The following is a 230686-nucleotide window of genomic DNA, read 5'->3' on the forward strand; positions in this document are numbered from 1 at the left end:
GGAGCCGGGCAAGCTCACCTCGCAGTTCTGCCAACGAACGCTGTGTCGCTCCGATCACCCCGGCCCCGACACGGGCTGCGGGTTGGATCGGCGCATCCGCGCGTACGGGTGGGGAGGGACTGTCAGGCGCGGTTTCGGGCTTCGAGAACGAACCGAAGTTGGCGAGGATCGATCGACCTGAAGGACGCTTGTTCGTCATGCGCGTCCCCAAGCTTGAAGGACCAGCGCAAGAACCTGGTCGTTGACCGCATCAATGGATTCCCGCGCTCGCTTGGTAGTCGCGGCAGAGATGTTGCCCGGCTCCAATTCATAGAGCGTGCGCTTCGCCAGACCAGCGGTCTCGATGGCCGCGCTCGCGATGGCGGTCGCCGTCAGCACGTCTTCAGCGAACAAGTGTCGGAGCATGGTCACGACCCGGACCTGAGATTGGTCAAACGGGTCGTGTCGAGTGACGACGTAGCGAAGGAAGTCCTGCTTCATCGTTGCGCCGGCATCGCGGATGACCGATATTAGATCACCCATCATCAGTAGGAACTGACTCATCGACAGCACGTCGAGCATCGCAGGGTGGACTGTCACCAGAAGTCCGGTCGCCGCATAAATAGCGCCCAGCGTCAAAAAACCGAGCGAAGGCGGCGTGTCTAGAATGACTACATCGTAAGCATCTTCTACGTCTGTCAAAGCGAGACGCAAGCGCTCGAAAAAGATGCTTTCGGAGTCCGATTGCCCTTTCGATAAGTAGCGGGGCGTCTCGTGCTCGTACTCCATGACCTCGATGTTTCCGGGAATGAGGTCGATGCCAGTGAAATAGGTCGGCCGGATGATGTCAGCGATGGAGCGACGCTCGTCGTCGTAGCGCAGGGCCGCATAAATGGTCTCGTTTTGCTGGACATCAATTTCCGGCTGCGCGCCGAACATGGCCGACAATGACGCTTGAGGATCGAGGTCGATCGCCAGGACGCGATAGCCTTGGAGGGCCAAGTAATGGGCAAGGTGGGCACTAGTTGTCGTCTTCGCGCTGCCGCCCTTGAAATTCGCGACCGCCAGGACCTGCAGATGCTCGCCCGACCGACGATGGGGCAAGAACCTCAAAGCATCTGCCGGACGCTGCGCGGCGAACAGTTCCCGAAGCTCATTAATCTGCGCAAGCGTGTATGCGCGATGATTATTCTCCAGTCGGGCAGGGACGGGACCCTTGCCTTCGTTTGACATCAACTTGAGAGTGGATTCCGGAATCGAGGTCAGCTTTGAGACCTCATGAGTCATGAAATGCCGTAGGCTTTTCTGAGCGTCCGGGGGATACATCTGTTGACGCCTGGCCTGCAGATGTCCAGAAAGCATTCCCGCGTGCCGGATAATCTTGTCGGCGGGATCTTCAATTTGAATCCTGGTCTGGGCCTGCGAAGTCATCGCCGATTCATTCCTTCGTTGTCGGCCAGTAGGCGGTTTGTCGCCCTTTGCCCGCTAAAGCTAGGTCACGATTCTCGGTCTTCGTCCAGCCCTTTAAGGTTAACAGATACTTAACGGCACCTTCGGATCGTGCCGATCGAGACGCTGATTCGGAGGAATTTCCTCAATCTTATTGCGAGCTTATCTTGCGCGATCAAAGCGCCGCGGTGACGTTTCATCCCCCGGTAATCTTACAGTCCGAGCGTACGCCTGGTCGCCGGATTTCCGATCGCCAACAGACCAGAATCGCCGCTCAGACAAGCGACTCACAAGCCTCGGCGCTCGCGCCTTGCCGCGTTCGAGGCAATCGGGACCACGGGCTGCTCACGATCGAACCGCTGCAGCGCGCGACTCGGCTGCGCAGCGGAGGGAGGGGGGCCTTCAGGGAGACAGTTAGATGCCTTGCGCGTTTGCGATGCAGGGCTAACTCACGACAAGACCGGCCGTGGGGTTTTATCGCACGCAGCGTAAGACGGCTGAAACGGAGCGAAAGAAGCCTAGGCCTGCTGTGCCGTGGTCCATGATGCTAAGGCGATGCTTTGGCCTTCGATAGAGGCGGCAGCAATTGCGGCGGGGTTTGCGGCTGTGGCAAGGGCAAGACATTTGGGAGTGTCGGCTTGCCGGTGTACGCACGAACTATCTTCGTTGCAGGGTCGAAGAAGAACCGACCCCAGACAGTTTGAAACCCGCACTCTGGTCGGAACGGACTGAGTCCATACCCCGGCAGAGGGACAGGGTTGGCCTGCGCAAGCATCTTCAGCGCATATTCGCGGAGCAACGGAATATCCTTATCCGCAATCGCATCCGGTATCTGGCCGCGCGAAATGGAGTACAGCGCGATCATCTCAGGGCGCGGGAGTGGCGTGCTCGGCGGGATGTTCAGCTTCAGGTCGATGACGCGGTTGAGAAACGCGGCATTGCTCTCCTGCAACAGGAGAATGGGAAATCCCGAGAACTCCGGGTAGTAGGAGCTGGGCTGCTTGAGCTGACTTCTCATCTCCGCGACTGACGAGGAGCTCATGATGACTTCCCGAATCCTGAGCTCACGTTGAAAGAGCTCTCTTTGTATCCTCGTGTTGCGTTCGATTTCGTCCTCCGCATCTTTCCGGCATTGTTGGTATGAGGTCAGATAGGCACCTCCCGCGGTCACGACACACAGGGTCAGGAGCCAGAGAAAGAAACCACTATTGAGGATCGAGACAAGCTTGCTCTTCTTCGGTTTGTCGATCGCGGCGAGAACGCGCTTCCTGAAGATGATGTCGCTTGCCACTGAGATCCTTCGGATTCGCTTACTCAAGACAGCCACTCAGTTGCAGACATACCCATAGGCTTGACCTCCTGTCGGGCAGAATGCCGGGCATCCGGCAATTCGCACAGCTTGGCTTGCGCACCTCGGCTCGGGCGCGACCATGGGGGGAGACGGGCCCCAGCATCCGCACGCCGTCATGGGAGTGCCTGGCGGAAGCCCGACAGGCATCGACGAGGCGATATTCTGTGGAGGGGGGATCACTGAGCCGGTCACTGGACCTGCTGGCGTGCCGCACCAGCATGGTGTGCCGGCGGGCGCTGATCCGGGCAAACCGCACGTACCGAGAACCGTGCCGCAGATGTTCGAGACGCCCGCTCCGGCAAATTGAGAAACCGGGTGATTGATCTGGTTTGCGTTAACGGGACCATTGGTGACCCCGACTTGATTTGCATTACGCGTCGCAACCCAGGCCGCATAACGAGTTTCGGCTTCGTAGGCGGGTCGTTCGACATCGGCATAGCTGCGGAGGTACCGGACGGCGAAATCGTGAATACCCCAGCTTTGATACTGACCGACATGGGTCAACTCATGCGCCCAGAGAGTTGGATTGTACAAGGCGTCATTCTGTTCCTTGAACACCACGACATAATCCAGGGTGATCGCAGCGGCTTCCCCGTAGCGTATGGCGTTGACCTGCAGGGTCAGGTCGCCTCCGCCTCCGACTCGATAGCGGACGGCATTGAGAATGTTCCCGGGGATGAATCCGGTTAGGTTTGCGCGGATGTCGGGGGGAATGGCATCGACACCATTGCGCAAGGCGTCGTCCCGCGAACGCGCAATGAGTTCAATCAGCGCCGGGGCTCCGGACTGGACAAAGGCTTCGTTGACGACATGCGTCGCACCTTCTTCGATCGCTTTATATGGAGGAACGGCGTTCTTGACCTGGCGGTGGGCGTCGTCGAGAGCTGTACCGACACCGGGTGCGACATTGTTGATAAGGTCGCCCAGAAGGCCGCCGGCAATGGATGGCGAGATGCTGGTCAGCGTTAGAATTGCTGGAAACAAGATCGTTATGACTCTCACAAGAAACTCCGCACTCAAATGAATGAATAATGGTTAGCGCTCACGCTCCCGGTCGGCCTCCGGCGGTGCCTGGGGGTCCAGAGGTCTCCTCTGGCGCACAAGCCGGTTTTCTTCGCAAACCGAGCGAACGCATCACCGCCGCTCCTGAAATTCAATACGTGCATGTTGGCGGCGACGCGCAAGTGCGCTGTTCTGGCCCCTCAGCCCGGGAAAGTTTGGCACACTTCATGGTTGTCTGGCCAGATGGTTGTGGCTACGCTCAGCGCGGGGTTGTGGGGCGTTAGCGTTGAGTAATCCGTTCGACCTCTCAAGGGAGCTGGGTAATTTTCCGCTCCCGGCAAATCGGACCGGGTGGACTGGAAGCTCGGACGCTACGTCAAGGTGGACCGCGTCCGTCGCCAGATCGAAGAGGAGTACGAGCCCTAAGACCGCTGAGGCGGTCGCCGCCGCCATCACTCGCTGCAATCTCCACAAACGACGCTGGGCCTCGAAGCGGCCCCGGCTCAATTGGCAGGTGACTAAGCGGCCATTTCGAGGGGAAGCTGCCTTTTCGATAACGGGCATATGGGGGGCCAGCGTGACGCGACAGTTCTTCGACCGCCAAAGGGAGCTTTGGCCGTATATTCGTCAAAGCGGCCCGCAGCTATGATCTAGGCGACGAAGGTTTCTTCCATGATGAGCAACAGGTCGACTGGCTAGGCGCCATCTTGAAGAGCAAGCGGCTTTACAATCAGCTGGACCGGGTCAAATCAGTTGCGCGCATCACCGGAAACGAATCGATCCAGAAGCGCCGCGGAATTGTTTGCGCAACGCGATAAGATCGTCAGGGGTCTCTGGAGGGTCACGCAGGCGCCTCGAATCTGACCCGACGCGTCTGCGATCCTGAAAGCCGAACCTTCTACTTCGCGGCCGTCAGAGCCCGGAAGCAGCAGCGGAAGCCACGGCTTCGTTGACGTGGGTATCTTCTGGCGTCGCGATTATCCCGGCCCTATTTCTTCTTCTTGCTGACCTTGCGAGCCTTCTTGACGGACTTGTAGCGCTTTGGCGGCGGCCGCACGCTGACATGGTGCCTAGTGTCGCCTTTTTTTCCGGACTTCTTGCTCATACCGATGCTCGTTTGCGTCGCAATAGGTTGCTGAAGAGGGGCTGTCGCTCGGACTCCAGCTTGTACTCATATGCGTGGAAGGCCACGACATGCCGGAACAGCCGATGGAGGCGAGGTACCCATAGACGGTTTCGGCGCTTCATCTCGGGGTCGCTGGTGGTGGCGTCCAACGCTGCGTTGTAGGCTAGGGCGTCCAGCGCGCGGAGAGGCATCGGTTCATCGCCGGCGATGGTGAAGAGCTTGGCGTTGTACCGTTTCTGGTCAGGAGCCGGGTCGAGCTCGATTTCGGCGAGCATGTCGTTGTACTTCTTCTGCAGAATCTCGTGCGTTCGCGCGCGATAGCCAAAATCGAAGGTGAGCTGCGCGGTCGCAACGATCAGCACCGCAAATTCCAGCCAGGCCTCTTCCTCAAGATGAATGAGTTTGGCGGCCTTGCCTGCAACGCTCGCGCCGAGAACGATGACGACGAAATTCAGAAGGCGATTCAGGAAATCGAGATAGTTCCGGCGCGCAGTGTGATAGATCGCGCACCGGAGGGCATCGAATTTCGGGCCGAAGACATAACCGTCCTTCTGCGGCGTTTCCGTCATTTTCTGGGAGGAGGTGGCGGCGGAGGCGGCCGGACGGGAACGTGCGTGCCGGGGGATGGGCTGCTCGGCCGCGGCGGTGGAGAGACGCCAATATGCCTAGTCTCTCGTTGGTCAGACATGAGAAAGCTTTCAGATGGTCGGAGCCGGACTCTTAGTTGATTCGCTGGCGTGCAATCACCCGTTACAAGAAGCTGTCCTCATATTTCAAAGGCGACGCCGGAGGCGCGGCCAAAATTTCGAGGCCAAGGCCGTTCCCCAAACCGGCCGCTCGGACAGCCCCCGTTAATTCTACAGAGGGTACGAGCCGCCGCCCCATGCTGACTTGCCTCCGTTCACCAGAACGCGACGGAAGATTCGGCGAATGCAAGCAATTGCGATAGATGCCAACGAACACGGCGGATTGGGGTCTCTGGTCGATGAGATGCATCAGTTGCGCTCCCGGGTATTCGCCGGCCGGCTCGGTTGGCGGGTAAAGATCGAGCAGGGCCGCGAGCGCGATGAATACGACGCCCTCGACCCGACCTACATCCTGGCCCTGACCGATCGCGGCGACGTCGCCGGCTGCGCGCGTCTGCTTCCAAGCACGGGCCCAACCATGTTGTCGTGGACCTTCCCGCAACCGCTCCCGGGCGGCCGGCTACGGGGCAAATCCACCATGGTCGAGAGTTCGCGCTTTTACGCCGACACTGGAGGCGAGGGGAGGGGAGGCCGGTTCCTGCACGAGGCCACGCTGATGATGTTCGCTGGAATCATCGAGTGGTCGATGTCGAACGGCTTCGATGAAATCGCCACGGCGACGGACGTGCGCCTTGAGCGCATCCTGCACCGGTCGGGTTGGCCGATGACGCGCCTCGGCAGCGTGGAGCTCATCGGCGAGACCATGAGCGTCGCCGGCATCCTGCCGGCCGACCAGGCAAGCTTCGAACGGGTCTGTCCGCCTGGCTATCGTTCCGACCTGCGCCGCCTTCAGCGCGTCGCTGCGTAAACGATGGCGAGCGATATGGCCGAACTTCGTTCTCATCCGCGACTTGTCCGCAAACTCCAGGACGCCCTGGGCGATCAGATCTGCGCCGCGCTCGATGATCCAGCGGTCGTCGAGGTGATGCTCAATCCGGATGGCCGGTTGTTCATTGAACGACTAGGCCACGGGATGACAGCTGCCGGGAGCATGCTGGGGGCGACCGCCGAGATCATTATCGGCAGTGTCGCGCATGCGCTGCAATCGGAGGCCGACGACGAGCGTCCGATCATCTCAGGGGAACTGCCGATCGGCGGTCATCGCTTCGAAGGCTTGCTGCCGCCCATCGTCGGTGCTCCCACATTCACGATCAGAAAGCGGGCTTCGCGTCTCTTCGATCTCGAGAATTACGTGACGCAGGGTGTGATGACCGCCGACCAGCTCGCGGTCATCCACAACGCCATCGCCTCGCGCCTGAACATCGTGGTGTCGGGCGGCACGGGCTCGGGTAAGACGACACTCGCCAATGCTGTGATCGCCGCGATCGTCGCGCACGCGCCTGAGCACCGCCTCGTCATTCTCGAAGACACGGCCGAGATCCAGTGTCTGGCCGAAAACGCCGTCTCACTGCACACGAGCGACGCGGTCGATATGGCGCGCCTGCTCAAGAGCACCATGCGGCTCCGACCCGATCGCATCATCGTCGGCGAGGTCCGCGACGGCGCGGCGCTCACGCTGCTCAAGGCGTGGAACACCGGACATCCGGGGGGCATCACCACCATCCACGCCAACAGCGCGCTTTCCGCGCTGCGCCGTCTCGAGCAGCTCACGGCCGAAGCCAGTCAACAGCCTATGCGCGAGGTCATCGGAGAGGCGGTCGACCTGATTGTCTCGATCGAGCGGACGGATCGCGGCCGTCAGGTCCGCGACGTGCTCCATGTCGAGAGCTTCTCGGCGGGCCAATATCAAACCCAATCCTACACCCGAACGGAGGAGCGCCATGTCGCGTAACCGCATGATGATCGCAGGTGTCAGCGGCCTGCTGCTCGCACTTGTAATACTCGACCCCGCCTTTGCATCGACCAGCGGCGGCGGCAATCTGCCTTGGGAGAGCCCGCTTCAGCAGATCCAGCAATCGATCACCGGTCCGGTGGCCGGGTTCATCGCGCTTGCAGCCGTGGCGGTTGCCGGCGGCATGTTGATCTTCGGTGGCGAGCTCAACGACTTCGCGCGACGGCTCATGTATGTCGTGCTCGTCGCCGGCATCCTTCTCGGCGCCACGCAAATCGTCGCCTTGTTCGGTTCGAGCGGCGCCTCGATCGGCGATGTCGCCCGCACGCCGCCGACCGCGGATAGGGCAGGGGACCTCGGTCATGGCTGAGGTCGGCACCAATCTCAGACGCAACCGCATTCATCGCGCGCTATCACGACCGAACCTTCTGTTCGGCGCCGATCGCGAGCTCGTGCTGCTGACCGGCCTTGCCGCGGTCATCCTGATCTTCGTCGTGCTCACCTGGTATGCGGCGATGCTCGGCGCCGCGATCTGGATCGTTGTCGTGGCGGCACTGCGGATGATGGCGAAGGCGGACCCGATGATGCGGCGCGTCTATGCCCGCCACATCTCCTATCGCCCGTACTACCGGGCGACCTCGACGCCCTGGCGCAGCTATTGAGGCCCGCTCATGGTCGCGCTGCGCTCCTTCCGTCATTCCGGCCCGTCTTTCGCCGATCTCGTGCCATACGCCGGACTCGTCGCGAACGGAATCGTCCTGCTGAAGGACGGCTCGCTGATGGCGGGCTGGTATTTTGCCGGGCCGGACTCGGAGAGTTCGATGGACGCCGAGCGCAACGAGGTCTCGCGTCAGATCAACACGATCCTGGCGCGCCTCGGCTCCGGCTGGATGATCCAGGTCGAGGCGGTGCGGGTGCCGACCATGGATTATCCGGCGCGGCGTGATTGCCACTTCCCGGATCCGGTGACGCGCGCGATCGATGACGAACGCCGGAATCGCTTCGAGCAGGCGAGCGGGCATTTCGAGAGCCGGCACGCGATCATCCTGACCTGGCGGCCGCCCGAGCGCCGTCGCGCGGGTCTCGCACGCTACATCTACTCCGATGTCGAAAGCCGCTCGGCCTCCTATGCCGACACCGCGATTGAGAGCTTCCGCACCTTTATCCGCGAGGTCGAGCAATATCTCGCCAGCGTCCTATCCATCCGGCGCATGGAAACCCGCGAGGTCGAGGCGCGCGAAGGCACGCGCATAGCGCGCTACGATGAGCTATTCCAGTTCATCCGGTTCTGCATTACCGGCGAGAACCATCCGATCCGCTTGCCGGACATTCCGATGTATCTGGATTGGCTTGCGACCGCGGAGCTGCAGCATGGCCTGTCGCCCATGGTCGAGAACCGCTTTCTCGGAGTGGTGGCGATCGATGGCTTTCCGGCCGAGAGCTGGCCGGGAATCCTCAATTCCCTCGATCTGATGCCGCTGACCTATCGCTGGTCCTCGCGGTTCATGTTTCTCGACGACCAGGACGCACGGCAAAAGCTCGAGCGCACCCGCAAGAAGTGGCAGCAGAAGGTCCGCCCCTTCATCGACCAGCTCTTCCAGACACAAAACCGCTCGATCGACCAGGACGCGGCCGCCATGGTGGCGGAGACAGAGGATGCGATCGCGGAAGCCTCCTCGCAGCTCGTCGCCTATGGCTATTACACGCCCGTCATCGTCCTGTTCGACGACAGCAGCTCGCGCCTGCAGGAGAAGACCGAGGCGGTTCGCCGCCTGATCCAGGCGGAGGGTTTCGGCGCGCGCATCGAAACGCTGAACGCGACGGAAGCCTTCCTCGGCTCGCTGCCGGGCAATTGGTACGCCAACATACGCGAGCCGCTCGTCAACACGCGTAACCTCGCGGACCTCATCCCGCTCAACTCGGTGTGGTCCGGCAGTCCGACCGCGCCGTGCCCGTTCTATCCGCACGCGTCACCGCCACTGATGCAAGTCGCATCCGGCTCAACACCTTTCCGGCTGAACCTGCATGTCGACGACGTCGGCCATGCGCTGGTGTTCGGACCGACAGGTTCCGGAAAGTCCACGCTGCTGGCGCTGATTGCGGCGCAGTTTCGGCGCTATGCCGGCGCGCAGATTTTCGCCTTCGACAAGGGCCGCTCGATGATGCCACTGACGCTGGCCGCCGGCGGCGAACATTACGAGATCGGCGGCGACGACGCGGACGGAGCGGCAACGCTCGCTTTTTGTCCGCTGTCGGACTTGTCAACGGACACCGACCGCGCCTGGGCCTCGGAATGGATTGAAACTCTCATCGCCGTCCAAGGCGTGACGATCACACCGGATCATCGCAACGCGGTCTCGCGGCAGATCGGCCTTATGGCCGAGGCGCGTGGGCGATCGCTGTCGGACTTCGTGTCGGGTGTGCAGATGCGCGAGATCAAGGACGCGCTGCATCACTACACCGTCGACGGTCCAATGGGCCAGTTGCTCGATGCTGAGAGGGACGGCTTGCTGCTCGGATCGTTCCAGACCTTCGAGATCGAGCAGCTGATGAATATGGGGGAGCGCAATCTTGTTCCGGTCCTCACCTATCTGTTCCGGCGCATCGAGAAGCGCCTGACCGGCGCGCCAAGCCTGATCATTCTCGACGAGGCCTGGCTCATGCTCGGCCACCCCGTCTTCCGCGACAAGATTCGCGAGTGGTTGAAGGTGCTGCGCAAGGCCAATTGCGCCGTGTTGCTCGCCACGCAGTCGATCTCGGACGCCGAGCGCTCCGGCATCATTGATGTGTTGAAGGAGAGCTGCCCGACAAAGATTTGCTTGCCGAACGGCGCTGCGCGCGAGCCCGGCACGCGCGAGTTCTATGAGCGCATCGGCTTCAACGAGCGGCAGATCGAGATCGTCGCGACCGCAGTCCCCAAGCGCGAATACTACGTCGCCTCACCCGAAGGCCGCCGTCTCTTCAACATGGCGCTCGGCCCCGTCGCACTATCCTTCGTCGGCGCATCCGGCAAGGACGACCTGAAGCGCATTCTGGCGCTGAAGAAGGCCGGGGCCGATTGGCCCGTTCGCTGGCTCAAGGAAAGGGGGATCGGCCATGCCGAGACGCTTCTCGCCGATTTGTAAAGCGCTCATCGTCGCTACCAGTATCGGATCGCTCGCGACTGCCCCTGCGTTCGCCGGCGCCGCGGCCGGCGGCGCGACCGAGTTCACACAGCTCCTTAACAATGGACAGTTGATCCAGCTCGCAGGTCAATCCGCGCAACAGATCAACAACCAGATTCAGCAAATCTCGCAGCTTGCCCAGCAGATCCAGAACCAGCTCAGGATCTACCAGAACATGCTGCAGAATACGACACAGTTGCCGGCGCATGTCTGGGGGCAGGTCGAGAGCGACCTCAAGCAGTTGCAGAACATCGTCAATCAGGGCCAGGGCATGGCGTTCTCGATGGGCAACATCGACGACGTGCTCAAGCAGCGCTTTCAGAGCTACGCGCAGTTCAAAACCAATCTGCCGAACGGCGCGAACTTCGCCCCCACCTATCAAACATGGTCGGCGACGAACCGCGACACGATCTCGAGCACGTTGCAGGCCGCAGGTCTCACCTCGCAGCAGTTTACGACCGAGAACTCGACGATGGCGCAACTCCAGACAGCCTCCGAGAGCGCCGACGGACAGATGAAGGCCCTGCAGGTTGGTCATGAGATCGCCGCGCAGGAAGTCGCCCAGATGCAGAAGCTGCGGGGGCTCATTGCACAGCAGACCACGATGATGGCGACCTGGTTCCAATCGTCGGAGGCCAACAAAGACCTCTCGCAGGCGCGCCGCGAGCAGTTCTTCAACGCGACCACGCCTTCGACCTCCGGCGGCCAGACCATGGAGCCGCGCTGGTGAGACGATCTGCGATCATCATCGTCGTTATCGCGATCGGCGCCTGCGCTGCGGGAGCCTGGCTGTTCTTTGCACTGCACGGGGCCGGCACGTCCCAAGGCACAACGCAACGCGCGAGCGACTTTTTCAAAGCCCCGCAGGACTACAAGACGTCCGGCGGCCAGCAGATGAAACCACGCTGGTAGGAAAGGGGGCAGGGGGTGCAAAAACTCAAACCGGGGCTCGTTCTGATCGTCGCGATCGGACTCATCGCCGTTGCGCATCCCGCATTGGCGCAGCATGACGGAAGTGTTCTCACGACGCTGGAAAATTCGGTGACGACGGCCGCCAAGGGCTGGCAGACAAACGTCATGCAAGCGGCGAAGTCGCTGTTCTGGATTCTCGCAGGGATCGAAGTCGGCCTTGCCGCGGTCTGGCTCGCCATCCAGACCGCAACCCTCGATGCGTGGTTCGCCGAGATGGTACGGCGGGTCATGTTCATCGGCTTCTTCGCCTTCGTGCTCGACCAGGGACCGAATTTCGCGAAAGCGGTCGTCGACAGCCTCTATCAAATCGGCGCGGGCGGCGGCTCTGCCTCGCCGGCGGATGTGTTCAACGCCGGTCTCAAGGTCGCATCCGCGATGTCGCAGAACGCGCAGTTCGGCCTCTTCCAGGACAATGCGCTCGCGATCGCATCCGTATTCGCGATGGTCATCGTGGTGATCGCCTTCTCGCTGGTTGCGGCGATCTTCGTGGCGGTGATGGTTGAAATGTATGTCGGCCTGCTCGCCGGCATGATCATGCTCGGTCTCGGCGGCTCGTCCTTCACCAAGGATTTCGCCATCCGCTATCTCGTCTATGCCTTCTCGGTCGGCATGAAGCTGATGGCGCTGGTGATGATCGCCAAGATCGGCTCCGACACCTTATTGAACCTCGCCAACCAAACGGGCACCGGCAACGATGCCTTCGTCGGGACACTTGCGATCGGCGGCATCTCGGTCGTTGTCTTCATTATCTCGATGTATGTTCCGAACATCGTGCAAGGCGTCGTGCAGGGCGTCTCCGTCGGCAGCGGCATGGAAGTGGTGAAGCATGCGGGCCAGGCGGCGAGCTTCGCCGCCGGCGCGGCCGCGCTTGCGTTCGGCGGCGCGAGGGCAGGGGCCGCGGGCTTCAGCGCGGCCCGGGCCGATGGCGCCTCATTTGGCGCGGCCGCCCTCAAAGCCATGACGTCAGGCGTCGGAGCGGCCGGCGGCGCGCTCGCATCCGCCGCCCGCGATCAGGCCATCCGCGCGCCAGGCTCGTTCGGCACGTCGACGCTGGGTCTTGCTAACGCAAAGCTCGATCAACGCCAGCGGCAGAGAGGATCGGGCGGAAAGAACTGAGCCCTCCCGCCCACAACATCATGCTTGGAGACCACGACTCGAATGGCCGCCCATAATCTGCCCGACAATCCCTATCTCGCTGCGCGCCTGGAATGGAACGAGCGCTACGGCTCTTATGTGAGGGCGGCCGCGGCATGGCGCATGGTCGGCATCATTGCCATGGTGATGGCCGTAATCGGCTTCTCCTACGCGCTGTTTCAGAGCACGCAGGTCAAACTCGTGCCCTACATCGTCGAGGTCGACAAACTCGGCACGGCCATGAGCGCCGGCTATCCGCAGCAGATCGAATATGCGGATCCACGCGTGGTCCGCGCGACGCTCGGAAGCTTCGTCTCGAACTTCCGATCGGTCACGCCCGATGCGGTCGTGCAGAAGCAATATATCGATCGGACCTACGCACTGCTGCGAACCTCCGATCCCGCGACGCAGAAGATCAATGACTGGTTCCGGAGCACGTCTCCGTTCGAGAAGGCGAAGACCACGACGATCGGCGTCGAGGTCAACAACATCGTCGCTCTTTCGAACCAGTCCTATCAAATCGACTGGACCGAATTCGAGCGCGACAGGAAGGGAAAGGAAACCGGCGAGCACCGTTTTCGCGGCATCGCCACTGTCACGCTGACTCCACCCCAGGACGAGCAGACCATCCGGCTCAATCCGATCGGCCTCTACCTGCGTGATTTCGACTGGACGGCGCAACTATGAAAGGGGCGGGGACACCGATGCACTCAAGCACGATCAAACCAAGAATTGGCATTCTTCTTATGGCTTCAGCCCTCAGCCTGCTTGTTGCCGATGGCAGCGCACACGCGCAGGCGATGAACGGCAAGGAGCGAAAGGGCACGAGCATCTCGAGCCAGTGGCGCGGATCGACAGGCCTTGTGACGCGCGGAGCGGACGGCAAGGTGATCTTTCTGTTCGGCGAAGTGCAGCCATCCGTCGTCTGCTCGCCGCTTGAGGTCTGCGACATCGAGCTGCAGGCGGGTGAGGTCGTGCGTGACGTGTTGGTCGGCGATACCGTGCGCTGGAAGGTGGAACCGGCGACATCGGGGGCGGTCGGCGGCCAAGCCATCCACCTGATCGTCAAACCCGCGGAACCGGGGCTCATCACCTCGATGATCGTGACGACCTCGCGGCGGACCTATCATATTCAACTCAAGTCGAACGCGACCCAGTATATGGCGCGCGTCGGTTTCGAATATCCGGAGGATGTCGGCAGTAAGCTCGCCGATGTCAACGCCAGGCTCGGCTCCGACACGATTCCGGGCGCCGGCGTTCCGGCCGAACAGTTGAACTTCGGCTACAGCGTGAGCGGCAGCGCCTCGTGGCGACCGACGCGCGTCTATAGCGACGGCGTTAAGACCTACATCCAGTTTCCGTCGTCGCTCGACGGAGGGGATGCGCCCGTCCTCTTCGTCGTGTCGGGCGGACAGAACCGCATCGTCAACTATCGGCTGAAGGACGACATGATGGTGGTCGACTATCAGATCGACACTGCCATTCTGGTCTCCGGCGTCGGCTTTTGGAACCAGGACAAGGTGACGATCCGGAGGGGAGGCTGACCATGCATGCCATCTCCTCGAGATGTCGGATCGCCGTTCTCTCCTTGCTGGGCATGTCGCTCGCCGGATGCGCATCGTTCGGAAGTAGCCGCTTGGTGGCGAGCTCAGCGCCGCCTGATCTCTCCGGCCCTGCCGCCTCAGCGATCGCCGGCGACATGGTGACGAAGTTAGCCGAACAGGTCGGTCCCGGCTCCGGAACGATCATCCTGAAACCCGATGGCTCGCCCTTCGGGCAGGCGCTGGAGGCCTCGCTGAAGAGCTGGGGCTATGCGGTCGCGACCGACCAGAAGACCGGCGGCGACAAGACGATCCCGCTTGCCTACGTGCTCGAGTCCTACGACGGTCAGGTCCTGGCGCGGTTGTCGACCCGCAGCGTCGAGCTCGGCCGCGCCTATGCAGCGACGGCCGCGGGTGCGTCGCCGACCAGTCCGCTGTCCGTCATGCAGCGCGGATAGGGGAGGGCGGCGATGGTGCAATCCCTGAAGCTCGGCGGCAATCCGGATGGAGAGGAGGCGCGAGGAATCCGCCGGCTCAACCGCCTGCCGATCGTGGTGGCGATCGTGCTGGTGGTCGTCTTCTTTGCCGTGATCTTCTACGGCCTGACTTCGCGCGGCCTGTACTTCCGTCGCGAGGCCGGCATCGATACGGCCTCGTCGAGTCCGGCCTCGACTTACGCCGATCAGCTGAAGAAAGGCATCTCCAACGGCATCATCGGAGATCAGACGGAAGCGCAAACATTCCAGCCGTCGCCGCAGCTGCCGGATACACCAAAGCCAGCCAACAATCCCTTTTCCGGTCGACAACAGACCGAGGCGCGGGCCGGCTCGCAGCTCGAATCCGAGGCGCTATGGCGGGCGCGGCTCGAGCGCGAGGCGCATGAGCAATATTTGCGGGAGCGACAGCGCGAGCGAATGGCGCGCGTGCAGGCCAACGATGCCGCCCATGACTCACCACTCGCCATCAATCTGAGCAAGCTCCAGACAAGCGCGGCGACGGCGACGAGCAACACGGCGCCGGCAAGGACGACAACACCTGCCTTTGCGGGCGGCGCGTCCGATCTCTATGGGGCGGCGTTGCGTGCTGGCTTCGGCATGCAGAACATCGATCAGAACGGACAGGCGGCGAAAGAGGACTTCTTCAACGCGGACCTCAAGAAGCTCGGCTACCTGCCCAACAAGGTCATCGCCCCGACATCGCCATATGAATTGAAGCGCGGCTCCGTGATTCCGGCGACGCTGATCACCGGCATTAATTCCGACCTCCCAGGACGCATCACGGCCCAGGTCAGCCAGAACGTCTACGACAGTGCGACGGGCCATCACCTGTTGGTCCCGCAGGGCGCCAAGCTCCTGGGCCGCTACGATTCCAAGATTTCATTCGGGCAGAGCCGCGTCCTTGTGGTCTGGACTGACATCATCTTCCCAAACGGAGCGACGCTGCAGATCGGCGGCATGGCGGGCACGGATGCGGAAGGCTATGGCGGCTTCAATGATCAAGTCGACAACCATTATTTCCAGGTATTCGGATCGGCGATCATGATCGCCGCGATCGGTGCCGGGATCGATATGTCAGTGCCCGCGAGTTCACCCTACGGGTATCGACAGACACCCTCGGATGCCGCGCGAAACAGCTTTGCCGAGACGTTTGGCCGGGTCGCCGAGCAAACCATCAGCAAGAACCTGAACGTCCAGCCGACCTTGGAAATCCGACCGGGCTATGTGTTCAACGTCCTCGTCGATCAGGACATGGTGTTTCCAAGCGCTTACCGCGGACAAGCTTCCGACGATGTGCGATAAATCTCCGTCCTTTACTGGACATAAGACCGATGGCACCCGCTGGAATCTTTCCAACACTCGTTGCACGGAGAACCTCTTTGATCCGGCGCATCGACAACCTCCGATGGGCATCGGCCTTCCTTCGTTCACTGCGAGGCAGTTCCTAAGCCGGTTGAGTTGTCGGCTGAAGCGGGCTGAGCCGCTGAAAAGTTGCTCACGATTCCGCGAAACATGCAGTTGAAAACCAACATCAAGGCCGTCGAGCATGCTTTGATAAAGTGCTGGCCACTAAAAGGCGTTTTAACTCTTAATCAGCGGGTCCCAGGTTCGAGCCCTGGTGCGCCCACCATTCGTAAGTAGCTGGCCCTACGTGGCTTTTTCATTCCCCATCAGTTCAATTCGCGAAGAAAAGATAACCTGTGGCACCGATTTGGCACTGGCTGACGGCGCTCTGAGTGCGACGAAATGTCCGGATCTAAATTGTAGTGTCGCTGCGGGCGCGACGGAATAGAAGCTCAAATGAAGCCAACGACCCGCCACGAGGGTGAGCTGATTAGGTGATCTTCCCCCGAAAAAGTGGACGGGTTTAGGCGGCTTTTAGCTCCATCTCGATCGGGGCGAGATATCCGATGGCGGAATGGAGCCTTGTTCGGTTGTAAAAGCCCTCGATGAAGGCAAAGACATCGCGCTGGGCCTCGGCGCGAGTCTTGTAGTCGCGATGATGAACGAGCTCGGTCTTCAGGGTATGGAAGAAGCTTTCCATCGGGGCATTGTCGTAGCAATTGGCCTTTCGGCTCATCGATGCGGCAATGCCGGCTCCGGTGAGAGCGTTGCGATAGGGGCGTGAGGCATACTGCACGCCGCGATCGGAGTGGTGGATCAATCCACCCTGCGGCCGCTGCTGGTTGACGGCCATCGTCAGTGCCGCGGATGCGAGTTCGACCTGCATATGATCGCGCATGGCCCAGCCGACGATCTTTCGGCTGAAGAGGTCCATGACGGCTGCCAGATACAGCCACCCCTCTGCGGTCGGGATGTAGGTGATATCAGCGAGCCAGACCCGGTTTGGGGCGGGAGCCGTGAAGTCGCGCGCGATCAGGTTCGGTGCGATCGGCAGGTCGTGACGGCTGTCGGTGGTGCGCACACGGCGCGGCCGTGCCATGATGGCGCGGATACCGTGCCGGTGCATCAGCCGTTCGATCCGACCACGGCTGGCGCCACGATCCTGCCTGCGCAGGACGGCATGGACCCTGGGACTGCCATAGCGCCCGCTGCTGTCTTGATGGACTTGCCGGATCGCGGCCAGGAGCGCGGCATTGGATTTGGTCCGCTCACTCACCGGGCGACCGCGCCAAGCGTAATAGCCGGCTGGCGAGACCTCGAGCACGGCGCACATCAGCCGTACCGGATAGGTGTCGCGGTGATCCTCGATGAAGCGGAAGCTCATGTCCGGATTCCGGCAAAGATCGCGATCGACTTTTTTAAAATGTCGCGCTCCGTGCGCAGCCGTTCGTTCTCCTGGCGCAGGCGGGCGACCTCCGAAGCCTGGTCCGCCGACATCGGCGTCGCCTGCGTGGTGGGGCGCCACGCCGCCGATGCCGGCTTCTGCCGGAGCCCATCGACCCAGCGTCGCAGTACCGAGTCCCGCAGACCGAGTTCCTTGGCAACAGACCCAATCGAAGCGCCCGCTCGACAATACCAGCTCAACGGCCTGGCGCTTGTACTCTTCGGTGAATGACCGACGTTGACGTTCCATTCGACACCTCCGGGCTCAACGAGCCTACTACAGGTGTCCACTCATTCGGAGGAGGTTCATAGGACCGTCCAGGCCCATCTCAAGACGCTCGGTTCTTTGTCAGCCTACAACGCTGATGAACCGACCGTTCGAGTAGCTGCTGGTACTCTACGAGCTCTCATTGTGGAAGAAATGCTCCAGCGGGCGTGGAAGGCGACGGGATTGCGCGGGCCCATTACGCTGACGTGCTACTGCGTTGACTCGACAGAAGGCGAGGATGTCATTGCGTATTGTGGAGGGGGTGACATCCTGCCTGGCGTTCCTTGTTCAGTAACCCGCAACGCGAGCTTGGTTCAGCGTACTTTGCACTTGAGAGACTTTTCCCGACAAACGCGAATTCAGGTGGGGGTCGTCACCGCCTCCACAGCTGATATCATCAAATATGCAGCGAATGCTTTGGGAGGCGCCCACTTCGATCCTGATGGGAAGACCGCACGCAAGCACGACCTGTTACGACCGATCGAGGCAGGTGAGATCGGACAAATGTTCGTTCAGGTAAATAAGCGCAATGCGCTATACCACGAGATCCTTTCGATCGCACAAGCGGTGGTCTACTCTCCGCAAGTCAAAGAGTTAGTTGAGTGGTCCCCACCACTATCGACGAATAAACTTTGAGTGCCGAGTCCATCGGCTCAGTGGGCCTTATCTGCCCGTCGCCTCAGAAGGGAGAAGCTAGACGTGATAGAGGGCAACAAGCGCGCGCTAATCCAGGCCTATGGGCTCTTTTGGCGACGCGACGAAATCAACTGGAATCCCGGGCAGGGGAAGCGCTATGAATGGCGTCTATATGGTCGCCGAGGTGCAAATCGAGGAACGCTGCGGGTAGCTGACTTTCGAGAACAGTTCGGAATCTACATCCTGTACGGAAGCTACGGACCCCACTATGTCGGTCTAACTAGGAAGAGGGGACTCGGGAGTCGTCTCAAAGATCACACGACGGACCAGCACAGGGACTCTTGGGACCGGTTCAGTTGGTTCGGCTTTCGCAAGGTTCTCAAGGCGAAAAATATATATGGAGTGCACAAGCTTGGGCGCATGGCTGTTGAACGGCCAGCCAACTTAGATTCCATGATTGCGGATATTGAAGCCCTGTTGATTAGATCCATGGCGCTACGAAACGTCAATCACATGAATTTTGTATTGGCGGAAGAGTGGATACAAATAAAGGGGCATGAGTTAGATATGTTCGACCGCCGGCTGCAACCAATCTGAGGAAAGAGGGAGCACGCGAGAACGGACGTCAATTTTCACGTAGGAAATTCGCGATGGCTCGACGGAGCATGATTTCGATGCACCGTCCACAAATCAACTCGCCGTGGGCTGCCGGGGGCGCCAGAATCGCCAGCTCTTCTGGCGCGAATTCATCTTCGCAGTGATCGCAACTGACGCTTTCGTACATCCAGCATCTGCCTTTGCGCGAGGTGAGCGGGGATCTCAGTGAAGACAGGCGAGGTGCTGCACGTCCGCTTTCGTGCCCGTCTCGGCGGGCCGCCTGTCAGACTACATTCAGAAGTGAGCGCTCAACTCTCATGGGAAGCCTGCCTGTCATGTGCCCAAATAAGTTTGACGGCTTCATGGCGTTTGAGTTGCCAAATTCTAGCTCGGCATGCGTGCGTCTTCGGTTTACAATCCGCCGCCGGTGCAGCAATCCGCACGGCCAGAGCGTAACGGCGTCCCCCGACTTAGTTGCAAGCCGTCGCGTCATGGGCTAGCGCATCGGCTGCGTATGTGACGATTGGGCCTCGAAGGTGACCACAATATCCTTCCAAGCTTCGTAGGTCTCCGGCTTGAACATTTTGAACGGTTGGGCTCTCTGTAACAGAGCTAGGGCCGGCGCGGTGACATCCGGCGCTATCTTTCCGGTTGAGAGCACATCGGGTGTACCATCGATCATCCCGTCTCGTTGCAGCTTGAAGTGTACGTCGAAGGCGGGCGTACCTGGCGACGGCTGCCAACCCGCCATCACTTTGCGAAAGGCGTCCAGCTCGCCTTGCGACAGCAGGACTGGCCGTACGACGGCTTCCGGTGCTTGATTCCGCTCTTGCGTTTGGCTGGTTGGGTTTGTGCAGCACTCTACCCACTGCTTTCCGTTCAATGCACTTAGTCCCCATCCAATTTGACCCCCTGGCAGCACTTGAACATACCACCATCCGTCAGTTTGTTTCTTCAGCACCCGCAAACGCGTACCGTTTGCCATTTTCATCATGCGGTGACCCGCGGTGCCTCCCGGCTCACTTCGCAGCGAAAGAAAAACGTCGGGTGGTTGTGTGTTAGCAACATATGCAAGGTTGTTTTCACTATCGTCTTGCGAAGGCGCAACCGGTTGCGCGGCGATCACGCTCTGATTCGCCACGGAAGGACTTGGTTGGACCACCTTAATCCAAGAGCCGGCCATGAAATGCCGCTTATCCAATCGCATTGCTTGCAAAACCTGCGGTGCGGTCCCGACGCATTTCCATGACGCTGGAGAGTTGCCGATCACCGACATCGGCACAAAATCGCTGTTCGGGGATCGGAGACAAAAGCTGGTGATGGCGTTGGTGGGCGTCAGACCTGGTCCCATTCGCTGGCAGGCGCCCCCGCTAGCGCCCGTACCGCAGACCCAGACTGCGCCGTCCATGCAGCGCCACACGAACGAATTGGTCGCGGACGCAGCAGCCATCGCTTCCTCGCTTGAAGGATCAGGCGTTACGTTTCCAACGTCGTCCAGGTTCCTGGCTGATCGGCAGAACGCAAACGCGTCGACCTTCGCCGTGCCGGGTAACGGAGGAGCCGCAGGTGCGCTCGGCTGGACGGCGACGCCGAGCTGTTTGAGACGCTCCTTCAACGCGCTGGTGACGCAGCTCTTGCTGCGGTCCTGCGCGCACCGCTCGTCCATCGCGCTCAGCCACGCCGCATTGGCCTGCTGGAGTTGGGCGCGACCCGCTTGGTCGGCGCGCGTCTGGGCCGCTCTATACGCGGCATTGAGCTGCTTAGAAAGTTGCGCAGTTTCGCGATCATTACAGACCCACCGGCCGAGCGGGTACTGCTGGTCTTCGCTGCTACAGGCGAGGCCGAGTTGCGATGGCGGCTGCTGGGCCAAGACGGCAGGCAGGGACAAAGATACAAGTAAGCCCGCTATGGTAATCAAGCGCACGCGTATGAAATCCTTCAACGAAATAAGAATTTTGCATGGCCCGCCGCTCAGAGTTTTCTGAAGAGGACCCCAATCTTCCCATAATCGACTTTAAGGTAACCGCTCGAATCTTCAAGAACTGCGTCGGGCCGCGTATGCCTTACCTCTTGGGCTAGCACGCCGATGTATTCCTCATCGCTCCATAAATATCTGAAGCGGTACAGGTTAAAGCCGTTCTCTTTGCCCACGGGGACGATGTCGCGTTTCAAGCGCTCATCAGAGAACGCCGCAAGCAAGCTGAGGCCCGTTAACGCAGCGCCAGTTCCGTACATGGCATTTTGGGTGGTGCGTGCATCTTCGGTTTGGGCCAGTTGGAGGCAAGTGTAAAAATCCTTCGTGCCTCGCTTATAGCCCTGCTTTTCGCACTTGCCATCCATGGCTGCCTGCTGGGCGTTGATGCTCTCGACAGTGGGTTGGGTAGTCTGACAGGCGGCCAGCAAAAGGCACAGTGGCAGTATTATCTTTCTCATGTCTTCCTCCCATTTGCTACGCTAGGCGCGCTCGCTCAAGCGCCTGTTGAACTACCTTCGGATCGGCGAGCACGATCGGATGTTCGTGTGCCGGCGCAGCCTCTGATTTGAATGAGAGATTCAAGCGCTTGAGGAAGTAATAGAGGAGCGCCAGCCGCACGCGCACCGTGAGCAGACCGAGTTTCATCCCGTAGTCCTGCGCCACGATCTTCTTCTGCTGCGCGTTCAGCTTTTGGTTCGGCATGAGTGTCACGTCGATGGTTTCATGCCAGAGCGTATCGTCTGCTCCGGTCGCGAGCGCCGCACCCGGATTTCGCTTGTCCAATATCCGTGACAGCAAGAAATCGACGAATTGCCGATCGCCGTGGCAGAATGCCCTGACGTGCCAGCGGGCCCCATCGAACGCGAACGCGTGCGGCGAAACCCGCCGCCATGCCGCATGCGGCCGCGATGGCGTCAGTGATTGGTAGCGAATTTCCAGAGAACCGTTCTTGCGAATTGCTTCGACAATCTCCCGGAGGATCTCCGGATCAACGTTCCGCTGCGGTACTCGGATGACGTCGACCGCAGGCACGTCGGCGAGCCACGACTCTCCGATTTCCGCCGTTCCATCCGCAATCGATTGCAGTCGCGACAAATATTGATCGGCTTGCGGCCGAAGAAAGAGCGGATCGAAGTGCGCTGTCTTAAAATACCGCTTCGCACGCGCATCATAGACAATATTCTTCGGCGCCAGCTGTTGGTACTGGCTAAGGTCATTCGAGGCTTGCGGGACCGACACGCCGAAATGGCCGGTGATATCCGACCGGTTCACGCCACCGAGCCAGAAGAGGCGAAACTCGATGAACTCCAGCCTCTGTTCGACGCCCCAGCGCAGCGGATTGTGGGCCAGCTTCATGCTACTCTCCGAGAGGGAATAGAAACTATATTGACGTGAGCATGTGATCCGTATAGTTAGTAGTCCTACATAATGCAAGCAGATTTGTGAGCGTTATGGCGCAATCGGCACGACGACGGTGGATTTGCCTGAGCCGGAGGGTCTATGCTGCCCGGCAGAAGGCGTGGGGCTGAGTACATTGCTTTTTTATGTTCCAGCAGCATCCAAATCCATTGGGTAGTCTGACGAAATAGATATTTAACTTTTAGTTGTCTGGGGCGGGCTGGTAATGCGGGGATGTGCGGCTGTTGCTTTGGTGTTGGCTTTCGTGCTGACAGGATGCGCCGAATCCGAGACGCGAAGCGTTATCAGCAGTGAGTTGCCGTCGGCGAAGTATCGTCGCATTTCGGTTTTCATCGAAAACTCGAACCCAGCCCAGCCGAGGACCGCGCCATCAGTGCAGACAAGCGCTGGAGGGGCGGGAGGTTTTCTTTTGATAATTCCCTCACCGAATCCCTCCTCGACCGATGCTGAGATCGAACAGAAGATAGTCGCTGCATTAGATGCGAAGGGCGTGAAGGCGGGCAGCGGGCCAGCCATGTTTGGCGGACGCTCGCTAACCGACCAAGCCAAGGCGAACATTATCCAAAGGAACTTCGATGCGGTGCTCTACGTAACTGTGCTCACAAATGGATACACCGAGGAGCAGGTCGCAGGAGCTTCCCATAACGGGCAACTCATTAAGTTTGCGGGATTAAGTCCAGAGCCGATTACCGAGTATCACGACGACCTCATTCTAAAGCCCGATGGCACGGTCTGGCACAACGTTCCGACATTTCAAGCGAAGTGCGACTTGCAGGATACGAAGACGAACAAGGTGGTGTGGTCCAGCGAAACGATAGCGACTGGCGGAACACTCGTCGTAATGTCTAGAGCTGCTGATCAGATAGTTTCGAAGCTGCGTGCCGATGGCGTGATTTGAATGCGTGATTGCGAGGAGAATCCATGATGTCGCGAGGTGGTGTGCAATGCAGACGCATGGCGTGCTTGATTGCGTTAATAGGTTCGGTTGCGGTTCGTGCGGAGGCCGGCAACACTAATGCACCGCCGCCCGTGGTCGCGCGCCCGGCCGCTTCGCGCCCAGTAGTCGTTGCTCCAGCTGTCGTTAGATCGTCGCCGAACTTCTCGGCGCCACAGGCCGGCCACCGCAGTACGCCGGCATCGATAGGCACGCCTGTGAATAGGGGGGCGCCCGGGCCAAACGCGGTCCCGACCTTCTCTCCTTCATTCCAGACTGGGGGGCAGACCACACCGCACGTCGCCGGTCCCGTGGTGGGTGCGTCGCCGCAACAACCGGGCAGACTGAATTTTGCACCTCACTCGGTTTCAGGGTCTGTACCTACGTCCGGTACTGCGCCGATGGTCGCACCAGCAGCATCGGCACCCGCGCAGCCTGGTCGAATGACCTTCAATCCTGTTCGGCCGGCCCAGCCGGCTCCCTCGCTTGCTACTACGGGCGCGCCGCACATCAGCGAACCGACGCGGATTTCCATTGTGCCGGAAGCGCCAACGAGCGCGCCGGTTACGTTGCAGTCGACGAGCATCCCCGTCGCTCCTTCCAACGCGGCGACGCGGCAGTCAACACGTATCAGCATTGTGCCGACGACCACGCCGGCAATGGCACGAGCCGCGGCGCCATCCTCATCGAGCGGCGCCGGCTCAGGTCCCCCCATCGCTCCCGCAAGCTCTGGCTATACCACCAGCGGCTATATGATAGGCGCAAGCGGCATTACCGCAGGCGGTTACAGCGCGGGTGGAGGCTATACCGCAAGCGGTTATGCGGCGGGTCAGAGCGGGCTCACAAGCGGGAGCTATAGTTCTGGTGCGGGTGTAAGTGGGGGGTCGACTGGCTACAATTCCGGTAGCGGGTATACGGCCGGAGGATATGTCGCGGGTCCAAGTGCACTCAGAAGTAGCAGCTACAGCGCCGGCGGGGGACTTCCGGCTAGTGGTTACACAGCCCGCTCAAGCAAGTTGACTGCCACCGGCTATCGGTCCGTTCCTGGCCTCGCGACAAGCAGCGGCCACACAGCAAGCGGCTATAACGTAGGTGGAGGCACTACCGCGTCGAGCACGCTAAGGCCAAGCGCCGTTGCGAGCAACTTGAACCAGTCGTCTGAAAAGATATTCGATCTGGCGCTCGCCACTTTCCGAGAACTGCCGAATGGCACTACGAAGGTCTTGGGCACAATCGGAAATGGTCTCATCGCTAGTGAGAAGGCTGCTGGTCAGGATATTGCTGCAGCTTGGGGCGCGTCTGCCTACCAGCGGCAAATAGTGCAAACGCGGGCTCGCGAACAGGCTTCATTCTCTCAATTGGTCAAACAACGCGATGCCGCGCGTGCCGCCGGACGAGATACGACCAAGCTGGACGCAGAAATAAAGAACCTCAAATATACGCCTGATGATACGAGTTCGGTATTCCCAGCGCTAAAAAAGACGAATGGACAGATTGCCGCCGATTTCGCTGGTCTTGCACTCGATACGACCTCCGGCGGCCTCGGTGGGGCGGCCAAGGGAGCGCGCGTCACAGCCAATACTGCGGTTGGCACTGCAAGCGAGATCGGAGTCAAAGCCGCAGCGACAGACAGCGCGCGAGTAGCCCGCGCAGTCGAAAACGGAACAGTAGCGTCTAAGGACGTAGCGACCGCGGCGCTGCCTGCGGCGCGGCAAATTGCGTATGCATGGGAGGGTCTCAACACCTACCGCGAAGGCGGAAAGATGACCGCAATTGAGCACATCATCTATCGGCATTCGTTTGGTTCGGGCTTCTCCAATGTTAGTCGGTTTGCGAAGGATACTCGCGCGAAGGACATTCAATCCTTCGTAGATCAAGCAGCGCGTTACGGTAGCGTCACCTCCCAAGGTGGGGGCACCTATAAAATCGTGTATAATGTAGGCCGCACTATAGGTACCGGTCGAACCGGTGAAACCGCTACCGGCATTGAAGTGTTTATTAGAAATGGTGTTGTCCAAACTGCTTACCCAATCGCAACAAAATGAACCAAATGGTAATGACCACCTTCTTGCTCGACGAAGCCGATGCGAATATCCGCAAGTTGATCCTCGACTCAATCGATAGGCTCACAGGGCAGGATTATCGCGGGGTACGGAAATTCGAGTTCAATCGTTTCGACGTAAGTCTAGATTTTGAGAACGGTGAAGTGACACTAACCGACGATCTGACGGTTGGCCCTGCTGGTGAATTCACCACGAGCATGCAGGAGTTCGGGGCTGCACTGCGGGCCCCTTCGCAATCGTCGACGCGGTAAGAGCGACTGCTTTTTCTTTATCAATGTCTAGCTGAGAGATACCGAGCAATTGCTGCCGGTTCTTTACCCTCAACGCCGAGCACGGGGCCGGTGCAGATTGCTTCCGTTATAGGCCCTCATATCGAATAGAAACTATATTGACTCGACCTGCTAGCCCGTATAGTTTCTTTACTTATTGGGTAGAGGGGCAAAGGCGAGCCGATGCGTGTCACCACCGAGCAGGGCGGACGAAGCGATCAGGAACCTGGATCGGTTGGCGCAAGCGCACTTTGCGGGACGACGCGAATTCTCTGGACTCTTGCAGGTGTCGATCCCGATCTTGCAGCTCGCATGCCGAGAGACGAGCAGTGGTGCTTTCGCCGTGTGGCGCTCGCGATGCTCATTGGCGGAGCTTTTCAGCTGAGTATCAGCTTCACGGCAATGTCAGTCCTGACCGACCAGAAGCTTCTGGCCTTAGGTGTGGCTCTGCTAATCAGCCTCATCCTGTTCAGCTTCGATCTCGCGTTTGTGCATGCTGACTGGATCAGCCAAGGTCTCAGTACTCCTGGTTTACAGACCTGGAGCGGGTACGCCGCTCGCATTCATCGAGTGAAGCGCGGTCTGTCACTCGGCTCGCGCTGGCTGCTGTCAATCATTGCGGCCAGTCTGTTTGCCCAGTGTCTCCTATTTGTCCTCTTCCGCCCCGAAATCGACAGCTATTTGGCCCGCGAGCATGCCGAGGCAAATGCATTAGTGGTGCAGGCCGCTTGGCAAGAGCACGCCAAGCTGCTCACCGCTCTCAACGAGCGCGTTGTCGTGGGCGAGCGCAGAGAACAAGAGTTAGGCGCCGAACGCTCGCTGCTACCGCGCGCGGGACAGGAGTCAGGGATTACCAAAGAACTCGCACATCAGGATCATGTTCGAAGCAGCTTGGAACAAGAAATTGAAAATATGGAGCGCGCGCTAGATCATCAACGCACCAGCGCGGCGGCAGAACAGTTCGGCGTCAAGCTGAGCACAAGCACTGGACTTCGTGGTCAAGGTGACTACTACCAATTCCATCAGTTACAGGCGCAGCAAACTGCGCAAGCGTTGCATATCAAGAGGACGGCGCTGGAGGAGTTGGCTCGCAAGATTGAAACGCTGCGGATGGAGCAAATGCGGCAGGGCAGCACAGTCATAACCGCTACGGATGCGCGCCTTGCAGCTCTCGATCAGGCGCTCGACCTTCAGCGCAAGGCGACCGACGAGTCTCGGCGTGAGCGACAAGTCTTCGAGGCTCAGCGCCAACCATGGATCGAAGAGCACGCGCGAAACGATTTCAACTACGTTCCACCTCGCTCGGGTCTACTTGCCGACCTTGATGCGCTCCTTGCAATCTCGAAGTTGAGCCCAGCGTTAGCGGCATTCGTTCTCTTGTTGAAAGCGATGATCATGGCTCTGGAGCTTGCGGGGCCGCTGACGAAGGCGCTGCTCACGCCGCCCAGCACGTATGCTACAGCGGTCGCGCTGCGCTTCCTGGACTGCTTGCACTCGGAAACAGAGCGGCGACGTGAGCTCGAGCATGATCGAGCCGTCGCTACCGACCGGCGCGAAACGGTTGCGCACGCGATCGAGATGGCGCGCAGCCGACGCCGCGCTGAGACCCAAGCGTCCTCCGGATTCCACAAGTTGTTCGATGATGCCGCCAGAGCAACTGCTTAGGAGTATGCCATGGACCACAAGAACGCTCCCCATTTCAACATCGCGCCATCTTACTCTTTGACACGTTCGGGAACGCGCGGAATCCCTAAAGGTCCCCTCGGCTCAAGCATCGCGTCCGCCACTGGAGAGCTTGCCGCAATAAAGGACCGCCTCGGGTTTGTGGACGCTTATATCCTACAGCGCGACATTGGGCGCGAAAGCAAACGGGCGATACGCGAGGCGTACGGCTTGCTGATCGAAGCACAGCGTCAGGCACTAGTCGCGCGGATGACGCACGAACTCGACGAGGAGAAGAAGCGGATTTTCGTGCAGTCGATGCAGGTTTCCAATGCAATTGATCGGGAAATCGCGGAGCTAAGTGCCGAGTTCACCGGCGCGCTCTTTGAAGGCGCCTTGAGCCAGGGCGTTGCGGCGGCGCGAGCGGAGAAGGAGACGCTCCAAAACCTTGAAGAGTTGCATCAGCAGGGCGAGATCACCTCGATCCGATACCAACAGCTACAGGGCGCGGCATCGGAAGCGTGCGATCACATCACCAGCATCGTGAAGACGAATGTCGCAAAGATCGTCGAGAGCCATTTGGAGAAGCTCGAAGGGACTTTGAGGCTCTTCAAGGACCGGGCGCTAAAGGAGATGCCCTGATGGCGCGGAAACTCGCATGCTTCACCTGCGGGCTGATGGGTGTGCTTGTCCTCGGGGCGGCAGTATGGGCTCGATCCAACCTTCTTGATCCGTTCCTCACGGTCGACGTTCCGACGCTACTCCTCAAGAGCAGTGAGTATGAAGGCCGCCGAATAACGGTACGAGGTGTCGTTGATGTTAACGCAGGAATCCTCGGACGAGGTATGTTCAAGCTGCGGCAGAACGGCTCTGACCTGTGGGTGCTTACGGATCGAGGCGTTCCGTCTGAAGGGCAGATTGCTACCGTCCATGGGACGTTCAAACAGGGAGTCAAGCTTGGGTCGGTTCAACTGCCCATCCTGTTGCAGGACTAGTCCTTCTTGCATCTACTCGTGAGAGCCTGTCTCGCAGAAAGAAACCCCGCCAAAGCGGGGTTGAAGCGTTGCGCCTCTTTGATCATCAGCGGCACGGGCTACTTGATTATAGCGAGCGAGCGTCGAGATCATCTGAGAACGTCATGAAGACGTGCTCGATGAAGAGGGCGCGGTTCTCAGGATTGCACGCCATATAGTCGGTCAGGTGGACAATCTCGTGCAGAGTTGTACTGCGGAACGTCGAATGTTTCCTGGACAATAAACGCGCCGGAAACGTGGTTTGTAGGTGCGTCGGAAATGTGTACGGGACGAGCATTTGCATTCTCCTGAATGGGTTAGCCCTGCCCACTGGTGGAGCACCGCTACGAATTGAACGTAGCACGTAGTCGGGGCGTGTCTCGACGTTCCCCCAACGGGGCGTAACACTCGCCAGTGCGTTTAGCTGACCGATGGCCTAGGTGGGAAGGAGCAGGGCTCTTGATAGTATACCGCGCGAAGCAGCGCCGCGCGCTTTACAACAAGCGCTGTAGGCGTCATAGAGTCCGCAAAGCATCAAAGGAGCCAAGATGGCAAAGAAGGCGAAGAAGATGAAATCGGGCCGCCGCGGATATACGAAAGCGGACGTAAAGGAATTGTGTGCCCACTCGAAGGCCAAGACGCCCGTCGCAAAAATCGCGAAGCTCACGAAGCGCAGCGAGGGGGCATTGCGGCAGAAGGCCCGCACGCTCGGAATCGGCCTGGGCCATCAACGCTAATGGCGAGGTTCAATCGCATTTTCCCGAAGCGACGCTCGTCCAGATTATCTGCGTGCTGATGGCAGTCGTCATCATAAAGATGTCGAGCTAAAACGAAAAGCAGCCGTGTCGGGCGGCTTGTTTTGGTCTACTGGTGCGGAACGATCTCATCTAGTAGTCCTCCGCAAGCATCCACGTCGGCGATCCAAACGGGGTTCGAGAAATCTTTGTGGTGAGTGGAAGCGGCGTTCCCGCGGCGGGCACCTCAGCAACTGTGCGCGGCGTGTTTCGGCAGACGTTCACGGTCGGCACGTATCAGCTTCCGGTGCTAGTTCTCAGGCCGTGACCTATCCGAAGTTAAGAACTCTTTCGTGCCACGTCTTGCTTGCAGTCATGCCTAGTTGTTAGGATTGCTGGTGTACTTTCAATTTGCGCATTTGCTTCCAAATATCGCGAGTTTGACGCGGTTGCATGACGGAGTAGGTGAGCCACAGCGTGGAGGATGAAATGTCTTCGACCGAAGCCTCGGGTCACGATGATGGGTTGGTTCTTTGCCGCGACGCGAGAACTCCGCAAGAGACATTCTGGCCTTGTTCAGCTGAAACGCTTGCAGCTTGGTATCGTGAAAATCGCGTAGCAGATGCAGATTGGATTTTCATTCCATCGGTTGGTTGGAAGACCTCCAAGGAAGCGCGAAAGCTTATAGAGGAATTAGGAGCAAATAGGACATTCGAGAATTCCAAGCTCCAATCGCCCAAAGCTAGTCCTTCGCAAGAAAGTACTGGTGGGTCTAGTTGGCTTGATGGCGTACTGAAGGGGGTCGGTTCAGCGATTGAAGATGGGCATACGGATGTTGCCCGGTTTACAAGCGGTCAAGAGCGGCGTCCGGTCCAAAATGGTGGCGACGAGCAGACCGGCGCGGGTTACTTTCAATCGGGTCTTGACCGACAAAGACAAGCGGCAGCTGCCGAAACTCGTTCGGATGAGCGAAGCGAACGGCGGACAACTCCCACCGGTTCAGATTCGAAGAGCGGGGGATCCAGAGCAGCATTACCGGGAAGATTGAAAGGTAAGGTCAAATCGTTGAACAGGCGACAGACGGGCGGGCTAATCGAAACGCAAGATGGAGGAGGGCCCGCTGGTTTCTCAATTTGGGAGATCGTAAACAGGTGCTCGGCCACTCTCTTAGAGGGAGCGGAGTTAGAATGCGATTTGATCGAAACGAGTAAGGGCTTGGCTGCAAAGAACATTAGAATAGAAAAGTTACGGCCGGTAACGGATCAAGACCGACTTCCAATCGGCAAACGCTTACATGAATGGGCCAAGGTCGATTTTAACAAACCGCATGAGCATGATGGAAAACGCTACGATAACATCCTAGATGCGCTGGCCGACATAGCGTTGGATGAACCTTGGGCTATCGGCGGTGAAAACGAAGATAAAAAGTTTCCGCTTCTGCGCGATTACCTGTATGCCACTTTTGTTCGTCTAGGGAGCGCAAGCCAAAACAAAATCGCGATCAAAAATATGGAGGGGAAGTATTGGGCTGTTTTCAACACGGGTCTGGTTGATAAGCTCTACAATGCCATCTACTTGCTATTTGAAAGCGACACTCGTTGGATATGGCGTCTCGCCCACATCGCAGTTCCCCCAAACGGGTGGGAAGGGCGCAGACTTATTATATTGTTTGACCAAGACGAATTGCCGCTGCCTGCGACCTATTTCAAAGATGGCAATGAAGTCATTATGATTCTCAAGCAGCCTGGCCGCGTAATCCCTTTCCGCGATGATCATATTATCGATGATGCCATCAAGAATGATCGATATCCCGCCGACTTTTTGGAAAGATATCGACCGGACGATCTGGAGTGGGAGGACTATACAAAATATCCACCACTTCCGAGGCGCAAGGACGACATTCCAGCGTCGCCCCGTGGAAAATTTCTAGCGAAGTATGTCGAGCGGATGCGCTCCAATGGCGGTGATGCGCGAGTGAAGTTCAAGGACGCAATTACAAACGCTGTTGCTAAGGCCCAACGGCGAACCTTTTGGAATTATAAGACCGCAATTCCTTCGTACTATCCTGCGGCAGACAAAATGCAGCTGCTGCTGCCTCTGTCACTCGACAGCAGAGATGAAAAGAAGGTGAGTGTCGCGCTAATCGTGAACCGGCACCCGTCAGGGGCATACGAAGGTACAACTATTTACCCGCTCGAGTGGGCATATCGGCACGCGCGCGTAGTTTGTAGGCCTGATAGCGATTGGCTGAAGGCAGAAGATATTTCTCCGCCTGAAGCAGCTGATGACGGCGAGGATTTGGAACAGGATGATTAGGCTGCTATAAAGAAGACCTCCCAGGAAAAATGGGAGGTCTTGGTGTGCTTAGTCGATCTGGTCAGATCAACTAAGGCTGGACGAATACAAACTGGCCTCCCGCGAACCAGGGACAGTCCGGATGACCTGTATCGGCATCCAGAACCAATCCTCCCTTGTTGTACAGATCGAAGATTCGAGCAGCTCCGCTTGAATCGGGGATAGGTACGCTGGCGACACCGAAGGCGTCTCCGCAAGGTTGGTCAGGAAACTGTAATCGAAGCTGCGGACCCACTTCGACCGAACAGAGCTCCAAACCAAGCTGCCTTGCCCGAGAGCAAATGTCACGGTAGTTGGCCGCAACGCTCCGAAACCCGAGTTCTGCTACCGAAACTCGGACGAGATTCAGCTCGGCTCTGGTCTTGGCCACTTGAAAGCTGGTCGACTGGATGACGCTCGCTGCTAGCTCGCTCGCCGTGCAGTCAACGCTCGCAAGAGAGAGCTGGTCCCGGTTGTCTGAACAGAATCTCCGCGTCGATAAGTGGAGCGTCTGCCGGGGTTAGGCTGCCGTGCGGAGCGGCAGCGGGTTGAAGTAGGCTTGATCCGGTGTGCCGCCGTCAAGGCTCGAATGTGGGCGGCGGCCATTGTACAACAAGGTTTAACAACGCCCACGGGACCGTTTTCAGAGAACTGTTCTACCGTTGGCATCCGTGGTTCGGGATGCGGGTGGCGATCCACGAGGCGGTCGATAAGGCCGATGGCGTTGTCTTTCGCTGCACGTTGAGCGGCTCGACCGTAGACCGATGGCTGGAAGTGCCGGCCTGGATGTTCGACCGAGCAATGTGCCCCGATCCGCCAAGGCTGACCACATCGCCTTTTGTCAGCATGGATGCGCTGTTAGCGCTGTCGGATCTTCTCCGGCACGCATTGAAGCCGCCGCTATCATCATCGAATGCACCGCATTCTGGCGCATCCATATCCTCTCACGATCAGAATCGGGGAGAGGCCCATGACCATGCGAAGCCCGGTAGCGCCAGCGATGCCGGCCGAACGACGAAGGATTCAGCAAAGCGACCGTTCTCGACAGATCGATCTGTTCGCCGACGTAACGCCGATACAGATGCCGGCATGGCGGGACCTGCCGGAACAGGCGCGGGGTACGCTAACCGTGCTGATGGCGCGGCTGATCCTGGAGCACGCTCAGATCAGCAGCGCGGCCTCACGGTCGGAGGCCGGTCATGATCACTGACAAGGTCCGGCCGCACCATCTGGAGCGCAAGGCGCTGCTTTATGTGCGACAATCTTCAGCCCATCAGGTATTGCACAACCGCGAGAGCAGCGCGCTGCAGTACGCCATGCGGGATCGCCTGACGGCGCTCGGTTGGTCGGAGATCGAGGTCATTGATGACGATCTTGGCCGCTCAGCCGCCGGCGGCGTGCAGCGCGCTGGCTTCGAGCGCATGGTTGCCGAAGTCTGCCTCGGCAAGGTCGGTGCGGTCTGCGCACGCGAGGTGTCGCGCTTCGCGCGGAACAGCCGAGACTGGCAACAGCTGATCGAGATGTGCCGCGTGGTCGACACCGTGCTGGTCGATCAGGAGACGATATATGCGCCGAGGCACGGCAATGACCGGCTGCTCCTTGGCTTGAAGGGCAGCCTCAACGAATACGAACTCGATCTCCTACGCCAGCGCTCGCTCTCCGCCCGCCACGAGAAGGCGCGCCGAGGAGAGCTTGTCGTTACCGCGCCAGTGGGCTTCGTGAAGGCCGGCGATCGCTATGAGAAGGATCCAGACCGGCGAGTGCAGGAGGCAATCGTGCTGGTCTTCGACAAGGTGCAGGAGCTTGGCAGCGCGCGGCAGGCGCTGTGCTGGTTCCATGAACACGATATCGATTTGCCGGTGAGGCAGAATAACGGAGAAACGACCTGGCGGCGTCCCAACTACGCCACCATCCACCGGATGATCGACAACCCGATCTACGGCGGGGCCTATGCCTATGGTAAGACTGCCGCAGCATCGGGATACAGCGCCGATGGCGTCAGCGTGAAAATCCGTCGCAAGGCGCGGTCGGATTGGCTGGCGCTGATGCCGAATGTGCATGAAGGATACGTAAGCTGGGAGAGAGCGGAAGCGATCCGCAAAATGGTCAGCAGCAACGTTCCTACCGGCTGGCATCACGGCGCACCCAAGCATGGCGACGCGCTCCTTGCCGGGCTGATCCGCTGCAACCGCTGCGGACGCAAGCTGACGCTGAAATATACAGGCGCCAAGCACGGGATCCCGCGCTACAGCTGCAGCCGGGCCTGGATGGACAACGGCGCGCCTCACTGCATCGCCTTCGGCGGTCTGCGCGTTGACGACGCCATCGAGAATGCGTTGCTAACTGTTGTCGGCCCTGGCGCGGTCGCCGCCGCCACAGCCGCCGAAACGGAGGCAAGCCAGCGGCAGGATCAGGTGCGCGACGCTCTCGGCCGCGACCTCGAAGCGGCGCGTTACGCCGCCGACCGTGCCTTTAGGCAATACGATGCTGCCGATCCAGCCAATCGGCTGGTTGCGGGCGAGCTGGAGGCGCGCTGGAACAGGGAACTCACGCATGTGGCGGAGGTCGAGGCCAAGATCGTGGCACATGATGCAGCCGTGCCCGTTGCTGCCGTCAATCCCCTCGCGCTTGGTCTACTGGCGTCGAACCTCAAGACGGTCTGGTCCGCACCGACGACCGATGCGCGCCTCAAAAAGCGCATCGTGCGCACCGTCATCCATGAGGTCGTGGCCGATATCGACGACGCAGCCGCCGAGATCGTTCTCGTCGTTCACTGGATCGGCGGCATGCACAGCGAGATGCGCCTGCCCAAGCGCCGCCGCGGTCAACGGAACAGCACATCCGCCGATGTGATCACCGCCGTGCGCCAGCTCGTGCTGATCGCCAATGACGACCTGATCGCCGGCATACTCAACCGCAATGGCCTGAAGACCGGCAATGGCAACCGATGGACTCGCGAGCGTGTGACGTCGATGCGATCGAACTATCGTATCCCGGTGTTCAAGCCCGCCGAAGACGGGATGGAGCCGTGGCTCAACCTCAGCAACGCCGCGAAGCTTCTGCAGATTGCGCCCAAGACGCTTCGACTTGCCGCACAAGCCGGAGAGATCGAGGCAATCCATCCTCTCTCGGAAGGACCATGGATCTTCGCTCGCGCCGCGCTCTCGACATCAGCCGCTCGATCGATCACAGAACGGGCGCTACAGAACCCGAGGTACCCTGCGGGATCGCATCCCGGCCAGCTCGACGAACACGTTGTCCCGCCAAGCGCCTTTGCCGTCCATGCTGATGGCGATGCCATTGCTGGCGAGCGCGCCGGTGAACGCCGCGCCGGTGAACTGCGAGCCATGGTCGGTGTTGAAGATGTCGGGCTTGCCGTGACGCGCCATAGCATCCTCCAGCGTCGCAACGCAGAATGATGCCTCCATCGTGATCGACAGCCGCCACGACAGTACCCGGCGGGTCGCCCAGTCCAGCACGACAGCCAGATAGACGAAGCCACGCGCCATCGGGATGTAGGTGATGTCCATCGCCCAGACCTGGTTCGGGCGCGTGATCTCCATGCCGCGCAACAGATATGGATAGATCTTGTGGCCGGGCTCGGGCTTGGTGGTGCGCGGACGGCGGTACAGCGCCTCTATCCCCATCCGCCGCATCAGCGTTTTGACATGCCGACGGCCGATCTTGCTCCCCTCGGCAGCCAGCAGGCCTCGCAACATTCGCGAACCGGCGAAAGGAAACTCCAGATGCAGCCGGTCGAGCCGTCGCATGATCGCGAGGTCGGCGGAAGGCACTGGACGCGGCAGGTAATAGACGCTGCCACGGCTGATGTTCAGAGCTTCCGCCTGCTTGGTGATCGACAGATCGTGCCCACGGTCGATCATCGCTTTGCGCTCAGCAATCCCGCCTTGGTGAGCGCGCCCTCTAAAAAATCGTTCTCCAGCGTCAGCTCTCCGATCTTGGCGTGTAGCGACTTCACATCGATGGCGGGTAACGCCGCCGCTGCACTGCCGCCGCCCGGACCGAACACATCGGCGGCCCCGCCCTCAAGCTGCGCTTTCCACGATGTGATCTGATTGGGATGGACGTCGAATTGCTCCGCCAACTGAGCCAGTGTCCGGTCACCCTTGACCGCGGGAAGTGCCACTTTCGCCTTGAAGGCCGGTGTGTGGTTCCGGCGTGCGCGTCTCGTCATCGTCTCTCCTGATTCGCGGGACAATCTTGCCCGCCGTCAGGCAGAACCTCCACTTATCGTACCGTGCAGATTTCCGGAGCCGGCTCTCACAGCATGTACACGTGAGAGGCATGATCCTCTCTAATATTCTTGATCAAAAGGTACAGCGCGTAGAGCGCGCAAAGACTGCCAACGACAAAAACCGCGTCCGCCAAGTCGTTCATATTTCCTGCCACCTTATAACTCCCGTTAGATCGACGTATTCATCGCGCCCGTAGAGCGCAAGTCGGAAGGAAATCGCCTTTATCTAGACTAGGCAGTGGACGCGGCGAGCCAACGGCTGGATCGAGGTGGATGAAGACTGGTTTTGCGCGTCGATAAGACAGGGGGCGGCGCTAAGGAAGAACCCGATCGGGGAATTTGTCGGCGGCGAGACTCCGCCGCAGCTGCGTCACGCATTCGTGGGCATCGTGCCCGGAAATTATTGTTGAACCTCGTCTTTCCGTTTCGTTTTCAGATTGTTCCTTTTCGGTGCAACAACCGCTGAGCCAAGCGAGGGGACTTATCCTGCCGAGGAGACACGTTGCAGGAAGTGGCTTACACGAGCTTTTTGGTTACGCGACTGCTAAACGGTCGCGGTGCAGATCGCGCCGTCGGCGGGGCTCCAAATACGATTGGGCGATCCGATTGTCAGGCAGCACGCGCGTCAGTCGGTCTGCCGGAGGTGGAGCCGAACGGCGCCATTGTCCTTGACCAGAGGGCCGGTGACGGTGACTTGGGGAAGAGGGCCGCTCGCACGAACGCGCGCTAACAGATCATCAAAGGCGGAGAGTTCCGCAGACGTGGGCAGCGCGGCCGTGCGCCGCGACCAATCCCATTGGACCTTGTCAGCGGGGCCGAGCGGGCCAAGACCAATCAACCAACCGTTGCCCCGCAAGATCAACTGGTCCTGATCGAGTTCGGCAGCGCCGGTCAGGATCACCTCCGCGCCGCGGAAATCGTAGCTTCCTTTGGCCATGTCGCGGAAGGTCGCCAGCCAGTCGGCCAGGTCTGGCAGATCTTGCTTTCTCAGAAACACCTCGGCTGTGGAGTCTGATGCGTTGGCGATCGCCTTGACCGTATCGACATCTTTCAATGCCTTCAGCGTCTGATAGGCGCCACCCCAGCAGGCCGCCAGTCCATATGGACAGCGTGAGGTCAAGCCGATCACCACCTTGGTGCCTTGTGCGGCAGCTTCGATTCGCCGGTCATGCGTCGAAAGGGCTTCAGTCGCCAGGGCCAGCCCTTTGGCATTTGCCGGATCGGCCGGTGCCTTCGCTATCTGACGGGCTTGCTCGATCCGAATGAAGCGGGCCTTGGAGGGGATGCCGTCGGCGGTAAGCAGAAACAGCATGTAGATTGCAGGCGGGCAGGTGCTCTGATCGCTCGGCAGGGTGATGCTGGCATGCTGACCCTGAACGTCGCATGCGATCTCAACAAAACGCTGATTGGTATCCATGGAGTGGGTGACGGAGCCCGGCTTGACAAGGCTGGCGCGAACAGGCGCAGGGCCTGAAAAGCGCAACGACAGCGTTGAACCGGCCTGGGCTTCGGCTGGCGCATCCTCGATCTGCGGCCGTGCGCCACGGAACAGGTACGGTGGGCTGAAAATCTGCGCGCTGGTATGAACGTCCTTGGAATCGATCGGCTGTCCGTTTGGAAGATATTCGCCGCCGCCAGCGCTCAGCACGCGTCCGTCAGGAAGCAGCAATGCGGTGGAATGATAGCAGCGATCTTCGGCCTCCGGGGCAAGCGTGGTCCATTGCCCGTCGCGCGGACTGAAGAGCTCGGCCTCGTGCACCGGTTCGCCTGGAGTAAGATCGTTGAAGCCGTCGCCGTTGCCGCCCTTTGTGCCGCCGGTCACCAGCACCGTGCCATCAGCAAGCAGGGTCGCATTGTGCTGGCGGCGCGGCCGTGACATCGGCCGGATCTCTCGCCACACGGGATCGGTTTCGCCGAAGTCGATCACCTCGCAGGCCGCCGTCGGGATCTTGCTGTCTGGATCATTGCCGCCGCCGATATAGATGATCTTGCCGGGCGCATAGGTGAGGGAAGGGGCGTATTGTCGGTCTCCCTCATGTCGGCTCGGCGCCTTGGACCAGATGCCGCCACCCGTCGGATCCAAGAATTGCGAGATCGGGTCGGTGCCCGCAGCAAAGACGCGATCCTGTGACGTGGCGTGCAGCCGCGGATAGAGCGATAGAACCATGCCGCTGAGATCCCGCCAGCCGCCGGCAGCGCTCCAGATCTGCGGAACATGGTTGTTCTGCCAGGTGTTGGGCCCTTCACGGTAGCTGCCCGATGTGACGAGGATGTCGCCATCGAGGAGCGCGATGACGCTTGGATACCAGCGGCCATGGTTCATGGGAGGAAGCGGTGTCCAGCTGTTGGTCTTCCAATCGTAGAGCGATGCCTGATTGACGCCCTCGCCATCGACGAGATGCCCACCCGCAATAAACAGCCGTCCGTCAGATAGAAACGCATGGCCGGAGCAGAAAAGATTGACGGACGAACCATCCGGCATGATCGGAGACCTCGTCCTTCGAATCTGAAGGCTGGCCGGATCCAACAGGTAAACGTCAGTGTCATGCTGATCCATGCCGCCATCGAGATCGGTGCGGCGGCCCCAGAAGAGGACCTTGCCGTTTGGAAGCAGGTGGGTATGAACGGGCACGTTGGGCAGCTGAATGACCTGCTCCCACAAGCCTTCCCTTGCGTGCCTGGCGTCGTCCGCACTGCCGGAGTTTTCGCAGTCGCATGTCATGATCACGCTTCCTTGTGCCTTCGATCATCAACGTCTTTGGTGAGGCCTCAGCGACCGACGCGACTTGCCGTCACATCGAGATCACATCCGCGCCCTAGATTGATCAAGCGTCTGCGGCGCAGCAAGTGGATCGCTTCTCGTGTAGTTCAAAAATATGTCAACCTCACGTTGACTAATCACTTTTTCCGATTACGATACTTCGACATTCTGCGAAGACATTATCGATCAAACGAGATTTGGAGACGGTCGTGCCGATAGACACAGACTTTTCATTTGCGCATGTGGTGCCCTCGACTGCAAAGGGCCTCGCCGCCCCCGATCTTCTCGGCCCGCTGCGACCGTTTGTCGGTCAGCCGGTCGCAGGCAAGGATGCGCAGCGCTCCTGGAGAGGGTCCGGCTTCAACCTGATCTGGCGTCCGAATTTCATCGGAGAGTTCGGCCCGAACGATTTCTTTCTGCAGCTCTTCTTCACTAGCGAACAGATCGATTTCACCGAGATCACCGGCTCTGGGATCGCGAACCGCTCGCTGTTCGAAAAGACTGTCGTGCTCGGTGGGGCCGCCTATACCCAATCCATCAAGGATAGCTTCGACGGGTCGGGGCAGCACTTTGAGCCAGGCGTCTGGGCACATGCCCCGGTCATTGCCAATCCGAACGAGCCGACAACCGTGATCCGCATGGGATCAATTCCACACGGTACCACCATCAATCTGCAAGGTACTGCGGTCGAAATTGCGGGACCGCCAACCTTCGATCCGGCCAGCATCACGCCGTTCACGATCGGCAGCGCCGATGATGGCGCGACGGGGCTTGTGCCGTTTCCCAACGAAGAGGATTTCACCAAGGACAGCCCGTCGCGGACAGACCGCGCACGTCTTGCAGGTCTCAAGCCCGACCATCTGACCAACCCCAATCTCTTCCTGTCCGATGCGATCGCTGGCCAGAAGATCAGCCGAACGACGGTCCTGAAGCTGTCCTCGATTGCTCCCGATGTGACCATTCCAGCTCCCCGACCAGATATCGGGGGAGGGGTTGCCAATATCGCGTTCCTCGAAGGCAAAGGGGTTCCGAAGGCTGGTGGTCCAAATGGCGTCACTCAAACCGTCACCACGACGTTCTGGATCGAGGAGATCGATGACGGCTCCGGTCAGCCGGCGCTTCAGCTGCAATATACCCAGCGCGTGCTGCTGAATTTCAGCGGACTGAGCTGGCCCCACATCAGCGTCGGCACGTTGCGGCCCGTCTAGAATCTTACAGTTGGCGGTCGGCGCCCGCGTCTGGCTCGCGGGACCGTACAGCAAGTTGCACGATTCCAGTCAATGCGCGCGAGCGCGAAGCTGAGGGCAAACTGTCATGCCGGATCTTGGCGTCGATCTCTGGAAATACGGGTTTTGTATCTTGGGAATCCTGATCAGCGTGCTGCTGCCGCCGCTATGGGCGTTCGTTAAAAGCAGCTTTGCGCCGCCGCCACCGGCTGGAGCTAAGGGGCTCGGCGCGATCGTGATGTCCTTCTGGACGTTGCTCTTGCCTTATTTGGCTTTGGGCGCAGCGTCCGCATTGACCTCCATTCTGATCATCGCCGTCGCCGGTCCCAAGATCGAGACCGCCGCGGCGGCAGTACTCGCAGGCTATGCCTGGGACTCAACCCTGCAGAAGCTAAAATAAGGCTTTGCCAAAAATGGCTGTTGCACCAAAGGCGCCAGGCGCTGCCGACAAGGTCATCGTTGCGAACCGGGCGGGAATGACAGCCAAGTATGGCGCCGCAGGTGTTGCCTCCATCCAGGCGGCCCTTTCTCGCTTGATCGCCGTCGATGCTGCGCGCGGCTTGACGACGATCATCCTCAATATCGACGACCAGACGCAAATGTCGGCATTCGGAGTAGCCCCGATCATCAATGCAGCTGATCAGTCCGGCGTCAAAAGGACGGTGGATGCGATCGATGCGAAGATCGCTCCGGACTATTTTCTATTGCTCGACGGCCCCGACGTCGTTCCCCACATCACGATGTCGTCGATCCCCGGATTGACCGACAGTGATCAAGATATCCCTGGCGATCTACCCTTCGCGTCGGCCGCGCCATTTGGCAATAATGCGAGCGCTTACCTTGCGGTCACCCGCGTCGTTGGACGTCTGCCGATGACCAAAGGTTCCTCGGACGCGGCAGCCTTTGCCAAGATCATCAACCTTGCGACCCAACACACGCCAAGACCACTTGCTGCGTATTCGTCGTTTTTCGCTATGAGCGCCGACAGCTGGAAAATATCGACGCAGCTCAATCTTTCCGCTCTGTTCGGAACCCATGATCCGCTCAGCGTGTCACCGGCAGACGGTCACAACGGCATCGATCCCTCGCTGAGATTGCTCACCCATCTGATCAATTGCCACGGCGCGACCAATGATACGCGCTACTACGGACAGAGCGGGACCAACTTCCCGGTGGCGATGCAGAGCAGTCTCGTCGCGCCGCATCTAAGCCCGGGTACCGTGGCTGCCGCCGAATGTTGCTATGGCGCCGAAATCTTCGATCCAGCGCTCTCGGGCGCCGGTGGGGATCCGATGAGTATGGTCTACCTTGCCGGTGGCGCGGCTGCCTTCGTTGGCAGCACCACCATGTCCTATGGCCCGCCGAATTCAAACGCCCAGGCCGACCTGATGGTGCAGTACTTCATTGATGCCCTGTTGAAGGGGGCTTCGACCGGGCGGGCCATGTTGCAAGCACGCCAGCGCTTCATCAACACGCAGAAAATGTCGGACCCGGTCAACCTGAAGACGCTTGCTCAGTTCGTACTCTTTGGTGATCCCTCGATCGTCCCAGTGGCCGTGGTACCTGTCCAGGCCCCGGCGGGAGCCGTTGCCGCCGCGAACGCCCCGGTCGCGTCAGCCAAAGACCTCTTTAGCGCGCTCTCGACGGGCGATGATGCCAGCAGCGCCCGGAAGTCGCGCCGCATGGCACTCAAGAGCGAGGGTAGCGCGGTAGCATCGGCGGCAACCTTTCTGGGGCGGCAGGTTCGCACGACCGACGCGGTCAAGGCCCGCGTTGAAGCTGTTGCGAAGCAGCGCGGCTTTTCGGGCAGTGTCGAGCTCTTTAACGTCGACGGCGGAGCTACATTCCGCCGGGTCGCGAAGTCAGCGGGGCGGCAGCCTCGGATTGCGGTCACGACCCAACTCGAGGAACATGTCGACGGTATATCCGGGAGTAAACACACCCTTGTGAGGGTGCTGGTTGCCCATATATTAGGGGATGGAATAGTCTCCTTGGATGAATCTGTGAGCCGATGACATGGATCCAAAGTCAGTTGAGCTATCCGGGCGCGTCATGCGAGGTCGCGTCGGCGGCCAATCCAAGAGCGGGCGCGACGCCGTCACGCTGAAGAGCGACGACGGAACAACGTATGTTTTGAGGAAGCGTGGCGGGCCGGCGTTCGGTGACCAGTCTTTGGACTCACTGGTAGGTAGCGCGCTGACCGTCAGTGGTCTGGCCATCGGCGACACCCTGATCATGGATAGCTGGCGGGAAAAGTAGACGCCGAACTTGCTGCAGCGACATCTGCGTTGAGCGGAATTGCGCGCAATGGCTGGCTCACAAGAGACCTTTTTTTGCCACCTCGTAAGAAACGTCGGTTGGGGGCTAACTACCAGCACTGTCTGCTTTCTGAAAATCGGAATATATTCCGTAATCGAGTTATGCGCACCATATCAATGGCTTAGCCGAGCATCCGCGACCGCCGGGGTGCATCGCCGACCAGTCCGCTCTCTATGATGCAGCGCGGATAGGGGAGGCGGCAATGGTGCAGTCCCTGAAGCTCGGCGCAATCCCGGATGGAGAGGAGGCGCGAGGAATGGGCCGGCTCAACCGCTTGCCGATCATGGTGGCGATCGTGCTGGTGGTCGTTTTCTTTGCCGTGATCTTCTACGCCTGACATCGCGCGGCCTGTACTTCCGGCGCGACGCCGGCATCGATACGGCCTCGTCGAATCCGGCCTCGACTTACGCCGATCAGCTGAAGAAAGGCATCTCCAACGGCATCATCGGAGATCAGGCGGAAGCGCAAACATTCCAGCCGTCGCCGCAGCTGCCGGATACACCAAAACCGGCCAACAATCCCTTTTCTGGTCGACAACAGACCGAGGCGCGGGCCGGCTCGCAGCTCGAATCAGAGGCGCTATGGCGGGCGCGGCTCGAGCGCGAGGCGCATGAGCAATATCTGCGGGAGCGACAGCGCGAGCGGATGGCGCGCGTGCAGGCCAACGATGCCGCCCATGACTCACCGCTCGCCATCAATCTGAGCAAGCTCCAGACAAGCGCGGCAACGGCAACGAGCAACACGGCGCTGGCAAGGACGACAACACCTGTCCTTGCGGGCGGCGCGTCCGATCTCTATGCGGCGACGTTGCGTGCCGGCTTCGGCATGCAGAACATCGATCAGAACGGACAGGCGGCGAAAGAGGATTTCTTCAACGCGGACCTCAAAAAGCTCGGCTACCTGCCCAACAAGGTTGTCACGCCGCGTCCGCTTACGAATTGAAGCGCGGGTCGGTCATTCCGGCGACGCTGATCACCGGCATCAATTCTGACCTCCCCGGTCGCATCACCGCCCAGGTCAGCCAGAACGTCTACGACAGCGCGACGGGCCATCATCTGTTGATCCCGCAGGGCGCGAAGCTCCTCGGTCGCTACGATTCCAAGATTTCATTCGGGCAGAGCCGCGTCCTTGTGGTCTGGACTGACATCATCTTCCCAAACGGAGCGACGCTGCAGATCGGCGGCATGGCGGGCACGGATGCGGAAGGCTATGGCGGCTTCAATGATCATTCGGATCGGCGATCATGATCGCCGCGATCGGTGCCGGATCGATATGTCAGTGCCCGCGAGTTCACCCTACGGGTATCGACAGACACCCTCGGATGCCGCGCGAAACAGCTTTGCCGAGACGTTTGGCCGGGTCGCCGAGCAGACCATCAGCAAGAACCTGAACGTCCAGCCGACCTTGGAAATCCGACCGGGCTATGTGTTCAACGTCCTCGTCGATCAGGACATGGTGTTTCCCGGCAATTATCAGGGGTGAGAGGCGACGTAAGGCTATTCAATTTTTGGCATCGCAGGCGGCCGTATCTGGGAAGAGGATACCAGGGTTTGATGCTGATCCCTTGCGAAGCGAATGCATGTAGAACATTCGAAGGTTTCGGGGGAAACGCCCTCAAAATTCGCTTCCATTGAAGGTGGTGAAAATTGAGTCGGGAGCTCTGGGAAGCCGATCGGCTCGTTGCTGTATTTCGAAGTGCCTCGTCGGCCGACAGAATAGGTGAACCGGCCCTCGCCGCCGCGTAGTTAGTGCATGCTGATATCGATCGAGCCGCGATTCGCCGTCACTTTCTTATACGCGCAGGCGAAAAAACGATCTTCCTCTTCACGTCGGACCGCACCTCGCTCGCTAGTGAGCGCCGCACGGACGTTCGACGGCGTCTTCGTTGGCACGGCACGTCGTGAAGCAGAAGTCGCGGAGCGTTGCACATTTACAACCCGCAGAGCTGTACGAGGTCGTAAGCTGGTCGATCAGAGTGACCGAAACATATCGATAGATCAGCGGGGGCGAACGTGTTTGATGTCTATCGCAATGGGAAGCGTGAATTGCTCGTTCTAAGCACAGGCTCCGCGATACCCGGGGCTTACTCTGCAAATAAGTGGCGCAAGAGCAGAAAAAGAATTCTCAAAGTAAGCGACGAGATCAGGTCAACCGTTCAGCGAGAAGGGTATTACGTCCGCAGCTTGCGGGTCACGAAAAAGGGATGATTTAGTTCGGGCGCTTCGGACCGCCGCGTCCTCCGATGTGCAATCCCGCCAGCATTACCCCCATCAAGCCGCTATCTTCTCGCTCTTCCGGGTATCGACCGCTACTTGGATAACTCGAAGCTGATGCCCGGCCATTCCCAAGCCAATATTTACCGAACTCCGATAGCGTTCTCGGCGCAACTTGCATAAGGCAATATCGGCCGATCGCAACCTCCTAACTGTTTGTAAACGGCTTCGGCGTAAAACGCGGACATTCTACAGATGGTCGGCTTCGCCATGGTTGTCATGGCAAAGCTAAATCCGAGTTGGCCTGTCCCGTTGTACTCGCGTATAACTATATTTTTCATCATCGCTTTTTGATCACTTTCGGCACCGCAACGCCGACCCGCAATAGAGAGTTGCGACGATGTCCTCGGTGCTAAAATTTCGGCAGCCCTACAAAGCGAACTCTGAGACAATTCCCTCGTGCCAGAGACTGCCTGACATTGCGGCAAATGTCGTTGCTTTGTTGTCGCAAGTTCAAGCTCTCGAAATTCAAACAAAAGATGACATCCGCCCGGCGATCTTCATTCTTGAACTCGCGACTAACCGCATCCGATTGATCGTTGGACAGACAAAACTGAATGAAACAACCAGAACGACTTTACTGGCTCAGTCGACGAGGATCGAGTTGCTTATTGCAGCAACGCGCAGGGAGGCGGCGCATTTATTTGGAGGAACTGATTTGAAATCGGGGATTGCTGATGATGGAAAACAATCGAAAGGCGCACCGTGTTCGGTTTGAACATAAACACACGGTCAGCATCATGGGTGTCGATGGGACGTGGCGGCGAAGCTGCATACTTGTGGACGCCTCTGCAACGGGTGCCAAGCTTGAGGTCGAAGGCTCAACTGAACCCCTGAAAGCACAGGAATTCTTCTTGGTTCTGTCCTCCACGGGTCTGGCATTTCGGCGCTGCGAGCTAATTTGGGTGGATGGGTCTCACGTCGGGGTGCAGTTCGTCGCACCAAAGACAAAGGGTAAGCCGAACGCAGAGAAACGTCTTGGCGGTTGACAACGAGATGTCGGATTTACCCATGATCAGGCTAGACTGACAGATTTGTTGTCGGCGCCCACTCCAAGATGAGCGGGCCTGGGTCAGTTCTGTTCGACGGCCCCACGAAACGTCGTGCAAATGCTTCTCATGTTGGCCTGCACTGAGGCCGCGACCTTGTTCAAGACATTGGCGGTCTTGTGCACCCAGCACCGCTGATGCCGCATGGCAGGAAAGACTCTGACGGCCATCCCCGCTCATTGGCGACGCGCAAACACATCAATCCGCGATGTAGACATCTCCATCAGCGCGCGGTCACTCTTCGCACGGAGTCTCCACTGGAATAGCAAAGCCCGCTTTTACGCGATCCAAGACGACCATCGTCTTGAATCCCTTGATGTCCGGGTTCACATAGACGAACCGCCGCGTGAACTCCTCATATTCTTCCATGCTGGTGGCGGTAACGTATAGGACGAAGTCCGCGTCTCCGGTGACGTAGAAGCCGTTGACGATCTCGGCGGACGATTTGATGGCCTTCTTGAATCTGTCGATGATATCTGAACGCTCGCGCTCCATCGTCACGAGCACAAGCATTTGAACGGGCTATCCTAGGTCCGGTCCCGCGCGTACCGGTTCGAACCTCAGCGATTACTCCGATCGACAGGAGCGCGAATGATGTTGCAAAGTTGGTTTGCGGCCATTGCGTTAGCCCGCGCTCGACTAAATCTTGCCGTCCAAACTGCAAAGTGAGTTTGCAATTGCTGAACAGCGCTTCGTCCCAGTGGGTATGATCAATTGTCTATGGGGTCATACTGTGTATGTTAGCCAAAATAATAGAGGGAGGAGGAGAGCCCCTAAGAAACGGCTCACGACGTTCGAAGGGTTGCGGTTGGCCTCGTCGCTTGAACCTGACCGGGGGATCTTTGCAGCAACGAGTCGACGTCGAACTCCGAAAGGCGCCGCAGCGGCGAATGCCGCCGCGATCGCGGCGACCTGGCCGCATTGTCTGTCAATGTGGACGTTGCATTTCAGCTTTGTTAGGTGCCTGCGTCATTCTTACGGACGCAGACAGTGGCGCCGCCGAACCGGCCCAAGCTGTCCAAGAGCTTCCACCAATCGAAGTGATTCGCGGCCAGCCCGTCGCAACGAGAAGGCAGCTTTCGTCGCAAACCCGAAAAAAGCCGGCACCCTCGGCTGCGCGGATCGTAGTGCATCCGACAGCAGTCGTGGGAGCGGATGCGCGCAGCGCCGCCTCTGGCCCTGCGCCGCCGCAGAGCATGGCGAGCCAAATCACGGTGTCCGGCGAGAAGTTGCGGGCGCGCCCCGTAGCGCGTCCAGGCGAACTGCTGGAAGCGGTGCCGGGTTTGATCGTGACGCAGCACTCCGGCGAGGGCAAGGCCAACCAGTATTTTCTGCGGGGATACAATCTTGATCATGGTACCGATCTTGCGATCACCGTCGATGACGTTCCGGTCAACATGCGGACCCATGCGCATGGTCAGGGCTATGCCGATCTCAACTGGCTGATCCCGGAAACCATCGGCACGATGGAGGTGCGCAAAGGTCCCTACTTTGCCGATGAAGGCGATTTCAGCTCCGTCGGCAGCGTGCATATCGGCCTGATCGACCGCACCACCAAGGGGCTGGCGCAGATGACCGCCGGGAGCTTCGGCTATAGGCGCTTCCTCGGCATGGACTCCGTGAGCCTTGGTGACGGTTCGCTGCTCATCGCCGGCGAAGCCGGCACCTACAATGGCCCCTGGGATAATCCGGACGACGTGCGGAAGCTGAACGGGCTCGTGCGCTACAGCCAGGGCACCGCGACCGACGGCGTGTCCGTGACCGGCATGGCCTATGCCAATAAATGGAATTCGACCGACCAGGTGCCGCAGCGGGCGATCAAGAGCGGCATGTTGGATCGGTTCGGCGCAGAGGATCCGAGCGACGGCGGCAACACCAACCGCTTCGCGCTATCGGCAAGCGTGGCGCAGAGCGATGACAGGGGATTCTGGAAGGCGAACGCCTATGTCGTGAAGAGCGAGCTCGACCTCTTCAACAATTTCACTTATTTCCTGAAGGATCCTGTACTCGGCGACCAGTTTCACCAGCATGACGATCGGCTGATGGCGGGAGCAAACGTCGCCCGGACGCTGAACGGCTCGTTGGCCGGGTTGCCGATGGAGACGACTTTCGGCGTGCAATCGCGCTATGACGCCATCGATCTCGCGCTGACCGATACCTTCCAGCGCGGCTTGCTCTCCAACGTTCGTAGCGACAAGGTCAGTGAGGGCAGCCTCGGCCTCTATGCCCAGTCGACTGTCCATTGGACCGATTGGCTCAGAACTATCGTCGGCTGGCGCGGCGATTATTCTGCAGCCGGCGTCACCTCGCTGTTCAACACCAACAATTCCGGTCATGTTGATGCTGCGATCGGCAGCCCCAAGTTCAGGATGGTCCTGGGGCCGTTCAACAAGACCGAGTTCTTTGTGGGCGCCGGCTACGGCATGCACTCAAACGACGCGCGCGGTGCGACGACGACGGAAGATCCGGTCGACCCGGCCACGAAGCTTACGCCGGCGCCGCTCCTGGTGCGCACCAAGGGTGCCGAGGTCGGCCTCCGCAGCAGGATCATTCCCGATCTCGACACCTCGCTGAGCGTCTTCCTGCTCGGCCAGGATTCGGAGATCGTCTTCAACGGCGATGCCGGCGATACCTCCGCAAGCCGGCCGAGCCGCCGCTACGGCTTCGAGTGGACCAACCATTATCGCCCAAAACCCTGGATCGATATCGAGGCCGATGTCGCGATGACCCATGCGCGCTTTCTCGGCTCCGACAGCGACCAGGCAGCCGTGTATGCCTCGCTTGCCGGTTATCCCGACGCCCAGATCGGCAACGCGCCCGGCAACTACATTCCGAACGCGCCTGCGATGGTGGCGTCCGCCGGCATCACGCTCGGCGAGAGGACTGGGTGGTTCGGTGCGTTGCGCTGGCGTTATCTCGGCTCGAGTCCGTTGACAGAGGACAATGCGTTCCGCTCACAGCCGACCAGCGTCGTCAATGCGCGGCTCGGCTATGGGGCGGATAATGGCTGGCGCATCCAGCTGGACGTGCTCAACCTCTTCAACGCAAGGGCAAACCAGATCACTTATGCCTATGGTTCGCTTCTGAAGACCGACACGCCTTATAATCTCTGCTACCCTATTCAGACCGCGCCCACTGCGGTGTGCCGGAATGGCGTGATGGACTACGTCCTGCACCCGGTCGAGCCGCTGGCCGTTCGCTTGACGGTGTCTGGTCGGTTCTGATGCGGCGGCGTTTCGGGCCGGCTTTGACATCATCAGGCGACCGCCCTTGAGCCATGGAGCAGCTGCGCAGCGGGCTGCGGGCGCGCAATGAAATACCCTTGGGCTTCCGTGCAGCGTTGATCCCCAAGAATCATCAGCTGTTCGGCTGTCTCAACGCCTTCCGCGACGATCGTCATGTCGAGAGCCGTACCAAGCTCCGAGATCGCTCTGACGATCGGAGCCGCATTGCCTTTCTCGCTGAGATCCCGAATGAAGGATTGGTCAATCTTGATCTTATCCAGTGGGAAATTGCGTAGGTAACTTAGCGCGGAGTACCCCGTTCCGAAATCATCGATGGCGATCTTGACTCCAAGGACACGCAGGTTGTTGAGAGTGTCGCGCGTCGTCGCCTCGTCTTGAAGCAAGATACTCTCGGTGATCTCCAGTTCCAGACGCGAGCCGTGCAGACCCGTCCCCGCAAGGGCGCGGGTCACCGACATTTCCAGGGCGCCGCGCTTGAATTGTACCGGCGAAAGATTCACGGCAACCTTGATGTTGTTGGACCACGAGACCGCATCGCGGCAAGCTTGCTGCAGGACCCAGTCGCCGATGGGCACGATGAGGCTGGTTTCTTCGGCCAGCGGAATAAACGTCGCAGGCGATATCATTCCTTTCTTCGGATGATTCCAGCGTAGCAGCGCTTCGAACGCAACAATCTGCTTCGAAGCGATATTGACGATCGGCTGGTAAAAGAGCTCGAACTGGCCAAGCTCCAGTGCGGCGCGCAGATCCACCTCCAGGGCGCGCCGTTCTTGCAGGCGGATGTTCATTTCGCTCTGAAAGACCCGATATGTGCCTCGCCCGTCAGCCTTTGACTGATAGAGAGCGACGTCGGCGTTCTTGATCAGGCTGTCGATCTTTGTCTCTGACCGCGCAGCAACATTGATTCCGATGCTGGTGCCGACGACGACGCGGTGGCCATCAATCAGGTAGGGCTCGTTGATTGCCGTAAGGATCCTCTCCGCCAGTTGGCAGGCCTCCTCGCGACCGGCCGTGTCGGCGCGCAGGATGGCAAATTCGTCACCACCGAGGCGCGCGACAACATCCGTTTGCTCGGCGCATGACCGCAGCCGGTCGGCGACCGCAAGCAGCAGCAAGTCCCCGACGCCGTGCCCCAGCGTGTCATTGACGTTCTTGAAGCCGTCGAGATCCAGGCACAGGACGGCAATGCTTTCTTGCCGGCCCGAGGTGACCAATGCCTGGGTGGTCAATTCATGAAACTGGGCCCGATTGGCGAGCCTTGTGAGCGGATCGTGGTTGGCCATGAAAGCGATCTGCGCTTCGTAGCGCTTGCGCTCGGTCACATTTCGGCAAGTGCCGCGATAGCCCTGGAATCGGCCTCTTGCAAAAGTTGGATTGCCGTTGATCTCCAGCCAGACCTCACATCCGTCCGATTGGTGGACCGAAAGTTCGAATCCGCGAAAGGGCTGCCGGCCGGCAAGGCTCTGCAGGTGGCCGATCCAGCGCTGGCTGGAGAGCGGGTTGATTCCGAGCGCTTCCACGAGCTTGAGGCCGATGTGGTCAGTCGGCAATTGGAGATCGGCATTACTGGTTGTGATCGCCAGCCGGTCGTTGGTTTCCCAGACGACGTCTGAGGACGTATCGAGAAAGTCGCTTAGGCGCTTGAGCTCACGCCTCAACCGGTCATTTTCCTGTTTCAGGCGCGCAACCTGTTCGCCAGCCGCAACGTCTGCTGCGCCGCAAATCCGCGATTCGAACAGCCAATTGCGCGCGCGCTTGATGCGGTCCGAAACCATCATGCCGATGTCGCTGATTTGAGAATAATCCATGTCCAGCTGCCCCCACAGCGAGGATCGAGGCTAGGCATGGGGTAATTTCAGTGAAGTTGCTAAGCCGGCCGATCCGCCTTCGGGGTTAATTGCCGGTTTACACAGGCGCCTTCGTTACACGCCACGTCGGCACAGCAAAACCGGAGAAGGAACCGACATTGATTTATTCGGGCTGGACAGCTAACCTAGTTTCCAATTTGAAAAGAATGTTGCATGCGCGAACTAGGGACAGTGCTGATTGTCGCGCGGAGCGGCCCGGAATGGGCGGCCATCGCCGAGACGTTGTCGGACGAATATGACTACCGCGTTCTGACGGCCGATTCGGTGGATGGTGCGTTGGCCGCGCTGGCCGATGCACACGTGGATATTGCGCTCGTTGAGTACGGCGCCGAGGCAAAAGGCCTAAAATTACTGGTCGATATGCGAATTTCGCACCCGGATGTGATCCGGATCCTCGCACTCGACGCCAAGACCGAGCTCGGCCAGCGTGAGATGGCACCGGCGGGAATCCATCAGCTGATTCGGAAGCCCCTGGATGCCAGGCAGATCGGTCTGATGGTTGAGCGGGGGCTGGAGGTGCGCGAACTGGCAAGGCGACATCGCTTGCTGACCCGTGAGTTCAAGTTTCCCGCGAACGCAGCTGGAATTCACACCCGGCATGCTCTGCCGCTGCCGCCCGAAAGCCGCCGGTTCGAGAAGCTCGTCTACGTCAGCGAAAAGCTGCATGATCTGTGCGAGCTCGCGCGCAAGGCAGCAAAGACAGAGTTGCCAATCCTGGTCCAGGGCGCGACCGGCACGGGCAAGGAGCTATTGGCCCGCGCGATCCATTACAACTCAGGCCGTCGCGACAGCCCTTTGCTCGTCCAGAACTGTGGCGGTATGTCTGATGAATTGCTGCAGTCAGAGCTGTTTGGTCACAAGCGCGGCGCCTTCACGGGCGCCGTATCAGACCGGCTCGGATTGTTTCGGGCCGCAGACAGGGGCACTGTGTTTCTCGACGAGATATCCGAGGTATCCCCATCGTTTCAGGTGAGCCTGCTTCGATTTCTGCAGGAAGGAGAAGTGAAACCGCTGGGTTCGGACAAGATCGTCACCAGCAATGTGCGCATCATCGCCGCCTCCAATCGTTCGCTGAGGGCGCTGGTTGCCACTGGCGTGTTTCGGCAGGATCTCTACTTCCGCCTTCGTGGATTCGAGCTCGAGGTGCCTCCGTTGCGCGATCGGCCCGACGATATTCCAGTGCTCGCGGAATTCTTCGCAGCCAAACACAGCGATGCGATGGGACGGAAGATCCTAGGCATTTCCGCAGCCGTGCTGGAGAAGCTCGTCGGTTACGAGTTTCCGGGCAATGTGCGCGAGCTCGAAAATGAGATTCGCCGTATGGTCTCGCTGACGGAGGAGGGGGAGTACCTGACAACGAAGCACATGTCGCCGGCTATTCTCGCAGCCCCGCCGCGTCGTCTCAACTCTTCGGCCGGATATTCCCTGCAGGGGACCACGTTGAAGGAAAAGGTGGAGTGCCTCGAGAAGCAGGTGGTCAGTGAAGTTCTTTCAAGGCACCGCTGGAATCAGAGCAAGGCGGCGAACGAACTGGGGTTGTCGCGCGTTGGGCTTGCGAACAAGATCAAGCGATACAGCCTTGATGAGGCACAGTGAGAGCGCCAATGATCGAGAGGTCGAATTCTTCCGAGCCGAGCCCGCCGACGAAGCTGGTCCGATTTCCGCAATCCCGGGTTTCGCCCCCAGGAGCCAACGCACCCTTCAAGGACCTTGGATCGAGTGAGCTGTCGAAGCGCCTTGGTTTGCCCGAGCGGCAGATGACTGGACATTGGTGCAGCCGCTGCCAGGGCATCTGGTACGGCTATCTGCTCGAGGTCGACTGCCCTGCGTGCGGAAATCGCCACGGGTGAAGCCGACTCGGCTCACGATGCTTGGATAAGCCTCCGGCTTGAAAAAATTCGCCGCGGATAGGACTTTCGACGCTGCTGGTTGCCGAGCGCGTGGCTGTCGCTCGGCCTCTTCATTTTGAAAACCATCTATGCATAGCAAAGTTAGTATGCAGAAAATCTGCCGCGGCCAATCAGCTCATCCGCGCCGCTGAAGCCTGAAATCGCTGGAATTCGACGTCTTTCAGCCCGCAAACGCTTCGGCACGAGACTTGCTATCCTCTCTATCAAGATGCCGCATCAGTGCGTCTTATTGGTGGAGGAAATGATGGCTAATCTACTTTGGCTCCAGGGCGGAGCGTGCTCCGGAAACACGATGTCGTTTCTCAACGCCGAGGAGCCAAGCGCCTGTGATCTCGTCACTGATTTCGGTATCAACATCTTATGGCACCCCTCGCTCGGCCTCGAGCTTGGCGAAAATCTTCAGAAGCTCTTGAACGCGCTGACGTCCGGGCAGATGCCGCTCGACATCTTCGTCTTTGAAGGCACTGTCGTAAATGCCCCGAAGGGCACGGGCGAATGGAATCGTTTCGCCGGTCGGCCGATGAAGGACTGGGTCAGCGACCTTGCAAAGGTGGCGAGCTACACGGTTGCCATCGGCGATTGCGCGACATGGGGCGGCATCCCGGCGACGGCGCCAAACCCATCAGAAAGCCAGGGCTTGCAATTTCTCAAGCGCCAGCACGGCGGATACCTTGGCGCGGCCTACAAATCCAAGGCCGGCCTGCCGGTCATCAATGTGCCGGGATGTCCGGCACATCCGGACTGGATCACGCAGATTGTCGTTGCGGTCGCAACCGGACGAGGCGCTGATTTGTCGCTCGACGAGTTTCAGCGCCCGAAAACGTTCTTCACGAGCTTCACGCAGACCGGCTGTACCCGCAACATGCATTTTGCCTACAAGGTGTCAGCTACCGAATATGGACAGCGAAAGGGATGCCTGTTCTACGATCTCGGCTGCCGGGGTCCGATGACGCACTCCCCTTGCAATCGAATCCTCTGGAATCGCCAGTCCTCGAAGACCCGCGCCGGAATGCCGTGCATGGGCTGCACCGAGCCGGAGTTTCCGTTCTTCGACCTTGCGCCAGGTACCGTGTTCAAGACCCAGACGCTCATGGGCGTGCCCAAGGATCTTCCGCAAGGCGTCGACAAGTCCGGCTACATCAAGCTGACGGCCGCGGCAAAGGCCGCGTCTCCCGCCTGGGCCGAGAACGACATCTTCGTCGTTTGACGCGACGTCATCGCGCCGCTCGCAGACCTTATTTTCGCTTTCAGTCGTTAAGGACGCACGCTCATGCCAACAGCAGTACAGACTCTTGATATTTCGCCGGTCGGTCGCGTCGAAGGCGACCTCGACGTTCGCGTCAACATCCAGGATGGCGTCGTCGTGGATGCTTGGACGCAGGCCGAGTTGTTCCGCGGTTTCGAAATCATCCTGCGCGACAAGGATCCTCAAGCCGGTCTCGTGGTCACGCCTCGCGCCTGCGGCATCTGTGGTGCGTCGCATCTGACATGTGCCGCGTGGGCTCTGGACACGGCCTGGCAGACCGAAGTGCCGCGCAATGCCATCCTAGCCCGAAATCTTGGCCAGTTGGTCGAGAGCTTGCAGAGCCTGCCGCGCCATCACTACGGGCTCTTCATGATCGATTACACCCACAAGAACTATTCCGGCTCGAAATACTATGAAGAGGCCGTCAAGCGGTGGGCGCCGTTCACAGGCAGTAACTACGAAATCGGAGTGACGATTTCCGGCAAGCCCGTCGAGATCTATGCCCTTCTGGGTGGGCAATGGCCGCACTCGAGCTACATGGTGCCAGGGGGCGTGATGTGCGCGCCAACGCTCACCGACGTCACCAGAGCCTGGTCGATCCTCGAGTATTTCCGTCGCGAATGGATGGAAAAAGTCTGGCTCGGCTGCTCGCTGGAACGCTACGAGCAGATCAAGAGCTACGACGACTTCATGGCGTGGCTGGACGAAAAGCCGCAACATGCCAATTCCGACCTCGGCTTGTTCTGGCGCATGAGCATGGACTGCGGGATGGACAAATACGGTCAGGGACACGGCCGTTTCGTGTCCTGGGGGTACCTGCCGCACGAGGACAAATACCAGAAGCCCACAATCGAGGGGCGGAATGCGGCCGTCATCATGAAGAGCGGCGTCTTTGATGGTCACAGCGATACGTTCAAGCTGATGGACCAGAAATTTACCCGCGAAGACACCGCTCACGCCTGGTACGATGAGCCGGGCGGCCTTCATCCCTTCGATCGCAAGACCGTGCCGACCCAGAAGAACACTGTCGACATGGGTGGGAAGTATTCCTGGTCAACCGCCGTGCGGCACGACGAAAGCGGCCGTCTTGAGGCGGGGCCCCTGTCGCGCCAGCTGATCGCGGGCGGCAAGCATGGCGAGTCTTGGCAGCACTATGATCCCCTGGTGCTCGACATGTACAAGAAGCTCGGCGGCGCCAGCGTGATGTTGAGGCATTTCGCGCGCATGCACGAGGGCATCAAGCTCTACCGTCAGGCCGAGCACGCGCTTCGGGAGTTTCGCCTGAATGACCCCTGGTACATCAAGCCGAGGGAGCGGGACGGACGGGGTTGGGGAGCCACCGAGGCCATCCGGGGAGCTCTCTGCCACTGGATCGAGGTCAAGGACGGCAAAATCAAGAACTACCAGATCATCGCGCCGACGACCTGGAATGTTGGACCGAGAGCAGCCGATGGGACCCGTGGCCCGATGGAGCAGGCGCTGATCGGCTCGCCGATCAAAGATCCGCGCGATCCCGTCGAGGTCGGCCATGTCTGCCGGTCCTATGACTCTTGCCTCGTCTGCACGGTGCATGCACATGATGCCAAGACGGGTGAGGAACTGGCGCGCTTTAGAACAGCCTGAGATACTCGCTGAGTGCTCAATTGCGTCAATGGACTTCGTTCGGTCGAACCCGGCCGAACGGAGAAGGGTGAACCATTACGTCGAAAGGCGGGTCGCACATGGCGTCCGAGAACGGGGCTGTCCTCAAATCTATCGCGGATATGCTCGCAAACGGGCTCAAAACCGAGGTTGAGCCGTTTCCCGAGACCGACAAGGAGTTCGCGGAGATCCTGCTGCAGCTGCGCCAGCTCGATCCGAAGGATCTTGAGTCCAAGCTGGTGATCGGTGGTTTCCTCGATCATCCCTATGGGCCGGACAGGCAGCGCTGTTTGGAATGCATGTACTACCTCGTGCATCGCAGATGGTGCGACTTGCCCGAGCTCTCAGTGCCGGTCGATCCGGACTGGTGGTGCCGATTGTGGCGTATCTGAATTGAACCTTCGAAAGGCGAGCGCCCGATGACCGCCGGCTCGGATCAAGAGTTGCGCAGCCAGATTGTGACCCTGCTCAATTCCGGCCTTGCGACTGATGTTTTTCCGCGGGCCGACACCCATGAGGACGTCCAGGAGTTCGTGAACGAGCTTCGTGCGGCCGGAAATGATTTGAAATCAAAACTTCGGCTCGCAGGCTTTACGCTATATCCCGTCGACCATGGCGGCATCGAACAGCTTTGTGAAACCTGCATGTACTACAAGGTCCACCGCCGTTATTGCGAGCTGCCGGAGCTGAACGTGCCGGTCGAGCCGGACTGGTCCTGCAGGCTTTGGCGGATCTAATCTTGTTGCATCGAGCCTACGGGCTCGAGCGACCGAAGCTGCGGCCTCCACGCGAGGCCATCAGGCCTGTTTCGGCGCTGACCCGGGCAGTGCTAGCGTCAGTCTGCAATGGGCTTTTGGAAGAGCTGCGCCATGATTACCGTCGTCGCCTGCGGAAATGCAAATCGCTCGGACGATGGGGTGGGGCTTACCGTTCTCCAATTGCTCAAGAGCCGAGATCTCGCTCGAGACCCGCTCGTGCGCCTGCTCGATGCCGGAACGGATGGCATGGCGGCGATGTTTGCGGCTCGCGGATGTCGGACGCTGATCGTCATCGATGCGTGCCAGTCCGGATCGGAGCCTGGTGCGATCTTCGAGGTGCCGGGAAGCGAGCTGACGCAACGTTACGCCCCAAGCCTCAATCTTCACGATTTTCGCTGGGATCATGCGCTGTATGCCGGAAAAGCGATCTTTCGCGACGCGTTTCCTGACGATGTCGTGGTTTTTCTGATCGAGGCGCAATGCCTCGATCTCGGACTCGCGATCTCCGAACCGGTCACCGCCGCGGCGTCGAAAGTCGCCGATCGCATCGAGGAGCTTGTCCTAGCCCGATTGTCGAAAGCCTCGAGCAGCTGATGCCATGCACGATCACCATCCAAGACGGCGCCCTGTATCTCTCGCGTGACGTCTACACACGCTTCTTCGATCATCTCGAGTCCGTCATCCTGCTGCGACGGGGGGATGATCTTTGCGTTCTTCCGGTTCGGCAAACGGCCGCCGGAGGATACCTGCTCAAGGTGCGAAACAGAGCCGGCGATCGCGTGATCCATGCCCCGGACTTCTTCCGGCAGAACGGCTTTCCCGCGCATTCGCGGACGGAGTTTACAGCTGAATGGTCGAGCACGGACGGCGCGCTCATTGTTGCGCGCGCGTTTACACTGTAAACTAAGTTTACATTTCGTATAACGAGTAGACAATCCCTAAACTTCGCTGCTACAGTTGATCCACATCAATGACGCGTCGCCATTTCAAGCGACGCGCGAGTCCGGAGGGGATGCTGTGGCTGCAGGTCTGACAAGCGACCAGGTACGTGCAGCCTTGCAAGCTGCGGACAGCGACGATGCCACGCCGGCTGAGCGTGCCGAGATGCTGATGGAAATCGCGATGGGGCTGCAGACGCGCCCCAAATCGCCGTCCGAGATCCGCTCCGCGATCGAACTCTACGACAAGGCTCTGACGATTTGTCCGCAGGACATGCGCTTGCTGCGCGCTCGCATTCTCGCGCGGAAGGCAACTGCTTTGCAGGCCATCCCTGAGCAAGGGACAGAAGCTCTCGAGAGCGCGCGGGCTATCTTCGAAGACATCATTCCCGTGCTCACTGAGCTTGGCCTCACTGAGGAAGTCGCCGAAGCGGAGATGAATCTCGGGCTCTGCGTCCAGAGCCTCGCTGGCGTTGGACGTGCGCGGATCTCGGACGCGATTGCTGCCTATCAGCGCGCGCTTCGCACCTTCACGCGCGCCAATCACCCCAAGGAATACGCCATTCTGCAGAACAATCTTGCAACCGCCTTTCTGTCGATGCCGATGACCGATGAGCGCGGCAAGATGCGAGAGGCCTTGGCGGTGCAGGCTTTCGAGGAGGCCCTCAAGGTCGTCAGCCTGGTCGATGATCCCATCGAATACGCGATGTTGCAGAACAATCTTGGCAATGCACTGCAATACGTCTCGTCCAGTCACGTGCTCGAAAACAATCTCCGCGCGGTCGAGGCTTATGACGAAGCACTCAAGGTCCGCACGCGCGAGACCATGCCGCTCGAATACGCCAACACCATCTCAAACAAGGCGAATTGCCTTTGGAATCTGCCAGGCCATCCGGAGAGCTCGGAGGTCGGTAACGGCATGAATCTCTCAACCGCGCTCATCTACTACAAGGAGGCGCGCGAGATCTTTGCCGAGCACAGAGACATGGAGAGGGTGCGCATCATCGGTGAAGCGATGATGCGGATCGAGCACGAGCTGATGGAGTTGGGCGCATCGCTGGACCGCGCCTCTTCCTTGCAATCCTAACTTTCAACGACAGGAGTCTTCTGGAATGGCCGAATCATTGTCACCAGCGATCTTTGCCCTGAGCCTCTGCCTGGGTGTGGTCGCCTCCGTTGCGGGCGGTATCGTTGGCGGCGTCGTCGTCGGCGGAAAAGTGCTCGGAAAGGAACTGGCCGCCCTGCTTGGCGGATTTTATGGGCCGCTGGCCGGGATCGCCGGGGTCCTGCTTGGTCTTGTCATTCTCGCGATCATCGGTTGAGGAGACGGACATGTGGGCAATGGCGCAGAACTCCATCTTCTTGTTCTTTCGCGGAAAGCTTTTTGCCGACCCGGCCAAGGTTTACCGGCAAATCGCGATTGGCGTGGCCATAACAGCGATCCTGCTCGTTGCGCTCGCCGCGATAGGCGCTCCGGCCTGGATCGCGTCGCCCTTTGCTGCGGCAATCGGCGGCGGCTTGCAACCCTATCTGTTCCGCAATTTGCGTTTTCGTTGAGGAGGCGCGTTTCCCGCGAGTTTGGCATGAACGATCTGACACCCACAGCGCGAAACGATCTCGCCGGCTTTGTCGGCGATATCGAGCGCTTGGAGTCCATCGTTGCGAATTGGGATGAAACGCCGCGATCTGTCGTGGGCGCCTACAAGCTCGCGATCGAGGCGCTCAATGCCGAAGCGTTTCGACGCCTGATACGCGCCCTGAAGACTGACCCGGCTGCGCTCGCAGCAATGCAAGCCGCCGCCAAGGACGAAGTCGTTTATGCCGTGCTGCGGCGGTACGAGCTCTTGAAGCCGAGCCTGAACGAGCGCGTCGAGCAGGCGCTGGATAGTGTCCGGCCGATGCTTAAATCGCACGGTGGTGACGTGGAGCTGGTCGGCGTGCGCCCGCCAAGCGTCGAGGTCCGCTTCAAGGGCGCCTGCGATAGCTGTCCTGCGTCCACTCTGACGTTTCATGCCGGCGTGAAGAAGGCGCTTCAGGATGGCTGCCCGGAGATCACCGAGGTCATTCAAGTCAAGCGAATGGCCGGCGGTTCGGAGAATGGCGTCCGGTTCGTCAGCCCCTTTGCGCTGAACGCAGAAGGCAACTGGAATCCGGTCGGGATTTTGTCAGACTTTGCCGACGGTGCCATCCATGCAATCGAAGTGGGCGGACAAAAAGTCATTCTGTCGCGCAACGGCGCATCGATCACCTGTTTCCAGAACGCCTGCGCGCATCTGGGGTTTCCGATCCATGATGGCGAGGTGGCAAACGGCATCATCACCTGCCCGCATCATGGTTTCCAATACGATCTTGCCAGTGGCGAATGCCTCACCGCGCCCGAGGTGCAACTCCAGCCGCACGCCGTGAGGATTGTCGGATCAAAGGTCGAGATAAGGATTTCAGCGTAGCCATGGTCACGTCCGCCGCAATCGTTAGTCTGACCCGGCAACGCCTGCATGCGCGCGACAATCATGTGCCGCGCCGGTTCATGTCGGCGAGCGGTGCTCGCGTGATCCTGGGCGGGGAAGTGACCTCGGACGGGCTCGTGCAATCGATCGTGCCGTCGGCCCGCACGTTGTTCGGCCCCCGCGGGGTCTGCCTTGCCGGCGCCAATGGACCATTATTCGTTTGCGACACTGGCCACCACCGTCTCTTGATCTGGAGCCGGTTGCCGTCCGAGGACCAAGTTCCCGCTGACCTCCTGATCGGCCAGGCCGACTTCTCGCGCGAAGGGCGGAATGCGAAGAGTGACATTGGCCCGGCGACGTTCAACGTGCCGACCGGGGTTGCCGCGGCGGACGGCGTGCTGGCGGTCGCCGATGCCTGGAATCACCGGATCCTGATCTGGTACGGCTACCCCCTCAGGTCAAACCAGCCGGCTGATGTGGTTCTCGGTCAGGCGGACTTCACGGGCGGCCTTGCCAATCGCGGCAACTCCGCGCCGTACGACAATACGTTGAACTGGTGCTATGGCGTCGCAATCGCTAATGGCAAGCTGATCGTCTGCGACACGGGCAATCGCCGTGTCCTGGTGTGGAACGAGCTTCCCAAGGCCAATGGCACGCCGGCCGATCTGGTGCTCGGCCAGAAAGACTTCACGACGCGCGACGACAATGCCGGCGCCAGCGCCAGTGCATTGGGGATGCGATGGCCACACGGCATCGCTTGTCCGAAAGGCGCGCTAGTCATCTCGGACGCCGGCAACAATCGCGTGATGGTGTGGCGGTGCTTTCCGTCCGTTTGCGGGACACCCAGTGATTTCGTGCTCGGTCAGGATGACTTTGCTCGAGTCGATCACAATCGGACCGCTTACGATCCGTCCTCCAGCGCCATGAGCATGCCCTATGGGCTCGCCGTCTGGGACGATCAGCTTGTGGTCTGCGATACCGCGAACTCTCGGTTGCTTGGCTTTGAGCTCGATGAACTTTCGATGGATGCGCCCGCAACTGGGCTGGCGGCCCAGCATGGGTTCGCTGACAAGGGCGATAATCGCTGGTGCGCCGCCTCTCGCGACAGCCTGTGCTGGCCCTATGACGCGTCACCCTCCAGTCAAACTCTTGCGATCGCCGATACCGGCAACAACCGAATTCTACTCTGGGAGATGGCGCCGTGAACGGTCTTGGTCCTGTCCTCGAGAAGGCATTGGTCGAAGCGTTCGAGATCCGGGTGCGCGGCCGTGTCCAAGGGGTGGGATTTCGGCCGACGGTATGGCGTCATGCGCGGCAACTCGGTCTCGGCGGCGAAGTCTTAAACGATGGCGAAGGCGTCCTGGTCCGCGCAAGAGGTGAGCGGGCCGTGGTCAACACGCTTATCGAGCGCATCGTGAGCGAACCGCCGCCGTTGAGCCGGATCGATGGCATCGAAATCCACGTGTATGATGGAGCGCTGCTCGACGAATTCGTGATTGCCGAGAGTGTAGCGGGCGCCGCGCACACCGAGGTGTCTCCCGATGCGGCCCTGTGCGCCGACTGCGCCCGCGAGACGCTGGATCCGTTCGAGCGACGGTTTCGCTACCCCTTCACCAACTGCACCAATTGCGGGCCTCGCCTGAGCATCGTTGACGGCATTCCCTATGACCGCGCCAAGACCGCAATGGCGCCATTTGCGATGTGCGCTGACTGCGCCCGCGAATATCGCGATCCATCCGACCGGCGCTTCCATGCCGAGCCGGTCGCCTGTCACGCCTGCGGTCCCCGGGCGAAGCTGATCCGCCTGGACGGACGGCCCGTCACCTTCGAGCAGTTTTCCATGCTGGACGACGTGGATGCCGCGTGCACCCTGATCCAGAAGGGCGAAATCGTCGCCATCAAGGGGCTCGGCGGCTACCAGATCGCCTGCGATGCCACACGAGCCGACACGGTGGCACGCCTGCGCAAGCTCAAGCGGCGGGACGGCAAGCCCTTCGCGCTGATGGCGCGGGATGTCGCAATCGTGCGCCGATACTGCAGTTTGGATGAGCAAGAACAGGCCGAGCTCACCGGTCCGGCAGCTCCCATTGCGCTCTTGCGCGCCGACGGGCCCGAGCGTCTGCCCGGCGACATCGCGCCAGGATTGCGGACGCTCGGTTTCATGCTTCCGACCACGCCGCTGCATCTGTTGCTGTTGCGGCGCATGGACCGCCCGGTGGTCATGACCAGCGGCAATCTGTCCAACGAGCCTCAGGTTACCGAAGATCATGAGGTCCGCGAACGCTTAGGAGAAATAGCAAGTTTTGCGCTGACCCATGATCGAAGGATCGCCAACCGCGTGGACGATTCCGTCATTCGGGTGATCAGCGGGAGGTTACGTCTGTTGCGCCGTGCCAGAGGTTATGCGCCGGCGCCGCTGGCTCTGCCAAAAGGATTCGAAGCCGCACCCGATCTGCTGGCATTTGGGGGCGAACTCAAGGCGACGTTCTGCCTCATCAAGGATGGTGCGGCCATTCTGTCCCAACACCAGGGTGATCTGGAAGATGTGTCCACCTCTGACGATTACGCCAAAAACCTTTCGCTCTATGCTTCGCTCTTTCAGCATGTTCCGACCGCCCTAGTTGCCGATATGCATCCGGAATATCTGTCCTCCAAGCGTGCGCGTATGGCCGCTGAAGAGGGCGCAGTCCCCCTGATCGAGGTTCAGCACCATCACGCCCACATCGCGTCCTGTCTTGCCGAAAATGGCTACCCGCTAAACGCGCCGCCTGTCTTGGGCATCGTGCTCGATGGCCTGGGGTGGGGTGAGGGCAGTGCACTCTGGGGTGGTGAGTTCCTGCTTGCGGACTATTGCCGCTATGAGCGTCGTGGGACTTTCAAGCCGGTCGCGATGCTCGGCGGCGCGCAAGCCGCGCGTGAACCGTGGCGCAACCTCTACGCCTATTTGACGGCCGAGATGAGCTGGGGCGAACTCACCATGAACTTCCGCGAGCTCGAGCTCTATTCTTTCCTCGAGACCAAACCGCGCGCCATGCTGGACGCCATGCTCCGGAGCAGGTTGGGCGCGCCGCTCGCGTCCTCCTGTGGCCGGCTGTTCGACGCCGTGGCCGCAGCGGTTGGCGTATGCCGCGACCTCCAGTCCTACGAGGGAGAGGCGGCGGCGCGGCTCGAGGCGCTTGTCGATGAGGATCTGCTGTTCGAGGAAGACGACCGGCTAGCCTATCCGCTGACGATTCCGAATCTGCGCGGCTCAGGTATGCCCTACGTCGAGCCGCTCGCGATGTGGCATGCGGTGCTGGGCGACCTGATCCTGAAGACACCAGCCTCAGTCATCGCGACGCGCTTCCACAAGGGACTGGCCAAGGCCATCGTCGCCATGACACGCAAGCTTGCTGAAAATCCAGACGGGGCCGAACGTAACTTCTCTACCGTCGCACTCAGTGGCGGCTGCTTTCAAAACCGCATTCTGTTCCAAGAGGTTGCGCGCCGGCTGGAGCGGGACGATTTCACCGTGCTGTCACACGCTCACATTCCTGCAAACGACGGAGGGCTGGCGCTCGGCCAGGCTGCCATCGGCGCGGCGCATCTTATTGCATCAATCAAAAGCTCCAGGGAAGGAAACCAACCATGTGTCTCGGCATTCCCGGGCAGATCATAAGGATCGACGACACGACGCGGAAGCTTGCCACCGTCGACGTCAGCGGTGTCAAGCGACAGGTCAACATTGCCTGCATTGTCAGCGAGGACCATCCCGTGGACGCCTGTGTCGGCGATTGGGTGCTGGTGCATGTCGGCTTTGCCATGAGCCGGATCGACGAACAGGAAGCCGCACAAACCTTGAAGATTCTCACCGAACTCGGTGAAGCCCAGGCTGAGATCGAGGCCATGAGGCGCTCGGCAGCCCAAACCGGAGGGTAGTGCCATGTCAGGCAATAGCGAACTCAAGGCGCTCTATCCGTTCCTGCACGGTGAACAGCAGGACCCGGCGCGGCTCGAGGCCGCGCTGCTGCTCTCCGTCGAGGAGAAGGCGCGCGATTCTCGCGAAACCAATGCTCGCTTTTTTGGCGAGAACGCGGAAGTGCTGGTGGCCGCGGCCAAGGCGATCGCCGACGTCTATCGGGGTGGTGGCCGGCTGTTTTCCATGGGCAATGGCGGCTCGAGCTGCGACGCCTCTCATGTCGCCGTGGAGTTTGTCCACCCGATCACGGCGGGACGGCCGGCGCTGGCAGCGATCAATTTGGTCGCCGATCTCGCCATGATTTCCGCGGTTGGCAACGATCTTGGCTTCGAGCACGTATTCGTCCGCCAGATCGTCGCCCAGGGGCGGAAAGGCGACGCGCTGGTCGGTATCTCCACCAGTGGCAATTCCTCGAATCTGATGGCCGCGTTCGCCAAGGCCAAGGAGATGGGCATCGTCACTGTCGGGCTTGCCGGCGGCGACGGCGGCAAGATGAAAACCTCAGGCGTTGTCGACTACTGCCTGGTCGTCCCTACGACCTCAATCCACCGCACGCAGGAATGCCACGTGATCGCGTACCATATTCTCTGGGATCTCGTTCATACGTTGCTTGCCGATGACCGCGGATCGGCGCGAAGCAAGGGAGCCGCCGCATGAAATATGTCGACGAGTTCCGCGACGGCGAGAAAGCGCGTGTGCTGATCAGCGAGATCGAGACGCTGGTCGCGAGCATGGCGCTGCCGCCCGATCGGCCGCTGTACCTCATGGAAGTGTGCGGCGGCCACACCCATTCGATCTTCCGCTACGGGCTGGAAGGCATGCTGCCCAAGGAGATCGAGCTCGTTCACGGCCCCGGCTGCCCGGTCTGCGTGCTGCCGATGGGCCGGGTCGACGATTGCGTGGCGATCGCAGAGGACCCGAAGGTGATTTTTACCACATTCGGAGACGCGATGCGCGTTCCGGGATCGAAAAAAAGCCTGCTGCAGGCAAAGGCGGATGGCGCGGATGTGCGCATGGTCTATTCGCCGATGGACGCGCTCGACCTGGCGCGGCGCAGTCCGGAGCGCGAGGTCGTCTTCTTCGGCCTCGGATTCGAGACGACGATGCCGTCGACCGCATTGACTATTCTGGAGGCCGAGAGCGAGGGAATCCGGAACTTCTCCGTGTTCTGCAACCACATCACGATCGTCCCCACCATCAAGGCGATCCTCGACAGTCCCGGTCTTCAGCTCGACGGCTTTTTGGGGCCCGGCCATGTGTCGATGGTGATTGGTACGGCACCTTACGAGTTCATCGCGAATTTTTATCGGAAGCCAATGGTGGTCGCTGGCTTCGAGCCGCTCGACATCCTGCACTCGATCTGGATGCTCCTAAAGCAGATCAAGGACGGCCGCGCCGAGGTCGAGAACCAGTATGCCCGCGTGGTGCCGGATGCGGGCAATGACCCGGCTCTCAATGCGGTCTCTCGTGTCTATGAGCTGCGGGAGTTCTTCGAATGGCGGGGGCTCGGCTCGATCGATCACTCCGGGGTCAGGCTGCGGGAGGCGTATGCGCAATACGACGCGGAGCGCAAATTCACCATTCCGAACGTCAGGATCGCCGATCCGAAGTCGTGCCAATGTGGCGAGGTGCTCAAGGGCGCGCTGAAGCCGTGGCAATGCAAGGTGTTTGGAACCTCGTGCACGCCGGAAGCGCCGCTCGGAGCGCTGATGGTCTCCTCGGAAGGCGCTTGTGCGGCCTACTACCAGTACGGCGGCCAAAGGCGCCAGGCGGAGGTCGTATGAACATCCTGCCCTTTGTCAGGACGCGCAGGCTCGGCAAAGTCAGCGTCAGCGCCGTTACGCTGGCTCACGGCGGTGGCGGCAAGGCGATGAAGGATCTCGTCGATGACGTCTTCGTGGCCGCATTCGATGAGCGAGGCGAGCCGCTGGAAGACCAGGCGCGCTTTGATCTGAACACGCTTGGCGCGCATGGAGACAGGCTCGCCTTCACGACGGACTCCTTCGTGGTCGACCCCTTGTTCTTCCCCGGCGGTGACATCGGCAAGCTTGCCGTATGCGGGACGGTAAACGATCTCGCCGTCGGTGGAGCGCGCCCATTGTTTCTGTCTTGCGCCGTCATCCTCGAAGAGGGCGTTGCGGTCGATCTGCTGCGACGTGTCACGCGCTCGATGGCTCAGGTGGCGAACGACGCCGGCGTTAGAATCGTGACTGGCGATACCAAGGTCGTGCCCCGCGGCGCCTGTGACAAGATCTTCGTGACAACCACAGGCATAGGGATGATTCCGGTCGGTATCGACCTTGGCGTGGACAAGGCGTGCCCGAACGATGTCGTGCTGGTTAATGGGCTTCTCGGCGACCACGGCGCGGCAATCCTGTGTGCCCGTGGCGATATGGCGCTTGAGACCCCGATCGAAAGCGATTGCGCCTGTCTGCACGGTCTGATTAGCGCTCTGCTTGCCGCCGCCCCTGGCACGCGCTTTATCCGCGACGCAACGCGCGGCGGGATCGCAACGGTCCTGAACGAGATTGCAGAAGCGTCACACGTTTCCATCGAAATCCAGGAGGAACGGACGCCGATCCGAGAGGAAGTCAAGGCGTTCTGCGAAATCTTGGGTCTCGATCCGCTCTACCTTGCCAATGAGGGCAAAATAGTCGCGGTCGTCCCCGCCCATCAGGCAGATGCGGCGCTCGCGGCGATGCGAGGGCATCCGCTCGGCGCGCATGCCGCCATGATCGGGCGAATTGGGTCCGAGATCGAAGGCCGCGTCACGATGCGGACGACGTTCGGCGGGCGGCGGATTGTCGACATGCTTGTCGGCGAACAGTTGCCCCGGATTTGCTGAGGAGAAGTGCGTGCACGAGCTCGGCATCACAAGGAATATCGTCTCCATCGTCTGCGACGCAGCGAAGGGCCGCAAGGTTCATCGCGTGACGCTGGAGATCGGGCAATTTTCCGGCGTGATGAGCGAAGCCATCGAATTTTGCTTCGAGACCGTAGCCAAGGGTACCCTTCTTCAGGACGCCACCCTGGATATCCGGCAGATCACCGGGCGAGCTCGATGCGACGAATGCGGATCGGAATTCGAGCAGGCGACACTGTTTGCAGCCTGCCATTGCGGATCGCGGCGTTTGACGCGGCTCCAGGGCGAGGAATTGCGGATCAGAAGCATGGAAGTTGAAGGGGAGACCGTGTGATGTGCGGACATTGTGGCTGTGGCGCAAAGGCGGGTGCAACCGTCGTCAATCTTCAGACGGGTCAGGAGAGCAGGCTTGCCCGGAAGGACGCCAGCGAAGGCGCGCATGAGCATGTCCATGGACATGCCGAAGGCCATTCTCATTCGCACCCGCATCGGCATGAACATGCCCATGACCACGATCACAGACATGGTCATCACCATCATGGTCATCACGACCATGATCATCCGCATGGCGACGAAGCCCATCATGACCATGCTCATGACCACGGCCATGGCAGAGATGAGCCGCATGGACCAGGCGAGCTGATCGAGCTGGAGGCCCGTATTCTTGCCACGAACGACGCGCTTGCCGGCAGAAACCGAGCCTGGTTTGCCGGGCGGGAAATCCTCGCATTGAATCTGGTGAGTTCTCCGGGCGCGGGAAAAACGACGCTCCTGGAACGGACGATCAGGGATTTGCGCGACGAGACCGCGCTGTTTGTGATCGAAGGTGACCAGGCGACCGCAAATGACGGCGAGCGGATCCGGCGCGCAGGTGCGCCAGCCGTCCAGGTCAATACAGGGACGGGTTGTCATCTCGAAGCCGACATGATCGCGCGCGGGCTCGCCGAGCTCCGGCCAAGCGCTGGTGCGGTGGTGATGATCGAGAACGTCGGAAATCTCGTGTGCCCGGCGATGTTCGACCTCGGCGAACACGCCAAGGTCGTCATTCTATCGGTGACGGAAGGCGAGGACAAGCCACTGAAATATCCTCACATGTTCCAGTCGTCGTCCTTGATGATCCTGAACAAGATCGATTTGCTGCCGCACCTCGATTTCGATGTCGCGCAAGCGGTGGCCAACGCGCAGGAAGTCAACCCGGACATCGAGATCCTCAAAGTCTCGGCGAAGAGCGGCGAGGGGCTCGATCAATGGTACGCCTGGATCAGGCAAGAGGCTCAGCGCGCCAGAGATATGGTCTTCGCATCTTAAGCCGGCGGGCAGGTCATGATTGGGATATTGGGTGTTGGGTTCCTCCTCGGGATGCAACATGCGCTCGAGGCCGATCACATCGCGGCTGTGTCGAGCATAGCTGCTCGCCGGATCAACGTCTTCGATATCGTCAAACACGGCCTGACCTGGGGACTAGGTCACACGATCACGCTCTTCCTGTTCGGAGGGGTGGCGCTACTGCTTGGACACGCCATTCCTGAGCGGCTTTCGCTTCCGCTGGAGACCGCGGTTGGGGTCATGCTGGTCGTGCTTGGCGCTGACGTTCTGTGGCGTTTGTGGCGAGAGCGCGTCCATTTTCATCGGCACAGCCATCGCGATGGTACGGCTCATCTCCATCTGCATGCCCATCCCCTAGAAGCTATCTCGCATCGGAGGAGCCCTCATGACCATGCGCATGGGTTCCGCTGGCGTACCCTTTTCGTCGGATTGGTTCACGGCATGGCGGGGTCGGCTGCTCTGCTTGTGTTGACCGTGGCGCAAGCGGGTACTGCTCGAGATGGCTTGATCTATATGCTCCTGTTCGGTGTTGGCTCGATGATCGGCATGGCTGCGCTATCGTCCATGATTGCCGTTCCGCTCGTGATGTCTGCCCGCCTGCTGACATCGGTCAATCGAGCTCTACAGCTTGTTGTTGGGAGCGTGGCCATTGGGATCGGCGCGACAACCATCTATTCAACAGTACTGGCAGGATGATCGTTGATACTCTTCGGCCTACCACCCTCGAATCTGGGCGTTTCGTGTCTCCCGGTCGCCCCAGCTTCAACCGCTCGCTTGCGAAGCGCAAGCGGCTCGTTCATGCACTCAATCGTGAGCGCCCGACGTTTCGTCGTGCTTCAAGTGCCGCCTGCGGATGTTGCGGGTAACGATCCAGATCACGGCCACAGCCACCGGCACAAAGAGCGCGGTCGCCAGCGACGGTTCCACATGCACGCCGCCGTCATGGGCGCCTTTGGCGAGATAGCCGAACAGGCTGACGACGTAGTAGCCGATCGCTGCGACCGACAATCCCTCGACCGTGCTCTGAAGCCGCAATTGCAGCCGGGTGCGTTCATTCATTGAGCGCAGCAGATCGCGGTTCTGTTCTTCGAGCTCGACGTCGACGCGTGTGCGTAACAGATCGGCCGCGCGCGCGAGCTTGATCGACAGATTGGCCTGCCGGTCTTCCATTGTGGCGCAGGTGCGGATCGCTGGCGCCATGCGGCGGGCTAGGAACGAAGACCAGGTCGGATAACCCGCGACCTCGCCGCCCTCGATCACGGCCAGACGGGCCTGCACGATCTCGTAATAGGCCCGGCTGGCGCCGAAACGAAAGAGGCTGCCGGCAGCCCCCTTCTCCAGCGACGCGGCCAAGGAGGTCAGTTCCGCCAGCAGACGATTGTTGAGTTTGAGGTCCTCTGCTCCCTGCATCTCCTCGAGCACTTCGACCAGCCGCCGGCCGATATGATCGACGGAGGGCGCAAGCTCGAGGGCGGCAGGCAGGCCGAGCAGCGCCAGCGTGCGATAGGTCTCGATCTCCAGCAGGCGCTGTACCAGCGCGCCCAACCGACCAGGCGACAGACCGTCATTACAGACGAGAATGCGAATAAAGCCCTGATCGTCCGCGCGAAAATCGGATGCGACGACGGCCGGTCCGCTGCGGACCGATGCCACGGCGAGGCTGCCTCTCTCGAAAAGCTGCTGGGCACGCTCCAGCGCCGCCGAGGTCTGCTCGACCTCGAGCTTGACGGCAACCAGCAATTGGCCGGACTGCGGCAGAGATAGGATCAGTGTGGCGGGTTCATCGCTGAGCTCGCCGAAGCTTCGAGCGGACGTATCTGCATTGTCGAGGATCCAGGTGAAGGTGGTGAATTCCGAGTGCTGCTCCCAGCGGAGCTGAATTGCGCCGATCGTGACTTGGTGATGTTTGGTCGCGGCATCCGGCGGCGCTTGCCCGTGCGAGGTGCAGAATGACACGAACTTCTGCCGGTCGGCGGCGGCGATCTTGCCCTGGCTGAGAAAAGCTAGACGCAGCACCGTGAGCGGCGCCGTCAGCCGGGTGAACGGGCGGGCATGCACCTCGGCCAGCACCGCACCACGCTGCGGGTGCAGGTCAAAGCCGGCGAGATCGAGGTCACGGTTCATCGGCGGTCCCTTGGTAGCGCTCTCAGGCCGCGAGTGGCCGCAGACCCTGCGGTTCACTACCACACCAAACCCGCGCTCGCGCAATTACCCGTTGGCAGATATCTTCACCTCCCCCCGCCGTGTCATGCCGTGGCCACGCTGGCCATGAAGTTGTCGAGTTCGAGGCGCAGGCGCTGGCTGGCCTCGGTCAGGCTGCAGACCGATTGCAACATGGTAGAGACCGCCGCGCCCGTCTCGGTTGCCTTGCGATTGACCGTTCGAGGTTGGTCGTCCGGAAATCCAGTCGAGAGTGATGCGTGGCGATGGCGCTGCGGCTTCTATCCCCGATCAGGCCCGGGCGAATGCACCTCCGGCACTGCTGCCACATTCGATCAAGCACGCGCCGCGTTCACGGCTGCATGGGCGTTCTTCGTGTCGCGGCGCCGCGAGGCAGATTTTGAGGCTTGGCGAGAAGAGCGTGACTGGACGAGCCGAAAGTATGCCGCGTGGGGACATTGGTGAACGGATGGTGGTTCGATGAAAGACGCCTTCCAGCGCGGAGGGGCGGCGACCTCAGTTCTTCGTTAGAAGGCTTCTTTGGTTCTTCAGCGACCGCCTCAACATCAATCGCGGGCAGTTCGCCTGTCCCGTCCTTCAGATCGGCTGCACGCTGGATCAACCCGGACGCAACCTGCGGGTCCTTTGTTGTTTTTGCCATGCGCAGTAGCGTTGCTGCGGCCTCTCGGGCAAAGGAGGTGTAGCGCGGCACGTCTTATCATCCCATCGAAGTCCCCCTGAGATGAGCCAGGAACCCGGATTACGTTCCGGTGCTTTGTACAAAAATGTACACAGGCGACAACAAAAAGACCTCAGCTCCGGGGCTGGCGCCAAGCTGAGGCCTTGTGTCGGCGCCACGTTGTCGCGGCGTCATCCGGGAGAATCAACTTGACTCCTGCCATTTGGTTCCCAGCGTTTGTCGGAGGCGCCTGCGTTCCAAAGGCCTCAAGTGATACGACGTTCACTCCAAGCATCACCAGTCCGCAACATGCAGACCACGATCAATCCATAACGGGGGCAATGTCGCACGTACGGGCTCACCGTCAAGCGCGTTTGCCCCGGGCACAATGCGAAGACCTCAGACTCAGCAAATCCGCTCTGCCCCGCTAAGCGGACCTTGTGCTTTGTGCCGCGACTTCGCTGATGGGCCAGACCCGGCTTGTGAACGGTAGGCCGACTGTTGTGGTGGAGAACACCAAGGAATTCGCCGCTGCTACGGAAGCAGCATGGAAGCGGATGGCGCCGCTGATCGATAGCAAGGTGAAGCAGCTGCGAGGCTGCATGACGGTGCTGGCAGTGCGACAGCGCTGGAAGACCCGAAGCGGAAAACGCCGGAAGGGCTATCGCATACCAGCGAGGTGCGCACCTATGTGAAGGCGCTGCCGGAGGAGAAGCGAAACGCGTTTATCTTCCAGGCGATCAGCGATGGCGACCGCGCCAACGTCGCCAGCGTGCTGCACGCCCAGCCGTTCCTCTCTGGGTTATCCGCAAAGGCTCAAGGCATGCTCCGCCAACATGCTGCCGCGAAGTTCGCGCCACAGGACCACGCGCAACATCAGGCTGCTGCCACTGCCCCTGAGTATGTCATGGACGCAGGTACCAAGCTCGGTGTGCGCTATGGTGCCCTGTCGCGCAGCATGAGGCTTTCGCCAGCGGAAAAGGTACCCGAGAAGCTGAAGGCGCTTGCGGGCGGCTAAGAATGCTGCTGGATTCGGTGCGTGGTGTCCCGGTCCGGTAGAGACCCCCGGCCTGCCCATGAAGGCCGGGGGTCCAATGGGTTACTGGAAGTGAAAGAGCTCCTTTAGAAACGCTTTGACATCATCGTGGGATTTGTTCGCGGCAGCTTCTTGGTAGTAGCCACCCGTAAATCCTTTTTTATAACAAGAATCGCTTGGGCCTAGTGGCTTCTTTGTCTCCACGTTTAGAATTGCGCCATTCTCGCCTTCTTCAAGGCGGCACTGTCTAACCGAGTTAGGCGCTTGCTCAAACTTGACCGCGGTCCGATACATAGGGGCGTCGAATTGGTGGTAGGCGTCCGGGTATTCGATGATACGCACGCTCTTGCCAGCCTTGGATAGTCTCTCCGCATAGTCGCGACATGGCGCTATGGGCGTAAGATCGTCCGCTGCTCCGTGCAACATGAGGATCGGCGCCGTTACGTTTTCCTCGTCTTGAAAACGCGTATTGCATACCGCGTAGGCGGAAATGTGCGCTGCGAAATGAAGGTCTGGGCTGCCGTACATTTTCTGGAATCTGGCCATATCAGAATAGAGAGCGGCGGAGGCGCCCTGAGAGAAGCCCATCACGGCGATCCTCGACGTGTCGATCCGCGGATCCTTTGCGGCTACATCAAGCGCCGTGTAAGCATCGATAATCCGGGTCAGAAAGGAGATCTTGCCTGCATCGCTCGGATAATTGACTAGTCCGCGACCGGCATAGCTGTCGACCGCGAAAGTGGCGATCCCTATTTCGTTGAGGACTCGCGGCCATTCCTCGTAGGGCGCGCCATCTGTAATAGGGCCACTCGCCGAATGCAGCAGAATGACGAGTGGTTGTTTAGCAGGACCGCTTTTCGCAAACCGCAGTTGCCCTGCGAGAGCGACGGGCGTTCCTTTCTTGCCCATCAGAAAATCAGCAGCTGACACTGTTTCTGAGGGAATTGAATAGAATGCTTCGCGCGCGATTTGCGCTTCAGCACTTCCGCAAATCAGCGAAGCTAACAGGGCTCCAGTAAAGGCAGAAACCAATTTCATCACGACCTCCACTATTCAAAACTGAAAGACCAAAATCCTAGCACGGGCGAAATGCGCCAACAACTTGCACAGCCTCGTAGTCTTCAGCGGATCAGCATGTCCGTTGCGGTCAAAGGCTGCCCCCAATAGCCATATGATCGTCGTCAGCTCACGTCTCGGCAGCGGACGTGTCGGCGCGCTGAGCGAATGTCGGCAACGGCCACAACCGGACTCGTGCACCGCAATGAGAGGGAGAACCGCTACTCGATCACCTCGTCGGCGCGGGCAAGCAACGTGGGCACCACAGTGAGACCAAGCGCTCGTGCTGCCTTTAGAGGGACGCTAACATTGCAACCACAACGACCAGCGGCGTTGATGGTCATGATCCGCCGCATTTCTGCTCGGTCAGCTTCGGCCGCATTGTCGCGAACCGACCGACCCCGAATGGTGCTTTCCGGCGAGATGATCCACATTTGGGACGAAAAACCGCACGCCTTCTATGCGATTCTCCACCTTGATCCTCCTCCGGGATCGGCGGCTGCGAGGTCCGATTGGGTTTGCCTCCATTGCCGGGCCTCGCCTCCGGCCGCCGTGTGGGTCACGGAAGCACAGTGCAGATCGCAGGCCAGCGCAGATTTCGCCAATCGGAGTGCGCTACGGGCCGCGGCCTCATAGGGCCACGGCGAAGCAGTAATGCCCATCTTCATCGCCGTGGCGCGCACGTCTGCGACAAGGCCCGACGGCATATCCGCTGGCGCCAGTTCTCCGCAGTCGCTCTTCGGAATCATCGCTATCGGTTCGAAGTCAGGAATCAGCCACCCGCTGAGCGAGGCCGTCACGCACACGGCCCCCGCCACGACGGACCAGAAGCAGCGAGTCTACCGTCGCGTGCGCCCCGACGAGATCCAGGACATAGTCCGGACCCTCGTGCCAGACTGAGTGCATGCTCGCCGTCACCGGTCCACCAGCGTCAACGAGCACGTAGTCGACGCCAGCCGCAGGCGAGGGCCGGACGCGATCGACGCCGCCGCCATACCGATTGGAGACGTCCCGCCACGGATCAGCAACCGCTCTTGGCCACCGGGAACGAGCCCCAACGCGTCCAGCGAGCCCTAGTACGATTCAAGCAGTGCGGCCAAGACGTCCCAAGTTAACGTGGTGATGACTGGCATCAGCAGCGAGTTCGGCAATAACGAATTCTCCGCGTAGCCGCCGTCGAACTCCCGACCCATTTCACCCATCACCGCTGCAACGGCCGCCATCCGGCAACCTGGGATCGGTCGAAGCTGCCACGCCGACGCATTCAAGCACACGCCGGAACGTAACGTTCGGAGAATGTCCTGACGCGTCCTCAGCTCCGACCGGCTCGTTCGAGACGGATGTCATGCCCAACAAGGACCTTTTCACCACATACGCCCAACGAAAACCGGCAGATGCATCTCGTGAGTCGACAGATGTCCACCGATACTTCTAAGATGTCGAGGAAGTAAGTTCGCGGAAGCCGGGTAGGGTGGGGGCAGTGAACTTCCAGGTGACGGTTCTCAAGGTGCTGGTCAGCTATCCAGACGGGTTCGCCGCCATGGCGGACCTCAAGCGCGATATGGCGATTCTGGCGACCAGCGGACGGGACTGGGCCGAACGCACGAAGCGATTGGCGGCCCGCGTGCCTGACCTGGATATCTTCTCCCAAGGTCTCGTCGAGCGGATGAACGGCGGCTGGCGGGTCACCGACAAGGGACGCTCGGTTCTCGAGATCATGGAGGCCCGTCCCGCGCCAGCTCAAGCAACTGAGCTGCCTGCCGTCCGTACGGTCGAGCAGCCGACGCCGGACATGACTCTGTCACCGAAGCCTTCGATAGCACCAGTTCGGCGCAACCGGGAACGAAAGCGGCGCCAACGCGACGCTGTACGGCGAATGCAAGCGAGCGCGTCGTAAGAAACGCCGATTGGAGGTTGCTCCAGTAGTTTCGGCTTTCGGGATATAGGAATATATTCCGTAATCTATGTTATGCGATCCAAAAGATCGCAATATCAGGCCCTTGCGCCAGGTAGCGGAGAATTGCTCGGCAGAGCTCGATACGAAGAATCCGCAGACCCCGACGTCTGTTCGCCTCGAACGTGAGCAGCCCCGGCTTCTCGGTGATCAATATCTCTCGAGACTAGGCCCTTTCATGCGCATTGCCGAAGACACACAGGGCGGATTCCAATTTGAAGTGCAACACCCCCATACATATATCGAGGGTGAGCATGGGGCGTCACTACAGCCAGTTGAGCGCGACAGAGCACAACGATCTTCATAGCCGGATGCTGAATGGCGAGAGCCTCCGTTCGATCGCTCGGAGTCTAGGTCGAGCCCCTTCGACGCTATCGCGGGAGATTTCGCGCAATAGCGAGGATAGCGAAGAGTACGATGCCTGCATTGCAGGATATGCGCGTCGGTGGCGCCGTCGGCATGGCATGGTGAAGCTGCGAGAAGGCTCGGCGTTGCGAGCCTGGGTGTTTGCGCATATCCGACGCGGCTGGTCACCTCAGCAGATTTCCGGCAAGCTCCGCCGGCAGCGTGACGACGAACAGCAGCAGGGTCCTCGGTTGCCGACAGTTTCTCACGAGACGATTTATCGGGCGATCTACGTGTTGCCTCGCGGTCAAATTCGCAAAGAACTTGTCAGCTATCTGCGCCAACATCACAGTCAACGACTGCCTTTGCGCCGCCGCACGGACAAGCGCGGCGGCATGATCGGGATGATCTCTATCCACGAGAGACCAGCCGACGTGTTGGGCCGCGCATTTCCAGGAGACTGGGAAGGCGATCTGATCAAAGGAGCCGGCAACGCTTCTGCGATCGGGACACTCATCGAGCGCAAAAGCCGCTTCACGATTCTGGTCAAGATGAAGGACTGCTCGTCACGTGCCGCGCTGATCGGCTTCAGGCGCGAGCTTGGCAAAGTGCCGACGGCCATGCGCAAAAGCCTGGCCTATGACCAGGGCAAGGAGATGGCGCGCCACGATGAACTTTCCAAGGCCTTGAAACTGAAGGTGTACTTCTGCGATCCGCATTCGCCGTGGCAACGTCCGTCCAACGAGAACATGAATGGCTTGGTTCGCCAATATCTGCCCAAGGGATGCGACCTGTCGATCTACGCCCAGAAGGATCTCAACGCGATTGCCGAAAGCCTCAACACGCGACCGAGAGCCTGTCTCGGCTTTCAAACGCCGATGGAGGTGTTCGCAGCTGAGTGCGCTAAACTGGAGCGTGCGGCCGCCTGAAAAGCAGAAGCTCTTTGCTCCCTGTCTCCGCATGGCAGGCAATCCTTCATGATCGGCGCTGCGGTCAAGGGTGCGCTCTTGCGCCCCGCTCTTGCGGGTCGCCCTTGACGGCAGCGCCGATCATGAAACAATGCCAGACAGGCGAGGCAAATCTACAGCCTCGCCGGTCGCGAAAATTAACGTGTTGCACTTCATTTTTGAAACCGCCCAGTGAATATTCACCCCGGCGAAGATCGGATGCGCATTGCCAGGAAGTGGGGACGACGATCGCCTCCTGTGGAGCAGAGGCGCCGGCATATTTCGACCGGAACCGTTGCCTAAACTCCGGGCCCAGGGCGTCAGATTGCGCAGACGGCCGGCTTGCGGCCGATCCATGGCTCGACTTCCTCCGCTTGGGCGGCAAGCCGCAATAGGGTCGCCTCGTCACCGTGGCGACCGACGATCTGGATACCGATCGGCGTATCGCCATCGCCCAGGGAAAGCGGAAGCGACATGGCCGGCAGGCCGGAAATGTTGTGCGAGAACATGTACGCCGCGTCGGACCAGCGATCTAGGTAGCGCTCACGGTTTCCATCGGTCATCGACCAATAGCCGACAGGGCGCGGCGGCTGGGTCAGCGTCGGGCTGACGAAGACATCGAAGGCCGCAAGTTCGGCAGCGATGGACTGCCCCGCCTTACGAACCGCACCGATGCTCGCCGAATATTCTGCCGCCGAAAGGGTTTTGGCATATTCGAGCATTGACCAGTTGAAGGGCTCCAGGTCTTCCTCCCGCGGCGGATGCCCGACGAATTTCGCGTGTTGCGTGAACTCGGTAAAGGTCTCGATCGCGATGATATCGTTATAAGGCCACCAAGCCGCCTCGATATCAGTCTTGACGTCGTATTCCTCGACCGTATGCCCCAGGCTCTCGAATAGCTTCACGGCGTTCTCGACGGCGGCCTTGACCGCGGGCGCGAAGGGCTCGCCCCAGGGCGCACGTAGGGTATAGCCGATATTCAGCTTGCGCGGGCGATCGGAAAGTCCGGCAAGCCAACTCTTTTCCGGTCGCGGCGCGTGATATGGGTCGCCCGGAAGATTTCCAGAAACGGCGTCCAGATAAGCCGCAGTGTCACGTACGGTGCGGGTATTGCAGAGGAAATAAATGCTGCCGAACCACATGTCGGCTTCGTGAGGACCATAGCTCATTCGTCCACGCGAGGGCTTCAGCCCGACAACACCGCAGCACGACGCCGGCACGCGTATGGAACCGCCACCGTCGGAGGCGTCTGCGATCGGCACGATCCGTGCGGCGACAGCCGCCGCCGAGCCGCCGCTCGATCCGCCTGGGGTGATGTCCGGATTCCACGGATTGACCGTCGGGCCGTAGAGACGCGGCTCCGAGGTGATGCACCAGCCATATTCCGGCGTGTTGCTGCGCCCCACCGGGACCAAGCCGGAAGCCTTCATTTTCCGAACGATTTCCGAATCTACCGGGCAGACGAAATCCTTCAGGTAAGGCGTGCCGAAGGTCAGGGCAGTGTCCTTCCACATCGTGCCCAAGTTCTTCAAAAGATAGGGCACGCCGGCGAAGAGACCGTTGTTCGGAACCGCACTCAGGGAGCGCGCGAGGTCGAAGGTCTCAATGATCACCGCGTTCAGCTTCGGATTGAGGTCTTCGATGATATGAATGGCGGTCTCTATGATCTCAGACGCCTTCACCTGCTTGCTGCGTACGAGCTCACCAATGCCGAGCGCATCGGACTCCGCATACAGTTTCACGAGATCCTGGGTTACGTCTGTCATATCGCCCTCTGGAACACGCCGATTTCGTACGCGCGCCCGTTGTTCGACGCGAATTCAAAACCGATGATCTTCATGTCCACGATCTGGTTCTGGTCGGACACCTTGGCCGTGAAGTTGCCCGGCATCTGCTCGATGTGCTCATTGATCATCGCGAACACGACCTTGGTGACGCTTGCAAGCATGAACCGCCCGTAGAGGTCGCGGCCTCGGACATCTCGTCATCCTTTCTCGTTAGGCCATGCGACGCAGGCGATCTCCCGCAATGGAAGTTTGCGATGTCGTCTCGAAACGCATCATGCGCCAGGAGGCGTATTTGGCGAATTCGAGCGTCGTGCGCGGCGACGACGCGGCCATGGCGAAGGCGACGAGACCCCAGCGCAGATCGTCGAGAATTCCGTAGACCATGGCCCGCTGGAATAGGGCTTCTTCGAAAAAGCCGGTCCACTCGACAAATCCATCCCGTGCCTCCGGCTCGCGATCGAACAATTCCGTAATATGACAGCCAATGTCCTCATACGGATCGGCGTTGGCCGCCAAGTCATAGTCGACAAGCCGCACCGTATTTCCCGGACCGACCATGGTATTTGCGGTATTGCCGTCGCGGTGACAGGGGACCCGTTCGACCCTCAGCCGCGACATCGCCTGCTCTGCCCTGTCGGCGAAGCCGAGAAAGGCTGCCATATTCTTCGGCAGGCTTGCCTTGTAACTGCTGCACGCGGCGTAGGCTGCACGAATCTCGCCGAAGATATCCGCCTCGCGCGATAGTTTTGGCGCCGCTTGAAGAGCTTTCTTCGCGGCAACGATGCCCATACGAACGCCGGTGTTCGCGCTGTCGTGAAGACCGCATGCCCGCCAGCCGTTCCCCAGGTACTCCATCGCGAAAAGCCCATCCTGGTCCCAGGATTGCAAGACGCGCGGCCCGACTCCGATGTCGCCCGCGCGTTTCGCGGCGGCGATGGCCCCCGCCGGATCCACATAGTGCGAGAGGTCAGTGTGATAGTGCTTGTAGATTTCAGACTGATCGCTCCGGCGTGCAAGCCAGATGTCGGCTTCGATTCCTCTCCAGGCCGGCGAGGCCAGCACGGTCAGCGGACTTTCAAGACTGTCCAACGAGCCGCCCAGGCGGGCCTCGGCACGAGCCCGGACTAGGGCCTGGCGATTTGCAGCGACCATAACCACCTCCGTCACGTCGGCTTGCGGGGCTGGAGCGGCCATTCGCGCGCCTGCGGGCCGCCCGGCCAAAGCGCGGATTCCAGCGCCGCGGCGAGCCGGCAAAGCCGAACATCGTCGAATCGGCGCCCGACGAGCTGCACCCCCACCGGCAAGCCACGGGAGTCGAACCCGCCGCAGAGCGACACCGCCGGATGACCCGACTGGTTGAACATCGCCGTGAACGTGCAGTGCCGCAGCGGCATCGCCGGGTCCACGCCCCTTTCCTCGGCCGGGAAGTTCACCACCGGCATCACAGGAGTCAGCAGAAAATCGCTGTCCTCGAATAAGGCATTCGTCTGCGCCACACCGCGCGCTACGCCCGCCTCGAACAGCGCGACTCGTTCGGCCGACCAGTCCCGTGCCTCCTCAAACCAATCGAACAGTTGCCGCGGGGTGTGCTGACGCAGCTGCTCGGCCGCACCGATGTGTTCACGCCATCCACGAATCTTGAACATGTCGTCAATCGGCAGGTAGGCATCGAAATCATAAGGAGGGGGAGCGCTCGCTACTTCTGCAACCAGGCCCGCCATTGCCTCTCCCGCGCGACTAAGCACGTCCAGCACCGCCGTCTCTACTGGAGGACCGAAGCCGAAGCTTTGATAGACGGCGACACGGGCTTTGCCGAAGCTTTCGCTGGGTTCCGTCACGGGGAGTGAAAAACGGTCGTGTCGATGCAACCCGCCCAGAACACGCAGATGCGCTTCCAGGTCGGCGGCATACCGGGTCATGGGTCCGGCCGACCGTATGTCCGAAGCCGGCGTATGCGCGATCATGCCTTGCGTGGGCTTCAACGCTGCTAATCCGCAATGGCTGGCCGGGAGCCGTACGGAGCCTGCTATGTCCGAGCCCACCGACATCATGCCAATGCCCGCTGCAAGAGACGCGCCCGCTCCCGCGCTCGACCCGCCTGGATTCCACACGAGGCCCCACGGATTACGCACGATACCATGGAACGAACTCACGCCCGATCCGCTGAGACCGAAGTCAGGCATCTTACCCTTGCCCACGATGATAGCGCCGGCAGCCTTGAGGCGCTCTGTCGGCGGCGCATCAGTTGTGCCGAGTATCCCGTCTGCATGGATACGCGAACCGTGATGCCAGCGCGTGCCGACGGCGTGCACGGAATCCTTGATGGTGACCGGCACACCGTCCAGAGCACCGGATGGGCGGCCTTCGCCGTACCGCCGCGCTGCAGCTTTGGCTGCAGCAAGGTTTTCACCGGGCCGCAATTCGTAGAGCGCGTTGATCTCGCCGTTCACACGGCCGATCTGGTCGAGCGTGAGCTCCATTACCTCGACCGGATCTATCGTGCCGGCTCGGAAGCCCTGCAACATTTCGTCCAACGAGAGCTTCGATACTTTGTCCAACACCATCACACCTCCTCAGCCCCGCCGTGTCCGGAGCACATCCAGGCCCGCGGCCAGGACAAGCACGAGACCAGTGATCATCAAACTCGCCACAGTGGGAACGTTCATTAGAATGAGGCCGTTCGACAGCATTCCGAGCAGCCAGACGCCCAAGGCGACGCGCAGGAGGGATCCCCTGCCCCCCGTAAACGGCACGCCTCCCAGCAGGACGGCGGTGAGCACACTCAGTTCGAGCCCCACCCCGAGTGTCCCCGACGGAGCTGAATTGATGCGCGCGATCGTCATGAGGCCGGCTAGCGCCGCACTCATGCCGACGGCGCCATAAAGCAGCATCACGGTCAACTTGACGCGGATGCCCACGAGATAGGCGGCACGCTCGTTGACCCCGATAGCGACTGTGTGACGCCCCAGCGGGGTTCTCGCCATTACGAACAGGCCGACGGCGAGAACTGACAACATGATTAAAGTCAGGATAGGCAGACCGAGCAGCCGACCGTAACCGATGAATGTGAAGGCCTCGGGAAAGTCAAACAAGGGCGATGGAGACAGCCATTGCGCCAATCCACGCAGCAGAGTCAGGGCGCCCAGTGTCACGATGATCGGCGACATGGATAGGACCCCGACGAGAAAGCCGTTGAGCAGCCCGATCGCCAACCCCACTGCCAGCACCAGTACAACCGTTGCGATGATTCCCAGATTGGGGAAAGAGAGGCCGGCGACTACGCCTGACAGCCCAACCATCGAACCGACGCTGAGATCGACCTTTCCAGCCATGAGCAGAATCGAAAACGGAATGGAGATCGTCATCAGTGATGCGATCTGCACGGAGATGCTGATCCAGTTGTTTAAGGTCAGGAAGACCGGCGCCTTATAGAAGAAATAGAGAGCAAGGAACGCGATTGCGGCCGGCAGCGCCGCAGCGGTGAAGGAAGCTCCGATATTCGTGCTATCCACCGACTTGTCGTTCGCTTGCGACATGATCCTACCCCGTGATGGTTGCGGCTTGCCGGCGTGGTCCGCCGATCACGGCCTTACTCTGATGAGCGAGTTGCACGATCTGGTCTTCATGGATTTCACCATCGAGCAGCGCGATCTGCTGACCGTGAGCCAGAATGAGCACGCGATCCGAAACGGCAACAATTTCGGCCGGATCAGACGAAGCGACGACGACTGCTCCGCCGCCTGCCGCAAATTGGGAAAGGAGGCGATAAAGATCCTCACGAGCGCCGATGTCGACGCCCTGGGTTGGTTCGTCGAGCAGCAAGACTCTTGTCCCAAGATCCGGTAGCAACCACCGGCCCATCACTAGCTTCTGGGCGTTGCCGCCGCTGAACCTGCTGCCGGCCAGATTGGGCCTCCTCGGCACGAGATTCAACGCCTCCGTTGCCTGATTGAACAGCGACTTCTGGCTCGACCGTTTGCGTGCGATGCCGGCATAATGTGGCATCAGCAGATTATCCATCGCTGACAGATCGCCGAAAAGGCTTTGCTGATTGCGGTCGGATGCAACCAGTGCCACGCCCTTGGCGAGCGCTTCGCTGGGACCGTTCATCTGGATGGCACCGCCGCCGAGCTCATAGACGCCGCCTACCCGCTTCCTTGCGCCAACAAGGCTCTCGACCAGGTCCGTTCGACCCGATCCAAGCAGCCCGTAGAGGCCGACGACCTCGCCTTTCCGCAGATCGAGATTGACCGGCCCGGTGAAGTCCGACCGATAATCCTTTAGGCTGACGATCGTATCGCCAGCCGCCGTCCGGTTGCGCCCGCTGGCGCTGCGGGCCAGCCTCGGAGCGATTGCCCGCGCGATCTCTTCGACCGGCGCTTCGGAGGATGGCTTCGTCCAAACCACCGCGCCATCGCGCAGAATGGTCACGAAATCCGCGATTTCCGCGATCTCGTCGAGAAGGTGCGTCACATAGACGATCGCGAGCCCTTCCTGCCTGGCTAGCTGGCGCACGACATCATGCAAGGCCTCCATCTCGCGGCCGGAGAGTGCTGCTGTCGGCTCGTCGAGAATCAGAACCTTCGGATGCAGATGCAGTGCCCTGGCGATTTCGACGATCTGTCGTTCGCCTATGCTCAGTTTCTCGAGTGGGAGGCTTGGGTTGATGGACGAACTCAACCGCGAAAGCAACTGGCGCGCTTGTTCCACCTGGGTGCGTCGGTCGACGACTCCCCATTTCCTGATCTCGTTGCCGAGAAAGATATTGTCGGCAACGCTGAGCCCTTCGATGACCTGGAAGTGCTGATAAATGATCGCGACGCCTTTCCGGATCGCAAGACGCGGCGTAAGGCAGCCGAAGCTCTCGCCGTTGAGGACAATCTCGCCCGAACTGGGGGCCGTCGCGCCTGACAAGCAGCCCAGAAGCGTCGATTTACCGGCCCCGTTGGCGCCGACAAAAGCGTGAATTTCGCCTTGCCGAAACGTAAGGTCGACGCCCTTCAGCACCTCGATCGGGCCAAAGGACTTGCGCAATCCGGAAATCTTGACAATCTCAGAGGCCATCGCTTTTTGGGTCAAAGGGTGCGGGCAAAAGCCCGCACCGGAGAAGCGCTAGTTTTTGGAGTAATTGGCGATCAGCTTGTCAAGCAATGCCTGGTCTGCCTTGCTTGCAAGCACGGTCGGCGTGTAGGCGAAGCTCGGTCCGTTGCGAGTTATCGCGTTGAGAGCCAGGTCGACAACGTTAGCGCCCAGGTCGTTGATCAGGATAGCCGCACTGGCCTTGTAGGCTTTTCCCTGGTTGACCGCAGTCAGTCCTTCGATAGAGCCGTCCTGACCACCTATGAACAACTTGTCTGGGGAAATGCCGGCGATTGTCACGGCTCGATTGGCTCCGACTGCTGCGTCGTCGTTCAAACCAATCACAATACTAAGGTCCGGATGTTGCTTCAGCACGGTCTCGGTGATGGTCAGACCTGACGCTTGGTCGGCAGAGTCCTGTTTCGCGACAATCTCAATGCCTGCCTGCGCAAACAGTTTTTCTACTTCCGTCCAACGTGGAGCGATCGATGGCAGCCCCGTCAGGGTAGTAACCAATGCCTTGGGGTGCTCGATTTTATGAGCCTTGACCCAGTCGACGGCAGCCTTGCCAATGATCTGGCCCGACTGCGCGTGGTCGAAACCGACAAAGCCATCCGAGCCTTCCATCTTGCCGAGATACGTGAGCCATTTGATGTGCTGCGCCTGAGCCTGCTTCTGGAAAGGTTTGAGGGCGCTTTCATCGATTGGCGTTACCACGATCGCGTCGACGCCGAGTGTGATCCATCCCTGCACAGCATTGATCTGTTGTTCCAGATTATTTCCTTGGGTGTTATCATGCAGAACGGTTACACAACCGAGTTCAGCCGCGCGCTTGTCGGCGAAATGACGAACCTGCTTAACGATCGCCGCCTCGGACACTGAATGACTAAAGGCAATCTTGAACTTTTTGCCGCTCTCGCACGCCTTCTTGCCGCCGGCACGCACTTCTTCAATTGTAACTTTTGAAGGATCGTTTTCCGCGGCGGCCGCCTGGTTCAACCAGAGCGCCGCAACGTAGGCCAACGCGGCCACGGCCGTCTTTGTATATGGACTCGAAATCATAGTTCCTCTCCTATGGTCTGATGTTCAAATTTGCCCGCGTTCTTGTGAACTGTGCGCGGTTTCGTGAACTGTGCTACGCGCGCCCCTTTACTGCCGAGCGGCCTTTGATCGCGCCGAGCTTCTGTGAAATCGTGTCTCGGGCGAGTCTCATGTCTTCGTGTGTCCCAGACATGAAGATGCGGCCGGTAGCGCCCATCATCTGCACATCGTTGATCGTTGCGCGCGGTGCCGCTTTTTCGGCTTCGTTGGCGGCCACGCATGCAAAGAGGGCCGGCGCCATCTCATAGATCAGCAGTGCGACGCCAGGTACGAGAATCGACGCATCGCGCGACCGGTTCAGTATGATTGCATGCTGGTCGGACAGGTCCTCGATAATGTCGTGGTAAAGGATCTCCGGCGCGAGCTGGTCCTCGGCCTTGGCGTCCACCCCTTTGAGAATGGCGTCGCCGGCAGCTTCCAGTGCGCCCATATTGTCGGCATGGAGCTCAAGAAGGCCGAACTGCCGTTCGGTGTAGAGAATACCGGGCTCCATGCCCGGCGCTGCCTTTAGCGCGAGGTCCGTGACACGATGGATCGCCAATGCAGGCGCGACCTCGATGATCAACGAATGCTGCCCACGAAAGGGCGGATATCCCCTCGCCCTCGTAGGCGAGGAAAGATAGGCCGCGAACTGAGGCTGAAGATCTTCTATGGGAAGGTAGACGCGAAGCTCAGTCATACCTCAGTCCTTTCGTCGGACGCTATCAAGCCTTGACCGCGTCGAAATGCTTGCCCAGATCCGGATGCGGACGCGGGATGACATGAACGGCGGTCACCTCTCCTACCTGTCCGGCAGCTTCCGCGCCGGCTTCGGTGGCAGCCTTCACCGCTCCGACATCGCCACGCACCACCACCGAAACCAGGCCGCCACCGACCTCGTTGCGGGCAATGATCTCGACATTCGCTGCCTTCACCATCGCATCGGCGGCGGAGAGCGCGGGCACGTAGCCCTTGGTTTCGATCATTCCAATTGCAAGATTTGCCATGAGAGAGACTCCTTTATTTGGGTTTCGAGGTTTGTTCATCGATAGATCCGACAATCAGCGCGTCGACCGGCGCGGATTTTTTGGGGAAAAAGGCGGCAGCCACCGAGCCTTGGGTGACCAGCACCACTTCGCCGTCGGCGCAGCCGAGCGGGTCGAAAGCAATCAGCTTCGTGCCGGCTTCTGTTTCCACCTCAAGTAGCGCGCCCGTCGGCAAGGTGCCGATGTGGCGCGTGGACCAGACCCTGCCGCTGACGCGCGCCCTAATCATTTCGCACTCCTTTCGATCCTGATGCCCCGGCGGCGGACCTCGTCGCCGGCGAGCGGGGTAAGTCTGCTCCGCCTGCCAATCCTCAGCCGCGTTTCACCTTCAGCCACGGCGGCAATGTCACGCTCGGTAATCAACGGCTTCATCAGTTCGAGCACTGTCGCGGGAACAGTCGTGACCAGTGTCGGGGGCGCCCCCGTGAATGATGCATTGGCCGGCTGCGCAATCGGGACGTGTCTTGGCGGCGGCGACGGCTCGGGCACGAATCGCATTCGTCCTTCTCGCAGAGCCGCGGCGAACGTTGGGTCTGACGCACGCCGTGCCACGGACAGTGCGAACTCGGTCAGATCGGCCGCGGTCCCGACGCGGATATGCTCCTCCTGCACTGCGCCTCGCATCTCGGCGCGCAGCGCGGCAATCTCCTCGGAAAGGAGCTCGCGAATGAGGGCACGCAGGTCGTTGGCCATCAGCGCGCCCCTGCCTCACGCAGCGCCCGTTCTGCCGCTTCACGCGCGTTGCGGACATCGGCTTCGGTACCAGCCAAATAGAGCCGGCCGTTGGCGCCGATCATCCGCATGTCTATCACTTTGATATCGGCTTCCTTCTCGGCCTCGTTGCAGGCGAGGATCGCATAGGCGGCAGGTTGGCATTCCAGCAGATAGATGCTTTCGCCACCCAGCACCATCGAGCCGGTCTTGTTGCGGTTCATGAGGAACGCGTGCTGGTGGTCCACCCGCGTCACGATCTTCGAGGCGAAGATCTTGGGCCTCTCGGCATCTTCGCGTTTCTTGCCCATGGCAGCCAGCGCCGCATCGGCCCCCGCCTGTACTTCGGCGGACGAATAGGCATGGAATTGCAGCGTGCCGAACTGCCGCTCAACGACGAGAAAGCCCGCTCGCACCTCGGCGCTCTTGAGAACCGTGTCCGTTAGCGCCTCGATGTCGAGGCCCGGCGCGATTTCGATGATTTGCGCGGCCATGCGGGCTCGCGGCAGCGTGCCGCGCATCCAGGTGGCGGTATATGCCAGGGTCTGAGGCTGAAGCTGGTCAATGAAGATGAAGGCGCGGAGATCTGTCACGACTGGCCCCTGGTCAACTCACGGAGTTCCTGAAGAATCAGCTGGCGCAGGAGATCGCGATCCATGCCGTCGCCCTGCGCGGCCGCAAGCGCCGGCACCGGCGCCCGCGGGGGGACCGCGGAGCGAGATTCGGGGCCGACCGAGAAGACGCGAACTGCACTGAAATCACCGAAGGGCACAGCCGCATCGCTATTCCACGCGAGCCGTGTCCAATGAACGAGATGCTGGGGGCCGATGTTCTCACCCACCGAGGAACGACCGAAATAGCCTGTCCCGATCATGAAGGAAGGCGCCAGATGGGTGGCAAGACCGGCGGCACCCTGCGAGCATGGCGCGTTGACGACAATCCGGTAAACCGGCAGGGCCGAAGCAAAATCCATCGCGCGCTGGGGATTCTCGCCATGAAAGGCTGCGGAGTGGCCTGCTCCCGTCACACGAACGATCATGTTTGCCGCGCTGACCGCGCGTTCGAAGCTCTCAACCGAAATAGATGCGAGAACGGGGCAAAGCTTCTCCTTCATCAGCGGCTCTTCGGATCCGAAGTGCTCGACAGGAGCGATAAGCGTCTTGGTCGAGGGCGCCACGCGGATCCCGGCCTGCTGCGCTACCCATACCGCGCTCTTGCCCACAGCGGCGGTATTCAGATGACCGTGCGGGAAGAGCCAGTCACGCAGCTTGGCGACTTCGGCTTCCGCGCATATGTGCGCCCCGGCGGCGCGCAAACTGCGTTCCAGTTGCTGCTTGTTCTCGTTGAGCGAGATCAGCACGCTTTCGTTGGTGCACAATACGGAATTGTCGAAGGCCTTGCTGTCGACGATCCGCTGGGCAGCGGCACCCTGGTTCGCGCTGGGATCTACATAGACCGGAGCATTGCCGGGTCCTACGCCGATTGCCGGATTGCCGGACGAATAGGCAGCCCGCACCATGGCGCTACCACCGGTCGCCAGGATGACCTGCACCTTCGGCGAGGTCATGAGCGTTTGGACGAGCGGGACGGACGGTTCTTCTATGCATTGGATCAGGCCGGCTGGCGCGCCCGCAGCAACGGCTGCCGCTTCCAGGCGCGCGGCGGCATCGCGGCAGCACTCTTTCGCCAAGGGATGGGGGCTCAAGATCACTGCATTGCGGCTCAGCACTGCCAAGATCGCCTTGTAGTACAGCGTTGAGATCGGATTCGTCGCAGGCGTCAGCGCCAGAATGATCCCGGCCGGTTTCGGCAATTCGATCATCTTGCGCGCGCTGTCGATGCGAGGGTCGACGAGGTTCGTGTCGGCATAGAAATCCACCAGGGGGTGGGCCGAAAGCTCGTTCTTCAATCGCTTGTGCTCGACCACGCCCATGCCGGTCTCGCGCACCGCCCATTCGGCGTAAGTCTGAGCAGCCTGGTGCGCCGCTTCGGCGACGGCGTGAGCCACCTGCATGACGGAGGCGCGATCGTACCGGGCATAGGCGCGGACCGCCCATCCAGCCCGGTCGATCTTCATCCGCGCTCTTGCCGCTGCCTTGTCAGGCACGGCGAGGCGAGGTGCGTCATCGTGAGATAGCATAGCTTTCCTTTTCCCGGATCAGGCTGCCCGGCGCGGGCTGCGCAGAAGACTGCGCGCGCGCGGGATGGCGGCTTCGAACCGTTCGACGATTTCTTGACAGGTCGCCACATCCAGAAGCAGACCCGGTTTGAACTGCAGCACTCGCTTGTCGAGCGAGGAGAAGATCGCCCACACGCCGTTTTCGTAGAGCGCGCGGGAGACGGCGACGGCACCTTCGGGGTGATCGAATTCCAACCCCAGGATCACGCCTCGCTGACGGATACCCACGAAGATGTCGGAGCTGGCCGCCATGATCTCGGTCAGGGCGCGCTGGAAGTAGTCGGAGACGGAATTAACGTTGGCCACGAGTTCCGGCCGCTGGAGCATGTCGATAACCTGATGGCCGACGACGCATCCGAGTTCAGAACCGCCTGACGTCGAGATGTGTGCTGCGCCATCTTCGTTCTGCCAGGCACCGCATTGCTCGGTCACTACACAAGCAGATATGGGATAGATCCCGCCGCCCAGGCCCTTGCCGGTGACGAAGATATCGGGGGAGAGGCCGTAAGATTGCCAACCCCACATGACGCCCGTGCGCATCAGGCCGGTCTGGACTTCATCAGCAATGTACAAAGTGCCGTATCGGTGGCAGATCTCCTGGCAAGCCTTGAGGTACCCGTCATCCGGCAGCGGGAACCCATAGGTCGCCGGGATCGTCTCGATGATGAAGGCGGCGACATCGCGGTCGCGTAGCGCGCGCTCGAGCGCATCGATATCGTTGAACGGGACCTGTGAGAATTCCTCGGGCCGATCAGCGAGGAACAGCTTGGAGAAGCGTTCGTCGCCCGTGGCCACTGACAGGCCGGAGTGGCCGTGATAGCCCTTGACGATCGACACGATCTTGCGGCGCTTGGTGGCATATCGGGCAGTCTTCAGCGCGATCTCTACTGCCTCCGCCCCACCGGCGCCGAATATGGCGTACTTCATTCCGGGCGCCGTCTTGACGAGCTTTTCGGCGAACGCCGCCCTCGCAACGGAAGGGAACCAGTGGTTCCCCATGTCGAAATAGTCGAGCGCCGATTTTAGTGTGGCAACCAACTCCGGATTGCGGTGGCCAAAATTGTAGGTTCCTCCGTTGAGGTGGAGATCGATGAGCCTCCGCCCGGACATGTCGTAGAGGAAGTAACCCTCCCGGCGATCAATCACGAGATCAATCCCCGCGTCTCGCCAGAACCGGGTTTTACCCGGGTTCCAATACTCGATGGCCTTGTCGAGCAGCTCAGCCTTCGAATCGAACTTGAAGAAACCATAGTCGAACAAGGCGCACCTCCATCTGCCCGTACCTTTGCATTCCTTTTTTCGAAGTGCAACAAAAAATGTTGCATATTGGTCATTATAAAGTGGGTTGTCAGTCATGATCTCGTTTGCGAACCTATGGCTGTCGGGAACTCAAAGTGGGAATTGCGACCGTGAGAGCAGCCAAGCCGTGCAAGGAACTGCGCCACGACCGGATATTGTCCGTTCTGGAAGCGAATCCGAACCTGCAGGTGAACCAATTGGCCGAAGCGCTTGGGCATCTCGACTGAGACCGTCCGGCGCGATCCGAGAGAGCTCTATGAGATAGGCTGTCTGAGCCGCATCATATGGCGCGGCGGTCAGCATCGCGTCAGCGAAGGCATTCCGGGAGTTGCCGAGGTATATTCCGCGATACTTCGCAATGCCGATCACAGCATGTTCGCCAAACGCGCGTTGACATCCTTGACCGGTTGGATGCCGCATATATCGCTCATCACAGACAGGGCCCCTCAACGGGCGCGGGTGTCCGCGCTCGCTGAGGGAGGCGCGGCCCTCGAGACCGGAGTCACCTGACTGATCGTCGACGTCGACGGTTGTCCGCGCCAGCAAACCGAGAATCCGCTCCAGAAATTTACACCGAAAGCCGAACCGGGAAGATCGATGACTGCAGAACGCTCCTACCATCAGCCGATAGCCAGCGCCCGTCGCATTCTTAAGGAAGGCACGTTCAACGCACGCGACGCTGGTGGTTATCCGGTCGTGGATGGTAAATGGCTGCTTGAAAGACGCATCTACCGATCCGACGCGTTGAACGCCCTCAGTCCCGCCGACGTTGAGGAATTTGCGTACCTCGGCGTGCGTACCGTCATTGATCTGAGGGACGCGCGCGAAGCCGACGGGGCGCCCGACCTGATCGATCGAAGTGCGGTGCGGTACGAACGAGTTCCCATTTTCGAGGATCGTCTCTTCGACAGGGACTTCGGCAAGTTTCCTAGTCTCGCCGCACTGTACCGGTTGATCATGGACGAGCACATTCATCAACTGGTGCACGTCATGGAAATCCTAGCCGAGGCGAGCGAGCAGCCCGTGCTGGTTCATTGTACCGCCGGCAAGGATCGCACAGGGCTAGTGATCGCGCTTTTGCACGCAATTGTCGGCCTCACCCCGGAAAAGATACTTGAAGACTATGGTGCCAGCGAAAAAATCCTTGGCGGCGAATTCGAGCAACGTTTGCGCGACCTCTATCGCCAGATGGCGGTCCCCCCCGAGATCTTGGGCGACGCCCCGAGCCACGCGCCTCCGTCCTATCTGGCGAACACGCTAGAAGACATGCGCGCAAGGCACGGTTCCGTCAGAGAGTTTCTAGCAAACAACGGCTTCGGCGCTGGCAAGCAGGACCACCTTATCCGAAACTTGACTGAACAGGTCAATGCGCAGTCCACATCAGTCGGTTAGATGGGAGAGATAGCAGAAGACGGCAGACGACGCTCCGCACGAAGACACCAGAACCCCAATCAACACCGAGAGCTAGGATCATGGACAGGAGTGACAGGGCCATCGAGCTGTACAGCGGTCATGCTGTCACTCGTTGCAGCACTATGACCTGTCAGCAGGCGCAGCCGCGCGTGATCAGCCTTTTGGCCAACGCAAACGTTGGTCGTTACGGCGAACGGCCGCGCCGTTCTTCGGATCTTTACCTAATGACACGCGGCAGTCTGTTCCAACGCCTGTATCGCCCTTCTCCACGAAGCAGCCATTCACACGACACATCGAGCTGCAAGATGCTGTGATTGTGGGGTTCATCGAGACGCCGAATAGCTCGCTCAGCTGTATCTACCAGCCGACTATGGGGTGTGCCCGCCCCGCCCGCCTAAGCACCTTCGGTGACCGACTTTGCCTTTCGAAGGATTAGGCCTGGCTTTTGCCAACTCGTTACGCTGACGGCACAATTCTTCGATCTTCGCCAGCATTCTTTCCACCATCGCTTCGGCGGAATCGACGCGTATTCCAGCATGTCTGAGACGGGCGATCTCTCTGCGATGCCGCCCGACCTGAAGGCGCATGCAGTCTATCTCCTGACGAATCAATTCAAGAGTCGGCGTTACGATACTCATCTGCTCAGGCGCCCGAGATTGAAGCGGAACCAGAATGCTGGCTGCTTCCACAGAAGTCCTCGGGGGCCGGATCGTTTGCCGCCTCGCTATGCCCGAGCCGGGCATTCAGCTTGCGGATCAGCTCCTCGGCCGCATCCGCGATCACGGTGCCGGGCGGGAAGATCGCTTCAGCGCCGGCCGCGTAGAGCGCGTCGTAATCCTGCGGCGGCACCACGCCGCCGACGATGATCATGATATCGTCGCGCCCCTGCTTCTTCAGCGCGGCTTTCAATTCCGGCACCGCGGTGAGATGGGCAGCGGCCAGCGAGGAGACGCCGAGGATGTGGACGTCGTTCTCGACCGCTTGGCGGGCGGCCTCATCGGCGGTCGCAAACAGCGGCCCGATATCGACGTCGAAGCCGATGTCGGCAAACGCCGAAGCGATCACCTTCTGGCCGCGGTCGTGGCCATCCTGGCCGATCTTCGCGACCAGGATGCGCGGGCGGCGGCCCTCGGCCTCCTCGAAAGCGTCGATCAGCGCCTGAACCTTCTCGACCCGGTTACCCATGCTGGACGCCTCCCGCTTGTAGACGCCGGTGATGGACTTGATCTCGGCGCGGTGCCGGCCGAACACTTTTTCCATCGCGTCCGAAATTTCGCCGACGGTCGCCTTGGCGCGCGCCGCGTCGATGGCGAGCGCCAGCAGATTGCCGTTGCCTTCGCCGGCCGAGCGCGTCAGCGCGGCGAGCGCGGCATCGACGTCCTTCTGGTTGCGCTCGGATTTCAGCAGCGTCAGCTTGTCGATCTGAAGCCGGCGGACATTGGTGTTGTCGACCTTGAGGATCTCGATCGGAGCTTCGTCTGATGGCTTGTACTTGTTGACGCCGATCACCGCCTGCTTGCCGGCATCGATCCGGGCCTGCGTCTTGGCCGAGGCTTCCTCGATGCGCAGCTTCGGCACACCGGCTTCGATGGCTTTCGCCATGCCGCCGAGCTCCTCGACCTCCTGGATGTGGCCCCACGCCTTCGCGGCGAGGTCGCGCGTCAGCCGCTCGACATAGTACGAGCCGCCCCAGGGATCGATAATGCGGGTGGTGCCGCTCTCCTGCTGCAGGAACAGCTGCGTGTTGCGGGCGATGCGCGCCGAGAAGTCGGTCGGCAAGGCGAGCGCCTCGTCGAGCGCGTTGGTGTGCAGCGATTGGGTGTGGCCTTGGGTTGCCGCCATCGCCTCCACCGTCGTGCGCATCACGTTGTTGAAGACGTCCTGCGCGGTCAGCGACCAGCCCGATGTCTGGCAATGCGTGCGCAGCGACAGCGAGCGTGGATCCCCGGGGTTGAAGGGCTTGAGCAGCTTCGCCCAGAGTAGCCGCGCGGCGCGCATCTTGGCGACTTCCATGAAGAAGTTCATGCCGGTCGCCCAGAAGAACGACAGGCGCGGTGCGAAGCGGTCGACATCGAGACCTGCGGCAAGACCGGCGCGCAGATATTCGACGCCGTCGGCGAGCGTATAGGCGAGCTCGAGGTCTTGCGTCGCACCGGCCTCCTGCATGTGATAGCCGGAGATCGAGATCGAATTGTATTTCGGCATATTTTGCGAGGTGTACGCAAAAATATCCGAGATGATCCGCATCGAGGGCGCCGGCGGATAGATGTAGGTGTTGCGCACCATGAACTCTTTCAGAATGTCGTTCTGAATGGTGCCCGACAGCTTTTCCGGCGGTACGCCCTGTTCCTCAGCGGCAGCGACGTAGAGCGCGAGGATTGGCAGCACCGCGCCGTTCATCGTCATGGACACGCTCATCTGGTCGAGCGGAATCCCTGCAAACAGCGTGCGCATGTCATAGATGGAATCGATCGCAACACCGGCCATGCCGACGTCACCCCCGACGCGCGGGTGATCGCTGTCATAGCCGCGATGGGTGGCAAGATCGAAGGCGACCGAGAGGCCCTTCTGTCCGGCCGCGAGATTGCGCCGATAAAACGCGTTGGAATCCTCCGCCGTGGAGAAGCCGGCATATTGCCGGATCGTCCATGGTTGGTTGACATACATCGTGGGGTAGGGCCCCCGCAGATAAGGCGTAATTCCCGGCCAGCTCTCAAGGAAGTCGAGGCCGGCGAGATCGGCTTCGCGATAAACGCCTTTCACCGGAATGCCCTCCGGCGTCAGCCATGGTTCGGTTCGGTCAGTGGAAGCGGCGGACAAGGATCTCTCGAACGGAAGACCTGCGAAATTCGGGATGGCCGTCATGGTAACATCTGCCTGTTTACGAAGGGTCGCGGGGCATCAGAGAGCGATCTGTGGATTGCTGGATCCAGCAATAAGCTGCCTTCAGAATCGCCAATGTGTCAGACCCGACATTAATGAAGGTGCCAATGCCCGCCGTCCTAAACGCGGTCTCGGATTCAGGGGGGTGTCCTGCCAGATAAATATGCCTCGCGCCGGCTTCGTCGAGTGCTCGAGCGGAGGCTTCGGCGTTCTCTGTATAGACCTTGTCGCTGGAACAAAGGCAGGCGAGTTCGGCGTCAGAGGACTTGAATGCGGCGGCGAGCGTGGCTGGGTCCGCAACGCCCACGCTGTCGACGGCCTCGATTCCACCGGCTTCGAAGAAGCTCCTCGCAAAGGCCGCGCGGGCTGTGAAATCGGCGGGCGTACCGAGATTGGCGAGGAACACTCTTGGCCGTGTACCGTGTACCTTCAATGCTGCATCCGACTCGTCGCGCAGCGCTTCGAATGATTCCGCAAGCCGGATCGGCGTCAGTGCCCCAAACATGTACTTCTGCTCGCCAACGGACGGAAGGACCACCGGCCTTACATCCAGCACCTTCGTCTCTCCTTCCTGCAGATTCGGGAACTCGCTCACGCCGGTCAGCACGTCGCGGCGCTGTGCGATGTTGGTCTCGCGGACCGCGCGGGTAGCTGTTACCTTATCCTGGATCAAGCCATTGCGAAGCGCGGCGAACAACCCGCCGGCCTTCTCAGTCTCCTGGAACAGTGCCCAGGCAGGTTCGCACAGCTCTGATGTCAGTGCCTCGATGCCGCCGGAGCCCGCGGCCGGATCGGCCACCTTGGCGAGGTTGCTTTCCTCGAGCAGCAGGAGCTGCGTATTGCGCGCCACGCGTCGGGCGAACGGATCGGGCAGCCCGAGCGCGAGCGTGTGCGGCAACACGGTGATGGCGTTGGCGCCGGCGAGGCCCGCAGCGAAGGTCGCCACGGTCGCGCGCATCATGTTCACATAGGGATCGCGCTGGGTCAGCATCCGCCAGGCTGTGTCGGCAGCGATGAACAGCGGCTTTGGTGCTAACCCGGAGGCCTGCTCGATGCGCGCCCACAATAGCCGCAGCGCACGGAATTTGGCCATAGTCAAGAACTGGTCGGCATCGGCCGCAAGCCGCGTATAGATCATGCCCTGCGCCTGTTCCAGCGGGATGCCGGCGCCTTCGATCGCGCGTAAGTAAGCAATGCCACAGGCGAGCACAAAGGCGAGCTCCTGCACCTCCGAACCGCCGGCGTCATGAATCACACGACCGTCGGCGGAGGAAAACGGGCCCTTGAAGCCAAGCCCGGCCAATCTCTTGATGCCGCTGGTCACGGCGGGAACGATCTCTTCCCAAGCGTATGGGCTATAGCCCCACGTCGCGCAGACGGCGAGCGGGTCGAGGCCGAAACGAATGTCGCAGGCCGCGGGATCGAGGCCCTTTGCCTCGACGTACTCGGCAATATGGATCGCCGCCGTCCGCGACTGCGGGCCTACTTGCAATTCGATGCTGATGCCAGTGTCGAGGTGAACGCCCTGCAAGACCTTGGCGACGGCGTCGGCGGTCGATTCGAGGCCGAGACCGTGGCTGCCACTGCCGCCGGCAAACACGAGAGCGAGTCCCTTTGCGCCATTCTCGAGGTCTGCGAGTGCCTGGGCATTCGCGGCCGCAGCATCCGAATGATCGATTCGCTGCATGATCTGCCATGGCACGGCAGGAGCTCGTCCGTGAATCGGCGCAATATTCTTCGAGCGCCGGTAAACCGGTTCGATCCTTAGCCCGTTGTATGTCCTGCCTATGAGCTTTTCAAAGGGCGCTCCCTTCAGCGCTTCGTCAACCAGCCTGCGCCAATCTTCACGCGAAGCAGGTGCAAAGTCGGATGCCAATTGTAGCCTTTCGTCTTCCATTCGACCTGTCCTAGTCACAAATGGGCTGGAGCTGCCCAGAATTCGGGCCTTACGTGCTGCAGGCAAACCTTGCGGGTGCCATGCTCAGGCGAACTCCAAAATCAGCACATCCACCGCGAGCGTCGCACCGGCGCTGGCGTGGATCTTCTTCACGGTTCCGTCCTGCTCGGCACGGAGCACGTTCTGCATCTTCATGGCCTCCACCACCGCCAGCGTCTCGCCGGCCTTGACCTCCTGGCCCTCGGTCACAGCGATCGAGACGATGAGCCCGGGCATCGGACAGAGCAGCTTCTTGCCGGTGTCGGAGGCCGTCGTCACCGGCATCAGCTCCGCCGAGGCGGCTTCCGCTTCGGTCCAGACATAGACCGGCACCTCGACGCCCCGATGCGCGAGGCGGATGCCGTTGGCGATCGGGCGCGCCTGCACCGCGATGACCTGCCCGTCGATAGTACCTTGCCAGACCGGATCGCCGGGCTTCCACGGCGATTGCAACAGATGCGCGCTGCCGACTGTGCCGTCGGCACCGACGAAGCGCACTCCGATTGCCTCACCCTCGCGTGCGACCTCGAGCAATATCTCCTGGCGGTCCAGCCACACCGCGCGGCGCCGCTCGCGCTGCACGATCCGGCCGCCCACCTGGCCCGAGATCTGCCGTTTGCGTTCGCCGAGCACGTGATCAATGGCGGCGCCGACCGCAGCGATCCGACGCGCGACCTCCCCTTCCGGCACGCGCACCGCAAAGCCCTTGGGGAATTCCTCGGCGATGAAGCCGGTCGAGAGCCGGCCCTCGCGCCAACGCGGATGATGCATCAGCGCCGAGAGGAACGGGATATTGTGGCGGATGCCGTCGACATAGAAGGAGTCCAGCGCGGTCGACTGCGCCTCGATTGCCGCGGCGCGCGACGGCGCATGCGTGACGAGCTTGGCAATCATCGGATCGTAATGGATCGAAATCTCGCCGCCCTCCTGCACGCCGGTGTCGTTGCGCACGGTGATGCCGTCCTGGCTCGCTTCAGCGGGCGGGCGATATTTCACGAGGCGCCCGATCGACGGCAGGAAACTGCGGAACGGATCTTCGGCATAGAGACGCGATTCCACGGCCCAGCCGGTCAGCGTGACGTCCTTCTGCTTGAGCGCGAGCTTCTCGCCCGCGGCGACGCGGATCATCTGCTCGACCAGATCGATGCCGGTCACGAGCTCGGTGACGGGATGCTCGACCTGAAGCCGCGTATTCATCTCGAGGAAGAAGAAGCTCTTGTCTTGCCCTGCGACGAACTCGACGGTGCCGGCGGAGTCGTAATTCACGGCCTTGGCCAGCGCGACCGCCTGCTCGCCCATCTTGCGGCGGGTGGCTTCATCGAGCAGCGGCGACGGCGCCTCCTCGATGACTTTCTGGTTGCGCCGCTGGATCGAGCACTCGCGCTCGCCGAGATAGATGACGTTGCCGTGCTTGTCGCCCAGCACCTGGATCTCGATATGGCGGGGATCGACGATGAACTTTTCGACGAAGACGCGGTCGTCGCCGAACGAGGCCTTGGCCTCGGCCTTGGCGAGGTTAAAGCCTTCGGCGACCTCGGCCTTGGAGTGCGCGATGCGCATGCCCTTGCCGCCACCACCGGCAGAGGCCTTGATCATCACGGGATAGCCGATCTCGTCGGAGATCTTGACCGCGTGCTTGTCGTCCTCGATCACGCCGAGATAGCCCGGCACGGTCGAGACCTTGGCCTTCGCAGCAGCCTTCTTGGATTCGATCTTGTCGCCCATCGCGGCGATTGCGCCCGGGTTCGGGCCGATGAAGACGATGCCGGCCGCCTCCAGCGCGCGCGGAAACGCCTCACGCTCGGACAGGAAGCCGTACCCGGGATGCACGGCCTCGGCGCCGGTCTTGCGGCAGGCCTCGACGATCTTCTCGATCACCAGGTAGCTCTCGGAGGCAGCCGGCGGACCGATCAGAACGGCCTCGTCGGCCATCTCGACATGGAGGGCATCGCGGTCGGCCTCGGAATAGACCGCGACCGTCTGAATTCCCATGCGGCGAGCGGTCTTGATGACCCGGCAGGCGATTTCGCCGCGATTGGCGATCAGAATGCGTTTGAACATGCTTTTCACAAAGGCAAATTGTCGTGCTTCTTCGCGGGCATCTCGACCTTCTTGTCCTTCAGCATCGCCAGCGCCCGCGCGATCCGCTTTCGCGTCGAGTGCGGCATGATGACGTCGTCGATGTAGCCGCGCTCGGCTGCGATGAAGGGCGACAGGAAGCGGTCTTCGTATTCCTTGGTGCGGGCGGCGATCTTGTCGGGGTCGCCGATGTCTGAGCGGAAGATGATCTCGACCGCGCCCTTGGCGCCCATCACCGCGATCTGGGCGGTCGGCCAGGCGTAGTTCATGTCGGCGCCGATTTCCTTGGACGCCATGACGTCGAAGGCGCCGCCATAGGCCTTGCGGGTGATGATGGTGACCAGCGGCACGGTGCACTGGGAATAGACGAACAGCAGTTTTGCGCCGTGCTTGATCAGGCCGCCATACTCCTGCGCCGTGCCCGGCAGGAAGCCCGGCACGTCGACGAAGGTGACGATCGGGATGTTGAAGGCATCGCAGAAACGGACGAAACGCGCGGCCTTGCGTGACGCATCAGAGTCGAGCACGCCGGCCAGCACCATCGGCTGGTTGGCGACGAAGCCGACGGTACGGCCCGCGATGCGGCCAAAGCCGGTGACGATGTTCTTGGCAAAGCTCTCCGCGATCTCGAAGAAGTCGCCCTCGTCCACGACCTTCAGGATCAGCTCCTTCATGTCGTAGGGCTTGTTCGGATTGTCGGGGATCAGCGTGTCGAGCGACATGTCGAGGCGGCCGATGTCGTCGAAGCTCGGCCATTCCGGCACGCCGTCGGTGTTGTTGGATGGCAGAAAGTCGATCAGGCGCCGCATCTGCAGCAGCGTCTCGACGTCGTTCTCGAAGGCGCCGTCGGCGATCGAGGAGCGCGTGGCGTGCACCGAGGCGCCGCCGAGCTCTTCGGCGGTAACGACCTCGTTGGTCACGGTCTTCACCACGTCGGGGCCGGTGACAAACATGTAGCTGGTGTTCTTCACCATGAAGATGAAGTCGGTCATGGCAGGCGAATAGACGTCACCGCCGGCGCACGGGCCCATGATGACGGAGATCTGCGGAATCACGCCCGAGGCGAGCACGTTGCGGCGGAACACATAGGAATAGCCGGCGAGCGCGGCGACGCCCTCCTGGATGCGCGCGCCGCCCGCGTCGTAGAGGCCGATGATGGGCGCCCGCGCCTTCATCGCCATGTCCTGCAGTTTTGTGATTTTCAGCGCATGGGTCTCGGACAGCGAGCCGCCGAACACCGTAAAATCCTTGGCGAACACAAAAGTCTTGCGGCCGTTGACGGTGCCCCACCCGGTGACGACGCCGTCGCCGGGCACCTTGGTCTTCTCCATGCCGAACTCGGTGGAGCGGTGCTCGACGAACATGTCGAACTCCTCGAACGATCCCTTGTCGAGCAGAAGCTCGATGCGCTCGCGCGCGGTCAGCTTGCCGCGGGCGTGCTGCGCCTCGATGCGCTTCTCCCCGCCGCCGAGCTTTGCGCCGGCACGTTGCGCTTCGAGCTTCTCGATTACAGAAATCATCGGTTGCGCCCCCGAGCACGAGTATCCGACGCGGACTTACGCTTTGCAGGTGATGAAACAGTCATCGCTAAGCTCCTAACGCTCAATTGCACGGGCCTTCAGACAACGCCTTACCCCACCGCATCGGGAGCCTCTTGAATTGCGGCATAGATCTGACCGAGGTCTTCTGCGGTCACGCAGTAAGGCGGCATGACATAGATTGTGTTCCCGAGCGGACGAAGCAGCAGATTGCGACTTCTGAAGAACGCCTCAAGCCTCGGGCCAGCGTTCGCGAGATAGCCCGCGTCCCGCACTCTCAATTCAAACGCCGTAATAGTTCCAGTCCGACGGACGTTCTCGAAGCGCTCGTCGGACCGGAGCCGCTTCATTTCGCGCTCCTGCATCCAAGAAACTGAAGCCACGCGCTCGTTGCACTCATCAGTTTGCCAAAGATCAATACTCGCCTTTGCCGCGGCACACGCTACCGGATTTGCGGTATACGAGCTTGAGTGGAAGAACGTTCGTGCACGGTCCTTGGAATAATGTGCTTCGAACAGCTCCGCGCTACACAGCGTGACCGCGAGTGGGAGCGATCCGCCAGTGAGGCCTTTCGAATAGCATGCGATGTCCGGCGACACATCGGCCTGCGAGCAGGCGAACAGCGTTCCTGTTCGGCCCCAACCGGTCATGACTTCATCGGCAATAAGCAGGACGCCCCAGGTTTCGCAGATCCGCTTCATCTCCCTCAGCACCCAGGCAGGGTACATCCGCATGCCGCCCGCACCTGACACCAGAGGCTCGACGACCAGGGCCGCCGTATCGTGCTCGCGGCAGGCCGCATCGAACGCATCTAAAGTTACCTGCTCTCGGCCGGCGACTGGAAACGGGAGCGCCGTAACGTCGAACAGAAGCGCCTCATACGCGGCGTTGAACACACCGCGCGCTCCAATGGACATGGTTCCGATCGTGTCGCCATGGTACGAATGTTCCATCACGACGATGCGCGAGCGCCTCTCACCGACATTGCGCAGTAGCCAAGTGCCATCTTCAGGGCCACTTCTACGCTGGTGGAGCCGCTATCGGAGAAAAAGACGTAGTCGAGCCCGGCAGGTGCGAGCTTCAACAACAACGCAGCAACCTCTTCGGCCGGTTCGTGAGTATGACCGGCAAAAATAACCTGGTTGAGGTTTTCTGCTTGTTTCTGAATAGCGCAAACAATGTTTGGATGACAGTGGCCATGAGTCACCACCCACCACGACGAGATGGCGTCGATAATGCGACGGCCATCCTCCGCATAGAGATAGGCGCCCTTCGCGCGAGCGACCTTCGTCATCTGCTGCTGCAGCGCGTGTTGCGTGAAGGGATGCCAGATCTGCGACCCGCGTTTGGGAATCATGGCTTGAAATCATCGCAATCAAACGAGCGGGCGAACGCAGCCTGCAACGTCTCTCTTGTGAGCGGAGAGAGGTGAGGTAGTCGGCCTAGGCGGCGTGCCCGCCCGATATCACAGATGATTCCTTCGCTGTCGGGATGTTCATTCCCGATAAATATGATGCCCAAGACGTCGAGTCTTCGGCGTCGCAGGGCTTCAAGTGACAGAAGCGAATGATTGATGGTACCGAGCGTGGTGCGCGCGCAAAGCACGATCGGCAGCCCCCACTTGGCAATAGTGTCGATATAAAGCGTGCTGCGATTGAGCGGCACCATTAATCCGCCGGCTCCTTCGATGACGAGTGGGCGTCCTCGGGCATCCGGCACGTGGAGTGTTTCCGGATCAATTTTAACACCGTCGATTTCGGCAGCACGATGCGGCGAAGCCGGCGTACCCAAACTCCATCGTTCAGGAACGATGCGATCCTCGGAAAGTCCACCTAGTCGAATGACGACCCTCGAATCCGTTTCGCATTTGAGGCCCGCCTGAACGGGTTTCCAATAGAGCGCCCCGAGCGCATTGGCGAGCGCCGCCGAGAATACTGTCTTCCCGACGTTGGTATCCGTTCCGGTCACCACGATCTGACAGGTCATCGAACCCGTGTTCCCGTCTCTTCCGCCAATGCGTCGAGCAACGCACTAACTTCGCCTTCGCTTACGTTAAGCGTCAGAGACATCCGCAAGCGCGCGGTGCCCGCCGGTACGGTTGGTGGCCGTATTCCGCGGATATCGAACCCGCGAGACTGCAGTGCGGATGCCAAAGCCATCGCACGCGCGTTGTCACCAACGATATGCGGCACGATCTGAGAGCCCGAGGGACGCCAGCCCCGCGCTTCGATCTCTCGATTCGCAAAATCGACCAGATTGGTCAGGCGCTGCTGCCTGTCGGGCTCCTCCTGCAGAATTGATAGCGCTTCCCGTACCGCAACCGCCATCAAAGGCGAAGGTGCTGTGGCGAAAATGAACGGGCGGCAGCGATTGACCATGAAGTCGCGCAGCACTCCGGTTGCTGTGACAAGCGCGCCGGCGGCTCCCAACGCCTTGCCGCAGGTATGAACGACCACCAGATTTTCGCGCTCCTCATACGGAGCGGTCAGTCCCCGCCCCTGCTCGCCATAAACTCCCGTGGCATGGGCCTCGTCCACAATCAGGAACGCATCGAGCCGATCAGCGATGGCGCTGAGCTCGTCCAGCGGAGCGAAATCGCCGTCCATGCTGTAGAGACTTTCGACGGCGATCCATACGCGCCCCTTTCCTCCGAGCGCTCGCCAACTCCGAATTGTGTCTTCCACCGATTGAGATTCGTTGTGGATGCTTTCGCGGAATTCGGCGCGGCCTGCCCGGACGCCTTCGCGGGTGCTCGCGTGCACGAGGGAATCGAGTACGACCAGATCGCCCCGCTGAGGCAGCGTGGTCAGAACGGCGAAATTGGCGACGTATCCGCCGTCGAAAAACAGCGCTGCGTCTGCTCTGAAGAACCTTGCGGCTTCGTATTCGAGAATTTCGTGCTCCGCGCAATTTCCCCGCAGGAGTCGGGACCCACCAGCCCCGATCGGACTGCCGGCGTCCAGCGCGGCGGCGATTGCCGTCCTCATGCGCGGCGCGCTCGCCAGAGCGAGATAATCATTTGATGAAAAATCGAAGCCCGCGCGTGGATTGAGGCTGCGCAGCCGGTTGTCGTCCTTGAGCGCCCGCAATTCACTAACGTAGCTGGCGACGTTGGGAGTGAGATTCATCTGTCAGGCGCCCAACGGTTCGGTCAAATTGGGCAGCAATCGATTCTCCTCGTCAACTAGTACGACATGTGGTTTGAACACCCTCGCTTCGTCTTCATCAAAGGAGGCGTACGCTACGATGATCACCTTGTCGCCGGGGATCGCAAGTCGCGCGGCCGCGCCGTTCAAGCCTACAATGCCTGACCCTCTGGGTGCCTCTATCACATACGTTGCAAAACGGGCGCCGGTGTCGATGTTGTAGATTTCGACACGCTCATTGATCAGAAACCCTCCGGCATCGATAAGCGTGCGATCGATCGATATTGAGCCCTGATAGTGCAGATCGGCCTCGGTCACCGAGGCACGATGAATTTTGCCTTTCATCAAAGTGATCTGCATCTGATGCCAACAGGTCTTGGGTGAACTTGCACGTTGACTTGGTTAGCTAACCCGGGTGCTGATACCGAGCCGACTGAGCAGGTTCGCATCGTGCTCGCGCTGCGGGTTCTTCGTAGTCAGCAATACGTCACCGATGAAGATCGAGTTCGCGCCCGCCAGGAAGCATAACGCCTGGAGTTCATCCGACATGTATTGACGACCGGCGGATAACCGCACCACGGCGCGGGGCATCAAGATGCGAGCGACTGCAATTAGTCTCACCACCTCGATCGGGTCGGGACGTTCCGCCGTTTCCACGACTGGAACTCCGTTGACCTCGTTCCACAGATTGATCGGCACACTCTCGGGATGAACTGGGAGATTGGCGAGGAGCACGAGCATGCCAAGGCGATCTTCGACCCGCTCGCCCATCCCGATGATTCCGCCGGAACAGACTTTGATGCCGTGACGCCGTACATGCGCCAGCGTGTCAATACGGTCCTGCAACGTGCGGGTGGTAATGATCTTGACGTAGAACTCGGGCGAGGTGTCGACATTATGATTGTAGAAGTCGAGTCCAGCGGCGCAGAGCCGTTCTGCCTGTTCAGGCGTCAGCATGCCCAGCGTGACGCATGTTTCCATGCCGAGTTCCTTCACCGCACTGACCATGTCGCAGACCCGATTGAGATCGGGGTCCTTCGGGCTCCGCCAGGCAGCCGCCATGCAGAAGCGGGTCGCGCCAGCATCCTTGGCGCGATTCGCGGCGGCGATGACATCGGCCTGATCCATCAGCCGCGTTGCCTTGAGACCGGTGTCGTAATGCGCGCTTTGGGAGCAATATCCGCAATCTTCGGGACACCCGCCGGTCTTGATACTGAGCAGGCTCGCGAGCTCGACTATGTTGGGGTCGAAATTGCTGCGATGAATGCTATGGGCTCGAAAGACCAGGTCTGCAAAGGGCAGTCCATGTAGAGCTTCGGCTTCCGTACGGGTCCAGTCGCGACGGACCTGCTGTTCCTGACTGACTTTGCCCCGAAGGGGCTCTTGATGGCCGCTCATCGCATGTCGCTTACGATGTTTGCGCCGCGCGGACGCGGGCGAGCGGAGAGCGTGGCATGCGACTTCGCAGTGGGCCATTGCCCGAGCGTGGTCACGGCGTCAGTGTCCAGAAGCTGCTCCTTGAGGATGATGATATCGGCCGAGACCTTCCCTGCGACCTCTCCCGACGGGATAGGGGGCTGCAAAGGAGAAACTCGGAACTGGTCCTGCCACATCTTTGCGCCCTAGTTGAATTTATGCCAATTTAGCTAATCCACCCGCGCAAGGGGAGCGCCAAAAATGCTTATTGTTGCTGATTTATCTTTTGAGCTTGCGAAGATTGCAAATCCATGAAGTTGCGAAAGATCTTTGCAGGCGACCGACTGCGGCGGCTCCGGGAACAGCGCGGGACAACGCAAGCGGCGTTAGCCAACGCACTCGAAATCTCGCCAGCTTATCTTAGCCAGATCGAGGCGGATCAAAGACCGATCACGCGCAAGCTTCTGATGCGATTGGGGGAGTTGTACCGCCTGGACGTAAACTATTTCGCCGACGATGATGATCTGCGGCTCGCGAATGAATTGCGAGAAAGCGCGAGCGATCCATTGTTCGGTGCCGCCGTTTCGGGAGAGGAGGCCAGCGCTGCCGTCCGGGTCGCGCCTGAGATCGCACAGCGCTTCCTGCATCTCTACCGGGCCTATCTGGCACTGGAGGAAGAACACCGCTCGCTTCAGACGCTCATCGTGCATGACGACATGGGAGCTGCGAGTCGCTTTCCATACGATGAGGTCCGAGACTGGGTGCAATCGAAGCGAAATCATTTCGATGTACTCGATCGCGCGGCCGAAAGACTTGCAGCCGCCAGGAGCTTTAGTCCCGAAAACCGCGGCGAAGACTTTGTCAGGTACCTACGCGATGCGCATCAGATCAAAGTAGAGCATGCACCTGAAGCGCTCGATATGGGCATGATTTGGCGACTCGATCGCAATTCCCGGACGCTATTCCTCTCGGAGGATGCGCCGACGGAGAGCCGCCTGTTCTGGATCGCGCATGTAATCGGTCTCCTTGAGGAAGGGGAAGCCATTGAGCGGCAGGTCAGGCAGGCTCGCTTGAGCAACGACGAAGCTGCCTCGCTGGCACGCGTCGCTCTCGCCAACTACTATGCGGGTGCAATCATTATGCCCTATGAGCCCTTCCTTCACGCCGCGCGGGACGCGCGATACGACGTCGAACGCCTCCAGCGCCGCTTTGGAGCGAGCTTCGAACAAGTTTGCCATCGCTTGAGCACCTTACAACGTCGAGCCTCGCCGGGCATTCCGTTCTATTTTCTGAAGATCGACATCGCCGGAAACGTGCTGAAGCGCAGCAGTGCCACGCGCTTCCAATTCGCCCGCTTTGGAGGCCCCTGCCCGCTCTGGAACGTCCACCAATCGTTCTCGCAACCGGGCCGCATTTTGGTGCAGCTCGCAGCCACGCCTGATGGGACCACCTATCTATGTATCGCGCGCACCGTTGGCCTTTCTGCCGGCTCGTACCTAAGTCGCCCTCGCGCGGTCGCGGTCGGACTAGGCTGTGAGATCGCTTATGCCAGCCAGACGGTGTATTCAAAAGGTATCGATCTGGAAGACGTAGAGGCTTCGGATCCTATCGGGCCCGGCTGCCGCGCTTGCGAACGGACAGACTGTCGACACCGCGCACTACCGCCTATCGGACGAGCTCTTGATGTTGGCACTGCAGAAAGGGGTGTCGTACCGTATCGAATTGAGACGAAGAGATAGAGTGATTCTCTCGGCCCTGTAGGGCCGAGCTTCCGGCCTCCGTAGGCCGGTGATACATCAAAACCAAACGCGCCGTCGACGGGCCCTGAAAAAGGGGCTAAATACTGCCCACCGAAGTGAAGTTGTTGTACAAGCTCGAGATCAAGCGAACGTTGGCTCGATCCGCATGTCTCCTATGCGACCGAACATCGCTACCACATCCGGCTTGTGTTCAGTGGCCTCGTCATGAATGTCGATGACAGGCTTCTCCCCTGCCACGCCGGCCACTATGGAGCGGCTGAACCATACCACTAAAAAATGGGCCACTCCTTCCGGAGTGGCCCAACCCAAGTCAGGGAGGAAACGTCCCAGTGGGACCTCTGTGATCAGGCCACCGCCAAAGTGGGAGCCATAAGCTCTCAGCATCAACCTACAGTCGAGCCGGCCTGACAAACGCTATATCGATCTCTTGCCGCTTCGCTACGTCATCATAGGTTCGAGTACGGGCGCGCTATCGGAACGTCCACTTCCCTAAAACCGACTTTCTTGTCGTCATACATCGTCTCGTCTTCCGCGGAACAAGCGCGGTTAGGATGAAGTACGGTTTGCGGAGTGTGACCTTTTTGGGTGGACTTTCCTTTCCAGGGGAAACTTTGATTGACACCCAACATTTTATTGACCGACTTTCGTCAATTGTCAAGCGAGGCCTGATTGAAGCCGGCGCGCTCGCAAACAAAGGCCATCCGCCATGTCGTTGCGAGAAGGCATCTTGCTAAAAGGCGTTTGAACCGGACCGGTCCGAGATCTACCTCAACACAACGAGGCTGCGACTTGAGAAAACTTGGAATGCTAGTCGGCGTTTTGGTCCACCAACAAGGCCGGTGCATTCACCACCGAGATCTCAGCGTTGGCTGCCAGGATGGTCGCTGATAATCGCGAATCTGGTTTGGTATCGGTGACTAGATATAGACCCCTTTTCCAGGCGCTAACGAGCGAAAGAGCTCGGTGATTGAATTTGCTTCGATCGGCAAGAATCAGGGAACGTGAAGCGTGCTGAATCATGGCTGCAAATACTTGGGCAGCTGCTGGCATAGCGTCGCTAAGACCGCTGTTATCAACGCCGGATGCGCCAAGAATGGCCGTCGGCACCCGATAACGTTGTATTGCTTCAAGCGTGTCTGGGCCGTGGACAAGCCCCTCGCGACCATCGAAATAGCCCGGGAGCATAATCACCTGAATTAGGGGATTCACCGCTAACTCTGCTGCAATGCCATAGCAAGGCGTGACGACGACTAGGTTGCGGGAAATTCCTCGAAGCGCCGTCGCAAAGTGCAGACAGGTCGCTCCGCCGCCGATGAGGAGGCTTTCGGAATCCTCGATCATGGTTAGTGCCAGCCGAGCAATTGCTCGGCGTTCATGAATCATGATTTTGAGGCGCTCGACCAGTGCGGGCTCGGCTACTGGATTGCGAACGGCTCCGCCATAAGTCCGTTTGAGTGCTCCCGCTTGTTCCAGCTCAAACAAATCGCGTCGGATTGTTTCGGTTGAAACTTTCAGAAGATTTGCGAGTTCGTTCACCCGCAGGGCGGGATCATCGTCTAACGCCGCGCGAATCTTGTTCTGTCTGGTTGCTTTTTTTTGCATGGAAGTTGGCTGTGACGACCCGCCGCGAAGGACTCTGGCCCCAGTCATAGTGACTAGAAATAAAATGATCAACTTGCAACCTCATAGTTGCCCTATCCAACATTAATGGTTATCTCGGGGCGCCGTGGCGAGAAGGATCGGTTGATCGTCCGGCATCCAGACCTCCCCTTAGTCAGCAATCTCCGGGGCCACTCTCCTCGAGTAGCGACGGCGCTTCCCTGATGTCGACAGACAACTCGTCGACGGAGCCGGCGATCATCTGACCTTGTCTCTCATCAACTTCGCCGTCGCCGTCCACCGACGAGCCCGGTGAAGCGCCCCCGCCAACCCTCCAGGCATCAGTACTGTCGCTCCGGCAATTATGACTCCGAGACCGAAAGTCCGGAACTCACCTGCCTCGCGCATCAACTCATCCGCGCCAACCAGGACAACAGTGCCAAGAAGTGGTCCCCAAAACGTGCCGACGCCGCCGATCACCACGATCGCAATGATAAACATTAGCTGGGGCAATTGAAGTATGGTGGGCCCGATCACCTGAAAATGCGCAGCGTAAACGCCACCCGCGAGCCCGCTAAAGAAGGCAGAAATTCCAAATACTAAAAGCTGCACCCGGAAGCGGTTGATGCCCCGAGCGGCCGCATAACCCGGATTGTCTCGAATCGCCCGGAACGTGAGCCCGGCAGGCCCGTTCAAGATCATCCAGGTGGCAATCATGGTGACCACAAGCAGTGCGCAAACAATAAAATAATTGCCGATGATCCAATCGCCCCGCAGCCACGCCCGTGTGCCTAGATCTCCGAACCGGGAGAAGCCGGCTGCGCCACCGGTGAATTGGCGGCAGACACTGCCGACCCTCACAAAGCACTCCGCATCCGTCACGATCAGCAGATACATGACCTGCGTGACGGCAAGCGTTAGCAAGGCGACATAGACGCCAGAAAGCCGCAAGCAGGCCAGTCCGAGCAATATTGAAAATACCGCGGCGATCAATGCAGCAGGAATGAGCGCGGCCCACACTGACCAACCAAAAAAGAAACACAGCATTGCTGTAGCATAGCCGCCCATCGCAAAGATAGCGATCGGAGCCAATGAGAATATTCCCGCAAAGCCAAAGACCAAGTTCCATTGCGAAGCGATGCACGCATAGAACAGCGCTAGTATGACTTGCCCGAGAATATAGCGGCTATCGATCAAGAAGGGCAAAGCGATCGCCATAGCGACAAGCGCGATGGCAACGATGGCGTCCATTCGATTTTCGTTGTCGAGCAACCATGTCATGTATCGTTACCGGTTTGGAGCAGGCCGACTAAAGTCGCCGTATCTGAGCGTTACCAAGCAGACCGGTCGGCCGCCAAATGAGGACGCAGACGACTACGGATAGAAGGATGGGAAATCCCCAACGCGCGCCCAGCGCATACTCGGTCCACGCTTCGAGGAGAGCGAGACCGAAAGAGACGATCACCGCACCGAGCACGTTGCCCAGGCCGGCGACGACACACATAATAAATGCCTTAAGCATCGGGTCACCGCCAAGCGAGGGCGACAGTTGGGTCATCGTCGAGAGAAGCAAACCGCAACCAGCAGCAATCAAGCCGGAAAGCATCAAGACCACAAGGTAGACGCGATCAACAGCAACGCCCATCAGGCGCGCAGCGTCTCGGCTTTGCGAAGTGGCACGAATCGCTCGCCCCATTCGGGTCCGTGCCAAGAGCAGCGCAACCGACACCATAGCCAAAATTGCTGCGACGAATATCGACAGGTTTTGCCACGGGACGACAAGGGCGCTCCACGAAGCAGATCCGTCGATGGATACTGGCTGCTTGAGAGGCTGACCACCGAACAGCAGCAGGATTCCGTTCTCAACTGCAATTGCAACTCCAACGGTCGCTATCATCACGTTGGTTTCAAAATCCACCTTGTCTTGGCGCAGTACGTTGCGCACCACTACAATGTAGAGGAGGCCTCCGGCCATTGCCCCCGCCAAGAGCGAGGTAGCCACGCCGGCCCATACTGGGAGCCCCTTCACTGAGATTGCGTAGTAAGCCGTGTAGCCACCAAGCGTCAGAAGAGCTCCATGAGCCATATTCAGGACGCCCAGCGCGCCCCATATGAGCGAGAGACCTATGGTCGCAATCGCATAGAGCGCGCCGACGGTCAGACCTGCGACCAGAATGGAGTAGAAGGTATTCAAGGCGTCAGCCCCCCAGGTAGGCCATGATGAGTTCGTCGCTCGCCAACAGCTCGTTGGGTGGGCCTGACCAGACGAACTCGCCGTTATCGAGCAAATAGAGCCGATCGGAGATGTCTGCCACGCGAGCGGGATTCTCTTCGACGAGCAGGATCGTGCGACCGGCGCGGCCAAGAGCCGCAATCACCGCATAGATCTGTTCGATGACCAGCGGCGCAAGTCCGAGCGACGGCTCGTCAATCAGCATGATCCGCGCGTCCATCATCAGGCCGCGCCCGATACCAACCATTCGCCGCTCCCCGCCTGACAGCGTCGATACGTTTTGGTCACGCCGCTCCGCAAGTTTCGGCAGGAGCGCATAAACTGCATCGAGCCGTCGCGCGACTTCCGCCCTGTCGCGGGAGAGATAGGCTCCCATCAGGAGGTTTTCGCGCACGGTCATGCCCGAAAAGAGCATGTCGCCCTGCGGCACGTGAGCGATACCGCGGGCAGCCGTCAGGTGAACATGCCGATCAACCGGAGTCCCATCTAGATATATTTCTCCTTCGCGTCGCGGAACCAGGCCCGATATGGCTCGGAGCAACGTGGACTTGCCATGTCCATTGGGACCAACAACGGTCACCAGTTCTCCGGCAGCAATGGTCAACGACAAACCATGCAGCACCTCAATCCCCTCGTAACCTGCTCGTACAGAGCTCAGCTCAAGCACTGGTGTCATAGCTCTTTCCCAATACCGCCGGCAAAATACCGTTTCAGACGATCCTTGGCGCCGTGCCCGAGATAGACCTCGACGACTCTGTCATCTTCCGCGACCTGTTCAGGACGACCTTCGAACAACAGACTGCCATGGTGCATGATCAATACGCGGCTCGAAAGCGCGATCAGGAAGCGCATGACGTGCTCGATGAGCACGATGGTCAAGCCCCCTGCGCTGAGCTTACGCATCAGATCGATGATGGAATCGATCTCATGCGCGTTAAGTCCACCGACCGGCTCATCCAGAAACAACATCTTCGGGGCAGTCGCCATAGCACCGGCGATCATGAGGCGCTTGCGGTCGAACACAGGAAGCTCACCAACAAGCATTCCGGCCTTGCTGCTGAGCCCGACCAACTCCAGCGCCTCGCTCGCTGCGCGGCGCGTATTTGTTCCCACTTTCAGGCCAGGAAAAAGCCTTCGCTCGCGGCCAAAGTAGGCGCCGATCTCTACGTTTTCCCGGACGGTCATATGGTCGAATGCGGCATTGAGCTGGAACGTGCGGGCCGCACCGAGTTGGCATATGCGATCGGCCGTGACACGGGAGATATCTTGCTCGTCGAAGACTATTCGGCCAGCGCTGGCCGGCGTTATTCCGGTAATGACATCGAACAGCGTCGTCTTGCCGGCTCCATTAGGCCCGCCAATTCCCAGGATCTCGCCTCGTTTGACTGCGATCGAGATATTGTCCACCGCAACAAGCGAGCCAAAACGTCGCGTCACGCCTTCACAAACTAAAAGAGATTGCGTGTCTTGCATAGCTTCCGCTCTCTCCGGTTGGCGACAGACGCGACGTTCTGGTTAAGGGCCGAGGCTTCGACCGGCGCCTCTCAGGTCAGCCACGGCGGCAACTTGAAAGGATCGGTTGCGTAAAGTGCCGGGGCAATCAATCGTGGCTCCGTGCGATAGTCCTGATGCTGCAAGAACTGGTGCGGCAGCCCCAATGAAGGATCCTTGATCTGTGTGGGATAGCTGAAGGCTACCTGACCAGCCGGGTCGAAGTGGAATGCGCCGCTGACGCCACGATAGACTAGCTTGCGCAGTGCGGCAGCAACTTTGCGCGCTTGGCTACCATCGGAGGGTTTGCCGGGACCTCCCGCGGTGGCAGCCGCCACTGCATACATCCACAGCGCATCGTAAGTTTGAGCTCCGGTGAGCCACGCCGCCGTTTTACCGAACTTGGCTTTGTATTTGTCGCGGAAACCACTTGCAAACTCGTCCGGAAGACCGCCGATGACCGTAGAATAGATGACGCCGTTGACCGCCGAGCCGCCGATCTCCCGAAATACTGGCAGCGAAGGACCGTATTGCATGTAGATCAAACTTTGCGTCGGACGCGTTAGAAACTGCGTCATGAACTGAGCGAGATCCTGCGCAAGAAAGTGCGTTATCAGAATTGCTGCGGGTGGATCCTCCCGCAGCTTGGCAAGCACCGGTCCCCATTGGTTTGTCGGAAACGGCACCGTTTCATAGAGCGATACATTCCATCCATGTTCGGCCGCCTTGTCTCGGATTGCGTTGCCGATGACGATGGAGTATTCAACCGCCGACGCTACGATTGCGATTTTCTTGTTGGCCGGCTTCCATTGGCCGGAAGCGACGAGGGAATTGAGAAACCCGAGACAGCCAGGCCCATACCAGTATTCTGCCGGGTCGGTCTGAAAACCACCGTAGAATCGCTTGGGGTCGGTCTTGAATTTCTCCTGGTGTGCAATCTGCGTGTTGTTGTGCATCACGATAACGTCGTTGTCTGCAGCAACATCGAGCTCCACCATGTTGGCGCCCAGATTGTAGCCGTTGACGATCGCTGGCGTTTTGTATCGATCAATGAGGCGCTGCATAGCTTGGCCGACGAGATCAGCCCCCATGTCGCGCGTATCTTCAATGTGTATCTCGACCGGACGCCCGAGGATTCCGCCCGACGCATTGATTTCTTCGGCGGCCAACTGAAGGCCGTTCTTGAACTCGACACCGTCGCCCGCGGCTGCGCCGGACATTGGCAGCGCTGACCCGATTGGAATTGGCGCTGCATTTTGGCTTTGTGCACTGCTCGCGTTAAGACCTGCGACCGCCGCAACACCCAGTGTGGCAGCACTGGAGAGAAACTGTCGTCTCTTCATTTTAGAGCTCCGTTTAGTTGCGAGGATGGTTTGAGATTACGCATTGCTTTTGACGCGCGTCGCCAACTCCGCAGACGGAGCGGACTCAACGGGCGACGCATTTCTCATTTGCGGCGTGCGGCTATGGCTGGGCGAACACGCCCAGCGTCCAGCCGCCATCGACTAGAATGCTTTGACCATGGATGTGGTCAGCCAAGTTCGAGCTGAGAAACATCACAGCATCTGCAATTTGCTCCGACGTACCCCACTTCCCGTCGGGCGTCTGTGCCGCAAGCTTCGCCTTGGTCTCTTTGTCGTAGATGTCGGTCATCGGCGTGTAGATGAAACCGGGAGCGACCGCGTTCACGTTGATACCGTGCGCTGCGTAATCCATGGCGACTTGGCGCATGAAATTGAGGGCGCCGCCTTTCGACGTACAGTAAGCAGCGAAGCCCTGGTTACCCCGGTAACCGGAAATAGAACCGATGGATACGACCTTGCCGCCACGCCCTTGCGCCATCATGTGCCTAATGGACTCTCGGGTCGTGTAGAAAAGGCCGTCCAGATTGACGGCCATTGTACGACGCCAAGCCTCATCGTCCGTGTCGAGCAGCTTTCCGGCCAACAGGAGACCTGCGGATAGGACGGAGATATCGATTCCTTTCCGAGCCGCCACTTCGGCAAACACGCGCGTTACCGCTTTGCTATCGGAGACGTCGAGATCGACGAAGTCGACCTTCGGGTCGTCGTACATTCTCGCGTCTTCAGCCGAATGATCGCGCTTTCGGGCCATCACGGTCACCGAAGCTCCCGCGGCAGCGAGCGCGCGCACCACCGCGGCACCAATTCCAGAACTGCCGCCCGTCACGACCGCGTGCTTTGCTGAAAGATCGATTTTGTTCACGGACATCCCTCCCTATTCCCAGCCATTCTCAAAGGATCGACACGGCGGCCAAAATCGTCAGCCCGTGCCCAGTTCGCGAGAAGACCATATTATAATTGTTTATTTTCCAACATAATAATGACTGACTTCTGTCATGTCAAGACAACTGGAGCAGCGGTTGAGAAACACCTGTATCGAACCGTCTGCACTCCCTTGTGCCGGCGTCAACGAGCGAATCTGCTTGAATTCCTTGATCACTGGGCTTGGGAATGGTCTCCCAGTTCGCCGGGCGGTTTGGCTTTCAGACTGGGCGGGACGGCCACTAACGTCAGCCGCCCGTTGTGCCGTTTGAGCCAACCTTCGGCTTGCCTCGCCTGCTGCATATCCCAGCGCAGCGTGCTCAAGAGCATCGCAGGCAGATAGCCCGAAAACGAGCAGGAGAACGACGGATCGCCCAGCTTCCACGAGGACCAGATTCGCCGTGCCGGCTTTGCTCTCGGCATCGATGAAGCGCACCGCGATCGGATCGCCTTCTCGATCGACGTCAAGCAGAATACCCCTCACCGATCGAGTTACACCGCCCGGCACGCGCTGCACGACGCGGCCGCTCACCTGGCCATTTGTCTCCCGCTCGGGCTAAGGTCGGCGGCGCGGAAAAAGGCGGATCGAGGCGCAGCACAGTTGGCGATCTATAGCTCGGTAAGGGAGCCATTCCTCGTCTCATGAATTGAGAGGGCTCGGCAGCGGGTGAAGCCGATCACCGGCAGGCCTCATGCCCGATCAGGCTCCAGTCGAGGACAATTTTTCCTGAGCGCCCGCTCTGCATTGTGTCGAAGCCGAGCTGGAAGTCTCGAGCCGGTAAGCGGTGCGTAATAACCGTTCGCACATCGAGGCCGGTCTGCACCATGCCTAGCATCTTGTGCCAGGTTTCGAACATCTCTCGGCCATAGATGCCCTTCACCGTGAGCATCTTGAAAACGAGCTTGGTCCAATCAACTACAAACGGCTTCGAGGGAATACCAAGCATTGCGATCTTCCCGCCTACTACGAGATGCTCAACCAGATCGTTGAAGGCCGCGGACGCACCGCTCATTTCCAGACCAACGTCGAAACCCTCCTTGATACCCAACCGCTCCTTAACAGACGCCAGATCTTCCGTTGAAACATCAACGGGCACGACGTCCGTTGTTTTGGCCGCCAGTTCTAGCCGCTCCGGATTTACGTCAGTGATGACGATATGACGAGCACCGACATGTCTCGCCACAGCAGCGCTCATAATGCCAATTGGCCCTGCCCCGGTGATCAGAACGTCCTCGCCCACGAGGTTGAAGGACAGCGCTGTATGGACTGCGTTGCCAAGCGCATCCAGAATAGCACCTAGTTCGTCGTCAATATCATCGGGCAACGGCACGACATTAAAAGCGGGAATTCTCACGTATTCAGCAAATGCGCCCTGGATGTTGACGCCGAGCCCTTGTGGTTGCGAGACAAGATGAAAGCGTCCGCTGCGAGCGGCGCGACCATGCATTGTGATTACATGCCCCTCCCCCGAGACACGCTGGCCACATACAAGGCCTTGAACAGCAGCGCCGAGATCAACTATTTCGCCCGCGAACTCATGGCCCACCACCATCGGCACGGGCACTGCTTTACGAGCCCACTCGTCCCAATTGAAAATATGGATATCGGTACCGCAGATCCCGGTCTTCTTGACTCTTATCAAGACGTCATTCGATCCGATCGTGGGCACGGGTTCTTCGCGTAGCCATAATCCAGGCTCGGACTTGGCCTTGACGAGCGCCTTCATCCAATACACTCCTTGCGCTTTAGGTGATATCGAGCGCAAGCGTCGCGTCGGCATCAGTGGCTGTGGCCGCAATTGCGTGCGCGGCGGCGCAAATGGAGACAGCAATTTTCGTACCAACGCGCGGTAGAACTTCGGTAAGCGCCCCTGGAATCACGTGTGGGCTCTGACTTCACGTCTTTCGGAGTCGCCAAGGGCGTGAGGCGTTCGATTGGGTTTGAGCCGAGCGTTGCGCCGAGCCGCTCTCTTTATCGCATCTTGAGTTGACGGGTCTTCTGGCGGACGATGCTCAACCGTTCCGCTCCACACGCCCCACCAGCCCTCGCGTTTGACAGCAACTGAAGTGCTCGTCTAAGCGACGACAAAGTGCGGACGGCACTCCCGCACCACCTTATCACCATCGCCAGCCTCGGCAGCTATCCTGCCCGCGCCAGCGAATCCGCCCATCGGCAACAGGATCATAGGGTGCGACTCTTGCGCCTTACAGGCAATCCGCTAGGGCGCCGTGGCAGCAGGAGAACGATGGGTTGCTGAAAGCCTCGCCGGATGGATACGAGCTTCTGAGGAGCGACATCGTGCGAAAAATAACTCTCGGCTCGCTGTTGCGGATCAGTCGAAGCGGCCGAGGCTTTTCGTTTCCCCGTAACCGCTGGCTCGCGGACAGCAACTGCATGCCGGCCTAGGCAAGTTTCCTTCAATGTCTTGCAAGGCGTCGCACGATCAATCCGTGTTGGAAAAACGCCGCGCTGGTGTGCAACATGTCCGGTCCTGTCGCGAAGACGACATCACGACCCAAGAAGTGAGACGATACACTGGATTTCTTTGGCCCGGCTTTTGCTACCGCGGTTTATGGCCGATGCGATCGGTGCATTCGAAGCGCCAGATCGGTACGGCCTCAGTCGGCGCTGGCAGCGCAAGGAGGTACTATGCAAGCCGATCACGTGGATGCCACATCGATCAAAACTGTCGATCTGGAGGATCAGTCGAGAGTCGACGCGATACTGACAACCGCATTCACGATGTGTCCTTTGTTGCGGTGGCTATATCCCGAACCGCGAGAGTACCTACAGCATTTTAAAGGATTCATTGAATACTACTGCGGCAATCCATATTCGAGTAAGAGCGGCGCATACCTAAACGACGGGGACAAAGGCGCCATCTTGTGGCAGACAGAAGGCGAAAAGCGCGACAACACCAGCATGATGAAGTTTCTTCTCAAGAGCATACAAACGCACAGGCACTCGGAAACCGAAAGAGTCTTCGAATCATTCGGCAAGTACCACCCGCATCAGCCGCATTGGTATCTAACCATGGTAGCTATCGATCCTATGCATCAGCGATTAGGGCTAGGAGAACATCTTCTTCGACACGCCACGGGGCTCTCGGATAACGCGCAGAGGCTCGTGTACTTAGAGGCGACCAGCCCGCATGCGATGCGACTTTATGAGCGCCTAGGGTGGAATGTCTTGGCGGAGGTCCAGGTTGGCAGTTCCCCCCCGTTCTTCCCGATGCTGCGTCAGCCCAACGCGCCGGAGAGCGTGATCACTTGAATGTTCACAGGGGTCTCCTGATGCTTGATCACCAACAGCAAAGACGCCTTGATGATCTGTTTGACGCTATGAAGGCGGCAAACGAATCTTTTCTTGGTTACCCCTTCGCCAAAGGATTCAGTTACGAGTCGTTGTGGCGTTTCATGAACTTTTCAGGCAACAATGTCGGTGATCCATTTGGACCGGAAACCTATCGGGTTAGCTCTCGTCTTTTGGAATGCGAAGTCGTCGAGTTCTTTGCCGGATTATTCCGAGCCCCCCCTTCCGAAACTTGGGGTTATGTTACAAACGGGGGGACTGAAGGAAATACTTACGGATTGTATCTCGGCCGAGAGTTGTATCCGAATGCTGTAGCCTACTTCTCGCGTGACACTCACTACAGTGTGAGCAAAGCAATTCGGCTTCTCCGTCTTGAACACGTTGTAGTGCGGGCAGAGCCTAGTGGAGAAATAGCCTATGAGGATCTTGCACAACAGGCGATCCGCTCTCGACAGCGGCCCGCGATTGTAGTCGCAAACATTGGAACCACGATGAAAGAGGGCAAGGACGACATCAAAAAGATTCGCCAAGCCTTACATGACGTAGGAGTTGAAGAGGTTTACATTCATTCCGACGCGGCGCTGTGCGGGCCATATGCGCCGTTCCAAACTCCAAGGACGCCCTTCGATTTTCTCGACGGGGCTGACTCGATAATGCTCAGTGGTCACAAATTTTTTGGTGCGCCCATCCCTTGCGGGGTCGTTTTAGCGCGCAAGCAGCACGTCCAGCGAGTATTGCAAACGGCCAACTACATTGGGAGTTCTGATACCACTTTGAGCGGATCGCGGAGTGCGTACACACCGGTCATTCTTTGGTATGCGATACGAAGTTTGGGTATCGAGGGCATCAAACGAATGTTTGAACAATGTGTGGGATTGGCGGCTTACACGGTCGACGAGTTGAAGGCACGCGGCATGAGCGCTTGGCGCAATCCCAGCGCGCTCACTGTCGTTCTTCCTCCTGTCGAAGAGTACGTTAGGATCAAATGGCAGATCGTGACGCAGGACGTAAGCCACCTGGTTATCACGCCGGGCACCACCAAGGCACAGATCGATGCCCTAGTCGAGTCAATGACGATCGATAACCGTCGGCTTGACGGTCACATTCTGTGAAATGATCATATCTGCTTGGCTAGCGGTTGCAGAGCAAGCGGCGCCAACGCAACAAGGCTAGGCAAATGGGCTTCCCCTTTACACCTCAAGAGCGCGCTTCGCAAACCGAAAGAATGCGGCTTCATGCGCTCATCGCATGTCCAAATGAAGTTCGCGATGACTATGGTCTGTCTGGCGCGATTTGTCCGCCAGAGCACTCAGATGTAGCGGAGCCAATCGTTCCATCTCGGGTCGTCGAACAGCTTGCGCGCCCGCGCATATTTCCAAATGCCGTATTTCTGGTAGTCGAAATCCCAGTTCGACATCTGCCTTTGCTGAACGGCCCACGAGCCCCACTTCATGTCGGCGACCGCGCGCGCCACCCATACGCGGGCAACCAATTCCTGCCGTACCGTTCCGTAATATTGCTCGATTAATTCGAGCGTTGTTTCCTCGTCCACGAAGACCTCGCCGAGGAATACGCCGATTTCGTACGCCCGCTCGTTGTTCGACGCGAATTCAAAATCGATGATCTTCATGTCCACGATCTGGTTCTGGTCAGACATTTTGACCATGAAGTTGCCCGGCATCGGATCGTTATGGCAGGGAACCAGATCGAGGCCGGAAGCGACGAAGGCCGCCTTTGCGCGTTGATACTGACAGGACAGCCACTCGAAGTCGGCGGGCCTGATGGCGCCGAGCGCGTCGCCTTGCTGGATATGCTCATCGGTCATCGCGAACACGTCCTTTGTGACCGATAAACGCTCGCATGCATTGAGCTGCCGGTAGAGACCGATCACTGAGGAGAGAAAGTCCTTGCGCGCGAAGTCGGCGTTCGTCGAGGCGCGGTACCCCTGCAGGAATTCAATGACCTCGGCGCCCTTCTCAAGACTGAAGAACTCGACGCGAGGCGTGATGCCTATGGCATGCGCCCTGGACGCGGCCTCGTTGGACAGCTTGCGATCGACAAAGCTATCCGATCCAATCCCGAAAACCTTCAGGAAGTAATCGGTACCGGCATGGTGAACGAGCCAGTTTGAATTGAGCAATCCTCCTACGAGGGGACGCTTGGTCACCTTAGTCTTATCCCATCCCGGGACGGCAGCAATCGCCTCTTCGACCTGCTTGATCGTCGCGGCTTCGGACATCTCGTCATCCCCTCTTGTTGAAGCCATGCGACGCAGGCGATCTCCCGCCATGGAAGTTTGCGACGTCATCTCGAAACTCATCCGCCAGGAAGGCGTTTTTGGCGATTTCGAGCGTCGTGGGCGCCGACGATACGGCCATGGCGAAGGAGACGAGAGCCCAGCGCAGTTCTTCGAGAATTCCGTAGAGCATGGCCCGCGGGAATAGGGCTTCTTCGAAAAAGCTGGTCCATTCCAGGGAGCGAGCCAGTGATTTCGTGGATTTGTCGAGCAGCTCGGCTGTCGAATCAGATTTGAAGAATCCGTAGTCGGACAAAGGCGCACACCTCCATACGTCTAGCTTGGCCTCGTTTTGTTGGATATGCAACATAAAAATGTCGCATGTTAGACATTAGTTGGTGTTTATGCGCCACTCGGATATTGGTGTTGAAGCCAATCCTACGCTGCGGACGAACCAGTTCTGAGGCGCTTGGCGTCTCGACTGAGACCGTCCGCGCGATCTGACAAAGGTCGTTCAGATAGGCCGTCTGAACGTCATTCGGCGGGGGCGGTCGCACCGCGAACCGGTTTGAGACGGCGCTCAAATGCAACGGCACGATGGCGGCAATCAACTTTCGCTTAGCGAACTACCCGCCGGCGGACCCTGGACAAAAGTTTCACCGCCTCCGTCTTGTCGAGGAGGACAGCGCGTGTCGACCAGCGGTAGGGGAAGGAAAGCCGGTTCAGCTCGTCGAGAATTCCGGGAATCCCGGGAGGTGGCGGTCGAATGGAGATCAATAGGCAAGCTAAGGGGGATTGAATCCGTCGACTCGTTCGAAAGGTCATCGAAGCAGAAGTCTTGATGCTCCTCCGACGAGCTAGGTTGGAATCGGTAATGTTCAGAACAAGAAGACGAAGATTCGGTTGGATGGGCAACTGCAGAGGGGAATCGATCTATGATCTGGCCACACGACGAGCGCTCCATCCGCGACGCGCTCAAGAATTTTACTGTCTCATCCGGCTTCGATCGCTCCGCCTACATTCATGTTAGCGTTGACGATGCCGTTGCTTCAGCGGTTATCCCGCGGAATGAGCTCTTTTCGACAGAGCATGATCGAGAATCATGACGGTCCGCAATCTGTCGCCCTCGACCGGCAATCTAAGATCCATTCGATCGCAACAGCACGGACCAAGTCTTCGCACGGGTGGCCCCCTACAACAGGAGCGCCCACACTCCTCGCTGAAACACTCACACCGCAACGGACGATCGGCTGCGTAAGTCCGACCAGCCTCGCCGATCGCCCGTTGGTCCACCCGCGACGCGCGCGTACAAAACCGGGGATTCTAAATGCCCACTGGATACAAGTTCAGTGACCGGTCACCGCCCCTTCAAGAAGTTTATGCAGGACGTCATAGTTGGCATGCCGCAACTACAACGCGACGCATATAGTCAATTCTTCGATCATGCGGTAAATGGCTCAAGCCAATCGAATGATGACGAGGGGAGGACACATCGATACTGAGTGACTCTGGACACGCCTGCGGTTCGTAAGCCTGGGCCGTTCTCGTCCTCAGCATAGGACAGAAGGTGCGAGTTCCCGGTTCGCCTGCACGATGAAAGCGCCTGTGCGAGGCTGCACGTGCGCGAGCAATGCAGAACCGAGTGCAGTTCCACCGCCACAGGAATTGAAGCTCTGGTTTGAAGAGAGTGGTTTAAGTCAGCGCCAGGATCAGAACGCGTACGGGCATGCGCAGGACGACCGGGATGGAAATAAGTAAGTAAGGAGCGTCACTCCAAACGATCATCGATTCAGAGGGATGAGAGCATTATGATGCTCATTCGACGAGAAAGGTCGGCGTCTCGCTGATACTCGCAACAACAACAAGAAAGAGACGAGGATAAATTTACATTGGACGCGCAATTGCAGGGGTTGATCGACGCCGTCGATCTGGCACACGACGAGCGCTCCATTCGCAACGCGCTCAAGAAGTTCACTGTCTCATCGGGTTTCGATCGCTACGCCTACATTCATGTTCACGCCGATGACGCGGTTGCTTTCAGCGATTATCCTGCGGAATGGCTGAACCTCTATTTTGCAAAGCAGTACACGATCATCGACCCTGTCGTGACGACCGCCAAGCGCAGCATGCGGATGTTCGCCTGGTCGGCGGAGGAGCGCGACGTACGGAGGAGCTCGCGGGAGATCAAACAATTCTATTCGGAGGCAACTGACTTCGGCATACGGTCCGGCGTTTCCGTTCCGATCAGGACAAGCTATGGCCGCACCGCAATGATCACACTCGCATCAGATCGGCGGCGGGTGGAGGTCCCACCATGGGATCCGATGCAGGCGGCATTGGCACTCGCTTACATTCATGTTCACCTCAGCCTAGCGTCTGAGTCGTCCTTCAAAACAGGGAATGTGACGTTGTCGACGCAGGAAGCGACCTCGCTCAGCTGGTCGTCACACGGCAAGTCGATGAACGTGATTGCGGATCTGCTCGGGATCAAGCCGCGAACAGTCCAGTTCTATCTGGATAACGCGCGCGATAAACTCGGCGCCAGCAATCTCCAGCAGGCTGTCCGCATCGCCATGGAGAAGAAGTTAATCTAATTGGTCTATCGTGACACGTTCACCGGACGGTTCCTACTCGGCGGGGACCCTCTGAGTCGCAACGATTAGCCGGCTGGGACTTTGGGAACGTAGCCGAGGCGATCGATCAGGTTATTGAGGACAAGCTGACGCGCCCGATGCTCGGCCTCCGCATGTTCATGGATTCGTTGGAGCTCCGCTCGGCGTTCGGGACAACAATCTGGATCGGCCTCCGCGGCTACCCGTTCCAGTCTGGCGGCTTCGGCGAGCGCGACGCTAGCACGGTATTCGCGAATGGCGTCGACGGTCAGGCGCTCAAGCTCAGGTTGCGCCATTTCCCCGAAAATGTGCCCAAGATTGCAATTGAGCCCGGCGCCGGGCGGATCATCATCATTGTTCGATACCACAATTCTCACACAGACTTGGTCCGCGGTGCGCCCCCGCCGACGACAATCCCCTTGATCTAAGCCGGGGGTTAGAAAACCGCGATTAGACGGTCCCTATGACCTTTAGCACCGAGGCGCCTGGACATACGTCACAGGCCCCCGGCCGTTAGGTCAGAGGATCCCGGTGCCGTCACGGCCGGCACCAACCGCTAATCGAGGGGTTTCTAAGCCCCGAGGCAGCGCGTACTGCCCTGCGGCTCCTTATAGATTGAAGAGAGGCTGGGCGCTAGCCGAGCAGAATGCGGCGAATTCGGCCAAGTTGGTGTGGCCTGAGCGACCAAGAGCCGGGCTCTGTGAAAGGTGTGCCGTTGATCGGTGACAAACCTGTCGGATGCCCGGCGGAAGAGAATGAGCACCTGGAAAGCGACCTTGTGTCGCCGAGCCTCGCGCGCATGAGCGAATATGCGAACACCCGTCAGAGCGGCGACGCATGCTCCGCAGAATCGGCCGGAAGGAACTAACGGCCGACACGTAGCGCTGCCGCCTATCCACCATTGGACTCTGGCTTTCCAGCCTATTTCGACTTGCCGACGCCGATGCCAGTCAAATCAATCCGGATGCCCGCCTTGTTGGGATCATCCGGCTGCTTGTCGTGTGGGGTCCCATTGTCCGGACTGCTCGCAGGCCTTGCCGCGTCATCGTCGCCCACGGGCTTGTCGCCAGCGTCCGACGCCCCCTTGCGGGCCGGGAGGTGGCCAGGATCGGGCTGGTCGAACACGTACTTCCCGTCGAAATAGCCGGTCTTCCAGGCGTCGATCGCATCGCCGAACGCCTCGTCGAGCAGCGCGCCATACCATTTGGTGACGATGCGGTAGACTTTGCCGAAAAGCGCAGTGCCCATCCTGATATTCGCGCAGGCGTCGAGGAGGTCGGGTTTGAGCTCGGCGACGTCGGCGACGCCGAGTCCGGCCGGGTATTGGGTGACGCCAACACGGACCATAGCCTGGCCGACGTAACGACGGACCAGCTCCATGGCGTCATCCGGCGACTTGGGTGGCGTCACCAGGATGACGCGGTTGCCGGCGCGAATCGTGACGGCGAGCGGATCGGGCGATCCGACCGCCCGAATGAACTTTTCGACGATCGCGGGCTTCAGGCCGGGATCGGCACATTGGTGGATGGTCGCGGCATCGATCATGATGATCCCCCTTCAGGTGTTGAACGAGAGCACGAGCGGCAGCGCAAACAGGCGCGCCCAGGCTTGGGTGCTGGCCTTTTGGATTGCGAGGATCCTGGTCTCGGCGGTCCACCAGTCGTTGCCGATGGCGACGAGCACGTCGGGCGAATGGCGCATGGACTGCAGCACGGGCCAGACGAGCAGCTGCTCGTAACAGATCAGCGGTGCGACGCGGCGGCCGGCGGACTCGACGACGGGATTGCCGAAAAAGGTAGCCCTGGCCCCGCCACCCTGCCCGATCCAGGCGAGCCAGGGTTGCCACATGGAGACCGGGACCGGCATACGTTCGCCATAGAGGTCGTGCGCGCCGCTGGGGCCGATCTCGATCATGGCGTTGTCATAGCCTTCGCGCTGGACGATCGCGGCGCCGACGATCACCGTGATGCCGGTGCCGCGCAGACCATCCATCCAGAAGCTGCTCGTGGTCGGCGTCCACAGCCCGGCCGCACTTTCGGGGAGTACGACAACGCGAGCTCCGGCCGCGCCCGCTTCGCGCACGCGCTGCAGAAGCGCCTGGGATTCATCGAGGTCCGGGGCCCGGCCGAGCGCGCTGCCAAGCTTGGTATCGAGTCCGACCCAGCCGTCAGGTTCCGACGGTGCGACCCAATGCGAAGCCGACCAGGTCCAAAAGCCGGTCGCGACGAGCGCGGCGATCGGCCACTTGGGCGTTGTCATCGTGAGCAGGATGGCTGCTGTCGCAGCCAATCCCCACCAGCCCCAACCTGGAAACAGAACGCCAGCCGCTGTAACGGGCTGCGCCCATCCGACGATCCCGAACGGCGGCACACTCATCAAGATCGCCGCAAGGGCAAACCGAAGCGCCCTGCCCCATCCCGGCTGCCCTTGCCAAGCGACGGCATGGACGAGAACGAAGGCTGCCGCGGCGCAGAGCCACAAGGCTATGCCGAAGCCGACATCAGTGCCGTAGAAATTGACGGCCCCCTGCGGCAATCCGCGCGATGCCGCAAGGAAATAGGCCGCCGAGACCATTGCTGCAGCGATTCGCGATCGCGCCGATGACCACAACCTTGGAAAGGCGCAGCCGAGCGGCAAGGTGAGCGCCTGACCGCTCCAGGCGACGGCGCCCACCACCGCGGCCGCGACGACCAATGCCGCTGTGCGCCAGTCGCTATGGGCTGAGGGTGAGAATCGGCCGCGCGAGGCCGAGGACGCCAGATGCTGGGATCGGTCCAAAGTATCGGGAATCATAGGAACCTACGAAATCGGAATGGAGATAGAGGTCGCCGGCAGGAATGACGCCGCCGGCAAACACCGCGAGAGGACGGCCTGCAGCATCGGTATGCCGGATATCGGAACCGGGGAGCGGACGGCCGTCGATCGAGACCTGATCAGCCACATCAACCTGTTGGCCGCCGATCGCGGCGACGGTCTTGATGAGCGGGCTCAGGCCGCCGGCGCAAAGTCCGCGCCGGATGTAACCGCGCGCAAATGCGCGTTCGAACTCGGCCGTGTCGGGCGGACAGATGAAGACGAGATCGCCAGCGGCGGCGGCCCGATCCAGCGTCTCGATCTGCCAGAGACCCCGCGGGTAGCTCGGCGTCATGTTGATGCGCAGTCCTGCGCAGCAGCCTGCAAACGCCAGGGCAATCATGAGGCCGGCGCCGGCCGCCAGGATCATCACAGGGACGCGTCGAGCACTCATTTCAGAGTCTGTCCCTGGCGCTGCGTCAGGCGCTGCGCTTCGGCCTGCTTGAGAGCCTGCGCGGTGCGTTCCCCTGCTGCGAGTTGCTGCGCGGCACGCATCGCGGGCCAGGCCTCTTTCAGTTGGTCGCGACGCGCAGGATCCATGCCGGCCGCTGCCTTCTCGAAGGCCTGGCCGTTCGGCTCTCTGGCGGCGTTCGGCAGGAAGGTCCGATCGCCGAACCGCTCGGCGACCGCCTTGTTGAAGCCTTCGATTTCCGCCTTCACCATCCGGTCCGCCAGCGCGAACTCCAGGGCGCTCGGCAGGTCGTTCCGGTCAATGGCATCGCGCACGCGCTCGAGCACACGGCGCGCATCGCGCGACAGAGCAGGGACGTCGATGGCGACGCGGTGCCGGATCGCGCGCTCCTCAGCCGCATGCTTGTGCTCGGCCTCGGCGCGAAGACGTAAGTAGCGCTCGATATCCTTCTTCAGTGCGGGCGCATTGGCCTCGGCCCGTTGGCGCTCTTGGCTTTTGGCCTTACCCGCCAGCAGACCGACCTTGCCGCGGAGCGCCCCAAAGGATTCGGGGTTCAAAGCCAGACGCTGGAGCGTCGAAGTGGCCGCGGCGGGATCCTTCAGGATGGCGTCAAAGTTTGCCGTCCTGAACGCCCGCTCGGGATCGGCAAAGACGAGACGGAAGCGCGCGGAGACATCCTCCCATTGCTTCTTGACGGCGGGGTCGGCGAGGATCTTATCCTCGACCGTATCGACCAGGGACTTGGGGAACGTGGTGACGCCGGCGACCATGGGTGGGGCCTCCTTCCTTGTGGCGGTGACGGTTGATGTGCGTGCTTTGGCCAGCCCTAGTTTTTCGCCGACGACGCGCAAGCGTCGTGCGAGTCGGGCCACCTTGTCCTTCTGGCGGATGGTCCAGCGGACACGGTCGCGGACGAGCGTGCGGGCGACCTGGACGATGTGCAGGCCGCGGTTGGAGGCGAAGCGCAGCGCGTCGCGAAAGAGGCGGCCGCCGGCATAATCGAGGGTGGTTTCCTTGGCGTTTAGCCGTGAGAGGACTGCGATCAGCCCGTCGTTGAAGCCGAACGACCGACGGCCGTAATAGAGCGCCACGTCCTCGCGATGCCGGGTCATCGCGACATAGGTCAGGTGGCGGTCGAGCGAGAGGCTCGCCAGCACTTTCACCCGGTCGACGGTCGCGCCCTGGGATTTGTGAATGGTGGTGGCGTAGCCGTGATCGACGTGGCGATAGAACCGCTGATCGACCTCGACCCGCTGACGATGCTCGCCCTCGCCGAGCTCGGCGATGAAGCGCCTGGGCTCGGCTTCCACGACCTTGCCGATCATGCCGTTCTTGACACCAAGCGAGCCCTCGTTCTGCAGAAACATGATCTGATCGCCGACGGCAAAGCGGCGCTCGCCGTCCGCGGTCCGGAACGCATGTCCTTCCTCGAGGAGGCCGCGCTCGATCAGCTTGCCGCGTGCCAGGTCATTGAGGGCGCGCACATCGCGGCGCAGATGCGCCAGGATCAGTGAGGTCTTGGCCGAATCGTAATCGCGGTTCCAGTCCGCGATCAGGTTGTCAATCGCCTGGGCCTTGAGCTCGGAGCCGAGAATGCGGCCCTGGGCGCCATAGGCCGAGAGGGCATCGGCGATGCGTCCGCGCGCGAGATCGAGCGAAGCGTCCCGCATCCATTGCTCGCGCTGGCGATAGATGGTCTCGAGCTCGGCATAGCCGATGCGCTCGGAGATCGACCGGAAGGCGGCGCCCGCCTCGATCGGCTGGAGCTGGTCGGGATCGCCGACCAGAACCAGTTTTGCCCCAGTCCGCGATACGGCTTCCACAAAGGTCGCCATCTGCCGCGAAGCGATCATGCCGGCCTCGTCGATCACCATGACGGTCCGCCCATCGAGGGCGTCACGGCCGTTCTGCCAGCGCAGCTCCCACGACGCCAGCGTATGCGAGACGATCCCCGCTTCGCGCGACAGGCCTTCGGCAGCCTTGCCGGCAAGCGCCGCGCCGACGACGCGGTGCCCGGCCGCTTCCCACACTTCGCGCGCCGCGCGCATCATCGTCGTCTTGCCGGCGCCAGCGCGGCCAATCACGGCCGCGATCCGCGCCGGCGCCATGACATGCTCAATCGCCGCGCGCTGCTCCACCGAGAGCTGCGCATGCCGCGCCAGCACCTCGCCCAAGACCTTCTCCTGGACACCGAAGCTATCGGTCCTGGCGAGGCCGATCGCGCGTCGCGCCATATCGGCTTCCAGCCGGATCAGCTCGCGCGTCGTAAGCTTCGCCGGCACCCGCGCGCCGGTTGCAAAGTCAATGCTATCGGCCTGCAACCGTACGACATCCGGGCTCTCGAGGATGCGGTGCAGGAGGAGCTGGAAGGTGCCGGGATCATCGACATAGCGATGCAGCACCTTGGCGATATCGCGCTGGTCGAAGACGCTCTTCTCGCGGCTGACGAGGTCGAGCACGATTTCCGGCCGGCGCTCGATGCGGCGGGCGTTCTCGGCCCGGCTCTCATCGAAGACCGCCAGCCGATCAAGCCCCGGCCCCGCACCCTCAAGCTTCGCCTTCCGATCGATCGCTTTTGCCGCGACACCGATATGGGTGGTCGGGACGAGGTCGATGCCGCGCTCGGCATAGGAACGGCCATCGACACGAACGTCGAGGCCGGCGAGTGCAAGATGGTAGTTTTGCAGATCGATCCACCGCGCCCGTTGCGCCAGGAACTCCTGCTTGTCACCGGCCCAGAGCGCATAGCGGATTTTGCCGGCCTCGGTGCGGAGTGGAGTGCCGTCTTCGCCGAGCAGAGCGATCCTCTTGCCGCCGAAACCGTCCTCTGTCAGGGGCCGCAGCGTCGTCATCAGGTGGACATGCGGATTGCCTGACACGTCGTGATAGACCCAGTCGGCGACCTGTCCACGCGACAAAATCTCCTGCGCCACGAACTGGCGCATGAGAGCGATATTCTGTTCAGTCGTGAGCTCCACCGGCAGGGCGATGATCGCTTCGCGAGCGAACTGCGCATCGGATCGTTTCTCGAAGGCTTCGACCTTGTTCCAGAACGCTTCGGCCGCGCCCGCCACGGAGCGGTCGGCGATCAGCGTGCGGGCCCAGACCGGCGCGTCCGCTGGCAGGAGGAATTCTTCATGCGCCAGGCCGCGCTTGTTCGAGTAGTCGACGGCCCTGGCCTCCGCCTCGTGCTCCATGCGGGCGCAATGGCGGTACGCGGCCGACAGAACGGCGCTGCGTCCGCTGGCGCGGCCGATGATCTGGACGGTGAAATGGGTGATAGCCACGGCAGGCGCGATCCCGAAGCGAACGAACACTCTGTTCGTCCGGATCGGCCTCGCCTATTCGGGGCGGGAAGCAGGACGTCGCGCCAGCGACGTATAACTGCGCCCTTGGAAGCCGCTCCTTCGGAACGGCGGGATGATCTTCCAAAGCGTCGGCTTCGCCGACCCCGTTAATTACCCGGGTCGCGCTTCGCGCTCACCCCGGCTTTCCTGTCTGGCGCTTCGCGCAAAGCAGATAGGAAAGGTCTTCCGGAATGAAGAAACCCTCGCGGCAGATCAGGGACGAAATCGCTCGCCTCCAGGAGCAGCTGAAGCAGGCTGAAACGCGGGAGGCCGAGCGGATCGGCCGGATCGCGCTGAAGGCCGGCATCGGCGAGTTCGAGATTGACGAGGAGGCGCTGCTGTCGGCCTTCGAGGAGATCGCCAACCGCTTTCGCGCGGGTGGCTCCCGAACCACGAAGACGCCTCCGACGGTCACGTTTGGCGCGTCTTCGGGCGTGGCTGAACAGGGCTGAACGCATGCGCCGCTCCGACGCTACTGACGTCCGCAAGAAGGACACGCGGGAGAAGATCGAGCTCGGTGGCCTGATCGCCAAGGCCGGGCTGCGCTACGAGAAGCGCGCGCTGCTGCTGGGTCTGCTGATCGACGCCAAGGAGCGGCTTCGCGGCAATGAGTCGGAACGCGAGCGCCTGATGGCGATCGGCGCGAAGGCGTTCGGCCATGAAGGCAAATAAGATCGCGCTGGCGATCGCGCCGACCGTTCTGATGGCGGGTTTATGCCTTGCCGCCACCGGCGTCGAAGCCTGGTTTGCGAAGTTCGGAGCAACGCCGAACGCGCGCCTGGTGCTTGGCCGGATTGGCATCGCCATGCCCTATGTGTTGGCCGCCGCGAGCGGGGTGGTCTTCCTGTTCGCGGCCGCTGGCGCGACGGCGATCCGCTCCGCCGGCTGGGGCGTCGTGTTCGGCGGCGTGATTGTCGTCGCGATCGCCGCTTCACGGGAGACCGCGCGCCTGCACTCCTTCGCCGGCGCGGTGCCGACCCGAGACCGCCTTCTCGCCTACGCCGATCCGGCGACCATCGTGGGCGCGACCATCGTGGCGCTCGTGGCTGTATTCGGGCTGCGCGTCGCGATGAAGGGCAACACCGCCTTCGCGGCCGCCGCTCCGCGCCGTGTCCGCGGCCGGCGAGCCATCCATGGCGAGTCCGACTGGATGACAATGACCGAGGCTGCGCGGCTGTTCCCGGAGTCAGGTGGCATCGTGGTCGGGGAGCGCTATCGCGTCGATCGGGATGCCGTCGCCGACCAGTCCTTCCGCGCCGATGATGCCGAGACATGGGGCGTCGGCGGCAAGTCGCCTTTGCTCTGTTTCGATGGCTCCTTCGGCTCGTCGCACGGCATTGTGTTCGCCGGTTCCGGCGGGTTCAAGACAACATCGATCACGGTGCCGACAGCCCTCAAATGGGGCGGCGGGCTGGTCGTCCTCGACCCCTCCAACGAGGTCGCGCCAATGGTGAGCGCGCACCGGCGGGACGCAGGCCGGCAGGTCTTTGTCCTTGACCCGCGCTCCTCGACAATCGGCTTCAATGTGCTCGATTGGATCGGCCAGCACGGCGCGACCAAGGAAGAGGACATTGCCGCCGTCGCATCATGGGTCATGACCGACACTCCGCGCCAGGGCTCGGCGCGGGACGACTTCTTTCGTGCCTCGGCGTTGCAGCTGCTGACCGCACTGATCGCCGATGTCTGCCTGTCCGGTCATACGGAAAAGAAGGACCAGCACCTTCGCCAGGTCCGCGCCAATTTGTCCGAGCCGGAACCGAAATTGCGCCAGCGGCTTCAGACGATTTACGACAACTCGGAGTCCGGATTCGTGAAGGAGAATGTCGCGCCCTTCATCGCCATGACGCCGGAGACCTTCAGCGGCGTCTACGCAAATGCGGTGAAGGAAACCCACTGGCTCTCCTATGCCAACTATGCCGCGCTGGTGTCTGGGGCGAGCTTCACGACGGCCGAGCTCGCGGATGGCGGTGCGGACATCTTCATCAATCTCGACCTGAAGACGCTGGAGAACCATGCCGGTCTCGCCCGGGTCGTCATCGGCTCGCTGCTCAACGCCATCTACAATCGCAATGGCGAAGTAAACGGTCGCACCCTGTTCCTGCTCGATGAGGTCGCCCGTCTCGGGTACTTACGCATTCTCGAAACTGCGCGCGATGCGGGACGCAAATACGGCATCACCCTACTGATGCTCTACCAGTCGATCGGCCAGATGCGGGAGGCCTATGGCGGGCGCGACGCGACCAGCAAATGGTTCGAAAGCGCGTCATGGATCTCCTTCTCGGCGATCAATGATCCCGAGACGGCCGACTATATCTCGAAGCGTTGCGGCGACACGACGGTCGAGGTTGACCAGCTGAGCCAGTCCTCGCAGATGTCCGGTTCCTCCCGGACGCGATCCAAGCAGCTCGCGCGCCGGCCGCTCATACTGCCACACGAGGTCCTGCGGATGCGGACCGATGAGCAGATCATCTTCACCGCCGGGAACCCACCGCTGCGATGCGGACGCGCCATCTGGTTCCGGCGCGCCGACATGCGGGCGAGCGTCGGAGAGAATAGATTCTACCGGAAAGAAGCTGGCCGCCGTCGCTGATCATCGTGAAGTCGCCGATGACCCACGAGAGGATCGTCACGCGAATGGGCGGAGACCGCGTGCGGACTCCGGGAGAGCCGTTCCGTGGCGCCACTAGAGCCGTCCTCGAAGGGGCTCGCACGATCCCTCATTGATCACGGGAGGAGTATTGCGCGATCTTCGTTGTCATCGAGGAAGTCGAAATGGAAACTTGGGCCTGGGCCGGCATGTCCGTGCCGGATATCGGAACACGCTCGCAAAGGCGTCCGGCGCCTGATATTGTGTGGCCGCAGGCGGGCCTCTGACCCGCCGTCTTGCATGCACCCAGAAAACCTAGCGCCGGGTTCCCTGTTGCCGTATTGTAATCGATTTCGGGGAGCGAGATTATGACTGAACGGAAAGGGATTGCCAGAACGCCGCGCGAGCATTTCAGGCGAACCGCAGAAGACGAGCTAGAGAAGTTTGTACGCAAAGAAATTGCATTTCAGCAAGCCGAGCGCAGCGAGCGCGCAAGGGAGCTGCGCCTTCCTGTTCAGAAGGAGACCGAGTTTTCCCGGTCTGAGCCGAGTTCGAAGCCGGTTACACGGCGATTCCTCTGATTGCGTCCCAACTCAAGCGCTCATGATGATGGGCGCCCGGCGGCCCCGTGATCGCCGCGATACGGCTTGCCTTGCAGGTGTCGGGACTCGGCCCTCGGCTGTTGAGATCGGGCTAGCGCAGGCGCGGGCGGGCCAGACTCGAGGCGACGATCGACGCCAAGGCCTTCTACCAACGATGCGATTTTCGAAGCGTGAGCCGAAACTTTCTGCCTCATGGGCTCGGCGGTGAGCCGATCGAATTGTGCGGATGGAATTGTGAACTTCGACGTTCACCGGTCGCAAAGCCCAACCTTGAACATCAAGGCGGCAGATCATCCCTCACATCGTTTCGGCCGTCAGTCTCAGGGAGACAGCGGAGGTCCGATACGCCCCTCCGAAAGCATGAGCACTCAAATGCGCGGGCGTCTGCCGCGGCCGGTCCATAGGCCAACGAGCGCGGTGGCGATGAAGATCGTCACCCCACAGGCCACGTAGAGGCCAGCTTCAGTTGCGTTGGGGACCAAGGTTGGCAGAAGGAAGATGACCCCACCGAGACCGCCCGTCAGCAAAGTCGTGAACGCCTGAACGCGTCCGATCAGCGCCGAATCCACAACGGTCAAAAGATCTCCGTTCGCGGCTGCCCGTGACAGGTTCCAAAGCATTCCAGCAACTGCATACAGCACAATAGCAACCAGCGGGTTGGTCACGAAGGATAGCGCGATCAAGGCGGCCGCGGCGCCAGCGAGAATGGTCGCTGTTGCTCCGGCCAGTTTCCTGGCGAACATCGGCATCCCAGCGATAGCGAGAGCGGCCATGCCGGCGATCGCGGCCGTCATCTCAAGTGTGCCGAAGAGATTGCTGCCCCCACCAAGCGAATGGATAACGAAGCCAGGCAACAACAGATTTGTGATCTGGATCACGGCGAACGCCAGCCCCACCGTGACCGCGGCGGACAGGCTTTGCGGCTCGTTCAGAAGATAGCGCAACGCTTCACGCGAGGCGGAAAGCGGGGTCAGGCCTTTCATCGACCTGTGACCGCTTGGGGTCCGCGTGAGCGTCCCGAGCAGAGGCAGAATGGCCAACGCAATGCAGGCAGACAGGACCGCCGCAGTCGTGCTGCCGAGGCGATCGATTGCGTAGCCAGCGGCACCTGTCCCTATGGCAAGCCCCGCCTGATTGAAGAAGGACAGCCGCATGTTGGATATCATGCGCTCGGCTTCGGGAATGAGTGACTGGAGCAGGCCGCTCATCGCGCCTGCCAGCAGCGCGTAGCCTAACGCCCCGAGAACGGCTGATAAAACCAGGAGTGGACGTGAGAGCCCTTCGGGCAGGACTTGCACCAAGGACAAGACAAGAAGACCGGAAGCCCTGATCGCTTGTCCCGCCGCGGTGACTGTGAGACGGCTGTATCGGTCGACGATGTACCCGCTGAGCGGCGCGAGAACGAATCCAGCGACGCTCGAGGTTAGCAACACAACGCCAACCAGGCTCGATCCGCCCGCGTGGAACGCGATCCAGGCCGGCAAGACGATGCCGACGCCGACAATGAAGAATGACGCCGAGGAAAAACCAACAAAGCAGATTCGTTGTGTCGCTTGCATATCCAATTCGCTCCCCGCGCTCTCCTGGAGGACCGCTACGCCGTTCCCTCAAGTCGCCCCGGGCACGGCCACTTCAAGGCGGAAGGGCCAGAACACGACATGACATGTCGGACCGTTCCTTGTCTTTACGGGCTTGCTCGGTAGCATTGGCTTGATGGCCCCCACTCCTCGTCAGCGAGCTTGTCACGCGTGATTCGTGCCCCTGATCACGGGGTTGAATCACGACTTGGAGGTCAGGCTCAGCCTGGCTCGCCGAGGAAACGTATGGTCGCTGTCCGCCTCGTAGCCGACGCATTATACTCTCTCGGAGTTTTGGCGTTCATGACCCCAGTGCTGACCTTCACTGGAAGGCGTCTGTTTGATATAGGGGAGACATCGCAAGATGAGGTCGTTCGGCCGTGCCAAATCGTCGCCAGATACTTTCAGGACTAGGAGCAGCAGCCGTGGTGTCCGCCAATCCTGCGGGCGTTGCGGCAGCAACGGCTCAATTCCCGCCTGATAAATTCGCCACTGACGTGATCCGACGGCTCGATCAAGCAGTCGCTGAGCGGCGCGTGTGGAATATCCATGGTGTCGTTGTTTTTCAGAACGGAAAGCTGATCGTCGAGCGCTATTTCGAAGGTCAGGATCGCGAGAGAGGTGTTGGCGACCTCGGAACGGTTAAGTTTACAGCGGAGACGCTCCATGATCTGCGATCCTGCTCGAAGAGCATCGTGGCTTTGCTTTATGGGATCGCTCTTCAACAAGGGAGGGTACCTGCGCCGGAGGCGAGCCTGCTTTCCGGATTCCCTGAGTATCGTGATATTGCCAATGAGGAACGCTCGCGCGTGACCGTCCATCACGCGCTCTCAATGACGATGGGCACGGATTGGGATGAGAGCAGCTTACCTTATGTCGATCCGCGCAACAGCGAAACCGCAATGGACAACGCTGCCGACCGTTATCGTTACATTTTGGAGCGACCAATTGTCGATAGGCCCGGTGCGCACTGGAGCTATTGTGGCGGAGCGACTGCGTTGCTCGCGCGCTTAATCGCAAAAGGGTCAGGGAAGTCACTGCATGACTTCGCACGCGAGTTTCTTTTCGATCCGCTCGGCATGGGACCGACGCAATGGGCCAGTGGGCCTGATGGCGAGCCATTCGCCGCGTCAGGCGCCCGCATGTCGGTTCGCGACCTCTCACGGGTCGGAACGTTGATGCTCTCCGCGGGGCAGCTTGATGGCCAACAGATCGTTCCCGCGGAGTGGATCACGCGCTGCACGACGCCGGTGATCAGTTCCGACGAGCTTCGCCGTTACGGATATCAATGGTTTCTTCTCGATGTAGCTTTTGGGAAGCCGAAGGGGTGGGCGGCCGGCCGCCTAGAGCGCATGTGGATGGCACAGGGGGAAGGCGGTCAACGCCTGTTCATCATTCCTGCGTTGCAGCTCGTGATCGCTTTGACGGCCGGAAACTACGGGGCCGAAGATCAGTGGATTCCGCCGACGCGCGTACTACGGGAGATCGTTTTGGCGAGCATATCCTAGCCTTCTACACGTCGACATTTGCCCTTCTTTGACCATGGGCAATGTCTGCTCTTCGGCCGATCGCTTAATGAGTACATACCCCAGCCAATTCCACAGCGAAGGTGCGCTATCCATGAATGATCCATCAGCTGGTCCGAATGGAGAGTGCGAGCAGCTATATCGAATAGAGCGACCAGCTCCGAAGAAATCCCTCCCCGTCATTGCCAGCATACCACACAGCGGCACCTTCGTCCCGCTATCAATCGCCGATGCATTCACGCCACTTCATCTGAACTGGCTGAGAAACACTGACTGGCATCTCCCGCTGATCTACGATTTCCTGCCTGAATTGGGCGTTACGACTATTGCGGCTACACACAGTCGGTATGTCACCGATCTAAACCGAGATCCTGAAGGATTGTTATTTGGTTCCTTCAACGAGGCCGTGATTTCCGATTCGATGTTTGATGGAACGCCCATCTATCGGAAGCCTCCGGATGAACAGAGTCTTCGGCAACGGCTGGTGAAGTATCACTCACCTTACCATGAAGCGCTGTCCGAGCTTATTGACCGCATGCTGATAGTTTGTGAGCGGGTTCTGCTCCTTGACTTGCACGCGTTCTTTGGACCGATCGCAGACGATGTCTGCATCGGTGACCTACGGAGCACGTCGTGTCGGCAAGAGACGGCCAGTTTGGCAAGCAATGCTTTCAAGCGACAACGCTTCCGGACGGTCTGCAACGAGCCGTTCTCGGGGGGCTACCTGATCCGGAGACACCACAACTCTTCGACGGAAGCGCTACAGATCGAACTGCGCTACACCACGTATCTGGATTGCACGCACATAGACAAGCCGATCCGACCGCAAGTCGATCCGATGCGGCTTGCGAAGCTAAAGCCACGGCTTCGCGAGGTATTCCGAGAAATTGTCGAGGTTTGGCGCAATACGTAATCGTGCGTCCTGAGAGACCGTCTTGGGAGATAATTTGTCTGAGTCGAGGAATGCCCTGTGTGAGACGGCTTAGCGCGATCGAAAATCAGCCCGATCATTTCAGGACGGCGGCATCTGCTTCGGCGGCGTCGCGTTCCAACCAAAACCCTCCCGCTTGAAACCAGACCTTTTCGGCATCGTCAGAGCTGGGATCACCGACATGCAGTGCGCGAATCGGAACTTTGCCGGGCGGCAGGCCTTCGAGCACGACGTGCAGACGTCTTCCCGCCTCGTCGTCCCGTCCGCCGATGCAAGGATAGACAGAAACGGCACCAATCGAAGAGGCCTCGAACCGGTCTCGACGCCGGATCACGCGAAGAACAAAGCCCCTCCAGCAAGGGTCGGTCAGCGGCATCAGAAGCCGGCCGCCTCCGACCAGGCGATCAAGCCAGAGGCGGGATGGGTGGGTGGATCCGGCGAATACGACGATGACGTCAAGTTCACCAACATCCACCGTCCGACCGTCGCCTGCGACGACATTGACCTGCGGCCAGTTCACGAGATTCGCTCGGGCCTGCGAAGCCAGCATTGGGTCGGTTTCAACTGCGGTCACGCGGCCAGCGGGTCCGACAATCTCAGCCAGCACGGCGGAATAATATCCGGTCCCGGCACCGACCTGGAGCACGCGTTCTCCGCGTGCGATGTCGAGATGCTCCAAGTTGCGGGCCCAGAAGCTTGGCATGCCATTGTTGAGATTGCGGCTCGCATCGATCGTCACGAGAACGTCATGGTAAAGCCAGCGCGGGTCGATATCTGGGGTCAGGAACGCGTCGCTGTACGGGTCCGAGATGATGCGCCACGGTCCGGAGCCGACGAATTGCTCACGCGGAACAGAGGCAAACGCCTCGATCAGCTGCGGGTTACGCAAGACCGGGACTTTGTATCGCAGGTCTTCGGCGTACCAGCGGCGCGCTGCTGCCAGCGTGTTGTCCATGAAGGCTCCCCTGTTGCGATACAGACGATGCGCCTGAAGTCCGCCCACGCGGACACGTCAATAGTTTTTCAACCGCTGTCCGCGCTGCGCCAGGAGAAGCGCATAATGGTGTGACCATGGAACGATTGACGATAGCTTACAGGGCTGATGACGCAGTTGGCCGCGCGGCCGACGTTGCAGCCGCCATCGATGCACTGTCCAATCTCGAGCTCGTGCGGCTCAAAGCTCTGGCGCGGTTGTGGAGCCGCGATCTGCCGGGAGGGCTGGGCTGGAGCGATATCCTCCACGAGGCGATTGCACGTGTCCTCGATGGCTCGCGTTCCTGGCCGCCCGACGTCCCCATCCTGGCGTTCCTATCCGGTGTGATGCGCAGCATCTGCAACGACCATTGGCGGCGTGCGCGGCTCGAGCAACGGCTGCTTGTGAGCCGCGATGATCCGGACCAGCGAAGCTGGCCCAGCGAGGAGGCCGATGAAGTGCCCGATCCGGAGCGGGTCCTGGCCGCCGCGCAGACGTTGGCCAACGTCTATCGGCTGTTCGAAGACGATCCGCTGGCGCTGAAGATCATTGCGGGCATGGCCGACGGTCTGGCGGCCAGAGAGATCTGCAAAGTCAACGGCATATCCGAGCTCGACTACGACACGACGCGACGGCGGATGCGACGGGCTCTGCTGCGCGAGCAACGGATCTGGAGCAAGTGATGACACGCTGGCATCCAAGCCTCGATCTGGCCCGCCTGCTCGAAGCACTGAGCGAGGAAATCCTCGCTGCGACCGATGAGGAGGTCCAGGAGACATCCGGCCTGCAAGGATGGACAACCGCCAACACGGCCCTCGAAGTCAGAAGCCTGATCAGGATCGCGCGCGCGGATGTAGAGGACAATCTTGAGCAAGATGTTGATCAGAACTTGAGCGACGAGCTGGGCGAATCCGGAGCAGGGTTGCGCCCGAAGCGGCGCCGCCGGTGCTGGTCGCACAATCAGCGGCATTGAGCGCGAGTACGGAGGACGTCAAGTGCGGCCGACCTTGAGCGGCGAGGCGTTTTTTCACCCGTGTTGGCGCCTTAGGGCTGTGGCTACAAGATCAATTCCGCGAGTGTGGATTTCTCGAGCCGGCCGAAGCAGACCGAATTCGAGAATGACATCCCTGTCCCATGCGGACGGCCCAACATCCGGCTACGCATCGGGGAAGTTGGTGCGTAAATAGTCAGTTGCTGCTTCCGCCGTAGGGAACGTCGCCAGTTGCTGCGGCGCCTCATCTGGCCGCTGCGCCTGCCGGACCACCAAGACCTGATCGGCATCGAAGCAAACGCAGGGGCGCTCCCGGAACTTGAGCCACTCCGCCTGCTTCGCCTCGGCCAATGCGCATGCCGCATCGTAATCGTCCGCGACGCCCAAATGAGTCGAGCGGTCCCACGCGCCCCCATTCAGGCACCGCACCTCGATGCGGCCATCCGCCAACGTGACACCATAAGGACGATCCCACCATTGATCGAGCTGCGCCTGGCTTCGCGCGTCGTTCGGCGTCTCGTTGAAAGCCCTCGGCAGTTTAGGGTCGAGCGGAATTCGGTTAGGCATTGTCATCTCCTGATCAGGCCGAAATTGCCAGAACGCGAGCTAAATTGGGAGAGCTAGATTTGGGGCTACGCCGGTGATCATGTCACTCACGGTCCGCGCCCGCCGCCTGGCTCTTTTCGACCGCGCCGTGACCCTTAGCGGGATCTATCATCGTTCCAGGCGAGATCACAGACCTGTGAGATACCGTCGTCTGAACCTCAGGGAAGCCACCCTGGGGATTGGTGAGGACTTCTCTCGCCGTCGAGCATGTTGGGGGCGATTGGCATATGTGGCGGTTATCGCGTCGCACCCCGACATCCTGACCGAGACATTCGCCGTCTTCGTATGAAGAGCAGAATTGTGGACATCGATGCGCCGGAATTGAGCCCGCCGCGTTGTGAAGCGGAGCCAGCCAAGGGCGAAGATGCAAGATTCCTCCTGCAGAAACTCCTCAACCGGGGAGCGTTCTCGCTCGCCGGCAACGTGATGGACGAGGATCGATATGGCCGCAAGCTGGGACGGTAACCGCGCAACGGCCGCCCGATCAGGGAAGTGTTTTCCAAAGGACTGGCGCGACATCGCGGTGCGATTGATGCATTAAAAAAATGAATCGAACTGCCTGTTCGATTCAAAGAAGTCATTGGACCTCGCGTCCGCAGGAAGCGAGAATCCGTGCATGCCGAAACTCAAGCCAGGGCCGCTTCACCTTCGCCGCATCGACGCCACCCGCAACATGCGGCGGTTCTACTTGCTTTCGATCCAGCCGACCCTGTTCGGCGGGGTCTCGCTAATCCGCAACTGGGGCCGGATTGGCACGAGCGGGCAGGTCATGATGCGAACCTTCGAGGACAGCGCGGAAGCGGGCGAGGCGTTCGAACGGCTGGAGCGCGCCAAGCGCAGGCGCGGATACGCCTCTGCTGAGGAGAAGGTCTGAGGTTTTGTCAGTTTTCCGGGGATTACGGCTCCCGCTTCCGATGTCTGCTCTGTTCGTCCGGCGGTCTTGGTGTCAGACGGAAGAAAATCGAAGCAAGATGGAGCCTGTTCCCATGACCACCGCCAATGAGATTGCCGAGAAGATTGCCGCCGAGAACAGCCTGACAAAGACACAGGCGAAAGCAATCGTCGACGGCGTGTTCAAGGCCATCGCCGATGCAGCCGCGAGCGGGTCCGAGACAAGTATCGCTGGCTTCGGCAAGTTCAAGGTCAAGGACACGCCTGCCCGTGAGGGCCGCAATCCGTCGACCGGCGCAACGATCGCGATCGCAGCTTCCAAGAAGCTCACCTTCACGTCAGCCAAAGCCATCAAGGACGTCCTCAACGGATGAGCGGAGCTGTTGCACGCCGTGCGGTAAGTCGCTCGACGAGGGGGCTTACGCCCCCTCCTCCTTCGGCGCGAGTGCTTCGTTCCGCTGGCGGATGAGGTCGGCCAGTTCGGCTTCGAGCGCCTTGCGCTCCGCGGGCGTGAACAGGCATTCCCGCAGCTCGGCGCGCAATTCCTCGATGGTGTCGACGGTCATGAGGGCGTCTCCAATTGAAAGGAAGAAGGCCCCGCCTCGCGGCGGAGCCCTCTGGCTGTGGCCTCAGTCCCGGTTCGGCCGGGACCAGATCAGCTGCAGGCCTTCCTCGCCTTCGACCTGGATCAAGGTGGCGTAGATCGGAGCGGGGAAGCTCGGGTCGTCCAGCTTGACCGAGAGGTAGTCGCGGCCCTCGTTGGAGACCTTCTGCCAGGCGGCGCCCAGTTCGACGCTCGCCCCCGCGAAGATGCGGAAGTGCGGGCCCTTCTCGGAGGGGTTCTCGACGCGGACCAGCTTGGCCTTGACGTTGAGGTTCAAAGTTTTGATGACGCCGGAGAAGCCGTTGCCCGTGGAGGTAAATGTGCCGATGGTAGCCATTGTCTCATTCCCTTGGTTTTCTCGGGCCGCGCCTATCGCGACCTCGATGGCGGTCGTGAGACCGGAGGCGATCGACCTGCACCCGAAGGGCCGAAACAACGTGGAGGGCGGCCGGCAGCGACTTTCTTGAACCGCGAGGAATGGCGCGCAGCGCCAGGGGAAGAAAGTCGAGGACGGACGTTGCGGGGACAAGATCGAGAGCCCGCGTAGCGGGATCGGCCTTCGGTCAGACCAGCCTCTATCGAGGACGCAGATGGGTGTGCCCGTCGCGAAAGCACGTGGAATGAAGACAGGCGCCGCTGGCCATTCGGATCTCGAGGCAACGAGCACAGGCAACGAGACGCGGTTTTCCTCAACCAGGCACTTTGGCGCCGCGCATCCCCTCGCGAGGGATCGCCGCTGTCAGCATTCTCGGCGCGTCTATCGAGGTCGCTGCGGCAAGATCGCCAACGAGCCTGCCGACGTGCTTGTCCTGCGGATGAACCTCACCGCACCATTCGATGCCGCCGATCAATTGCGGAGGCGCCATCCTCGGTGATCTGCCATAACGCAATGGCGAACGGCATCCGCGAGAATCGGCCGCGAGGCGGGGCCTCCTTTCAATTCGACTTAGCTTGCGACCTACAAAGACGCCAGGCGCAACGAGCGCGACGAGCATGGTGGAATGCGCGACCGCGCGAGGGGACATCGCGCACCGGGCGTTTGGGGAGGGCATGACGCCCACCCCTCGCGCGCGCGGAGCATGAGACATCAGGCCGCTTCCCGCTCGCTTTCGGCTCGTGGCTGAAGGCTATGGAGATACGCAACCGCGCGCTGCGCATGGGCCGCAGCGGAGAAGATTGCACGCCTATCGTTGCAAAGAACGGTTAGCCAGCTTGCCACATAAGCCGCGTGGTCGGACCTAGGCTCGAGTTCAGGGACGATGCCAAGATCGGCGCAAACGAGCGCCGCCCCAATTTCGGCGACAAGTTCTTCCCGCGCCGTCTCGCTGCGATCTTTCGCGTAGCGGCTGAGATCGCGGCCGACGCGACGGGAATCCGCCGTCCAATGAATGTGCTCGTGGCTCAGCACCGCCACGTATGACGCGGCATCACGGAAGCTCTCAAATTTCGGCATCTGGATATGATCGCTCGACGGCGAATAGAACGCTCGCGAACCGCCATGCCGGATTACGGAGCCGGTGTTGGCGAAGAAACGATCGGCGTGCTCGATCCGCTCGACGGGATCGAGGATCGGCGCCGGCCGGTTATAAAAGTGTTCCGGCAGACCATTGATCTGTTCGACGTTGAACACGCTGTAGGCCTTGAGAAACGGGATGTCCCGTTCGATCTCACTGCCGTGTTCGTCCGTCTCTGTCTTGGTAAACCGGCTGGCATAGATGACCGTCGAACCCGACTCACCTTTGCGGACATGGGCTCCGAGCTCGATCGACTGCCTGAAGGTCATCCAGATCGGCGAGGTGAACCCGCGCGCCAACCCTTCTGACCACAACAGCAGCACATTCATCCCCGTATAAGGCTCGCCATTGTGGCGCAGCGGTCGGGTGATCCGGCCGGTCGCATTACCGGCGCTCCAGGGCTGCACCCAAGGCCGCACGCCATTCTCCAGGTCGGCGACGATGCGATCGGTGATCCGCGCGTACACGTCAGTGCGGCTTTGTTCTTTCTTCCTGCTCATTTTCTGAACCTCCGTTGGAGGCCGCGCTCATCGCGGCCCGTCACGGGGTCCGAAGCCGGGGAATTCAGGGGGCCGGCGCACCCATAGGCCGAAACGAAGTGGAGGGCGGCGGAGCCGCTGCGCCGACCACCGGCCCCGGCAAGACCGACAGCGGGACGGGATGCGATCGGCATCCCTCACCTTCCCTCACCGCCCCTTTCGCCCCCTGCCTTCTTCCTGGCATCGTGATCCGGAAGTTCGACATTGCGGACAGATTTCCGCCGAGGTGAGGCGGGCGAGCCGCCATGCTCCGCCCGTGACCGACACGATGCTCGCCGCGACCGCGATCGAGCACGATCTCTACCTGGTCACACGCAACGTGAAGGATACGAACTCGCCTGGCGCGATGGTGTTCGATCCGTGGAACGACGATGCATAGATGTTTCCCTTGAGTCCGCGTGCTGCGCGGCACCCATAGCGACATGACAGATGAAGAGCATCGAACTCTACGCGACCAAAGGTCGTGCCACCGGTCAAAGAAATGGTGGCGGAGGCAAAAGCGCCCGTGTGAGCTTGCGAGCCGTGCCACGACCGAGGCCGGTTTGATCTGAGCTCCCTCGCACATATTTCGTGCTGTGCATGGCGCGCTAGCGGACCTGAACGGCCCCGCCGGGCGTTCAGGTGTCGTCGAAGCGGCCGGGCGTTCCGCATCTGCCGAATCGCAGTGAGGGTTAGCTTGCTTCTGCAGCCGCGGAGCTGGTTCTTTTGAAAGGCAGAACGAGCCGTCCTGCACGTCAACCCGCTACCTCAGACGGGCAGAATTCTTCGGACATATTTCTTCCCACAGATTGACGTCGATGAGGACGCAAGCGGTCAGGCGAAGCGCTTGGCGCCGGCCACGCACAGTACGACGACGATCGTGGATGCCATCATGGTCCAGGTGATCGGTTCATGAAGGAACACGGCCGCCAGTGTCAGCCCGAAGAAAGGCTGAAGGAGCTGTAACTGGCCCACACCGGCGATGCCGCCGAGAGCAAGACCGCGATACCAGAAGACGAACCCAACCAGCATACTGAAGATCGAGACATAGGCGAGGCCGATCCAGGCGGAAGCGCCAACGCCGTCCCAGTTCTGCGGCAGAGTGAAGAGGGCAATCGCGGCCATCAGCGGAAGCGACAGCAATAACGCCCAGGAGATGACCTGCCAGCCGCCGAGCCGGCGCGAAAGCGTCGCGCCTTCGGCATAGCCGAGCCCGCAGAGCAGAATGGCGGCGATCATCAAAAAATCGCCGACGAGCGATCCGCCGTCACTTCGCGAAAGCGCAAAGCCGGCGACCGTCGCCGCTCCAACGATCGAGAACAGCCAAAAAGCCGGTTGCGGTTGCTCCCCGCCACGCAGGACGCCGAAGATGGCTGTCGCGAGCGGCAGCAGGCCGATGAAGACGATCGAGTGCGCCGCCGTGACGTGTTGAAGCGCGAGCCCCGTCAGCAGCGGAAAGCCGATCACCACGCCGAGCGCCACGATGGCTAACGAGAATGCATCCCTGCGTCCGGGGCGCGCCTGCCGAAACGCGAACAGGAAGACCGCGCCCAGCAAAGCGGCGATCGCCGCGCGCGCGGAGGTAAGGAACAGCGGCGAAAAATCCAGGACGGCGACGCGCGTTGCTGGCAGCGATCCGCTGAAGATGATCACGCCCATGAGACCGTTGCCCCATCCCGCAGTTGTTCGTTCCATCGAATCCTCCCTTTGCTCGACCCTTGCAATAACGGTCGGAAGTTGGCGCGAACAGGAACAGTGTGGTACAATTTTGCCAATCTGTATGGATAACATTACCCATACGGTGGTGATCCATACAGTTGGCCGGGCTTGATCGTGACGAACGGAGAGATGACGCGGACGGAAGCGCTGATGAGCGTCATCCGCGCCAAAATTGCGAGCAGGGTGCTTGGCCCTGGGGACCGCCTGCCCTCGGTTCGCCGCTTCTCCGAGAGCATGCGCGTCTCGCCGTCCACGGTGGTCGAGGCTTACGACCGCCTGGAAGCCGAGGGCATCATCCGAGCGCGGCGCAGCTCCGGGTTCTACGTGACCGGCGCCAATGTGCCGCCGATGGCCTTGGCCGAAATGGGGCCGTCGCGCCAGCGCAGCGTCGATCCCTTTTGGGTCTCCAAGCAGTCACTCGATGCCGACCCCTCCGTCCTCAAGCCTGGTTGCGGGTGGCTGCCCGCCGATTGGATGCCGAACGCCGCGCTGCGCAGAGGGTTGAGGGCGCTTGGTCGGGCCGATGACGCCGTACTTTCCGATTATGGGAGCACACGCGGCTCTCTCGTCCTGCGCCGCCTGTTGCTCGGCCGGTTTGCCGACGAGGGCATCACTGCGACGGCGGATCAGATCATGCTGACGGCTTCGGGGACCCAGGCAATCGACCTGATATGCCGTTTGCTGCTGCGGCCTGGTGACACCGTTCTGGTGGACGACCCCTGCTACTTCAATTTCCAGGCGCTGTTGCGCGCGCATCTTGTCAGAATTGTCGGCATTCCCTTTACGCCAACTGGTCCAGACACATCTGCCTTCGAGCAGGCCATCGTCGATGAGAGTCCTCGCCTTTACATTACCAATTCGGCGCTCCACAATCCTACGGGTGCCAGTATCTCGCCTCAAACCGCGCATCGTCTGCTGAGTGCGGCCGCTGGCCATGGCCTGACAATCGTTGAAGACGACATCTTCGCGGATTTCGAGCCAACATTGTCACCGCGCCTCTCCATTTTGGACGGCCTCAACCGCGTCATCAGGATCGGCAGCTTCTCCAAGACGCTCTCTGCCTCCGTGCGTTGCGGCTATATCGCCGCCCGCGCGGATTGGATCGAGGGCATTGTCGATCTTCAGGTCGCTACGAGTTTCGGCGGCCCGAGCCCGGTGGCGACCGAACTGATCGCCGGCGTTCTTGCCGGCGGCAGCTATCGCAAGCATATGGATGAAGTGCGTCAGCGTCTGACGCGCGCCCGAAAGGAGGCGATAGATCGGCTCGCGCAACTCGGTCTCGCTCCCTGGATCATACCGCGCGGCGGCTTTTATCTATGGTGCCGCCTGCCCGACGGTCACGATTCGGCTGTGATCGCGCAACGCAGCATCGAGGAGAAAGTCGTTCTCGCGCCAGGAAACGTGTTCAGCGTGTCGCAGTCCGCGACGTCGTTCCTGCGCTTCAACGTGGCTCAACTCAGCGATAAGCGTATCTTTGCGGTGATCAAGAGAGCGATGGAGAGATGCACGCGATAATGATCATGATCGAGATGCTTGCGAGGCATAGTGGCCGAAGCCTTTGGAGAAGCCGCCGCAGCATGCTGGCTCGCACGGATGCGCCGGATTGGCGCAGACTCCTTAAGGGGCGAGGGCACCACGACCTTCAGGATGGCGCGACACATGAAGGTCGTGCGGCCCGGGGCCGATTTGAATATCGGAGCGATCTCACAGTTGAGCTCCATCAATGAGCGTTGGGCGATGGCAGTTAGCCTTTGGCTCGTCTTCTGTTCAGGTCGACCATGCACTGTACCCCGCTGAGGCAGGCCATTCTTTGCAAAGTCCTGATCTTGCTGATCGCAGTACTCGGGTGCACCCCCTCGGGAGTGCAGAAACGCTGGTGGAACAGCGACACAATTGACCGCCCTCAACGTCCGTTCCGCGGTAAGATGTCTGCGGCGATATCCGATCGCGGAGCTGACGCCTCGCGCCTAGGCACCGAGGGTGGTCAGGACGAAGTCAGCACGGGCGGAGGCGGTCGCCTTGGGTAGGATGACGACCTCGTAGCCAAGTTTGGGAAGCTCCCTCTCCAGTCGTTCGTACTCGTCGATGCCAGCCTCAAAGGCGTGGCGTCGTTCGGAGTCCATCACATAAATTTCCTGCCATGGCGGCGCGAGGAAGACGCGCCGGTAATAGGGATGCTGCGCGTTCAGCGCGGCCAACACAGGTTCCTCAGTCAACCGCTGCAGCGCCAAGGCGGCATCGATTAGTCCGCGGTCGAAAAACACCCATCCCGAACTGGCGTTCGCCGCATCACGGTCGGCAAGAGCGGTGGCAATAGCCAGACGCGTGAACGCCAGCGCGTCTTCCCACGGCAGCGCCCGGCCGCCGGTATCAAGTTCATGCTTCACGATGCGACGGCCAGGCTCTTCAACGATCTGATGACCGCGCATATGAAGTTCGCCGAGCAGCGTCGACTTGCCGCCGCCTGAACAGCCAGAGATCAATACAAACCGCTCGTGCAAAGCTCTCGCCTTTCATTGTACGTGCCGACTCGGCCTTGGACCGCGATAGTCAGCAGTTTCGTGGGAAGGGGTGTCGCTCGGAGACAGCGCTCGACGAGCAGTCGGCATGCTACATCCTGCCCGCTATGACCGCAATCCGCCCTATCAGTCATTGATCACTCAAAGTGACCATGCCTCGCAGATAACATAAGCGACTGAAAGCATTACTGATGTTTCCAGTAGGTGCGAACACCCTTAGAATCCGCGCAGCAGAGAAGGGCGAGGCCGAAGCCTCGCCCGGTGCGGCTCAACGGAACGCCGCCATCTGCACCTCGGCTGCCTTGCGACCGATGGTCTGCCCCGGCTTGTCGAGCGGACGCTCGAAGGGCTTCCAGGCCTCACCAACGACCTGCTCGTAGGCTGCGACGGCGCCTTCGGCCGCCATGCGCAGCGCGTGCGACTGCAGGGCCATGTCGGCGGCGAACTCACGCTTGCGCTGCGCGGTGCTGTCGAAGCCAACGGGACCGTCGAGGTCCTCGTCACGAGTGTCGTTGGCGGTCTTGGCCGTGGCGTCGCGGGCTTCCGTCACCGCGCGGCTGTAGAACTGGCCGGCCCCGTGGGCGGAGCCGACATAGGCGCCGACGATCCGCTGGAGATGGATCTGCATCGCCCGCTCGCCCATGCCTTCACTGAGTGCGCCGGCCGTCTCGATGATCAGGCGCTCATGGAGATCGCGGATGCCGTCGCTATCGAGGACAATGAGGCCGAAGCTTTCGGCGATGAGGGCAGCCTGGGCGGCGTCGGGGCAGGCAAGCCTGACCATTTCGAGGGTGGTGCCCTTGCGGAGCTGGACGACCTTGGCAGGCTGACGTGGAGTGCGAGCGGTCTTGGTCATGGGGAACATCCTTTCCTTTGGTTTTTCCCGGAAGGCTTGGGCCGGCTCCTGCCGGTCCTCCCTTCGGGTGCGATCGGAAAAAACCGGCGGAAAGACGGGCGCTTCAAGGTCCGGGCCTGCCGAATCGAGCGGAGCGGGTTTGCGGACAAGCAGGGCTTTTCGCCCTAGCGCAGGACGCGGACCCGCTTTGCCGAGAGCGGCGGTCCCGGCCGCAACGCGGCGCAATAGCGGCCTTGAAGCGCCCGGCCGCCGGTTTACGAGCGCGACAAACCCGAGGGGAGATCCGGCGGACCGGAACGGTGAAGAAAAAACCGGACGGAAAGGATCGCCATGACCTGCCGCGAACTCATGCATCGCCTCAGGTCGAGAACGGGGCAGCTTCTTTGATGTCAGGCGATTCCGACTGTGCGCGTCCAGACCTCCGGCCGCCAGAGCCTGAGGTCCTCGCTCTCGGCGCGGTAGACCTCAGGATATTTCCCCGACTGGAGATTCGGAGAGGCGGTGCACGACAGTTGCCATGCTGCGGGCATGTTGTGATCCACAGCGAAGATGTCGGACACGTCGAATCCGCCGAGGTTGTCGACATCCTACCAGGCCAGAATGAAAGTCGCGACGCGCGCACGACTGGCCGGTGTTGCTCTTGTCAATGCGGAGCGGTCGTTCGAACGCGCACGCGTGTTGTTATCCATGGTCGCGATCCCCACAGATGCGCGATGGCACAGCAAGGCCGGCCCGATGCACGGAACGCCAGCATCAAGCCGATCGGAGGGAAGCCCGTCGCGAACACAGTGCGCCTCTGTCGCAGCATCCTGCCGGGCGAGCTTGCAGGACAGTGCGTCGATCTCCGGCTGGCGTTCTGTCGTGATCGCCGCAAGATCCGAGCGATACGCTCGAGGAAAGCACTCGGGTCCGGCGCCCTGCCCCGCCGGTAACTGGCGCGTCTCGGCGTCAGCTGCGGGATCAGTGCCTTCATCCGCTGCATGATCTGGCGATCGATCAACTCGAGCTGGCGCCTCCTGCATGCGGTGAAGAAGCGCCAGGCCACCCGGGGATGGGGTCATGTGACCCTCCCGGTCTGCCAGCCAATGAAGTCCGATGGCCCGCCATAGAGCTGGTGCCGGGTCGGGTCGATCACGAAGCCAAAGCGTCCAACCTCATAATCGGAGGATGGAACAAGGAAGCGCCGCTCCTCCGTTCCAGCTCCGCGCCTGCCGCCAGGCGTTGCAACGCACTCCACGAAGCCTTCGCAGCGACTTGAGCTGATCGCCGAAATGACGATCCAGTCGTTGGCATGTTTTAGCGTGAAGCTGCGACGATCCTTTTCGTAGGACTCTCCCGGTGCGAGCACCGTGCCGAAGATCCTCTCCCAGGCGTCCGGCCAGGACTCCTTGATCGTCCGTTCGGCGCAGCGGCGCTCGAACGCGGTGAAGAGATGCGGGAAGGTGATCGCAACGATCGCCCATTCGGAATCCTCCTCATACCACCCGCCCTTCGATCGCAGCGTGGGATGGACCTTGCGGTTTCGCTCGGCCGAGAGCCTGAAGCCTCCATGTCCGGCCGTCGAGTGTCGCTCGACACCTTCGGCATATAGGGTCGCGCCCTGCGAGGCGCCCCAGGGCGTGTGGGCGCGCGAATACACCTCGACGCGGCCGAGCATTTTGAGCTCGCGCTGATGCTCGGCGTTTTCGAGTACGGCGACGCGGAATGCCGCCTCGTCGGCGATCTCGCCGGAATGGCCGTAGAAATCGCTGCGCTTCCATTCGGCCATCGGGCGGGAGATACGCCAGGCGGTGACAAGACAATGCCGGCCGTCGCGGCTAGGTGCCATCGCGAAAGCCGCCTCGCCGACAAGCGCGACGAGAAGGCCGTCAGCGCCGCGGCCGAAAGCGACTTCGAGAGCTTCAGGCAAGGTTTGCTTCTGGTGTGCGGGAAATGACGCATCCATGCTGCGGTCCTGCTCCTCGGTGATTTGCGCGGACATCGTGTCCTCCGTGTTTACTGATGTGTGAAAACAGAACCGCCGCCGGCATTGCCGGCGGCAGATCGTTCGGAACAAGAAAGCGGTGGGCTGTTATTCAGCCGCCTCCCTGAACGCGGCGGCGTCATCCTCGGCCGGGTCATCGCCGATGCCCGCTGTTTCATCATCCACCTCGCCGGCGTCGTCCGCGACGGTCGAGCTTGACGACAGCCATGCGGAAAGCTTCGTCGGGTCCGGTGCGAAGAGCGCGGCGGAGTGGACAAAGCGGCCGTCCTTGAAGTGTTCGACAAGCGCAGCGCGGGTGTCCTTCGCGCGCTGACGCGGAAGGACCGCCGTGTCCTTGCACGACGCCTCGAGCGCGGGGCGCGATAGGCACGAGAGAAAGCCCTCAGTACCCATGTTGGGCAGGAAATCGTCCGCGCCTATCATCTCGCCGGCGATACGGGAGACGATGCCGCTGTTGGTGGCGTTCTCGCGGCACGAGAGCACATCGCCCAGCATGGCGCGGGCGGCGATGCGCAGCGCGTCCATGTCAAAGGCGAGCTTGCCGTCGCCGTCGAACAGCACCGCCGCGTGCTTCGCCAAGCGGCTCTGGCCGCAATAGAGACCACCGCCTCCCATCGTCACTGAGACGTTCTGGCCGGCGAAGGCGAGGATCAGCAGCGCCATCAGCGCGCCGTCCTCGATCGGCGCGCGGCCGAGCGCTTCGCGCAGCGCGTCCGTCCGGTAGTCGCCGATGATCTCGACGCCCTTGCGGGTGACGTCGGGGCGAGGCTTCGACACCCCACCGAGATCATCCGGAACGCTGACCGTGCCCGGTGCAGCCTTGCCCTTCGGCCTTTTTGCTTCGGGCATGCGGTAATGCGCCGTCTGCACGCGGCCCTCGCGGTCGAGATACATGGCGGTGCAATCGGACTTCGTCGGCTTGCCATGCACCCGTTCAGCCTTCGGCGGCAGCTTCACCTCTCCCCAGTTCGTGGTCTCGGCGATGATGCCCTTCTTCGGCAGGTTGTTCGCCATCCACTCATGCTGCGCGCCGAGAAAGGCCTCGACATTCGTGGTGTAGCGACTGTCCTCGTCGGCCGGAGCAAACAGGTCCTCGACCCACTGGATTCCGTACGCCTGTGCGAGATCGTCGCCGAAGCTGGCGTGCCGGGCATACATGCGCGTCTTCTGCAGAGCCTGGGCCACGCTCCACCAAGACACCTGCGGGTCCGCCTTCGATGGCTTATGCTTCTTCCAGACCTCCTTCTGCTCGTCGGGCGACGCAGCGGCGATAGTGCGCAGCTGCTGCTCGTTCGGCATGTCGCCCTTGGCCATGTGGTCGAGCATGGCGGGCAACACATTCGCGAGCAGACGCAGCTTCCTGATCTGGCGTACGGGCAGCGTCAGCGCGACGCCGATCGCCTCCTCGGTCCAGCCAAGTGCCACGAGGCGCTCGATCGCCCGCCACTGGTCGACCGGGTTCAGCGGCTCGAAGGCGATATTCTCAACCATCGAGCGCATGGCGCCGTTGTCGTTGGCTGCCTCCTCGACGAGCACGTCGATTTCCTCGAGGCCGGCCGCGATCGCCTGTTTCACGCGGCGGTGGCCGGCATTGATGATGTAGGCGTTGCCGCCGTCGGATTCCGGCGTGATGAGGGGCGGCTGCACGATGCCGACGGCCTTGATCGTCGCAAGCAGCAGCGCGTCCGCCTGCGCCGTGGATTTCGTCTGCCGCAGGGGGTTGGGGTTCTGCTTCAGCGCGCGCGGATCGACCTTGATGAGACGCATGGAAATGCTCCTGTTGGGGTTGCGGACCGGCTCGACCGGCCTTTTTCGTCTTCTTCCCGAAGACATCCCCCCGGCCCGCGGAGCGGACGGGCCGGTGCAACTGCGGCCGAGCACCCCTGCCCGGCAGGACCAGCAGGGCTTACAGCCCTGCGCAGGACGACGGGCCGGGATCGCACAGGCGGCGGTTGAGCTTCAGCGCCAGCGGTCCGCCCGATCTGCGAGCGGGCTGGTTTCCTGCTTTTCTCCCCTCCTCCCTTTCCTCGTCCAATTTCCCTTGAACTGCCATGGTGGCCTGTTGAGTTATGGGGGAAGAGGCATCTGACTTACGACCTCAAGGCGAGCAAGACGGCGTGTGGGTGGGTCGAGACCCTGCCCATTTGGCCGTGCGGAGCCCTGATCGGCTTCGAAGACACACTGCTCGAAGACCCGCGGAGAAGAAACGTAGATGAACGACAAGACCGATCTCGAAAACAGAGTCGTCGAAGCAATACGACACTATCGCGAAGCCCTCGCAGCGGTGGAACAGCTGGAACAAGAGGACGCTTGCGCACTCCAAGCCCTGAGGAACACGCTGCTGGATTTGGGGAGCGCCATGCAAGACGAAGCAGCGCCCTCTCCCAAGAATAGCCTGCTTGAGATTGGCTCGGCAGCGGTGTCGCGGTCGGACAAGGCGTGGGCCACCCTGAGTGAAGCGACTGCGAGATTGGATGCCATCCGCCTGACGTTGGCCGCCCTGGTGCAGCAACTGGGATATATTCCCGAAGTTGAGATGCGGGCTGGAGATCCAGCCTAGCTCAGGAGGTGCGCGAGCTCGACTGTACGGGATCGCTGTCTGGTGTCCATCGCCATGCGTTTCACAGCGCGCGGGCATAGATACCATCCACCGCACCGCAGGGTGGCGCCCAACATTGCGCAAAAACAAACGGCCCTGCCACGGCTGAGAACGTGGCAGGGCCGGCATTCCAACTTGCAAAGGTTCGGGCAACTACCACGCTCGGCAACCGTAGGGCCGATATCCTAATCTAATGTTCTGACTCTGGGAACACCGAGCGGTGCTACCCAAGGCGAAGACTTTCTGCTGCTTGCTTGCCGCTGCGGTTCGTCCCCAGTTCATAGCTGACCTTCGCTCCTTCAGCGAGCGAAGTATAACCGGCCTTCTCTACCGCCGAGATGTGGACGAAAACATCATTGCCGCCGTCGTCCGGTGCAATGAACCCATAGCCTTTGGTCGGGTTGAACCATTTAACAGTCCCTAATGCCACGTCATTCGCTCCAAAAAAGAAAACACTTCGAAATCTAGATCAATCAACGCCGCGTCCGCAAGTCTCCTCAGCAGGATAGCCGCCTATCGAGGCCCAACGGCTTGCCATGCCTTTCAAGATTTTCTGGGAGCGATATTTGTAACAGAAGGGCCGCAATTCTCTCGCGATTCCCGCGAATTTCTGTATCGATGGAGACTGGAGAGGCACGACGTCCATTGTGGAACTATGTTTGTGCCATTTCCATGAGGACGATTTCAATCGGCTCTCCCCCAACACCATGGGAGAAGTCTCCTTTCTGGATGGCCCTAAAGCCATGACGCTCATAGAACCCCTGCGCGTTTAGCGTGGACTCGATCTTGATCGGTCCTGAATGTCCCCTCGCCGCGTTCTCGACGCCGGCTTCGAGAAGTCGCCTACCAAGGCCCCGGCCTGCTGCCTTGGGCAATAGAAAGAGGCGCGTCACCTCGCCAGGATCTGAATCGACAAATCCCAACACCTCTCCACGCGCCTCGGCGATAATCGTGCGACCCTTCTTGATGATGTCCTCGTAGTGCTGGGCTGTGCGTTCTCCCATCCACCCGGCGAGCTGCGAGCTCGTGTAGTGGCTCTTTCCGAGCCCCTGAACGGATTGCAAGGTCACGTCAAATAGCGACTGACCGTCGCCAGCACGAGCGGGACGCAAAACGATGTCGGGGTTGTTCATCAGCTACTTCCTGCAAACCAGGAACAGGAAGTCACTCTCTCAGAGTCTGCCTGAAGCATTTCTGCAAAAATGTTGCGCAGAGTGAACGTTAGCCAGGCTTCCAAGACTACTTCCGCCGGATTGCTGCAACCGAGCGGCCCGACCAGTCAGTTGTCGCGGCTGCTCGGCCAGCACCTGAGCTGGCCGAGGAACGCGCGAGAGGGCCTAAGCGGCGATTGCCCCCGTCTCACCCGCCCCCTCGATGTCCGAGGCTAGCGTCTTCTCGATCTCCGCGAGGTGCCGGCGCTTGTCGGCGAGCTCGCCGGCGAAGGCGAAGTCGCCGCCCTCGCGCGACCGGTAGGCGGCAAGGCGCCGATGAGCATCGGCAAGACGCTGGCGAAAGCGCTCCCGCTCCCCCTCGAAATCATCAAGCGCGTGCTCGAGGCGCGAGACTGCGCCGAGGGGCGTCACCGTGACCGGCAGTTCGATCTCGTCATCGGCGGCGCTGCGCATCAGCATGGTGGTGTAGCGATAGCCGTCGGTTCCGAAACGTTCGCCCGCATATTCGAGGTCGAAACCGCCGATCGAGGCGATGACGGTCTCGCCTTCCTGCTGAAGCTGCACGAGGTTGAGAATTTCCTTCATCAGCACGCGGCCGGCCTCCTTGCGTTCGCTATAGGCCCTGCCACTCACGTTCATCGCAAAGGCCTCGCCCGCCGTCGGCACAAGGCGTTCGATGTCCTGTCCGATCTGCGCGATGCGCCGGGCCGAGAACTCAATCTCGCGCTCGGCGTCGCGGATCTGGCGGCGCACGGCATGCTGATCATCGACATGAGCGGCGTGCAATCGCTCCAACCGGGCGATATCGGCCTCCAAGCCCGCCTTCTGCATCAGGCGCGGGTCGCCCGAGGCGATTGCTTTGGCCATGGCGAACTGGTTCGCCTGCCCCTCGCCCAGGTCCTCGAGCCGGCGAATGGAGGTATCGCCCGAGAGCGCCGCGGCGATGAAGCGGGCCTTGCGCTCGTTGTTCTGCCACATCGTGGCATCGAGCGAGCCTTCGGTCGCATAGGCGAAGATATCGACCTCGTCGTGCTGGTTGCCCTGCCGCACGATGCGGCCCTCGCGCTGCTCGATCTGAGACGGCAACCAGGGGACGTCGAGATGATGCAGGGCCTTGAGGCGCAACTGCGCATTAACCCCGGTGCCCATCGTGTCGGAGGAACCGATCAGGAAACGCACCTTGCCGGCGCGCACATCGCCGAACAGGCGCTGCTTGGCCTCGGACTTCTTGTAGTCCTGCATGAAGGCGATTTCCGATGCGGGCACGCCCTTGCGGATGAGCTCGTCGCGAATCCAGCGATAGGCCGAGAAGCCCCTGGTTTTCTCCACGCTGATCGTGCCGAGATCGGAAAAGATCATCTGCGCGGCGCCGGGAAGCTCGAATGGCTTGCCGTCCGGGCGCAAATAGGTATTTTCTGAGGCTTCTTTCCAGATGCGGTAGGCGTTCGCGATGAGATCGTTGAGCTTGTTGTCGTGCTCGTTGTCATTGTCAGCATCGACCAGGCGCAGGTCGATCGCCGCGTGACGGCCGTCGGTGATGACGGAAAGCAGGATATCGTCGCCAGGCTCGGGCGGGCGATCGCGCATCTCGATCGCCTTGATGCGCTCGCCGAGCAGCACTTGGTAGCGCTTGAAGGCCGCGGTCGGCTTGGAGGTCAGAATCTGGCGCCTGCCGGTCGAGATCGCCGGCACCTTCACATATTGGCGTAAGTCTTCCGGCAGCACTACGTCGGCGAAGGAGCGGAACATGGCGATCAGTTCCGGCACGTTGACGAAGGTGGCGAAGCGCGTCACTGGCTTGTATTTGCCGGAGGGCTGGAGCTCGAGCTCGGTCGAGACATCGCCGAAGGTTGACGCCCAGGCGTCGAATTCGTGCAAGCCACGCTGCGCCAGCGCCGCATAACCGAGATAGCGTTGCACCGAGAACATCTCGCCGAGCGTGTTGGTGATCGGCGTGCCGGAGGCAAGCACGAGTGCCCGGCCGGGGTTCTTGGTTTCGATGAAGCGCGACTTCACATATAGGTCCCAGGCGCGCTGCGAGCCATTGGGATCGACGCCCTTCAGGGTCGACATGTTGGTAGCGAAGGAGAGCTTGCGAAACTCCTGCGCCTCGTCGACAATGATCTGATCCACGCCGATTTCGGAGATAGTCAGGAGATCGTCCTTGCGCGTCGCAAGCGACTCCAGCCGCTCCTTCAGGCCCTCCTTCAACCGTTCGAGCCGCTTGCGCGAGACGCGGTCGTCGCTTTCGACCTTCGTCAGCAAGCTTTCGTAAAGCTCCAGCTCGTCTTGGATCATCTGCTGCTCGAACGCCGACGGCACGGCGATGAAGCGAAACGCCGAATGCGTGATGATGATTGCGTCCCAGTTCGCCGTCGCGGCACGCGACAGGAAGCGATGCCGCTTGTCCTTGGTAAAATTGGTCTCGTCGGCGACGAGGATGCGGGCGCTGGGATAGAGCGCCAGGAACTCGCGCGCAACCTGCGCCAGGCAATGACCGGGCACCACCATCATGGCTTTGGCGATCAGGCCAAGCCGCCGTTGCTCCATGATCGCGGCCGCCATGGTCATGGTCTTGCCGGCGCCAACCGCGTGGGCAAGATAGGTTGAGCCCGCCGACACGATCCGCCAGATACCGCGCTTCTGATGTCCATAAAGAACAAAGGCACCAGAGGCGCCCGGGAGCTGCAGATGCGAGCCGTCGAAGGCTCGCGGCGCGATGTTGTTGAAGCGATCGTTGTAGAGGCGCGCCAGACGGTCGGTGCGATCGGGATCGGACCAGATCCAGCGCTGGAAGGCGTCCTTGATCTTTTGCAGCTTTGCTTTCGCGGCCTCGGTGTCGACGACATTGAGCACCCGCCGCTCGCTGTCGCCATCCTTGACGGCGTCGAAGATCTGCGGGACGCGACTATTCAGCGCATCCGCGAGCAGCTCGCCGGCATGCCGGCGGTCCGTGCCCCATTCCGACGTGCCGGCCGCCATCCATCTGAGCTGGCGCGCCTCGACGGTCCAGTAGGCCAGCTCTGGCATGTAATGGATCTTGATCTCGGCATCCATCGTCTCCTTGACGAAGGCGACGATATCGGCGGCCGGAATCCAGGGCGCGCCGAGCCGCGCGGTGATATCGGAGGGGCGCAAATCAGCTGGCTGGACGCCCCGAAGCGCCGTGACGTTGCACTCGTAGGACGGATCGAGCGCAGCCGCCGCTTCCGCGGCTTTCAGCTTGTCGCGGACATGGCCCGACAGATAAGCGTCCGCCGTTTGCCACGATCCGTCCGCCGGATCGCGAAAGATGGCGCTGCCGAGTTCGGCGGCAACATTCTGCCCGTCGCGATGCAGGAGTTCGGCGATATGGTCAATGTCGACGCGCCCACGTTCGTTGAGGACGACGGCGAGCGCATCGGCCGCGCTGGTGATCAACGGCGCCGTCGGTGGCGAGATCACGCGCTCGGTGAAGATCGGGCCGGGCTTTGCGGTATTGGTCTCGAGGTCATAGTCCTCGATCGAGGCAACCAGCCAGCAATCGGGATCGTCGAGGAAGGGCTGGATGTTGGGGCGGCGATGCGTCTCGCGCACTTCGCCGGCTTCTTCATCCTCCAACAAAGAGACACTGGTGAAATTGATTGGGCCGAAGTCTCGGACGAAGGCGCCCCAAGCGATGCGCAGCCTGACCTGGGCCTCCTTCCAGGCCCGGTCGAGCTCCTGCGCCTTCAGCACCTCGCGTACCGCATCGCGGATCGGGATCAGCTTCCTGATGATCCGGACATGCTTCTCCGGGATGCCGTCGGCACTACGGCCCTTGCGGGCCTTGACGGCGACGGACTGGCCGTCGAGAACCTGCATCAGGCCGTAGGCCTTGTCGTGGAAGAAGCTGCCCTCACGCACATGCCGATCGGATGGCAGCTCGCAGGAAACCGGATCACCGGCGTCCTCCAGATCGGGCTCGATCATGTCGGGTTCGCCGTCGTAGATGGCTTCCGGAAGACGGGCGATGGCGGCCGAGAGTGCGGCGCCGAGGTCCTCGCCATCGCGAGGACGGCATGTGTAGGTCTCGCCGAAGGGACCGGAGGCGAGCGCATGTGTGCCGAGCACATGCCCCGGATGCTCGGCGAACCAGCGGTTTACGCGGATGGCATCCTCGTCCTCGGTCGCGGGGCGCACCTCGTCGACATCGAGCCAGGACCGATCGCCTTCCGGATCGCCGATCTTGCGCTTCCGGAAGAACAGGATGTCGACGACGACATCGGTGCCGGCGCTGGCGCGGAAGCTGCCCTCGGGCAGCCGGATGGCAGCGACCAGGTCAGCCGTCTTGGCGATGTGTGCGCGCGCCGAGGCGTCCGCCTTCTCCATCGTGCCCGAGCTGGTCACGAAGACCGCGAGAGCGCCGGGCTTCAGAAGGTCGATCGCCCGCGCGACGAAATAGTCATGCAGGCGAAGACCGAGCGAGCGGTAGCCGCGATCCGAGCGCACGGTACGATCGGAGAACGGCGGATTGCCGATGGCGAGGTCGAAGTTTGCGGGCAGCGCCGTACGCGCGAAATCGCCGGTGATGATCCGTGCCCGCGGCTGCAACAGGCGCACGATGCGCGCCGTGACCGGATCGAGCTCGATCCCGGTGACGTGCGAGATGTCACGAAACCCTTCCGGCATCAGCGCCGGAAACAGTCCCGTGCCGATGCCGGGCTCGAGCACGCGGCCACCGCGCCAGCCCAGGCGCTGCAGGCCTGCCCAGATCGCTCGAACGATGAACTCAGGCGTGAAATGGGCGTACTGTGTGCAGCGCGCGAGCGAGGCATGGTCGAGATCGCGGACCGCATCCTGCAGGTCCTCGCCGATCGCCTCCCATCCTTGGCGAAACTCGGCCTCGCCCGGACGCCGGAACACGGCGTTGGCGAGCTCGGACGCGCCGAATCCTGTGAAGCGGATGAGCTGCTTCTGCTCCTCAGGCGTAGCCGCCCGCTCATCGGCCTCGATGGCGGCGGCAAGCCGGATCGCGGCGATATTGTCGCGCGCGCGATCCTTCCAGCCCTTCGCCAGCGCGTGGTCGCCGGCGAGATGGAAGTTCGCGCCGCGCTCATGATGGGTGGGCGACGTCGAGCGTGCGACCGCCGCGAACGGCATGGCCGGAGCGGGAGTCGCCGGATCGGGATCGTCATCATCGCCCGGCTCGACGGCGGGGCCTCCGGCGAAAGCGGTGACGCCGAGGCCAAGGCCGGACGACAGCGCAGTGTTGCCGAAGAGATCGAGGGTGAAGGGATCGTCTTGCGCCATGGGAATTTCTCCTTGTGATGAGGGCGCGTGCCGTCGTCCCGCCGAGCTGCCTCGGCGGGTGCGGATGGTCACGGTGGATTGGGGATGGGGGCGCTAGCGCACGATGAGCGACAGAGAGATGTCTGTCTCGCTCAGCTGCAGGCGCAGATGCGTGTATCGAAAATCACGATTGATCAGAGGGATCAGCCGCTCGGCCTCGATGAACGCGATGCCGTCATCGCCGCCGAAATGGCGGCGCTTGTAGTCGAACCAGTCCGGATTGCCGACCGGATGGCATTCCTCGGAATAGACCACAAGCGGGCGACCGCCATCGCTGAGCTTGCCGTTCGACATGATGTAGACGCCGTTGTCACCGACAAGCCAGAGGCCGGGCTTCTCGCCCTCACCAGGCCTGAGGCCGTAGTAAGGATTGCGGAACCCGCCATTGGCGGCGGCGTCGGATTTTCCGCGCTCGATCACCGTGCGGACGGAGGGGATGGGGAACGTGAACATCGCCACCTCCCTCACGCCGCGATCGCATCAGGCAGGTAGCGCAGATCCACCGGCAGCTTCGCCGCGATCTCCGCGTCGGTCAGCTGGTCGAGCAGCTTCAGCACGGTGCCGCGCTGGCCGTCGTAGACCAGCACTGTGCGCTCGCCGCGCAGATGCTCGGCCCAGCGGTCTCCGGCATAACCGCGATAATCATCATGCGCACTCGACCAGATGTGCTCAAGCCGCTCTTCGCGCGTCATCGCCGTCACGGGCCGCGATTCACGTTCGATGATCGCGGCGCGCATCCGATCCGGCGAGCCCTTGTCGCGAAGATCGCAATAGCCGTGTAAGTAGCGCGATCGGCGATCGATCGTCAGCGCGAAGAAAACGCCGGTGATGCTGCCGGTGAGGAACTCGCGCAACGCGAACATCTCAGCCTTCATCCAGAGCGGCGGCAGGATCTCGAACATATGGTCGTGGTCGGCCTGGCCGATCTCGAACCATTCGCCGCAATAGAGAGCGCTGTCGTCGTTTTCCCAACGGTTTGGCCGGCGCGCGTGGCGATCGAACATGCGGAACATCTGCCGGCGGTCGGCGATGCCCTGATAGACCTTGCGGATTGGAGGGAGGGTCATGAGCGGGCTCCTTTCAGCCTCGTCGGGCTGAAGCGCAGCTCATCCTTCCGATTTCGCCATCGCCTTCAGCCCTTCCTGACCCCTCCTCCGCGGCCGCCTCTCCGATCGGCCGGGTCAAGGGCCGCGGCACGCGGGCGAAGCTTCACCCTTGACGCGGACGGCGGGCATGCGGCAGCCGGGTTTGCTTTCTCCTCCCTTTCCTTCTTCCTCTTGCTGCTTGGATGCAGCTGTTCATTCCAGTCCTCCGGCGCGGGCCGCAGCCGCTCATAGTCGCAGCCCACCTCCTGCGCGATCGCCGCGAGCCGATCGGCATAAACCTCTCCCTGCCGGTTGTTGTCGGTCGCGGCGACGAGCCGCGCGGCCGGCCGCGCGCTCAGCGCCCGAATGGCGGCGACCGTGGCCGGCGCCCAGCCGCCGCCGGTGCTCAGATAGAGACTGTCCGGCCGCTGGTCTTCGATCGCAGCGAGGCTCATGGCGTCGATCGCGGCCTCGGTGACGCAGAGCCGGGTCGCGTTCGCCGGTCCGAAACGGAACAGCACCTTGCCGCCGCCGGTGGCGAAGCCGCGCCATTGCGGACCGCGCTCCTCCCAGCCCATGACCCTTCCATCATTGTCGAGATGCGCCGCCCACATGCTGCCGTGAGGGCCTTCGCGCAACCGGTCATGCCGGATCGCAGCGCCGATGACGGCTTCCGGGATGCCACGCTCCTCGCGCAGATAGCGCCAGGTCAGAGAATCTCGCCAAGGCCTGCGCCGCGAGCGCCAGCGATCCGCAGCGCCAAGATCGGGATCATAGGCGCGGGCTTCTCGTGTCCAGACGGGCTCCGTCGGCACAAAGCCGACCAGGTCGGAGACTCGCTGCAGCACCTCGGGAAAGTTGATGCCATCGAGATGCTCCACCAGCGAGAACACGTCGCCTCTGGCGTCGGACAATGCGTCGAACCAGCCTCTCCCCTGATGGATCACGATGATGATGTCGCCGCCGCGGCGATATTTGGCGGCTTTGCGCGTGCTCTCCTTCAGATCGATCGCAAAGCCGGCCTTCTCGAGCACGGCGGCGCAGGCCACGCGATTCTTCAGCTCTTCGATATCCTTCTTTTCCATCTCCGAATCCCGGCGTTGCCGCGCCGGACCTTTCCCGCTTGAATTGCCTTCTCCCGCAGCTTGCGGGACCCACTCGCCCCGCCCGCGAAGAGCGAAGGGGGCAAGGGCGCGGCTGGCAATTGATGAATTATGCGGGGCATTCGACGCTCAGCGTCGGCCGGCCGCGGCGCAGCTTCCCTTGCCGCCGCCCGCTCGCAAGCGGCACACAAGGGAAAATCCGGTTCAACGAGCCGTGCTGAATTCGTGCGGATCGTATTCATGCACGAGGACCACATCGGCATCATCGAGTTCGTCACTCGGCATCACGCCGTATGCGCCGTCGACCTGGAAGAGCGTGACCGGGACCATCAGGGTGCGGGCGAGCTCGAACGCGTTGGACTGGGCGAGGGAAAGATCGTGCAACATTTGAGGGCTCCATCTTGAGCGAGGCCGATCCCCGCTCGATGGCGTCCGTCAGTATCCTCAACCGGCCGCGATCACCGCGAAGCCGAAGGCGTAGCGGCGGCATGCTCGCATAGCCGACCCCTTGAGGGTTGATCGTGGAAGGCCGGGCTGAGGACAAGGAAAGCCATCCATGGAGAGCGGGGTCGTGCCTGCTCAACGATGGCCATCGCCCCCTGGTGCACGCCCCTTTCCGGCCGCAGATTCATTGCGTCGGGCCCGCGGATAGTCGGTCCCGGCCGCGGATCAGGTCGCACTAGGGAGATATGCGTTATTGGCCCAAGCGATCTCGCCGCATCTGCTCAATCGCTCCTCGCGAACATCCGGTCCGCGTCGAATCTCCCGCTGGCGCCCCCAGCCATCGTCGCAGCGCGCCGAAGGTCAACTGCCGCCTCTGCGCCAAAGCGCATCGCAGAGCGAGGCTTCTGCGAGCGGGAATAGAAGCGTGACCCGGACGCAGCTGGCAGAGTGATCGTCACCCGCATGGGCCGAAACCGCCGCAAGCGGGTTCGGTCGAAGGCCGTCGTACGGCCGGAGATAGAGCACGGTCGCGCGCAAGCGCGGCTGCCACTTACGCTTCCTCCGCAGCGACAGAGCGCGGCGGTCGTGCTTGACGATAGGCAACGCCATCGAGAAATCAGCTATCTTCGCAATGCTACTATAGCACGGCGTCCTGGGACTCCGCCGAAGCCCGGACCAAGTAACGTACATTCATGACGTCAACTGTGACATCCGACGGCTGAATCGGCTCATACAAAAGCTCGCCAATGGCGATCCAGTGATATGCATCGACCCGGCCTTATGGCCTAGACTGGAGATTACCTGATCTGATCAGGCTCGCTTGGCGGCGCTGCCATGCGACATGTAGTTCAGCGTCTTGCGACCAACCCGCTAACGCAAAAGCAAAAACCGGCAACGCATTGATTTGCATCGTCGGTTTTCGGTAGGGGCATCTGACCGATCTGTTCAGTTCTGACCAGCTATCGATTGACTCGGCGCCCTTTCGTAACCACTTGATGGCCGTATCGACACAATCAATTGGCAGGGGAAGCATGAAGTCTCTGATGCAGCGCGAGAAAGAACTCAACGAGGATAAGCAAGCCAAAACCAGAAAAGAGGAAGAGTGCAAACAGCGCGAGGCCGCAGCTATCAGGGAGCTGTCTGAAAACATTAACGCCTACACCGGGACCAAGGGACTGGTGGTCGATCAGGTCGTCAAAAGCGGTACGCTCCTTCTAAGCCGGCACAGCGACGCCCGGACAGAGCACAAGCTGATCATCACCGCAGCTGAACAGGACGGCGGAAGTTTCCTGTACACGATCGGCACGCCACCTAATTTCAAAGACTGGGTCGATGTAACTGGCGCCGACAGGCCAGAAGATGACGTGCTCGCGGGCCTGATACGTTGGTTCAAGCACCCTTAGATTTTGCATATGGCAGGATTTTTGCCGCCTCGATGCGCCCTATGTGGGGCCTAAGCAAAAACAGGCACGGCAACGCATTGATTTGCATTGCCGTGCTTCGCTACGCCATCACTCGAGACGGCGGCTTCACATATCCAACAGACGGCTGGGATTTCGCGTTGATCAAGCTGAGCGAATCGGAACGCTTGCCGGGCCCGGTTAGCGTATTGGCGAGCGCTGACGCCGTTGTGGCCTGCAAGAGTTCTATGATCGCCCGGGCTAATGCGGGGTACCGTAACGCTTAGCCGAGCGTTGTCTCTGGGCAAGGCGATCGGTTGCCTGTCGCAGGCGCGGCCGGGGTCAGCGACAACGACCTTCCCGATCGTTCAACCGATTGTGAGAGCACATCGACGCGCAGTGCGGAGACAGGTCGCGGGTTACAGCTTATCGTAGCCGCCGTTTTTGGTAAAAATCCTTTGAGAAATCGTTTTTGGCGGGGGTATTGCGATGAGCTATTCCAGGCTCACTAGCCTTGTTGTCTTTGCCGTGGCGTTGGGAGCCTATCTTCAATTCGAAACGCCAGCTCGGGCAGGCTTCTTCGACCACGAAGTATCGGCGAAGCCAGAGCACTCCGCGAGTGCGCCGCCGGCCCTAACTGAAACGTCCTCGATCGGAGCGAGCGCTTCGATTTCCTATCAGGCGCTTACAAATGCCTTGAGCTCGGCCCTCCCGAAGACGTTCAGCACGAGCGGCCGTCAACAGGTCTGTGCGGATCTGACGGAAGCAGTTCAGCACACAATTCAGCAGAGGATCGGCGGCGATGTCGGCCGATTCGTGGGTGGCGCTGTAAGCTTTGTCACGCGAGTCGTGACGGTCAATCAGGTTCGCAAGGTCTGCCAGGATGTGGACTACAACGTGCAGGTGGATCGTACGAGTCCGGTGACGATTTCCGCGGGAATTAACAAGGTTCACGTGGTTACGAACGTGACGGTTACGGGGCAAGCTGGGTTTTCGGGCGATGTGGCGAAGGCGCTTGCACTCGACAAGAAGAATTTCAGAGGCGGCATAGAAGCGAGCGCTGACATTGCGCTTGATGTCGATGAAAAGTGGTGTCCGAAACTGCAGGCTTCGGCCGCCTACAGATGGACCGACAGGGCGCAATTGGAGATCATTCACAACATTTGGCTTGGGATTGAAGGACAGGTCGGCGACAAGCTGAAGGATCAGCTCAATAGCGCGGTGGCAAAGCTTCAGTCGAGCCTGAGCTGTTCTTCGGTCACCAACGCCGTGAAGGACGTATGGCATCCCTATTCCTTCCCGGTCTCCATTCCCGGCGTTCAGGGAACAGCGGCCTACGTGAACTTCACGCCCGCGGGAGCCGGCTTTTCGGGCGTAAGCTATGGGCCGTCCGATCTCAGCCTTGCCCTGTCACTCACCGGAAAGACGGAAGCCGGCACCGCTCCTCTCGAAAGCAATCAAGCGGGCGACTTGCCGAATCTGACGCGCATTCCCGCTGCAACCGACAAGATCACGATCGTCTTGCCGGTGAAGATCGGCTATGGGGACGCGAGCAAGGCTGTCGGAGATTACCTGATGGGCCGCGACTTCGAGGCAGAGACACCAGCCGGACATGTGAAGCTCAATATCAGAGATGTTCAGCTTTATCCCTCGGCGGGTAAACTGGCCGTCGTCCTAGGGTTCGCCGCTTCGACGGGTCACCATATCCTGGATACCAAGGGTACCGTTTATCTGTTGGCCACACCGAGTCTCGATACGGAGCAACAGATCGTTTCATTCAAGGACGTTTCGTTCACAGCCGTCACCGACAATGCATTATGGTCGACGGTGGCGAGTGTGCTGAACGGCCCGATCAAGACCCTGATCGAGCAGAAGGCGAACTATGATCTAAGGCCGAAGATATCGGAGCTGCGCGCGAAGCTGACGCAGCTGAGCGCTGCTGCCGCCAAGCAGAACGTTGCCCTGAGCCTCAATCAGGGAGCCGTTGGGCTTCGCGGCATTCAGCTCGAAGAGAAAACGCTGACCGTGGTCGCCGGATTTGATGGAAAGGCAGATCTCGTGGTGCGGGAGATCACCATTCCGGCGATACATTAGGCCCTGCGCATGCGCCATTTTCGTAAGGTCCAGGCGGTTATCGCGGCTCCGGCGATCGGAACGCATAGCTGGAGCCAGCCCTGAACCATCGGAGGATTCAGCAGCCACGGTAGTGAACGCTGCGTCTCGTCTGACACGCCCATGCAATATTCGGGTTGAAAAGCACGCAGGGTGAAGTCGACGAGGTAGCGCCACCTATCGAAGGTCAAACATTCGCCTTTGGGGGCGAGCAGGAGGAAGAATTGCAAGGCGATGAAGGCTGCTGACAACGCGGGCAACAGCATGATGACAGTGGACGAGAGGTCCGCGTTCGCGGGGCGACCCGCTCGCCGACCAGCGCCGGATGAAGCCCAGAGAATCCCCAACAGCAGCAAAGACGGCCCAAAAATGAGGACGTATCCGGCATTCAGGTTCAGCTCTATCCCTGTGCCTGGGGCGCTAAATTTTCCAAGGATGGTCGGTGCCCGAGCGATGATGCAGCCCAGCAGTCCAACAGCACCGACTATGGCAAACCTGCGCACTGTGTGATCGGAAAGGAGGCCCCAAGCGTCGGGGTCCACTGCGCGATTCCGGTCGTGTGCGCTCATTGAGCAACCCCTCTGTAGGTTGCCGATGATAAGCTGACTGTGCGAACTGCACAACCGTTCCCAGAGTTGGCCACCATTGTCGAGGGGAGATCTGCAGGCGACACCGCGACAGCCGATTGAGCAGCATTTCCGACTTCGCGAGGCGATGAGCTATCGATAGCTGGTCTATTACACTTCCGATCACCGACGCTAATTCATCGGGACCAGACGGCGGCTACTTCTTCAGTTTTGTTGCGGGCAATCTCGCGGATTTCTTGGAAGCCGTCGCTTTGGCCCTTCACCAAGGTTGGTTTCACGAGACTGTGTGGGAACGAACTTGGTCTCTGATGCTCTCCGCCGAAGCTAGGCGCAGGAGCTTCCATTCCCAGTCGCTAGGATCACGCGCGATTGGCACTTAACAGGAAGGCGCGGGAACTTCTTCAAGCCTTCAACTCGGAAGCCTATGGAACAGCGCGACCGGGCGCCCGACGGAGCACTGTCTTCCGAGATTGTCAGTCAGGCGAGCTTTGTCTTTGCCATTTTTGATCGTGTCCGAAAACAGCGAGACGAGATGCGTGTTCCGTGCAATAAATGCGGAATTATGGATCTTGATCACGCCGCATCCTACCGTGCACTCGCGACGAGGGACGTCCGGTTTGACGGTCGGCTGTTTATCGGAGTGCGGACCACCGGCATATATTGCCGGCCGATCTGTCCCGCGCGAACCCCCAAGATCGAAAACGTTATGTTTTTCCGTTCGGCGGCGGAGGCTCAGGAAGCCAAATTCCGTCCGTGCTTACGGTGTCGCCCTGAAACCGCACCAGACTTCGGCGCCTGGCGGGGAACTGCGAACACTGTCTCGCGCGCCCTGTCGCTGATTGAAGCAGGCGCGCTCGACTCCGCAAGCATGAGCGATCTTGCCAGCCGGCTGGGAGTTGGAGAGCGCCAGCTTCGTCGGCTCTTCGACAAGCACCTGGGAGCGTCGCCGATCACAGTCGCGCAAACGCATAGAGTCTTACTTGCGAAGCAGCTCATTCATGACACGCAGCTTTCGATGACGGACGTGGCCTTGGCTGCCGGGTTCGGGAGCGTGCGCCAATTTAACGAGGTCTTTCAGCGCCTCTACGGACGTCCTCCTAATTCTCTGCGCCGTACCAAACCGCCAGCATCGGCGGCTACGCCTTCCACCGAAATCACGCTCCGTCTCAGTTATCGGCCGCCATATGATTGGGCCGCTATTCTCTGCTATCTGCAGACCTTCGCCATTCCCGAGGTCGAACTGGTTGATGGGTTTGCCTACTGCCGCACCATCGACCTGGATGGAGCGATAGGGTCTATCACTGTTCGGCCATCGGGCGACCACGCGTTGGAAGCCGTCGTGCAATTCCCGCGGCTTGCGACGCTGCCGGCTATCCTCTCGCGGCTACGGCGCGTCTTCGACCTTTCTGCCGACCCCGAACCGATAGCGCGTCACCTCGCGCAAGACCCGTTGCTTGCGCCTCTCGTGGCCGCGTGGCCCGGATTGCGGGTCTCGGGCGCATGGGATGGGTTCGAGTTCGCGGTTAGGACGATCCTCAGCGACGGGGATACGGGTTCGCAGGCGAGGGCCAGCATCAGGAACGTCGTGAGCACCTATGGGGCTTCGCTGACGGTGACAGGATCGGGGAAAGATAGCCTCAGGCGAACATTCCCGCGTCCAAAGACACTTGCGATGGCCGACCTCACGGAACTCGGCATCCCCGGCGCCAAGGCGACGGCAATTGCAGCACTGGCGCGTATGGCATCGAGCAGCAGGGATCCGTTTAGGACAGGGCAAAGCCTCGAAGACATGATTGCCCAGCTTCGCGAAATCCCGGAAATTGGTGACGCGATAGCGCAATACATCGCCATGCGGCAGTTTCGCGAGCCGGATGCATTTCCGCCAGCGATCGATGAGTTTGTACGATTGCTTGGCCGAGAGCACGTTCCGATTCACGAATTGTCCACCCATATGGAAGCATGGCGACCGTGGCGCGCCTACGCTGCGCAGTATCTGTGGTACGCGCAGAACGCCGCCGAGGGAGAGCGGCAGCCTTTTCGATCTCCGGTCGCCGCGACGGCGAACCTCGCGGCATCTTAACGAACGGCTGCAGGCTTGCACGAAACACCACTTGTGTTTCAGCAAACCGCACCATCTTGAGCTCGTGGCGACGCGTTCTGGGAACGCTTATCGCTTTAACCGCTCCAGGATGCGTGCACTTCATGAAGTACGAGCCGAATCGTGGCGCTCGCTGTGAGCTTACGTCATCAAACTCGTTGCTCTCAATCACATTGCTCTGCCGAGCTGAGTAGTTTCAGAATCCACATTGAGGTCCGAATCTCGCGAGCAGCAAGAGAGCGACGCGGCTATCGTATGCTCACGTTGGGATGGCTGCTCTGAGAGTTCCGGCGCGTGACGCATACTTACGATTGGCACGCACCATCCGATGTTGACGACAGTCGGCTATGGAGATTGCGTTATGATCGGAGCCGCCTCCTCGAACGAACGCGATCCTGATCCTGCGACTTTGGGTAAGTTTCTTATGCGAGCGGCGGAAGCGTACGCTGCACGGCCTGCCGTCGTTTGGAATGCTCGGACGCTGAGTTTCGCCGACTTGCTGCACGAGAGTGCCTGCGTCGCAAACGGCTTATCCGCGCTCGGCATACGATCCGGTGACCGGATCGCCATCTGGATGCCCAATGCGCCAGCGTGGCTAGCGCTTCACTTCGCGTCGGCAATGCTTGGGGCAATCCTCGTGGCTATCAATCCGCGATTTCGCAGTCACGAAGTGGGAGACATTATCGCGCGATCCGGCTCAAAATTGCTCGTGATATGGCCCCGCTTCAGAGGCCTCGATTTTGTCGGCATGCTGGACGAAATCGATCCCAATCTGTTAGAGCCCCTCGAAACAGTGGTGCTCTACGGTGAGGACGATGCACATCTGGTCCGCGAGCGCTTAGCCAAGCGCGCAGTACCTTACACCGAGCTTGCAAAAGCGATCCCGGTCGCCTCCGACTTGGGCAGTTCAGCCCTTGGCTCCAACATCTTCACGACGTCCGGCACGACGAGCGTTCCAAAATTCGTCCTTCATAGCCAACAGGCGATCGTTACACATGCAAACTGGGTTGCCAAGGCCGCGGCTTATTCACCCGACAGCGTCCAACTGTTGTGTTTGCCGCTATGCGGAATCTTTGGGTTCGTTCAGGCAATGGCTGCCTTGGCATCGGGTTCCTGTTTAGTAATGCAGGCGAGCTTCGACGCAAAAGGCGCAGTAGAACTTATTCGGGCAAACAAGGTAGCGACTCTATGCGCGTCTGATGAAATGCTGGCACGTCTCTTTGCAGAATCGACAGAGCAAATTCCGTTTCCCTCCCTTCAGTGTGCTGCTTTTGGAAGCTTTTCTCCTGAGCTATCGGATCTTCCATTGCAGCTCTCGCAAAGGGGAGTACGTCTCGTTGGCATCTATGGATCAAGCGAGATGCAGGCGATTTTCACGCATCAGCCGATACGGGCCGAGTTACCTGGAAGAGCCATGGCTGGTGGCCTTTTGGTAGCGCCCACCGCTCAGGTTCGCGTCCGCGACAGCTCGACGGGGAAATTGGTCGGACTAGACACTCCAGGGGAGCTCGAGGTGAAAGGGCCCAGCCTAATGCTTAGATATTTTGGCGATGAGCGTGCAACTGAGCAGGCGTTTTCGCCGGATGGCTTTTTCCGTACCGGCGACCTTGCTCGGGTATTGCCTGGCGACAGCGTCGTATTTATGGGGCGAATGCGAGACGTTCTTCGCTTGGGGGGATATCTCGTCGCGCCGGCCGAGATAGAGTCTTATGTTCAGCAGCACCGGTCGGTTGACGCGTGCCAGGTGGTCGATGTGGCCGGACCATCCGGCACGATCGCGGTCGCGTTCGTAACGCTGCGGCCCAATGAGAGCTTCAGCGCCACCGCGCTGCAAGAATTTTGCAATCAAAGGCTGGCCAAATTCAAAGTACCGCGATCATTTGTCTGCATCGACGCGTTCCCGGTAACATCGGGACCGAATGGCACTAAGGTGCAACGCACGAAGCTGCGCGACATCGCAGCCCAGAGGATCGCCGCGGGTCAGTAGCAACCGTTTTACTCTATCAAAATGGCGAGCTCATCCCGCCGCCTATCGTACGTCCGGGCCGTCGAGGCTTCCCGATCCCTAGATGCCTACCGCGTCGCGAAGGCGCTGCCACGCGACGACCGGGCGGAGAAACCAAGGATCGCCATAGTAGAGGGGACGCGTCTGGAATTCGAGATTGTCGTAGGCCGTTCGGCCCTCAGGATCTTGCAGAACCTTCAGTGCAATCTTGTGGCCGAGCCATGTGGACCGACCTATCCCCGAACCGCAACAGCCCAGGGCATAGTGAACGCCTGCCACCTCTCCAAGGTGGGGCAGCAGGTCGAAGGTATACGCTATGAGGCCCGACCACGCGAATTCTGCTCTCACACCAGCCAACTCTGGAAATACCCGGAGCATGGCGGCGTAGAGATCAAGGCTATTCGCGATAGCCCCGTCTCCTGGACTTACGGCACGACCGCCAAAAATGAGACGCGCTCCATCGGGTGACGTTCGATAGTAATAGAGCACGCGGCGCTTCTCTTCTACGAGCCGCTGCCCCGGCATCAAACGTCGCATTTGGTCGTTTGGAAGCGGTTCTGTGGCAATCAAGGCGCTGCCGATCGGCACGATACGCCGACGAAGATATTGGCTCACGTTGCCGGTGTAGCCATTCGTTGCGATAATAACATTCCTGGATCGAATTTGCCCACGAGACGTGGTGACGCGGTGCGTGGCGCCCGTAGCGGCGATATCAAGCACAGCCGTATCTGGCACGAGGGATACGCCGGATTTTAGAGCAACAGACACCAATCCGTCATGATATAATGCCGGGTTGAGAGAGCTATCGCGCTCGAGGAGCATGCCCCCGCAATAGAGGTCGCTTCCGATCTCAGAGCGCTGTTCGGCACGGGGTATCATGCGCGCGGCTATGCCAAAGCGCTCTTTGAGAACTGCAGCATGATGTCCCAGGTCGTCGTAGTCTTTCGGCCTCAGAGCGGCTACGAGGCGGCCTACCTCGGCAAGGCCACATTCAATTCCTTCATCCTCAATGAATCGTCTCGTATACGTCAGGGCATTCAAACTCTCATCCATGAGAGCCTGGGCCGCCATGTTCCCATAGGCTCTGATGAGTCCAGGCAAGCCGCGTTTCGGAAAGCTCGGTCCAAGCATGCCGGAGTTACGTGAACTGGCGCCAAATCCAATTTGTCGCGCTTCCAGCACGAGCACATGGCGCCCCCGCCGGGCCAGCGTTATCGCCGCGACCAGGCCCGTATAGCCTGACCCGACCACGATGACATCAGCGTTGTCGGGAAGGTCGCAATCCATCTGCGCGGTGCGCGGCCGTCCCGTCCACCACAGCGGAGCACGTGTCGCACCCTGGACAAATTTCTTATACTGCATCCGCTCGAGCTCCGGCTTCAGCCGGGATCGACGTCAGTATCGCTTCAGGTGGCTGCCAGCGATCGAGCCTCCGGATATCGGCCAACCAACGCGCGACGTTGGCGTACTTCGAGAGGTCCAGTTTCGCCTGATCCGCCCAAAACAGGTAGCCCGAGCAGGATATGTCGGCAATCGTCAGGGAGGAGCCAACAATGAATTTAGCGCCTTCCAAGTGCGCATTGAGCCGCCCCAACGCATCCTCTGCCCGTCGCCTGTAGAGCGATACAACGTCGGACGGAGGATTGGTCTCAAACCGCAGGGCAAATCGCAAGTTGGCAACGCCAAGGTTCAATCGGCTCATCTCCCAAAATAACCATTCGTTGATCGCAGCGCGGCTCCTCCGGTCCGTCCCGCCGAACGAGCCCGTTTGCTCGGCCAAATAGGACAAGATTGCGTTCGACTGGCTAATGCACAAGCCGTCATGAACCAATACCGGCACCTCACCGTATCGGCTGACGTGCCGGAATTCGGTGGGACGGCTCGACGGCTCCGCAAAGACGTCAATCATCCTGTACTGATAGCGGAGCCGCGCCAGCTCGAGGAAGAGGCAGACCTTGTACGAGTGCCCGGAGTCGTGATGGCCATAGACCGCGTATTCGGGTTGTTCCATTGAATAGCTCCATGTCATTAGCCCACTCGCGAAGCACGGTCAGCGTTTCGCTCGCCGACCCGCCGCACGTCGGCTTTTAGGCGGCGCGGCTCGATTAGAGAGAAATGAGCCTTGGTGTGCCTGCACGAACGGGCTGCACTTCGGATGCTTGCGATCCGCTGAGGACGGAATTAACGATTGCCTCGGCTCGAAGCGCGACCATGCTGAAACTCTGGCCATCGCCGATACCGTGCGAGTGCTCGCAAAGCCCGTTCAGATAGATGCGCGCGCGTGACGGCTCGGTCAACGCGAGGCTGTAGTCTCGATTCACGACGGGCTGTCCGCAATCATTCGTTCGGATCAACGAGCGAACATTCTGGAGGAAGCCCGGCAGAGGATTCACGTGAAAACCGGTCGCCAAGACGACTACCTCGCCGGATATCACGTCGGCAGCATCGCTATTCACTTCTTTCACCGATAGATCTATGCCGCGTTGCGTCCTGTGCACTTGAGAAACGGCCCGTCTCGTGAGCAACGTGATACGCGGCGTCTGAGCGACGGCATCCTCGTAGATTTGCTGGTACAGAGCGGAGCAGATCTCGGCGTCGAGACCCGAATAGTTGGTCCGCAATGTCTCGGCGAACGCGGCGGCTTTTCGCTCTGGCGGCAAGCCAAAGAAGTAGTCTGTTTCCGGCGGACAATAGACCCCATTGCTGAATTGGCTGAGGTCGTAGAGCTTGAAACCCGAAGACCGCTGAAGGCCAGCTATCGATGCGTTTGGGAACCGCCGGCGCAAATCGAGGATCGCTTCGCCTGCGCTCTGGCCAGCGCCAATGACCACGATCGATCTAACCGTTTGCGGTAGGCGAACGACGCGCCGTTCGTACTCGGACGTATGAAACACGCGATCTCCGAGAAGCGCTCTAAACGGCTCTGGGATCGTCGGCTCGGCACCGACCGACACAACCAGGTTGGTTGTCGAAACTCGTCCGGACCGGGCGCCGATTGTGAGCTCGACCAGCTCGTCGCCCTCAAACCGCGGGTTCACGTCTCGGATGGGGTCGTCATAGCTGGCGTATGTCGCCAGCTGTGCCGCCACCCACTGGACGTAGTCTGACCATTCCTGACGGCTCGGGGCCCGGCCTAATCGGCCAAAGTCATACAGTCGTCCTCTGGCCTTCAAATAATTCACGAAAGTGTAGCGACTGCGGGGATCGCGCGGTGTCGCGAGATCGCGCAAGAAGTGATGGTTTATGTCACTGCCAGCCAAAATGAAATTCGGATGCCATGCACTGGATGTTCTTGCCTCGAAGAATCTTGACGATAGCCGGACGGCACGAGCATCGTCTCCGCACTCTTCGATCGCGGCGGCAACCGCTATGCCGGAGGGGCCGAAGCCCACGCAAACTAGATCCACTCGCTCTTGATCAGGCGCGGCGTCCATCTCGACCTCCGGTGTATCCGTTCCCATGCACGGGCCTTTGCTAGCGAACTGCGACACCGACCCGAGAGCGTTCAGATGCTCTTCTCATCGTTCTCGCAGCACATCCGCTTGCTGCCTACCTGTACAATCCAACAGGGCCAGTTCGCGCGTCAGTTGCGCTAGATTTGGGTTGTCTCGGGGCACCGTTATTGAGCGATCCTACATGAGAATTGTCGAACACGGGCGTCAGGCGGGACGGCGAGCGTGAGGAGGAACAGCTAGATGCAAGCCGAAACGCAGAGCGACTTTCAATCAATATGTTGCGTGGATCAGACGCCGGGGAGTCGGACAACCCCTCATGTGCAGCCGATCTATGCGACATCGACATTTGTCTATCCACCCGCCGAAGAAGCGATGGAAATATTCGCCGAGTTGAAGGAGCGGCCGCATCTCTACAATCGCTGGGGAACGCCGAATTCCGCGCTTGTTGAACAGAAGATCGCAGCTCTCGAAAGCCATGGTCTCTCCGAAAATGGGAAGCCGTTGCAACTTGAAGCCGTTTTATTCAGTTCGGGAATGGCCGCTGTCTCGTCCCTGTTTCTGTCGTTGGGCCTCAAGCCCGGTGATCACATCGTGACGCAGGGAAACATCTACGGGACCACAACCGAATTCCTGGACGCCATGCTCGCGCCGATTGGCGTCCGGATCATCTACGGCGACTTACATGACATGGAATGGGTCGAAAAGCAGCTCCGGGCGCATTCTCCGGTTCGTCTCATTTACCTCGAGACGCCGACAAATGCGACGGCACGATGTTACGACATTGCGCAACTGGCTCAGACTGCACACAAGTACGGCGCAAAATGCGCGGTAGATGGCACTTTGGGGACGCCTTATCTCCAGCAACCGTTTGCGCATGGTGCAGACTTCGTCGTTCATTCCGCGACGAAATTCCTCAATGGCCACTCGAACTCCCTCACGGGCGTCGTCATCGGCCGCGACGGAGCGTTCGTCAAGACGGAAGTATGGAAGATGCGCAAGTTGCTTGGCGGCTGCGCCGGCTCCTTTGATGCGTGGTTGCTCAACATGGGGCTCAAGACGCTTCCCCTGCGCATGGAGCGACATTGCAACAACGCCATGCGCATCGCCAAGGCCCTGGAGGGCCACGACGTGATACGTCGGGTGCGGTATCTTGGTCTGGAGGGACATCCCGACCACAAGATCGCCGCGCGTCAAATGCGGGCATTCGGTGGCGTCCTCAGCGTCGAGGTGGCCGGAGGGCTCGAAGCTGCGGTACGCGTCCTGAGAAACGTACGGCGCTGCACGGTCACGGCGACGCTGGGCGCGATGGACACCTTGATACAGCATCCCGCATCCATGACTCACGTCAAGGTGCCCAGAGAGCAGAGGGAGGCACACGAGATCACGGACGGCTTACTTCGGCTTTCCGTCGGTATCGAGGATCCAGAGACGATCATAGCCGACCTTCGGCAAGCCCTCGAGGCATCGTAGAGCGTCGATCTGTGCGACTTCGGACAACCACGGCTCCGCGCCTGCCGCAGACCAGGCGCGCCCCCGGTGATCACAAAATTGCTGCGATAACCACGACCGGAGATTTCGATGCTGGATATCGTTTCAGTGCCTGGATCACAAATCATACAGGTTGCCAGAGCCTCGGCAATGTATCGTGACGTCGCGTTTCTTTGTTTTGGTGAGAGCGACGTCAGCAGTCCCGCATCCGCCCGGGTGGCGCTCAAACGTGCGCTCGACGAGGGGGACACCCGATACCCCGATGTCCGCGGCCTCCCTGAACTTCGCGAAGCAATAGCCTCGTACTTGACCGATCTTCACGCGCTCCCGGTATCGGAAGGGCAGATACAAGTCGTTGCTTCAGGAATGGCGGCAATATCCGTTGCGTTGGCGGTTACAGCCCGCGCCGGTGATCGCGTCCTTGTGCATAGCCCGGTATGGCCGAATATCCTGAATGCAGCTCGACTGCGGCAAACAGAGGTGACGCAAATCGCACTTCGTGGGTACGAGTCTGGCAAATTTGCACTGGATATGGATGAGCTTTCCTCGGCCTTGCCCGGGCACCGTGCATTCATCTTGAACTCGCCAAACAATCCTACCGGATGGACGGCTTCGCGTGAGGAGCTCGAGGACATCCTTGCACTTTGCCGGCGCCACGGTGTGTGGCTGATTTCCGACGAGGTCTATTCGCGTCTGATCTATTCCGGCGCACGTGCGGCGCCATCACTTCTGGATATCATCTCGGGTGATGACCGCGTCGTTGTTTGTAATAGTTTTAGCAAGACTTGGGCGATGACGGGGTGGCGCGTGGGTTGGCTGGTATTGCCGAAGGGCCTTCGAGATCCCGTCTCGAACGTAGTAGAGGTGATCCATTCTGGGGTGGCTCCATTCTCCCAGCGCGGCGCGTTGGCAGCAATCACCGACCACCGCTTCGCGCGCGAGTTTGTCAAGCATTGTACGACGGGCCGGTCGCTAACGGCAGAAGCGTTCGCGGGACTGGATCGAATAAGTTACTCCGTTCCCGATGGGAGCTTCTTCGCCTTCATTCGCGTCGATGGCATTCAAAACAGCCTCGAACTCGCCCTGAAGTTGGTCGAGAAGCATGGCGTTGCCGTTGCCCCGGGGAGCGCCTTCGGTCCCGCTGGCGAGGGGCATATCCGGATTTGTTTTGGGCTGGAAGGCGAACGGCTCGGTCATGCCCTCTCGCGACTTCGGACAGGCTTGCATGACGTTTGATTGTTGCCTCCTGATGAAGCCTACTGCGGCAGGTGGTAGATCATTCTCTTCTTGGTCGCGGATGAGTGGCGCGATTGATCTTGGCTTCGAGCGCAATCGTGTTGCCGATCAGCGCCTGGACCGCGATCACGCCGCACATTCTCTTTGACGACATTACACTGCAGAGCAAGCTCCTCATTGTCCAATAAGCGGCTCGCGTGGAATGGTATCTTTGCTACATGCGCCGAATAGTGGATTCGGCGACAGCCCCGACTTCGCGCGAGGTCAAGGGCCAGGCCGCCACACAGCAACGATCGGCCGATCTGATAAGGCAATCTCTTGAGCTGCGGGTATGACCACGTCCGAAAACCGCCAGAAGTACCCGGTGCCTGCCGTTAAGAGAGGGAGAGGGCAAACCGACGGTTCTGACAGGAGATCAAGCGCCTCATGCGATCGGAGACCGCCTTTGGGGTTCTGTGTGGCCTGGCAGCAGTCTTTATCTGGTCTGCATTTATTATCGCGTCCCGTTTTGGCGTGAGGGCACACCTGAGCCCGTGGGACATCGTCGCGATCCGATTTGCGGTGGCCGGGGCCGTCCTGCTGCCGTACCTGATCCGCAAAGGACTAGTTCTTGAGAGGCTCGGCTGGGCCGGCTTGGCCGCGATCGTCATCGGATGCGGAGCTCCCTGCGTTCTGCTTGTCAATGCGGGGCTGTTGTTCGCCCCGGCCGCTCAAGCGGGCGCACTTTATCCCGGCGGAACTCCTCTAATGGTTGCGGCGCTTGCGATCGTTTTTCTCGGCGAGACGCCATCCCCGTCCAAGACGATTGGGTTGTCTCTAATCGTCCTTGGGGCGCTCTGCCTCGTATTCGGGAACGGCGGCACCGTCGGAACTCAGCAGAACCTCGGCCAGACGCTGTTCCTCGCAGCCGCATTCGTCTGGGGCGGCTACACGATCGCGATGCGCAAGGCGCAGCTGGATGGCTTGCACGCCGCCGCCATTGCAGCGGTCCTGTCAATGGCCCTCTATCTGCCTCCCTATCTGTACTTCAACGGATTAAGGGTCTTCTCGGCGCCGGCGACAGAACTGACGCTCCAAGCAGTTGTGCAGGGCCTGCTAACGGCTATCGTTGCGCTCCTACTGTACGGCCGAACCGTCAGGATTCTTGGCGCTACCCGCGCAGCTGCGTTTGTCGCTCTGACGCCCGTGGTCACCGCGATACTTTCGATCCCTACGCTCGGTGAATGGCCCTCTTTGGCAGACTGGGTATCCATCGCCATAATTTCCGCCGGCGTGTACGTCGTCGGCGGCGGTCGCCTGCCCGCGAGAATGGCGCGAGCCAATGCTGCATGATCTTAGGCATTTTTGCGCGGGATATTGTCTCAATGCAGGCTGACGCAGGCGTCAGCACTGTGCTTTAGAAAGCGTGCCGCATGGCGCGCGTTGAGATATGGGGACTCTGGCATGCGATGGAACGTTATACGTCGGAAATTTGGTTAAACCGCATCGCTTCAACGACAGCCTGGGTGATGGTCTGCGCACCCAAGCGCGATCGGGCATCCTGGAGATGATACAATACCGTGCGCTCCGATATTCCCAATATGGTCCCAGTCTCTGACATCGTCTTTCCCCGAGCCGACCATGTCAGGCACTGCCGCTGCCTAAAGGTTAGCAGACGTGCTGTAGCCAAGTTCTGCCTGCTTGGACTCATTGCGAACCGTGCATGAAGTTGGAATGCGGTCAGATGAATCGCTGCAAGCGCGGTTTGGATTTCGGATTGTGTCGGTCGGTCGGCAGTTTTTTCGGCAAAGATCATGGCAGCGAATTTGCTGTATCCAACATAGACCGGGATCGCGAGTCCGTTCCGAATTCCGTGCCGAGCAGCTTCCTGTGTAAACCGATCGTCAGGAGTCAGTCGGCACGTGGCTTCATCCGAATCGCCCCAGAAGAATGGCATGCGCGCGATACGGGCATGTCGGACAATCGGATCCGCATCACTGAGCCTATCCTTGACGTAAAGTTGCGCGAGCGCATCTGGATAGGACGAAATAAGTTCAGGGTTGCCCCCGCTTATGCGCAAATAAGCGAACCATTGGAAACCTAGGTCTCTTGTGATTTTGACTGCGACACCGCGAAGCTCGTCGACCGTACTTTCCAACGGGATCATGTCCCAGATATCTTCTAGGGCAGACGAAATGCTCAAGCTCATTCCCGCACCTCGACGCCAATATCACTCGTTTGATCGCCGACGTTTTGTGTCGCCGACCTGCAAGCGCGTGTATCGCCACCACCCGGCTTATACTTACGAGCCAAATGTGACCGCCGGTTGTCACTTTATGATACCGCATCCCACGCGCGAATTTGAATCCGGCTGAATTTTGTTGCTTGGTGTGTGTCGAATGCCAACACCACCCTCGATCGGCTAAGTCAAAGGAGTCTGTTGCGAGGCAGACTTATCGCTCAGCGATTGCGCGCGCTGGAATCATCTTCCAACGATAGCCTTTCAGTCGCCGATTCTCAGAAAAGCTGAGCAGTCCAAAGGGCGACTGCCAGGCATTCCCAAGGATGTATCTTAGGACCGCCAAGGGATCATCAGACCCGACTTCCCGCCAAGCGACGGCGAGCGCGCGGGCAGCAAGATAGCTGGTCTCGAAGTAGGGGCCGGCTGATCTTCCGAGCAGGCGCCGCGCTCGGTGACGCAACTCGGTGACCTGCCGATCTATGAGCATACCGGACTGCTTCTCAAGGAAAGCGACCGAGCAGCGGGAGGCAAGGTCACTCTCCCGGAAAAGAGAAGGCGTGAAGCAGTCGTCGGACATTAGGATCTCACCGAGCGCGACGGCACTAAGAGCGCCGGTAAACAGTCGCGCAGCAAAGTCGTGAGGTCCGAGGATCAACAACACATCACGCGCCTCGACAGCCACGGGTAGCCTGCCGGGCGGTTCTTCATTGAAGTACAAGGCGGTGAGCTTTCGGCAACATGGTGCAAGCCGCGGCACGAGGCCCGCTGCCAGGCGAGCTCCATAGGTGCCTGTCTGGCTGAGCAGTAGGATTGATCGGCCGAGCTCAATCGCCGCCCGCGCGAGGCACTCCAACTGCTCGTCGTCGGTTCCGAATAGCTGTACGGTCGTTGTCGATACTGACGTGCAAAGGTCGGGTGCGGATGTTCCTGGCGCCAGAAAGACTATCCCCCGATCGCCATAGATACGACTGGCAGCAAGCGCAGCTGGTGTGCTGAAGTGGCCAACAACGTATTTAGTCCCGCTGGCAGCGATTTCACTTGCGACTTCCTGGGCACGCCTCCCGGAGCGCTGGTCGTTGTAGTAAAAGGTGCGGGCTGACGTGCCTTCATCGCTGAGCCCTAGCTCGATAGCGACTCGGAGGTCTGCCGCGTGCGGACCAGCAGTGCCGCAGATGGCGAGGAGAGGAGCGGCGACCGCTTGCGTTTCGGTTGGCTCATGCGCCGTGGTGGCGACGCCTTCCAAATCGAATGTCACTGCCCTCTCCGTTTTCATTCGTGCCAACTGTCCGGCGCGGACCCTACGCGCCGGCGGCGTAGCGAGCCTCCGTCCTGGGATAGGCTGACTCCACGTCCTCTCGTACTTGGAACAACCCATCGGGGATTGGTCTCGGGTGGCTCTCGGGAGCCATATCCAACAGATTTAAATCCTTGCCCGTGAGCGCCCAGAAAAGTCGTTGAGCGTCGATTGGCATCAGAGGGAAGGCGGCTTGAGCAAACGCCTTCAGCGCGAAAGCAAGATCACTTGCACTGGAACCCGGCGCACAAAGCTCTGCCCGAATATACCCGAGGAAATGCAGGAGATCTTCGGCTGCTTGCCGTAGGTGGAAGCGGTCCAGTGAAAGACTGTCAAGAATTCGGGTGACCGCCGCCGACGCGGCGTGACGTACTTCGGTGGAGACCGCGGCATTTCGGTCAGCGCCTGCCGAGAGCCTGTCGTACGCTTGGTGGACCTCAAGCCAAGGTTGTGACAGTGCTGCGTCAGTCTGCGTGACCATCTCGGCTTCGTTGAAATTCGCTCGCTCGAATCCGGGAGAATTGAGCAGGGTGTGAAACCTGATGCAGTCAGTCGAATGACGGGTTGCAAGATCGCGCGCCCAAATGACGTGGTTTCGACTCGTTGAGAACTTGCTGTGGTCGAGGTTGTAGAACTCGTTTGTGATGGACCCGGATGGCAGCCAGTCCTGCTCTCCGCTGGCGATGAGCAGCGCGGCGTGAACGATTGCGTAGAAATAGGTGTTGTCGAATCCCAGGAAGTTCACCACCTTTGGTGTGGGATATCCGTCTCGCGAACGACGCTTGTGATCCAGCAACTGATGGACGACCAGTTCTGGCCAGGCGTTGATGACTTGACCGGGGAATTCGTCATGTTGTATCGGAATGCCCCAACTGCCTTCGACCGTGACGGGAAAATCAGGCAGCCGCGCAGCAAGCGCATCGGCCACAAGCCATCCGTAACGGGGGCGGTATCGCCCGTTACCTCGGTAGAACTCGCGAATTTTTTCGCGAAATCGCTCCATCTCGAATACGAGTAGGGGCACCATCCGCACCTGCAACCGACGGCTGCCCGTCACCGTATCGCGCGGCGCGATGAGGCTGTTGGGATCGCATAAGAAGCCGCACGACTCGCAGATGCCACATTTGCATTCGTCAAGGCACTTCGGGCAGTAGCCGGAGACTCCCGCCTCGTCCAAAGCCATGCCGCGGTCGGGTGAGAAGAACGTCGGAAACTCCTTTCGTACGAGGATGCCCCGGCGGTAGAGCTCGAGAAAGAACTGGCGCACCTGTTCGCATTCAGCGGCATTTGGTATCGCGAACTCGCTCACTTCGACTTGATACAAGGCCATGGTCTCGTGAATATCGGCCGAGCATTGTTGCGCAAGCTCCGACGGCTGCACCTTCCGGCGCTCTGCGGTAACGCGGACATACGACTGGTTCACGTCGCTGAACGTCGTATAGGCATAACTCCCCCCGCGTAGTTTCAGCTGCTTCACGAATGCATCAGCGGCAAGATAAGGGCCGCTGAGGTGACCCACATGAAGCCCGCCATTTGGCGTAGGCGGTGGAACGGTGACGATCCAATCGTTGTTAAGCATCGCTTCTTCCCCTTTCTCTGTTCAATATTCACTGTCCGCTGCCGCCGAGATCCCAATATATGTCCACCATCACAAATGGATCCGACCCGGCGTTGCGTAGGGAGTGCTTGGCGGATCGAGGAATGTAGGCCACGTCGGTCGGATAGAGCTCGGTCGTATTGCCGTCGACTTCCAAGGTTGCGCTTCCGCCGATCACAATGAAGGTTTCCTCTTCGTCGTGATCGTGCAGATCGACCTGTTTGCCGGGCTCCAGGGTGACGATCATGCAGCCAAATTCGGTCAGGGGGCGCTTGGTATTCGCGACCTCCCTCCAGGGAAACAGGCGACGGATCCTACAGTTATACTCGTTGGTACAAGTGCTGGACGCGCCACGGCGCACGAGCCGCTCTACACCATTCTCTTCAGGCACTGGACTTGCTCCGTTTTTAGCCGACGGCGACCGCCGCAGGCAGTTGGCGAGAACCCGCTGGGTGGACCTGCGAAGAAAGGTATTCGATGAGCGAGCCGGCAATCATCTGCGAGCGCAGGGAAAGAAGGCTGAATGAGCCGGCATCGCCGAAGCCGTGGCTCGACTCGCATAGCCCATTGATAAAGATCGGCAGCGGACGGGAGCCATCCATCATTCGATAATCGCGCGACAACGAGAGGACGGCGCGCTGATCATCGAGGGTCGCCGCGACCTGTCGCAGGAGAAGCGGAAATCGTTCTTCGTTTTCGCGCACGCCGAAGTTTCGAAAGCCTGTTGCGAGCACGACCGCATCGACCGACAGACCGGTCCGCCCGAAGCTTCCACGATCCTCCAGCGTCAAATCGAACGCGCCGTTGTTCGCCTGGCCTACCGCGACGATGTTGCAGTTTGTACGGAGCGATATTTGATGCTGGCCATCCAGACCGTGCTCGTAGAGCTTGCAATAGAGTTGATCGATGACATCCTGATCCGCTGATCCATAGTTGCTGCGGCGTAACTCTGCCCAGAGCTCTCGCCGCCTGAAGTCGCTATATTGGTAGAACTCATCGACAAATTCCGGGAAGTAAATCTCCTCGGTAAACGGACTGGTATCCTTTAGCTGATAGCCGAAGCCCCGATGCAAGTTGAGTATCTGGATCTGCGGCGTGACGCTCGCCAGATCGAGTGTGATCTCAACCGCACTTTGGCTGCCGCCGACGACGCAGACCGACTTAACTGCCCCCTGTCGCCGCCATCGCTCCCGAGCCGGCAGATAGTCTGTGAAGTGAACGACACGATCCCCGAGGTGCGGCGAAAACACGTCTGGGATCGCCGGAGTACGGCCTGGCGCGAACGATATCGCTCGCGCCCGAATGGTACGGCCGTCAGCCAAATGCAGCGCCGCAATGGGCGATGCCCGCTGCTGGGAGACGTCCTCCAGCGAAACATCCACCACGTCAGACTGGTATGACACGAGATGGGTGAAGTGATTGGCAACCCATCTCACGTAGGCTGCATAATCTTTTCGTAACGGAAAGGCTGTGGGCAGATTGAGATACTGAAAGAGACGGTTCTCGGACTTGAGAAAATTGAGAAAGCTGAATCGGCTTGAAGGGTTGCGTGGCGTAACGAAATCCCGCAACGGATTGTGCTGTATGTCGGCACCGTCGAGCAACATTCCGGGTTGCCAGTCTGGCGTAGTGCGACGTTCCAGAAATAATGCGGACCCTTCCCATCCGATCTCGTCGAGAGCGACGGTCAAGCCAATATTTGCCGGACCGAACCCGATCCCAACAAGATCGTAGAGGTCTGTTTGTTGTCTGGTCATCTGGAGAATTTCCTCTGGGCAGCCACCGCGGTCAGCAGACACACGACGTTGGTCGAAAAGTAGCGGCTGCATTGATTCCTACCCAAGTCCGTCGGCTCTGCCGCCGACGCGAAGGACCGAACGCTAGCTCGCCCGCCGCCGTAACGGCTCTGCAACACCATCCTTCGCCGGACACTCCAGCTCGATAATCTCCTCCAACCGGCCAAGAGCCTCGGTCAGCGTCGCTGATGGAATGTTGAGCGCCGGCAGGAATTTGAGGACGTGATCCCGACCACCACTTACCTCGATGATGACATCGCGTTCGAATGCCTTTTTGGCGACGACAGTCGCCAGGCCCTCATCAGCGAAAGCCAAGCCTCGCAGCAAGCCGCGGCCCCGGGCTTCAGCGGCGCTAGGGGGCAAGCGTTCGATGACCGCCGAAAGCCACTCGTTGAGGATGGCGATGTTGCGGTCCAGACCTTGCAAGAACTCTGGTTGTCTCCAGTATGCGAGCGCCACTCGGCCCGCGACGAACGCAAGGTTATGGCCCCGAAACGTTCCGTTATGCTCACCGGGATCGAACGCATCGTGGCTCGGCTTGATCAGCAATAAAGACATTGGCAGGCCGTAGCCGCTGATTGATTTCGAGAGGCAAACGATGTCGGGATAAATGCCTGCCGCCTCAAAACTCAAGAAGTTTCCTGTTCGACCGCACCCCGCCTGGATATCATCCACGATCAACAAACTGCCGTGCTTTCTCGCGATACCCGCCAGGCGTCTCAACCACTCGTCGTCCGCGGCGTTCACGCCTCCTTCGCCCTGAACGGTCTCGACGATAAACGCCGCGGGCGGGTCGAAACCACTGCTGGGATCACTCAAAAGGGTAGAGATCAGATCGATCGTATCTACTTTGGCGCCGAAATAGTTGCAGTACGGGTAACGATCGCCGAGGGAAAGAGGAATACCGGCACCACGACGTTTGCGTGTAGAGCCCGTAGCGGCGAGCGCACCCAGGGACATGCCATGGAAGCCGTTTGTGAAGCACGCAACGTTGGCTCTCCTCGTCACCTTGCGCGCAAGCTTCAAAGCTGCTTCGACAGCATTCGTCCCGGTCGGCCCCGGAAACATCAGCCTATAATCGAGTTGCTTCGGACGGAGGATCAGGGTGTTGAAGTCGGACAGAAAGTTGTTCTTCGCTTCCGTACGAAGATCCAGCCCATGCACGATTCCGTCGGCAGCCAGATAATCCAACAAATGCTGTTTGATTTCCTGGGGGTTGTGCCCATAGTTGAGCGCTCCCGCTCCCGAGAACAGATCGATATACTGACGGCCGTTCGCATCCCACATGAAGGAACCGCGCCCACGCGAGAACTCTGTCGGAAATGATCGGCAATAGTAGCGGACGTTCGACTCAAGCTCGTCGCTCACGTGCTGCATTCTTCTCTCCCCGTATGATCCTCGTTCGTGGCGTGCAATCGGCTGCGTTCTTTGCTCACGAGCTTCATTGTGGCTGGCGTCGTTAATGCCGAGCAGACAAGAGCACATCGCAATCTGGATTGCCCCTGTCTGAAGCTACAGGTGCCGCCGGGACGATGACGAGGCGGTCATAGATGTCGGCGGCATTGATTGATCGCGTCCGAAAACCGCGAGATCGATTTGCGACAACACGCTAGCATCGAGCGTGACGACGAATGCGCAGCGAACGCTTGTGCTCGGCTTCCTGGTTGGATGTTTGCACAATGCAGGGACTTGGGTCGCGTACGAAGGTGACGGCTGCGCTCGCGCTCCGCATAACAACTGATTGGAACGCCTGGAGGATAGCATGGATCAAGAAGTTAGAGATCGGATCGCAGACTGCAGCTTCCGCATCTACCATCGCGACATCGATATGCGGGGATTGGTGCATACCGGAACCTACGTCGCGTATTTCGAGTCGGCCGCGAACGACATGCTTCGACGTTCAGGCGTCCTTGGGTTCTTTAAGCCGCAGCCTGGTGCCTTTGCGTGGGTCGTGCGGCGGGTCGAGCTAACGTTTCACCGCCCTCTCGCAATCGATGACTTGCTCCATGTGAGCGTTACCGTAGCTCGTGTCGGAAAGAGTAGCCTGCTCTTCGACGGTCGAATTGATCGTGACGGAGACGCCCTCGGTGACGATCCCAGCGTGTCAGCGTCAATCGTATGGGTTTACGTCGATGCGAGCGCGCAGGGGGCCGCGCCTATCCCCGACGAGGCGCGGGCAGCTCTTCTCCCTCTCGCGTCGACCGGTTGATGGCGCAACGTTTCGAGCCGAGTACAAGCGAAATTGATATGACGACAGGGAAAGGGCACCAAAATGGATCAGCAACCGAACAGCAAGAGCTATCCCCTGATGAGCGATGAAAAGCTGCGTTATGCGGACACGGACCGTTTGGGACACATAAATAATACCGTGTTCGCCATGCTATTCGAGACAGGTTATGTTGAGCTGCTCTACGGCGACCGCGCTCCCAAAATTGAAGTGCAAAGCCTGTTCAGGGTTTCTCGGCTGGCGATCGAGTTCGTGGGTGAAACGGTGTGGCCCGGCGAGGTCCAGATCGGCACCCGTGTCAGCGAGATTGCCGACAGCTCCGTTGAGCTCGAACAGGCCATGTTTCAGGAGGATCGCTGTGTCGCGACGGCCAAATGCGCCGTTGTTCTGTTTGACAGGGCCACGAGCCGCCCGTGCTCGTTGTCTCCGCTCGTTCGGCAGCATCTCGCGCAATCTATGAGGGTCGAAAACTAGGCTGCTCGGCAACTTTCGAGCGCTGCTGGGGTCTGCCCGAATCTGGGGCCGGCTGAACAGTGACAGCGGGCGGGATGTCCACGAGCCAAGGTTTCCGTGCAATGTACCTTCAGTTGACACCGAGAGAGCTTACGTTTCGCGATGAAGTACGCGCCTTTTTGTCGAGTTCCGTGCCGCGAGACATTCGTGAGAAGATGCTAAACGACGGTCGCCTCTCGAAGGAGGACATCGTACGGTGGCAACGGATACTCAATGTCAAGGGATGGGCTGTCCCACACTGGCCGGTGGAGTGGGGCGGCACTAATTGGACGGCAGTAGAGCGCTACATTTTTCGCGAGGAGATGCAAGCGTTTCCAGCCCCTCCCCCGCTCGATTTTGCCGTCGACATGATAGGCCCCGTGCTCATTGCTCATGGCTCAGATGAGCAGAAGCGACAATTTCTCCCGCGAATTGCGAACCTGGACGACTGGTGGTGCCAAGGGTTTTCAGAACCTGGTGCGGGATCCGATCTTGCTGCGTTGAAGACGGCGGCCCGCCGCGATGGTGATGAATACGTTCTAAACGGGCAGAAGATTTGGACAACCATGGCGCACTATGCCGATTGGATGTTCTGCCTGGTCCGAACCGCCCGTGGGGAGAAGAAGCAGAACGGAATTTCATTCCTGCTGGTGAATATGAAATCAGAGGGCATTACCGTACGCCCGATCATTACGATGGAGGGCGACCACGAAGTAAACGAAGTGTTCTTTGATGATGTGCGGGTTCCCGCTGCGAATCTCGTCGGGGAGCAGGATCGTGGGTGGGACTATGCAAAATTCCTGCTCAGCAACGAGCGAGCGACCATCGCGCGAGTCGGTGTATCGAAGGCCCGCATACGTCGAATTAAGGAGCTTGCAGCTTCGGAGTATTGTATGGGTCGGCCAATGATCGAGAACCGTCGGTTTCGCGAGAAACTAGCCGCGGTAGAGGTCGAACTCAAGGCACTCGAGATGACGCAGCTGCGCCTCGTTGCCGGCGAGGAAGGCAACGGCAGGACTGGCTCGTCGGACGCCACAGCTTCGTTGCTGAAAATCAAGGGCGCGGAGATTCAACAGGCGACGACGGAGCTGCTGGTGGAGCTTGCGGGCCACTTTGCCATGCCATTCATTGACAACGAAAGCCAGGAGCTCGTCGGCGATTGCTGGAATGGTCCTTTTGTTACACCAGAGTGGGCGGCTCGAGCGGCGCCCACTTACTTTCATTGGCGCAAGATGTCGATTTACGGCGGCTCCGATGAGATTCAGCGCAACGTCCTCGCGAGGGGAATCTTTGGCAGATAGGACGGACAATCATGGATTTCCGGCTTACAGACGAGCAGCGCTTGCTGAAGGATACCTTGAACCGACTTATTGCCGAACAGTATCCATTTGATCGGCGCAGGCAGTATCAATCTGAAAAAGACGGGTGGAGCCGCGCGGCGTGGGCACGCTTGGCTGACCTGGGTATTTTGGGGGTCTTGCTCCCGGAGCGCTACGGCGGCGCAGGGGGCGGTCCGATCGAAGCCATGATCATCATGAGCGCTTTCGGCCGCGGCCTCCTTCTTGAACCCTTTTTTGCGACGGTGGTGCTTGGGGGAAATCTTCTCACGCTGGGTGCCAGCGAAGCGCAAAAGGTGCTGCTGTTGCCAGCCTTGGCGAGTGGAAAGCTCTTGCTGGGATTTGCGCACACGGAGCGGCATTCGCGACATGACCTGGCAAACGTCGCCACCAGGGCGAGACGGGATGGCTTGCAGTGGGTATTGGACGGCGAAAAATGCGTCGTTCTCCATGGCGACGTCGCAGACAAGCTATTGGTCTCGGCTCGATCTGGTGGCGAGGATCAGTACGATGAGGACGGCATAAGTCTATTCTTGGTTGATGCTGAGGCCTCCGGCGTCAGCCGGAGAGACTACCGGACCCAGGATGGATTGCGGGCAGCGTCGGTGTCGTTAACGGACGTTCATGTCAGTTCTGATGCACTGATCGGGACCTCCGACGCGGCTTTCCCGCTGATCGAGGAGGTCGCTCACCACGCCATTGCGGCCATTTGTGCCGAGATGGTCGGAGCCATGGAGGAGATGCAGGAACAGACGGTCGAATATCTCAAAACGCGTGTTCAGTTCGGCGCGCCATTGAGCAAGTTTCAGGTGCTCCAACATCGGGCCGTCGACATGCTGATGGCGCTTGAGCAGGCCAGGAGCATGGCGATGTTCGCGACCATGATGCTCGGCGAGAAGGATTTGACCGAACGCCGTCGGGCGATGTCAGCGGCCAAGATTCAACTCGGCCGCTCGAGTCGCTTTGTCGGTCAGCAGGCCATCCAGCTCCATGGTGGCATCGGCATGACCATGGATTGCAAAATTGGGCACTACTTCAAACGGACGACGATGCTGGATCTGCAATTCGGCGGCGCCGATCTTCACTTGCAGGAGCTTGCGGAGATGGGAGGGCTGATCTCACCGGGCGCGCCGTTACCCCGCATGGATCGTCCTATCGTGGGGCGGTCGCTATAAATGGAAGCGACGGTGGCGCCGCCAGCGCGATGCAGGACAAGCGAAGCAACTTCCGCCGCCCGCATCCAGCTTTCACGTGATATAGCCGCATGGGTTGAGGCGCGGCTTCTGCACCCACGCCTGCCGCGCCGCGACGGAGCTCGCGAAGCGCCTTGAACCCGCAAAAGGCCAACATCGATGCCCCCGCCTCGATGGGCAAGTAATAGTCATGGCAAAAGTCGTCATCTCGAGCAGGCCTTTTGCTATCCGATGGGATCAGGCGGCTAGACCCGCGAGGATGGACGCCCCTTGATGGACAGGCAATGAAGCAAGCGTACGTCATCAGTGATCCTCAGAGATGAACAAGCAAGAGTACTGCCGCGCCCATGAGGATGACGAGCGGTACCATTCCGAGTGGCCATGCTTCCAATAAGCCGCGCGCTCGAGTTTCGGTTCTCCGACAAGGGCGCACCCCACGGCCACGCGCACCGGGGACAGCATGGTCAAAGCGGCGGAGGTTGTGTTCTGGATGGCCGCCAACAAGGACTGCGCACTTCGTAGGGGTACCGCAGCAGCGTACCGACCAGGCCCTTGTCCATCGGCTCAAGCGCGATGACGTGCTCGCGGTTAGTCAGCACGACGCGGCCGATCGCAATCTTGTCCATTTCGTGGATGGTTTCGCGGATTACGGCGAAGGCGTCATGACCTACCTTGCCATCGGGCCGCAAATAGTAGGGCCGGATCAGGTAGCGCGGGTCAATATCCGCTTTGTCGACGAACTCGCCGATCTTGATGGTCCGCATGGATTCCAGCGCAACCTCCTCGAGTTCTTCCTTGGTCACTTCGATGAAGGTGTCCTTGTCCAGCATGTGGCCTTTCACGATGTCTTCGTTCGACACCTCGTCACCGGTGTCGGCATCGACCTTCAGGTACTTGATGCGATGACCGGTCTGCCGGTTGAGCTGATTGAATGAGATCTTCTCGGCCTCGGATGTGGCCGGGTAGAGCGCCACCGGGCAGGTGACGAGCGAGAGACGCATAAACCCTTTCCAATTAGCTCGCGGGGCCATGTACGCAGAACTCCGGTCGGACGGCTCGGATTCAAGGCGAACGCGGCGGCTTGGTTCCGACATGTCGGCCGCCCGGACCGGATTCGTCCCACGGCGACCGGGGGCTACGCCAGGGAATCCGCAGCCGACGGCCTGACCGGCCTTGACTCGCCTGGGAACAGATAGGGAACATTGGCTGGCATGCCCGCAGTCCCCGAGAACTCATCGCCCCCATCGGTCGATCCGGAAGCGGCCACGCACCAGGCCATCGTGGCATGCGGCGGCGACGCCCGGGAGCAGTTGCGCCCTAATACGTCTGGTTTCGATCGACGCAGGATCAGGGACACCGCCATTGCCGCGATGGACCGGCGGCTCGGCGAGTCCGACGATCCGGATTTCGTCCCTTGAGGCTCGACTGGGTCCGCAACGAGATCACGCGGCTGCGCGGCAGATCCGCGCCCAGGAGCCCGAGATCCGGGTGCTGCAGCGCGCCAGCGTCCCGAGTGCGCCAACGGAGCTGCTGCTGTCGCGAATGCGGGCGACGGACGACGGGCGACGAACGACGGCCTGTGCCGCGCGCGATAGCCTACGAAAAGCAATCAAGTCGCAAATACCGCGAAGTTGACGTGGCTCAAAGCGAACGGCCGGCTTAGGCTTACAGTTGAATCCGTACCGAGCGGCACGAACACGCTCAGGTGCCGTTTCGGTTGCGGCACCCCGGACTCCTAGGCACTCCGGGGCTCCGCTTCTAAAGCGATGCGTCGAGCGACCGCGAACAGGAAGTTGGCTCCGGAGAGCGGCTCCGCCGGAACGAAAGCCGGCACCGCGTGTTGCGATCTCACAGCCCGGCAAACGGACTAGTGAACAATTGGCCTCGGCACTCCTATCGGAGTCCGGGGCTGGTTTGCGTCGTCCCTTGCCGTCGGAAGAGCCACACTTAGGTCCCGCTCTTCGCTTGCGCCTGCCGGGCGCTTCGCTTGCCGAGCAGCTTGCCCGTAGTGGTGTTCACGAAATGGAGCCACGCACAGGCAGGGGGCACGATACCACCACGTGAGTGTCGGCCCTCGCCGCGTTCCCGTCCGCGGACATCTGAAGAGGATCGGACGCTTCATGCACAGAGTATGTCGCACGACGTGCTTCTGCGACATTGCGGAGCACTACTTAGGGGCCGGTCCTAGCTTTCACGGCAGCCAGGCAGATACCAATGCTGTCAGATCGGCAGTTGCCGCCTACAGTTTTGTCCCGCCAAGTTCGATGTCGAGCCATCCCAGCGCGTTAGCCGTAGCGCGATCCTCAGCATTGATGACGATTGTCGTCGTCTCCGCCTCAATGATTGCGGGGCCTTCCAGCACGTGCCCGGAACGTAATTTATCCAGCGCATAGATCGGTACTTCGCGCCAGGCACCAAAGAAAACCTGCCGTTTGCCGATGGCCAATGTGGTTGCTTCAGACGCGGGCATTGGCTTGTTAGCTCGCTCAATTCGAGGGACCTCTCCAACAGCGGCGAGTCGTGCATTAACGAATACCACCTCCTGATCGCGCGAGGCATAGGTATAAAGCTCCTCATGACGGCGGTGAAAGCGCTCCTCGAGCTCGGCGATCAAGGATGGCGCTGTAAGGTCGACGTCGCTAAGCGGTACATCGACCTCGAACACCTGCTCGCCATAACGCATCTCGGCCGAACGCTCGATCACGATGGGCCCGTCGAACCAGCTGCCGAGCCGCTCGGCCGCCCGCTCCTCCAGATCCGCAAAAATCTTGCGAATGTCGGAGGGGGGCGTCCTGGCGCCTGTCTCGAAGTGAGTACGGCTGACCTCGTAGCGCAAGTCGCTGGTCAGCATACCCCACGCCGAGAGGACGGAGGCTGCCGTCGGCACTATGATGCGCGTCATCTCCAGCTCGCGCGCGACCTCCGCAGCGTGCAAGCCTGCGGCGCCGCCGAAACTTAGGAGCGCGAACTTGCGCGGATCGACGCCGCGACGCAAGGTCATCAATCTGATGCCGTCTGCCATTTTCAGATTAACGAGCCGATAGATTCCGGCAGCCGCCTCGACGCGAGTCACACCGAGCGAAGCTGCAAGGCGATCGACTGCTGTCTCCGCCGCCGCACGATCAAGCGGACGCCGTCCCCCCATGAAGGCCGCCGCATCGAGATAACCCAACACGATGTTTGCATCGGTCACGGTCGGGTCCGTACCGCCGTTGCCATAAGAGGCTGGGCCAGGCATCGCGCCAGCACTTTCGGGGCCAACGCGAAAGATACCGCCGGCGTCGACGCTGGCGATCGAGCCGCCGCCCGCCGCGATGCTGACGATGTCCAGACTGCGCAGCGCAATGCGCTGGTCTGCGAGCCCACCATCAGCCGACAGCGTCGCGCGTCCATCGGCAATCAAGGAGATGTCGGTGCTCGTTCCGCCCATGTCGAAGGGCACCAGATCCGGCATTGCCAGCAGTTCCGCACAGCGCCTGGCACCCGAGATCCCGCCCGCGGGACCCGATAGCACGGTCGCCGCGGCGAGACGCCCCGCCTCCTCGACCGGCGCCATGCCGCCATGGGAGAGAATGATGAACAAGCTCCCCGCAAACCCCGCGTCGGCCAGGCGCCGCTCGAGCCGGGTCAGATAGTGCCGGACGGCAGGACCGACATAGGCGTTCACAATCGTGGTGGAGACCCGCTCGTACTCCTTGATCTGTGGCAGCACGTCACTTGACCGTGACACGCTCACTCCAGGCAGCTCGCGTGCCAGCCGCTCTGCTGCCGCGAACTCGTGCGAAGGGTTACGATAGGCATGCAGGAAGCAAATCGCGACCGAAGTAGCGCCAGAGGCGCGGATCGCCGCGATCGCCTTGCCGAGTGAATCATCATCAAGCGGCAGGAGCACGTCACCGTTCGGCCGCAGTCGCTCGCGGACGCCGAAGCGGAGTTCGCGCGGCACCAGCGGCTCTGGCGGCGGGGTCCGCAGATCATAGCGATCGCCTTTCAATCCCTCGCGCATCTCGATGATGTCGCGGTGGCCCTCCGTGGTCAGCAGCGCGACTTTCGCGCCCTTGCGTTCAAGGAGCGCGTTCGTCGCGACCGTGGTGCCGTGGACCAGCCGTTGCGTCGCCGCCAACATATCGGCCCGCGACATGTCGACGCGCCGCGCGAGTTCATCGAGGCCGGCCATCACGCCGACAGACTGGTCCTGCGGCGTGGAAGGAGATTTCGCGAACACGGTGCGCCCGGTAGCGTCAATCGCGACCAGATCAGTGAACGTGCCGCCAACGTCAATGCCAATCGTCAACATCTTTACTTAACCACTTCTATCGTTGCGCCCGAAGCTACGAGACCCTGCACCTCATCGCGTTGGCGCGCCTGCGGCGTGCGCCGCTCGGGGGGCCCCCACCCTCCGCCGCCGGCGGAGCGGACCTCGAGGCAGTCTCCCGGGTGAATTTCGATTCCAACCTCCTTGGTTCGCAGCACGCGCGGTGGGCGCCCCGCGGACACCAGGCGGTAGTGATGCGGCGCCCCATCCTTGCCGCCCAGCATGCCGCACGCGCCATGCCGGGCACCATCACCTGCGGTGTTGGCAAGCGCGGGCTTCTCGGTTTCGAAGACGAGATCGAGGTTGACGCCGTGACCGCCGCGGAATTGACCGTCACCGCCTGAATTGGGCCGATACTCATGATGACGGAAGTGAAGGGGGAAGCGAGCTTCCGCGACCTCGATGCTGCCGAACTTGAGGCCACCGACAGTGTGCCATTCGCCGATGGAAGACCAGCCATCACCGCGAGAAGAAGCGCCACCGCCAGGGCGCGCCTGGAACATATGCCAGATGAAGCTGCGCCCGCTGCGAGGATTCTCCCCCTGCACAGCGATCCGGAAACGCCGGCTCCAGCCACCCATGGCTCGATCTGGACAAGATCCTGACAGTGCCTTGACCACGGCCTCGACGATCTCGTTCGATGGATGGCTGGTGCACAGCGTCACAGGCCGGCCGGGATCCGCCCACACAATCGTGCCCTGCTTGGCAATAACAGTGAGCGGGCGCAGCGCGCCAGCGTTCTTGGGAATTTCGGCGTCGATGAGATAAGCAAAAGCCATCACGACTGCCGCATGCATATTGGCATGCGACGAATTGACAAAGCTGGTGCTCTGCGGGTCTGATCCGGACAGATCGACTTCGATCTGACTGCCTGTCTTCGTGACCTTGGCTGCAATTCGGATATCGCTGCGGCCGTGGCCATCGTCATCGAGGAAGGCCTCACCGTAGAACACGCCATCCTTCCAGGCCGAGACCACCGCTCGCGTCTGTTGTTCGGCGGCATCGAGGATGGATTCGATCGCGGCTTCGACCACCGGCGCGCCGAATTCGGCGAACAGCCGTCCCATTCGCCGCTCGCCCATGTGCGCGGCTCCGATCATGGCTGCAAGATCACCGCGGAAATCGTGAGCATTGCGCACATTCAGTGCCAGCATGTCGAGAATGTCCTCGCGCAGCCGGCCAGCCTCATAGAGCTTGATCGGAGGAATGCGCAGTCCCTCCTGCCAGATTTCGGTCGCGGCGGGGTTATAGGCGCCGTGCGTTGCGCCGCCGATATCGCTCTGGTGCGCGCGCACGATGCTCCAGAACAGCCTCCTGCCGCCGTCGAAGACCGGCACGAATGCGGTCAGGTCGGGCAAATGGCTGCCGCCGTGATAGGGATCATTCATCAGGATGACGTCGCCGGGCGCGACATCCTTGAAGCGCTCCTCCACTGCGCGCGTCGCCCAAGGCAGCGCGCCGACATGGACCGGGATGTGGTCGGCTTGGGCAATCAGACGGGACTTGACGTCGCAGATCGCCAACGAGAAGTCGCGGCTTGAGTTGAGGATCTGCGAATAGGACGTGCGAAGCATCGCTTCGCCCATTTCCGCAACGATCGAGCTCAGCCGATGCTGAACGACGGACCGCGTGATGGGATCAACCTTGTGGGCCATTCTCGCACCTATTTCAGACAATATGTTTCGCGGCGCGATGGCCCATCGGCCCCACGCGAGACTTACCAGCTTTTAGAACTCAAGGACGCGTCAGGTTTTCGACGCGACCTGTGCAAGTGCATCCGCGGCGGCTCGGACGATGCTTTCGATATCGGCATCCGTCATCGGTAGCGACAACGCCATCAATCCGTAGCCGGCGGCGAGAACGCCGCGATTGAGGAACTCGAGGTTGAACACCGTTTGCCGTTTGGCCTCGCTTTCGCTCATGTAAGCAGAGCGATAGTCGCGGATCGGGCGCTCGGCGAAGTGCAATTTCAACAGCGATCCGAGGCCGACCGCGGTACCCGGCACGCCATGGCGGCGGAATGCGTCGTTGATGCCTTTTCGTACCGCCTCGCCGATCGCATCCAGCCGCGCGAATGCGTTCTGGTCCAAGAGCTCCATAGCCGCGAGCCCCGCTCTCATCGTGACCGGGTTGGCCGAGAACGTGCCGCCATGGGGCAAGGCTGGCTTTCCATGGCGCGGATCGAAGACGGCCATGACATCCCTTTTGCCGGTGATTGCGCCGACCGGAAACCCACCGCCGATGATCTTACCGAGCGTGGTGAGATCAGGATCGATGCCCCACAGGCCCTGGGCGCCGTGGTAACCGAGTCGGAATGAAATCACCTCATCGAAGATCAGTAGCGCGCCGACTTCCCGCGTCGCCCGGCGCAGGGCTTCGAGGTAGGCCCTGTCGGCGGGTACGAGGCCGGCGCGGTTCGGCATCGGATCGACCAGCACACAGGCGAGATCGCGGCCATGCTCCCGGATCAGGCTGACGGCGCCCTCGATATCGTTAAAGGGAATCGTTACGACGTCGGCAAGCACCTTGTCCGGCGTACCTTTGGCATAGGCAACCGAAACAGGCGCGTTGCCGCCCCAATCTGCCGGCTTCGGGTCGAGACTTACCTCGGCATAATCGTAGGAACCGTGGTAAGCACCCTCGCACTTGGCGATTTTCGGTCGCCCGGTAAATGCACGCGCCGCCTTCAGCGCCATCATCACGGCTTCCGTTCCGGAGTTGGCAAACCGGACCTGATCGACTGAGGGCAACCGCGCGGCAAGCAGCTCGGCCAGATCAATCTCCGATTCTGTCGGCATGCCGAATGCAGAACCGATCGCGAGCTGCCGCGTCGCCGCCGCGACAAGCGCCGGATGGGCGTGACCGTGAATCAACGAGGTGAAATTGTTGATGCAATCGATCAGTTCATTGCCGTCGACATCCCAAACCCGGCATCCCTCCCCGCGCGCGGCGTAGATTGGATAAGGTTTCATGAACACCGTGGTGCGGGTGTTGCCGCCCGGCAGGCTTGTCAGTGCGCGATCGTAGAGCGCTTTCGACTTTGAAGTTGTGTCAGGATACATCTTCGTGTTTCCTTGCTCGAGGGTTTAGCGTCCGAGATAAGCTTCGCGGACGCGCGTGTTCTGCTTGAGGTCGTCGGCCGTGCCCTGAAGAACGATGCGGCCCGTTTCCAGCACGTAGGCCCGGTCCGCCACCGACAATGCCAGCACCGTATTCTGCTCCACGACCAGGATCGTGAGCCCGCTGTCGGCGATCTGCCTGACCCGCTCGTAGACCTCTTCCGCCAGGCGCGGTGCGAGCCCAAGCGAGGGCTCGTCGAGCATGAGCAAACGCGGCCTGGCCATCAGCGCCCGCCCAATTGCCAGCATCTGCTGCTCACCTCCGGACAGAGACCAGCCGAGCTGCCGGCGGCGCTCCTTCAGGCGGGGAAAGAGGTCGAACGCCCGTGCGAGATCGTCGGCGATCGGCTGGCGCCAGCGCCGCCAGTTCACCGTGGCGATGGTGAGGTTCTCCTCCACCGTCAGGCCGGGAAAAATCCGCCGTCCTTCGGGCGCCTGGGAGATGCCGAGCGCGACGCGGCGGTCGCTGCCGAGCCGAGCCAGCGAGGCCCCTTCGAATACGATCTCGCCCGACCTCACGGGATTCAGACCCGAGATCGCCTGCAAGAGCGTGGTCTTGCCGGCGCCGTTGGCGCCGATCAGGGCAACCGTCTCGCCGCGCCCCACCTCCAGCGTCACGTCTTGCAGCGCGACGATGTCGCCATAGGCGACCGTCAGATCGTTACACGCCAGCATGACGATAACCTTCGCCGAGATAGGCCGACAGCACTGCGGGATCGCACTGGATCTCAGATGGCGTGCCCTCGGCAATCTTGCAGCCGAAATTCAGCACGATGATCCGCTCCGCCAGGCGCATCACCATCCCCATATTGTGTTCGATCAGAAGGATGGCGATCCGATGTTTAGCCCTCAAATCCGTGAGCTGGTCGACCAGCTGATCAACCTCGGCGGAATTCAGTCCGGCAGCCGGTTCGTCGAGCAGCAGCACGCGGGGTTCGCAGGCGAGCGCCCGGCACATCTCGACCATGCGCCGGTGACCATAGGACAGGGACCCGATAGGGGCTTGCGCGTCCGCCGCAAGCCCCATCTGGTCGAGCAAGGCCATGGCCCGCTCGCGGAGCTGCAACTCGCTTCGGCCGCTTTTGATAACAGCACCGGTCATGACGTTTTCGAGCACACTCAACCTTTCGAAAGGACGGCCGTGCTGAAAGGTGCGCCCGAGCCCGCCACGGATTCGCTTGTGCGTCGCAGCGCGAGTCATATCCCATCCATCGAGCAACACCCTGCCCTTGTCAGGCAAAACAAGTCCGGTAAGGACATTGAGCAGGGTCGACTTGCCGGCGCCATTTGGGCCGATGACAGCGACAAATTGGCCCTCCTCGACTGACAGATCGATGTCGGAGAGTGCGGCAAGCCCGCCGTAACGCTTGGCGACTCCTTTGGCCTGCAGCAGGCTCATGGCCGCACCTCTTCTGAGGCAGCGAGCAAGCCCGGAATGTTCATTCGCCCATTGCGGCGGAGCCTGGCCGGCCAGCGAATCCCGGCGAGGCCTGAAGGCAGGAAGATGAGAATGGCGAGGACAAAAAGACCGAAGAACGCGAGATAGGCCGGCCCAAGGAAGCGCAGCCATTCGGGCAGGAAGGTCACGAGCATTGCTCCCAGAATGGCGCCGACGATCGATCCCTCGCCGCCGACTACCAGCATCGCGAGGTAAGTGATGGAGTGCGCATAGCCAAAGTCCTCAGGCGAAATGAAGCGCATGTGGCAGGCAAACAAGCCTCCGGCGACGGCGGCATAGACCGACGAGAGGACGAAGGCCGCGAGCTTGACCCTGCGAACGTCGATGCCTGTCATCGACGAGGCAGTCTCGTCATCGCGAACGGCGATCATCGCCCGCCCATGGCGGGAGGCATGAATGAGCGCAGCGACGATGGCGGAAGCTGCGAGCACAACTAGAGCAAACCACAGATAACTGCGCTCATCGGACAGGGCATGGCCGGCGATTTGAAGCTCGGGAATACGGGAGATGCCATTGGTGCCGCCGGTCACCTCGATCCAGTTGGCGGCGACAATGGAGAAAGACACGTTGAACCCGAGCGTTGCCAGTGCGAGATAGTGGCCTTTCAGCCGCAGAAGCGGAACGCCAATCAAGATGGCCACGACCGCCGTGCCGGCAACCGCGACGGGGAGTGCGAGCCATGATGACCACCCAAGCAGCGTGGTCAGCAGTGCAACCCCGTAGGCGCCCATCCCGACGAACGCTGCATGACCAAGCGAGATCAGACCGGCGTAGCCGAAAGCGAAGTTAAGCCCGATCACTGCGACTGCCGAGATCACGGCAAGGTTGACGAGCCGAAGATGGTAGTCGGTGAGCAGCATCGACAGGCCGAATCCAGCGATCAGAATGACGGCGCCTAACAGGAGCGGGAAGCGTACGGGCATCGATCAACCCCGGTCCTGGACACGTTCGCCGAACACACCCTGAGGACGTACCAGCAAGAACAAGATCATGATGCCGAACGAGATCAGATCTTTGTAGGCCGACGAGACGTAGGATGCGCCGAGCACTTCGCTAAGACCGACGAACAGGCCGCCGACTATGGCCCCCGGCAAACTTCCGAAGCCGCCGATGATTGTGGCTGCGAACGCCTTGAGCGCGATGGGATCACCCATGCTGGTATCGGCGAACCACATAGGTCCGAGCATCAAGCCGGCGACGCCTGCGAGCAGTGCGGCGAGGATCCAAGAAAGCGCAAGCAGACGATTGACCTTGAGACCCATCAAGCGAGCGGCCTTAATATCCTGCGCCACGGCGCGCATCCCGATGCCGAGCGAGGTGCGGAAGAACAAGAGCCACAGCAATGCTACCATCAAGGCTGTGACAATCACCGCGGCGACCGCGTGGGCAGAAATCGTCGCACCTGCAACTGTGAGATTCACTCCCTCGAGCGGCGACGGGAGGCGGAAAGGCCAAGAGCCGAACGCGAGCAGTGCCGCGTTCTGCATGGTGATGCCGATCGCGACCGTGCCAATGATGATTGTCACGACCGGGCTTGCGCGCAGCGGCAGGTATAATACCGCAAAAAACAAAGCTCCGAACAGCGCCATCGCCAATAGTGCGGCGCCGTAGCCGACAGGCCATGGCAGTTGAGCATTGAGCAGCATGGCGACGCCCGCGAAGGTGCCGAACATCACGAATTGGCCGGCAGCGAAATTCACGACACCCGTTGCGGAGTAGACGATGACGAAGCCGATCGCGGCGAGCGCATAGACGCTACCAATTGCTAGTCCGTTGATGAGCAGCTGGATAAGATCCGTCATATCGTCCTGGTCTTTTTGCAAACTGGTCTGTCAGCGCACCGGCCATCACCGAAAAAAGATCCTGCGGGCCGGCTGGTTGATGGAACCAATCCGCGCGCGGAACCCCTCCGCGCAGCGGCAGTCAGGGGTCAGTTCAGCTTGATGGTTTGAACCAATTCCAGCGATTTGGTCCCAGCTTTGGATTTCACGATCGCCAGATCGAATACGCCGTTACCCTTGCTATCATAGGAATAGAGATGGCCAATTCCCTGCCATCCCTTCACGGAGGCAAACCAGTCCCGCAGCGCCTTGGGATCGGCACCAACCTTGCGCAGACCCTCTGCGGCCAGCATCGCGCCATCGTAATAGGCGAGCCCATAGGGGTCCGGATCGGTGCCGAACTTCGCCTTGAAGCGTTCGACGAAATCCTGCATGCGCCCACCGACCGATGGATCGATCAAGGTGTCGACAACGCCCCAGACGCCATCGAGGTCGGCCGCCGACAGGAGTTGTAGTGCTGCTGGCACCAATGCCGCCGAAGATGTCACCAGCGGCATCTTGAGACCGAGCACCTTCGCCTGACGCAGCACCAGCGCACCGTCCTGCGGGTAGTTGAAGATCAGAAGGACATCGATGCCCTTACTACGCAGACCGAGAAGTTGCGCCGAAAAGTCCTTGTCGTTCTGACCATAGGCCCCCGTGCCGACCACGGGCACGCCGGCGGCCTCAAAACGCTGGGCCGCAGTCTGGGCGCCGCCTTGTCCGAAATCGTTTTGGATGTAGAGAATGCCGGGCTTTTTGGCCTTCAGCACATTGAGCGCGCACTGCACCATGCCTTCGGCTGACACGCTGTCGGCCGGCCGCACGCGGAACATCCATTCGTTGCCACCTTCGGCCACGACATCTGCGCCGCCAGCATAGAAGGCCGGCACTTGGACTTTCTTGAGCTCCGGCGACACCGCCAAATTCTGTGTCGAATAGCTCGACAGGAAGAACAGCGACGGCTTGGTTTCTTGTGCGAGCTTGACGAACGCATTTACCGCCGTGCTGTTGGAGGCCTGCGTATCCTCGAAGACGATCTTGAGGCTGCGCCCGTTGATGCCGCCGGCCTTGTTGATGTCCTCTTCGGCCATGAGCAGTGAGTTGTGATACTGCTTGCCGGTGAGCGACAAGGGTCCGGTCATTGGCACGGTGGCACCAACTAGAACCGGGCTTCCCTGATCGGCGCGCGCGGCTCCCACCCACGGCATTGCGGTCGCCGCGAGCAACGTTTTCAAAAACTCCTGCCTGGTCATTTTCATGATTTGCCTCGTGACGCTTCCCCGTGGGTGCAGCACCGCGAAGGCTGCTTCCCACCAAATCGCTATTGACATTCGTTCCGATTTCCGGAACTATATTCCGGTATTGCGTAACGCTAATCTGGTCTGGCTCGCCGAGTCAAGCGGGCTGGAGCGGACATGGATAAAGTTTCCGGCTGAAAGGCACCCCTTAATGGCAACCGATGAGACCGCGGGTCCTCTTGACCGCTACATGCAGGTGCTCGAACTGGTCGCGACGTTTCCCGGGGCGCTGACGCTGGCAGACGTGTCTTCGCTGCTCGATCTGCCGAAGACATCTGCACACCGGCTGTTGAAGGGCCTAGTGCGCGCTGGGCTTGCCAAGGACAATGTCGGCGGGCGCGCGTATCAGCTGGGCGACCGCCTGTTGCGGCTCTTGCACGCAACTGCGGACGATGGATGGATTGCCGCCCTTGCTCGCGGACATCTGCAGCAACTGACCGACACGACGTCTGAGACCTGCTACCTCACGCGCCTGATCGGCGCGCGTGTTGTCGTGGCGATCTCAGTTTCGCCGGATGTACGCTGGCGAAGCTATGTGCAGCCCGGGATCGAGATGCCGGTGCATGCAGCGGCAACGGCCAAGGCAATCATAGCCTATCAAAACAAAGCCGTATTGGACGACGCGATGTCGGGCGAGCTTCCTCTGCTCACAGCGAACACACGAAATGACCGTGCATGGGTCGAACAGGAGCTCGCAGCCGTCAGGACTCGAGGCCATGCTACGTGCATCGGAGAGATCGACGAAGGATTGGCCGCCATTGCGGTGCCAGTTTTTCTATCCGATCGGCGCGTTTTTTATGCTCTCGGAATGACCGGGCCTCTACAGCGGATCATGAACGAACAACTACCGGAACGTTTGGCCGCACTACGCAATGGGGCCGAAACATTGGGGCGATCGCTCTCAATCGGCGAGAAACTGAAATCAAAGGACGCGTCGCAGGCCCAGCAAACGTGAGCGCGCCCGCGTCCCGCTCGCAATCATTTGGCTACAAGCGCAGCGTCTTGCGGGCAATCACCTGACTGAGCACGCGCCAGGCTGTTCCAGGGCTGCGGCGGACTTCGGAGGAGACGTCAGGAGGTATAACAACCCCTACTTGTGGGACCCGGTCAAATATGGCCCTCTATGGATTGGCGATGCTCTCACCCGTGTGCTCTTCATCGGGCCGTTATCAGAAATGAGATGAATGTGAATGCTGATCGAAAAATGATCTCATCCGCGATGGTCCCACATTTCAAAATGGAGAATGAGATGTCCGAAAAGTGCAACACCGTTCGGACAACCCACGGTGCGCCGATTGAAAACGTCGACAGGGATTTTTGGGTCTGCTGGATCGATGCACTCGCACGGACGACACGAGGATGGCGCCAATCATTTTCGGTGAGGTCCGCCGGTTCGAGCAGATCCTCGCGTCGATGGAAGAGATCGAACGCGCGGTGAACAGGACAGGCTAGCAAACGAGCAAAATTCGACAACCTTCAAGGATAGGATCAATCATGGATGAGGCTTCGGAAAATATCCCAGTGCGTCTGCCCGATCCCGCCACGATCGAGACGGTTCTCACACGTCTTCCGACCGGAGCTGACGAAGCGGCGCTGGCGGCCGCGCTGACAGAGGCGTTTCCCGGATTTCCGTTTTCTACGGCGAACATCGGCGACCAATATTGGCGCGACACGCGCTCGGTGCTCGCCGCCGACGGCACACGGATCGCAGAATACCGGCCGTGGATGGAGGCGGAGCTTGCCAAGGACAACGACGACATTGGTGCACTCTGGACGCGATTGCGCGAGAGCGATCTTCAGATTTCGGAATGGCATGGCAACAGCGTCTACGCTTTCGCGCCGACTGGACCCGGCGCGGCCGGCTATGTGCAAATCCGTCTCGGCCGGGAAGTTGAATGGTGCGCCGGACCGATCGTCAACCCGACATATCGTCCTTGGGGCAAGGTCGAATTGTTCGATCCGTCATGGATCACCCACGAAGAGATGTCCGACGACAAGGTCATCGCAGGTCCACTCTATCGGCTGCTTGGGAGCGTGGGCAACAGTGTCGTCCATGTCCGCAGTTTCCTGACGCGGCGCGCCCGCCTCGAGCGCGACAAGCGCGAGGCGCAGCGGCCGGAGATGGAACGCCGTGTGGTGCGGGAAGTGACACGGGAGGGCACGACCGAGACCCCGTTTCTTGAATTGGAGCCTGACTGGTTCGAGTTCGTGCCCCGAGAGAATCGCTTCTTCCAGGATTGGGAAGAATCAAGTGCTTCGGCCGAGCGGGTCTACGCGCACTGGGCGCTCGACATTTACGACTACGACAACAAAGGCACACGCGAGATCGGATTCGTGCCGCGCCCACTGCAACTGCCGGAAGACCGGCTCATCGCTGGCGACGCTTCGGTTCATATCCTGATGGATCGCGTCGAAGCCATCGACCGTCGGATCGGCGTCCCATTCGGTTGGTTCTTTTTGATGACCCATGGTAATCGGGTTGAGCCAGAGGTTGGTCAAGCAATCGCCAAGGGTCTGCGTGACCAGCGCGTGGTCTTACCCGATCGGGATGCGCGCGTGCTGCTGCGCTGGGCCGAACGGTCTTACGGGTTCTGATGAGGACTTTGGTGATGGCAAACCCTGGTAGAGATCGGTCTCGTCGCGCTCCAAGGCTTTTCGCCTCACCGGCGAGTATCGGTGGGCCGAAACCCTTAGCGTAGCGCTTCCGCCCGCTCCCGCAAGAGACGCGCGGAATGGCCAGGTAACGGCACTGCGACCATGATGCTGTCTCCCGCTTGCCCAGGAGCCCTAGCCCGAGTTCGCGGATTCGCGTTTGAAAACGCTGATTTCGAGATTTTTTGGACTGCTAAGTCGTTGATTTGCAACGATCGAGGTCTTCGATTGTAGCCAAGAACGGCTGTAGTGAAGACCTACCGGATTCCCAAGCGCGGCATGGTGCGGATAGATTCGCCGCGTCATGTTTCTCCGACGCACCGAGCGAAAGAAGAACGGCAAGACGCACCACTACTGGAGCGTGGTGGAGAACAAGCGTCTCGATGACGGCCGCGTGGTGCAGCGGCATGTGCTGTATCTCGGCGAGATCAACTCTTCGCAGGCCGCGAGCTGGCGCAAGGCGATCGAAGTATTCGACGAGGACGCTGGCCGGGCTCGGACATTGGCGCTGTTCCCGGAGGATCGATGCAAGGTGGTCGCGGGCGATGCGTCCGTCGTTCAGCTTCGCCTATCCGAGATGCGGCTTCACCGTCCGCGGCAATGGGGCGCCTGTTGGTTGGCCGGACAGCTGTGGCAGGAGCTTCAGCTCGATCGGTTCTGGGCCGATCGGCTGCCGCCGAGCAGGAAACGAACACGCTGGGATCAAATCCTGCAGGTGCTGGCGACCTATCGTCTGATCGCGCCGGGGAGCGAGTGGCGGCTGCATCGGCAATGGTTCGGTCTCAGTGCGATGGCCGATCTGTTGGGAGCGGACTTCGGCCTAGCGGAAGAACACAAGCTCTACGCCTGCCACGATCTGCTGCTTGAGCACAAGGAGGCGCTGTTCTCGCATCTGGTCGGGCGCTGGCGCGATCTGTTCAACGCCGACTTCGACGTGCTGCTGTACGATCTGACCAGCACCTACTTCGAGGTCAACGCCGCTGACCTGCCGGAGGGAAGCAAGCGTCGCCACGGCTACAGCCGCGACAAGCGGCCGGACTGCCCGCAAGTGGTGATCGCGCTGGTGGTGACGCCCGACGGCTTGCCGCTGGCCTACGAGGTGCTGCCCGGCAACACCGCCGACAGCAAGACGCTGCGGATGTTCCTGGGCAAGATCGAGCAGCAATACGGCAAGGCGCGCCGGGTCTGGGTGATGGATCGCGGCGTGCCGACCGAGGCCGTGCTGGCCGAGATGCGCAACAGCGATCCGCCGGTGCAGTATCTGGTCGGAACGCCGAAGGGCCGCCTGAACCGCCTGGAGAAGCACCTCGTGGACAAGCCCTGGCAGAATGCGCGCGAGGGCGTGAAGGTCAAGCTTCTGGCCGAGGACGGCGAGCTCTATGTCTTCGCGCAGAGCCATGATCGCGTCACTAAGGAACGCGCCATGCGCCGGCGGCAATTGAAGTGGCTCTGGAAGCGGCTCCGGCAAATCGCCGTCATGGAAATCTCGCGCGAAGAACTGCTGATGAAGCTCGGCGGCGCTCGGTCCAGGGCACCGGCGGCCTGGCGCCTTGTCGACATCGAAATTGACAAGCAGCGCCCGAGCTTCACCTTCGCGCTCAATCGCAGCAAGCTGCGCAGAACGCGCCGGCGCGAGGGGCGCTATCTGTTGCGGACCAATCTCACCGATAACGATCCCGCCCAGCTATGGCAATACTACACGCAACTCGTCGCTGTCGAAGAGGCGTTCCGCAATCTCAAAGGCGACCTCGCCATCCGTCCGGTCTTCCATCAGGACGAGAAGCGGATCGAGGCCGACATCTTCGTCGCCTTCCTAGCTTACTGCATGCAGATCACGCTCACGCGTCGCCTTCATGCTTTGGCACCCGGACTGACCGCGCGCAGCGCGCTCGAAAAGTTCGCCGCCGTCCAGATGATCGACGTCCATCTGCCGACCACCGACGGGCGCGAGATTTTGCTCACTCGCTACACGCACCCCGAACCCGAACTTCAGCTCTTGATCGACCGGCTCAAGCTGCGCCTGCCACCGCAGCCGCCGCCAAGGATCACCAAGGCCGACATCAACCAAACCAGCCGCCGTAGTGAAGACCTTTTGACCTAAGTCATTGATTTACAACGAGCGGGTCCCTCCAAATCCCGCCAATCCGCGAAGACGGGCTAGGGTCTGTACCTGAACAACGCGACGTGATTCCCTTGCCACCGGCCACTGTCGTCCGGCGCGAAGAAGCCCGGCGTGGTGCCGACACCGACCTTGATGAGGCCTCTCGATTTGATCCTCTCAAGCGTTGGACCGGCGGATGCGGCCGTCGACATAAGACCGACTGCACCGACCAGCGCCGCAACCATCCATTTGGACCAGGGGGTAAGAGCATTCATTCGAAATCTCGTGATGATCGCGTGGAAAACAGCGCTTTAACCGAATCCCCATCGCACCCCGCTTCGGAGCAACAAGGACCGCAGTCTTCACACCATCCCTTTCATCGGATGACAGCTACCTGAGTCAAGCTTATCTGTTGATCGACCGGAACGTCAGCTGCGCTCGGACCTCGGGCGCCCATGTCTATTGACCATGAGCCACTTAGTGAAAGGCACAACCGCCAACGTGTCGCCCCGTGCTCATTGTTGCAGTCCCACTCCCCAATTGACTCTCTGATAGGCGGTGTTGATGGTCAATAAAATAGCTATCTCTTCTTCGCACCTCTCGCAGATCGAGCGTTCTATTGTCAGCGTTTCGGCAGATAAACGGACGCAGCCCATTGAACGGGCGGCTGGGCAGATGGACGGGAGGGGAAGCGAATCAAATCGCGATCCGAGGCCCAAGCGCCGATGAGATACGAAAACGTTTGCAACCCCGCAGCCTCGAAAAGGGACAGCTCCTTGGCCAGTGTTATGCGAGACGCAGTCAACCTGGTCGTGCGGCACCGGAACTAACAACAGACCAGCCAGTTGCAGGCACGGCTATTTGTCTTTAAACGAGAGAGGGTAATGACGCCGACTGTTGGAGAACTCCTCGCGCGAAAGCAGCGGCTATTGGAGCGGCTGCAAGAGGAACCCAGTTTGCTTGAGCAAGATGAAATCGCGCGCGTACTCGTAAGGATAAACGCCACATTAAATTGGCTCGACGAGACGCCAATCGGGACGAGGCCAAAGCGGCGTTAGGCGAGGATGAAATGCCACGCATATCCGAGCAGCTTCGGTGCATCTTTTGGTGCCCTGACTTTCAGGTGCGTTTTGGGTTGGATTGTCGAACTGGCCCGGTGCGGGATGTTGGTACGGCGCTGAACCGCTTGGTGGGCAGCGCTATATGCACAGCACGCACGTACTCTGCCCGCATCCTCGGGACCATTGTGATCAGATCAGTCGCATATCCCTTTACGGCCAACGGCTAGCCATCGTCTTCAAGCCTTGGCTGCGTGTCTGACGGTGGATCAGTCCTGATTCCTGGTGATAGCGGTCGACGTAGACATTAGGACGTCCATGGCTGCTTCTTGCATGGATGTGGCGGGCTTTGGTGTGAATGCGGTAGCGGTCGCAATCGGATCAAGTGTCGCACGATTGCGGATCGAGGACGAACCTGCTGGAAACTCGGGCGTCTGTCATTTTGAACCGCTTGCGGCTTTCTGGTAACTCTCGGCACGCTCGGTCATCTGATCAGCCGGAGCGGCCGGCTGCGTACGGCCCTTGCTGCTTGGGATCTCCGGCAGCATTTCGGCGGTCACGCGGTCGGGCGAGTCGTCCCTTCCAGCGTACTGAGCCGAACGGCCTCTCTAGCATGCGACGCACGCGTACCGGCGCAGGGCCGACGTGGAAGTGAATTGCCCGCTGCTCTAGTGCACGTTCCGGCTGGGTCGAACGATTGCGCCAGCGCAAGTAGTCGAACCAAGTCGGGCAGTGATAGCGCTCCGTCCACAGTTCGGGATCGGCAATGTCTCGCGCGATCGACCAACCATAGGCGCCGTTGCGCTGGCGAGACAATTGAACGTCCTGCATGACATTATGAAACTCCCGTGCATTGTCCTGTGCGACGCGATATTCGATCTCGACGACGAGTGGCCCGCTGCGTCCGGTCAAGGCGAGCCGTACCTCGGGATCGGCTAGAAGCTCAACTTCCTCTTCCCTCGCGCCGACGCGAGGCATGGGCAGCCAAAGACCGATGAGTGGTGAGGCGAGCATCAGGGCGGCCGACACCAGCAGTGCGGTCTCAACTCCGGCCGCGTCGGTCAGATGACCCCAGCCCCAGCTGCCGACGGCAATTCCACCTGAGCTTGCCGCCTGATAGGCGGCAAGCGAGCGGCCGGCCACCCAGCGCGGCGCCGACAACTGCACGCCAATGTTGAAGACGGCCCAGGCCAACATCCACGCGGCCCCTGCCAGGACCAGTGCTGCCGCGGTCAACACCGGTTGGCGGCTGAGCGCAACCGCGGCGATCGCCGCGCCCATGGACAGCGCGCATGCGCGGATTGCGGCCTCGCCGCTCAGCCGCTTGCGGAGCTCGGTGATGTTCAGCGCGCCGGCCACCGCACCTAGGCCAAAGGCGCCGAGCATGATCCCGTAGGTCTGCGCATCGCCATGCAGAAGATCGCGCGCCACCAGCGGCATTAGCGCAGTGATCGCGCCGCCGACGACGCCCGTCACAAGGGTGCGGGCCAGCACGATCTTGATCGATGGCGAATTCGTGATGTAGCGCAGACCAGACACCATGGCGCGGCTCAGTCGCTCGGGCGGCAGGCGCGAGGGTGCGCTGACGCGTTTCCACAGGAGCAACGCGACCATCAACGGCAGATAGAGCAAGGCGTTGAGTGCGAATGCTGCTACTGCACCCGCGGTCGCCACCACGATCCCACCGATCGCCGGACCCACGCTGCGCGCGATATTGTAGCTGATGCCATTCAGCGCGATGGCCGCAGGCAACAGCGCTTCCGAGGGTACCTGTTCGCTGACCGACGATTGCCAGGCCGGTCCCATCAGCGCCATGCCGCTGCCGACGACAAAGCAGAGCATGAGCAGGAGGTTCGGTGTGACCAGGCCAAGCCAGGCGACCACCGTCAAGGCGGTTGCGCCGGCCAAAGCGATGCTAAGCGCAACCAGCGCCACGACGCGCCGGTCATACATATCGGCGATCGCGCCAGCGGGCATCGAAATCAGCATCACTGGCAGCAGCAGCGCGGTCTGCACCAGCGCGACCTTGTCGGCCGAGGACGTCATCTGCGTCATCGCCCAGGCGGCTCCCACACCTCCAATCAAGATACCGAGATTGGAGAGGAGGCTCGCAAGCCAGATCCGGCGGAAGGTGGCGTGCCGCAGCGGCGCCGCGATGCCGTCGGCGCTACACGTCTGAGGCTTGGCTGGATCGGTCATATCGACTCGTGATGACTTATCATGACTCGATTCCGGTCGCGGATCACAAGGATGTTCCCAACGCGATATCGCGTCCAAACCACAGAGCAATCGTGAACTGCGATGCGTCGATCGCTTTTGACGGAGTCAATCATCCGGCTGCTTCCGCCGCGCTGCGGCTGAATGACAAGGGCAATATCGCTGATTGACCAGGAAGGTCCCCATCACCGGTGTGATATCTGCGCTCTCTCAGCGTAGAGGATCTTCCGAATATGCCCTGCCAATTCTGCAATGCTGGTCCGACTGGACAAGGACCCAGCGCTAGGCAGGTTCTCTGGCGGCTGGGACATGGGTCGGACATTTCGCAAAGCCTGAATGGCGCAGTCTCGTGCTGCTAACATCATAACAACGCCCACAAGGGAATTAGGACCACCTATTTCGCCGCAAGTCAGCGTACTGTCGCTCGATATGCTGAAAAACTGCGCCGCTCCCAGGACAACGCAGGAATAGTACATGGGAGTCGAATAATGATTATCGGGATAACCTGTCAAACAGCCCAAGGACCGATTGCCACTCTCGCGCTATTGCAATCATGATCCTTCTCCGGTCGACAAGCAGATTGCCTCCGTATTCGACGAGGCGATTGACATCGAGCTGTCTTGGGCGGGTGGCAAGCACAAGCCAACACCGCGCGTGGTCGCAAGGACCTGAGTGCGTCTCTCGATCGGGTGGAGATTATCGTCGACACCGAGGTCTCGAAGAGGGCAACCCCCGCCGATTGTAAGTGCATCTCACCTGGCGAAAGCTCAACTGTCCCGATACATGCAGGATACCGGGACGGTATTGACTGGGACGTTATGGGATATTTCGCACTTGAAGCAACGCCAGAGGGGCGGCTTCTTGTCGTTTTTTTGCGGAACGAGCGTCATCGGGTTACGGCATCGCGGACAAGAGGGGATATCGTTGCGCCCACTACGCAAACCCGCTGCAAGCGTCGGCGCGGCTCGGCTACGACCTGCATCGGCATTTCCGTTTGCAGTTCTGCTGCATTGAGCAACGCGCGTAGCACTGCCACAAGGCATTTGTTCTCCAAGCCATTCGACAAACGTCATGCCGGAATGGCTTGTGGATGCGTCGTCAATCTGGAAACAGCGACGACGGCAAGAATCGTCTTTCACCATGGTCTCTCCCGACACGCTCGGTTTGCAAATTCTCTCATCGATTGCAAGAACCGGCGATCTTTTGATATAGTTTAGGGCTAGGAGATCGCCGTCCAACACAGAAGAATGTCGAAAGACTTTGAGCGCGCAGATTGGTCCGTCCCGTACGAAGTGTGCACCCGGTCGGGGCGCACTCTATCGAGATAACTTGCAACCGACAGGCGGAGCGACATTCACGGTGCGCTTCCGTGTCGATGGCGGGGTGCCTCCAAATCACGCACCTATCAATATGAGATTCAGACAAGCGCGCAGTGATCGCGCGAGATTGTCGTCGCCTATCGGGTGGTTTGGTGTCAGTCTGTGGCGGGCTGGGCTTTATGCCAATCTTGTCCGCCCCGGCGGGCAACGAAGGAACTCCATTGAGAGCGCAAGGAGGGGCAAAAGATGGGGCCAACTGGCACCGTGACTGACGACTGCTGCGCGCCCTGGAGCGCGGTCTATCGCCCCCGTGGAATGAACGTGTTCGGAAACTACAATACAGACGCTGCCTCTTCCCCCAGCATGCAACTTCAGACTAAGGAGCGAACGTGACCGTATACGGTGGGCCGGTCTTTGACATGGCCGTGAAGCAATTCGAAGTAATCGCAGACTATCTACGCATACCGGAAAACGAGAGAGCTCGGCTATTGATGCCGAAGCGCGCTGTCACGGTCTCATGTCCCATTCATCGTGATGATGGAACGACGGCCGTCTTCGAGGGCTATCGTGTGCAGCATCACTTGACGCTTGGCCCGACCAAAGGTGGCACGCGGTTCGCCCCGAGCGTTGATCTCGGCGAAGTCGCGGCACTAGCAATCTGGATGAGCTGGAAGTGTGCGCTGGTTGGATTGCCGTATGGCGGAGCCAAGGGAGGTATCAGCGTCGATCCCTCAAGCCTGTCGAAACGCGAGCTTGAAGCGCTTTCGCGTCGATACATGCAGGAAATGATTCCATTTGTTGGCCCACATACAGATGTGATGGCGCCCGACATGGGCACCAATGAGCAGATCATGGCTTGGTTCATGGACACGTACTCAATGTATCAGGGACAAACAGTCACAGAAATCGTGACAGGCAAGCCCGTGACCGCCGGCGGCACATTGGGACGTCGCGAAGCCACGGGGAGAGGTGTCGCTCATTTGGTTCGTCGTGCTGCGGATGAGCGCGAGATTCGCCTCGATGGCGCCACGGCCATCGTGCAGGGCTTCGGAAATGTCGGATCGATCACGGCACTCGAGCTGCACAATATGGGAGTCAAAGTAATCGCGGTGAGCGATCATACCGGCGCGCTCCATCGCCCGGGAGGTCTCGATATCCCCCAATTGATCCGGCATGCAGCCTCGCAAGGCAGCTTGGAAGGCTATTCCAACGAACTGGCTTCTGATTCAATTCAGATGCTGACGTTGCCTTGCGACATACTCGTTCCAGCCGCGGTGGAGCGCGTCATCAACGGCGAAGTCGCCGGTAAGCTGCGCTGCCGCATACTTGCCGAAGGAGCCAATGGCCCGACCACGCCAGAAGCCGATCGAGTCCTCGAGATGCGTCAGGAAGAGATCTTCCTGATCCCGGATATCCTGTGCAACTCTGGAGGTGTGGTCGTTAGTTACTTCGAATGGGTTCAGGATCTTCAGCGATTGTTCTGGGAGGAGGAAGAGGTGATGCAGCGGGAGTATCAGATTCTGGATCGAGCGTTTGAGCGCGTATTGTCGCGAAGTAAGCAGGATAAGGTGTTTAACCGCACCGCCGCTATGGCCATCGGCGTGGAACGGGTACGCGGCGCAAAGGAGACGCGTGGACTGTTCCCGTAGCCGTGCTCAAGCAAGTTTGCGTCGTGATCGACTGACTCGGTTGGTTGATCCTTCCGTGTTTTCGACTGAAGATTCTCGCCCTGGGAAGAAGGGCTGCCATCCTACGATCGCAGCCCTTCGATAGTCCCCCGCTCCGACCGGCAAATCATGTGTCCCGGCCGCCGGCCGATCCGCGCTGGCTGCTCGATTGCGTTCACGAGACGGGCCGACGCCGCTCAATCCTCATTGGCGGCGATCGATTCCATCAAGGACACCAGCTGACGTTGCACGGTCTGGTCCTTGATCTTGCTGTAGGCGCGAAGCAACCGCAGGCTGAAGGCGCTGTCAATGAACAGGAGGCTGTCGACCTCGCGGGTCTTGTTGTCGCCGTCGTAGAAGAAGGTGACCGGCACGTCGAGCGCGCTTGCAATCTGCTGTAGGCGGGCGGCGCCAACACGGTTGACACCCTTTTCGTACTTCTGAACCTGCTGGAAGCTGATGCCAAGCTTGTCGCCAAGCTCTGCCTGGGAGATCTTCTGCTCGACGCGCCGCAGACGAATCCGCTTACCTAATTCCATGTCCGGCTTACCGGCACTGCGTTGCTTCATCTTCTTTGCTGCAGGTCTGTTCATTCTGGTGACCGTCCTCAATAAGAGATCCCTGGCCGGTTTAGTCAGGGACTCGTCCATGATGTACCGCGTTAAAGCTCGGATGGTATCCAAGCGCATTCGCGTAGCCGATGCATCTTAGTACCGACTACCTAAAGTCGATCGCGCCAAGGTGCCTGCTGACACCTGCCTTCCACATTTGGCAAAATATTGGCCGGACCACAACTAGCGCGAGCTTAGTCGTCATGAATTATAGCCATATGCTTACTCGCGGTGCAGCCTCATTCCCGTATTTCAACGGAAGGCTCCAATATATTGAGGGTGTCGTCGTCGGTACAACCGTGGCTAGTGTCCATTGGGAGATGATCAGATAGGTTATTTTCCGAGCCGACTGGTCGATCAGCGAACGTTTCGCGCTGCCGTCGGCGCATGCTGCGGTCGCTTGCCGTTTTGCCGGCGCTGTAGGCTGCGCGTCATCAGGAAGATTTCCGTCATGCGCGATCGGGATGCGGCGCGTGCATAGGCCACCACACAGGCCGCAAGCCAGCCCTCGTCAACGCGGCCTGGCTTGCCTCCAGCGTTCAGATCGGTGCGACGCACCTGACGGCGGCCAGCGGCACGACGATCGGCCTTTTAGGCAATGGGCGAGCACGATGTCCGCAAGCCAGAAGGCAAGTGGTTCGCTTGCGGGCACGAAGCGCATGCTTTATCGCCGCGATCTCGGGGATCACCGGGTTCTTGGTCATCACCGTCGCGGCGTAGATATCTCCGCCCTGCTTGTTAGTCGGCAGGTCGCTCAGAGACTGGCATTCCGATTTTCGAGCCTCGGCGCTCCTCCTGACGGTGGCCTAACCGTTCGGACGGACCGCGACCCAGCTTCAGCTTCAACTGTGCCAGGTCGATAAATTCGTCCGCCTGCCGCCGAAGTTCGTCGGCGATCATTGGCGGCTGGTTTGCAATCGTGGACACAACAGTCACCCGTACGCCGCGCCGCTGCACAGCCTCGACGAGGGAGCGGAAATCGCCGTCGCCCGAGAACAGGACCATCTGATCGATATGCTTGGCAAGCTCCATGGCATCGACCGCAAGCTCGATGTCCATATTGCCCTTGACCTTGCGGCGGCCGCTGGCGTCGACGAATTCCTTGGTTGGCTTGGTGACAACTGTGTAGCCGTTGTAGTCGAGCCAATCGACGAGTGGCCTGATCGACGAACATTCCTGATCCTCGATAACCGTCGTGTAATAGAACGCCCGCAGCAGCGTGCTGCGGTTCTGAAACTCTTTGAGTAGGCGCTTGTAGTCGATGTCGAAGCTAAGCGCCTTGCAGGTTGCGTTGAGGTTGGCGCCGTCGATAAAGAGCGCGATTTTGTCGGATGGCGAGGTTGGTGTTTGGCCGCCCCCGCCACTCATTGGTTTAAGCTTAGGCCGCGTGCGATCCATCCAAAAACTAATCCGAGGTTGAGAGATAGTTCACGATTGTCCGCTATCAGAAGCTGACCAATGCTGTACAACACAGACAACGCGACAATCAGGGCGGACAGATAAGCCGCAAGTTGTGACCAAAATTCGCCGTCACAGTCGAACATCAGCGCAGCTCAGAAGCAATCGCGGCCATCGGTTCAACAAGGCGCGCTTGATCAGTCCAGTCCGTCATCAATGTGTCTCCTGGCGCATCCCGCGCTTGCAACTAGAAACTTAAGAGCCCCACCCCATGGAGCACGAAGGCGGGCCGCTTCCCTTGCCCCAGCGGCGGGAAGTCACTCTGCTGGAAAACAGAGCGGCGCTTCAGCGTGGCTCAGAGACACGCGGGGGTCCCGATTGTCGCCCCCGCCCCTCTTTACGAGGTTGCGCAGGACATTTTCGGAAAGTCACACAACCAGCTGTTTAAGCTGCGCAATCTTGTTGCTTTCCGCACGACAGTTCGCGCTGTTCATCTGTCATCTCCGATGCGACTGCTGTTGCTGTCTTTCATGACGGATATCGGACCGCCGTCACCTTCCGAATAGCAAGGGATGACTTCACCATACGACGTTAGGGGCAGGGATCCAGCAACAAATACCTTGGTCCCGCATGCCGCGCTCCGACACATACAGTACGTAACGAACGAGCAATCTCGTTTCTCGTTCGAGATCTCGGTGAAGCGTCTCGTACAAAAGACGTCGTAAAGAATCATGGCCGCGCCGTCGTCACCGCGAGGTGGAGCCTCTGCCCGTCCTCCAGCAACAGAGATAGCAGCCGGAAGTCGCTCGCGGGTTGCAGATGGCAATCGCGAGCTTGCACCGCCCAGAACAGCATCTCAGGAGGGCGACCTTGAGGTCCTCTGGAAGGATTTCTCGACGATGTGAAAGCACGGCGGCTATCATGCTTTTTTAATCCTCCTAGTTTGCGAGCGGAGAGCGGATCAAGCGCATGCGTAGGCGCCCTCGAATTGGATGCCAATTCCAATTCCGGAGGGATCAAGACCAGCTTGGAATTGACCTGACATTAGAAGAGCATGCGGGCCGGCTTTTCGCGATGTAAGCGAGTTAAGCGAGGAAAAAACGCGCATACGCATCTATCCGCGGTGTAGATCACCCTATCAGAGCTCGGTCACTCTTCGCACGGAATCTCCACTGGAATAGCAAAGCCCGCTTTTACACGATCCAATACGACCATCGTCTTGAAGCCCTTGATGTCCGGGTTCACATAGACGAATCGTCGAGTGAACTCCTCATATTCTTCCATGCTAGCGGCGGTAACATATAGGACGAAGTCGGCGTCTCCCGTGACGTAGAATCCGTTGACGATCTCGGCTGACGATTTGATGGCCTTCTTGAATTTATCGATGATATCTGAGCGCTCCCGCTCCATAGTCACTAGCACAAGCATTTGAATAGGCCGTCCCACCGCCTTCGGCGAAACAATTGAGACATCGGCCTCGATGATGCCTTCCGAACGGAGCCTCTTCAGGCGTCGCTGGCACGCGGTGGCAGACAGTCCGGCCATTTCGCCGATCATCTCGGAAGTCAGACGATTATTCTTTTGCACGATCTCAAGGATGCGGGCGTCGATTCGGTCGTATGGCATCTCGGTCCCAGCTCCGCTGAATTTCACCGCGAAATGGCTGAACGGCGCAGAAAAGCATCCAAAACACTATCTCAAAATGCATAGGGTGATTTCAACAATGGCGAATCCCGTAAAAGATCGGATCTTGGCCGAACTTCTTGAGATTGCCGAAGTGCTGCTTGTGATCGTCTACCTGAAGACGATCGAGCAGCGCTCCAGGTCGCCCGGCAAGAGCTCCGAAACCTCCTGGACCCGGACACATGGGAACAGGCGGTTCACTCAAGCAGCGCGTACTGTTTTCAGGAATCGGCTGACTTCGTCCTCGAGATGACGACTTTCGTTAGAACGCGATTGTGCTGCCGAGAGATTCTAGGAGGACGCCGAACGAGTCTCCATGGCACCGCGCTGTACGTAATGATGTTGGTGGAGACGCGCTGGGGTACCTTCTGCGGTCTGCCGGATGTTGCGGGAAATCTCCTGCGTCGCGGCGCCCTGCTCTTCCACGGCTGCGGCGATGGTCGAGGAACTCTCCGACAGCTTCTCGGGCGTCGCATCGGATTTCGACGCTGTCCTTCCTCATGCCTCGCCCGACCCGGAGAAGATCGACGCCGGCGGCGTGGTGCGCACCGGCAGTGGCCGTTCGGAGAGCCTGGAGGCCCGCGAGGGCCCACCCAACTTTGCATCGTATCGGCCGACCAGCGCCAGCAAACGCCGCCTAGTGAAGGGATCGGCCCGCTCGGCCAAAGCACGAATGCGCTCCACCTGTTCTCTGCAGAAGTCCTCGTCCATCACGCCACCCCCCAACACTTGCTCAAGCTTCCACCGAACGTCATTGCGGTGGTTTCAGTTCGCCGGCGAGCCAGCCCACTGCATCGGTCTTCATCGGATCCACTGCGAAGGACACCACCTCCATACGTTCGCAGGTGGAGCACTCGAAGGTGCGCTCCTCGATCCCTCTTTCGCCGGGAGAGATGCGAGCCAACGCCATCCGGTGCTTGCACACCGGACACATCGGCCGCTCACTGATCGAGGCTGCCATCCCTGAAACCCCACAGAGGCCAATCATGCCGCTTTCCCAGGCGAGAGTCTTTAGCTTTTGCGAGCCCATTGGAGACTTCGCTGCCGTCCGCGGGAGAGGAACGAGCTGGGTGGTGCCGGGTTGATTCATCGGGTTCGCGCGCAAATGCGCAGCCTGCGTGGCTCCGCCTCCCAAGCCCCCAAAAGCCCCCCAAAGGCGGGGCTACGCTCCATGCGAGCCGAGTGGGATACGCTGGCGCCCAAGGCCAGCACCTTCGAAGGAAGGAAGGAGCGGGCTCCTGTTGGTCGAGCACCGCCCGAGCAATTCGGTACCCCCGCGCCCGGTTACGAACCTCTCCGAACAATGGGGCCGTCGGGAGACGCTGCAAGTTGCAGAACTCGCTGTCCTGCCGTCGGAACTGCAGGGCGCTAGCAGCGAACTCCGCCGGCCCGGTTGAGATGGCGGCGAGGAGACGGGGGGCGCCCGATCGAGATCAAGACCGACTCGAAAACATCCACGTCGTGCAGCGGATCGTGAGACCTTGGTCAATCCGCCTCCTCTGATGCACTTGATCTGAAGTACACTGCGATCGTCTCATTCTGCGGCTTGTTCCGCGATGCGACCATGGACGAACGCGCTCTGCTAGTCGCCATCCAGCTCGGCCCAGAACCCCCCGGTCGCCACGAGCACCGGCGTGTTATCGAACAGACGCCCTCGCAGAAGGTCAACAATGTGGCGCGCCGCAAACAGAGAAATATTTAGCAACCTGTAGTGATGTCATATCTCAGTTGCAATCGGTGGCGGATTTGACTAGAGAGGCAGCGCAGATGGGAGGGTTGGCACATGAACCATGATAATTCATCCAGCTTGCTGGACTTGCAGGGACTTCGGCTGATACGGGCGTTTCTCCGGATAGAGGGTGAGACCAGACGGAACGAGATTCTCGAATTCGCGGAACGGTTGGCGGAACATGCGCCGGGCGGCTCAACTCCGCTAAGTGAATCGGTTTCGTCGCCATCGCCCGAGCTTCCCAGCTAGATCACCACCGACATGGCCGCGCAACGAACCGATAAAGTGCTTCGGTCGGACTCATGTCCGATCTGTCCACGCTGCAAGAACGCGATGACCTTGACTTCGCCGCGAAATGATAAGGGCCCGCCAGTGTGGCGATGCTTCAAGTGCGAGACTGACTGAGATTGTCCGAATTCTTTCGGCGCGGCGCAACTTCGTCAGCCAATTCCCCTGCTCCTCGATGAGCAAGAGAATGCCCTCAGCGCGTCGCGGCTGGCCGAAGCCTTCCCCGCTAATTCGCCGGGCCGATTGCGTCAACTGGTGACCGAGACACGCCGCGCGGGCTTCGCTGTCAACTTCGTATCCGGCTCCTGGGGTATCGGCGTTGCCGTCATCGGTGCTGACGGAAAGCCGGCCGGCGCGTTGAGCGTGGCCGCGATCGAGTCGCGCATGGGCGAACCGCGCCGTCGCGAGGTTGCATGCTTCTTGCAAGCGGCCGCGGCGGAGCTATCGGTACGACTGCGCGAGCTCCACAGCGTCAGCAGAAAGACCGACGTGACGCGCCGGCGCGCCTAGTCCAGCGCCAGTGGCGGCGGCTCACAAGCCTGCTCCCTTGGCGATTGCGTCCGCGAAGGAGCGATCGACGATATCCGCGGCATCAAGCTTCCGCTTGATGAGACCCCAGCGGCAGTAGAGATCGATCGTGCTCTGCTCGTCTTTCGTCACACTGTCGTCGATCGGCGCAATGCGCACCTTTGCGCGCGCGAGCCAATTCAGCGGCACCACGGCCGGGATATTCATCAGCCTGCCCCACGTCTCGGCATAGCTGTTGGTGTTGTTGAGCGACCAGGTCCTTGCAGCCGCGAGCCGCCTAATGAAGTCGGTCAGTTCGGGCCGTTTATCGCGAATGGATCCCGAGGTGGCGACCTGGAAGCTGAGCCCTGGTGTTAATCCCTCCGCGGTGATCACGCGGCGCGATTTGAACAGCACCTCCTCCTGGCTGACATAGGGCTCCCAGGTCGACCAGGCATCTACGGAACCCTGGCTGTAGGCGATCTTGGCATCGGATGGCGCAAGGAACGTGATCTGCACGTCATCCGCCTTCCAGCCCATCTGCTCCAGCGCGGCCAGAATCAGTTGATGGCCGATCGAGCCGCGGCCGGTTGCGATTTTCTTCCCGCGCAGATCATCAAAGCTCTTGATGGGAGATTTTTCGGGTACAAGAATCGCAAGCCCCTCCCCGGTTTGTCTGATCGCCGCAATCGCCTTGACCGGTACGCCTGCCGCCGCAGCGAAGGTGAAGGGCGCGTCGCCCACAAGCCCCGTCTCGATTGCGCCGGCGCTGAGCGCCTCCAGCAGTGGCGCTGCCGCTGCGAATTCCTTCCACTCGATCCTATAGGGCACGTCCTTCAGGACGCCTGCCGCTTCCATCACGGCCTGCGCATTGCCCTTCTGGTCGCCGACGCGCAGGATGGTTTGCGCTTGCCCGGCCTCGTTACCAAGGAGCAGCAGCGCGCCGGCCAGCATCAGCCTGATCATTCCGCAGCCCCCCCTCGTGCAAGCTGCCGCTTGGAGATAAGCTCGCGGGTTAGCGGAATCAGCTCGCGGCCGTACTCGAGGGCGTCGATCAGGGGATCGAAGCCGCGGATCAGGAAATGGCTGATTCCGAGGTCGTAATAATCGCCGAAGACCTCGGCGACCTGCTCCGGCGTGCCAACCAGCGCCGTGCTGTTGCTGTTGGCCCCAGTGAGTTTTGCGATCTCGGTCCACAATCGCTTGTCGATCCGGCTGCCCTGATCGGCCAGCGATAGAAGACGGCGCGCGCCGGCCGTGGCGTGGCCGTCGGATGGCTTGCGGTGGCCGGTCTTGTCCTGCAGCGCGGTGGCGCGCGCCAAGATCGCCTCCGCTTTTTCCCAGGCCTGCTTTTCCGTTGGCGCGATGATCGGCCGCACCGACAGGCTGAAGCGCGGGGTCGCGCGGCCTTGCCTGACCGCGGCATTGCGAACGCGCGATGTGACATCGCGCACCTGGGCGTAGGACTCGCCCCAAAGCGCAAAGGTGTCGGCGTGCTTGCCGGCCACATCGATCGCGGCATCCGAGGCGCCGCCGAAATAGACGCGTATTCCTTCCGGACGATACGGCCTGACCTGCGAGAAGCCGTTCTCGACCTGGTAGTATCTGCCTTTGTATGTGAACGGCTTGTCGCTGGTCCATTCCAACCGCACGACGTCGAGGAATTCGCTTGTCCGGGCATAGCGCTCGTCCTTGTCATCGAGCGTATTGCCGTCCTGGCGCAGCTCCGTCGCATTGCCGCCGGTGATCACGTGCAGCGCAACGCGACCGCGCGAGAACTGGTCGAGAACCGCAAACTGCCGCGCCAGCAGGGTCGGCGCGGTGAAGCCGGGACGTTGCGCGATCAGCACATTGAGCCGTTCGGTCACTCCCAGCACATGCTGGGCGACCTGCAGGCTGTCGGGCGTCGTCGAGTGAAACGCCAGGAGTGCCCGGTCGAAGCCGGCGTTTTCGTGCGCTTTCGCCACCGCTTCGATATGGGTCGGATTTAGGACCGGTCCTTCGCGGACAATGGTTTCCGATGAATTGTTGTTACCGATATAGCCGATGAACTCGATGGACATGTCGTCTCCTTGCTTTGTTCCAGAAGCTCAAAATCCCAGCGCGGCGCGGCCGAGGGTGAGGCGCGTCGAATCGTCCTGCGGCGTGTGCACGCGGCCGCACAGAACGTCGCGATGGTGCCGCTCGAGCGGGTTAGCGCGGGAGAACCCGTGATTGCCCGTCAGCGCGAGCGCATCATCGACTACTGCGATGGCGTTATTGGTGACGGTGAGCTTGATGGCATTGGACTCGGCCGGTGACAGCGCGATCCCGTCATCGAAGTCGCGGGCGAAGCTGTCGATGAGGCGCGCGTTCACCGCGAGCCGCGCCTCGATGCCGCCGAGGATCTCCTGGGCTCGCGGCAAGGTCGCCAGCGGTGCCCCGAGACTTGAGGGTATGCGGTGTTTCAAGAACCCGATCAGCCAATCGCGCGCGGCGCGCGCGATGCCGTCATAGATCGCCGCAATGAACACGCTATGCGTGGCGGCCTGCGTGACGTCGAGGCCGCGCCAATCCGCTGGCCTGCGTAGGTCGATTTCATAGTCGAGCGGAATCACGACGTCGTCGAAGATCACGTCGTGACTTCCGGAGGCGCGCAGGCCCAGATGATCCCAGGTTTCGACGATGCGTGTGCCGGGCAGGCCGGCCGGGACAAGGAATTGTCCCATGCGAGGCTCAGGTTCGTCGGTCCGCGCCCACACCAGATACCATTTCAGGATCGGCGCGCCGGTCGAATAGATTTTGTGTCCCGTCAGGCGCCAGCCGGTCTCGGTGCGCCGCGCGACCGTCGCCGGCAAACCGCCGCGCGCGGGCGAGCCAAGCTCGGGTTCGACGCGCAGCGCGTTGACCAGCGCCAAGCCTTCGACAGTTTCGCGCGCGAGCTTGCGTGACAGCCGATCCGGCCAGGTCGGGCTCCGGGCCATCACCAGATGGTTGATGTAGTGCATCGAGAGCACGAGCGCGGTGGATGGGTCCGCCTTGGCGATGATGCCGACAATGCGGACCGCAAGCTTCACGCTGGCGCCGGCCCCGCCAAGCGCAGCCGGCACGGTCAGCGACAACAGGCCCGCCTCGGATAGCTCCCTGAAATTCTCGAAAGGAAAGCTGCCGTCGCGATCGTGCCGGGCCGCGCGTTCTGCAAACCCCAACGCAAGAACCAGCGCGCGCCCAACATAGTCGGAAACGGGCTGCACCACCCCCTCTCGGGCCGCCGAATTTCCAGCCGGCGTCACCATGTGGCGTCAAGTCCCAGAAGGCCAAGGATCTGGCGGCGCAAATCGGCAAGATGGGGATCGCCGCGATGGCGCGGATAGGGCCGCTGGACGCGAATGTCTGCTTTGATGCGGGCCGGGCGTTCACTGAAGACGATGACGCGATGGGCAAGGAACAGCGCTTCCTCGGCGTCGTGGGTCACGAGCAGGGTGGTAAAACCCTTGCGCTGCCAGAGCGAGACGATCTCGGCCTGCATGGTGATGCGGGTCAGCGAGTCCAGCTTGCCAAGCGGCTCGTCGAGGATAAGGATCCTGGGATCATTGACGAGCGCGCGGGCCAGCGCCACGCGCTGCGCCATGCCGCCGGAGAGCTGATGCGGATAGGCGTTGCGAAAGGCCGACAGGCCAACGAGATCGAGCGCGGCATCGACACGCTGACGCTGGCTCTTCAGGATGCCCCGGGCTTCCAGCCCGAGTGCGACATTGTCCCAGACCGTACGCCAGGGAAACAGCGTCGGGTCCTGGAACACGACGACGCGGGAAGGATGCGGGCCTCTGATCCGGGTTTCATCCTGGCGCAGCGTCCCCGCTTTCGGCTTGTCGAGGCCGGCGACGAGGCGCAACAACGTCGACTTTCCGCAACCGGACGGGCCGAGCAGCGCGATAAATTCGCCCGGCTCGACGGAGATGCTGACGTCGCAGAGCACCGGCAGCTCGGCGCCGTCGATGTCGAAGGCGTGGCTCACCTGCTCGATGTCGAGCGCGGCGCCGGCGGGCGGATGGGCGATCGCCTCGGCTGTCGCTGCTGCTACCATTTGACGGTTCCCTTCTGCCAGACCAGCAGGCGGTCGCGGACCGCGAACAAGAGCGTGATCGCGCCGGAGCAAAGCAGCGACATCACGATCAGCGCGGCGTACATGTTGGCGTAGGCGGCCCAGCCCTGCGCCCATTGCAGGTACCAGCCGAGCCCTGCCTTGACGCCGATCATCTCGGCGACGACGAGCACGGCGAAGGAGGAGCCAAGCCCCATGAACAGGCCGACGAAGACGTGTGGGAGCGCGGCGGGGATCGCGACCTTCAGCACCAGGAAGGACGGCCTGGCGCCCAGCGTGCGCGCAACGTCATAATAGGCGCTGCTGACGCTTGCGACGCCAGACCAGGTCAGCACGGTCACGGGAAAGCCCGTCGCAAGTGCAATCAGGAACGTCGAGGCGCTCCAGCTCGACGGGAAGGTGAAGAACGCGATCGGCAGCCATGCGGTTGCCGGCAGCGGCCCGATGAAGCGCAGCACCGGATGCACCCAATAGCCGACCGCGCGCGACCAGCCGATCGAGACACCGGTCAAAAAGCCGACCGTCGCCCCGATCAGATAGCCGCCGAGCTGGAGCTTGACCGAGGCGAAGACGCTGTCGAGAAGCTTCGGCAAATCGTCGGTATAGACCTCCATGATCGCCTGCGGCGGCGGAAAAAAGGGCAGCGGAAGCCAGGCGAACTTGGCCGTCGCGACCTCCCAGACCGACAGAGCCACGCCGAGCGCCAGAAGCCACGGCGCGCGCTTGCGGAGCGCCGAACCAGCGGCACCGAGATAGTCAGCGCCGACCGTCCCGAACAGGACGAACGCCGCAATGACGAGGGCCGCAATCCCCAGCGAATGCGTCCGCGACCAGTCGCCGACGTCCTCCCACCACAGGCAGGACAGGCCAAAGCCGACCCACGTCAGGCTAGCGGTGAGACCCGCGCCCGATTCCTTCAACCAATTGAGCCCAGGCTCGCGCGCGGAGCGCGGCGCCCTCGAGGGCAGGCCGTCAGACAGCGAATACGTCGACATAGATGCGCTCCGCGAATTTGGCAGTATCGGTGCTCTGCTTGAACACCGAGACGCTCTTCAGATCGTCGGCATAGGCCTTGAGCTCGCCCTTCAGGACCTCGCCGACGGGATGGTGGTGGTGGGTGTGATAGCGCACCATGCCCTCGAGATCGGCGAGCGACGCCGCCTTCGGGGCATAGGGCTGGAACGACTTCGCGGCCACGGTCGGGTTCTGCGAGGTGAACATCGCCGCGTCGAGCAGTGCTTGCGTGATAGCGCGGGCGACCTGCGGCTCCTCGCGGACCAGGCTGCCGCGCAGGCCGACGATGCAGCAACTCTTGTCGCGGTATTCGCCGTTAAGGTTGGAGGCGACCTCCTTGTACTGGCTGTCCTTCAACCAGAGATAGGCCAGCGGATCGGATGAAAGGAAGGCCTGCACCTCGCCCTTCTCGACCGCGACATTGAGAAGGTTGCCAGGGTAGGCTCGCCAATCGACCTCCTTGATGGGGTCGATGCCGAGTTTCGAGAGCTGGATCGAGAAAAAGTTCTTGTCAGGCCCCGCGAGATCGCCGACCGCGACGACCTTGCCCTTGAGGTCGGCGAGCTTGTCGACGCTGGAACCGGTGTGCGACAACACGCGCATGCAACCGCCATGGGTGCCAGCAGCGATCTTGACGTCAAACCCCTGCTCGAGAGGTTTCAGCCAACGCAGCGCCATGCCGAGGCCGGCGTCGCTCTTCCCGGTCGCGATCGCCTCGAGGAGCTGATCGGTCGAGCCGGAGTAGTTGACGAGCTCGACATCGAGATTCTGCTTCTGAAAGAAGCCGTGATCGATGGCCACAGGCAGCGGCGCGAGGCAGACCGCACCTGCGTTCCAGGACAGTTTCAGCTTACGCGGAGCACCTGTCAGCGCAGGCACATTGGAAGATGTCTGGCACAACGGGAATTCCGAGAAGTCGATCGCAGGTGTGAGCCCGCCCGGTGCAAAGGCCTCGGCGCCCAAGGTTCCGAGCGGCGCCGCGAATGCCGCCGCCAGACCCGCCTGCAACAGATGTCGCCGATCGAGTTTGGTCGGCTGGCGCTTCTCTTCGTCTCTCATAGGTATCGGATCCTGCCGCTGGACACAGCTTCGCCGTTTGCGCAAGCGCCGGGCACTGCGCATGTTCCGTGCGGAGCTGCGTTGAGAGAAAGACTTTCCCGGGGCGATCACTCGCCTCGTGATTGCGAGACGGAAAGGATGCCGCGCGTTTGGCGTATCGTCAATGAAATGGAATTTCGAATGTGTGGAGCGGCAAGGTCATTCTCTCTTCGTCGTGCCGACAAACGACGAAACGATTTTCATGTTCGCGGATCGCTCCGATCACTTCCCGGTCGCTCACCTCAGACCTCAAGGAAATTGTCAGCCTTGGGGACGAGGTCGTTCGGAGAGCAACGCGCGTGCAGCGCGCTCCGCATCACGCGGCGAACGGAACTCACGCCCTTCCAGGCTGTCGAACAAATGCTCGGAGGAGAAGAAGCGAAAGCATCGCTTGTCCTTTTTGATGATGCCGGCAGTACGGTCGTTGATTTCGATGATGTAGGCTTCAGTCATGACTGGCCGCTCGCCGCCACTTCGGCGTTCTTCGGATACCCTATCTTCTACTTAGGAAGGCTTAGCAGCAACAACAGCCGCCGGTGGCGACAGATATGCGGCACTGCACTATAGAGTGGCGTACGCCGCCTTCGCTTCTCTGCGAGACCAGTTTCACGCGTCCACCCAACTTCGGTGCCTTGCTATGAGCCAACGGCCACCAAGAATTTGTCTAAGGCGCGGCAAGTCGATTCTTGAAGAGTGCAGGCATGCGCCGATTTGCCTTAGTCTTAGGGAAGGGAACGCCTTGGCGAGGACATGCTGACCTGAGCCATTCTTGCCGCATCCTCTTCGTGATCAATCGCGACGTACTGGCCGTTCCAATAAGCGAGTGCCGCGTTGCGTGCCGCCCTTCGGATCTCGCGCACGCGACCGATGACAATGCCGTGCGAATGGCGCTCGACGATCTCCTCGACCTCGCAATCGAGCGCGGCGAGTGCATCGACGAGCAAGGGAGCGCCCGACAAGCTTGAGCTCCAATCGGAACCGGCAAAGCGGGCGGCGCCCTTCAGCCCGCCCTTGCCGGCAAAGCGCTCGGCAATGTCAAGCTGATCGGCATTGAGGACGTTCACGCAGAAGGTGCCGAGGCGCTGGATGAGCGGAAACGAGGAGGCGTCGCGATTGATACTGACGATCAGCGTCGGTGGATCGACCGAGAGCGACGTCACCGAGGTCACCGTCATGCCGGTTATGTCCCTGCCCCGCCCGGCCGTAACGACGCTGACGCCGCCGGCGAGATGGCGCATGGCGTCACGAAAATCTGCGGCGGGAACGGCGGGATCCATGACGAGAGGACGGGGAAGCGCATTCATGGCGGACTCGCTCGGTTTGGCCTGTCGTATCTAGATTCGCTCATCGCCCGAGAGAAGGGCGCGCAGGATCGAACCTTCGAGATCGGCAAGGCCCACCGATCGGCGCTCGCGCGGCCGTGGTACGTTGACGGTCACGTCCTGCGCGATCCGGCCGTCCTCGATCACAAGCACGCGATCGGCCAGCGTGACGGCCTCCGACACATCATGGGTCACCAGGATCGCGGTAAAGCCCTGGTCGCGCCAGACCCGCTCCAGGAGCCGTTGCATCGAAATGCGGGTCAGCGCGTCCAGCGCGCCGAGCGGCTCGTCGAAGGCGAGCAAGCGCGGACGGGAGACCAGCGCGCGGGCGAGCGCCACGCGCTGTTTCTGGCCGCCCGACAGCACCGAGGGCCACTGGTCGCGCTTGTCGACGAGCCCGACCTCGGTGAGCGCCTTCTCTGCGCGCAACTGCGCGTCATCGGATGCACGATCGCGGCCGAGACCGACCTCGACATTGGACAGCACCCGCGCCCAGGGCAACAGCCGCGGCTCCTGGAACATCACGCGGATATCTTCTGCCTGGACCTCGTCACCAAAACTGATGCTGCCGGCGTCGATCCTTGCCAGGCCGGCGATGAGGCGCAGCAGCGTGCTCTTGCCGCACCCGCTCTTGCCCACGATCGCGACGAACTGGCCGGCCGGAATGTGCAGATCAATACCGCGCAGCACCTCGTTGTCGCCGAAGGACTTTCGCAGGCCCCGGATGTTGAGCGACAGGCCACTCACATGGAGCGGCCGCTCATCACGCGCCACACGGGCGTGAGGTGCAGAATTGGCGCGGCTGGCGAGTTCGGTCTCGGGAAGGGACGTACGAAGCGCTGTCTGCATGTCACTCTCAACGTTTCTGGAAAGCGGGGTGCCAGGAGAGCGTCAGGCGCTCCAGCACGCGGGAGGCACTGTCGGCGAGCTTGCCGAGCAGCGCGTAGATCAGGATCGAGAGCACGACGACGTCGATCAGCATGAATTCGCGCGCCTGCATCGCCATGTAGCCAAGGCCCGACGACGCCGCGATGGTCTCGGCGACAATCAGCGTCAGCCACATGATTCCGAGCGCGAAGCGGATGCCGACGAAGATCGACGGCAGCGCGCCCGGGAAGATCACGCGGCGGAACAGTTCGCCGTCACGCATGCCGTAGATGCGGCCCATTTCGATCAGCTGCGGATCGACGGTACGGATGCCGTGCAGCGTGTTCAGATAGATCGGGAAGAACACGCCGAGCGCCACCAGAAACAGCTTTGCGCTCTCGTCGATGCCGAACCACAGGATGACCAGCGGGATCAGCGCCAGATGGGGCACGTTGCGCACCATCTGCAGCGTGGTGTCGGTGAGTTTTGCCGAGAGCTGCGACAGGCCGTTGGCAAGTCCGAAGACGAAACCGATGCTGCCGCCGATCAGGAGGCCGATCGAGGCGCGCCAGAACGAGACCCAGATGTTGCGAACGAGCTCGCCAGACAGCAGCAGCTTCCAGCCCGCCAGCGCGACATCGCTCGGCGCCGGTAGCACGCGCGCCGGCACGAAGCCGGTGATGCTCGCCACCTGCCAGATCGCGATGATGGCGAGCGGGACGATCCACTGGACCAGGCCGTCGACGCGGGGCAGGCGGAAGTTGCGCGGGAGAGAGACGCTGTCGATGAGGCTCATGATTGCGACACCCGATGCTGCGGACGGTAGTCGCTGCCGACCGTCTCGCCGAAAGGACCGCCGTTGAAGTGCAGCTTGGTCACGTTGCTCGGCTGCTGCAGCGAGAGCAGCGGGAAGACCAGCTCTGCGAAGCGATAGGCTTCCTCCAGATGCGGGTAGCCCGACATGATGAAGGTATCGATGCCGATGTCCTGATACTCCCTAATACGCGCGGCGACGGTCTGTGGATCGCCAACCAGCGCCGTGCCGGCACCGCCGCGCACCAGGCCGACACCGGCCCACAGATTCGGCGCGATCTCGAGCTTGTCGCGCTTGCCGCCATGGAGCTGCGCCATGCGCTGCTGGCCGACCGAATCCATGCGCGCAAAGTTCCTCTGCGCGGTGGCAATCGTGTCGTCGCTGACATGCTTGATCAGCTCGTTGGCGGCGCGCCAGGCTTCTTCGTTGGTTTCTCGGACGATCACGTGAAGCCGGATGCCGAAGGAGGGCTTTCGGCCACGCGCGGCGGCGATGTCCCTCACCTTCTCAACCTTCTCGGCGACCAGCGCCGGCGGCTCGCCCCAGGTGAGATATTTGTCGACGGCGTCAACCGCGACGTCGATGCCGGCATCCGACGAGCCGCCGAAATAGAGCGGAGGCCGCGGCGACTGCACCGGATGGAACAAGAGCTTGCCGTCCTCGATATGGATGTGCTTGCCCTCGACATTGACGGTCTTGCCCGCCAGCAAATCGCTGTAGACGTTGAGGAACTCGCGCGTGACCTCGTAGCGCTCGTCATGGCCGAGGAAGATGCCGTCGCCCTTGTTCTCGACGGGATCGCCGCCGGTGACGACGTTGACGAGAAGCCGGCCGTTGGTGATGCGATCGAGCGTCGCGGTCATGCGCGCCGCCACGGTCGGCGATTGCAAGCCGGGACGGACCGCCACGAGATAGCGCAGCCGCTCCGTGAATGGCGCGACCGAGGAGGCGACGACCCAGGAGTCCTCGCAACTCCGTCCCGTCGGCAACAGCACGCCGAAATAGCCGAGCTGATCGGCCGCCTGCGCGATCTGGCGCAGATAGTTGAAATTGACCTCGCGGCCGCCGATGCCAGTGCCAAGATAGCGGCCATCACCGTGGGTAGGCAGGAACCAGAGGATGTTGGCGTTGCTTTTCGTGCTCATGAACCGGGCCTCCGTGCCACGTCGGAAATCTTGATGGATTTGGGGATCAGGTTGAGCGCGAAGAACGCGTCGGCAACCTGCTGCTGGTCGGCGATCACGCGATCGGTGATTGGCTTGATGCCGTAGGCCTGCCGCTTCAGCGCGACCTCGACCACCGCGACGGACAGTCCGATCGCCGGCGCCAGCTGCTCAGCTACCGCGTGGATGTCGCCCTTGGCCCAATCGTCGACCGAGCTCAGCTCGGCGAGCACGGCGTCGACGATTTTTGGATTGGCTTCGAGGAATTTCTTCGAGGAGAAATAGAACTGGTAGTTGGCGACGATGTCGGTTCCGTCAGCGAGCGTGCGTGCACCGGTCGCCGCTTCGGCCGCCGCCTGGAACGGATCCCAGATCACCCAGGCATCGACGGCGCCACGCTCGAAGGCAGCGCGCGCATCGGCAGGCGCCAGGAACACAGGCTCAACTTCCGAATATTTGACGCCCGCCTTCGCCAGCGCCTTGACCAGGAGATAGTGAACGTTGGAGCCCTTGTTGAGCGCGACCCTCTTGCCTTTGAGCTCGACGACCGATTTCAAAGGACTTTCCTTCGGCACCAGGATCGCCTCGCCCTTCGGCGCCGGCGGCTCGTAGGCGACATACCGGATCGGCGCGCCGGCGGCCTGCGCGAAGATTGGCGGGGCTTCGCCGGTGTTGCCGAAATCGATGGCGCCGACATTGAGCGCTTCGAGCAGCGGAGGGCCGGACTGGAATTCCGTCCACACCACCTTGTAGCCGTCCGCCGCGAGCTTCGGCTCCAGCGTGCCCTTGCTCTTCAACAGCACCAGTTTGCCGTATTTCTGGTAGCCGATGCGGACCACCTTGTCCTGACCGTAGGAGGTGCCGACCGCAGCCGCGACGATGCCGATCGACAGCACGATCGCCGCGATCAGACGCTGAATGATGCGCCTCATGTTCAGACCTTTTGAAATGGGGAGACTGGTTGGCACGATCAGGCTGCCGGATTGCGCCAGACGATATCGCGGATCACGATCGGCTTCGGAATCAGGCCGAGCTTAAAGAAGCGATCGGCGACGCCCTGCTGGGTCGCGACGATGTCATCGGTGATCGGACCGATCACGAACTTCGCGCGATCTGCCGCGACGGTCTGGATGTCCAGTGGGACGCCCGTGATCGCTGCCAGCGACTTGGCAACCTCGTCGCGGTGCTGCTCGGCCCATTGACCGGTCGCGCTGGTCACATTGACGATCTGTTGCAGGATCGCGCCGTGGTTCTTCGCGAACGCGCGGTTGGCGATGTAGAAGGAGTTGGTCCTGGTGACCTCGCGTGCATTGATCAGGATGCGGCCGTTCTGCCTGGTCTCGCCGATCGCGAAATAAGGATCCCAGATCGCCCAGGCCTCGATGCTGCCACTAGCAAAGGCGGGACCGGCATCCGGCGGCGTCAGATAGACCGGAGTGATGTCGGCATAGGTCAGGCCCGCCTTCTCCAGCGTCTGCACCACGACATTGTGGGCGCTGGAGCCCTTGGTGAAACCGACGCGCTTGCCCTTCAAATCGGCAATGGAGCGGATCGGCGAATCCTCGGACACCAGAATGCCCTGGCCGTTGGTGATGGGCTGGCCGGCGGCATAGACGATCGCGGCACCTGCGGCCTGGGCAAAGACCGGCGGGGAATCGCCCACCGCGCCATAATCGATGCTGCTGACATTCATCGCCTCCATCATCGGCGGGCCGGACGAGAACTCGACCCATTTCACCTCGATGCCTTGCGGAGCGAAATGTTTTTCCAGGGCCGCCCGCTGGCGCGTGATGACCAGCACGCCGGTCTTCTGGTAGCCGATGCGAATTTCCTTCACCGCACCTTGCGCATTCGCGCGCGAGGCGAACGCGGCGGCTGCCGCAGTTCGAACGGAGAGTTTGAGAAAGTCCCGACGCTGCATTCCATACCCCAAGCCGCGAGCGGCCGTCATCATTCACGTTGCGAGAATGATGGTGCGGGTTATCGGAGGTGTCGAGCAGCTCAGAAAAATAACAATGCGATTGCTGTCGCACAGAGCAATCACGCGCAATTTGTTTCGACCGTGCGTTATCCGGAGCTGATTTCTTCCGACCTGCGGCAAGTCAAGCAGCCGGCTGATTGGACGAGAGGCATAGGATTCTGGCCGAATGCAACTCTAGCAATACGAGCTCGTGCCACGCGCCAGCAATTTTCGACTGAAGGATCTTCTCACAAGGACCATGGCCGCAGATGATCTATTTTCGAACGAAGCTGATTTGCGCATGAGCCTTGCCAATTTTCGCTGAATTTCTTCAAGAGGTTTGGAATTGGCCTGTTCGTCGTCTATCTTTTGCGAACTCTCTCGACCAAAACGACGGCAACTCATGGCGATGTTGAAGGGAGTCCGTACCGGATCCCTGTTCGGACCGGCGCGGCCGTTCGTCTCGACTCGATTGAGAATATGGGCACCAAGCCAGGTCCTCGAGCCGCATCAGCGCTTCGTCGTTCATCATGAGGACAGCATCGAGGGACTGAACGTCGGCGCCTTCCGGATAGAGGGGGAGACCAGGCCGCGCAACGAGCCGATAATGTGCTTCGGTCGGACTCGTGTCCGGTCTGCTCACGCTGCAAGAACGCGATGACCTTAACTTCACCGCGAAGTGATAAGGGCCCGCCAATGTGGCGATGCGTCAAGTGCGAGAATTGACCGTGTCCGAATTCTTTCGGCGCAGCGGCAACTCCGTCAGCCGATTCCTCCCGCTCGTCGACGAGAATGTCCTCAGCGTCGCGGCTGCCGATAAGGTAACCACCACCTCTTCCGCGATACGCCTCCAGCTAGCGGATCAAATCCCGGCAAGCTCTGCGCCGTGACCTCCCAAATGCCCAGGGGTTCTAGTTGGTCGTCGCGCCAATTCAAGAGTCATAAGCTCGGAAGTTGATGGCATCGTAATATTCACTCGGCTTGGCGTACTGTCGCGGCAGGCGATGCAATGATTTCGACAACCTGCATCTCCTTTTTGGGTCTCAGTTCGACCAGTATGGAGCCACCCTTTTCGACCCCGTTCAAAGCGGCCTTCCAGACCTTGCGCATCGCGCGCCCCAGCGTGACGGGATTAACCGGGCAGTCGGCGACAAGAGGGAACCTGAGATTGCTCGTCACGCCGGCCGCCGCCTTGTAGGCTTTGATGACCGCGCGCGTGGAGCGCGAAGCGCTAACTGTCGACATTCCTTCGATGAGTTCGACAGGCGCAATTCCGTCGCTTGCAGACGTTCGAACGATTGGGATCGTGAGCGTTTCCATGGTCATCGTCACCTCTGAGGATCCAACAACTATAAACAAGTTGGCATTGTTGAGCCACTCGGCGTCGAGACGATCACTTCAGAAATTGACAAAACCAACCCAAACGCGGTGCATTCGGCCGATGGGTGCTGACTTCAAGGCGATGGGTGATAAGGAAGCGGGTGCGCAGCGGCGAGATCAGAAAATCGCGTGAATTCACCTTGGAATGACAGAATGACAGTGCCAGTCGGTCCGTGGCGCTGCTTCCCAATAATAATCTCGGCCTTCCCGCGGGAGGCCTCGAGCTCCGCCGCCCATGCGATGCGAGCAGCCGTCCCGGCCGGCGGTTCCTGACCTTTCAGGTAGTACTCATCGCGGAAGACAAAGAGCACGACGTCGGCATCTTGTTCGATCGAGCCGGACTCCCGCAGGTCCGATAGTTGCGGACGCTTCTCTTCCCGATTCTCGACCTGCCGCGACAATTGCGACAAGGCGACGATTGGCACGTTGAGCTCCTTGGCGAGGGCCTTCAGGCCAACCGTAATCTCCGTCACCTCCCGCACGCGGTTCGGTGCAACCCGATGGGACGTGCCTTGCATGAGCTGAATATAATCGACAACGATTAAGTGGAGGCCACGCTGTCGTTTCAACCGACGGGCGCGCGCCGCCACCTGGCCGATGGTCAAGCCGCCGGTAGAATCGATGTACAGTGGGATACGGCGAATCTCTTGCCGGCGTTGCACGAGCGCGTCGAAGTCATTCTCAGAGATATCGCCGCGCCTGATGCTCGAAGACGAGATCTTCGACTGCTCGGCGATGACACGCGTCGCGAGTTGCTCGGAGGACATCTCGAGCGAGAAGAAGGCGACAATGCCGCCCGACATCTCCGGCGTGGAACTACTGCCTTCCCGCGGTGCTTCGTAGGCTCGCGCCACGTTGAACGCGATATTCGTAGCGAGCGACGTCTTGCCCATGCCGGGCCGTCCGGCGATGATGATGAGATCGGACGGCTGGAGGCCTCCCATCTTGGCGTCGAGATCTTTAAGACCAGTTGGAAGGCCTGAGAGCTTTCCATCGCGCTGATAGGCGAGCGCTGCCTTGTCGATCGCTTGCGTGAGCGCCGCGTCAAACGTCTCGAACCCGCTGCCGAACCGGCTTGTTTCCGCGACCTCGTAGAGCCGCTGTTCCGCGTCTTCAACCTGTTCGCGTGGCGGGCAATCGACGGCAGAATCAAACGCGGCATTGCGAATATCGTCGGCAATGTTGATCAACTCGCGCCGCATCGCCAGATCGCAGATGGCGCGTCCGTAGTCGACGGCATTGAGCACAGTCGTCGCTTCGGCCGCTAGTCGTGCCAGATATTGAGGCAGCGACAGTCCGGCCACATCAAGATCGGGCGGCAGAAAGGTCTTCAGCGTAATGGGGCTCGCAACCTTGTTCGTCTCAATCAACCCCGCCATGACGTCGAAGATCGCACGATGCAGCGGTTCAAAGAAATGATCCGATCGAAGAAAGTCCGATACGCGATAGAACGCCTCGTTGTTGACGAGGATCGCGCCGAGCAAGGCTTGCTCGGCTTCAATATTGTGCGGCATGGTACGACCCGACATCACGGACATCGGGTCGCGCTGGGCCGCCGCCTTCGCCATTTTTGACCTTTGTGGCGACCCGATTGGTCGCCAACGTTTTGCATCAACAAGAATCAAATTTGTGCTGTAGAGTTTACCGTCGCCGC

Annotated in this window: 201 protein-coding genes and 11 pseudogenes; 95 read left to right on the forward strand and 117 right to left on the reverse strand. The window is 60.5% G+C overall.

All coding sequences use genetic code 11. The features are described 5' to 3' along the window. From JJE66_RS37790 to JJE66_RS34145, 5 genes and pseudogenes are all read right to left on the reverse strand, one after another. Positions 1-199: pseudogene (locus JJE66_RS37790) on the reverse strand (plasmid partitioning protein RepB); the annotation flags it as partial. Continuing rightward, positions 196-1410 carry a plasmid partitioning protein RepA gene (gene repA / locus JJE66_RS34130; protein WP_200520190.1) on the reverse strand — a complete coding sequence of 405 codons (1215 nt, stop codon included), beginning with the start codon at positions 1408-1410 and terminating at the stop codon, positions 196-198. The pseudogene JJE66_RS37790 and the gene repA, both read right to left, overlap by 4 nt. A 565-nt stretch (positions 1411-1975) precedes the next feature. After that, positions 1976-2719, reverse strand: a complete 744-nt coding sequence (locus JJE66_RS34135; RefSeq protein ID WP_200520191.1) for a hypothetical protein — start codon at positions 2717-2719, stop codon at positions 1976-1978. Between the two features lie 36 nt (positions 2720-2755). Continuing rightward, positions 2756-3763: a DUF4157 domain-containing protein gene (locus JJE66_RS34140; RefSeq protein WP_200520192.1), complete on the reverse strand. Its 1008-nt coding sequence runs from the start codon at positions 3761-3763 to the stop codon at positions 2756-2758. A gap of 1119 nt (positions 3764-4882) precedes the next feature. Continuing rightward, positions 4883-5476: a hypothetical protein gene (locus JJE66_RS34145; protein WP_200520193.1), complete on the reverse strand. Its 594-nt coding sequence runs from the start codon at positions 5474-5476 to the stop codon at positions 4883-4885. Positions 5477-5837: 361 nt separating this feature from the next. Between JJE66_RS34145 and traI the strand changes: the two genes are divergently transcribed. From traI to trbI, 12 genes are read left to right on the forward strand one after another with little or no spacing between them, the layout of a single operon-like run. Beyond that, a complete protein-coding gene (traI, locus tag JJE66_RS34150) occupies positions 5838-6461 on the forward strand; it encodes an acyl-homoserine-lactone synthase TraI (RefSeq protein WP_200520194.1) in 624 nt (207 codons plus the stop codon). Positions 6462-6476: 15 nt separating this feature from the next. After that, positions 6477-7445, forward strand: coding sequence for a P-type conjugative transfer ATPase TrbB (gene trbB, locus JJE66_RS34155; RefSeq protein WP_200520387.1), 969 nt, complete (start codon positions 6477-6479; stop codon positions 7443-7445). Then, positions 7435-7815: a TrbC/VirB2 family protein gene (locus tag JJE66_RS34160; RefSeq protein WP_200520195.1), complete on the forward strand. Its 381-nt coding sequence runs from the start codon at positions 7435-7437 to the stop codon at positions 7813-7815. Before trbB ends, JJE66_RS34160 begins: the two co-directional genes overlap by 11 nt. Continuing rightward, positions 7808-8107, forward strand: a complete 300-nt coding sequence (locus tag JJE66_RS34165; RefSeq protein ID WP_200520196.1) for a conjugal transfer protein TrbD — start codon at positions 7808-7810, stop codon at positions 8105-8107. The genes JJE66_RS34160 and JJE66_RS34165 overlap by 8 nt, the downstream gene beginning before the upstream one ends. 9 nt (positions 8108-8116) lie before the next feature. Next, entirely contained in the window at positions 8117-10570 is a 2454-nt protein-coding gene (locus tag JJE66_RS34170; protein WP_200520197.1) for a conjugal transfer protein TrbE, read from the forward strand. Beyond that, positions 10542-11339 carry a P-type conjugative transfer protein TrbJ gene (gene trbJ / locus JJE66_RS34175; protein ID WP_200520198.1) on the forward strand — a complete coding sequence of 266 codons (798 nt, stop codon included), beginning with the start codon at positions 10542-10544 and terminating at the stop codon, positions 11337-11339. The genes JJE66_RS34170 and trbJ overlap by 29 nt, the downstream gene beginning before the upstream one ends. Next, on the forward strand, positions 11336-11521 hold the full coding sequence (trbK, locus tag JJE66_RS34180) for an entry exclusion protein TrbK (protein WP_200520199.1): 186 nt from the start codon (positions 11336-11338) through the stop codon (positions 11519-11521). The genes trbJ and trbK overlap by 4 nt, the downstream gene beginning before the upstream one ends. Before the next feature lie 15 nt (positions 11522-11536). After that, positions 11537-12697, forward strand: a complete 1161-nt coding sequence (gene trbL / locus JJE66_RS34185; protein WP_200520200.1) for a P-type conjugative transfer protein TrbL — start codon at positions 11537-11539, stop codon at positions 12695-12697. Positions 12698-12739: 42 nt separating this feature from the next. Further along, complete coding sequence (locus JJE66_RS34190) at positions 12740-13402, forward strand: conjugal transfer protein TrbF (protein WP_200520201.1); 663 nt, start codon at positions 12740-12742, stop codon at positions 13400-13402. A gap of 59 nt (positions 13403-13461) precedes the next feature. Then, positions 13462-14259 carry a P-type conjugative transfer protein TrbG gene (trbG, locus tag JJE66_RS34195; RefSeq protein ID WP_246756774.1) on the forward strand — a complete coding sequence of 266 codons (798 nt, stop codon included), beginning with the start codon at positions 13462-13464 and terminating at the stop codon, positions 14257-14259. Between the two features lie 2 nt (positions 14260-14261). After that, entirely contained in the window at positions 14262-14714 is a 453-nt protein-coding gene (gene trbH / locus JJE66_RS34200) for a conjugal transfer protein TrbH (RefSeq protein WP_200520203.1), read from the forward strand. Positions 14715-14726: 12 nt separating this feature from the next. After that, the gene (trbI, locus tag JJE66_RS34205) at positions 14727-16055 is read left to right on the forward strand and encodes an IncP-type conjugal transfer protein TrbI (RefSeq protein WP_200520204.1); all 1329 of its coding nucleotides are present in this window, start codon (positions 14727-14729) and stop codon (positions 16053-16055) included. A gap of 565 nt (positions 16056-16620) precedes the next feature. Here trbI and JJE66_RS34210 read toward each other — a convergent pair. Then, positions 16621-17790: pseudogene (locus tag JJE66_RS34210) on the reverse strand (IS3 family transposase). Positions 17791-17952: 162 nt separating this feature from the next. Between JJE66_RS34210 and JJE66_RS34215 the strand changes: the two are divergent. Continuing rightward, positions 17953-18444 (forward strand): hypothetical protein, encoded by a 492-nt coding sequence (locus JJE66_RS34215; RefSeq protein ID WP_200520205.1) that lies wholly within the window; start codon positions 17953-17955, stop codon positions 18442-18444. A 63-nt stretch (positions 18445-18507) separates the two neighbouring features. Further along, complete coding sequence (locus tag JJE66_RS34220) at positions 18508-19041, forward strand: GIY-YIG nuclease family protein (protein WP_200520206.1); 534 nt, start codon at positions 18508-18510, stop codon at positions 19039-19041. A gap of 496 nt (positions 19042-19537) precedes the next feature. On the opposite strand, the gene JJE66_RS34225 is transcribed toward JJE66_RS34220, so the two are convergent. From JJE66_RS34225 to JJE66_RS34235, 3 genes are read right to left on the reverse strand one after another with little or no spacing between them, the layout of a single operon-like run. After that, complete coding sequence (locus tag JJE66_RS34225) at positions 19538-20965, reverse strand: lysozyme inhibitor LprI family protein (RefSeq protein ID WP_200520207.1); 1428 nt, start codon at positions 20963-20965, stop codon at positions 19538-19540. A gap of 47 nt (positions 20966-21012) precedes the next feature. Further along, on the reverse strand, positions 21013-21474 hold the full coding sequence (locus JJE66_RS34230; protein WP_200520208.1) for a tail fiber domain-containing protein: 462 nt from the start codon (positions 21472-21474) through the stop codon (positions 21013-21015). Positions 21475-21490: 16 nt separating this feature from the next. Beyond that, positions 21491-22372 (reverse strand): WYL domain-containing protein, encoded by an 882-nt coding sequence (locus JJE66_RS34235; RefSeq protein WP_200520209.1) that lies wholly within the window; start codon positions 22370-22372, stop codon positions 21491-21493. A gap of 295 nt (positions 22373-22667) precedes the next feature. On the opposite strand from JJE66_RS34235, the gene JJE66_RS34240 reads away from it, so the two are divergent. The 10 genes and pseudogenes from JJE66_RS34240 to JJE66_RS39045 form a co-directional block, all read left to right on the forward strand. Beyond that, the gene (locus JJE66_RS34240; RefSeq protein ID WP_200520210.1) at positions 22668-23333 is read left to right on the forward strand and encodes a hypothetical protein; all 666 of its coding nucleotides are present in this window, start codon (positions 22668-22670) and stop codon (positions 23331-23333) included. Positions 23334-24514: 1181 nt separating this feature from the next. Beyond that, the gene (locus JJE66_RS34245) at positions 24515-25414 is read left to right on the forward strand and encodes a hypothetical protein (RefSeq protein ID WP_200520211.1); all 900 of its coding nucleotides are present in this window, start codon (positions 24515-24517) and stop codon (positions 25412-25414) included. 11 nt (positions 25415-25425) lie between these two features. After that, complete coding sequence (locus JJE66_RS34250) at positions 25426-25683, forward strand: hypothetical protein (RefSeq protein ID WP_200520212.1); 258 nt, start codon at positions 25426-25428, stop codon at positions 25681-25683. A 201-nt stretch (positions 25684-25884) separates the two neighbouring features. Further along, positions 25885-27366 carry a DUF4407 domain-containing protein gene (locus JJE66_RS34255; protein WP_200520213.1) on the forward strand — a complete coding sequence of 494 codons (1482 nt, stop codon included), beginning with the start codon at positions 25885-25887 and terminating at the stop codon, positions 27364-27366. A gap of 9 nt (positions 27367-27375) precedes the next feature. After that, positions 27376-28005 (forward strand): hypothetical protein, encoded by a 630-nt coding sequence (locus JJE66_RS34260; RefSeq protein WP_200520214.1) that lies wholly within the window; start codon positions 27376-27378, stop codon positions 28003-28005. Next, on the forward strand, positions 28005-28358 hold the full coding sequence (locus tag JJE66_RS34265) for a hypothetical protein (protein ID WP_200520215.1): 354 nt from the start codon (positions 28005-28007) through the stop codon (positions 28356-28358). The genes JJE66_RS34260 and JJE66_RS34265 overlap by 1 nt, the downstream gene beginning before the upstream one ends. A gap of 566 nt (positions 28359-28924) precedes the next feature. After that, the gene (locus JJE66_RS34270; RefSeq protein ID WP_200520216.1) at positions 28925-29113 is read left to right on the forward strand and encodes a hypothetical protein; all 189 of its coding nucleotides are present in this window, start codon (positions 28925-28927) and stop codon (positions 29111-29113) included. Positions 29114-29599: 486 nt separating this feature from the next. Beyond that, positions 29600-31426, forward strand: a complete 1827-nt coding sequence (locus JJE66_RS34275; RefSeq protein WP_200520217.1) for a DUF3825 domain-containing protein — start codon at positions 29600-29602, stop codon at positions 31424-31426. 988 nt (positions 31427-32414) lie between these two features. Then, on the forward strand, positions 32415-32654 hold the full coding sequence (locus JJE66_RS34280; RefSeq protein WP_200520218.1) for a hypothetical protein: 240 nt from the start codon (positions 32415-32417) through the stop codon (positions 32652-32654). Beyond that, positions 32644-34686 (forward strand): annotated as a pseudogene (locus tag JJE66_RS39045) (recombinase family protein); the annotation flags it as partial. The gene JJE66_RS34280 and the pseudogene JJE66_RS39045, both read left to right, overlap by 11 nt. On the opposite strand, the pseudogene JJE66_RS34290 reads toward JJE66_RS39045, so the two are convergent. After that, positions 34687-35639, reverse strand: a pseudogene (locus tag JJE66_RS34290) (IS3 family transposase); the annotation flags it as partial. Positions 35640-36324: 685 nt separating this feature from the next. Further along, positions 36325-38421: a galactose oxidase-like domain-containing protein gene (locus JJE66_RS34295; protein WP_200520219.1), complete on the reverse strand. Its 2097-nt coding sequence runs from the start codon at positions 38419-38421 to the stop codon at positions 36325-36327. 248 nt (positions 38422-38669) lie between these two features. On the opposite strand from JJE66_RS34295, the gene JJE66_RS34300 reads away from it, so the two are divergent. The 10 genes and pseudogenes from JJE66_RS34300 (at position 38670) to JJE66_RS34330 (ending at position 45267) form a co-directional block, all read left to right on the forward strand. Continuing rightward, positions 38670-39668, forward strand: coding sequence for a heme-binding protein (locus JJE66_RS34300; RefSeq protein ID WP_311980203.1), 999 nt, complete (start codon positions 38670-38672; stop codon positions 39666-39668). A gap of 106 nt (positions 39669-39774) precedes the next feature. Further along, positions 39775-40086 carry a hypothetical protein gene (locus tag JJE66_RS34305; RefSeq protein ID WP_200520221.1) on the forward strand — a complete coding sequence of 104 codons (312 nt, stop codon included), beginning with the start codon at positions 39775-39777 and terminating at the stop codon, positions 40084-40086. A 76-nt stretch (positions 40087-40162) separates the two neighbouring features. Further along, positions 40163-41701: a C25 family cysteine peptidase gene (locus tag JJE66_RS34310; RefSeq protein WP_200520222.1), complete on the forward strand. Its 1539-nt coding sequence runs from the start codon at positions 40163-40165 to the stop codon at positions 41699-41701. A gap of 1 nt (position 41702) precedes the next feature. Continuing rightward, entirely contained in the window at positions 41703-41945 is a 243-nt protein-coding gene (locus JJE66_RS34315) for a hypothetical protein (protein WP_200520223.1), read from the forward strand. A 262-nt stretch (positions 41946-42207) separates the two neighbouring features. After that, positions 42208-42342 (forward strand): hypothetical protein, encoded by a 135-nt coding sequence (locus tag JJE66_RS38555; protein ID WP_283818549.1) that lies wholly within the window; start codon positions 42208-42210, stop codon positions 42340-42342. A 308-nt stretch (positions 42343-42650) separates the two neighbouring features. After that, a complete protein-coding gene (locus JJE66_RS38300; RefSeq protein WP_246756775.1) occupies positions 42651-42947 on the forward strand; it encodes a hypothetical protein in 297 nt (98 codons plus the stop codon). After that, positions 42944-43487: pseudogene (locus JJE66_RS38305) on the forward strand (TrbI/VirB10 family protein). Before JJE66_RS38300 ends, JJE66_RS38305 begins: the two are co-directional and overlap by 4 nt. Positions 43488-44017: 530 nt before the next feature. Next, positions 44018-44212, forward strand: coding sequence for a hypothetical protein (locus tag JJE66_RS38780; protein WP_311980206.1), 195 nt, complete (start codon positions 44018-44020; stop codon positions 44210-44212). Positions 44213-44618: 406 nt separating this feature from the next. Continuing rightward, positions 44619-44996: a hypothetical protein gene (locus JJE66_RS34325; protein WP_200520224.1), complete on the forward strand. Its 378-nt coding sequence runs from the start codon at positions 44619-44621 to the stop codon at positions 44994-44996. Positions 44997-45018: 22 nt separating this feature from the next. After that, positions 45019-45267, forward strand: a complete 249-nt coding sequence (locus JJE66_RS34330; RefSeq protein WP_311980246.1) for a PilZ domain-containing protein — start codon at positions 45019-45021, stop codon at positions 45265-45267. A gap of 294 nt (positions 45268-45561) precedes the next feature. Here JJE66_RS34330 and JJE66_RS34335 read toward each other — a convergent pair. Next, positions 45562-45849 (reverse strand): annotated as a pseudogene (locus JJE66_RS34335) (Lrp/AsnC family transcriptional regulator); the annotation flags it as partial. Between the two features lie 674 nt (positions 45850-46523). Between JJE66_RS34335 and JJE66_RS34340 the strand changes: the two are divergent. Then, on the forward strand, positions 46524-48551 hold the full coding sequence (locus tag JJE66_RS34340) for a TonB-dependent receptor (RefSeq protein ID WP_246756776.1): 2028 nt from the start codon (positions 46524-46526) through the stop codon (positions 48549-48551). Positions 48552-48583: 32 nt separating this feature from the next. On the opposite strand, the gene JJE66_RS34345 is transcribed toward JJE66_RS34340, so the two are convergent. Continuing rightward, positions 48584-50380: a bifunctional diguanylate cyclase/phosphodiesterase gene (locus JJE66_RS34345; RefSeq protein WP_200520227.1), complete on the reverse strand. Its 1797-nt coding sequence runs from the start codon at positions 50378-50380 to the stop codon at positions 48584-48586. A gap of 213 nt (positions 50381-50593) precedes the next feature. On the opposite strand from JJE66_RS34345, the gene JJE66_RS34350 reads away from it, so the two are divergent. The 20 genes from JJE66_RS34350 to JJE66_RS34445 all read left to right on the forward strand — a co-directional run bounded on the left by JJE66_RS34350 (position 50594) and on the right by JJE66_RS34445 (position 68223). Continuing rightward, positions 50594-52036 (forward strand): sigma-54 dependent transcriptional regulator, encoded by a 1443-nt coding sequence (locus tag JJE66_RS34350; RefSeq protein ID WP_200520228.1) that lies wholly within the window; start codon positions 50594-50596, stop codon positions 52034-52036. Positions 52037-52594: 558 nt separating this feature from the next. After that, positions 52595-53557, forward strand: coding sequence for a hydrogenase (locus JJE66_RS34355; RefSeq protein ID WP_200520229.1), 963 nt, complete (start codon positions 52595-52597; stop codon positions 53555-53557). A gap of 63 nt (positions 53558-53620) precedes the next feature. Next, positions 53621-55219 carry a nickel-dependent hydrogenase large subunit gene (locus JJE66_RS34360; RefSeq protein WP_200520230.1) on the forward strand — a complete coding sequence of 533 codons (1599 nt, stop codon included), beginning with the start codon at positions 53621-53623 and terminating at the stop codon, positions 55217-55219. A gap of 98 nt (positions 55220-55317) precedes the next feature. Further along, positions 55318-55629, forward strand: a complete 312-nt coding sequence (locus tag JJE66_RS34365; protein WP_200520231.1) for a hypothetical protein — start codon at positions 55318-55320, stop codon at positions 55627-55629. A 27-nt stretch (positions 55630-55656) separates the two neighbouring features. Continuing rightward, the gene (locus JJE66_RS34370) at positions 55657-55974 is read left to right on the forward strand and encodes a hypothetical protein (RefSeq protein WP_200520232.1); all 318 of its coding nucleotides are present in this window, start codon (positions 55657-55659) and stop codon (positions 55972-55974) included. Between the two features lie 132 nt (positions 55975-56106). Continuing rightward, positions 56107-56589 carry a hydrogenase maturation protease gene (locus JJE66_RS34375; RefSeq protein ID WP_200520233.1) on the forward strand — a complete coding sequence of 161 codons (483 nt, stop codon included), beginning with the start codon at positions 56107-56109 and terminating at the stop codon, positions 56587-56589. Beyond that, a complete protein-coding gene (locus JJE66_RS34380; RefSeq protein WP_200520234.1) occupies positions 56589-56897 on the forward strand; it encodes a hypothetical protein in 309 nt (102 codons plus the stop codon). Before JJE66_RS34375 ends, JJE66_RS34380 begins: the two co-directional genes overlap by 1 nt. Before the next feature lie 115 nt (positions 56898-57012). Beyond that, positions 57013-58020, forward strand: a complete 1008-nt coding sequence (locus JJE66_RS34385) for a hypothetical protein (RefSeq protein ID WP_200520235.1) — start codon at positions 57013-57015, stop codon at positions 58018-58020. A 25-nt stretch (positions 58021-58045) separates the two neighbouring features. Next, complete coding sequence (locus JJE66_RS34390; RefSeq protein WP_200520236.1) at positions 58046-58255, forward strand: hypothetical protein; 210 nt, start codon at positions 58046-58048, stop codon at positions 58253-58255. A gap of 10 nt (positions 58256-58265) precedes the next feature. Then, positions 58266-58490: a hypothetical protein gene (locus tag JJE66_RS34395; RefSeq protein ID WP_200520237.1), complete on the forward strand. Its 225-nt coding sequence runs from the start codon at positions 58266-58268 to the stop codon at positions 58488-58490. Positions 58491-58624: 134 nt separating this feature from the next. After that, entirely contained in the window at positions 58625-59380 is a 756-nt protein-coding gene (locus JJE66_RS34400; RefSeq protein ID WP_311980212.1) for a NifU family protein, read from the forward strand. 2 nt (positions 59381-59382) lie between these two features. Next, complete coding sequence (locus JJE66_RS34405; protein WP_200520239.1) at positions 59383-60585, forward strand: NHL repeat-containing protein; 1203 nt, start codon at positions 59383-59385, stop codon at positions 60583-60585. Beyond that, positions 60582-63038: a carbamoyltransferase HypF gene (hypF, locus tag JJE66_RS34410; protein ID WP_200520240.1), complete on the forward strand. Its 2457-nt coding sequence runs from the start codon at positions 60582-60584 to the stop codon at positions 63036-63038. The genes JJE66_RS34405 and hypF overlap by 4 nt, the downstream gene beginning before the upstream one ends. Continuing rightward, on the forward strand, positions 63008-63298 hold the full coding sequence (locus JJE66_RS34415; protein WP_200520241.1) for a HypC/HybG/HupF family hydrogenase formation chaperone: 291 nt from the start codon (positions 63008-63010) through the stop codon (positions 63296-63298). The genes hypF and JJE66_RS34415 overlap by 31 nt, the downstream gene beginning before the upstream one ends. 4 nt (positions 63299-63302) lie before the next feature. Further along, the gene (locus JJE66_RS34420) at positions 63303-63995 is read left to right on the forward strand and encodes an SIS domain-containing protein (protein WP_200520242.1); all 693 of its coding nucleotides are present in this window, start codon (positions 63303-63305) and stop codon (positions 63993-63995) included. After that, positions 63992-65122 (forward strand): hydrogenase formation protein HypD, encoded by a 1131-nt coding sequence (gene hypD / locus JJE66_RS34425; RefSeq protein WP_200520243.1) that lies wholly within the window; start codon positions 63992-63994, stop codon positions 65120-65122. The genes JJE66_RS34420 and hypD overlap by 4 nt, the downstream gene beginning before the upstream one ends. After that, positions 65119-66183, forward strand: coding sequence for a hydrogenase expression/formation protein HypE (hypE, locus tag JJE66_RS34430; protein ID WP_200520244.1), 1065 nt, complete (start codon positions 65119-65121; stop codon positions 66181-66183). The genes hypD and hypE overlap by 4 nt, the downstream gene beginning before the upstream one ends. Positions 66184-66193: 10 nt before the next feature. Continuing rightward, complete coding sequence (hypA, locus tag JJE66_RS34435; RefSeq protein WP_200520245.1) at positions 66194-66535, forward strand: hydrogenase maturation nickel metallochaperone HypA; 342 nt, start codon at positions 66194-66196, stop codon at positions 66533-66535. Continuing rightward, complete coding sequence (gene hypB / locus JJE66_RS34440; protein WP_200520246.1) at positions 66535-67509, forward strand: hydrogenase nickel incorporation protein HypB; 975 nt, start codon at positions 66535-66537, stop codon at positions 67507-67509. Before hypA ends, hypB begins: the two co-directional genes overlap by 1 nt. A gap of 15 nt (positions 67510-67524) precedes the next feature. Beyond that, the gene (locus JJE66_RS34445; RefSeq protein WP_200520247.1) at positions 67525-68223 is read left to right on the forward strand and encodes a sulfite exporter TauE/SafE family protein; all 699 of its coding nucleotides are present in this window, start codon (positions 67525-67527) and stop codon (positions 68221-68223) included. A 108-nt stretch (positions 68224-68331) separates the two neighbouring features. Here JJE66_RS34445 and JJE66_RS34450 read toward each other — a convergent pair whose 3' ends face one another. Then, on the reverse strand, positions 68332-69651 hold the full coding sequence (locus JJE66_RS34450) for a DUF3422 domain-containing protein (protein ID WP_200520248.1): 1320 nt from the start codon (positions 69649-69651) through the stop codon (positions 68332-68334). 388 nt (positions 69652-70039) lie between these two features. Further along, the gene (locus JJE66_RS34455; protein WP_200520404.1) at positions 70040-70399 is read right to left on the reverse strand and encodes a hypothetical protein; all 360 of its coding nucleotides are present in this window, start codon (positions 70397-70399) and stop codon (positions 70040-70042) included. A 646-nt stretch (positions 70400-71045) separates the two neighbouring features. Here JJE66_RS34455 and JJE66_RS34460 point away from each other — a divergent pair. Then, positions 71046-71384: a hypothetical protein gene (locus JJE66_RS34460; protein WP_200520249.1), complete on the forward strand. Its 339-nt coding sequence runs from the start codon at positions 71046-71048 to the stop codon at positions 71382-71384. Positions 71385-71465: 81 nt separating this feature from the next. Here JJE66_RS34460 and JJE66_RS34465 read toward each other — a convergent pair whose 3' ends face one another. Together JJE66_RS34465 and JJE66_RS34470 are read right to left on the reverse strand one after the other, a co-directional pair. Then, positions 71466-72440 (reverse strand): dienelactone hydrolase family protein, encoded by a 975-nt coding sequence (locus JJE66_RS34465; protein WP_200520250.1) that lies wholly within the window; start codon positions 72438-72440, stop codon positions 71466-71468. A gap of 1091 nt (positions 72441-73531) precedes the next feature. Then, positions 73532-73681 carry a hypothetical protein gene (locus JJE66_RS34470; protein ID WP_200520251.1) on the reverse strand — a complete coding sequence of 50 codons (150 nt, stop codon included), beginning with the start codon at positions 73679-73681 and terminating at the stop codon, positions 73532-73534. 257 nt (positions 73682-73938) lie between these two features. Here JJE66_RS34470 and JJE66_RS34475 point away from each other — a divergent pair, with 257 nt between their 5' ends. Both JJE66_RS34475 and JJE66_RS34480 read left to right on the forward strand, forming a co-directional pair. Further along, on the forward strand, positions 73939-74355 hold the full coding sequence (locus tag JJE66_RS34475; protein ID WP_200520252.1) for a hypothetical protein: 417 nt from the start codon (positions 73939-73941) through the stop codon (positions 74353-74355). A 311-nt stretch (positions 74356-74666) separates the two neighbouring features. Beyond that, positions 74667-75686 (forward strand): IS30 family transposase, encoded by a 1020-nt coding sequence (locus tag JJE66_RS34480; RefSeq protein ID WP_283818550.1) that lies wholly within the window; start codon positions 74667-74669, stop codon positions 75684-75686. 338 nt (positions 75687-76024) lie between these two features. On the opposite strand, the gene JJE66_RS34485 is transcribed toward JJE66_RS34480, so the two are convergent. The 14 genes from JJE66_RS34485 to JJE66_RS34550 form a co-directional block, all read right to left on the reverse strand. Further along, complete coding sequence (locus JJE66_RS34485) at positions 76025-77470, reverse strand: amidase (RefSeq protein ID WP_200520253.1); 1446 nt, start codon at positions 77468-77470, stop codon at positions 76025-76027. Next, the gene (locus JJE66_RS34490; RefSeq protein WP_200520254.1) at positions 77467-77652 is read right to left on the reverse strand and encodes a hypothetical protein; all 186 of its coding nucleotides are present in this window, start codon (positions 77650-77652) and stop codon (positions 77467-77469) included. Before JJE66_RS34490 ends, JJE66_RS34485 begins: the two co-directional genes overlap by 4 nt. A gap of 49 nt (positions 77653-77701) precedes the next feature. Beyond that, positions 77702-78643 carry a phosphotransferase family protein gene (locus JJE66_RS34495; RefSeq protein WP_200520255.1) on the reverse strand — a complete coding sequence of 314 codons (942 nt, stop codon included), beginning with the start codon at positions 78641-78643 and terminating at the stop codon, positions 77702-77704. Between the two features lie 11 nt (positions 78644-78654). Further along, on the reverse strand, positions 78655-80055 hold the full coding sequence (locus JJE66_RS34500) for an amidase family protein (protein WP_200520256.1): 1401 nt from the start codon (positions 80053-80055) through the stop codon (positions 78655-78657). A gap of 9 nt (positions 80056-80064) precedes the next feature. Then, complete coding sequence (locus JJE66_RS34505) at positions 80065-81027, reverse strand: ABC transporter permease (protein WP_200520257.1); 963 nt, start codon at positions 81025-81027, stop codon at positions 80065-80067. Positions 81028-81031: 4 nt separating this feature from the next. Then, positions 81032-82555 carry a sugar ABC transporter ATP-binding protein gene (locus JJE66_RS34510; RefSeq protein WP_200520258.1) on the reverse strand — a complete coding sequence of 508 codons (1524 nt, stop codon included), beginning with the start codon at positions 82553-82555 and terminating at the stop codon, positions 81032-81034. 48 nt (positions 82556-82603) lie between these two features. Further along, entirely contained in the window at positions 82604-83632 is a 1029-nt protein-coding gene (locus JJE66_RS34515) for a sugar ABC transporter substrate-binding protein (RefSeq protein ID WP_200520259.1), read from the reverse strand. A gap of 73 nt (positions 83633-83705) precedes the next feature. Next, positions 83706-84350: a hypothetical protein gene (locus tag JJE66_RS34520; RefSeq protein ID WP_200520260.1), complete on the reverse strand. Its 645-nt coding sequence runs from the start codon at positions 84348-84350 to the stop codon at positions 83706-83708. A gap of 25 nt (positions 84351-84375) precedes the next feature. Further along, positions 84376-84657 carry a BMC domain-containing protein gene (locus tag JJE66_RS34525; RefSeq protein ID WP_057029833.1) on the reverse strand — a complete coding sequence of 94 codons (282 nt, stop codon included), beginning with the start codon at positions 84655-84657 and terminating at the stop codon, positions 84376-84378. A gap of 13 nt (positions 84658-84670) precedes the next feature. Further along, complete coding sequence (locus JJE66_RS34530) at positions 84671-84925, reverse strand: EutN/CcmL family microcompartment protein (RefSeq protein WP_200520261.1); 255 nt, start codon at positions 84923-84925, stop codon at positions 84671-84673. Further along, a complete protein-coding gene (locus JJE66_RS34535) occupies positions 84922-85389 on the reverse strand; it encodes a hypothetical protein (protein WP_200520262.1) in 468 nt (155 codons plus the stop codon). Before JJE66_RS34535 ends, JJE66_RS34530 begins: the two co-directional genes overlap by 4 nt. Next, positions 85389-85901 (reverse strand): BMC domain-containing protein, encoded by a 513-nt coding sequence (locus JJE66_RS34540; protein WP_200520263.1) that lies wholly within the window; start codon positions 85899-85901, stop codon positions 85389-85391. The genes JJE66_RS34535 and JJE66_RS34540 overlap by 1 nt, the downstream gene beginning before the upstream one ends. A 95-nt stretch (positions 85902-85996) precedes the next feature. After that, a complete protein-coding gene (locus JJE66_RS34545) occupies positions 85997-87547 on the reverse strand; it encodes an aldehyde dehydrogenase family protein (protein ID WP_283818551.1) in 1551 nt (516 codons plus the stop codon). An 18-nt stretch (positions 87548-87565) separates the two neighbouring features. Beyond that, positions 87566-88846, reverse strand: coding sequence for an aspartate aminotransferase family protein (locus JJE66_RS34550; protein WP_200520265.1), 1281 nt, complete (start codon positions 88844-88846; stop codon positions 87566-87568). 636 nt (positions 88847-89482) lie between these two features. On the opposite strand from JJE66_RS34550, the gene JJE66_RS34555 reads away from it, so the two are divergent. Further along, the gene (locus JJE66_RS34555) at positions 89483-90277 is read left to right on the forward strand and encodes a tyrosine-protein phosphatase (RefSeq protein ID WP_200520266.1); all 795 of its coding nucleotides are present in this window, start codon (positions 89483-89485) and stop codon (positions 90275-90277) included. Between the two features lie 663 nt (positions 90278-90940). Here JJE66_RS34555 and scpA read toward each other — a convergent pair. The 9 genes and pseudogenes from scpA to bioB form a co-directional block, all read right to left on the reverse strand. Further along, positions 90941-93163, reverse strand: a complete 2223-nt coding sequence (gene scpA / locus JJE66_RS34560; protein WP_246756779.1) for a methylmalonyl-CoA mutase — start codon at positions 93161-93163, stop codon at positions 90941-90943. Between the two features lie 16 nt (positions 93164-93179). After that, on the reverse strand, positions 93180-95078 hold the full coding sequence (locus tag JJE66_RS34565; protein ID WP_200520389.1) for a methylmalonyl-CoA mutase family protein: 1899 nt from the start codon (positions 95076-95078) through the stop codon (positions 93180-93182). A gap of 84 nt (positions 95079-95162) precedes the next feature. Next, positions 95163-97178 (reverse strand): acetyl/propionyl/methylcrotonyl-CoA carboxylase subunit alpha, encoded by a 2016-nt coding sequence (locus JJE66_RS34570; RefSeq protein WP_200520267.1) that lies wholly within the window; start codon positions 97176-97178, stop codon positions 95163-95165. 5 nt (positions 97179-97183) lie between these two features. Further along, positions 97184-98716, reverse strand: coding sequence for an acyl-CoA carboxylase subunit beta (locus tag JJE66_RS34575; protein WP_200520268.1), 1533 nt, complete (start codon positions 98714-98716; stop codon positions 97184-97186). 110 nt (positions 98717-98826) lie between these two features. After that, a pseudogene (locus tag JJE66_RS34580) lies at positions 98827-100091 on the reverse strand (adenosylmethionine--8-amino-7-oxononanoate transaminase). After that, positions 100088-100720: a dethiobiotin synthase gene (gene bioD, locus JJE66_RS34585; protein ID WP_200520269.1), complete on the reverse strand. Its 633-nt coding sequence runs from the start codon at positions 100718-100720 to the stop codon at positions 100088-100090. Before bioD ends, JJE66_RS34580 begins: the two are co-directional and overlap by 4 nt. Further along, positions 100717-101862 carry an 8-amino-7-oxononanoate synthase gene (locus JJE66_RS34590; protein ID WP_200520270.1) on the reverse strand — a complete coding sequence of 382 codons (1146 nt, stop codon included), beginning with the start codon at positions 101860-101862 and terminating at the stop codon, positions 100717-100719. Before JJE66_RS34590 ends, bioD begins: the two co-directional genes overlap by 4 nt. A gap of 3 nt (positions 101863-101865) precedes the next feature. Then, positions 101866-102240, reverse strand: a complete 375-nt coding sequence (panD, locus tag JJE66_RS34595; protein ID WP_200520271.1) for an aspartate 1-decarboxylase — start codon at positions 102238-102240, stop codon at positions 101866-101868. Between the two features lie 42 nt (positions 102241-102282). Next, entirely contained in the window at positions 102283-103278 is a 996-nt protein-coding gene (gene bioB, locus JJE66_RS34600; RefSeq protein WP_200520272.1) for a biotin synthase BioB, read from the reverse strand. A gap of 329 nt (positions 103279-103607) precedes the next feature. On the opposite strand from bioB, the gene JJE66_RS34605 reads away from it, so the two are divergent. Then, on the forward strand, positions 103608-105035 hold the full coding sequence (locus tag JJE66_RS34605) for a short-chain fatty acyl-CoA regulator family protein (protein WP_200520273.1): 1428 nt from the start codon (positions 103608-103610) through the stop codon (positions 105033-105035). Between the two features lie 828 nt (positions 105036-105863). On the opposite strand, the gene JJE66_RS34610 is transcribed toward JJE66_RS34605, so the two are convergent. The 9 genes from JJE66_RS34610 to tdh all read right to left on the reverse strand — a co-directional run bounded on the left by JJE66_RS34610 (position 105864) and on the right by tdh (position 114391). Beyond that, the gene (locus JJE66_RS34610) at positions 105864-106658 is read right to left on the reverse strand and encodes a DeoR/GlpR family DNA-binding transcription regulator (RefSeq protein ID WP_200520274.1); all 795 of its coding nucleotides are present in this window, start codon (positions 106656-106658) and stop codon (positions 105864-105866) included. A gap of 255 nt (positions 106659-106913) precedes the next feature. Next, a complete protein-coding gene (locus tag JJE66_RS34615; protein WP_200520275.1) occupies positions 106914-107936 on the reverse strand; it encodes a branched-chain amino acid ABC transporter permease in 1023 nt (340 codons plus the stop codon). A gap of 28 nt (positions 107937-107964) precedes the next feature. Further along, positions 107965-108849 carry a branched-chain amino acid ABC transporter permease gene (locus tag JJE66_RS34620; RefSeq protein ID WP_200520276.1) on the reverse strand — a complete coding sequence of 295 codons (885 nt, stop codon included), beginning with the start codon at positions 108847-108849 and terminating at the stop codon, positions 107965-107967. 4 nt (positions 108850-108853) lie between these two features. Continuing rightward, entirely contained in the window at positions 108854-109564 is a 711-nt protein-coding gene (locus JJE66_RS34625) for an ABC transporter ATP-binding protein (RefSeq protein WP_210350098.1), read from the reverse strand. Next, positions 109561-110361 carry an ABC transporter ATP-binding protein gene (locus JJE66_RS34630; protein ID WP_200520277.1) on the reverse strand — a complete coding sequence of 267 codons (801 nt, stop codon included), beginning with the start codon at positions 110359-110361 and terminating at the stop codon, positions 109561-109563. The genes JJE66_RS34625 and JJE66_RS34630 overlap by 4 nt, the downstream gene beginning before the upstream one ends. Before the next feature lie 71 nt (positions 110362-110432). Continuing rightward, the gene (locus JJE66_RS34635) at positions 110433-111722 is read right to left on the reverse strand and encodes an ABC transporter substrate-binding protein (protein ID WP_200520278.1); all 1290 of its coding nucleotides are present in this window, start codon (positions 111720-111722) and stop codon (positions 110433-110435) included. 121 nt (positions 111723-111843) lie between these two features. Beyond that, entirely contained in the window at positions 111844-112605 is a 762-nt protein-coding gene (locus JJE66_RS34640; protein ID WP_200520279.1) for an SDR family NAD(P)-dependent oxidoreductase, read from the reverse strand. A gap of 99 nt (positions 112606-112704) precedes the next feature. Beyond that, positions 112705-113196 carry a hypothetical protein gene (locus tag JJE66_RS34645; RefSeq protein WP_200520280.1) on the reverse strand — a complete coding sequence of 164 codons (492 nt, stop codon included), beginning with the start codon at positions 113194-113196 and terminating at the stop codon, positions 112705-112707. Positions 113197-113341: 145 nt separating this feature from the next. After that, on the reverse strand, positions 113342-114391 hold the full coding sequence (gene tdh / locus JJE66_RS34650) for an L-threonine 3-dehydrogenase (protein ID WP_200520281.1): 1050 nt from the start codon (positions 114389-114391) through the stop codon (positions 113342-113344). A gap of 923 nt (positions 114392-115314) precedes the next feature. Between tdh and JJE66_RS34655 the strand changes: the two genes are divergently transcribed. Together JJE66_RS34655 and JJE66_RS34660 are read left to right on the forward strand one after the other, a co-directional pair. Next, positions 115315-115938 (forward strand): N-acetyltransferase, encoded by a 624-nt coding sequence (locus tag JJE66_RS34655; RefSeq protein ID WP_200520282.1) that lies wholly within the window; start codon positions 115315-115317, stop codon positions 115936-115938. A gap of 20 nt (positions 115939-115958) precedes the next feature. Continuing rightward, positions 115959-117089, forward strand: a complete 1131-nt coding sequence (locus JJE66_RS34660) for a histidine decarboxylase (RefSeq protein ID WP_200520283.1) — start codon at positions 115959-115961, stop codon at positions 117087-117089. 197 nt (positions 117090-117286) lie between these two features. Here the strand turns inward: JJE66_RS34660 and JJE66_RS34665 are convergent, their stop codons facing one another. Together JJE66_RS34665 and JJE66_RS34670 are read right to left on the reverse strand one after the other, a co-directional pair. Further along, positions 117287-118216, reverse strand: a complete 930-nt coding sequence (locus JJE66_RS34665) for a choline kinase family protein (protein WP_246756782.1) — start codon at positions 118214-118216, stop codon at positions 117287-117289. 4 nt (positions 118217-118220) lie between these two features. Next, positions 118221-118529 carry a hypothetical protein gene (locus tag JJE66_RS34670; protein WP_200520284.1) on the reverse strand — a complete coding sequence of 103 codons (309 nt, stop codon included), beginning with the start codon at positions 118527-118529 and terminating at the stop codon, positions 118221-118223. Between the two features lie 1573 nt (positions 118530-120102). Between JJE66_RS34670 and JJE66_RS34675 the strand changes: the two genes are divergently transcribed. Then, a complete protein-coding gene (locus tag JJE66_RS34675) occupies positions 120103-120807 on the forward strand; it encodes an autoinducer binding domain-containing protein (RefSeq protein WP_200520285.1) in 705 nt (234 codons plus the stop codon). A 65-nt stretch (positions 120808-120872) separates the two neighbouring features. On the opposite strand, the gene JJE66_RS34680 is transcribed toward JJE66_RS34675, so the two are convergent. The 5 genes from JJE66_RS34680 to traA all read right to left on the reverse strand — a co-directional run bounded on the left by JJE66_RS34680 (position 120873) and on the right by traA (position 127377). Beyond that, entirely contained in the window at positions 120873-121193 is a 321-nt protein-coding gene (locus JJE66_RS34680; protein WP_311980229.1) for a transcriptional repressor TraM, read from the reverse strand. Between the two features lie 553 nt (positions 121194-121746). Beyond that, positions 121747-122370: a TraH family protein gene (locus JJE66_RS34685; RefSeq protein ID WP_200520287.1), complete on the reverse strand. Its 624-nt coding sequence runs from the start codon at positions 122368-122370 to the stop codon at positions 121747-121749. Between the two features lie 12 nt (positions 122371-122382). Further along, positions 122383-123618, reverse strand: a complete 1236-nt coding sequence (locus tag JJE66_RS34690) for a conjugal transfer protein TraB (protein ID WP_200520288.1) — start codon at positions 123616-123618, stop codon at positions 122383-122385. Beyond that, positions 123539-124072 carry a conjugative transfer signal peptidase TraF gene (traF, locus tag JJE66_RS34695; protein WP_200520289.1) on the reverse strand — a complete coding sequence of 178 codons (534 nt, stop codon included), beginning with the start codon at positions 124070-124072 and terminating at the stop codon, positions 123539-123541. The genes JJE66_RS34690 and traF overlap by 80 nt, the downstream gene beginning before the upstream one ends. Beyond that, positions 124069-127377, reverse strand: coding sequence for a Ti-type conjugative transfer relaxase TraA (gene traA, locus JJE66_RS34700; RefSeq protein WP_200520290.1), 3309 nt, complete (start codon positions 127375-127377; stop codon positions 124069-124071). The genes traF and traA overlap by 4 nt, the downstream gene beginning before the upstream one ends. A 251-nt stretch (positions 127378-127628) precedes the next feature. Here traA and traC point away from each other — a divergent pair, with 251 nt between their 5' ends. The 4 genes from traC to JJE66_RS34720 all read left to right on the forward strand — a co-directional run bounded on the left by traC (position 127629) and on the right by JJE66_RS34720 (position 130605). After that, positions 127629-127889: a conjugal transfer protein TraC gene (traC, locus tag JJE66_RS34705; RefSeq protein WP_200520291.1), complete on the forward strand. Its 261-nt coding sequence runs from the start codon at positions 127629-127631 to the stop codon at positions 127887-127889. A gap of 4 nt (positions 127890-127893) precedes the next feature. Then, complete coding sequence (traD, locus tag JJE66_RS34710; protein WP_200520292.1) at positions 127894-128109, forward strand: type IV conjugative transfer system coupling protein TraD; 216 nt, start codon at positions 127894-127896, stop codon at positions 128107-128109. Continuing rightward, positions 128096-130027 carry a Ti-type conjugative transfer system protein TraG gene (gene traG / locus JJE66_RS34715; RefSeq protein WP_200520293.1) on the forward strand — a complete coding sequence of 644 codons (1932 nt, stop codon included), beginning with the start codon at positions 128096-128098 and terminating at the stop codon, positions 130025-130027. The genes traD and traG overlap by 14 nt, the downstream gene beginning before the upstream one ends. Positions 130028-130392: 365 nt before the next feature. Further along, positions 130393-130605, forward strand: a complete 213-nt coding sequence (locus JJE66_RS34720; protein ID WP_200520294.1) for a hypothetical protein — start codon at positions 130393-130395, stop codon at positions 130603-130605. Positions 130606-130994: 389 nt separating this feature from the next. Here JJE66_RS34720 and JJE66_RS34725 read toward each other — a convergent pair whose 3' ends face one another. Then, a complete protein-coding gene (locus JJE66_RS34725) occupies positions 130995-132185 on the reverse strand; it encodes an MFS transporter (protein WP_200520392.1) in 1191 nt (396 codons plus the stop codon). A 443-nt stretch (positions 132186-132628) separates the two neighbouring features. Here JJE66_RS34725 and JJE66_RS34730 point away from each other — a divergent pair, with 443 nt between their 5' ends. Continuing rightward, entirely contained in the window at positions 132629-133711 is a 1083-nt protein-coding gene (locus JJE66_RS34730; protein ID WP_200520295.1) for a serine hydrolase, read from the forward strand. 112 nt (positions 133712-133823) lie between these two features. Then, positions 133824-134642: an N-formylglutamate amidohydrolase gene (locus JJE66_RS34735; protein ID WP_200520296.1), complete on the forward strand. Its 819-nt coding sequence runs from the start codon at positions 133824-133826 to the stop codon at positions 134640-134642. Between the two features lie 94 nt (positions 134643-134736). On the opposite strand, the gene JJE66_RS34740 is transcribed toward JJE66_RS34735, so the two are convergent. Next, positions 134737-135615, reverse strand: a complete 879-nt coding sequence (locus tag JJE66_RS34740) for a protein-L-isoaspartate O-methyltransferase (protein ID WP_200520297.1) — start codon at positions 135613-135615, stop codon at positions 134737-134739. Between the two features lie 212 nt (positions 135616-135827). Here JJE66_RS34740 and JJE66_RS34745 point away from each other — a divergent pair, with 212 nt between their 5' ends. Next, entirely contained in the window at positions 135828-136316 is a 489-nt protein-coding gene (locus JJE66_RS34745) for a hypothetical protein (RefSeq protein ID WP_311980233.1), read from the forward strand. Continuing rightward, on the forward strand, positions 136316-136606 hold the full coding sequence (locus tag JJE66_RS34750; RefSeq protein WP_200520298.1) for a hypothetical protein: 291 nt from the start codon (positions 136316-136318) through the stop codon (positions 136604-136606). Before JJE66_RS34745 ends, JJE66_RS34750 begins: the two co-directional genes overlap by 1 nt. A gap of 183 nt (positions 136607-136789) precedes the next feature. On the opposite strand, the gene JJE66_RS34755 is transcribed toward JJE66_RS34750, so the two are convergent. Further along, the gene (locus JJE66_RS34755) at positions 136790-137191 is read right to left on the reverse strand and encodes a hypothetical protein (RefSeq protein WP_200520299.1); all 402 of its coding nucleotides are present in this window, start codon (positions 137189-137191) and stop codon (positions 136790-136792) included. Positions 137192-137530: 339 nt separating this feature from the next. Between JJE66_RS34755 and JJE66_RS34760 the strand changes: the two genes are divergently transcribed. The 3 genes from JJE66_RS34760 to JJE66_RS34770 all read left to right on the forward strand — a co-directional run bounded on the left by JJE66_RS34760 (position 137531) and on the right by JJE66_RS34770 (position 138495). After that, positions 137531-137695, forward strand: coding sequence for a hypothetical protein (locus JJE66_RS34760; RefSeq protein ID WP_200520300.1), 165 nt, complete (start codon positions 137531-137533; stop codon positions 137693-137695). Positions 137696-137846: 151 nt separating this feature from the next. Continuing rightward, positions 137847-138104, forward strand: coding sequence for a WGR domain-containing protein (locus JJE66_RS34765; protein WP_200520301.1), 258 nt, complete (start codon positions 137847-137849; stop codon positions 138102-138104). A 112-nt stretch (positions 138105-138216) separates the two neighbouring features. Next, positions 138217-138495, forward strand: a complete 279-nt coding sequence (locus JJE66_RS34770) for an HU family DNA-binding protein (protein WP_200520302.1) — start codon at positions 138217-138219, stop codon at positions 138493-138495. A 45-nt stretch (positions 138496-138540) separates the two neighbouring features. Here JJE66_RS34770 and JJE66_RS34775 read toward each other — a convergent pair whose 3' ends face one another. The 3 genes from JJE66_RS34775 to JJE66_RS34785 form a co-directional block, all read right to left on the reverse strand. After that, positions 138541-138687, reverse strand: coding sequence for a hypothetical protein (locus tag JJE66_RS34775; RefSeq protein ID WP_200520303.1), 147 nt, complete (start codon positions 138685-138687; stop codon positions 138541-138543). A gap of 63 nt (positions 138688-138750) precedes the next feature. Further along, positions 138751-139062 (reverse strand): DUF736 domain-containing protein, encoded by a 312-nt coding sequence (locus JJE66_RS34780; RefSeq protein ID WP_200520304.1) that lies wholly within the window; start codon positions 139060-139062, stop codon positions 138751-138753. A gap of 750 nt (positions 139063-139812) precedes the next feature. After that, on the reverse strand, positions 139813-140739 hold the full coding sequence (locus JJE66_RS34785; RefSeq protein ID WP_200520305.1) for an ArdC family protein: 927 nt from the start codon (positions 140737-140739) through the stop codon (positions 139813-139815). A 295-nt stretch (positions 140740-141034) separates the two neighbouring features. On the opposite strand from JJE66_RS34785, the gene JJE66_RS38560 reads away from it, so the two are divergent. Then, the gene (locus JJE66_RS38560) at positions 141035-141157 is read left to right on the forward strand and encodes a hypothetical protein (RefSeq protein ID WP_283818552.1); all 123 of its coding nucleotides are present in this window, start codon (positions 141035-141037) and stop codon (positions 141155-141157) included. Positions 141158-141591: 434 nt separating this feature from the next. Here JJE66_RS38560 and JJE66_RS34795 read toward each other — a convergent pair whose 3' ends face one another. Next, a complete protein-coding gene (locus JJE66_RS34795) occupies positions 141592-142452 on the reverse strand; it encodes a DMT family transporter (protein ID WP_200520394.1) in 861 nt (286 codons plus the stop codon). A gap of 174 nt (positions 142453-142626) precedes the next feature. Between JJE66_RS34795 and JJE66_RS34800 the strand changes: the two genes are divergently transcribed. Then, positions 142627-143991: a PLP-dependent aminotransferase family protein gene (locus JJE66_RS34800; RefSeq protein ID WP_200520395.1), complete on the forward strand. Its 1365-nt coding sequence runs from the start codon at positions 142627-142629 to the stop codon at positions 143989-143991. A 452-nt stretch (positions 143992-144443) separates the two neighbouring features. On the opposite strand, the gene JJE66_RS34805 is transcribed toward JJE66_RS34800, so the two are convergent. From JJE66_RS34805 to JJE66_RS34825, 6 genes and pseudogenes are all read right to left on the reverse strand, one after another. After that, positions 144444-144977, reverse strand: coding sequence for an AAA family ATPase (locus tag JJE66_RS34805; RefSeq protein WP_200520306.1), 534 nt, complete (start codon positions 144975-144977; stop codon positions 144444-144446). Between the two features lie 286 nt (positions 144978-145263). After that, positions 145264-145851: a hypothetical protein gene (locus tag JJE66_RS34810; RefSeq protein WP_200520307.1), complete on the reverse strand. Its 588-nt coding sequence runs from the start codon at positions 145849-145851 to the stop codon at positions 145264-145266. Positions 145852-146240: 389 nt separating this feature from the next. Continuing rightward, positions 146241-146381 (reverse strand): hypothetical protein, encoded by a 141-nt coding sequence (locus JJE66_RS34815; protein ID WP_200520308.1) that lies wholly within the window; start codon positions 146379-146381, stop codon positions 146241-146243. A 261-nt stretch (positions 146382-146642) separates the two neighbouring features. After that, positions 146643-146833: pseudogene (locus JJE66_RS38310) on the reverse strand (hypothetical protein); the annotation flags it as partial. 75 nt (positions 146834-146908) lie between these two features. Next, a complete protein-coding gene (locus JJE66_RS34820) occupies positions 146909-147796 on the reverse strand; it encodes a DUF7007 domain-containing protein (RefSeq protein ID WP_200520396.1) in 888 nt (295 codons plus the stop codon). A gap of 126 nt (positions 147797-147922) precedes the next feature. Continuing rightward, positions 147923-149602, reverse strand: coding sequence for a ParB N-terminal domain-containing protein (locus JJE66_RS34825; RefSeq protein ID WP_200520397.1), 1680 nt, complete (start codon positions 149600-149602; stop codon positions 147923-147925). Positions 149603-150047: 445 nt separating this feature from the next. Between JJE66_RS34825 and JJE66_RS34830 the strand changes: the two genes are divergently transcribed. Further along, complete coding sequence (locus tag JJE66_RS34830) at positions 150048-150395, forward strand: hypothetical protein (RefSeq protein WP_200520309.1); 348 nt, start codon at positions 150048-150050, stop codon at positions 150393-150395. Between the two features lie 262 nt (positions 150396-150657). On the opposite strand, the gene JJE66_RS34835 is transcribed toward JJE66_RS34830, so the two are convergent. The 7 genes from JJE66_RS34835 to JJE66_RS34865 all read right to left on the reverse strand — a co-directional run bounded on the left by JJE66_RS34835 (position 150658) and on the right by JJE66_RS34865 (position 159491). Continuing rightward, the gene (locus tag JJE66_RS34835) at positions 150658-150864 is read right to left on the reverse strand and encodes a cold-shock protein (RefSeq protein WP_200520310.1); all 207 of its coding nucleotides are present in this window, start codon (positions 150862-150864) and stop codon (positions 150658-150660) included. Positions 150865-151087: 223 nt separating this feature from the next. Then, a complete protein-coding gene (locus JJE66_RS34840; RefSeq protein ID WP_200520311.1) occupies positions 151088-151567 on the reverse strand; it encodes a GNAT family N-acetyltransferase in 480 nt (159 codons plus the stop codon). A 204-nt stretch (positions 151568-151771) separates the two neighbouring features. After that, on the reverse strand, positions 151772-156877 hold the full coding sequence (locus tag JJE66_RS34845; protein WP_200520312.1) for a helicase-related protein: 5106 nt from the start codon (positions 156875-156877) through the stop codon (positions 151772-151774). A gap of 93 nt (positions 156878-156970) precedes the next feature. Next, entirely contained in the window at positions 156971-157369 is a 399-nt protein-coding gene (locus tag JJE66_RS34850) for a DUF3085 domain-containing protein (RefSeq protein WP_200520313.1), read from the reverse strand. 11 nt (positions 157370-157380) lie between these two features. After that, on the reverse strand, positions 157381-157983 hold the full coding sequence (locus tag JJE66_RS34855) for a DUF1419 domain-containing protein (RefSeq protein ID WP_200520314.1): 603 nt from the start codon (positions 157981-157983) through the stop codon (positions 157381-157383). A 65-nt stretch (positions 157984-158048) separates the two neighbouring features. Beyond that, entirely contained in the window at positions 158049-159086 is a 1038-nt protein-coding gene (locus JJE66_RS34860; protein WP_200520315.1) for a DUF3991 and toprim domain-containing protein, read from the reverse strand. A 222-nt stretch (positions 159087-159308) separates the two neighbouring features. Beyond that, the gene (locus tag JJE66_RS34865) at positions 159309-159491 is read right to left on the reverse strand and encodes a hypothetical protein (RefSeq protein WP_200520316.1); all 183 of its coding nucleotides are present in this window, start codon (positions 159489-159491) and stop codon (positions 159309-159311) included. Between the two features lie 1100 nt (positions 159492-160591). Between JJE66_RS34865 and JJE66_RS34870 the strand changes: the two genes are divergently transcribed. Then, complete coding sequence (locus tag JJE66_RS34870) at positions 160592-160951, forward strand: hypothetical protein (RefSeq protein ID WP_200520317.1); 360 nt, start codon at positions 160592-160594, stop codon at positions 160949-160951. A gap of 486 nt (positions 160952-161437) precedes the next feature. Then, positions 161438-163042: a DUF4403 family protein gene (locus JJE66_RS34875; RefSeq protein ID WP_200520318.1), complete on the forward strand. Its 1605-nt coding sequence runs from the start codon at positions 161438-161440 to the stop codon at positions 163040-163042. Here JJE66_RS34875 and JJE66_RS34880 read toward each other — a convergent pair. Further along, entirely contained in the window at positions 163039-163629 is a 591-nt protein-coding gene (locus tag JJE66_RS34880; protein WP_200520319.1) for a hypothetical protein, read from the reverse strand. The two genes, JJE66_RS34875 and JJE66_RS34880, sit on opposite strands and share 4 nt — an antisense overlap. Positions 163630-164071: 442 nt before the next feature. Here JJE66_RS34880 and JJE66_RS38565 point away from each other — a divergent pair, with 442 nt between their 5' ends. Then, positions 164072-165727 (forward strand): DNA-3-methyladenine glycosylase 2 family protein, encoded by a 1656-nt coding sequence (locus JJE66_RS38565; protein WP_200520320.1) that lies wholly within the window; start codon positions 164072-164074, stop codon positions 165725-165727. A 379-nt stretch (positions 165728-166106) separates the two neighbouring features. Beyond that, the gene (locus JJE66_RS34890; RefSeq protein WP_200520321.1) at positions 166107-167732 is read left to right on the forward strand and encodes an AMP-binding protein; all 1626 of its coding nucleotides are present in this window, start codon (positions 166107-166109) and stop codon (positions 167730-167732) included. Positions 167733-167810: 78 nt separating this feature from the next. Here the strand turns inward: JJE66_RS34890 and JJE66_RS34895 are convergent, their stop codons facing one another. The 3 genes from JJE66_RS34895 to JJE66_RS34905 form a co-directional block, all read right to left on the reverse strand. Continuing rightward, complete coding sequence (locus tag JJE66_RS34895) at positions 167811-169112, reverse strand: FAD-binding oxidoreductase (RefSeq protein WP_200520322.1); 1302 nt, start codon at positions 169110-169112, stop codon at positions 167811-167813. Continuing rightward, positions 169102-169761, reverse strand: coding sequence for a glutathione S-transferase family protein (locus JJE66_RS34900; RefSeq protein WP_200520323.1), 660 nt, complete (start codon positions 169759-169761; stop codon positions 169102-169104). Before JJE66_RS34900 ends, JJE66_RS34895 begins: the two co-directional genes overlap by 11 nt. Before the next feature lie 94 nt (positions 169762-169855). After that, positions 169856-171184 carry a SidA/IucD/PvdA family monooxygenase gene (locus tag JJE66_RS34905; RefSeq protein WP_200520324.1) on the reverse strand — a complete coding sequence of 443 codons (1329 nt, stop codon included), beginning with the start codon at positions 171182-171184 and terminating at the stop codon, positions 169856-169858. A gap of 261 nt (positions 171185-171445) precedes the next feature. Here JJE66_RS34905 and JJE66_RS34910 point away from each other — a divergent pair, with 261 nt between their 5' ends. The 3 genes from JJE66_RS34910 (at position 171446) to JJE66_RS34920 (ending at position 175261) form a co-directional block, all read left to right on the forward strand. Then, positions 171446-172675 (forward strand): PLP-dependent aspartate aminotransferase family protein, encoded by a 1230-nt coding sequence (locus JJE66_RS34910; protein WP_246756785.1) that lies wholly within the window; start codon positions 171446-171448, stop codon positions 172673-172675. Positions 172676-172783: 108 nt separating this feature from the next. Then, the gene (locus JJE66_RS34915; RefSeq protein WP_200520326.1) at positions 172784-173929 is read left to right on the forward strand and encodes an aminotransferase class I/II-fold pyridoxal phosphate-dependent enzyme; all 1146 of its coding nucleotides are present in this window, start codon (positions 172784-172786) and stop codon (positions 173927-173929) included. Positions 173930-174355: 426 nt separating this feature from the next. Continuing rightward, positions 174356-175261 (forward strand): DMT family transporter, encoded by a 906-nt coding sequence (locus JJE66_RS34920; protein ID WP_200520327.1) that lies wholly within the window; start codon positions 174356-174358, stop codon positions 175259-175261. Between the two features lie 124 nt (positions 175262-175385). Here JJE66_RS34920 and JJE66_RS34925 read toward each other — a convergent pair whose 3' ends face one another. The 6 genes from JJE66_RS34925 to ectB form a co-directional block, all read right to left on the reverse strand. Then, positions 175386-176117: a LuxR family transcriptional regulator gene (locus JJE66_RS34925; protein WP_200520328.1), complete on the reverse strand. Its 732-nt coding sequence runs from the start codon at positions 176115-176117 to the stop codon at positions 175386-175388. Between the two features lie 244 nt (positions 176118-176361). Beyond that, positions 176362-177405, reverse strand: coding sequence for a hypothetical protein (locus tag JJE66_RS34930; protein ID WP_200520329.1), 1044 nt, complete (start codon positions 177403-177405; stop codon positions 176362-176364). A 43-nt stretch (positions 177406-177448) separates the two neighbouring features. Then, a complete protein-coding gene (locus tag JJE66_RS34935) occupies positions 177449-179023 on the reverse strand; it encodes a class I tRNA ligase family protein (protein WP_200520330.1) in 1575 nt (524 codons plus the stop codon). Positions 179024-179051: 28 nt separating this feature from the next. After that, positions 179052-179432, reverse strand: coding sequence for a cupin domain-containing protein (locus JJE66_RS34940; RefSeq protein ID WP_200520331.1), 381 nt, complete (start codon positions 179430-179432; stop codon positions 179052-179054). 16 nt (positions 179433-179448) lie between these two features. Further along, positions 179449-180798, reverse strand: coding sequence for a SidA/IucD/PvdA family monooxygenase (locus tag JJE66_RS34945; RefSeq protein ID WP_200520332.1), 1350 nt, complete (start codon positions 180796-180798; stop codon positions 179449-179451). A gap of 123 nt (positions 180799-180921) precedes the next feature. Next, complete coding sequence (ectB, locus tag JJE66_RS34950) at positions 180922-182214, reverse strand: diaminobutyrate--2-oxoglutarate transaminase (RefSeq protein WP_200520333.1); 1293 nt, start codon at positions 182212-182214, stop codon at positions 180922-180924. A 385-nt stretch (positions 182215-182599) separates the two neighbouring features. On the opposite strand from ectB, the gene JJE66_RS34955 reads away from it, so the two are divergent. From JJE66_RS34955 to JJE66_RS34970, 4 genes are all read left to right on the forward strand, one after another. After that, on the forward strand, positions 182600-183046 hold the full coding sequence (locus tag JJE66_RS34955) for a thioesterase family protein (protein WP_200520334.1): 447 nt from the start codon (positions 182600-182602) through the stop codon (positions 183044-183046). A gap of 63 nt (positions 183047-183109) precedes the next feature. Next, entirely contained in the window at positions 183110-183538 is a 429-nt protein-coding gene (locus JJE66_RS34960) for a thioesterase family protein (RefSeq protein ID WP_200520335.1), read from the forward strand. Positions 183539-183639: 101 nt separating this feature from the next. After that, the gene (locus JJE66_RS34965) at positions 183640-184857 is read left to right on the forward strand and encodes an acyl-CoA dehydrogenase family protein (protein WP_200520336.1); all 1218 of its coding nucleotides are present in this window, start codon (positions 183640-183642) and stop codon (positions 184855-184857) included. Positions 184858-184868: 11 nt separating this feature from the next. Further along, positions 184869-186068 carry an acyl-CoA dehydrogenase family protein gene (locus JJE66_RS34970; RefSeq protein WP_200520337.1) on the forward strand — a complete coding sequence of 400 codons (1200 nt, stop codon included), beginning with the start codon at positions 184869-184871 and terminating at the stop codon, positions 186066-186068. 524 nt (positions 186069-186592) lie between these two features. Here the strand turns inward: JJE66_RS34970 and JJE66_RS34975 are convergent. Next, positions 186593-187117 (reverse strand): annotated as a pseudogene (locus tag JJE66_RS34975) (Ku protein); the annotation flags it as partial. Between the two features lie 180 nt (positions 187118-187297). Here JJE66_RS34975 and JJE66_RS34980 point away from each other — a divergent pair. Further along, entirely contained in the window at positions 187298-187504 is a 207-nt protein-coding gene (locus JJE66_RS34980; RefSeq protein ID WP_200520338.1) for a hypothetical protein, read from the forward strand. Positions 187505-188325: 821 nt separating this feature from the next. Here JJE66_RS34980 and JJE66_RS34985 read toward each other — a convergent pair. The 8 genes from JJE66_RS34985 to JJE66_RS35020 all read right to left on the reverse strand — a co-directional run bounded on the left by JJE66_RS34985 (position 188326) and on the right by JJE66_RS35020 (position 198061). Continuing rightward, the gene (locus JJE66_RS34985; protein WP_200520339.1) at positions 188326-190383 is read right to left on the reverse strand and encodes a hydantoinase/oxoprolinase family protein; all 2058 of its coding nucleotides are present in this window, start codon (positions 190381-190383) and stop codon (positions 188326-188328) included. 2 nt (positions 190384-190385) lie between these two features. Next, positions 190386-192056, reverse strand: coding sequence for a hydantoinase B/oxoprolinase family protein (locus JJE66_RS34990; RefSeq protein WP_200520340.1), 1671 nt, complete (start codon positions 192054-192056; stop codon positions 190386-190388). Between the two features lie 90 nt (positions 192057-192146). After that, positions 192147-193463, reverse strand: coding sequence for an aspartate aminotransferase family protein (locus tag JJE66_RS34995; RefSeq protein ID WP_200520341.1), 1317 nt, complete (start codon positions 193461-193463; stop codon positions 192147-192149). Positions 193464-193487: 24 nt separating this feature from the next. Beyond that, positions 193488-194195 (reverse strand): ABC transporter ATP-binding protein, encoded by a 708-nt coding sequence (locus tag JJE66_RS35000; protein WP_200520342.1) that lies wholly within the window; start codon positions 194193-194195, stop codon positions 193488-193490. Next, positions 194182-194919, reverse strand: a complete 738-nt coding sequence (locus JJE66_RS35005; RefSeq protein WP_200520343.1) for an ABC transporter ATP-binding protein — start codon at positions 194917-194919, stop codon at positions 194182-194184. Before JJE66_RS35005 ends, JJE66_RS35000 begins: the two co-directional genes overlap by 14 nt. Further along, a complete protein-coding gene (locus JJE66_RS35010) occupies positions 194916-195839 on the reverse strand; it encodes a branched-chain amino acid ABC transporter permease (protein WP_200520344.1) in 924 nt (307 codons plus the stop codon). Before JJE66_RS35010 ends, JJE66_RS35005 begins: the two co-directional genes overlap by 4 nt. A gap of 66 nt (positions 195840-195905) precedes the next feature. Beyond that, positions 195906-196781: a branched-chain amino acid ABC transporter permease gene (locus tag JJE66_RS35015; RefSeq protein ID WP_200520345.1), complete on the reverse strand. Its 876-nt coding sequence runs from the start codon at positions 196779-196781 to the stop codon at positions 195906-195908. Positions 196782-196909: 128 nt separating this feature from the next. Further along, on the reverse strand, positions 196910-198061 hold the full coding sequence (locus tag JJE66_RS35020) for an ABC transporter substrate-binding protein (protein ID WP_200520346.1): 1152 nt from the start codon (positions 198059-198061) through the stop codon (positions 196910-196912). A 10-nt stretch (positions 198062-198071) separates the two neighbouring features. Here JJE66_RS35020 and JJE66_RS35025 point away from each other — a divergent pair, with 10 nt between their 5' ends. The 3 genes from JJE66_RS35025 (at position 198072) to JJE66_RS35035 (ending at position 202853) form a co-directional block, all read left to right on the forward strand. Then, the gene (locus JJE66_RS35025; RefSeq protein WP_200520347.1) at positions 198072-199055 is read left to right on the forward strand and encodes an IclR family transcriptional regulator; all 984 of its coding nucleotides are present in this window, start codon (positions 198072-198074) and stop codon (positions 199053-199055) included. A gap of 539 nt (positions 199056-199594) precedes the next feature. Further along, on the forward strand, positions 199595-200695 hold the full coding sequence (locus tag JJE66_RS35030) for a hypothetical protein (RefSeq protein ID WP_200520348.1): 1101 nt from the start codon (positions 199595-199597) through the stop codon (positions 200693-200695). 361 nt (positions 200696-201056) lie between these two features. Further along, complete coding sequence (locus tag JJE66_RS35035) at positions 201057-202853, forward strand: IS1634 family transposase (RefSeq protein ID WP_200520349.1); 1797 nt, start codon at positions 201057-201059, stop codon at positions 202851-202853. Positions 202854-204429: 1576 nt separating this feature from the next. Here the strand turns inward: JJE66_RS35035 and JJE66_RS35040 are convergent. Then, positions 204430-206110, reverse strand: a pseudogene (locus tag JJE66_RS35040) (MFS transporter); the annotation flags it as partial. Between the two features lie 11 nt (positions 206111-206121). On the opposite strand from JJE66_RS35040, the gene JJE66_RS35045 reads away from it, so the two are divergent. Together JJE66_RS35045 and JJE66_RS35050 are read left to right on the forward strand one after the other, a co-directional pair. Beyond that, positions 206122-206298, forward strand: a complete 177-nt coding sequence (locus JJE66_RS35045; protein ID WP_200520350.1) for a hypothetical protein — start codon at positions 206122-206124, stop codon at positions 206296-206298. Between the two features lie 1538 nt (positions 206299-207836). Further along, positions 207837-209096, forward strand: coding sequence for a Glu/Leu/Phe/Val dehydrogenase (locus JJE66_RS35050; protein ID WP_200520351.1), 1260 nt, complete (start codon positions 207837-207839; stop codon positions 209094-209096). Positions 209097-209311: 215 nt separating this feature from the next. On the opposite strand, the gene JJE66_RS35055 is transcribed toward JJE66_RS35050, so the two are convergent. From JJE66_RS35055 to JJE66_RS35075, 6 genes and pseudogenes are all read right to left on the reverse strand, one after another. Continuing rightward, positions 209312-209707: a helix-turn-helix domain-containing protein gene (locus JJE66_RS35055; RefSeq protein ID WP_200520352.1), complete on the reverse strand. Its 396-nt coding sequence runs from the start codon at positions 209705-209707 to the stop codon at positions 209312-209314. 756 nt (positions 209708-210463) lie between these two features. Next, complete coding sequence (locus JJE66_RS35060) at positions 210464-211093, reverse strand: NYN domain-containing protein (RefSeq protein WP_200520398.1); 630 nt, start codon at positions 211091-211093, stop codon at positions 210464-210466. Between the two features lie 1179 nt (positions 211094-212272). After that, positions 212273-212749, reverse strand: a complete 477-nt coding sequence (locus JJE66_RS35065) for an Lrp/AsnC family transcriptional regulator (RefSeq protein WP_200520353.1) — start codon at positions 212747-212749, stop codon at positions 212273-212275. A 258-nt stretch (positions 212750-213007) separates the two neighbouring features. After that, positions 213008-213277, reverse strand: a pseudogene (locus JJE66_RS38325) (hypothetical protein); the annotation flags it as partial. A 27-nt stretch (positions 213278-213304) separates the two neighbouring features. Next, complete coding sequence (locus JJE66_RS35070; RefSeq protein ID WP_200520354.1) at positions 213305-213517, reverse strand: hypothetical protein; 213 nt, start codon at positions 213515-213517, stop codon at positions 213305-213307. 40 nt (positions 213518-213557) lie between these two features. Further along, positions 213558-213836: a response regulator gene (locus tag JJE66_RS35075; protein WP_246756788.1), complete on the reverse strand. Its 279-nt coding sequence runs from the start codon at positions 213834-213836 to the stop codon at positions 213558-213560. A 1242-nt stretch (positions 213837-215078) separates the two neighbouring features. Between JJE66_RS35075 and JJE66_RS35080 the strand changes: the two genes are divergently transcribed. After that, a complete protein-coding gene (locus JJE66_RS35080) occupies positions 215079-215333 on the forward strand; it encodes a hypothetical protein (protein ID WP_200520355.1) in 255 nt (84 codons plus the stop codon). 21 nt (positions 215334-215354) lie between these two features. On the opposite strand, the gene JJE66_RS35085 is transcribed toward JJE66_RS35080, so the two are convergent. The 15 genes from JJE66_RS35085 to JJE66_RS35155 all read right to left on the reverse strand — a co-directional run bounded on the left by JJE66_RS35085 (position 215355) and on the right by JJE66_RS35155 (position 230600). Continuing rightward, positions 215355-216296 carry an ABC transporter substrate-binding protein gene (locus JJE66_RS35085; RefSeq protein ID WP_200520356.1) on the reverse strand — a complete coding sequence of 314 codons (942 nt, stop codon included), beginning with the start codon at positions 216294-216296 and terminating at the stop codon, positions 215355-215357. Continuing rightward, on the reverse strand, positions 216293-217393 hold the full coding sequence (locus JJE66_RS35090; protein ID WP_200520357.1) for an LLM class flavin-dependent oxidoreductase: 1101 nt from the start codon (positions 217391-217393) through the stop codon (positions 216293-216295). The genes JJE66_RS35085 and JJE66_RS35090 overlap by 4 nt, the downstream gene beginning before the upstream one ends. Positions 217394-217420: 27 nt before the next feature. Next, positions 217421-218605 (reverse strand): acyl-CoA dehydrogenase family protein, encoded by a 1185-nt coding sequence (locus JJE66_RS35095; protein WP_200520358.1) that lies wholly within the window; start codon positions 218603-218605, stop codon positions 217421-217423. After that, positions 218599-219396, reverse strand: a complete 798-nt coding sequence (locus JJE66_RS35100) for an ABC transporter ATP-binding protein (protein ID WP_200520359.1) — start codon at positions 219394-219396, stop codon at positions 218599-218601. Before JJE66_RS35100 ends, JJE66_RS35095 begins: the two co-directional genes overlap by 7 nt. Then, the gene (locus JJE66_RS35105) at positions 219390-220409 is read right to left on the reverse strand and encodes an ABC transporter permease (RefSeq protein WP_200520360.1); all 1020 of its coding nucleotides are present in this window, start codon (positions 220407-220409) and stop codon (positions 219390-219392) included. The genes JJE66_RS35100 and JJE66_RS35105 overlap by 7 nt, the downstream gene beginning before the upstream one ends. Next, positions 220387-221487, reverse strand: a complete 1101-nt coding sequence (locus JJE66_RS35110) for an ABC transporter substrate-binding protein (RefSeq protein ID WP_200520361.1) — start codon at positions 221485-221487, stop codon at positions 220387-220389. Before JJE66_RS35110 ends, JJE66_RS35105 begins: the two co-directional genes overlap by 23 nt. 300 nt (positions 221488-221787) lie before the next feature. Beyond that, entirely contained in the window at positions 221788-221979 is a 192-nt protein-coding gene (locus JJE66_RS35115) for a hypothetical protein (protein WP_197965674.1), read from the reverse strand. A gap of 269 nt (positions 221980-222248) precedes the next feature. Continuing rightward, positions 222249-222830, reverse strand: a complete 582-nt coding sequence (locus JJE66_RS35120; RefSeq protein WP_200520362.1) for a flavin reductase family protein — start codon at positions 222828-222830, stop codon at positions 222249-222251. Between the two features lie 30 nt (positions 222831-222860). After that, complete coding sequence (locus tag JJE66_RS35125) at positions 222861-223697, reverse strand: ATP-binding cassette domain-containing protein (RefSeq protein WP_200520363.1); 837 nt, start codon at positions 223695-223697, stop codon at positions 222861-222863. 7 nt (positions 223698-223704) lie between these two features. Continuing rightward, positions 223705-224511 (reverse strand): ABC transporter permease subunit, encoded by an 807-nt coding sequence (locus JJE66_RS35130; RefSeq protein WP_200520364.1) that lies wholly within the window; start codon positions 224509-224511, stop codon positions 223705-223707. After that, the gene (ssuD, locus tag JJE66_RS35135) at positions 224508-225674 is read right to left on the reverse strand and encodes an FMNH2-dependent alkanesulfonate monooxygenase (protein WP_200520365.1); all 1167 of its coding nucleotides are present in this window, start codon (positions 225672-225674) and stop codon (positions 224508-224510) included. Before ssuD ends, JJE66_RS35130 begins: the two co-directional genes overlap by 4 nt. Next, positions 225671-226624 (reverse strand): sulfonate ABC transporter substrate-binding protein, encoded by a 954-nt coding sequence (locus tag JJE66_RS35140; RefSeq protein WP_200520366.1) that lies wholly within the window; start codon positions 226622-226624, stop codon positions 225671-225673. The genes ssuD and JJE66_RS35140 overlap by 4 nt, the downstream gene beginning before the upstream one ends. A gap of 38 nt (positions 226625-226662) precedes the next feature. Beyond that, complete coding sequence (locus JJE66_RS35145) at positions 226663-227613, reverse strand: sulfonate ABC transporter substrate-binding protein (protein ID WP_200520367.1); 951 nt, start codon at positions 227611-227613, stop codon at positions 226663-226665. Between the two features lie 1011 nt (positions 227614-228624). After that, a complete protein-coding gene (locus JJE66_RS35150; protein WP_200520368.1) occupies positions 228625-228978 on the reverse strand; it encodes a hypothetical protein in 354 nt (117 codons plus the stop codon). 128 nt (positions 228979-229106) lie between these two features. Further along, entirely contained in the window at positions 229107-230600 is a 1494-nt protein-coding gene (locus JJE66_RS35155; RefSeq protein ID WP_200520369.1) for a replicative DNA helicase, read from the reverse strand. Positions 230601-230686 lie beyond the last annotated feature (86 nt).

Origin of the sequence: Bradyrhizobium diazoefficiens (assembly GCF_016612535.1) — a bacterium.
In the GTDB taxonomy this organism is placed as follows: domain Bacteria; phylum Pseudomonadota; class Alphaproteobacteria; order Rhizobiales; family Xanthobacteraceae; genus Bradyrhizobium; species Bradyrhizobium diazoefficiens_C.

Bases quoted from the DNA above. Each gene is read 5' to 3' on its own strand.
- repA (WP_200520190.1), bottom strand. From the start codon at position 1,410: ATGACTTCGCAGGCCCAGACCAGGATTCAAATTGAAGATCCCGCCGAC.
- JJE66_RS34145 (WP_200520193.1), bottom strand. From the start codon at position 5,476: ATGACGGAAACGCCGCAGAAGGACGGTTATGTCTTCGGCCCGAAATTC.
- traI (WP_200520194.1), top strand. From the start codon at position 5,838: ATGCAAGCAATTGCGATAGATGCCAACGAACACGGCGGATTGGGGTCT.
- trbB (WP_200520387.1), top strand. From the start codon at position 6,477: ATGGCCGAACTTCGTTCTCATCCGCGACTTGTCCGCAAACTCCAGGAC.
- JJE66_RS34160 (WP_200520195.1), top strand. From the start codon at position 7,435: ATGTCGCGTAACCGCATGATGATCGCAGGTGTCAGCGGCCTGCTGCTC.
- JJE66_RS34165 (WP_200520196.1), top strand. From the start codon at position 7,808: ATGGCTGAGGTCGGCACCAATCTCAGACGCAACCGCATTCATCGCGCG.
- JJE66_RS34170 (WP_200520197.1), top strand. From the start codon at position 8,117: ATGGTCGCGCTGCGCTCCTTCCGTCATTCCGGCCCGTCTTTCGCCGAT.
- trbJ (WP_200520198.1), top strand. From the start codon at position 10,542: ATGCCGAGACGCTTCTCGCCGATTTGTAAAGCGCTCATCGTCGCTACC.
- JJE66_RS34190 (WP_200520201.1), top strand. From the start codon at position 12,740: ATGGCCGCCCATAATCTGCCCGACAATCCCTATCTCGCTGCGCGCCTG.
- trbG (WP_246756774.1), top strand. From the start codon at position 13,462: ATGGCTTCAGCCCTCAGCCTGCTTGTTGCCGATGGCAGCGCACACGCG.
- trbH (WP_200520203.1), top strand. From the start codon at position 14,262: ATGCATGCCATCTCCTCGAGATGTCGGATCGCCGTTCTCTCCTTGCTG.
- trbI (WP_200520204.1), top strand. From the start codon at position 14,727: ATGGTGCAATCCCTGAAGCTCGGCGGCAATCCGGATGGAGAGGAGGCG.
- JJE66_RS34230 (WP_200520208.1), bottom strand. From the start codon at position 21,474: ATGAGAAAGATAATACTGCCACTGTGCCTTTTGCTGGCCGCCTGTCAG.
- JJE66_RS34235 (WP_200520209.1), bottom strand. From the start codon at position 22,372: ATGAAGCTGGCCCACAATCCGCTGCGCTGGGGCGTCGAACAGAGGCTG.
- JJE66_RS34250 (WP_200520212.1), top strand. From the start codon at position 25,426: ATGACCACCTTCTTGCTCGACGAAGCCGATGCGAATATCCGCAAGTTG.
- JJE66_RS34255 (WP_200520213.1), top strand. From the start codon at position 25,885: ATGCGTGTCACCACCGAGCAGGGCGGACGAAGCGATCAGGAACCTGGA.
- JJE66_RS34260 (WP_200520214.1), top strand. From the start codon at position 27,376: ATGGACCACAAGAACGCTCCCCATTTCAACATCGCGCCATCTTACTCT.
- JJE66_RS34265 (WP_200520215.1), top strand. From the start codon at position 28,005: ATGGCGCGGAAACTCGCATGCTTCACCTGCGGGCTGATGGGTGTGCTT.
- JJE66_RS34270 (WP_200520216.1), top strand. From the start codon at position 28,925: ATGGCAAAGAAGGCGAAGAAGATGAAATCGGGCCGCCGCGGATATACG.
- JJE66_RS34275 (WP_200520217.1), top strand. From the start codon at position 29,600: ATGTCTTCGACCGAAGCCTCGGGTCACGATGATGGGTTGGTTCTTTGC.
- JJE66_RS34280 (WP_200520218.1), top strand. From the start codon at position 32,415: ATGACCATGCGAAGCCCGGTAGCGCCAGCGATGCCGGCCGAACGACGA.
- JJE66_RS34295 (WP_200520219.1), bottom strand. From the start codon at position 38,421: ATGACATGCGACTGCGAAAACTCCGGCAGTGCGGACGACGCCAGGCAC.
- JJE66_RS34305 (WP_200520221.1), top strand. From the start codon at position 39,775: ATGCCGGATCTTGGCGTCGATCTCTGGAAATACGGGTTTTGTATCTTG.
- JJE66_RS34310 (WP_200520222.1), top strand. From the start codon at position 40,163: ATGACAGCCAAGTATGGCGCCGCAGGTGTTGCCTCCATCCAGGCGGCC.
- JJE66_RS34315 (WP_200520223.1), top strand. From the start codon at position 41,703: ATGGATCCAAAGTCAGTTGAGCTATCCGGGCGCGTCATGCGAGGTCGC.
- JJE66_RS38555 (WP_283818549.1), top strand. From the start codon at position 42,208: ATGGTGCAGTCCCTGAAGCTCGGCGCAATCCCGGATGGAGAGGAGGCG.
- JJE66_RS38300 (WP_246756775.1), top strand. From the start codon at position 42,651: ATGGCGCGCGTGCAGGCCAACGATGCCGCCCATGACTCACCGCTCGCC.
- JJE66_RS34325 (WP_200520224.1), top strand. From the start codon at position 44,619: ATGTCCTCGGTGCTAAAATTTCGGCAGCCCTACAAAGCGAACTCTGAG.
- JJE66_RS34330 (WP_311980246.1), top strand. From the start codon at position 45,019: ATGGGTGTCGATGGGACGTGGCGGCGAAGCTGCATACTTGTGGACGCC.
- JJE66_RS34340 (WP_246756776.1), top strand. From the start codon at position 46,524: ATGGCGAGCCAAATCACGGTGTCCGGCGAGAAGTTGCGGGCGCGCCCC.
- JJE66_RS34345 (WP_200520227.1), bottom strand. From the start codon at position 50,380: ATGGATTATTCTCAAATCAGCGACATCGGCATGATGGTTTCGGACCGC.
- JJE66_RS34350 (WP_200520228.1), top strand. From the start codon at position 50,594: ATGCGCGAACTAGGGACAGTGCTGATTGTCGCGCGGAGCGGCCCGGAA.
- JJE66_RS34355 (WP_200520229.1), top strand. From the start codon at position 52,595: ATGGCTAATCTACTTTGGCTCCAGGGCGGAGCGTGCTCCGGAAACACG.
- JJE66_RS34360 (WP_200520230.1), top strand. From the start codon at position 53,621: ATGCCAACAGCAGTACAGACTCTTGATATTTCGCCGGTCGGTCGCGTC.
- JJE66_RS34365 (WP_200520231.1), top strand. From the start codon at position 55,318: ATGGCGTCCGAGAACGGGGCTGTCCTCAAATCTATCGCGGATATGCTC.
- JJE66_RS34370 (WP_200520232.1), top strand. From the start codon at position 55,657: ATGACCGCCGGCTCGGATCAAGAGTTGCGCAGCCAGATTGTGACCCTG.
- JJE66_RS34375 (WP_200520233.1), top strand. From the start codon at position 56,107: ATGATTACCGTCGTCGCCTGCGGAAATGCAAATCGCTCGGACGATGGG.
- JJE66_RS34380 (WP_200520234.1), top strand. From the start codon at position 56,589: ATGCCATGCACGATCACCATCCAAGACGGCGCCCTGTATCTCTCGCGT.
- JJE66_RS34390 (WP_200520236.1), top strand. From the start codon at position 58,046: ATGGCCGAATCATTGTCACCAGCGATCTTTGCCCTGAGCCTCTGCCTG.
- JJE66_RS34395 (WP_200520237.1), top strand. From the start codon at position 58,266: ATGTGGGCAATGGCGCAGAACTCCATCTTCTTGTTCTTTCGCGGAAAG.
- JJE66_RS34405 (WP_200520239.1), top strand. From the start codon at position 59,383: ATGGTCACGTCCGCCGCAATCGTTAGTCTGACCCGGCAACGCCTGCAT.
- JJE66_RS34415 (WP_200520241.1), top strand. From the start codon at position 63,008: ATGTGTCTCGGCATTCCCGGGCAGATCATAAGGATCGACGACACGACG.
- JJE66_RS34420 (WP_200520242.1), top strand. From the start codon at position 63,303: ATGTCAGGCAATAGCGAACTCAAGGCGCTCTATCCGTTCCTGCACGGT.
- hypD (WP_200520243.1), top strand. From the start codon at position 63,992: ATGAAATATGTCGACGAGTTCCGCGACGGCGAGAAAGCGCGTGTGCTG.
- hypE (WP_200520244.1), top strand. From the start codon at position 65,119: ATGAACATCCTGCCCTTTGTCAGGACGCGCAGGCTCGGCAAAGTCAGC.
- hypB (WP_200520246.1), top strand. From the start codon at position 66,535: ATGTGCGGACATTGTGGCTGTGGCGCAAAGGCGGGTGCAACCGTCGTC.
- JJE66_RS34445 (WP_200520247.1), top strand. From the start codon at position 67,525: ATGATTGGGATATTGGGTGTTGGGTTCCTCCTCGGGATGCAACATGCG.
- JJE66_RS34450 (WP_200520248.1), bottom strand. From the start codon at position 69,651: ATGAACCGTGACCTCGATCTCGCCGGCTTTGACCTGCACCCGCAGCGT.
- JJE66_RS34465 (WP_200520250.1), bottom strand. From the start codon at position 72,440: ATGAAATTGGTTTCTGCCTTTACTGGAGCCCTGTTAGCTTCGCTGATT.
- JJE66_RS34470 (WP_200520251.1), bottom strand. From the start codon at position 73,681: ATGGCGGCCGTTGCAGCGGTGATGGGTGAAATGGGTCGGGAGTTCGAC.
- JJE66_RS34480 (WP_283818550.1), top strand. From the start codon at position 74,667: ATGGGGCGTCACTACAGCCAGTTGAGCGCGACAGAGCACAACGATCTT.
- JJE66_RS34485 (WP_200520253.1), bottom strand. From the start codon at position 77,470: ATGACAGACGTAACCCAGGATCTCGTGAAACTGTATGCGGAGTCCGAT.
- JJE66_RS34490 (WP_200520254.1), bottom strand. From the start codon at position 77,652: ATGCTTGCAAGCGTCACCAAGGTCGTGTTCGCGATGATCAATGAGCAC.
- JJE66_RS34495 (WP_200520255.1), bottom strand. From the start codon at position 78,643: ATGGTCGCTGCAAATCGCCAGGCCCTAGTCCGGGCTCGTGCCGAGGCC.
- JJE66_RS34500 (WP_200520256.1), bottom strand. From the start codon at position 80,055: ATGGTGTTGGACAAAGTATCGAAGCTCTCGTTGGACGAAATGTTGCAG.
- JJE66_RS34505 (WP_200520257.1), bottom strand. From the start codon at position 81,027: ATGTCGCAAGCGAACGACAAGTCGGTGGATAGCACGAATATCGGAGCT.
- JJE66_RS34510 (WP_200520258.1), bottom strand. From the start codon at position 82,555: ATGGCCTCTGAGATTGTCAAGATTTCCGGATTGCGCAAGTCCTTTGGC.
- JJE66_RS34515 (WP_200520259.1), bottom strand. From the start codon at position 83,632: ATGATTTCGAGTCCATATACAAAGACGGCCGTGGCCGCGTTGGCCTAC.
- JJE66_RS34520 (WP_200520260.1), bottom strand. From the start codon at position 84,350: ATGACTGAGCTTCGCGTCTACCTTCCCATAGAAGATCTTCAGCCTCAG.
- JJE66_RS34525 (WP_057029833.1), bottom strand. From the start codon at position 84,657: ATGGCAAATCTTGCAATTGGAATGATCGAAACCAAGGGCTACGTGCCC.
- JJE66_RS34530 (WP_200520261.1), bottom strand. From the start codon at position 84,925: ATGATTAGGGCGCGCGTCAGCGGCAGGGTCTGGTCCACGCGCCACATC.
- JJE66_RS34535 (WP_200520262.1), bottom strand. From the start codon at position 85,389: ATGGCCAACGACCTGCGTGCCCTCATTCGCGAGCTCCTTTCCGAGGAG.
- JJE66_RS34540 (WP_200520263.1), bottom strand. From the start codon at position 85,901: ATGGCCGCGCAAATCATCGAAATCGCGCCGGGCCTCGACATCGAGGCG.
- JJE66_RS34545 (WP_283818551.1), bottom strand. From the start codon at position 87,547: ATGCTATCTCACGATGACGCACCTCGCCTCGCCGTGCCTGACAAGGCA.
- JJE66_RS34555 (WP_200520266.1), top strand. From the start codon at position 89,483: ATGACTGCAGAACGCTCCTACCATCAGCCGATAGCCAGCGCCCGTCGC.
- scpA (WP_246756779.1), bottom strand. From the start codon at position 93,163: ATGACGGCCATCCCGAATTTCGCAGGTCTTCCGTTCGAGAGATCCTTG.
- JJE66_RS34565 (WP_200520389.1), bottom strand. From the start codon at position 95,078: ATGGAAGACGAAAGGCTACAATTGGCATCCGACTTTGCACCTGCTTCG.
- JJE66_RS34570 (WP_200520267.1), bottom strand. From the start codon at position 97,178: ATGTTCAAACGCATTCTGATCGCCAATCGCGGCGAAATCGCCTGCCGG.
- JJE66_RS34575 (WP_200520268.1), bottom strand. From the start codon at position 98,716: ATGATTTCTGTAATCGAGAAGCTCGAAGCGCAACGTGCCGGCGCAAAG.
- bioD (WP_200520269.1), bottom strand. From the start codon at position 100,720: ATGACCTGTCAGATCGTGGTGACCGGAACGGATACCAACGTCGGGAAG.
- JJE66_RS34590 (WP_200520270.1), bottom strand. From the start codon at position 101,862: ATGAATCTCACTCCCAACGTCGCCAGCTACGTTAGTGAATTGCGGGCG.
- panD (WP_200520271.1), bottom strand. From the start codon at position 102,240: ATGCAGATCACTTTGATGAAAGGCAAAATTCATCGTGCCTCGGTGACC.
- bioB (WP_200520272.1), bottom strand. From the start codon at position 103,278: ATGAGCGGCCATCAAGAGCCCCTTCGGGGCAAAGTCAGTCAGGAACAG.
- JJE66_RS34605 (WP_200520273.1), top strand. From the start codon at position 103,608: ATGAAGTTGCGAAAGATCTTTGCAGGCGACCGACTGCGGCGGCTCCGG.
- JJE66_RS34610 (WP_200520274.1), bottom strand. From the start codon at position 106,658: ATGCAAAAAAAAGCAACCAGACAGAACAAGATTCGCGCGGCGTTAGAC.
- JJE66_RS34615 (WP_200520275.1), bottom strand. From the start codon at position 107,936: ATGACATGGTTGCTCGACAACGAAAATCGAATGGACGCCATCGTTGCC.
- JJE66_RS34625 (WP_210350098.1), bottom strand. From the start codon at position 109,564: ATGACACCAGTGCTTGAGCTGAGCTCTGTACGAGCAGGTTACGAGGGG.
- JJE66_RS34630 (WP_200520277.1), bottom strand. From the start codon at position 110,361: ATGCAAGACACGCAATCTCTTTTAGTTTGTGAAGGCGTGACGCGACGT.
- JJE66_RS34635 (WP_200520278.1), bottom strand. From the start codon at position 111,722: ATGAAGAGACGACAGTTTCTCTCCAGTGCTGCCACACTGGGTGTTGCG.
- tdh (WP_200520281.1), bottom strand. From the start codon at position 114,391: ATGAAGGCGCTCGTCAAGGCCAAGTCCGAGCCTGGATTATGGCTACGC.
- JJE66_RS34655 (WP_200520282.1), top strand. From the start codon at position 115,315: ATGCAAGCCGATCACGTGGATGCCACATCGATCAAAACTGTCGATCTG.
- JJE66_RS34660 (WP_200520283.1), top strand. From the start codon at position 115,959: ATGCTTGATCACCAACAGCAAAGACGCCTTGATGATCTGTTTGACGCT.
- JJE66_RS34665 (WP_246756782.1), bottom strand. From the start codon at position 118,216: ATGTCCGAAGCCGCGACGATCAAGCAGGTCGAAGAGGCGATTGCTGCC.
- JJE66_RS34685 (WP_200520287.1), bottom strand. From the start codon at position 122,370: ATGATCGATGCCGCGACCATCCACCAATGTGCCGATCCCGGCCTGAAG.
- JJE66_RS34690 (WP_200520288.1), bottom strand. From the start codon at position 123,618: ATGATTCCCGATACTTTGGACCGATCCCAGCATCTGGCGTCCTCGGCC.
- traF (WP_200520289.1), bottom strand. From the start codon at position 124,072: ATGAGTGCTCGACGCGTCCCTGTGATGATCCTGGCGGCCGGCGCCGGC.
- traC (WP_200520291.1), top strand. From the start codon at position 127,629: ATGAAGAAACCCTCGCGGCAGATCAGGGACGAAATCGCTCGCCTCCAG.
- traD (WP_200520292.1), top strand. From the start codon at position 127,894: ATGCGCCGCTCCGACGCTACTGACGTCCGCAAGAAGGACACGCGGGAG.
- traG (WP_200520293.1), top strand. From the start codon at position 128,096: ATGAAGGCAAATAAGATCGCGCTGGCGATCGCGCCGACCGTTCTGATG.
- JJE66_RS34720 (WP_200520294.1), top strand. From the start codon at position 130,393: ATGACTGAACGGAAAGGGATTGCCAGAACGCCGCGCGAGCATTTCAGG.
- JJE66_RS34725 (WP_200520392.1), bottom strand. From the start codon at position 132,185: ATGCAAGCGACACAACGAATCTGCTTTGTTGGTTTTTCCTCGGCGTCA.
- JJE66_RS34735 (WP_200520296.1), top strand. From the start codon at position 133,824: ATGAATGATCCATCAGCTGGTCCGAATGGAGAGTGCGAGCAGCTATAT.
- JJE66_RS34740 (WP_200520297.1), bottom strand. From the start codon at position 135,615: ATGGACAACACGCTGGCAGCAGCGCGCCGCTGGTACGCCGAAGACCTG.
- JJE66_RS34750 (WP_200520298.1), top strand. From the start codon at position 136,316: ATGACACGCTGGCATCCAAGCCTCGATCTGGCCCGCCTGCTCGAAGCA.
- JJE66_RS34755 (WP_200520299.1), bottom strand. From the start codon at position 137,191: ATGCCTAACCGAATTCCGCTCGACCCTAAACTGCCGAGGGCTTTCAAC.
- JJE66_RS34765 (WP_200520301.1), top strand. From the start codon at position 137,847: ATGCCGAAACTCAAGCCAGGGCCGCTTCACCTTCGCCGCATCGACGCC.
- JJE66_RS34770 (WP_200520302.1), top strand. From the start codon at position 138,217: ATGACCACCGCCAATGAGATTGCCGAGAAGATTGCCGCCGAGAACAGC.
- JJE66_RS34775 (WP_200520303.1), bottom strand. From the start codon at position 138,687: ATGACCGTCGACACCATCGAGGAATTGCGCGCCGAGCTGCGGGAATGC.
- JJE66_RS34780 (WP_200520304.1), bottom strand. From the start codon at position 139,062: ATGGCTACCATCGGCACATTTACCTCCACGGGCAACGGCTTCTCCGGC.
- JJE66_RS34785 (WP_200520305.1), bottom strand. From the start codon at position 140,739: ATGAGCAGGAAGAAAGAACAAAGCCGCACTGACGTGTACGCGCGGATC.
- JJE66_RS34795 (WP_200520394.1), bottom strand. From the start codon at position 142,452: ATGGAACGAACAACTGCGGGATGGGGCAACGGTCTCATGGGCGTGATC.
- JJE66_RS34800 (WP_200520395.1), top strand. From the start codon at position 142,627: ATGAGCGTCATCCGCGCCAAAATTGCGAGCAGGGTGCTTGGCCCTGGG.
- JJE66_RS34810 (WP_200520307.1), bottom strand. From the start codon at position 145,851: ATGACCAAGACCGCTCGCACTCCACGTCAGCCTGCCAAGGTCGTCCAG.
- JJE66_RS34815 (WP_200520308.1), bottom strand. From the start codon at position 146,381: ATGCCCGCAGCATGGCAACTGTCGTGCACCGCCTCTCCGAATCTCCAG.
- JJE66_RS34820 (WP_200520396.1), bottom strand. From the start codon at position 147,796: ATGGATGCGTCATTTCCCGCACACCAGAAGCAAACCTTGCCTGAAGCT.
- JJE66_RS34825 (WP_200520397.1), bottom strand. From the start codon at position 149,602: ATGCGTCTCATCAAGGTCGATCCGCGCGCGCTGAAGCAGAACCCCAAC.
- JJE66_RS34830 (WP_200520309.1), top strand. From the start codon at position 150,048: ATGAACGACAAGACCGATCTCGAAAACAGAGTCGTCGAAGCAATACGA.
- JJE66_RS34840 (WP_200520311.1), bottom strand. From the start codon at position 151,567: ATGAACAACCCCGACATCGTTTTGCGTCCCGCTCGTGCTGGCGACGGT.
- JJE66_RS34845 (WP_200520312.1), bottom strand. From the start codon at position 156,877: ATGGCGCAAGACGATCCCTTCACCCTCGATCTCTTCGGCAACACTGCG.
- JJE66_RS34850 (WP_200520313.1), bottom strand. From the start codon at position 157,369: ATGTTCACGTTCCCCATCCCCTCCGTCCGCACGGTGATCGAGCGCGGA.
- JJE66_RS34855 (WP_200520314.1), bottom strand. From the start codon at position 157,983: ATGACCCTCCCTCCAATCCGCAAGGTCTATCAGGGCATCGCCGACCGC.
- JJE66_RS34860 (WP_200520315.1), bottom strand. From the start codon at position 159,086: ATGGAAAAGAAGGATATCGAAGAGCTGAAGAATCGCGTGGCCTGCGCC.
- JJE66_RS34865 (WP_200520316.1), bottom strand. From the start codon at position 159,491: ATGTTGCACGATCTTTCCCTCGCCCAGTCCAACGCGTTCGAGCTCGCC.
- JJE66_RS34870 (WP_200520317.1), top strand. From the start codon at position 160,592: ATGCAGCGCGAGAAAGAACTCAACGAGGATAAGCAAGCCAAAACCAGA.
- JJE66_RS34875 (WP_200520318.1), top strand. From the start codon at position 161,438: ATGAGCTATTCCAGGCTCACTAGCCTTGTTGTCTTTGCCGTGGCGTTG.
- JJE66_RS34880 (WP_200520319.1), bottom strand. From the start codon at position 163,629: ATGAGCGCACACGACCGGAATCGCGCAGTGGACCCCGACGCTTGGGGC.
- JJE66_RS38565 (WP_200520320.1), top strand. From the start codon at position 164,072: ATGGAACAGCGCGACCGGGCGCCCGACGGAGCACTGTCTTCCGAGATT.
- JJE66_RS34890 (WP_200520321.1), top strand. From the start codon at position 166,107: ATGATCGGAGCCGCCTCCTCGAACGAACGCGATCCTGATCCTGCGACT.
- JJE66_RS34895 (WP_200520322.1), bottom strand. From the start codon at position 169,112: ATGCAGTATAAGAAATTTGTCCAGGGTGCGACACGTGCTCCGCTGTGG.
- JJE66_RS34900 (WP_200520323.1), bottom strand. From the start codon at position 169,761: ATGGAACAACCCGAATACGCGGTCTATGGCCATCACGACTCCGGGCAC.
- JJE66_RS34905 (WP_200520324.1), bottom strand. From the start codon at position 171,184: ATGGACGCCGCGCCTGATCAAGAGCGAGTGGATCTAGTTTGCGTGGGC.
- JJE66_RS34910 (WP_246756785.1), top strand. From the start codon at position 171,446: ATGCAAGCCGAAACGCAGAGCGACTTTCAATCAATATGTTGCGTGGAT.
- JJE66_RS34915 (WP_200520326.1), top strand. From the start codon at position 172,784: ATGCTGGATATCGTTTCAGTGCCTGGATCACAAATCATACAGGTTGCC.
- JJE66_RS34920 (WP_200520327.1), top strand. From the start codon at position 174,356: ATGCGATCGGAGACCGCCTTTGGGGTTCTGTGTGGCCTGGCAGCAGTC.
- JJE66_RS34925 (WP_200520328.1), bottom strand. From the start codon at position 176,117: ATGAGCTTGAGCATTTCGTCTGCCCTAGAAGATATCTGGGACATGATC.
- JJE66_RS34935 (WP_200520330.1), bottom strand. From the start codon at position 179,023: ATGCTTAACAACGATTGGATCGTCACCGTTCCACCGCCTACGCCAAAT.
- JJE66_RS34945 (WP_200520332.1), bottom strand. From the start codon at position 180,798: ATGACCAGACAACAAACAGACCTCTACGATCTTGTTGGGATCGGGTTC.
- ectB (WP_200520333.1), bottom strand. From the start codon at position 182,214: ATGCAGCACGTGAGCGACGAGCTTGAGTCGAACGTCCGCTACTATTGC.
- JJE66_RS34955 (WP_200520334.1), top strand. From the start codon at position 182,600: ATGGATCAAGAAGTTAGAGATCGGATCGCAGACTGCAGCTTCCGCATC.
- JJE66_RS34960 (WP_200520335.1), top strand. From the start codon at position 183,110: ATGGATCAGCAACCGAACAGCAAGAGCTATCCCCTGATGAGCGATGAA.
- JJE66_RS34965 (WP_200520336.1), top strand. From the start codon at position 183,640: ATGTACCTTCAGTTGACACCGAGAGAGCTTACGTTTCGCGATGAAGTA.
- JJE66_RS34970 (WP_200520337.1), top strand. From the start codon at position 184,869: ATGGATTTCCGGCTTACAGACGAGCAGCGCTTGCTGAAGGATACCTTG.
- JJE66_RS34980 (WP_200520338.1), top strand. From the start codon at position 187,298: ATGCCCGCAGTCCCCGAGAACTCATCGCCCCCATCGGTCGATCCGGAA.
- JJE66_RS34985 (WP_200520339.1), bottom strand. From the start codon at position 190,383: ATGTTGACGATTGGCATTGACGTTGGCGGCACGTTCACTGATCTGGTC.
- JJE66_RS34990 (WP_200520340.1), bottom strand. From the start codon at position 192,056: ATGGCCCACAAGGTTGATCCCATCACGCGGTCCGTCGTTCAGCATCGG.
- JJE66_RS34995 (WP_200520341.1), bottom strand. From the start codon at position 193,463: ATGTATCCTGACACAACTTCAAAGTCGAAAGCGCTCTACGATCGCGCA.
- JJE66_RS35000 (WP_200520342.1), bottom strand. From the start codon at position 194,195: ATGCTGGCGTGTAACGATCTGACGGTCGCCTATGGCGACATCGTCGCG.
- JJE66_RS35005 (WP_200520343.1), bottom strand. From the start codon at position 194,919: ATGAGCCTGCTGCAGGCCAAAGGAGTCGCCAAGCGTTACGGCGGGCTT.
- JJE66_RS35010 (WP_200520344.1), bottom strand. From the start codon at position 195,839: ATGCTGCTCACCGACTACCATCTTCGGCTCGTCAACCTTGCCGTGATC.
- JJE66_RS35015 (WP_200520345.1), bottom strand. From the start codon at position 196,781: ATGACGGATCTTATCCAGCTGCTCATCAACGGACTAGCAATTGGTAGC.
- JJE66_RS35020 (WP_200520346.1), bottom strand. From the start codon at position 198,061: ATGAAAATGACCAGGCAGGAGTTTTTGAAAACGTTGCTCGCGGCGACC.
- JJE66_RS35030 (WP_200520348.1), top strand. From the start codon at position 199,595: ATGGATGAGGCTTCGGAAAATATCCCAGTGCGTCTGCCCGATCCCGCC.
- JJE66_RS35035 (WP_200520349.1), top strand. From the start codon at position 201,057: ATGTTTCTCCGACGCACCGAGCGAAAGAAGAACGGCAAGACGCACCAC.
- JJE66_RS35045 (WP_200520350.1), top strand. From the start codon at position 206,122: ATGACTTATCATGACTCGATTCCGGTCGCGGATCACAAGGATGTTCCC.
- JJE66_RS35055 (WP_200520352.1), bottom strand. From the start codon at position 209,707: ATGAACAGACCTGCAGCAAAGAAGATGAAGCAACGCAGTGCCGGTAAG.
- JJE66_RS35060 (WP_200520398.1), bottom strand. From the start codon at position 211,093: ATGAGTGGCGGGGGCGGCCAAACACCAACCTCGCCATCCGACAAAATC.
- JJE66_RS35065 (WP_200520353.1), bottom strand. From the start codon at position 212,749: ATGCCATACGACCGAATCGACGCCCGCATCCTTGAGATCGTGCAAAAG.
- JJE66_RS35070 (WP_200520354.1), bottom strand. From the start codon at position 213,517: ATGGACGAGGACTTCTGCAGAGAACAGGTGGAGCGCATTCGTGCTTTG.
- JJE66_RS35075 (WP_246756788.1), bottom strand. From the start codon at position 213,836: ATGGGCTCGCAAAAGCTAAAGACTCTCGCCTGGGAAAGCGGCATGATT.
- JJE66_RS35085 (WP_200520356.1), bottom strand. From the start codon at position 216,296: ATGATCAGGCTGATGCTGGCCGGCGCGCTGCTGCTCCTTGGTAACGAG.
- JJE66_RS35090 (WP_200520357.1), bottom strand. From the start codon at position 217,393: ATGTCCATCGAGTTCATCGGCTATATCGGTAACAACAATTCATCGGAA.
- JJE66_RS35095 (WP_200520358.1), bottom strand. From the start codon at position 218,605: ATGGTGACGCCGGCTGGAAATTCGGCGGCCCGAGAGGGGGTGGTGCAG.
- JJE66_RS35100 (WP_200520359.1), bottom strand. From the start codon at position 219,396: ATGGTAGCAGCAGCGACAGCCGAGGCGATCGCCCATCCGCCCGCCGGC.
- JJE66_RS35105 (WP_200520360.1), bottom strand. From the start codon at position 220,409: ATGTCGACGTATTCGCTGTCTGACGGCCTGCCCTCGAGGGCGCCGCGC.
- JJE66_RS35110 (WP_200520361.1), bottom strand. From the start codon at position 221,487: ATGAGAGACGAAGAGAAGCGCCAGCCGACCAAACTCGATCGGCGACAT.
- JJE66_RS35115 (WP_197965674.1), bottom strand. From the start codon at position 221,979: ATGACTGAAGCCTACATCATCGAAATCAACGACCGTACTGCCGGCATC.
- JJE66_RS35120 (WP_200520362.1), bottom strand. From the start codon at position 222,830: ATGAATGCGCTTCCCCGTCCTCTCGTCATGGATCCCGCCGTTCCCGCC.
- JJE66_RS35125 (WP_200520363.1), bottom strand. From the start codon at position 223,697: ATGCAGACAGCGCTTCGTACGTCCCTTCCCGAGACCGAACTCGCCAGC.
- JJE66_RS35130 (WP_200520364.1), bottom strand. From the start codon at position 224,511: ATGAGCCTCATCGACAGCGTCTCTCTCCCGCGCAACTTCCGCCTGCCC.
- ssuD (WP_200520365.1), bottom strand. From the start codon at position 225,674: ATGAGCACGAAAAGCAACGCCAACATCCTCTGGTTCCTGCCTACCCAC.
- JJE66_RS35140 (WP_200520366.1), bottom strand. From the start codon at position 226,624: ATGAGGCGCATCATTCAGCGTCTGATCGCGGCGATCGTGCTGTCGATC.
- JJE66_RS35145 (WP_200520367.1), bottom strand. From the start codon at position 227,613: ATGCAGCGTCGGGACTTTCTCAAACTCTCCGTTCGAACTGCGGCAGCC.
- JJE66_RS35150 (WP_200520368.1), bottom strand. From the start codon at position 228,978: ATGACCATGGAAACGCTCACGATCCCAATCGTTCGAACGTCTGCAAGC.
- JJE66_RS35155 (WP_200520369.1), bottom strand. From the start codon at position 230,600: ATGGCGAAGGCGGCGGCCCAGCGCGACCCGATGTCCGTGATGTCGGGT.